A 230686-nucleotide genomic window follows, 5' to 3' on the forward strand; every position below is an offset into this window, starting at 1 on the left:
TCAAGGACTATATCTTCAAGCGCCTCCTGTCGTTCAGCATGGTCATCGGCATCGGCGTCCTGCTGCTGTTCTCGCTGATCGTCTCCGCGGCCCTGACCGCCCTGACGAACATGCTGGGCGACGCGACGCCCGCCATCCTGCTGCAGGGCGTCAACATCGTCCTGTCCTTCGCGATCACGACCTTCCTGTTCGCCATCGCCTTTAACGTCCTGCCGGACATCCACATCAAATGGCGCGATGTCTGGGTGGGCGCCGCGCTTACGGCGCTGCTGTTTACGGTCGGCAAGTCCCTGATCGGGCTCTATCTCGGCCACAGCAATATCGGCACGTCCTATGGTACGGCCGGGTCGATGATCATTCTTCTGGTATGGATCTACTATTCCGCTCAGATCATCTTCTTCGGCGCCGAGTTCACCCAGGTCTATACACGCTATCGCAATCCCGGCTGGCAGCCGGTCTCAGACATCGGCGGCCTGAAGCGCGGCCGCGTCACTGCCGCCGACAACCGCCTGTTCGCCTGAAGCCGCTTCGAGATGCGCGGCGCGTTCAGTGGCGCGTTCCGCCGCCCGGGCGCGCGCGGCCTCGACCAGGGCCTTGAACAGGTCGCGGAAGGCTTTTCGGTAGATCATCAGTTCGGGATGGAATTGCACGCCGATCCAGAAGCGACGCGTCGGATCCTCGACCGCCTGGACGATGCCGTTAGGCTCACGTGCGACGACGCGCAGGCCAGCGCCGACGCGCTCGATGGCCTGCTTGTGGATGGCGTTAACGCAGACCCGCCCCGCCCCGATGATTTCGGCCAGGTGAGAGCCTTTGCGCACATCGATCGGCTTGCGCAGAAACAGCGGATCGATCAGGCCGTCGGACGACACGACCTTGTCATAGCCGGTCAGGTCGTTATGCAGCGTGCCGCCGGCGAAGACGTTCAGCATCTGCGCGCCGCGGCAAACGCCCAGCGCCGGCAGGTCGTGCCGCCGCGCCGTGGCCGCCCACGACGCCTCCATGTCGCCGCGCGCCAGGTCGTAGCGATAGCCGGGCTTAGGCGTGCCTTCATAGTGTTTGGGATAGACGTCGGAGCCGCCGCCGAAGATCAGGCCGTCGATGGTCTGCGGATCGCGTGGCGCCTTGGCCGTCACCTTGACCGGATAGCCGCCGGCCAGCCAGACCGCCAGCTTCATCGCCCACCAGGCCCACAGGTCGCCGCGCACCGGTTTGGTGATGCCGATAAACGGCCGCTTGCGCGGCTGAACGGCAGGCACGAGTTCGACCGGCGCTTCATCCGCCTTATACGTGATTTCCGGCGGCAGTTTGCGGTGGCGAACCAGATGGCTGAGGATGAACAGGGCGCCTAGTCCCACCAGCGGGTCCTTGTCGCTGAGCTCGGACGGGGCGTCGCGATTGCGCGACACGGCCTGGTTTATAGCGTCAAGCGCATCCTTGGCGGAAGCCGTCGCCCCCAGGGCGGAAACGGCCGCTTCCATGGCGCGCGCCACCTTACCCGTGGCAAGGTTTTCTTTCGCCCGCCGCCAGGCATCGGCGGCCGCGCCCAGGTGCGGGTCGGACGCTGCGACCTCTTCCAGCGTCGCCAGCAGCCACACCGCTGGCGTTTTGGTGACGACGCCGACCTGCGGTTCAGGTTCCTCAAAGCGCTTACCGATGGTCTGCAGATAGAGCAGCCACGGGAAGTCGACACCGGTTTCGATCGAATGAAAGATGCCGGCCCAGAAACGGGCATTGACCTCGATCACCTGCGGGACGTGATCGGCCTCACCATCCCAGCGGAAGTCAATCTCGCATACTCCGTTCCACCTGGTCTCAAGCATCAGGCGCGCCACGGCGTCGCGGAATGGCTCCGCATCGACCGACTCGCGGATGGCGCCGGCGCCCGCCTTGCGGGGATAGGTGGCGATGTTCTTGTACGCCATCATGGCTTCGATGACGCCATCGCGCGCCAGGACGCCGACGCAATAATCCTCGCCGCCGGCATAGGTCTGGATCAGAGGCGGCGGCTCGAAGCCGAGCGCTTCGGTCTGTTCGCGCAGGTCTTCCGGCGTGTGGGCGATGGAGACCCCTCGCCCGCCAACGCCCGTCACCGGCTTGACGACCAGGGGCAGATGGCTTTCCAGCGCCGAGACCTCTTCAAGATTGCGCGGTGAAAAGCCGCGCGGCGCCGGCAGGTCGATGCGCGCCGCCAGGTCCGACAGCCGGTCCTTGGGGTTGACCATGTCGAGGCTGGCCACCGACGGCGCCGAGACCTTGATCAACGGCTCGAAGCGTTCGCGATGGCGCGCGATTAGTTCGATATCGCGGAAGGCCGGCATAAGGACATAGGGGATGCCGTCGCCCGGCGCGTAGGTTCTAACCGCCGCTTCCAGGTCGTCGAGAAACTCCGCCGGGCGCGTTTCCCAGGGTGCGACGACAAAGGTTTCGCGCACATGTTTCGAAAACGTGAGAACCGTCATCGACACGTCGTCGCAACCGATGACCTCTATGCCCTGCCGCGCCAGGGACCGGGCGATGACCAGGGCCATCAGGCTGCGGCCATAGGTCAGGATAACCCGCCCGGCGGGTTTGACAGTCGCCTGAGCGTTCCCGTCGTTACGCTTCCCCAAAATATTCAACGTCTGCACACCCGGCTGAACAACAGGATATTTACCTTATAATTACTGTATCTTATGCCAATTCTTAAGCGGATAGGTTATAAAATTTCCATGCCGGTCTCTGCGTGCCGGCGCAGCTTGCAGATAGGTCGCCGTGAACAGGCCGCCAATAACCAAAGCCGTTGTGATTGTCCTGCTGGTCCTGGCGGTGCTCGGCGGCGTTGCGCTGGCATGGAGCACCGATGACGGCTTCGGTATGGTCAAGGGCATCCTGGTGATGCTGGATGACCTCGCCAACCGCCACCCGGTCGTCAGCGCTGTCCTGTTTCTGGCCGCTCACGTCACGATCGCGGCCTTGTGGCTGCCTATGGAAATCCTGATGATGACGGCGGCCGGCGCCTTGTTCGGTTTTGTCGAGGGCGTGATCCTGGCCTCCTTTGGCACCAGCATCGGCGCGACCCTGGCGTTCCTGGAAGCGCGCTTCCTGCTGCGCGACACCGTCATGCGGCGCTTCGGCCGCCATCTCGCCCGCGTCGACGAAGGCATGAAGCGTGACGGCCCCTTTTACCTGTTTTCACTCAGGCTGCTGCCGGTATTTCCGTTTTTCCTGACGAATGTGACCATGGGGCTGACGGCTCTGCCGGTCAAGACCTTCTATATCGTCAGCCAGGTGGCGCTGCTGCCGGCGGTGATGGTCTATGTCAATGCCGGGACACAGGTCGCGAAACTCGAGACCCTGTCGGATATCGTGTCGCCGGCGCTGGTCCTGACCCTGGCGGCGATCGCCCTCCTGCCGTGGGCCGGCAAGGCCCTGGTCATATTATTCCGAAAATCCGGAACACAAAAAAGGGGAGAGCCATAAGGCTCTCCCCTGCTTTCAGGTCTTGATGACCGGGTCTTAGTGACGGCCCGTCGAGGCAAAGCGGCCATCTTCGTCGCGTTGGCGGTTGCCGCCGCGCGAACGGCCGCCACGATCGTCGTCATCATCGTCATCGCGCGAACGCGACCGGCTGGAGCCTCGGTCGTTGTCGTGGCTGTGACGGCCAGCCTCGGCATGACCTTCCGGGTCACCGAACCAGCCACGTCCGCGACCCGAGCTGCCACGGCGATCATCGTCGTCGTCATCGCGGCTACGGGAGGACGAACCGCCACGGCTGCTGGTGAAACGTCCGTCGTCATCGCGTTCGCGATTACCGCCCTGCGACCGGCCACCGCCACGTCCGCCGCGATCGTCGTCTTCATCGTAGCGCGAACGCGAACGGCTGGTGCCGCGGTCATTGTCGTGACTGTGGCGGCCCGCTTCGGCGTGACCTTCCGGATCGCCGAACCAGCCCCGGCCCTGGCCTGAACCCCCGCGGCCGGACGTGCTGCGGCGGTCGTCGTCATAATCGGATTGGCTGCGCGACGTTCCGCGACCGCTTGTGAACCGTCCCTCCTCGTCACGCGCCCGATTGTGATAGCCGCGGCTGTGACCATAGCTGTGCCAGTCGGCGTAATCGTCATCGTCGCGTGAGCGCCCTCCGCTGCCTGAAGCAAAACGGCCCTCTTCGTCGCGTTCACGGCCGCCCGAGGACTGGCCGCGCGAACCGCGATAATCGTCATCATAGTCCTGATCGTTTTGGCGGGAATTCGATTGTCTGGGCATAGTGTCTCCTTTTCCCGCAAGCGGGATGAAATAGACCTTAGTCAAGGAAATGGCTCATCCGGAGTTGAATGAGACAATAAGGACCCGGCCGCACGTACGGCCCCGGGTTCTGCTGTGAGGGATCAATGTCCGGCCTTCGCGCCACCGGACGAGGCGCATTCTAGGCATCGGCTTGTAAGATTATAGCATTGTTGAAATATATTCGAAATAAATATGGAATAAGCCGCAAATAATAACTGTAATTGTCACGTATAAGTATTTAAGTGCACATAAATATTGGCATCAAAAATACGTTACCCCGGAACCGTGCGGAGGTACACATTGTAACTTGCGGCTTTTTAACGATCTGCCGAGGCACCGCCGCCGCTATTTTACCGCCGCCGGTGCTAATCTAAAACGCCGTGAATACCCAGCAAAGGTCACATTATGGACAACGGCAAGTTCCGAAAGCGAACGCGCCCGATGCGGTAATCGCACCTCCGCCCACTCGCTCAGATCCGAATAGTAAAGGAGCCCCAAATGGCCGCTGATAACACACCGCGTAAACCGTCTGAAGCACCTGTCATCCTGCCGGCTGACCCCATGGGCGCCGGCCTGACCGTTATCGATGTCGAAAAGAACAGGCATGCCGACGATGAGGACTCTTTGAGAGGACCTCTTGGTGAAACGACGCGCAAGCCTTACGAAAACGAAGGCTGACGGGCGTCACATCCGTTCCGTTTCGGCGATCAGGCTGAGCAATCCGTCCAGTTTGCGCTCGAGCTCGCCAGTATCGAAAGGCTTCGAGATATAGTCGTCCATCCCGGCTTGGAGGCATTTCTCACGGTCGCCCTTCAGAGCATGCGCCGTCATTGCGAGGATCGGCGTCCTGCTCATGTTTAAAGAGCGTTCATGCTCCCGGATGCGGCGCGTGGTTTCAAAGCCGTCCATGTCGGGCATTTGTACGTCCATCATGATCAGGTCGAAACCGCCCGCTTGCCATTTAGTGATGGCGTCGCGCCCGCTGGATGCCACTTCAAAGCGGCAACCGAACTCTTCGAGCAGGGTCGTGGCGACGAGCGCGTTGGCGGCATTGTCTTCAGCCAACAGGATATTTTTGTGCGCTGGATGCGGCACAGTCTGAGCGGCTTTGCCGATGACCGCCATACTACCTGAAAGCAGGTGCAGGCGGACCTGCAATGTAAAGGTCGCCCCCTTGCCGGCCGCGCTCTTCACGGTCAGATTTCCGCCCATCATTTCCGCCAGCTTCCGGCTGATCGCCAGACCCAGTCCTGAGCCGCCAAACTTGCGGCTGATCGAAGAATCAGCCTGGGTGAATTGGCCGAAGACGTGCTCGATCTTGTCGGCGGCAATCCCGATACCGGTATCGCGGACACTCAATGACACCGTCATCGTGTCATCCTGAAGGGGACCGCTCCACACGGTCACGTCTATGCTGCCCTTAGCCGTGAACTTGACCGCATTGGACAGCAGGTTCATCACGATCTGCTTGAAGCGTAGTGCATCGGCTTCGAAGATGAGCCCGGGATCGATGCGGTAGTCAAGATTGCATTCCAGGCCCTTTTCCCGCGCCTTGACGGCGCTGATGTTCAGGCATTCCTCCGTCAGGGTGCGCAGATCGCATGGCGACAGGTCGAGTTCGACACTGTCGGCCTCGATACGCGCCAGGTCGAGCACGTCGCTGATGAGCTGCATAAGGGTTTCGGCGCTGTCCTTCATGGTCGACAGGTACTTGGCCTGCATCGCCGGGTCGGACTTGTAGTGCAGCATGATGTGGCTGAGCCCGACAATGGCGTTCAGCGGCGTCCGGATTTCATGCGACATGTTGGCCAGGAATTCCGACTTGGCGCGGCTGGCGCTTTCGGCCTGCATGCGTGCCTCGACCGAATCCTGGATATCGGTGCAGGTCCCGTACCATATACGGATACGCCCGGCGTCGTCGCGCATCGACACGCCGCGCGTCTTGAACCAGCGGTACCCCCCGTCGAAGCGGCGCAGGCGGTATTCGATGTCATAATCCGCGCGGCCTGCGATCGCCTCCGCCCATGCCAATGCCGTGCGTTCACGGTCATCCGGATGCAGGAAATCCTGCCATTGATCGCCCAGCAGGTTGGCCACCGGCTCGCCGGTATAGTGTCCCCACTGTTCGTTCATATAGATGGTGGCGCCGTCTTCGGCCCGGCTGATCCAGACAAGCTGAGGCATGGCTTCGGTCAGTCCGCGCCAGCGCTCCTCGCTTTCGACCAGGCGCTCCTCGGCGGCCTTGCGCGCGGTGATGTCCTGGAAATAGATCGACAGGCCACCGTCCTCGACCGGATAGATGCGCACGCTGTACCAGCGATGCCAGGCCGTATAGTAGTTCTCGAAGGCGATATCGACGCGCTCGGTCATGACCTTGCGCAGATGTTGCTCAAGCGCCGTGCCGATGGCGCCCGGAAGGACGTCCCAGTAGACTTGGCCGATCATATCGTCGGGCGCCATGCCCTGTGCCGTCAATATGTCGCGGGCGGCTGCATTCATATAGGTGAAGCGCCAGTTGGCGTCGACGACCTGCAGGCCGTCGGCGATGCTTTCCAGTACGCGCGCCAGCCGCGCCTCGCCCTCACGGCGCAGGCGCGACATCTGCAGTTGCGATCGCAGTTTCGCCATCAGTTCGCGGGCGCTGAACGGCTTGACCAGATAATCGTCAACCCCCGCGTCCAGCGCCTCGACACGCGCCTCCTCGCCCGCCCGCGCCGACAGCATGACGACGGGAATGTCGCGCGTCCGCTCATCGCCGCGCAACCGCGCCAGCAGGCCGAAACCATCCAGCCTCGGCATCATGACGTCGGTCAGCACCAGTTGGGGCGGATCCGCGACGATCCGTTCCCACGCGGTCTCGCCATCGGTGACCGGCTCGACGCGGAATTCGGTGTTCAGCAGCCGGCAGACATAGTCGCGCATGTCGGCATTGTCGTCGGCCAGGACGATGCGCGGCGCGTCGGCGGCCGGGCTTTCGTCCTGTCGCGCGGCATCTTCCGGCAGCCAGCGCAGCATTTCTTCGGCAACGGCGCCGGCGCGGACCGAACCCGCGACGGGCAACGCCTCCTCGCGCACCTGGGCCAGCGGCAGATGCCCCCTGCCCAACGGCAGCCGGACAGTGAAGGTGCTGCCTTCTCCCAGGCGGCTTTCGACCGAGACCTCTCCGCCGTGCAGCTTGACCAGTTCCTGTACCAGGGCCAGGCCGATGCCTGAGCCTTCTATGCTGCGCCCGGTCGCGCCTTCGACGCGGTGGAAGCGTTCGAACAGGTTCGGCAGTTCTTCCTCTGGGATGCCGGGGCCGGTGTCGCGCACCGCCAGAACGGCGTGTCCGTTGTCCGCGCGCAACGCGACTTCGACCGATCCCGACAGGGTATATTTGAAGGCGTTGGACAGCAGGTTGAGGATGATTTTTTCCCACATATCGGCGTCGACATAGGCCGGCTGCGGCAAGGGCTCGATGGCGATGCGGTAATCGAGCCCCGCCTTGTCCATGGCCGAGCGGAAATTGCTGGCCAGGTCCGCCGTATAGGCCGGCAGGTCCAGCGGCTGATAGGTCGCGGTTACCCGGCCCGATTCGATGCGCGAAAAATCGAGCAGCACATTGACCAGCTTCATCAGCCGTTCGGCATTGCGGTGGGCGACCTCCAGCCGCCCGCGATTGACCGGATCGAGCGCAGGATCGCCAACCGCGTCCTCCACCGGCGCCAGCAGCAGGGTCAGGGGCGTGCGGAATTCGTGGCTGATATTGGAGAAGAAGGTCGTCTTGGCGCGATCCAGCTCCGCCAGGGCCTCCGCGCGCTTGCGTGCCTCCTCATAGGCCTGGGCGTTGGCGATGCTGGCCGATATTTGCCCGGCGGCCAGCGTCAGGAAACCCTTGTAGTCGTCGTCCGGCAGTCGGAAAGGGTTAAGACCCGCGATCAGAACACCGCCGGCACTTAACGGCACAACGGCGGCGAGCGACGGAGGTTTTTGCCAGGCACCGGACGGCAGCGCGCCGAAAACATGGTCCAAGCCGCTGACGATCTGGATGTCATGGCTCCGGCAGGCCTCGGCACAGGGCCAGGGCGACGGCGCACCAAGGTCGATCTGCCCGGGTGCCGCCGGATGATCGGTTTCAATGCCGTTCAGACCCGCCCGTCGCAGCGTATCGCCTTCGCCGTCGAGATAAATCATGGCGAACGGCAGATCGCGCAAGTTTTCGGCCATGGCGTCACAGGCCAGGCGGCACACGTCTTCGACGGTGCGAGCGTCGGCGGTGAAGGACGCGAGATCGCGCAGGGTCGCCGTCTGGCGCTCACCGATCACCCGGCGTGTGTCATCCGTATTGGCGCAGATGATACCGCCCGGGGTGCCGTCGTCATCGGGGATAGGGCTGTAGGAAAAGGTGTAGTAGGTTTCCTCGGGATAGCCGTTGCGCTCCATGATCAGGAGCTGCTCTTCGACATAGGTGCCCTCGGTGCCTGTCATGGCCGTGGCCAGCAGGGGCCGGATGTCGTCCCAGATTTCCTGCCAGACCACCTTGGTCGGCTGACCCAGCATGTGCGGATGCTTGCCACCGATAATCGACTTGTAGGCATCGTTATAAAGGTAGACCAGCTCCGGCCCCCAACCGATCCAGATCGGCTGGCGAGAGGTCAGCATGATGCGGACGGCGGTCTTCAGGCTTTGCGGCCACTGATCGACCGGTCCCAGCGCGGTGGCGGACCAGTCTCGCCCGCGCATCAGCACCGCCAGCTCGCTTTCACCTCGCAGCACACCTGACGTATCCGGTGCGGCGGTATCGCCATACATACTCAAACCCGGCCCTCCACAACCGATCAGATGACGTTTCCGTCCGTAAGGATTCAATGTGGAGGTCAGCGTGTCCAATCGCACATAGCATGAAATTGCGACTTATTTGCATCTCTTCGTCAAAAGTGCATCTGTTGCGATTGACTCTGATAATCATTCTCATTAACCGATCATTCTTCACTGGGTTAGGGAGTTTGATCATGCGCAAAACGCTTATGATGACCGCTTCGCTGCTGGCTGCGGCAGGAAGCTTAGGGGCTGTTTCGGCCTATGCCGCAGATGTAGCGGCTGACGACAAGGACGCGGTTGTCGTCACAGCAACGCGCTCGGAAAAGGCGGTCGCCGACGCGCCCGCCACCGTCAGCGTCATCACCGCCGACGACATCGAAGACCAGCTATCGACCGATCTGAAGGATCTCGTCCGCTATGAGCCCGGCGTGTCTGTGCGCAATTCGCCGTCGCGCTTTACCGCGGCCGGCGCCACCACCGGCCGTGACGGCAATGCCGGCTTCAATATTCGCGGCATCGAAGGTAACCGCGTCCTGATGCAGATCGACGGCATACGCATCCCCGACGCCTTCTCGTTCGGCGGCCAGAATGTCGGCCGCGGCGGCTATGGCGATCTCGACATCATCAAGTCGGTCGAAATCCTGCGTGGTCCGGCCTCGGCCCTGTACGGCTCCGACGGCGTCGCGGGCGCCGTCAGCTTCTTCACCAAGGATCCGGTCGATATCCTGCGCGGCGGAAAGGTGTTCGGCGGCCAGGCGCGTGTCGCCTATGCTTCGGCCGACGAAAGCAACGCCAAGAGCCTGGTTTTCGCCGGCAAGTCCGACACGTGGTCCGGGATGCTGGCCCTGACGGCGCGCGAAGGTCAGGAGCAGAAAACCGCCGGCACCAACGATACGGCGACCTCCGCCCGCACCGTCGCCAATCCGCAGGACATTTCCTCCAGCCTCTTGTTCGGCAAGCTCGTCTTCACGCCGGCCGAAGGTCACCGCCTGCGCCTGACGGCCGAAACCTATGAAAGCGAGATCTTCTCGGATGTCCTGAGTTCGCGTTCGGCAACGACGCTGAAGCTCGACGGCCACGACACGTCCGAGCGCACGCGCGTCGGCCTCGACTATCGCTGGCGCGGCAACGGCATAGTCGACGCCATCGATGCGGTCATCTATTCGCAGACCTCGAACAGCTATCAGTACACTTTCGAAGACCGTAACCCGGCCGTCGACCGTACCCGTATCAATATCTTCGACACAAGCGTTGTCGGCGCCAATGTCGACTTCACAAGCCGCGCCACCTTCGGCTCGATCAGCCACACTCTCACTTACGGATTCGACTGGTCGCAGACGGAGCAGGAATCGATCCGCGACGGCACGGTGCCGCCCGCCGGCGAAACCTTCCCGACGCGCGCCTTCCCGACGACGGACTTCACGCGCACCGGCCTGTTCATCCAGGACGAAATCGTGATCGGCAATCTGTCGCTCTATCCGGCGGCGCGCTTCGACAGCTATGAGCTGACGCCCAAGGCCGATGCCCTTCTGACCGGCTTCACGCCCAAGGGCCAGGACGGTTCGCACGTCTCACCCAAGCTTGGCCTGATCTACAAGTTCACGCCGGAACTGGGCCTGTTCCTCAATGCCGGCGAAGGCTATAAGGCGCCGTCGCCGGGCGAGGTCAACAATGCCTTCGCCAACATCATTGCCAACTACCAATCGCTGCCCAACCCGGACCTGAAGCCGGAAACCAGCCGCACCTTCGAAGCCGGCCTGCGTTGGTCGGGCGCCCGCTTCGACGGCAGCGTCACGGCGTTTTCGGCCAATTACGACAACTTCATCGAACAGGTCCAGGTGGGCGGCAGCTTCACCCCGGCCGATCCGGCGCGCTATCAGTTCGTCAACCGCAGCGACGTCGAGATCAGCGGCCTGGAGTTGCGCGGCCGCGCCGAACTGGGCCGTGGCTTCACGCTGAATGTCGCCGCCTCGACCGCCAAAGGCGATGTCATCGCGCCGACCGGCAAGACGGCCCTGGCCAGCATCGATCCGATGAAGGTCGCCGGCGGTGTTCACTATCGTGACGGCGAAAACCGCTTCGGCGGCGCCGTCATGGTCACCCATGCAGCTAAAAAAGACTCGGATCGCCTGGGTGTGACCTGTACGCCGTCGTGCTTCGTGCCGGACGCCTTCACCACGGTCGATGTGACGGCTTTCTGGAACATCACGAAGGCGGTGACGTTGCGCGCCGGCATCTTCAACCTGACCGACGAAAAATACATGTGGTGGTCGGATGGCCGGGGCCTGTCCTCGACGGCGACCTTTATCGATGCCTACACCCAGCCGGGCCGCAATGCCTCCGCGTCGCTCGTCTATCGCTTCTAATCCGGGAAAAACATGATGTTACGCAAAGCCCTCCTGCTGGCGCCGCTCCTTCTGGCCGCGCCGGCCATGGCCCACTCGCCCTACCTCAAGCCCAACATGTTCACACCGGACGCCAAGCGGCCGCACGTGACGGTCGAGGCGTCGTTTGCCGAAGGTAGCCTCAACCCCGACGTCGCCATGAAGGCCGACAAGTGGCACGCCGTAGCGCCCGATGGCACAACGGTGGCGCTGACACCTGCCGCGGCGCTTAAGGACGCGACTTATCTGGAAGTGCCGCTGGCGCAAAGCGGCACCTACCGCATCTCGTCGGGTGAACGCACCGGACGTCTTGCGAAAGCGGCGCTGCAAGGCACCAACATCCGTTTTCTGGAAGGCGCCGAAGACAAGCCCTGGCCCAGCGAAAAGCTGATCGAGGTCCAGAGCGTCACCCGCGCCGACGTCTATGTCGTCCACGGCAAGCCCTCGGCCCTGCCCGCACCGGCCGCCGACTTCGGCATCTATCCGGTCTCCGATCCGTCGGACGCCTATACCGGCGAAGTTATCCGCGTGAAAGTTCTTCGCGATGGCAAGCCCGTCAAGGACGCGCGCGTTATCGTCGAAGACGCCCAGGAACGCTATGCCGCCAAGAAGGCCGCGCCGCTCGAAGTCGTCACGGATGCTGAGGGTGAAGCCCACGTTACCGCCGGCGCCGCAGGCCTTTACCTGCTGCTGACGCGCGTGCGCGCCCCCAGCGCCACCAACCCGAACCTGTGGATCAGCAACACCGCCACCCTCACCCTTGAAGTGCTTCCGCAATAAAAAGGACAAGAATGATGAAGACGCTTATCTTACCTGCCGCCATTGCGCTCGCCCTGGTCGCCGGTTCTGCCCAGGCCGCGCCGCACAGCATTCGCGCCATGATCAAGGAATACGATCTCAACGCAGACCAGAAGGTATCGCGCGACGAATTCGACGCCGTGCGCAAGATCCGCTACCTGACCACGGACGCGGATGGCAACGGCACGTTGAACAAGGCCGAGTATGTCGGCGAATTCGAAACGCGCCTGAAGAAGGATCTCGAATCTGAGAGCGATGCCGCCAAGGCCAAGGAAGAATACGACCGCCAGATGCGCCAGGCCGATGTCCGTTTCGGCGTGCTCGACACCGACAAGGACGCGAAGATGACCTTCGACGAATACGTATTCTCGGGCCACCAAATGTTCAACCGCCAGGACATCGACAAGGACGGCCTGGTGACGCTGAAGGACAGCGATCTCCTGAAAACGCAACAGGCCGAAGGCAAGGGTGACGATTTTATTTCGCCATAACCTCCATGCCGGAGCGATATGGCGAAACCAAGTTCGGCGTAGCCAAAAGCGTCAGCGGTTTTCGCGTCATTATCGCGACCAAGCAAAATCCTTGACGGGACTCTGAGCCCGCGCTTCTTAATCGAGGCGCGGGCGTTGTCGTTTGGTAAAAGAGGCTTGCCAAGAGCGATGATATCTGACCATTATTTCCGAATGGTCAGACCAAAAGACCGGCTCAAGCCGGCTGTACCGCGCCTTCCCCGGGGCGTGCGCGTAATCGGACCGACATAGAGAGGATGACAAATGAAAAAGGACATCAATGCCCGCCGCGATTTTCTCATGCAGGCCGGTATAGCCAGTGTGGCCGCCATGGGCTTTGCCGCCGGCGACGTGAAGGCCGAAACCCTGCCCCCGCCCCCCGAATTCAAGCCGCAGCACAAGGTGCGCTTTTCGGTCTGCGGCGTCAGCCACGACCATATCCACGGCATGATCGCCGCCATGAAGCGCGGCGGCGGTGAGCTGGTCAATGCCTGGGGCGCCGAGCCCGACAAAATGGCGACTTTCCGCCAGCGTTACCCTGAGGCGCGCATCCTGGCCACCCAGGACGAGGTCATCAACGACGACACCCAGTTGATCCTGACCTCGCACGTCCCTAATGAGCGTACCCATATCGGCATCCGCGCCATGAAGGCCGGCAAGGATGTGCTGGCCGACAAGCCGGGCATCATCACGCTGAAGGATCTGGCGCTGGTTCGCAAGACCATCAAGGACACCGGCCGCAAGTACGGCATCCAGTATTCCGAGCGTCTCGACGTGCGTGCCGCCGTCTATGCCGGCGAACTCATCAAGCAGGGCGCCATCGGCAAGGTCATCCAGACCATCAACCTGGCCCCGCACCAGATCGTCCAGGGCGGCGGTGATGCCGGCGGTGGCTCCAAGCGGCCAGAATGGTTCTGGGACGACCGCCTCTTCGGCGGCATCCTGACCGACATCGGCTCGCACCAGGTCGATCAGTTCCTCTACTATACCGGCTCGAAATCGGCCGAGATCGTCGCGTCACAGATCGCCAATATCGGCTTCCCCGACCGTCCGCGCTTCCAGGACTTTGGCGACATGACCCTGCGCGGCGATGCGGGCCTGGGTTACGTCCGCCTCGACTGGTATACGCCCAAGGGCCTCGGCACCTGGGGCGACGGCCGCCTGTTCGTGCTGGGTACCGAAGGCTATATCGAGGTGCGCAAATACACCAATGTCGCCGTTAACAAGCAGGGCAACAACCTGTTCCTGGTCGACCAGACCGGCGCGCGCTTCATTGACTGCTCGAACGGCGACCTGCCGTTCGGCCCGCAATTCATCGCCGACATCGTCAACCGTACCGAGACCGCCCAGAGCCAGGAAATGGCCCTGCTGGCCGCCGAACTGTCGATCAAGGCGCAGGTCGGCGCCAAGGCTGTGAAAATCTGAGTTTCCCCTCCGGCCCTTACCAAAATATTGGAAGGGCCGAAATCTTTGGCGCTCCCCCGAAAGCGCGACAAACACTGGTCTGGGAGGATACCAATGACCAAACTGACAAAACGCGGCCTGATTAGGGCCGGACTGGCGACGGCTGTCGCCGCGGGCTTCCCGGCCATCGTGCCATCGACCGTCTTCGGCCAGCATGCGCCGTCCAAGCGCATCAATGTCGGCACGATCGGCTGCGGCCGCATCGCACGCGGTCACGACATGCCGGAAGTCCTGAAGGACAGCCGCGCGCGCATCGTCGCCGTGTCGGACGTCGAAGCCCACCGCCTGGAAGAGGGCAAACAGTTCGTCAACGACTTCTACGCCAAGCAGACCGGCAAGCCCTATGATGGCGTCAAAACCTTTGCCAACTACCGCGACCTGTTGGCTGACAAGGATATCGATGCGGTCATCGTCTCGACGCCCGACCACTGGCACGCGTTGATGGGCATTCACGCAGTCGAGGCCGGCAAGGACGTCTACCTGCAAAAGCCGGCGTCGCTGACCATCGCCGAAGGCCGCGCCCTGTCGAACGCCGTCAACGCTTCGGGCCGCATCCTGCAGATCGGCAGCCAGCAGCGCACCAATATGCCGCAGTTTCGCAAAGCCGCCGAGTGGGTGCGCAATGGCCGCATCGGACAGATCACCCGCGTCGAAATCGGCCTGCCGGGCGATCCGGCCGGCGGTGACCCGACGCCACAGCCGATCCCTGCTGGCCTCGATTACGACGCGTGGCTGGGCTCGACGCCCTATGTCCCCTACACGCTGGATCGCGTTCATCCGCGCACCGGCTATGACCGGCCGGGCTGGCTGCGCCTGCGTCAGTTCGGCGCCGGCATGATCACCGGCTGGGGTTCGCACCATATCGACAGCGCCCACTGGGGCATGGATACGGAATATACCGGCCCGATCGAGGTGTGGCTGGACCATGTCGAATATCCGACCTCGGGCCTGTGGGACGTCCACGGCAAGTTTCAGACCGAGGCCCTCTATGCCAACGGCGTGCGCATGAGCATCAGCGGCGCCTATCCGAACGGCATCAAATATATCGGCACCAAGGGCTGGCTGTTCGTGTCGCGCGGTGATGCGGCGGCGACCGCTTCGGACCCAAAGTCGGGCAAGGCCAAGGCTCTGGATGCGTCCGATCCGAAGATCCTGACCTCGGTCATCGCGCCGGACGAGGTCAAGCTCTATACGGCCGATGAGCAGCACACCAACTGGCTCGATTGCATCATCAGCCGCAAGCCGCCGATCTCGCCGGCGGAGATGGGGCACCGCGCGTGTTCGACCTGCCTGGTGCACGACATCGCCATGGTGCTGAAGCGCAAGCTGTATTGGGACCCGGTTGCCGAGCGCTTCAAGAACGATGACGAAGCCAACGCCATGCTGTCGCGTCCGATGCGCGCGCCGTATGTGATTTAATGTCCTTCTCCCTGCTTGCGGGGAGAAGGTGGCCCAACGGGCCGGATGAGGGGCCAAAACGCTGTCCGCGAACGCCGCTTCGTCCGATTGCCCCTCACCCTAGCCCTTTCCCCGCACGCGGGGAGAGGGGATGTACGGAGGCCCCATGCTTACCAAACGCGATTTCAAAGTTGCAGGAATAACCCTGGCACTTACTCTCGGCGCCATCGCCGCGGTCTCGATTGCCGCCGACACTGCCAAGCCTATCCTCGGTCCCACCACCTTCGACTGGAACCAGATGAAGGTCACCAAGACCGATGTCGGTGAGGTCCGCCAACTGGTCCGTCAACCAACCGCCACGCTCGACGAGCTGGAAATGCACGTCACCACGCTTAATCCCGGCACGACCTCGCATCCTCCGCACACCCACGTCAACGAGGAGCTGGTCATCATCCGCGAAGGCACGGTCGAGGTCTTCAATGGCGGCAAGTGGGTGCGCCTGGGGCCAGGCTCGGTCATCTTCAACGCGTCGAATGATCCGCATGCCCTGCGCAATGTCGGCGATACGCCGACCACCTATCACGTCATTAACTGGTCACCGGACCCAGCGCGCCTCAAAGCGGCAAAATAGGCCTTTTACGCACCCGCGAAAGCAAGCGGACTGCATTTTTACAAGACGGTGGGCATGTTGGCGCGAATGCGCCAACTGAGGAAACTGCCATGGCCACCGCCACAGCCGAGTCCAACCTGCCTGCCGTCGCCGTGCCGACCCCTGAGTCCAGCACCGGATCTGTTACGCGGCCTGTTGACGAGATTGAAGATCCATACGTCTGGAAACCCGCAGGCGCGTTTGGTCTTCAGGCTGTGCAAGCCAAGGCACAACCGCCGGCGGCCGCGACGCAAAGCACCAAGCCGCAGTCGCCGCCAATGGCAAAGGCAAATGACGCCTATGAGGCTTTGTGGCGCTGGCGTGATTTCGCTGCCGGCGTAGCGGTTGGCGCTATCTCGATAATCGCTTTTAGTCTGGCCTATAAGCTCGAGCGCCGATAATTGGTCTGACCATCACCTTGACGCTCCGCCCTTGTCCTGATACCGCTACCATATAGCGCAATCAATGCGACAAACGCGCCACCCAAAAAGGCGCGCCTGGACAAGGAAATGCTCATGCCCCGTACGCTTGCCGCCGCGAGCCGTCTCCTCGCATCATCTGCTATCATCGCTCTTGCGGCCACCGTTTCTGCCACCGCTGCGACGCCTCCCGCCTGCCAGACGGAGTCCTGTGCTTTTCTCGATAAGTTCCTGACGCCGGAAGCACGCGCCAAGGACCTGGTCGCGCGCATGACGCTGGAAGAAAAGGCCTGGCAGATGGGGAATGCCGCCCCTGCCCTGCCGCGTCTGGGGCTGCCCGCCTACGACTGGTGGAACGAGGTCCTGCACGGCCTGGCGCGCGCCGGCCACGCCACCGTCTATCCGCAGGCCATTGGCATGGCCGCCACCTGGGACAAGGGTTTGATGGGTGATATCGGCCAAGCCATCGCCACGGAAGGCCGCGCCAACTACAATGCCGAACTGGCCCGCCACGGCGGCACGACGCGCTATTTCGGCGTCAACTACTGGTCGCCCAATATCAACATCTTCCGCGATCCGCGCTGGGGCCGCGGCCAGGAAACCTACGGCGAAGACCCTTACCTCTCCGGCCACATGTCGATCCCCTTCATCAAGGGCATCCAGGGCGACGACCACACCTATTTCAAGGGCATCGCCACGCCCAAACACTTTGTCGTCCACTCAGGGCCCGAGCCGCTGCGCCACGGCTTCAATGTCGATGTGTCGAAGTTCGACCTGGAAGACACCTACACCCCGGCCTTCCGTTCGGCGATCGTCGATGGTCAGGCCTATTCGATGATGTGCGCCTATAACGCCATCGACGGCTTCCCGGCCTGCGCCAGCCCCTTGATGGAAAACCTGGTGCGCAAGGACTGGGGCTTCAAGGGCTTTATCGTCTCGGACTGCGACTCGGTCGACGACATGGTCACCGGCCACAAGAGCCACAAGGACCACGCCGAAGCCTCGGCCGTCGCCATCCGCGCCGGCACCGATCTTGACTGCGGCGACAGCTATCGCGCCCTGCCGGCAGCCGTGCGGGCGGGCCTGATCAAGGAGGCCGAGATCGACACCTCACTGATCCGCCTGATGGAGGCGCGCATCCGCATGGGCCTGATCGATGGGGGCAAATATGACGATATCCCGCTGACGGCCATCAACACGCCGGAGCACCGTGCGCTGGCCCTGCGCGCCGCCGAAGAGGCCATAGTTCTCCTTAACAACGGCAAAGGTCTGCTGCCCCTGAAGGGCAATGAAAAGATCGCCGTCATCGGTCCCAATGCCCAGCACCTGCAAAGCCTGGAAGGCAACTATACCGGCGCCGCAGTCGATCCATCCTATCCGCTCAATGGCCTGCGTGGCGTCTATGGCGACCGCCTCACCTATGCCCCCGGTTCGGCGCTGATCGACAACATGCCGATCGAGATTCCGTCGATCTTCCTGAAACCTTCGGAAGGCAGCGCGGAAAACGGCCTGAAGGGCGAATATTTCGACAATCCGACCTTCTCGGGCGCACCGAAGATGACGCGCACCGATGAGGTCATCAATTTCGACTTCTACCACACCGGCCCGACGCGCGACTTCGAGCCGCTGAATTTCTCGGTGCGCTGGACCGGCGTGCTGACGCCGCCGGCGGCCGGCACATATAAGCTGGCCTTCCGCATGTCGACGCCGCGCGCCGGCCAGGCCCAGCCGAACGTCAAGGTGTGGCTCGACGGCAAGCCGATCGTCAAGGGCGACATGATCGGCAAGACGACCGAGGTCACCTTCACCGACACCAAGCCGCATGAGATCCGCGTCGATTATGTCCGCGCCAATGAAGACCGTCTGGTCGCGCTCGACTGGGTCGCGCCTGCGCAGGTGCTGATCAACGGCGCGGTCAAGGCGGCGCAACAAAGTGATGTCGTCGTCGCTTTTGCAGGATTGTCGCCCGATCTCGAAGGTGAGGAGATGAAGGTCGACTATCCGGGCTTCGACGGTGGGGACCGCCTGACGCTTGGCTTACCCGACGCCCAGCGCAGGATGCTCGAAGCCATCAAGGCGACGGGCAAGCCTTTGGTGGTCGTCTATCTGACCGGCGGCGCGGTGTCCGACCCGTGGGTGGAACAGAATGCCGATGCGCTGGTCCAGGCCTGGTATCCCGGCCAGGCCGGCGGACAGGCGATCGCGCGCGTCCTGACCGGCGAGGTCAATCCAGCCGGCCGTCTGCCGTACACCATCTATCGCGATGTGAAGGACCTGCCGGCGTTTGGCGACTACAATATGGCCAACCGCACCTATCGTTACTTCAAGGGCGAGGTCTTGCACCCGTTCGGCAAGGGCCTGAGCTACACGACCTTTGCCTATTCCGCACCGGTGCTGTCGGCGGCCTCGCTCAAGGCGGGTCAGCCGGTGACGGTTACCACCACCGTGCGCAACAGCGGCGCACGCGATGGCGACGAGGTAGTGCAGCTCTATGTCACCAAGCCTGCGGTCAAGGGCGCGCCGAATGCCAGGCACGCGCTGGCCGGGTTTGAGCGTGTTCACCTCAAGGCCGGTGAAAGCCGCAAGGTGACAATGACCTTGGACGCCCGTGCGTTGAGCGCCGTCGATGGCAATGGCGAGCGCAAGGTTCGCCCGGGCGCCTACACTGTCCATGTCGGCGGCGGACAGCCGGGTTATACAGCGACCGTCAAAGCCACTTTGAAAGTGTCGGGCTCGGCGTCGGTGCCTAAGTAATACCTACTGAGCACGGGGCCACTTATCGTAGGCCCCGCCCACCATCTGCTCCGCAGATGGTGGGCGGGGCTATGTGCAGGTGTAGCGCGCCCTGCTTTAAGCCACTATTCGTGCCGCAACGCCTTGCCCGGTTCGGTCGAAGCGCTCGCCAAGGCCAAGCCACCCACGGTCAGCAGGGCAATCGTCATCGCCACCAGTGTTGCCGCCACAAAGATCAGCGGATCGAGCGCCACGGCATCATCGAACTGCGACAGCCACTGCGTCAAGGCATACCACGCCAATGGCCAGGCAATCAGGTTGGCCAAAAGCACCGGGCGCAGGAACTGCCCCACCAGCAAGCCCACCACCTTGCCGCTCGACGCGCCCAGAACCTTGCGCAGGCCGATTTCACGTGCCCGGCGCGAGGTGTTGAACGCCGCCATGCCATAAAGCCCTATACAGCCGATCAGGGCCGCGATCCCGGCGCCGATGCTGAAAACGTTCGAACGATTGCGGTCGGGTTTGTAATATTTGTCGATATTCTCGACGCCCGACACGGCCTTGAAAGGCACCTGCGGCGCGATCGCCTTCCATGCCGTCTCCATGCGCTGACGCATAACCGGCTCCGGCACGCCGGCATAACGGACGCCGGTGATCGAATGCCTGTAGGGCGTCCGGTCCATCAGGTAGAGCATCGGCGCGACCTTTTCCTTCGGTGACCGGAAACGCATGTCCTCGATGACACCGGCGACGCGGACCTTATAGTCGTCGAAGTCGAGCACCTCGCCCACGGCCTCCTGGGGTGACTTGAAGCCGAGAGTTTCGGAGGCGGTGCGGTTGATCATGACATTGGCGGTCTCGCCGCGTGGCGGATCCTGCTGTTCGCCATTGACCCAGCGGATATAGATGTCTTCGCCGCGCGTCGGATCGAGCATCCGTCCGGCAATGACCGTCCCGCCGTAGGTTTTGAAATAGTCGGTGCCCACGATGGTAAAGCTGGACGACGGGCGGCGGCCGACGTGGCCTTCGCGCGACACGTCGGTATTGTTGGTCAGCGAATTGTCGCCGGGCGCGCTGTTGGCCCCGGCCACAGCGATGACGCCCGGCAGATTGCGGAACGCCGCCCAGATGGCTTCGCGCTGGGCATTGGTCAGGGCCGGATCATAGGTCGAATCCGAAATCATCAGCCCCTCGCGCTTGAAGCCGATGTCGGCGGTCTTCATGTGGTTGAGCTGGCTCAGGAAGCCCGCGCCCATGATGAAGAAGGCGATGACGATGGCGAACTGCAGCACGACCAGGGCTTCACGCAGACGGAGGGCCATGCGGCCGCCGGCGGGTGTGCGCGAAGAGGCCAGCACCTGGGCCGGTTTGAAACCCGAGAGCACAAAGGCCGGATAGAGGCCCGCCAGGAGACCGACCAGGAGGATGAAGGCGCCGGCCAGGACAAGCGGGACGGCTTCACCGGCATAGTCGAGCTTCAATTTGAGGTCACCGAAGCTGTTGATATGCGGCAGGCTGAGCTCGACGATGCTGAGGCCGATCAGCGCTGCCATGATCGTCGTCAGCAGGGCCTCGCACAGGAATTGCGCCCGCAGCGATCCTTGCGTGGCGCCCAGTGTCTTTCGCACCGCCACCTCCTTGGCGCGCATGCCGGCGCGGGCGGTGGCCAGGTTGATATAGTTGATGGCGGCGATCAGGAAGGCCAGTATGCCGACAATGCCCAGGACATAGACGGCCGTACGCGTCTTCTCGTCTTCCAGGTGCAGGCTGGTCAGCGGCACCACCATGGTCTTCAGGACGTGGCTCGGCTTGTCGTCGCCGAACTGGTTGGCGGCATGGCGATCGATAAAGGCCGGAAAATGCGCGTTCATGTCGGCCGCGTCCTTCGGCGTATCGAAGACGAGGATGGTCTGCAGGCGCTGCGACCCGTAACGCTCCCAGCTGGTCGTCCGGTCGATCAGCGACCGGTTGAGGAGGCGGACAAAGTCGAATTTGTAGGCGGTGGTATCGGGCAGGGCCTTGAGGACCGCGCTGATGCGATAGTCGTGCGTACCCTCTTCGTCGGTCAGCCGGATCGTCTTGCCGATCAGGGCGGAAGCGGCCTCGCCTGGAAAATACTTTTCAGCCATGGGCTGGGACATGACCACATTGTCCGGCGCCGCCAGGGCCGCCGACTTGCTGCCGGCCAGAAGCGGCAGGTCGAAGACCTTGAAGAACTCGTTGTCGACCAGAAGCACCTCTTCCTGCGTGCTGTTGGCGCCCATATGGACAGTGACATTGTGATCCCAGAGGCGCGTCCCGATGCGCTGCGGGTTGTCGGATTTGATGTTGTCGAGCAGGCCGCCATTGGTCCACGGCTCCGGATCGGTGCGGACGGCGGCGAACTTCCAGGCGTTTTCGACGATATAGATCTTTGACGCTTTCGGCAGCCACTGCTCGTACGTCGTCTCGAAGCGGAAGAACAGTCCCAGCGTAATGAAGACGGCGATGCCGAAGCTCAGGCCCAGCAGGTTCAGCAGGGCGTAGAGCGGATGGCGCGTGAACGAGCGGTAGAAGGCGGTAAAGGTGCTGCGCAGCATTACATCACCTCTTTAGAGAACTTGGGCAACGGAGGCGACCAGCTGGCCGTCGAGGATATCGACCTGGCGCGTCGCCTGGTCGGCGTGGGATTGTGAGTGGGTGACCATGATGATGGTCGCGCCGCCCTTGTTCAGCCCTTTGAGGATGTCCATGACCTGGGCGCCGTTTTCCGTGTCGAGATTGCCGGTCGGCTCGTCGGCCAGGATCAGGTCGGGCTGGCCGACAATGGCCCGGGCAATGGCGGCGCGCTGTTGCTGGCCGCCAGATAGCTGATGCGGAAAGTGGCGGGCGCGGTGGGCGATACCGACCTTGTCCATGGCGCCTTCGATCGCCTGGCGGCGCGATCCCTTGCGACCGTCGCGATAGAGCAGGCCCAGTTCGATATTCTCGTAGATGGTCAGGTCGTCGACCAGGTTGAAGCTCTGGAAGATGAAGCCCAGGTGGCGGGCGCGGTGCTTCGCCAGGTTCTTTTCGCTCATCCTCGCCAGGTCGTGGGATTTTCCATCTTCATTGGCAAAGAGATAGGCGCCCGAGGTCGGCCGGTCGATCGTGCCCAGCACGTTCAGCAGGGTGGATTTGCCGCAGCCCGACGGTCCCATGATGGCGACGAATTCGCCGCGTTTGATGGTCAGCGAAATGTTGTGCAGGGCCGTCGTTTCGACATCGTCCGAACGGTAGAGGCGGGTGATTTTTTGCAGGTCGATCAGGGTGTCGGTCATAGTCAGGCGCTCTTTTTCAGACGCAGGTGTTGCGCTTTTTGATAGTTGGAGGTGCCGGCGACAATAATCCGCTCCCCGGGCTTGAGGCCGCTCAAGACCTCGACATATTCGGGATTGCGGCGGCCGATGGTCACGGTGCGGCGCGAGGCCTTGTCGCCCTTTGCGTTCACCACGAAGACAGACGTGCCGTTGGTATCGGCCAGCCAGCTGCCCGACGGCGCCAGGGTCGCCACTTCGCTGCCGGCGCTCATCTGCAGGCGGATGTCGGCGGCCTCGCCGCGCTTCAGGTCGGCGGGCACGGCGGAATCGAACTCGAGTTCGACCGTGATGCGGCCATTGGCGACCTGTGGAAAGACCTTGCTGACATGGACGTCGACCGTCTGGTTGTGCAGGCGCGCCTGCGCCTTCAGGCCGGTCGTCAGGCGTTGCAGATAGTATTCGTCGACCTGGGCGCGCAGCTTGTAGGTGCCCTCGGAATCAACCTGGCCCAGGGCTAAGCTCTGCGTCACCGCCTGGCCGGGCTTGAGGTCGAAACCGGTCAGCCGGCCCGTCGTGGGCGCGGCGATTGTAAGCGCCGTCAGTCCTTTGCGCACCTCGGTCAGCGAACGACGCAGATCAGCCGCTGAGTCCATGATCGCCTGGCGTTGCGACTGATAGAAGGCGGCTTCCTGCGCCTCACTGGCCTTCAGCGTCGCCAGGCGTGAGCGCTGATAGTCGGCCTCGTCGGCATAGACCTTGAGCGCCGCGTCATTGATCACGCCCTGGTCGCGCAGGGTCCGGCGGCGCGTCAGCTCCTGTTCTGCCTTGTGCAGGGCATAGGCGACGTCGGCACGCGTCTGTTCGCGCGCCTGTCCTTGCGTTTGCAGGTTCATCAGCTGGCTTGTGCTGTCGCTCAGACGCGCCGAAATGTCGGCCTCGCGTGTCGAGACCTCGAGCGTCAGCGACGGATTGGACAGCCGCGCCAAAGGCTGGCCGGCCACTACCCTGACACCATCGTCGGCCGCGACACTTTCGACACGGCCGGCCGCTTCGGCGGTGATAAAGACGGTGACCAAGGGCACGACTTCGGCCCGCAGCGGTACGTAGTCCTGATAGGCAGCACGGACGACTTCACCGCTGTCGATCGTATCGGCGTTGACATCGACCGTGTTCGACGCCGGCCGCAGCAGGAACAGGGCCAGGCTGACGGCGGCGACGATGGCGGCCACCGCGCCGATCTGGAACGGCCGTTTGCGGTACCACGGCCGGGTCAGCGCGCGGTCCATCTTGCGGGTCGGGGCATTGGAAGAGGTGGTATCGGGCATGATAAGAAGCTAACACGGCTTTTTCAATAGACATAAATTATTCATTTCATTTGACTTTTAGGCAAAATAACGCGAAATTCGAAAGTCTCTCACACCCTGAACTGTCCGTTTCCGAACATGAGCGACGCTCCACAAACCGAAGCCGAGGCGGGTGAAAAACGGCCGCCGATCCGGGCCTTCTTCCTCGATGACGATGCCGATGTGCTGGCGTCCGCCGAGCTGGTTTTGACGCGTCACGGCTTTACCCTGGCCACCGCCCAGACGCCCGAAGCGGCGCGCGACTATCTCGACCGCGAGCCCGTCGATGTTTTGCTGCTCGACCTCAACTACCGGCGCGGCGACACCTCCGGAGAAGCGGGGCTGGCCTTCCTGAAGGAGCGCATGACGGCGACCCCGCACCTGGCCGTGGTCATCGTCACCGGCCACAGCGGCATGAACATCGCCATACAGGCCATGCGCATGGGGGCGCAGGACTTCGTCGTCAAACCCTGGAACAATGAGCGCTTCATCGCCTCGATCCGCGCCGCCATGGAAGCGCCGCGCCGCGCGCCGGCCCCGCCGCAGGACCTCAATCTCGAACGCTCCGAGCGCGAGCTGATCAAGGCGGCGCTGGACCGGCACCAGTTCAACATCTCGCACGCCGCCAAGGACCTCGGCCTGACAAGGGCAGCGCTTTACCGGCGCATGGAAAAGCATGGATTATAGACGCCTGCTACTCGCGCTCGCCGCGCAGTTGGGCGTGTTCGCCGCCGGCGCCCTGGCCTGGCTGGCGTTCGCGCACGGACTCTATGCCAGCGCCCTGCTGTGCGTCCTGGCGGGCATCGTCCTGGCCAGCCTGGGGTTGACAACGACCGCCTTTCGCATCGGCCGCGACCTCTTGAAACGCGCCGCCCAGCCGGGCGCGATCTTCACCGCCGAACTCAGCCGGCGCAGGCTTCAGGTCCTGCTCGACCAGACGCCGTCGCCGCTGCTGCTCCAGCCGGAAAGCGGCCAACTGATCGCCGTCAACCGCGCCGCCCGCACCCTGTTCGACGTGTCCTATGCTTTGCCGGTGACGGCGCGGCGGCAGTTGCTGGGCGAAGCGGAAGGGTTGGCCACCCTGCCCGGCCAGATCAAGTGGAAGGGCGGAACCTATGCCGTCCACCTGGCGGAAATGGAAGAGGAAGACCGGTCTTCGCATCTGGCCGTGCTGACCGACATTTCCGCCGATGTCCGCGCCGCGGAGGCGACCGCCTTGCGCGACCTGTTGCGCGTGCTGAACCATGAACTGATGAATGCGCTTACGCCGGTTGCATCGATGAGCAAGAGCGCCCTCGATTTACTCGGCGACGACACGCCGGAGTCACGCGCCCTGGCGGTAAAAGCGCTGGAGCGCGTGGTGGCGCGCACCGAAAACCTGTCAGGCTTCATCAATGCCTATCGCGCCATGACGCGCCTGCCACCGCCTGTGGTGCGGCCGGTAAGGCTCGACGACTGGCTCGACGTCGCCGCCGAAAGCTTCGCGGCGCAGTGGGGCGAGACTGTCCGCCTCGATCATATCCTGTCGGACCCAGACCTCAGCGCCATGATGGACGAAGACCAGATGTGGCTGTGCGTCGGCAACCTGCTCAATAATGGCGCACAGGCGGCGCTCGATAACGCCCAGCCGCCGGTCGTGCGCCTGCATGTCCACATCGACGGCGATGGCGTCAGTGTCCACGTCGAGGATTCGGGCAAGGGTATCCCCGCCGATCAGGCCGACCAGGTCTTCCTGCCCTTCTATACCACCAAGGCAACCGGCACCGGCGTGGGCCTGAGCCTCGCCCGCCAGATCGTCCAGGGCCATGGCAGCACACTGTCCCTGATGCCGCCGGCGCCGGGCCATGCGGAGCGATTGGGTGGCGCCTGCTTCGCCTTCCGCCTGCGCCAAGCGTAAACGGCAATTAATTTATCAATGTTGCACACAGGTGTTGACTCTTTGTTCTTAATGGAACAAAATAAGAACATAGCCTCTGGGGGCCTGTAAACACTGGGAACACCGCCATGATGTTCGATGCGAAACTGTGGATGAAGACGTGGAAGTGCCCGCCGCAGGTCAAGGATCTGCCGCGCGATGGTCATATCGACGTCACTTGCCGGTCGTGCCGTTCGCAGTGGAAGCAATCAGTCCGTTCGCTGATCGAAGACAGGCGGCTGGGCGCACAGTTCCTCGACTTGGTCGAGTGGGAAACGCGCTGCCAGGACAAGGCCTGCGGCGGTATGGTGTGCTTTGCCGTTCCGGGTGAAGACGAGGACGAATACGATCTCTTGCAAGCCGCGTAGCCGAGGGTTTATGGCTTTGTTCTCAGGTAAAGAGGACGACGCCAATGGCCGAAGGTGAAGCGCTGATTTCGATCCGGGACCGGCTGCTGAAGGAGCGCAATGCGCTGCTCGACCTGTCGGCGCGCAATCGCCTGCTCAATACGCCACTGCGGACCAAGAACAATCGCGCTATCGAAATCGTCGATGAAAAATTGGCAGAGGTCTTTGCCCGGTTAAGCGATGGCAAGGCCATGACCTTCCTGCCCGGTGCCGGCGAAGACGAGGAAATGACCTCAAGCCTGCCGCAACCGGACGAAAAGCTGGATGCCGACGGCAAGGTCGCGCGCCACACCGACCTGAAACTGCAAACGCGCCTGACGTCCGAAGGCCTGCAAAAGCGCCTGTTCGACATCTGGTACGATGCGCAGACGCTTGAGCAGGAACAGGGCGTCAATATTCTTTATCTCGCGCTCGGCCTGCTGCGCTGGTTCGATGCCGATGCCTCGGACACGCCGCGTCATGCGCCCCTGGTGCTGCTGCCGGTGCGGCTGGAACGCACCAGCGCCACCGACAAATTCCGCCTGAAATGGCGCGACGAGCCGCCCTCGCCCAATCTGACGCTCCAGGCCAAGATGAAGGCCGAATTCGGACTTGTCATCGAAGACTTCCCGGATGAGGACGAGGTCGATCTCGACGCCTATGCCTCCCGGATCAAAGAGACCGTCGCAGGGCAAAAGCGCTGGGAAGTCCTGCCCGACGCCATGGTGCTCGGCTTTTTCTCATTCGCCAAGTTCCTGATGTACCGCGACCTCGATCCGGAAAACTGGCCCGAGGACGGTGGCATCGAAGACGCCCAACTGATCAAGGCGATCCTGCGCGACGGTTTTGAGGAGAGCGATCCACTGGTCGGCGACCATGATCGCATCGACGACAAGCTGCCGCCGGCCTCGCTGCATCATGTCGTCGACGCCGACAGTTCGCAGACCGTGGCGATCGCCGAGACCGTCGCCGGCCGCACCCTGGTCATCAAGGGCCCGCCCGGCACCGGCAAATCGCAGACCATCACCAATATCATCGCCGGCGCCGTTGCCGCCGGCAAGAAGGTGCTGTTCGTAGCCGAAAAGATGGCCGCGCTCGACGTCGTTCATCGCCGACTGAAGGCCGCGGGGTTAGGGCCTTTGACGCTGGAACTACACTCGAACAAGATCTCAAAGCGCAGCGTCCTCGAAGAGCTGAAACGCACCAAGGAGGCCGCCGCACGCGCGGCACCAGGCGACCTGACGGCGCTGCAACGGCTCGACGATCTGACCCAAACCCTGAACGGCTTTGCCGACCGGCTGCACGCGCCGCTGAGCCCGTCGGGCCTGTCGCCGCAAAAGATTCTGGGACGCTTGGCGAAATGGACCAGCGCCGGAGAGCCCGGCCGTGACTTTGCGCTCGACAGCGCCGAAGCCTGGACCAGCGCCGATGTGGCGGAACGGCGCACGCTTGCCGAAGACATTGCCGGACGGCTGGCGGCACTGGGGTCGCCTGCCACGCATATCTGGCGCGGCGTGCAGTGCGACGCGCTCGATCCATCAGAACGCGACGGCCTGGGCCGCGATATCGCCAAGGCGCGTGAGGCATTGGGCGGCGCTTTATCCCATGCCGCCGTCGCCACACGGTTGCTGGGGGCGGCGTCATCCGCGCGCATCAGCGACCTCGACCGGGCTTTGGCCTATCTGCGCCTGACCCCGCCGCCACGCGACGGCGACCGCACGGCTTTGGCTGACGCCAACTGGCGCAATCCGAAGGCGCTCACCGCCCTGGCCGATACCGGCGAGGCGCTGGTGCGCTTAAGGATCGAAGCGCAAAGCGCGCTCAACGACGCCGGCCTGACCGCTGATTACACCGCCATCCGCGAAGATGTGGTGACCAAGGGCAATGACCTGTTCCGCTTCCTCGACAGCGGCTTCCGGCGCAACATGGCCCTGCTGCGCTCCTACGCGAAGGGTACCTTGCCACAAAGCCCGGATGACCGGCTGAAGCTGATCGACCTGGCCCTGCGCCTGCAAAAGACCGAAGCCACGTTCGCCGACACGCAGCCTCTTGCCGCCGCCTTTGGCCGGCTGTGGCAGGATACGGGCAGCGACTGGGAAGCTTTGCGCAACGTCATCAACTGGCGGTCGTCGCACACTCTGCCGGCCGAGGTCTGGCCGCTCTATGCCGCGCTCTCCGATGCCGGCATTGCCGAGGCCGACCAGGCGCGCCAGGCGCTCTATCACGCACTGACCGACCTCAAGGCGGCGCTCGACAGCATTATCGCCCTGCTCGATCTCGACCTTGCCCGCGCGTTCGGCGCCAGCGACATCGGCGCCCTGCCTGTGCGGGCGCTTGATGAACGGCTCGATGCCTGGTCGGACGATCTGGAATCCTTGAGTCGTTATATCGCCTTCGCCTCGCGTGGCCGCCAGCTATCTGCCCTTGGCGTCGGCAGCGTCGTCGAAGCCCTGCACGCCGGCGGGCTCGATGGCGAAGACCTGATCGCCGCCTTCGACGGCGCCTATTCGCACGTCTTGCGCAATGTGCTGTTCCGCGACTGGCCGGAACTCAAAGCCTTCGACGGTGACGCGCAAGACCGCCATATCAATCAGTTCCGCCAACTCGATCGCGTGCGCATTGACCTGGCCCAGGCGCAGATCGCCGCCCAGGCCAGCGCGGCGCGGCCGGTGGGCAATGCCGGTATCGGCCCACTCGGCATCCTCAACGCCGAACTGGCCAAGAAGCGCAGCCACAAGCCGATCCGCGTCCTGCTGGAGCAGGCTGGCCAGGTCATCCAGGACCTGAAGCCCGTCTTCATGATGTCGCCGCTATCGGTGGCGCAGTTCCTCAAGCCCGGTGGCCTGCAGTTCGACCTGTTGGTCATGGACGAGGCCAGCCAGATCGAGCCCGTCGATGCCTTGGGCGCCATCGCCCGCGTTAAACAGCTCGCGGTCGTTGGCGATGAGCGGCAGCTGCCGCCGACCGCCTTCTTCAAGAAGCTGACCGGCGAGGACGAAATCGAAGAGGATGAGGGCCTGACGCTTCAGGCGCGCGACGCCGAAAGCATTCTCGACCTGTGCCTGGCCAAGGGCGCGCCGCACCGCATGCTCAACTGGCATTATCGCTCCAAACACCAGTCCTTGATCGCCGTCTCCAACCGTGAATTCTACGAGAACCGGCTGTTTATCGTGCCGTCGCCCTATGACGCGGTGGCCGGCATGGGGCTGAAATTCCACTGGCTGAAGGACACGACCTACGATCGCGGCAATACGCGCACAAATCCGAAAGAGGCGCGCACCGTCGCCGAAGCCGTCATTGCCCATGCACGCCTGCGGCCGGAGCAGACGCTCGGTGTCGCGACCTTCTCGGTCGCGCAGCGTCAGGCGGTCCTGACCGAACTTGAAGGTCTGCGCCGCGCCAATCCCGAGCTTGAATCCTTCTTCGCTGAGGACGCCACAGAGCCCTTCTTCGTCAAGAACCTGGAAAACATCCAAGGCGATGAGCGCGACGTCATCTTCATATCGGTCGGCTATGGCAAGACCGAAAAAGGCGATCTGGCCCACGCCTTTGGGCCATTATCCGGCGAAGGCGGCGAGCGGCGGCTGAACGTCCTGATCTCGCGCGCCAAGCTGCGTTGCGAGGTCTTCTGCAATTTCCGTGGCACCGATATCGACCTGGAACGGACGCAGGCGCGCGGCGTGGCGGCGCTGAAAATGTTCCTGACCTTCGCCGAAACCGGGCGTTTTGATGCCCACGACGGCGGAGGCACCCACGACAGCGAATTAGAGCAGCAGGTCGCCGAACGCCTGCGCGCGCTCGGCCACACGGTTGAAAGCCAGATCGGCGCTTCGGGCTTCCGCATCGACCTGGCCGTCGCCGATCCCGATCATCCCGGCCGCTTCCTGATCGGCATCGAATGCGATGGCGCGCAATACCACGCTTCGCGATCGGCACGCGACCGTGACCGCCTGCGTCAGCAGGTTCTGGAAAGCCACGGCTGGGTCATCCATCGTATCTGGAGCGCCGACTGGTATCTGCGCCCCAAGGAGGAACTGAAAAAGCTTGGCGACGCTATCGCCGCGGCAAAGACCGAATGGGCCATGCGCGACCAGGAAAAGGCCGACACCGACGCCGCCGAAGCCGTGACGCCGCCCACCGAAGTCGCACCCGCCGCACCGGCGCCGATGGTCGAAAAGCCGCTGCTCTATATCGAGGCGGATTTTCAGGTGAACAGCCGCGCCGATCCGCAAAGCCTGACCGTGCGGGAACTGGCGGATGTCGTCACTTCCGTCGCGGCCATCGAAGGACCGGTGCACGAAGACGAGATCATCGCGCGCGTGCGTTACCTCTGGGACCTGCCGCGAACCGGACCGCGCCTGAAGGCCGCCGTCGCCGCTGCCCTGCGCTTTGCCGTCTCTGAGGGCGCGGTCACCGAGGCCGACGGCTTCTACGGCGTCCCGGACCAGGCCGTGCGCATCCGCGACCGGTCGCAGGTGACATCAACGGGTCTGCGCAAGCCCGACATGCTGCCGCCGGCGGAGATCGAGGCAGCCTTGCTCAAGGTCGTCGACGACAATTACGGCGCGACACGCACTGATCTGGCTCCCGCCGCCGCGCGCCTTCTGGGCTTTGCGACGACGGGCGCGGCATTAAAGGCGCGGATCGATGACAGCGTGGCGCGGCTGGAGGCCGATGGCAGGCTGATCGACAAGAACGGTCTGCTGGTTTTACCCTGACTTTGCAAGGACATGGATGGCTTGGGATGCGGTTCTTACGCAGCCAGGCTTAAACTCCTGGCCACAGGAGACTTGACCATGGCCGACACCAAATATCCCATCAGCCGCGATAAGGAACGCGACTCGGGCGCTCAGCCTGAGCGCAACCGTCCGGATTCCATCACCCAGGAAGGCAAGGACATCAACACGGCCCTGAGCCACGATCAGCGCATGCACGGCGTTGAAACGTCCGAGGGCCATCAGGGTTCAGGCAGCGGCGACTTCCAGTCCAACAAACCCGCCGAGGACCAAGGCGGCTATGGCATGCAGGATACCGATCGGCGTCCGGCCGATCGCGACAATGCCGAAGGCAATGCTCAGGTCGGCGCGTCGCCCCTGCACGACAGCCGCTACAGCCGGGACGAAGAGCGCGCGCGGGGCAGCGTCAGCGCCCAACCTGGCCAGGAAAAGGCGGATATTCAGGACGAACGCCCGGAACGCCCCGGCCATGATACACCCGAAGGCAAGGCGCATAACGGCCGGGGCAATGACGAACGCGGCGGCTATGGCGTCGGCACGGCAAATCCCGAGACGCCGGCGACGACGAAGGGCCAGCAGCCATGACGACGCTGATGGCCCTTTTCGCCACGATCAGGCGCCAGTTCCTGGCACTGATCGGGCGGCGTTATCACAATACCGACCGTGCCTTGTGATCATTGCCGTATTCGTGCAGGAACAGGGCAATGTCGGTCTTGAGCCGGTGGGAATCCTGAGGGTCGGTCTTGATCGCGGTATCGAAGATGATCTTCTGGATGTCGCGCGGGAGACGGTCCCACGTCGCCAGCACGCCCGCTCCCAGATGCGAGAGCAGGTCGCGTTCGGCGGCCTCCAGATCTTCACTCAACGTCTGAGGTGTCCAGGCAGCGGCAGGTTCGGCAATATCGGTCATGGCATCGTCCTCCTAAAAAGGAGTTCACCAGCCGCCCGCTAAAAAAACCATACGCTTTTTGTGCCTAATCCGGCCTTGGCGACATGCTAAAGTTAGCCTCGCCGCGTGATCAAGCCCAAGGTAAAGCCGATGGCGACCGCGACGGCCAGGGAGGTCACAGGGTTTTGCCGGACCGTGGCGACGAGGTCGCGCGACAGTTCCTTGGTCGCGTCTTGGGCGGCCGAGACGCCCTCTTCGACCTCGGCGCGGATATTGTCCAGGGCGCCGCGAAGCTCGTCGGTGCTGTTGATCATCGGGAAGTCTCCAGAGTTTCAGCCACTATGCGGCAGGCAACGGCAAAAGCAAGCGGGCTTTACGCCGCACTTATCTGCTCCCGCGGCGTGTGGGCGGATTTCTTACACGCGAAGGCGTAAAACACTCTACCGGGGGCTTCCAACGTCAAGGAGCCTGGCATGGCCGAAATCGAATCCCGCAAATATTCGGATGAACATCGCAACAAGGCGCGCGTCGATGCGGGCAAGTTCAACCAGCCAACACAATTCCATCCCGACCGGACGGGTGCGCAAAAGAGCGACACCGGCGCCAAGCGTAAATAGCCATGACCGGCGAGCGCGACATTGTCATCTTCGATCTCGACGGCACGCTCGCCGACATCTCTCATCGCCAGCATATGGTACACGGGAAGCGCAAGAACTGGCGGGGCTTCTTTGCGGCCTGCGTCGACGACGCGCCGCATGAGGCTGTGATTATCATCCTGAGGGCGCTTTACCCCCGCTTCAAAATTTATCTGGTATCGGGACGCAGCGACGAGGTGCGCGATGAAACAGTGGACTGGCTGCGGCTAAATGACGTGCCGTGGCACGTGCTGATCATGCGCCGGCGCGGCGACCATACGCCGGACAACATCCTGAAAATCGGCTGGGTCCATGAGGGTCGCATCCCCAGGGACAGAATTTTGTGCGTTTTCGATGACCGCGACAAGGTGGTCAAAGCCTGGCGTCAGGCAGATATTCCCTGCTTCCAGGTCGCCGAAGGCAATTTTTAAAAGCATCTGCTCCGCTTTACGTGAAGCGGAGCAAATACCTTTAGATTTTGTTTGTTTGCCGGAAATGCTCAGGTTTCCTGCGCGACGCCGGTTTCGATCTTGCCGGTCAGGTGGCTGTCGTCGGTGTCGCGGGCAATATCGCCGATCGACAGAATGCCGACCATGCGCTTGTCGCGATCTAAGACGACCAGGCGGCGAATCTGGCGCGTGCGCATCACGTCGCCGGCTTCGCTTATATCGTTGTCTTCGAAGCAGTAGACGACATTTTCCGTCATGATCTGGCGGACAGGCGTATCGGCGTCGAGCCCTTCGGCGACGGCGCGAATGACGATGTCGCGATCCGTCAGGGCACCGCTCAGACGGTCGTTCTCGCCGACGGGCAGGTAACCGAAATCACCATCGCGCATCATCTGCGCCGCTTCCCGCAAGGTGGTGTCGGGTGTGGCGATTTCGAACTCGGGACACATGACTTCACTGACTTTCATAGGGCTGCTCCGCTGCTGGTGAAGTGGGATTTTGAGGCCGCGCGAAGGATAGGCGGCGACGCGTAAGAAGAGGCTGCGCATGGCCGGGACTTTGCGTAAATTCACCGTAAGCTTTCCGAATTTATGGAATTTTGATCCCGCCGCACGGTTTCCTGATATTTCCCTTAGGTTGCAAGGACTAGCCTGAAGGTTGTCACAGGGACTGCCGAAGCATAATCAACAGACAGGCGGAGGAGTGCACCATGCGGCTGCACGACCGGAAGGCGGCGGGGCAAGCGCTTGCCCGGCGGCTTGAGAACTTTTCCAGAAAGCCCGATACATTGATCCTGGCCCTGCCGCGCGGCGGCGTGCCGGTGGCCTACGAAATCGCCCGAAGTCTGCGCCTGCCGCTTGATGTTTTCCTGGTGCGCAAGCTGGGCTTGCCCCAGTACCCCGAAGTCGCCATGGGCGCGGTCGCCAGCGGCGGCGTCCGGGTGATGAACGCCGAAGTGCTGAAGGACAACCCGGTCGACGATGCCGAGATCGAAGCCGTGGCCCGCAAGGAGACCGAGGAACTTGCCCGGCGCGAAGCCGCCTATCGCGGCGATCGCCCCTACCCGGCTCTTCGCGGCAAGACGGTCATCGTCGTCGATGACGGGCTGGCGACCGGGGCCAGCATGCGCGCCGCGCTTACGGCGCTCCGGCGTGAAGGGCCGCGAGAACTGATTTGCGCCGTCCCCGTGGCCGCGCCGTCTGACGGCAACGACCTTCCCGAAGCCGACGCGGTCTTTGCCCTCATGCGGCCTGAGCCGTTTCACAGCGTGGGCCTGTGGTACGAACGTTTCGAACAGGTCAGCGACAAGGAGGTGCAATTGCTGCTCAAGGACGCGGAGATCTTCGCGCCCGATGCACCACAAAGCGAGGCCGATGCTTTGGCCGGCAAGCTGCGCCGCCACGTCACGCCATTGACCGGCAAGGCCGCCGACTATGACGAACTGATGGTGATGGCGGAGAATGCGCGCTTCGTGCTGATCGGCGAGGCCAGCCACGGCACGCATGAATTCTACAAGATCCGCGCCGATATCACCAAACGCCTCATCAACGAAAAGGGGTTCTCGGCCGTGGCGGTCGAGGCCGACTGGCCCGACGCCTTCCGCGTGAATCGCTATGTGCGTGGAGACAGGATCGCCAGCCCGACCGATGCCTTGAGCGACTTCAAACGCTTTCCGCAATGGATGTGGCGCAACAAGGAAACCCGCGACTTCATCGACTGGCTGCACGACCACAATGCGTCCTACGCCACGCGTAATGCCGGCTTCTACGGCCTCGACCTCTACAGCCTCAATACGTCGGTCGACGCCGTCATCGGGTATCTGGAAGGCGTCGATCCGATCGCGGCCAAGACGGCGCGCAACCGCTACGGCTGTTTCGATGCCTTCGACAATGATCCTCAACGTTATGGCTACATGACCGGACGCGGCGGCGCGGACAGCTGCGAGGACGCGCTGATCGCCCAGTTGCGCGACCTGCAGAAGAACACCTACGACTATATGCGCCGCGACGGCGCCCTGGCCGGCGAAGAGTTCTTTTCGGCCGAACAGAACGCGCGTCTGGTGAAGAATGCCGAGCACTATTACCGCGCCATGTTCCGGGGCAGGCCCAATTCCTGGAACATCCGCGACACCCACATGGCCGATACCCTGGATGAGCTCGACCAGTTCCTGTCAAAACAGCGTGGACGGCCAGCAAAGATCGTCGTCTGGGCGCACAATTCGCATATCGGGGATGCACGTGCGACCGGAGCCAAGGCGCGTGGCGAACTGAACCTCGGGCAATTGGTCCGTCAGCGTCATCCGGATGAAAGCCTGCTGATCGGCTTTTCGACCTATCACGGCACGGTCATGGCCGCGGACGACTGGGATGAGCCCCGACAGGTCAAGACGGTGCGCCGCGGTCTCGGCGGCAGTGTCGAAGAACTGTTCCACAAGGTGGGGGAACCGGGCTTCCTGCTCAATATGCGCGACAAGGGCATGGCGCGGCACTTGCTGAAGGAGCCCAGGCTGGCGCGGTTCATCGGCGTCATCTACCGGCCGGACAGCGAACGCGTCAGCCACTATGTCGATGTCGTCATGCCCGAACAGTTCGATGCCGTGCTGCATATCGACGAGACGCGGGCTGTATCGCCGCTGGTGGAGGAAGTGGCGGCAGCGACCGTGCCCCAGGCCGACGAGACCTATCCGACAGGCCTTTAATTCTCCTCTCTGGCGCGAAGCGATGGGAGGCGGCTTCGAGCGTAAGCGAAGATGACGGAGGGGTACAACGGCCAGAGATACCCCTCCCTCGCTTCGCGGTCCTCCTCCCCATAAAATGGGGAGGAGAAGAATTTAACCCATGGCGTCCGCAGGCACCTTGCTCTGGACCTGGGACTGCTTCTTCAGAGCATCCATTTCCTTGGCCAGGTCCTTGGCTTCCTGGCTGGACAGATACTTCTTCGCCTTTTCGAAGATCTCGCCCTCTTCTTCCTCGACGTGGTGCGTGACCGAGTGCTTGAATTCGCCAAAGGTCTCGAGCCACAACTCGTCCGTGACCGGCGTCGTGCTCAGCTTTTCGAGATATTCGCGGATTTCGTCGTGTTCGTGGTTGGCATGTTCGATCTTCTCTTCGACCTGCTTGGACCGCGTCGCGTCCTCGATAGCCTTATAGAAGGTCTGCTCTTCGGTGTCGGCATGGAGCGTCAGTTCCATTTTAATCGTTTCGAACAGGCTCTGGCGCTCGGCCGGATCCTTGCTGGCGATGACCTGTTCCATAAGGTCCGCAACCTTCTGGTGGTCCTTTTTCAGGTAGTTGTAAATATCCATGATACTGTCCTCGCAACTTTCGGGCTTGTTGTAAGCCGTCAGGGAAATGGTCTTCCGCCCCCGTCTCGGACAGGATGGCAAAGCGCGGGTAAGATCGATATGGCCGCAGCGGTGGCCAGCCGTAAGACCTGCGTAAAACCTTGATTGCGCTTGAGAATTACTCTCAAATCTATTTGTGCGTAATCTGGATACCGGCGGAGTCAAAGGCCTTTTTAATCCGCCGGTTATACTCACGCAGCACCTTCCAGCGTGCGGTAGGTTGCGTACGCATACGCGATTTGACGATCACGCCGACATCCGACAGCAGGTCGACGCCCGCGATTTCAAGATCGGCAAGGATGAGCGGCCCATATTGCGCATCCTTACGCAGCTCAGCCGCCGTGTCACGCATCACCTGCATGGCGTGGTCGATATCGGTATCGTATTTCAGCGGCAGGTCTGAGGCGGCGTAGGAGAAGGTCTTGGTCATATTGTGGATGACCTGGCTTTCGCCATACGGGAAGATATGCAGCGTGCCATCGGAGTCGCGCAGACGGATGGTGCGCAGCGTCATGTCCTCGACCTCACCGCTGAAGGCGCCGATCTGGACGATGTCGCCGACGGCGACAATGTCTTCCAGAATGAGGAACAGGCCAGTCAGCATGTCCTTGACGATGGTCTGGGCGCCGAAACCCACCGCCACGCCGACAACGCCGGCGCCGGCCAGAACGGGCGCGATTTCGACACCGACCTGGCTCAGCAGGGTGATGATGGCCAGGCCTATGATGACGACCTGCAGCAGGCGGCGGACCAGCGGACCCAGCGTATCCAGCTGCGCCCCCCGGCGCGGATCGCCTTCGCGCCGCAGACGGTTCAGCGTCTTGCGGGTGAACAGGCCCACACCTTCGACCGCCAGGGTCGCCAGAACCAGGACGGCCAGGACCCGCAGGGTCGTCGAGGCAATATGCCGGCCCGAACCTTCGGATGCCCAGGCAATGATGTCGATGCCCCAGACATTGGCGACCATGAAGATGGCGATCAGCCAGACCACCAGGCTGATGACCGACCGGCTCAGTTTCAGCGCCTTGTTCGCGCGCTTCTTGCGCTCTTCAGAGCTCTCTCCCGGCAGGTGAGATATCGCCTGGCACAACAGCCAGTTCAGGCCCCTGATGAGCAGAACGGCCACGACAAGGATAAGCGCGGTCAGGCCCGCATTGATCGCCAGACCTTGCGGCCCCAATCCGACCAGGTGGTTCCAGAACAGTGTCAAATTACCGGTGATCTGCTCGTACGCCGTCATGACTTTACTCCGTGGCCGTTACTATCGGCGCAAACCTGACGGCCGTCCCGTAAGGCGGAAATGACCCACACCCGGCCGGGTGGAAAAAAAACGGCAAAGTGTCTGATCCGCTTCAGGCCGCCTCGGGCATGATTTCGGCACTGTTGACCAGGTGGTTCGTGCCGATCAGCGTGCCCAGGATCGAGATCGCCATATCGTGGAAGCGGTGCTCCTTGTCGCTGGCGCACAGGTCGGCGATGACCCAGGTCAGGATGTCCTGTTCGAACAGGTCGCCGACCGTCTTCATGACGCAGGCCTCGGTGGCGATGCCGGCGACATGGACCTCCCGCGCCCGCCACCTGGCCAGGTGGCGTTCTAATGCCGCGTTGCAGCCGCTATAGTTGGGTTTGTCGATGATCACGGCGTCAGGGCGCGGCGTGATGGCCAGTTCGATGCCTTCACTGCCCGGCGCCAGGTCGTGATAGCCGAGGATACGCCGGAAGGGCGACGGATCGGGATTGTAGAAGCGCGTAAAGACGACGTGGTCGAACCGGTGCTGGATGTCTTCGATCGGTTTTAGCACGTGGCGCGACGACGGGCTGACGAAACCTTTTTGAACATCAACGGCGACAAGGACTTTCGGCATGCCTTTCCTTTCTCATGGACGGAAAGACTAGACCGCGCGCGAATAATGAATCGATCCGATTCCGGACAAAAAAATCCCCGGAGGGTGAACCACCGGGGGGCAAGAAGGTTGGGGAGACCTTGCAAAGGAAAGCTTCGATATTGTCGTTATCATAACTTGAAATCGATTACAACTCTGTTAAGGCTATGCCCGGTCAAAGGCAATGCTATGCTCGGCCGCAAGGGCAGGGCTTACAAGAGGAAACAGCATCATGGACGTATCACGGCGGACTTTTCTGGGCGCTTCGGGCGCGTTGGCGGCCTTTGCGGCAGCGGGCCAGGCAGGCGCCGCCGCCGCCGGCCTTATCAAGGCCAACTGGCCGCTGGGCGTCCAGCTGTGGACCGTCAATGCCCAGATGAAGGAAGATATTCCCGGCACGCTGAAGACGCTGAAGAGCCTGGGCTTCGACGTCATTGAAACCGCCGGACTTTATGGCGGCACCGCGCAGACGCTGAAGGGCCAGTTGGCCGACGCCGGCCTGAAGGCGCGCGCCTGCCATATGAATATGGGCGCCCTGTCGACCGATATCGACAAGCACATTGCCGACACTCTGGCGCTGGGCGCCGGCTGGCTGGTCGCCTCCTCGCCCAAGACGCCGGGCCCGATCGATTCGACCAAGCCGTGGGTACAGGCCATGAGCGAGGCCATGACCAAGGAGGCCTACCAGCAGAACGCCGAGATCATTTCCCAGATCGTGCCCAAGATCGAAGCAGCGGGGCTGAAGTTCGCCTATCACAACCACCCGATGGAGTTCGATGATTTCGGTGGCCAGTCGGGCCTCGACATCATGCTGACCGGCTCAGACAGGGCGCGCCTGGAACTCGACCTCGGCTGGGTTGCCGCCGCCGGCCACGATCCTGCCGCCATGATCAGGAAGTACAAGGGCAAGGTCGATCTCTTGCACATCAAGGACATGGTCAAGGATGGCTCAGGTTATCGCTCGGTCGAACTGGGCAAGGGGATCGTCAAATGGAAGCCGGCGTTTGAAGCCGCCAAGGCCGAGGGCGTGAAACAATTTTTCGTCGAGCAGGAAGAGCCCTATGTCCGGCCGATCTTCGAATCGCTTGCGGAGAGCGTAGCCCATCTCAAGTCGTTGTAACTTAAGGCTCGGATAAGTTAAAGGTTGGCATTTTCGCCAACGCGGTCTAGGGATTGCCTTTGCGGCGCGCGGGAACGCGCCGCAACAGGATGTTTATATGTCGACCATCTCCGATGTCGCCAATCTGGCCGGCGTCTCCACGGCAACGGTATCGCGCGTACTCAACGGTTATACGCACGTATCGCCGCGCGTGCTGGAAAGGGTCGAAAAGGCGATCGCCGAGCTTGGCTATGAGCCCAACGCCATGGCGAAATCCCTGCGTACGCTGAAAAGCAACCGCATCATCGTCACGGTTCCCGACATCGCCAACCCCTTCTACGCCAACATTATTCGCGGCGTCGAAGAGACCGCGTCGGCCGCGGGCTATGCCGTTCTGCTGGGCGATATCGGCTCGGCGGCCGGCAGCGATGAAGCCTATGCCGCGCTATTGAAGCGCAAGGAAGCCGACGGCCTGATCTTCCTCGGCCATAGCCTCCCGGATTCGCTCAGCGAGCGGGTAACGCGTGAAGGGGCGGCGGCGCCCGTCGTCAATGGCTGCGAATTCAGCGGCAGCCTGCCGGTGTCGAGCGTCAATATCGACAATACCGCCGCCGCGCGCGAAATGATCGAACACCTGCATGGCCTGGGACACCGCCATATCGGCGTCATCACCGGCGATATGCGCAGCCCCACCAGCCGTGGCCGTCTGAGCGGCGTCGAAGATGCGGCCCGGGCGTTGGGACTCACGGACATGCAGATCGTCAATGGCGATTACACGATCGAATCCGGGATCGCCCGCGCTACGGAGCTGATTCAGGGCGCGCGCCGACCGACCGCCCTTTTCTGTTTCAGTGACGACATGGCCTTCGGCGCCATCCATGCGCTGCGTGGCGCGGGTCTGAACTGCCCGGGCGATGTGTCGGTGGCCGGTTTCGATGACCTCCGCCTGGCCAAGTATGCCCAGCCGGCTTTGACGACCATCCGCCAGCCGATGCACGAAATCGGCGTCAAGACGGTGGAGCTGCTGCTCGACATTATCGAAAACGGCGCGATCGAGCGGGTCAATCTGACGCTCGGTCACGAACTGGTGGTGCGCGCCAGTACGGCGGCGCCGAGGTTTTAGGGCAAGCTGTACGCAATAACCTTGCCCGATGGCTTGACCTTAGGGTTCTTGCCGCCGCCGGCCTGGACGACGACATACTGCCTGCCCCTGACCGCATAGGTCGCGGGCGTGGCGATGCTCGAAGCCGGCAGTTGCGCCTGCCACAGCAGGGCGCCAGTCTTTTTGTCGAAGGCGCGGAATTTGTTGTCGAAGATGGTCGCGGCGATAAACAGCACGCCGCCCTTCGTCACCACGGCGCCGCCATAGTTCTCGCTGCCGGTCGTCTTGTCCGCCAGCTCGGGATATTCGCCTAAAGGCTTCGTCCAGACATACTTGCCGGTATTGACGTCGAGCGCGCTCAAGGTGCCCCACGGCGGCTTGATGGCCGGATAACCGTCGGGATCAAGGAAGCGAACATAGCCATCGAAGACATAGGCGTCGTTGTCAGTCGAAGGATATTCCCCCGCGACCTTTTGGGCCTTTTGCGCCGGATCGCCTTTTAGATAGCCGATGACATTGGCGATCTCGGCACCGCTCAGCTGCGTCCCAAAGCCAGGCATGCGGCCGGCGCCATTGGTGATCTGGCGCGTCAGTTGCTGATCGTCCAACCTTGTATGCACGCCGATCAGCGACGGGAATTCCGGCGGGCTGCCGGTGCGGTCGTCGCGGTGGCAGGCGGCGCAATTATTCTGGTAAAGGGCTTCGCCGCTCACGCCGGCCATCTTGGGCGGCTGCGGCTTGACCTTGAGTATCCACGCCATCTCGTTGGCATTGATATAGAGCAGACCCGTTTCCGGATCAAAGGAGGCGCCACCATATTCAGCGCCCCCATCCATGCCAGGCAAGAGGATCGTCCCCTGAACCGACGGCGGATCGAACGGCCCACGCGAGCGCAGACCGGCAAACACCTTCTTCACAGCGGCATTGGCCTCTGGGGTCCGGTCGGTCAGCAGGTCTTCGGTCAGGTGCTGGCGGGCAAATGGTTCCGGGCTGACCGGCATGGTCTGCGTCGGCGACGTTGTTTCACCCGGGACATCGGTTGGCGGGACTGCAATCTCCTGGACCGGATACAGCGGCTTGCCCGTTTCGCGGTCGAGAATGAAGACAAGACCGGCCTTGGTGACCTGGGCGACCGCCGGGCGGCCCTTGACCGCAATCAGGGTCGGCGGGGTCGGCGGGTCACGGTCCCACAGGTCGTGCCTGACCAACTGGAAGTGCCAGACGCGTTTTCCGGTATTGGCATCGAGCGCCACCAGCGAGGTTCCGAACAGGTTGTCACCCTCGCGATCACCGCCATAGAAATCCTTATTGCCCATGCCGGCCGAAGCCAGCGGCACAAAGACGAGGCCACGTTCCGGATCAAGCGTCAGGCCCGACCAGGCATTGGCGCCCTTGGCCGTCTTCCAGGCGTCCTTGGGCCAGGTTTCGTAGCCATATTCGCCGGGATGCGGAATGGTATGGAATATCCAGCGCATCTTGCCGGTGCGGACGTCGAAGGCGCGGATATGGCCCGGCGTATTGCCGGTCGAGCCCATGACGATCAGATCCTTATAGACCACGCCCGGCGTGACATTGCCGACGCTGATCGAGTCAAAGTCGCGGCCCAGGCCTTCGCGCAGATCGACCTCACCGTTCTTGCCGAAGGTATTGATCAGCCGGCCGGTTGCGACATCGACGGCGATCAGCTTGCCGCGAAAGGTGAAGAGGATGCGCGCACCGCCCTCGCCTTCCCAGTAGGAGATCCCGCGCAGGCGCTGGCGCGTGACGATCTCATCGCCGAAGGACGGATCGAACACCCACTGCTGCTTGCCGGTGGCGGCATCGAGACAGAACAGCTTGCCCTTGGGTGAAATGAAATAGAGCCGCCCCCGGATGACCATCGGGTTGCCTTCCATCTCGGACTGGCTGGCGCCCTCACCAAAGGCATCGCCCGAGTCGAATTCCCAGGCAACCTTGAGGTTTTTCACATTCTGCGGTGTGATCTGGTCGAGCGTCGAATAGTGCGTTCCGTTGGGATTGCCATGATAGTGCGGCCAGTCGGCACCCGAGGTCGATGAGGTCCCGTCGATCGGTTTCTGGCTGCAGCTTGCGAGCAACAGAAGTGTAGCGATCGCGACTAACCCCCTTCCTCGCATTATCCCATCAATCCCTGACGGCGCGCAAACGCGACCAGCAGATCCGGCCATAAGCCCCACGGCTCGCCATTGCCCGGCTTCATGCCAAAGCCATGGCCGCCGGCCGCGAACAGGTGGGTTTCGACGACGCGGCCCTTGGCCTTCAAAGCGTCGCGCAAGGCCGTGGAGTTTTCGACCTTTACCGTGGCGTCGTCTTCGGCATGGACCAGGAAGACCGGCGGCGTATCGCCATCGACATTGCGGTCGGGTGTGTAACGCGCGATCTGCTCCGGCGTGGCAGGGCCGCCGAACAGCGACGGCGCCGTGCCCGAATAGGCGATCGCCGGGTCGAGCGACTGGACCGGATAGATGGGCGCCGCCAGGAATGGACGGGCGCTTAGATCGTCTGTGGCGTCGATCTTCGGATAGGTGAAAGACGTGTGGCGCGTGGCGACCGAGGCCGTCAGGAAACCACCGGCGCTGAAACCCGCGACACCGACGCGTGCGGCATCCAGCTTGAAGCGCGCAGCATTGGCGCGAATGGCCTTCATGGCGCGCACCGCATCGAGCGTGCCGACATCGGCGCGGTCGGCCCAGCCGTCATTGGCCAGGCGGTAAAAAAGCACGAAACAGGTGACGCCTTCGGCATTCAAGCGTTGCGCCAACTGATAGCCTTCGTGGTCGAAATAGTTCCACGAGAAGCCGCCGCCCGGGATGATCAGCATGGCGCCGCCATTGGGCTTGGACGCCGGAAACACAGCCAGGCGCGGTTTCGAAATGCCCTGGACGCGACGCAGGTGATCGGCTGGGTTGGTCGAAACCTCCTCGACGACTTCCTTCAGGTTGGCAGGCGCTTTCAGATCACTTGGCCATAAGTCTATAGTGCCGACCGGTTCCGGCCAAGTGAGCTGGCGCGTATCGCCTGGCACGGTTGGCGCCGCGGTCTGGGCAGCGGCGCCTGTCGCCGCCAGCGCCAGGGGGGTCATCAGCAGGCTGCGGCGCACGACGTCCATCTCAGTATCCCATCAGCTTGCGCAGGGATTCCTTGGACGCGCCGGAGCCGGCGAAGTCGTCGAAGGCCTTTTCCGTCACGCGAATGATGTGATCGCGGATGAAGGTGGCGCCTTCGCGCGCGCCGTCTTCCGGATGCTTGAGGGCGCATTCCCACTCCAGCACCGCCCAGCCATCATAATTGTACTGGGCCATCTTGGAGAAGATGCCCTTGAAGTCGACCTGGCCGTCGCCGAGGCTGCGGAAGCGGCCCGGGCGTTCCAGCCAGCCCTGATAACCGCCATAGACGCCCGACCGGCCGTTCGGATTGAACTCCGCGTCCTTGACGTGGAACATCTTGATCCGTTCGTGATAGATGTCGATGTAGCTTAAGTAATCGAGCTGCTGCAGGACGAAGTGGCTAGGGTCGAACAGGATGTTGGCGCGGCGGTGGCCACCGACGACATCCAGGAATCGCTCGAAGGTCGCGCCGTCGTGCAGGTCTTCGCCCGGGTGGATTTCGTAGCAGCAGTCGATGCCGCAGTCTTCATAGACGTCGAGGATTGGCTTCCAGCGGCGGCCGAGTTCGGCGAAGGCTTCTTCGACCAGGCCGTGCGGGCGCTGGGGCCAGGCATAGAAGTACGGCCAGGCCAGCGCGCCCGAGAAGGTGACCGAGGCCTTGAGACCCAGGCGTTGCGACGCCTTGGCGGCCAGCTTGACCTGATCGACGGCCCAGGCCTGACGCGCCGCAGGGTTGCCGCGCACTTCCGGCGCCGCGAAGCCGTCGAACAGGGTGTCGTAGGCCGGGTGAACGGCAACAAGCTGGCCCTGCAGGTGGGTCGACAGTTCGGTGATTTCGAGGCCATAGGCCGCCAGTCCGCCCTTAATCTCATCGCAGTAGGCTTGCGATTCGGCCGCCTGCTTCAGGTCGAAGATATGGGCGTCGCTGGTCGGCACCTGGATGCCCTTATAGCCCAGGTTCGCCGCCCATTCGGCTATGGTGTCGAGCCGGTTGAACGGCGCCTTGTCACCCAGGAACTGGGCGATGAAAATGGCCGGGCCTTTGATGGTCTTCATAATCGGTATCCTTCTCCTCCCGATTTGATGGGAGGCAGCGCTGCGCGCGGCAATGACAGAGGTATCCCCTCCACCACCCATAGAAGCGTGCTAACGCTTCGCTCTATGAGCACGATTGGTCCCCTCCCCATCGCTACGCGACAGGGAGGAGAAAATAGCGTTATACGTCCTTCAACGTCCGCCACTGGCGGGCATTGCTGGATTCGACCGCGACAGCGACAAAGTGCATGCCGCGCACACCGTCCTCGATGCCGGGCACGGTCTTGCCGCTGCCCGTGATCTGGTCGGCGAAGTCGCGATAGATGTTGGCGAAGGCTTCGAGATAGCCTTCCGGATGGCCCGCTGGAATGCGGATCATCGCCTGGACCTCGGGCGACAGATAGCCACCGCCAGCATGAAGCACCTCAGTGGGCTTGTCGCCATAGTTCAGCGTTAGGGTGTTGGGTGTTTCCTGGCTCCAGTCGAGCCCGCCCAGTTCGCCATAGACGCGGATGCGCAGGGCATTGCGCTCACCTGCTGAAATCTGCGAAGCGATCAGGGCGCCACGCGCTCCGTTGTCAAAGCGCAGCAGAATGTCGCAGTCGTCGTCGAGCATACGGCCCGGCACGACCTTGCCGAGATCCGCGCACAGTTCGGTGACGCGCAGGCCTGTGATGAATTCGGCCAGATGGAAGGCATGGACGCCGATATCGCCGATGCAGCCGCCAAGACCGGCCTGCTTGGGATCGACGCGCCAGTCGGCCTGCTTCGAATGGACGTCCTGCGACAGCCAGCCCTGAGGATATTCGACAACGATCTTCCTGATCCTGCCGAGCTTGCCCTGGGCAACCAAAGCCTTGGCCTCGCGCACCAGCGGGTAACCGCTATAGGTGTAAGTAAGACCATAGTTGCGGCCGGTCTTGCGGATGACCTCGCGCAAGGCCAGGGCCTGATCAAGGTTGAGCGTCGCCGGCTTGTCGCACATGACGTCGAAGCCAGCCTCAAGCGCCGCCTTGCTGATCGGGAAGTGGGTGTCGTTCGGCGTCACGACGCAGACAACATCGACCTTGCCCTGCTCCTTCGCAAGCAGGTCACGCCAGTCGGCATGGACGCGGTCGGCCGGGAGATTATAGCCCTCGCCCGCCGCCGCATTCTTCACCGGATCGCGGCTGAAGGCGCCGGCGACCAGCTCGTAACGCCGGTCCATGCCCGTGGCCTTCAGGTGGACCGGGCCGATAAAGGCGCCCGGTCCACCGCCGACCATTGCCAACCGCAAAGGCCCTTTTGGGGGACCACTTTTAGCCATCGATGTTTTCGCCTTCGCTACGCCCTAGAATCACCGGTTTGTAACCGCCCCTGCTTTGGAACCAGAAGATGAGCAGCAGGAAGACGATGCCGGTCACGACCGGGATCAGCGAGACTTCCTTGAGCGCGTCCTTCTTGGCGCTGGCCGACAGGCCGTCGAGCACCGCCTTGTCGGCTTCTGGAGCCGCCGCGACCTTGGCCTCATCGAGCGCCTGATAGGTGCCAAAGATCGAGACCTTGGGCTCGCTGAGATATTGCTGCGTCAGGCTGGTCTGGTTGGCGGTGTCGTGCGCCCGCAGGCCCTCGCGGGTCGAGTGGTCCTGCGCCGCGCCCAGCAGCACCGAACCCAGGATACCGGCCGCCAGCATGCCGCCACCGCCCAGCATGTTGATGGTAACGGCGCCGCCCTTGGGGAACTGCTCCGAAGCGACAGCCAGCGTCGTGCCCCAGAAGAAGCTCTTGCCGATACCGTAGAGCGTCGCGGCCGCCAGGATGACGCCGCCGGTGGCGTCCGACATCAGGAACAGGCCGCCGGCCGACAGGGCGCAGGCCATGGCCAGCACGCCCAGCGGCTTGAACTTTTCGATCAGGGTGCCGGCGAAGATGCGGATCACGAAGACGATCAGCGAGGTGTAGATCAGCACCCAGCCACCGGCCAGGCCGATGTTTTCCATTTCCGGCGCCATCAGCGACGAAATCCAGCTGTCGGTCGCCAGTTCCGTGACGGCCAGCGGCATCATGAGCAGGACCAGCAGGATATAGAGCGGACGGCCCGGAGACCGCGCGAAAATGGCGTAGATGACGGCCAGGGCAACGGCACCACCCCAGCTGACCATCGGGTCGAGCGCGAAGACGCGGCCGACTTCAAGCATGATGAGGGCGCCGAGGATAAAGGCGCTGATGAAACCGGCCTCGCCCAGCATGGTGCGGTAGGAGACGCCCGAAGCGACGCGTTCCGATACCGGGAACTTACGGCCCAGCAGCAGGAAAGTATAGGTCAGGACCGGCACGATCATCAGGCCGACCTTGACCTGCCAGCCGACGCCCGGCGTGAAGTGGTCGAGCGCCATGGCCAGCAGGCCGCCGAGGATCATGCCGCCCGGCCACGCCGCGTGCAGGCGGTTGAGCCACTTGGGCTTGTCGTGGTTGTAGATGGTGGCGATCAGGGGGTTGGCGGCGGCTTCGACCGCGCCATTGCCCAGTGCCATGACGAAGGTGCCGGCATAGAGCGCCCAGTAGCCATTGGCCGTCAGCAGCAGGCCGAGACCGCCCAGGTGGCACAGGGCCGCGAACCAGAAGGTCGCCTTGAAACCGATCTTGTCGATGAACAGCGAGATCAGGACGATCGAAATGGCGAAGGGCCACAGGCCGACGCCCAACAGTTCGCCCTTCTGCGTTTCGGTTAATGCAAAATCGACACCCCAGGTATCGACGACCAGCGCGCGCAGAATAAAGCAGAAGGAGGTGGCGGCGATGGCTGCGAAGGAGGCGGCGAACAAGGGGCCATTGCCCTGGACGCCTTGGGACGATGCGGCGGCGGATGCGCTACTCATGTGTGTAACCCCTGTGTTTCAACCCTTTGGCCGTCAGGTTTTCTTGTTTGCTTTGCCCTGCGGCGTCTCGTGATTTAGGTGTAATCGATTACAGCAGGCTTGTGAAGCTGCCGCATGCAAGCTGTCCCATATTGGCGGGATTGTTCAAGGAAAAAATCGTACAAGTCGTCCTGAGCTTAATAGAGATCACGGCGATAGCGGCCGGCGGCGATGGCGTCCTCGGCCCAGTCATTGCCGAGGTGCCGGCGCAGGGCGGCATCGACGGCCCGGCCCATGTCGAGCCCGCCGCAGACGAGGACCGATCCGCCATCGGCCAGCCATTCCTTCAGTTCCTTTGTCCGGCCGACCAGGGCGTCCTGGACGTAGCGCCCCTGCCCGTCGGTGACGGACGAGAAGGCGAGGTCGAGCCGGGCCAGTTGGCCCTTGTCCTGCCAGGCGATCAGTTCATCGCACGCACCGCCGTCGGTGACCGGATTACGCTCACCATAAATCATCCAGCACGGGCGCCCGGCGGTCATGGCTGTCAGCAAATGCGCGCGCAGGCCGGCCAGGCCGGATCCTGCACCAATCAGCAGGACCGGGCCCGAGCCTTCCGGCAAGTGGAAATTGGCATGGACTTTAAGGCGCAGCTTCAGGATTTCGCCGGGTTGCAGCGTCTCGGTCAGCAGCTTCGAGCCATCGCCATCGGCCTTTTGCCGCACCAGCAGTCGGACATGGCCTTCGCCAGGCAAGGACGCGATCGAATAGTCGCGGCGGTGGCCCTTGGGCGTGATGATTTCAACCAGGTCGCCGGCCTGCCATACGACACGTCTTTGGGCCTGTCCTTCAACCGGCTGAAGATCGACGCGGACCAGTTTCTGTGCCTTGCTGTCGGGGTTCAGGACCTCGCGCGCCGCCAGCCGCCAGTCATCAAAAACGATCTCTTCTTCGGCGGCCTGGCCGGCGCCGAGGCTCGACAGGAAGCCGTCCCATTTGGCCAGGGCCTTGGGATCGAGATCGTCGACCTCAACGCAGCCGCGCATCTGGCGAGCGCCGCACTCCATCAGCCAGGCATCCAGCCTATGACCAAAGGCGCAGAAATGGCCGTGCGTCCGGTCACCAAGCGCCAGTATGGCAAAGCTGAGCTGACCCAGTTCGACACGCTTCTTCATCAGGGTGTGTTCGAAGCGCATGGCTTCATCGGGCGCGTCGCCCTCACCGGCGGTCGACACCACGCACAGGGCTTGCGCGGCGTGCTGCAGCAGATCAGGCGTTGCCTCTTTCAACGACAGGACGATGGCAGCCTGTCCGCCGGCGTTGAGGCTGGCGGCCGTGCGGCGGGCCAGCGATTCGGCCTGTCCCGTCTGCGAGGCGTAGAGAACGAGGATGGCCGAGGATTCCTTCATCGCCTCGACGGTCGCGGCGGCGCTAACCTGCGGCTTCTTGCGGAAGGACAGCAGGGTCACAATCAAGACGATAAGCGCCGCCACACCGGCCAGCAGCCAGCGCGTCGTGTCCTGGGTTACAAATGCGCCCAATTCCGTCAAAGCCCAATATCCCTCAAAGCCCAATCCCTCAAAGCCCAACCTCTCAAAGCCATGCCTCCAAAGCGGGACTCATCGCGTCCCGCATCGTCCCATTATCCCTCACGCGCAACAGGCAGGCGATCCCCTCCTGCCGGGCGAACGCCAGTGCGCGCGCTTCGCCCATCACGATCAGCGCGGTCGCCAGCGCGTCGGCGCGCCAGGCGTCGCGGTCGATGACCGTGGCGCTGGCCACTTCCGGCCGCACGGGGCAGGCGGTGCGCGCGTCGATCGTGTGCGACAGCCGAACGCCATCGTGCTCGAAGCCCCGGCGCAGGTCGCCCGAGGTCGCCACCGCATGGTCGCACAGGGCTATAACCGTGCGTTGCGTCGCCGTGACACCTTCGGCGCTTTCCACCTCGACCCACCATGGCAGGCCGTCGGGCTGCACGCCAAAGCCTTTAAGTTCACCGCCGATCTCGACCAGCCCCGCCGAAATGCCGGGTTCCAGGCTCAGCATCTGCGCCAGGCCATCGACCGCATAGCCCTTGGCGATGGCGCACAGATCCAGCCTGACGCCATCTGGACGAACCATGCCGTTCGCCTGCCACACCAGGTCGCGCCAGTCGTGCGCGCAATCGCGCACCCGGCGGATCTCGGCCTCCGCCGGCACGTCGTCCGTCACGACCTTGGCGCCGAACCCCCACATCTCGACCGCCGACAGCAGAGACGGGTCGAACGCGCCATCGGTCAGCCGGGCGATATCGAGCGCGTGGCGCACCACCTGCAGCATGACCTGCGGCAGGGGCACGAAGCTGTTGGGGCCTGCGGCATTGAAGCGGCACAGGTCCGACTGCGGCTTGTAGGGGCTCATCTGCCGGTCGATCAGGTCGAGCCACGCCTGCACGCGAGGACGCAGGGTCTGCTCCAGCCCCGCCAGCCGTTCCGCCGTTACGTAGACGGCGATACGCCAGTCGGTGGCGAACGCCTCACCCTCCAGGACAAGCTTGCGCGCCTCCGCGTCCGGACGCGGCAAGGCCGCGAGGTCCGGAATGACCACCCGGGTGTCATAGGCGCCGGATGGTCCGGTCATGCGTGCATCCGTGGCGTCAGACGGCATTCTTCGGTCTTGGCCCCTGCTCCAACCTCAAAAAATGAGAATGATTTGCATTTACGGGCAGAGACCTGCGCTGTCAATTGCGTAATCATGCAAGCCCCCGAAGCCGTCACAAAACCGTTTCAATTATAGAAACATGACGCAGCGCAATATGCCAGCCCGTGTCAAAGCGCTTGATCGATCCGGCGGGGCGTGTATCCCATTGCCCACACTTGATTTGGGACGAAACCATCTGATGACGACGCGAAAAGGGGCTTCCGCTGACCTCGACCCCATGGACAGCCGCCTGCTGGCCTGTCTGCGCGAGGATGCGCGACGGCCAGTATCCCAACTGGCGACCGTGCTCGAAATCCCGCGCGCCCAGGTCTATGCGCGGCTGGAACGCCTTGAAGCGGAAGGCATTATCGAAGGCTATACGGTCCGGCTCGGCACGGCGTTCTCCAAGACGCGCATGCGCGCTCATGTGATGATCAAGACCCTGCCGCGCCAGGGACAGGCGGCTGAGACCGGGCTGGCCGAAATCGCCGAGGTATCGGCCATCTATGCTATCAGCGGCGAATACGACATCATCGTGCTGGTCGAGGCCGCCGACAGCGTGGCCATGAACGAACTGCTCGACCGGATCGGCATGCTGGATGGCGTCGAGCGCACCACCACCTCGGTGATCCTTGCGACAAAGCTCGAAAGATAAGATGCAAAAAAGCCGGCCCCGAAGGACCGGCTTTTAAAATCTGGCTGTCAGGCCTTATTTGAAGAAGGCCAGGAAGCGGTCGCCCGCCTTGTGCGCTGAGTTACGGCCAACGCGGAAATCCGAGAAGTGGAAGTCCGACAGATGCGGACGGTCCATGCGCGACAGGCGGTCACGGGCCAGCTCTTCGAGATGGGCCAGTTGCTCACGTGCCTTGCCTTCATAATGGTGCAGGCGATCGCGGGCATGGTCGACCTGCTTGCGATAACCATATGCCGGCTTGGACAGGTTGAACTTGTTCAGGCCGATCCGATGCGCAAAGCGCTCGATGCGGCTTTCCGGACGGCGCGAGCGGGCATAGAGGATGCCGGCTATCCCGGCAACGGCGACGCCACCGGCGATCGCGCCGACGATCTGCCACTGTTCACGGGTGAGAAGGGGCTTCTTGCCGATTTCCGGGCCTACGTCTTGTGCGGGTTCCTCGTCCTTAAAGGACAGGGTGCGCGGACTGTCATAGTCCAGTCCGGAAATGGAGCCGGTCGCGTCATCGATGCCGGGATTGTCGGCGATGGCGTCCGGGTTAATCGACGGGTTCGGGCCCGAGGTCTCTTGCGGACCGCGCGGCAGAATCTTCTCTCTCGTGTCCATGTCTGGCTCTCCTAGCAAGGCGTCATTGCGCATTTGCGAAGTCTAGCCGCGCGTTTGTAAAAGATACGCCGGACAGTTTGCTCGGAGCTGTCAAATATTGATAAGCGTGATTTGTTCATCGCGATATCTAGCCAAAAACCGCTGCACACTTTTTGGCATATCGCTATCCAAACTTCATACCGGCGACCACCAGCAGCGCGATCAGCAGCAGCAGGGAAATCGCCTGCCACAGCTTGACCGGATCGGCGCGCCACCATTGGCTGCGGCGGGTTGACGCCGGCGCCGTCGACAACATGCCGTTCTCCAGCGCATAGGCCATTTCAAAGCCGTCCTGGAAACGTTCGGACGGCTCGGGCGCGATGGCGGTCAGGATGACGTTCTCCAGCCAGGCCGGCAGGTCGCGGCGCTTGGACCACAGGGCCTGCGGACGCCCCAGGACCGGCTTGGAGAAGGCCGGCGCGTCCGGATAGGGGAAGTCGCCGCCCGAGAACATGCGATAGAGGCTGACGCCCAGCGCGAAGATGTCGGAGCGCTCGTCGCCCGGCAAGCCGTCATAGAGTTCCGGCGACTTGTAGTTGGGCGTCCCCGGCGTGTGGTCGACCTCACCGGCCGGATCGAGATGGATCAGCCGCGCCACGCCAAGGTCGATCAGCTTCAAACCACCGTCGTTGAGCAGCATGACGTTTTCCGGCTTGATATCGCGATGGACGATGCCGGCGCGGTGCAGCGCGGCCACGGCCTTGGCGAGTTTCGTCGCGATGTCCAGGCCCGTCTCGACCGGCACCTTTTCCGTGCGTGACAGCCGCTCTTCCAGGGTTTCGCCTTCGTAGAAGGGCTGGGCGATGTAAAGCCGCGTCTGGCGGCCCGGCGGCAGGGTCAGGACGGCGCCGACAAGCGCGTGCTGGACGCGGCTTGCGACCCAGGCCTCGCGCGCGAAGACCGAACGCGCCGACTGTTCCGAGCCGATGGTATCGGGCTTGGGGAATTTGAGCAGGACGGTGCGCTGGTCCTTCAGGTCGCGCGCCCGGAAGACGCGGCTGTAGTCGCCGTCAGCCAGGCGTTGTTCCAGCCGGAAGTCGTCGACCACCGCGCCGGTCTCGGGCGCCTCCAACAGCGGCAGGCGGGCAAAGGCGGCATCCAGATCCTCAAGCGTCGCCGGCGGCAGTTCCAGTACGTCGACGACAAGCGCGGTCGTATTGTCGTCGCCATTGTGCGCCAGGGCTTCGGAGACCAGCTTGCGCGCGGTTTCCTCGGGCGAGGCGCGCTGGATCAGGATGGCTTCGATCTGGTCGGCCGACAAAGGCCCGTGGACGCCGTCGCTGGTCAGGAGCAGGCGGTCGTGCGTTTGTACGTCCTCGATGCGGTAGTCGATGCGCACCGCCTCTTCCAGGCCGATGGCGCGCGTGATCAGGCTCGACTGCTCGGCGCCCTCGGGCTTGTGATCGCGCGTCAACTGACTGAGCGCGCCGTCGCGCAGCCGATAAAGCCGCGTATCGCCGACATGGAAGCAGTGCAGACGGTGTCCCTTGATGACGATGCCGGTGAAGACCGCCGCCATGGACTTGAGGTTTTCGTCCTTCTGTCCCTGGACGTGGATCCAGTGGTTGATACTTTCAAGCGCGCGCGCGGCCGTCTTGCGCGGCGGCAGGGCATCGGACTGGCTGACATAGTCGTCGATGAAGGCACGCACCGACAGCTCGGCCGCCACGCGTCCGCCCTTGTTGCCGCCGACGCCGTCGGCCACGGCCGCGACCAGACCGTGATGGCGCGGCGGCCCTTCGAGGTAAGCGGCGGCGAAATCCTGGTTGTCGGGACGTGGCCCGGCTTCACTGGCGAAACCGGTGGCGACCTTCAGGCGTTGGGTGGGAGCCGCCATCAAAAATAGGCGCCGACGGTTTCGCTATGAACGACGACGGGCGGCTCAAGAAAGAACGGGCCGGCCAGGGCGCGCCACTTCTGGAAGTTCTCCGAGCCACGGAAATCAACCGTGTGCGCTTCGACCGTTTCCCACAGGACGCGCAGGTTATAGGCCCCCGGCGTTTCAATGACGCGTTCCAGGCTCATGCCGTGGCAGCCCTTCGCCGCCCGGAAGTGCTCCTTCGCCGCGGCGACGGCGGCTTCGAAGTCGCTCGCGCGGGCAGGATCGATACGGAGGGCGGCGATTTCGGTGATCATAGTGGCTCCATGGTTGCGGCGCTTGAAGGCGCGCGCTATTGCGGTCACTCTATTCGGGCACAGCCGGGACTAGCAAGCATGAAAACGGTCAAGTGGGGTATCCTGTCCACCGCGCGCATCGGCGTGACCAAGGTCATTCCCGGCATGCGCAAAAGCCAATATGTCGAGGTGGCCGCCATCGCCTCGCGCGACCTCAGCGCCGCGCAAGGCGTCGCCGACAGCATCGGCATCGACAAGGCCTATGGATCTTATGAAGACCTGTTCGCCGATCCATCAATCGACGCCATCTACAATCCGCTGCCCAACCACCTGCACGTGCCGATGACGCTTGCCGCCGCGCGCGCCGGCAAGCACGTCTTGTGCGAAAAGCCGATGGCCTTGAATGCCGCCGAGATCGACCAGCTGCGTGAAGTGGAGAACAAGGTGCACATCATGGAAGGCTTCATGGTGCGCCATTCGCTGCAGTGGAACGCAGCGCGTAAAGAGGTGCGCAGCGGCGCCTTGGGTGGCGCGCCGCAGATGATCCAGTCCTATTTCAGCTACAACAACCAGGACCCGGCCAATATCCGCAATAAGGTCGAGTGGGGCGGCGGCGGCCTGATGGATATCGGCTGTTATCCCATCGTCGCCGGTCGCTTTTTCTTCGAAGCCGAACCGGTGCGCGCCATCGCCATCTTCACCCGCCACCCGGACTGGGGCACCGATGTGGTGACGGGCGGGATTCTCGACTTCGGCGGTGGCCGCCAGCTGACTTTCGGCGTCTCGACGCAACTGGCGCGCGCCCAGCAGCTCACCATCTGGGGGCCCGACGCTCGCCTGACCATCCCTGTGTCCTACAACGCCCAGCCGGACGAACCTAATGTCTTCATCATCGACAACGGCGAGTCACTGACCGGCGCCACGGCGAAGCTGCATACGATGGACATCTCGGACCAGTATACGCGGATGAGCGAGGACTTCTCGCGCGCCATCCTGGGCGAAATCCCCTTGCCCTACGATATGGATGATGCCCGCGCCAATATGCGCATCATCGACGCCCTGTTCCGGTCGGAAACCTCCGGCAGGTGGGAAGCCATCTAAGGCATTTCCTAAATACATTAAAATTGGAGTTCGCAATCACGCGGTTACCGTGCGCCATCACGTTCTCTTGAGAACGCCCGGGATCATGCGCCGCTTACCGCGTTTCCGGATTTTCCTACTGATTCTTTATCCGCCGCCGGACATTGTGCGATGCGAAGCGGCGCAAGCCTTTGCGCCCTCAATCCCATAGTTTCCCGCCGGCCGGCAGGTGAGGTCGATGCCATCCCTCCCCGTGGTTCGCGCGGCCGTTTTTTCAGAGGTCCAGATGCTCGAAGCCACGACGTTCAAATCCCAAGGTGAAGATTTTACCGTGGCTGACATCCCCCAGATTGCTGCGGCGCAGAGTATCGGCGCATCCCTTACCCGGACGGCGATCATCGGCAACTTCCCGCCGCGCCAGTGCGGCCTGGCGACCTTTACCCGCGACATGTACAACTGCCTGCACAAGGCCCTGCCCGGCGCACGCTGGGACGTCATCGCCATGAACGACCCTGGCAACACCTACGACTATCCGCCGGAGGTGACCCAACAGATCCCGCAGAACGAGGCCGACGCCTATATCCGGCTGGCTGACGAACTGAATGCCTCGGGCACGCAGGTCCTGTTCGTGCAGCATGAGTTCGGCATCTATGGCGGCCCCTCGGGCGCCTACCTGCTCGACTGCCTGGAACGGCTGAAGATGCCGGTCGTCACGACGCTGCACACCATTCTGGAAACGCCGAACGAAGAACAGAAGCGCGTCATGGACGGGCTGATCCGGATTTCTGCGACGCTGGTGACCATGGCGCGCAAAGGGGCCGATATCCTGAAACGCGTCTATGGCGTGCCGGAATCCAAGATCGCCATCGTGCCGCACGGCGCGCCGTCCCGGCCGCTTCAGGACACCGAAATCTTCAAGGCCCAGCAAAACCTTTCCGGCCGCAAGGTCCTGACGACCTTCGGCCTCCTGTCACCCAACAAGGGCATCGAAACAGTTATTTCCGCGTTACCGGAAGTGGTGCGCGGCACGCCGGACCTGATGTATCTGATCGTGGGCGCCACCCACCCGCACCTTATCCGCCACGAAGGTGAAAAGTATCGCGACAGCCTCAAGGCCATGGCGCGTGACCTGGGCGTCGAAAACCATATCCGCTTCATCAACACCTTTGTCAGTGACAATGACCTGGTCGATATTCTTCAGGCGACGGATGTCTATGTGACCCCGTACCTGACCGAGACCCAGATCACCTCCGGAACCCTTTCCTATGCCATCGCACTGGGCCGTCCGGTCGTTTCAACGCCGTACTGGCATGCCCAGGAAGCGCTCGCCAACGGTGTCGGCATCCTGTGTCCGTTCCACGACAGCCAGGCCTTCGGCAAGGCGATCGCCGAACTGATGGAGCAGGACACCACCCGCGAAGCCATGTCGCGCAAGGCCTATATGTACGGCCTGTCCTCGCGCTGGTCAGCGGTGGCCCAGGCCTACATCGCCCGCGCCGAAGACGACGTGAAAGCCGGCCGCAAGGTTGCCGAGGCGCACAGCAGCTTCACGGCGCAACGCCCTGTCTGGGACGCCATCCAGCGCATGAGCGACGACACTGGCATGTATCAGCACGGCAAGTATCGCCTGCCGGACCGCGCGCATGGCTACTGCACCGACGACAACTGCCGCGCGCTGGGACTGGTCGCGCGCCAGTCCAAGCTCGGCAAGCTGGACGCGCAACAACTGCGCCTGGCCTATGTTTACGCCAGCTTCGTCAACCACGCCTGGAACCCCGACACCGGCCGGTTCCGCAACTTCATGAGCTTCGACCGGCAATGGCTGGACGACGGCGGCTCCAATGACTGCTGCGCCCGCACCTTCGAAGCCCTGGTCGATGTCGCCCGCTCGGACCTGCCGGACGACCTGCGCAACTGGGCGATCGAGTTGGGCCAGCGCGTCTGGCCGCGCGCCCTGACCTGGACGTCGATGCGCTCGCGCGCCATCGTGCTCAAGACGCTGATCCGCGCTTTCGGTGTCATCGGCCAGCCCCAGGATATCCAGGCCGCGGTCCGCGACCTGACGCGGACTCTGAACACCTATTACAAGGAAACGGCGACCCCCGACCGCCTGTGGTTCGAACCCACCCTGTCCTATGACAATGCCCGCTTGAGCGACGGCCTGATCCTGGCCGGCCGATTCCTGTCGGACAGCACGGCCTTGCGTAACGGCCTGGCGTCGCTCGACTGGCTGATGAAGCAGCAGACCGTGCCGGTAAAGGGTTGCTTCCTGCCAGTCCCGACCTCGCGCTTCAAGGAGGACGGCGAAGTCCATCCGCTCTACGACCAGCAGCCGCTGGAGGTCATCGCCAGCATCGAGGCGTGCCTGACGGCCTGGCGCGTCACGGGCGAACCCGAATGGCGCGAAGAAGCCTTGCGCGCGTGGGCGTGGTTCGAAGGCAAGAACAGCCACAGCGTGGCGACGGTGACCGCCGACGGCGGCTGTTATGACGGCCTGACGGTCAATGGTTGCAACGAAAACCAGGGCGCGGAATCAATCCTGGCCTATCACTTAAGCTGGACCGCTCTTAAAACGGAGCTGAAGGCGGAGGTCGCGAACGCTCCGAAGGAGGTTCCGGCCACCACGGTACCCGAAACAAAACAGCCGGCGCATTCCGAAGCCTGAATGGCGCGGCCGACGAATTAATGACAATGTCAGGCGCCACGGCTACTGTCGTGGTGCCTGGACGGCTTTCAAGAGGGACTTAGAGCTATGGACGGCGGCGCGAAGCTGACAAAGACAACCCATGTGGAAATGCTGCAAAGCCCGCTAATGCTTCGGGCCAATCCGGAAAGGGTGGTCATTCTGCCCTTTGCCATTGCCAGCAGCGCGCGCGACAGTGCCAAGGGCGCCATGTCGCGCGTGACCCGGATCTGCGACGCCATCATCAACCTGTCGGCGGAAGAGGTCCGCAGCGTCATGGAGGAGGTCAACCGCGACTTCACCGGACGGCACTGGCAGACGCGCGGCATCTTCCTGGAGCGATTCAACCAGATTCAGGCGATCAATGGCGGCATGGAGGCGATCGACGAGGACCACCGCGCCCTGATCGGCGCCTATTTCAGCCACGAGTACAGCTACCAGGCCGCGGCGGTCATGAACCCGTCGATCGTCGTTCACCCGGACCAGACCGGTGCCGGCAACGGATCGGTCAACTTCATCCTGTCGACGCGTACAGTCGGCGAAGGCCATATCTCGACCATCTCCTTCCGCGAAGGCGTTTTCCACGCTGACGGCTCGATCGAACTGAAGCCCGAAACGGACTTCGCCGTCGCCGCCCGCCCAAAGGACCCGCTGCCCTATGACGGCGCCGTGACGGTCCACAGCCACCAGGCGTGCCCGGTCTCGGAAACCGTCCTCTTCCCAGTGACGCGTTCCCAGACCAATGGCCTGGAAGATCTGCGCATGGTCAAGTTTACCGAAGAAGACGGCAGCCAGGTCTATCTCGGCAGCTATACCGCCTATAACGGCCGCGAAATCGCCTGCGAGTGCTTCGAAACCACCGATTTCCGCAGCTTCAAACTGATCCCGTTCCGCGGCGCGGCCGCCAACCACAAGGGCCTGGCTCTCTTTCCGCGCCGGCTGCATGGCCGCTACGCCGCCATTACCCGCCTGGACCACGAAAGCCTGTTCTATCTCGAAAGCGACGACCGGCTGATCTGGAACAATGGCGAGCGCATCCTTGGGCCTGAGCATCCGTGGGAACTGGTGCAGATGGGCAATTGCGGCTCGCCGATCGAGCTCGACGAAGGCTGGCTGGTCCTGACCCACGGCGTCGGCCCCGTGCGCCGCTATTCGCTGGGCGCGGCCCTGCTGGACAAGGACGATCCGCGAAAGGTGATCGCCCGCTCGCAGACGCCGCTCTTGTCGCCGTCAGAAGACAATCGTGAAGGCTATGTGCCGAATGTCATCTATACCTGCGGCGCACTGAAGGTCGGGGACTGGTTGTTCATGCCGTATGGTGTGGCCGATTCCAGCATCCACTTCGCTTCCATCAAGATCAGCGACCTGCTGGCGCATTTGGGTGTTTAGAGCGATATGGCGAAAGTGTAAGCGGTTTTCGCCTTAAATATCGCGACAAAACAAAAGCTTAGATCGGTATGATGTTTCCATTTGAAATCATACCGATCTAAAAGTTTGGGGCGTTTAAGGGTTTGGAGTGTTAACTGCCTGACGCTACGAAAGTGTGTCAGCCCTGTCATGAGGCTGTTGCACAGGCATGACATAACGCGGATATTTCAAGGCAAGCCATACTCTGACTTTTGTTTCCCGCGATAACCGCTGACACCTTTCGGCTTATCGCTGGCAAAAAAAAGCCTCCCGGTCATTCCGGGAGGCATTTTTGTAGTCTGGTCGGGGTTCTGCCTTACGGCTTCTCGGAACCGACCTTGGTGACCTTCGGCATCTTGCCGTTGCCGACACGGCCTTCATTGCGCATGCGACGGCCCTTTTCGGCCATCTTGTCGTTGTGCAGGGCTTCGCCCAGTTCTTCCTCGGCGGCGCCGGCGGTTTCCTTGATGCTCGACTTGACTGACATGATGAGCTCCTCCTGAAATGGGTGGTATCGCGGGGATGCGAATAGGTTCAAACCTATCAGGACGCGCATAAAATTGACGCACCTCATCGCCGTGGCCCGGGTAAATTTGGGGTAAGACATACCTGCAAACCATTGCCCGCAAAATTGCCAATGAATTGGGCCGCCCTCCCTTACGGCTATTTTATTTTCACCACCGGCGCAGCGCATGGTCCTTTGAGGGAGTGGCCTGTAGTCTAACATCATCGCGTTCACGGACGCCGGGTTTGGGGCTCTTCATCGCCCCCCCCTAGCCTAAGACCTCAGACAAGGCCTCCGTGAACGCGACCCCTTATTCTCCCCGACATCGCTGAACCGTTTTTGTTAAACGATAGGAGTCCCCTCACATGCTGTCCTCCGCCACCAAAGCCGCCGCCAATGTGACCAAGGCGTCCGCCGAGAACGACCTGCGCAACGCCGCTCAGGACGCCGCGAACGAAGGCAAGGACGCGCTCCACAGTGTTTCGGACTATGCCAGCGAAGCCGGCCAGAAGGTCCGCGGCGCGCTTGACAAGACCCTCGACCAGACTTCTCGCTTCTCACAGACCGTAGAGGCCGAAATCAAGTCGAACCCCATCCGCTCCAGCGCCATTGCGCTCGGCGCCGGCTTTATCCTCGGCGCGCTTCTGACCCGCCGCTAAAATATACGGATCGCCCGCCCTCTCACGACGCAGGGGCGGCATTAAAAGCTTTCTCCCCCTGCCTGCAAACTGCCCGTAGGAGCCACGCTCTTACGGGTTTTTTATTTTTTGCGCCGTGTCACTTATTGCCGCTTGTGAACACGCGCGCTAGCGTTCACTTTCGGGTGACAGACAGACCCGTTTTCGGCATGCCGCCGAATTCCAGTGGGGCCCCTCACCCGCATCTGGGATAATATGGGCAGAAGGCATCATCAACGGCCGAAAACGATGTGGTTACCCTGGGGCATTAACGTCAAGCACATCTACCTGGCCTTCTTCAGCATCGTGTCGATCGCACTGTGCGCCTTCACCATGATCATTCACAGCCAGTACAAGACCGTCGAAGACTTGAACGACGACACCGTCTATCAGTACGAAACCATCGGCCAGACACGGAACATCTATATCGGCACGCTGGAAATGGAAAACGGCGTGCGCGGCTATATCCTGTCCGGCGACGATCGTTTCCTGAAGCCCTACCGCGAAGCCGGCGCCCGGTTACGCGCCCAGGTCGTAACCCTGCGCAACGTCACCTACCGCGAAAAAGCCTTCTTCGCCCAAACCAACGTCTGGCTCGACTCGATCGACGACATCCAGAAGACCTATGAGCGCCAGATCGCCGCCGTCAGGACCCACGGCCGGGGCGCGGTGTCGGTCCAGGACCTTGGCCGGCAGAAGGCAGCCATGGATGGCTTGCGCGAACGGCTCGACGACAGCGTCGCGATGCGCCTGTCCAGTCTGAAAGCGCACGTCAAGCAGGTCGAATCGCAGCGGGCGAACTTCATCTATATACTGATCATCGGCGCCATCATCGGCATCGGCATCGTGCTGATCGGCACGATCACCATCATCAAGCTTGAGACCGAGAACCAGGCCTTCGAGGACGAGAGCCGCAAGGCCGAGATGCGCTTCCGCACCGTCATGAACGGCATCAATGACGGCCTCTACGAACTCAACTTCGTCAGCGAGACCTTCTACGCCTCACGTGAATTCAAGGCGATGCTGGGCTATGGCGAGGACGAGATCGCCGACACGATCGACGCCGTCATGAGCCTGGTCCACCCCGACGACCTGCCCAAGGTCCTGGAGGTGCGGCGCCAGTACATCATGCGCCAGTCGCCGGTCTACGCCAACGTCTTCCGCATGAAGCACAAGGACGGCACCTGGCGCTGGGTGCTGTCTCGCGGCGTCGGCACCTGGGACAAGTTCGGCCAGATTCGCACCCTTATCGGCACGCATACCGACATCACCGAGCAGAAGGAACGCGAGGAGGAGTACAAGCAACTCCACGCCGACATGGAAGCCTTCACCTACATCACCTCGCACGACATGCGCTCGCCCCTGGTCAACCTCAAGGGCTTTAGCCACGAACTGGCCATGGCCGTGGAGGAGGTCCGCGAACTCATCGAACCGCAGAAAAGGAAGATGGGCGCCGACACCTGGGCCCGGCTCGAAGCCCTGCTCAAGGCGGATATCCCCGAATCCCTGGGCTTTATCGGCAAGGCTGTCGACCGCATGGATACCCTGACCACAGCCATCCTCGACCTGTCGCGCATCGGCAAGTACGTCTATCGCGAAGACCGCGTCAGTTCGCGCGACATATTCGACAAGTGCCTGGGCGCGCAGAGCTACGAACTGACCGGCAAGGGCGTCGAGGTCGTGGTTGGCCACCTGCCCGAACTGATCACCGACCCTGTGGCGCTGGAACAGATCTTTTCCAACCTGCTCGACAACGCCGTCAAGTACCTGCAGCCAGGACGCCCCGGACGCATCGAGGTCTCCTGCGTCGAGACCAGCCGCGAGTACGTCTTTTCCATCGGCGACAACGGCCGCGGTATCGAGGCCGACGACCGCCAGAAGGTCTTCCACATCTTCCGCCGCGCCCGCAATACCGGCGATGTGCGCGGGCTGGGGCTGGGGATGGCCTTCGTCAAGGCAACTCTGCGCAAGCTGTCCGGCGCCATCTGGTTCGATTCGACCGTCGATGTCGGCACGACCTTCTATTTCAGCCTGCCCAAGAAACTTCCCGCCGCCGCCAATGCCGAACTGCCTCAAGAAACCCGGGCTCTGGCGAGTTAGGACACCTCATGACCCCTCCGTTTTCGGAACCCTTCTCGCTTGTGCTGGTCGAAGACGACGCCGGCCACGCCAGCCTCATCCGCCGCAACCTAAAACGCAGCGGCGTGCAGAACACCATAGAGCACCTGGAATCGGGCAAGGCGGCCATGGACTATTTCTTCGGCCCCGACCAGCCCGAACGTCATTACGACAAGATGGTCGCCGTCCTTGATCTCAACCTGCCGGACATCGACGGGTTCGAAATCCTGAAGCACCTCAAGGCTTCGGAAACGACGCGGCGGATGCCCGTCATCGTTCTGACGACGACCGACAGCCCCAAGGACATCGATCGCTGCTATGCCCTGGGATGCAATGTTTTCATGAACAAACCGGTCGGCTATGATGAATTTTCCGAGGCGATCCAGAAACTCGGCCTTATGATGACCATAGTTCGCGTACCCCATATCAACGACTGATTCTCATGCCGCTTGACGCCGAAATAGATCCACAATCCCACCCGTTGTCCGGCATGCAGCAGATCCTGTATGTCGAGGACGACGCGGCATTGGCGCGTCTGTTGCAGAAACGCATGGACCGCGCCGGCCTGGCCGTCGATACGGTCGAGACCGCCGAAAAGGCGCTGGACCTGATCATGCGCGACGGCAAGGCGTATGACCTGCTGCTGGTCGACTACAACCTGCCGGGCATGAGCGGCCTTGAACTGCTGGAGCGGCTGGGCAAGGTGCCGGGCTCCCCGCCCGCCGTCATCCTGACCGTCGGCGGCGATGAGCGCATCGCGCTTGAGGCCCTGCAGCGCGGCGCCGCCGACTATGCCGTCAAGGACGTCAACCAGACCTATCTTGACCTGCTGCCGGCCATCATGCAGGCCGCCTACACCAAGGAACGCCTGCTGCGCGAGAATGCCCGCCAGCGCGAGGAGCTGATGTTGGCCAAGGAGCGCGCGGAACAGGCGAGCGAAGCCAAAAGCCGCTTCCTGGCGACCATGAGCCACGAAATCCGCACGCCGATGAACGTGGTCACAGGCCTGGCGACCGTTCTGGCCAAGTCGCCGCTCAATGACGACCAGAAGAAGATCGTCGAAACGCTGCGCACCAATGCCGACCTGCTGCTGAAGCTGATCAACGACCTGCTCGACATCAGCCGCATCGAGGATGACCGGATCGCCCTGGAAAGCATCCGTTATGAGCCGGCGGAGATTCTCAAGGACATCCACCTGATGTTCGAGCCCGACGCCGGGCGTAAGAACCTGCGCCTTGTGCTCGATGACCGCACCCACGGCGACGTGCTGATGGGCGACCGGACGCGTTTGCAGCAGGTCCTGATGAACCTCGTCAGCAACGCGCTGAAGTTCACCGATGAGGGCGAGATCGTCATCACGGCCGAGACCCGCCCGGCCGGTGACGATTCGGTGACGCTCGACCTGTCGGTCCGCGATACCGGCATCGGCATCCCGGCGGAAAAGCTGCCGCTGATCTTCGACAAGTTCACCCAGGCCGACGAGACCATCACGCGCCGCTTCGGCGGATCGGGCCTTGGCCTGTCGATCGCCCGCTCGCTGGTCGAGCTGATGGGCGGCGCCATCCGCGTCGAAAGCCAGCAGGGTAAGGGCTCTGTGTTCAAGGTGACGCTCAACCAGGACCGCGCCACCAGCGAGGAACCCGTCGCCGTCGCCCCGGCCGGCAATGTCCGTCCGATGTCGGCCAGCCTGACCGCGCTTTACAGCCAGCGCCGCGCCTTCAAGCCCATCACCGGCGAAAATGGCCGTCCCTGCGTGCTTATCGTCGAGGACTACGCGCCCAATATCATGGTGCTCAGCCTCATGCTGGAGGAGCTGGGCTACGACACGGTGTCGGCCATGTCGGGCACGGAGGCGATCGACATCATCAAGGCCGCCGGCGGCCCGCACTACGCCATCCTGATGGACGTGCAGATGCAGGGCATGGACGGGCTGGAGACCACGCGCTGGATCCGCGACCTCGAAGCCGCCAAGGAAGCAACCGGCCGGGGCTATCGCAACACCATTATCGGGGTGACGGCCCATGCCCTGGCCGGCGACCGCGAGCGCTGCCTGCAGGCAGGGATGGACGAATATATCTCCAAGCCCGTCCTGCCCGATATTCTGGCCCTGAAGCTCGGTCAGCTGCGTTAAATTCCTAGAGCGATATGCCAAAAAGTGTGCAGCGGTTTTTGGCTAAATATCGCGATAAAACAAAAACCTAGAGCATGATAGCGGTTCGATTTAAACGCATCATGCTCTAGACGAACCCGATCCAGCGGCCGGCGACCAGCACCGATAGCCAGAGCACAACGGACAGCGCCGCATGGACGCGCACAATCGTCCCAATCCGGCCGCCGCCGACGGCGACCCGGTATTGCTTACCGAGATGCTGGGCGACGATATTGACGATAGCCAGCACCAGAAGCCCCGCCTTCCAGCGAAAGGCCGGATTGCCGAAATAGTCGCCCGGCTGGACCGAAAACAGCCACAGGCCGGTCAGCACGGCCAGGCCTGCGCCGACGGCCGCGGCGCGCGACAGGAACGGCCCGATGACCCGCAACGGCACGGCGTTGAAAAAGCCCAGCAGCCTTAAATCGAGCGGCAGGATGGCGCCCAGCAACAGGCCGATCCCCAGGATGTGCGTGGCGTTGACGAACGGATAGGCCAGGCCGGACGCACGCAGCCATCGCGCCCCCGGCCATCCGGCGATCAGTTCAACGATATCGCCGCTCAATGGGCCTGAATCCGCTCGGGATACATGTCGTAATTCTTGCCGGCCAGCGTGATGCGCACCGCCTTCATGTGCAGCTTCGCCTTATCCTTGTTACGGTTGCCGAGCACGGTGATGGCGTCGCCGGCCTTGGCCGTATCGCCGGTGAAACCGGAGCGCGCCGTCTGGTTCGGATTGCCGAGATCGATCTGCCAGGTCTTGCCATCGGCGGTCCTGACCTTGAGCGAAGGATGCGGCGGCGCCATCGATATGGTCTCGATCGTGCCGTCTATCTGGCTCTGCTTCTCCTCGGCCCAGTCCCAGCCATGGTGCGCCATGGCGGAGGCGGCTGCGAGCAGCATCGTCGCGGTGAGTCCCGCGGTGAACAGGCGGCGATTGGCGATTGTCATGTGAAGTGCCTTTCGGGTTGAGGCCTCCCCGGCCGCATTGTCTCCGGACCAGGCGCTTTACGTCAACCGTTTAACGCGCTTTTTGATCCTGGCCATCGCTAACCCAACACCATCCTTATGCGGCCGGAGGTAGGCTCCGCTCCTGACGTTTCTGCACCGCTTTGGGAGCCTCTTATGAAACATACCCTGCTTTACGGTTCGACCCGGGTTCTCAGCCTTCTGCCCTTCGCCCAGGCCCTGACCAAGACGCCGGCCTCTCCGACCCTGATGACGGCGGCCGCGCTGGTTAATACGCCCTTTGTCCGCCGCGTAGCGCCCGGCCTGAGTGCGGTCGCCACCGTCGGCCTGGCGGCCGTTGCCCTCGCCTCTTTTGTAAAAGGCTTGAAAAGCAAAAAGGCTGAAGGCAGGCGTGGCGACGACCTCGCGCGTTCCAGCGCCACCTGAGTGGCGTCCCGCCCTGTAAGGCTGGGTGTTGCGGCCATAATGGCGGCAGGTCTGGCCTTGTTGTCCGCAATGATAGAGCGCCGTGGCCCAGACCACGGCGTTTATTGCGCTATCGGCAAGGTCAATGGCGTTGAGGTTTATTGCCCTGAACTCAAGTTGAATGGCGGCTGGCCCGCGCCGTTCCTGTATGACAATCCCGGCGTTTCTGTCGAATGGAAGCTGTCGATCGGTGAGGACGATTTTCGCGCAGGTCCATTCGTGGCCAATCTTACCTTCTACTTCCTGATGCTGCTGATGGTCGAAGCCGTCGCCACTGCCATTTTTCGTCGCCACCAAACCCAATAATGTTAAGGCTTACGGGTCGCTTATGAGCCGTCCCGGCGAACGGCACTGAGCCTTTGCAACCTTTGACCTATCGTTTTCTCAAAGCCTCAAGTGAGGGGTTTATTTTCGAGGACACGCCACATGGCCGACGATTTCAATTTCAAGGTCAAGCCGGACAGCGGATTGCATCAGCCGTCGCTGGCCACCGCGCAGAAACCCGTTGCCGACGCCGCTCCGGCCGCGGCGCAAACCGGCCTGGACACCAGCCAGATCGATGCGGTGCACAAGGTGTCGCGCGATCTGAAGCGCATCATGAACAGCACCAGCCGCCTCAAGCCCGAGGCCGCCGGCCATCTGGCGCAGGTCAGCAAGTGGGCGGACGACTACCTGACCGGCCTCGACGCCGCGCGCAAGCTGTCGGAAAACGCCGGCGGCGCGCTCAGCGAGGCCCAGCGCGAACTGTCCCTGGCGCTCGATGAGTTCCTGCGCCTGGAAGGCGAAGGCGGCAACGTCGCCAGCCCGTCGCAGCAACGCTATACTGACGATCTCAGCCAGGCCCTGCGCCGCCTGAACACCCTTATCCCCGCCGCGCAGACGACCTTCAGCGCCACCACCGGCCCCAATGATCCGCCCAATCCCGAGATCGAACCCGGGGAACCGGCATCGCCGGAAATAAACCCCGTGCCGGCGCCGGAAGGCAATCCCGATGTCCTGCCGGATATTCCGCCCGTCGATCGCCCGGAAATCGGCCGACAGATTGGCTAAAGTTCGGAGATTCTCATGGCCTTTCCCAATCCCCGCCCTATTCCCGGTCACAAGCCTGATTATACCCATCAGGTCCGCTACGACGGCGAGTTCTACGAAGAAGAGCTGCCGCCGGAACTGTTCGACCCCCAGGAGGACGACGAGGAACTGGCGGTTTTTCACCACATTGCCGATCATATCGATGATTAATAGCGCGACAAAGAAAAAGCATGAGCACCATCGCCCGCATCCTTGTTGTCATTATCATCCTCGTCGTCGTGATCATCGGCGCGTCGCTCTTCCTTAACCGAACGGATGGCCGCACAACGGGTGAAAAGGTCGGCGACGCCATCGATGCCGTCCCCGAGGTCGTTGAAAGCGCGGCAGCGGAATTGAGCGAATCGTCGCCACTGGCCAAGGCGGAAGATGCGCTGGAAAACGCCGGAGACGCGGCCGAGTCGGCCGTTTCAAAGGTCGGCGCGGAGGCCCGCGAAGCCGCTTCGGAGACTTCGGCCGATATCAAGGCGGCGCGTGACAAACAAAAGCAACAGGACAGAGCCGAAAAGCGTAACCCATAAGTGATCACACATTTGCCTTCGCGGCAGAACGCTTGTATGGGCAGGATTTCAGGGGAGTCGGGCAGCTCAGCCAGGCTCCCCTTTTCCCGTAAAGCCATTTGTTCGCACCCTATTTGTCTGATATGATTTTGCCCATGACTCCCGATGATTTGTCGTCTCTGTCGCATGATGAAATGCGTGAGTACCTGCATCGGCAGATGCTTTCATCGGTATCGCACGACCTGAAGACGCCGCTGGCGACGATTATCGGTTCCCTCGAAGTCATGACCATGCTGTATGACAAGCTGCCCGAGGAAAAGCGGCGGTCATTGATCAGTTCGGCGCTGACCGAAGCCTTCCGGCTTGACTACTTCATCACCAATATTCTCGACATGGCCAAGTTCGAGGCCGCGGCGGTGAAACCGAGGTTCGAAGCCTGCCGCATGGGCCAGTTGGTCCAGGACAGCCTGTCGCGCCTGGGGCCGCTGAAGGCACGCGGCGAACTGGAAGTGCGGCAGGTCGGCGAACGCGACGAGATCTTTACCGATCCCATGCTGGGTAGCCGCGCCGTCGGCCTGGTACTGCACAACGCCTTTAAACACGGCATACGCAAGTACGACACCGCGGAGCCCTATGTCGAAATCGAACATGGTGTGACGGGGGCGGAAGGCTTTGTCCGGATCCGCGACCATGGCGACGGTATTCCGCAGGACAAGCAGGCGCTGGTCTTCGACAAATACACGCGGCTGCAGCGGGCGGATCAGCAGAATGCCGGCACGGGGCTGGGGCTGACCATCTGCCGCCACATCATGAAGCTGCTTGATGGCCGGATCGAACTGGCCAACCACCCCGAAGGCGGGGCGGTGTTTACGTTGTTTTACAAGGATCATCAGGCCGACTAGATCGGTATGATTTTAAGTGGAGACGCTTCTTGGGCCCCAAATCTTCCCTGATCCAATAAGAAAGCCTCGCCCCTAAAAAGGGCGAGGCTTTCTTATTGGAAAAGGCTTGTGGGGTCTCAGACCCCACACCCATAAGTCATCATAACGGCGGATTCGCACTGCGACCCGTGATCAGCCTGTAGACCAGGCCGGCGATAAACAGGACGACAAAGATAATGGCGATGAACTTGGCGATATCCGCGAAGGTGCCGGCCAGTCCCGTGAAACCAAGGAACGCCGCAGCCACGGCAAGTATAAAGAAGGTGACTATCCAGTTAAGCATGACATTCTCCTGAATGGACTGGACCAAATGAGCTACCGGCGTTTACCGATCTTCTTGATGCTAAGTCCACCACCATAAATATACAAAGACGAGTGCGACGCTTCGCGTAAGAATGAAATAAAACGGCCGCATCCATAAGGATGCGGCCCAAACCCACCAAATTATATAGCCGGACCTATTCCACGAGGTCCATGCGATAGCCAATCCCCGATTCCGACACAATCGACTTGCCGAGCCCTTCACGGGTTTCCAGCTTGTCGCGGACCTGGCCGATATAGACGCGCAGATATTGCGTGTCCTCCAGGTGCGCCGGCCCCCAGACTTCCTTGAGGATCTGCTTGTGCGTCAGCATGCGGCCGCGATTGACCAGGAAATAGCGCAACAGGTCGTATTCCTTGGGCGTGAAACCGACGCGCTCGCCGTCGATGAAGACTTCGTGGCGCACCAGGTCCATACGGATCGGACCATGGATGATTTCGGGCTCGCCGACCTCCTTGACCGCCGACTTGCGCAGGTTGGCGTGGATGCGCGCCAGCAGGACCTCGGCCGAAAACGGCTTGGTGACATAGTCGTCGGCGCCGGTGTTCAGCGCCGGCGCCGCATCCGAATCCTCGGACCGCGCCGTAAGTACGACGATCGGCACATTCGACCACTCGCGAATCTTGGTGATGACCTCCTTGCCATCGATGTCCGGCAAGCCGAGGTCGAGCAGGATGAGATCGGGCCGGACCGAAGCCGAAAGGCGCAAGGCCTGCTTACCACTATCGCACTCGCAGACCTTGAAATCCGCGGCATCCAGAAAAATGCTGAGCATTTTGCGGATTTCTTCCTCGTCATCCACAATCAGGATCGTATTCTTTTTCTCGAGCATGTGCGTGACTCGTGGTCCTCTCTGGTTCAAGCCTCGGTTACAGGATGTAGGTTTGCAAAAATAAAAATTAAATATGGAGGTGGCGGCTTACAAACGATACCAATGGCATTAAAGTACCGTATTCCTTATTATTTTTCTGCATTTTGTTTTACCGCCACAGCGTCGATATGACGCGCCAGAACGACGTCTTTTTCCGTCAGCCCACCGGCGTCATGCGTCGTCAGGCGAATGGCCACCTGGTTGTAAACGTTCGACCATTCCGGGTGGTGGTCCATCTCATCCGCCTTCGCCGCCACATCGGTCATGAAGGCAAAGGCCTTATTGAAATCCTTGAATTTCAGCTTGCGCGACAAGGCCTCGCCATCGCTTGTCCATTCAGGCAAGTCGCGGGCAAGACTGTCGATCCGGTCGGGGCTGAGCTTGGGAATCGTGCGTCTCCTTTGACAGGACGAGGATAGGGCAAAGCCACGCCCTTGTCGCAGCACAAAATCGTGCGCCGAAAGTTGTCAGGCCAATTTTATCAGGCTAAGGTACGCCAAACAGAGAGGTAACCCCATGCTGAAACACCTGCTGAGCGCCGCCGCGCTGTCGGCCCTTGTCGCTGGACCGGCCTTCGCTGGGCCCGCCGCACCGGCCAACGCACCCGAGTTGCAATCCATTGTACCGGCGCACGTGCTGGTCAATGCCGACCGCCGCGCCAGCCAGAACCTGTCGGGTCCGTGGCACTATTCGGTCGATCCCTACCGCGACGGCCAGGCGGATTTCATGGGTCGCCCGGTCAATCCGCGCCACGCCCGCGGCTCGGACACCAATGTCGAAAAGACGTCGAAGGAGAATCCGAACGCCCTGTTCGAATACGACCTGCGCCGCGCGCCGGAAGCCCAGATCCCGTCGTCGTGGATCGGCCATAGCGCGGAAATGCGTTATTATAACGGGCTTGTCTGGTATCAGAAAAGCTTTGACCGTCAGCCAAAGCAGGCTGGCAAGCGGGTCTTCCTGCGTTTCGGCGCCGTCGATTACAAGGCGACCATCTATCTCAACGGCCAGATGATCGGCCAGCACGAGGGCGGCTTTACGCCGTTCGCTTTCGATGTGACGGACACGTTACGCGACAAAGACAACAACCTGGTCGTTGCGGTCGATTCGGTGCGCAGCGCCGACACCGTGCCGCCGACCGTCACCGACTGGGAGACCTATGGAGGCATCCTGCGCGATGTGCTGCTGGTCGAAACGCCCGAGACCTGGATCGACGACAGCTTCGTCCGCTACACCAAGGACGGCCGCATCCTGGCGGACATCGCCATCGACGGGCCTGGTAAGGCCAATCAAACCGTCGAGGTGGCTGTCGAGGGCCTGAATCTGACGCTGAAAGGCACCACCGATGCCCAGGGCCACGTGGCCTTGAGCGCCAAGGCGCCGCGTGGGCTAAAGTTGTGGAGTCCAGAAACCCCGACCCTTTACAATGTGACGATCAAGGCCGGCGCCGACGCGCTGAAGGACCGGATCGGTTTCCGCACCATCGAGGTCAAGGGCACGCAGATCGTGCTCAACGGCAAGCCGGTTTTCCTGCGCGGCATCTCGCTGCACGAGGAGGAGTTTGGCCTGAACCCGGCGCGGATTATCACGCCGGAAGCGTCGCGCGCCCTGCTGAGCGAGATCAAGTACGGGCTGAACGGCAACTATGTCCGGCTGTCGCACTATCCGCATTCGGAAGTGACGACGCGGATGGCCGATGAGATGGGTCTTTTGGTCTGGAGCGAAATCCCGGTCTACTGGACGGTCAATTTCGCCCGCCCGGAAACGCTGATGGTGGCGCGCAAGATGCAGGCGGAAAACATCCTGCGCGATCGTAATCGGGCTTCGGTCATTATCTGGAGCGTCGGAAATGAGACGCCGATCAATGAAACGCGCACGGCCTTCCTGAAGCGGTTGGCGGACGATACGCGCGCGCTCGACGGGACGCGCCTGGCCAGTGCGGCGCTGATGACCGAACGTGAGATTATCGACGGCCATATCGACATGAAGATCGAGGATCCGCTGGTGGCGTCGCTCGATGTCATGGCGATCAACACCTATAATGGCTGGTACGGCAACGACAAGATCGAGGACGTGCCGGCGACGCAGTGGCACAGCCATTGGAACAAGCCACTGATCCTGTCGGAATTCGGCGCCGATGCGCAGTTCGGCTTCCACGATGAGGCCGCCAAGCCGCGCTTCAGCGAGGAGTACCAGGCGCTCTACTATACGAACACCCTGGCCATGGCGGACAAGATTCCGTTCCTGAGCGGTCTGTCTCCGTGGATCTTGAAGGACTTCCGCTCGCCGCGCCGCCAGCACATCTATCAGAAGGGCTGGAACCGCAAAGGTGTGGTGTCGGAGACGGGGCAGAGGAAGATGGCGTTCAAGGTGCTGTCGGATTATTTCGCCGGGAAGGCGGAAACGACGAAGTGATGTATCGGGCTTGGGTCACAGACCCCAAGCCCGATACATTTACCGCGTTCGTTCACCTGTTCCGCGCGTAAACACCCGATCGCCCTCAATCACCTCGGCCGCCGCCAGATCGCGCGTGTTATGCAGTTCGTCGTAGATCGGTGCGAAGTCCGTCCGGGCGAAATCGAGCAGGCTGTCGATCGACGGCAGGACAAAATAGCTCTCCTGGAAGTCGTCGATGCGGTACAAAGTCCGCATGACGCGCCGCAGATCAAAACCGATCCGGTTCGGCGACGCATCCTCCAGCGCAAACCGCGTTTCCGAAAACGACGACAGGATACCGGCGCCGAAAATCCGCAAGGCCCCGGCCTCCTCGACCAGGCCGAACTCAACCGTGTACCAGTACAACCGCGCCAACCGGTCCAGTTCCCCCAGCCGATCGGCACGCAGGCCGCCTTCGCCATAGGCCTGCATGAAGTCGGCCATGACCGGGTTCATCATCATCGGCACGTGGCCGAAGACATCATGGAACACATCCGGTTCCTGCAGATAGTCAAGCTCGTGGGCTTTGCGGATAAACTGCCCGGCCGGAAAACGCCGGTTGGCCAGATGATCGAAAAAGACGTCGTTCGGCACCATGCCCGGCACCGCCACCACCTGCCAGCCGGTACGACGCATCAGCACGTCGCTTAATTTCTCGAAATCCGGAATTGTGTCCGCATCAATCGGCAGGTCACGCAAGCCGTCCATATAGGCCTGGCACGCCCGCCCCGGCATCAGGGCCACCTGGCGCTCAAACAGTGTGCGCCACACGCCATGTTCTTCTGAGCTATAGGCCTGCCAGTCCTGTGCAATGGTCCAGTCCGGCCGCTCGGGAACATAGCCGCCCACCACGCCGTGCTTTTCTGAAACAATTTGATCCATGGCATCCTCCGCTAAGAATGATGCCATGGATTTGGTTTCATTTGCAAATATCTTTGCCGTGAAGCCTACAAGCAATATGCCGAAAAGTGTGAAGCGGTTTTCGGTTAATATCGCGTCTTTAAAGTCCAGAGTCCGCAATCAGCTTCTTCATGGCGTCGAGATAGGCGATATATGCCTTGCGCCCCTGGGCCGTCAGCGTGACCGTGGTCTGGGGCTTCTTGCCGACAAAGGCCTTGCCGATGGTCACATAGCCGGCCTCTTCCAGCTTGCGCAGCTGTACCGACAGATTGCCGTCCGTCGCCTGGAGCTTAGTCTTCAGCAGGGGGAAATCCGCTGATCCTGCCGTCGATAGATAGGCCATGACCCCCAGCCGCAACCGCCCATGAATGACGTCGTCGAGCGAGTCGATGTTGAAGTCGTCCATGGCTCAGCCCTTGGCCGACCGTATCAGGATCAGCCCCGGCAGCATGGCGAACAGGACGAGGCACCCGGCATAGGCCAGCATCTGCTCGGGCAGGGTCGCCAGGTAGGCAATAGCCGGCGCCGCCAGGAAACAGCCCGCGCAGATCAGCTTGAGCCAGCCCTGGCACGACACCACCGCGGCAACCCACCAGCCAATACCGTAAAGGATCAGGATCGCCGGCGCGATCAGGGCCGTCATGGCTTCGACCGAATGGAGGCGGACACCGGCCGCGGTCATGCAGAAACCCAGGGCGGCGATGGCGAGGCCTATGGCTGACCAGACCGAATTGACCGCTCTGCCGGCGGGATGCCCCGACGCCCTCGTCCCACCCAGTGGCAGGAAAAAGCTCAGACCGAAAGCCACGCCTGCGCTTGCCCAGACAGCGACCTGGTACCAGGGATTGCCGAGCGGCAGGATACCGGCCTCGAAGCCGTATTGCGCCAGCGACGCCATGCTGAAGAACAGTCCCGCCCAGAACAGGGGCGATCCGTTGACGACCGGACGGCTGCCGTCCTCGGCCAGGGATTTCATATAGGCAATATCGTCGTGCAGGTTTGAGTTGGACATAACGGATCCTTCGTGAATAGCTGATATCAAAATACAAAAGAACTTTATTTTGTAAAGTACTTTTTTTGATCTGATTTCTTCCTATTTTGAACCGAGGATCATGTGAGTGTTGCGTATGTGTGGCAGATATGGCGGGCCCAAGCGGATGGGCGGCTATACAGAAATCGTCAAGGCGGTGTTTAAAACGCCGCCACCGCCTCTGGACCGTGAGTTTGCACCAGGATCGGTGGCGCCCGTACTGGCGCGCAATGCCGCAGGACAAAATACTCTGATCGAGGCGCGTTGGTCACTTATTCCGTCCACCTATCGGGGCAAGATCACCGACTGGAAAATGACGACCGCCCATGCCCGTCTGGAGGATGTCACCGAGCGTCCTGCTCGCGAGCCTGGGCTAAAAAACGCCGGGTTATCGTTCCCGCTTCCTGTTATTGGGAATGGTCGGAACGTTTGGGAAGAAGTCGCGTTCCTAAACAACGCTGGTGCATTGAGCCGGACAGCGATGAGCCATTGGCCATGGCGGGCCTATGGGACCATGCCCAAACAGCCGATGGCCCGGTCCTGTCCTTTGCCATACTGACGCGCACGCCAGGCGAGCGCATGCAGCGTCTGCACGATCGCGAGCCTGTCGTACTTGCACGCTCTGAAATGGCGGCGTGGCTTGACGGCAAGGCACTGGATTTGTCCACCCCGTGGAACGACGACGCTTTCCGCCTGACGCCAGTTGCGTAATAGAGATTGCCAGCCCGCTAAAAGCCGTTAGTTTCAAACGTTCAGTATTTACAAAAAGGTGGGCGACGTATGCGCAATCTTCTCAAATCCCTATATGTCACGTCTGCGCTGGCCTTGGTCGCCTGCGCCGCGCCTTCATTCTCGCAGACTTCACAGGGTACGATGACCACCGTCGCCAGGCAGATCCCGTCCAATCCGAACATTGCCGCAAAAGACGCCGCAGATCCGCGCGCCTTTCTCGATGCCATCGAAGGCAAGGAGGCGCTCGACTGGGCGATTGCTCGCAACACCAAGACACTCGACCGCCTGTCGCAGGACCCGCGCTTTGGCCAATACCAGGCCGAGATGCTGAAGATCCTGCAGGCCACCGACCGCATCCCCATGCCGGGCTTCGAACACGGCGGCATGATCGACAATTTCTGGCAGGACGCCGACCACAAGCAGGGTGTGTGGCGCCGCACGACCTGGGAGTCTTACAAGACCAATGACCCGAAGTGGGAGACCATTTTCGACGTCGATGCCCAGGCGAAGCTTGACGGCAAGATGTGGGTCTTCAATGGTTCCGACTGCCTGCCGCCGGACAATCGTTACTGCCTGATCAGCCTGGCCGATGGCGGCACTGACGCCGATATCGTGCGCGAATTCGACACCCAGACAAAGGCGTTTGTGCCGGGTGGTTTCGACCTGCCGGCCGGCAAGCAGAATGTCAGCTGGGTCGACAAGGACACCCTCTATGTGTCGCGCGAATGGCAGCCGGGTGAACTGACCACCTCCAGCTATCCATATATCACCAAGAAGCTGAAGCGCGGCCAGAAGCTGGAAGACGCCGTCGAAGTGTTTCGCGGCAAGAAGGACGACGTCTCCGCCGGACGCTACGTCCTGCGCGACATCGACGGCGCCTATGTCATCGACATGTCCTATTCGAAGCCGAGCTTCTTCGAGACGGTGACGACCTTCTATACCGATGCGGGCCCGGTCACCCTGCCCTTCCCGCTCAATTCGGACTTCCAGGCTTATCACAAGGGCCAGGCCGTCTACCGCCTGAAGTCCGACTGGACCAGCGCCAAGGGCACGGCATTCAAGGCGGGCGCCATCATCTCATTCGACCTCAAGGCAGGTCTCAAGGCCCCGGCAAAGATCGAGCCTGTCACCATCTTCATGCCGGGCGACCACCAATCGGTCGAAACCATCAGCCAGACCAGGACCCGGCTGGTCATGGCCATCCTGTCGAATGTGACCGGCGAGGTCCACGGCTTCAGCTTCGACGGCAAGGGCTGGTCAGCGAAAAAGCTCGACCTGCCGGCCAATTCGACGCTTGACCTGGTGTCGGCCGACGACCAGGGCGACGACGTCTTCGTTTCGGCATCGGGCTTCCTGGCGCCGACAACATTATACCGCGTCGATGTTGTTTCCGGAAAATCAGAAATAATAAAAGCGGCGCCGGAACGCTTTGACGCGCAAGGACTTCAGGTCCAGCAGCATTGGGCGACATCCACCGATGGCACCAAAATCCCTTACTTCCTGGTCGCTCGTAAGGACGTCAAGCTCGACGGCCAGACCCCGACCCTGCTCTATGCCTATGGCGGTTTTGAAGCCTCCATGCTGCCGGCCTATTCGGCATCGATCGGCAAGCTTTGGCTGGAGAAGGGCGGCGCCTATGTGCTGGCCAATATCCGCGGCGGCGGCGAGTTCGGACCCAAGTGGCACGAGGCAGGCCTCAAGACCAATCGTCAGCGGATCTATGACGATTTCCAGGCGGTGGCCGAGGACCTGATCGCGCGCAAGGTCACCTCGCCGCGCCGGTTGGGTATCATGGGCGGGTCGAACGGCGGCCTGCTGATGGGCGTGCAACTAACCCAGCGTCCCGACCTGTGGAACGCCGTGGTGGTGCAGGTGCCCCTGCTCGACATGGTCAATTACACTCACATGTCGGCCGGCGCGTCGTGGCAGGGCGAATACGGCAATCCCGACGATCCGGCCGAAGGCGCCTTCCTGCGCGGGATTTCGCCCTATCACAATGTCAAGGCCGGCACCGCCTATCCGGAACCGCTGTTCGAGACCTCGACCAAGGACGACCGCGTGGGGCCGGTCCACGCCCGCAAGATGGCGGCGCTGTTCGAGGACATGGGCCTGCCCTACTACTATTACGAAAACATCGAAGGCGGCCACAAGGCGGCGGCCAACCTGCCGGAAATCGCCCGCCGCTATGCGATCGAGTATACGTACCTGACCAAGAAGCTCATGGATTGATGCGTTAGGTTTGCGAAAACTTCGCCCTCCCTGCTCTGCGGGGAGGGGGGACCATCTGCGGAGCAGATGGTGGGCGGGGTGGCGGAAGAAGTGACAGGCTCTAGCATTTGTTGAACGGCAAGATGGCCCCGCCCACCGCCTTCGGCGGTCCCCCCTCCCCATAAATGGGGAGGGCGAAAGCCGAACTACTTAAGCGGGTTTTAAATCCCTACTCCGCCGTCAGCGACCGGAACAGGCTGGCTTCAAAATCGATCAGGATGTCGGCGTATTCAACGCTTTCGAGCTGGCGGGACTGGGTCTTGTACAGGCGCGCCATGCGGAACTTCCAGAACGACACGATGTGGTTCAGAACCCCCAGCTTTTCGCCCAGGTCGAAGAACAGGTTCGACCCGCGCATCAGGAACTGGCGGAACGGCTCAGGGTTGCGCTCGACGGCCAGGGCGATATAGACCTCGTCGTAGTTTTCGAGGATGCGCCCCGCCTCGTGGATCGTCTTGACGATGGCCTTGGCAATGCGCGGCCGGGCCCGGCGCAGATAGTTGCGCACCATGTCCTCGTGCGTCGGCACGGGCTTATAGGTTGACAGGCCGTTCAGGACTTCGCGGATCGCGTCCTGAAGTTCGACATAGCCCCACTTGTAGTAGAGGAAGCCGCGCCAGCACATGATGCCGGCGGAAAACTGCTCGTCGGTCATGCCGAGCGTTTCCTTCAGCGGCCACAGTTCGCGGTCGAGTTGGTCCGACAGGATCTTGCTGCCCAGTTTGGACGCGCCCTGTCCGCCTTCGCCGCCCAAGGCCGCCGCGACGAGGTTTTCGATCTCGTGCGCCGTAAACTTGCCCATGCTCTGCAGGTCGTTCGGTGAAATCTGGAAATATTTGCGCGACGCCCGGACATTGATCGCCAACAGCTGTTCGCGCAACAGGAAGGGATCGAGCGACGGCAGCCGGTCCATGCAGCGCAGGATTTCGACATCGCGGCTGCGCGACAGGTCGGTAATGCCGAGATAGGTCTTCATCAGTTGTTCGAAATGCGCCTGGCGGAAGAAGAAGGCGCGGCCGCCCAGCGTCAGGTCGTAAGCATCGAACGGCAGGATGATCTTGGTCACGGTCTGGCGGCTGCCGGCGAACAGGTGGCGTTCGTCGACGCGCAGATTGTGCTTCAGGATGATGGCGCGGTTCAGCGCCGAATTCTCGAACAGCGGATTTTCGTTGTAATCTTCGTCGTCGCGAAAAGCACGGTAGATGCGCGACAGGTTGAGCACGCGGTCCGACGACCCGCCGAACGTCAGGTGCGCCAGATTACGCATTTCGCGCGAGGTGCGGAAATGACTGTCAGCCAACCGGGCCATTACGGGGGCATCAACGAACACGAGTACACATCCCTCTCCGGTCTAGCGATATGCCAAAAAGTGTGCGGCGGTTTTTGGTTAGATATCGCGACAAAATAATAACCGGTTACGCGTCTTCTTCCTGATTGCCGACCACGCTCAGCGAATCCTCGAAATCCATCAGGATGTCGCTGTATTCGGTAGGCGTCAGGCGCTGATCGTTCATCGCCTGGCTCATGCGGTACTGCCAGAATGAACCTATATGGCTCAGAATTCCGATATTTTCGCCCAGTTCGAAGAACAGGCGCGGCCCATCGAGCAGGAAGCGGCGGAATGGTCCGGCATTCTCGCCCTGGACGAGAGCGTGATAGGCCTGGTCGTACACGTTCAGCGTCCGGCCGACGCCCTGAATGGCGCTGACGATCTTGCGCGCCAGGCGCGGACGGACTTCGCGCAGATATTCCTTCAGTGCCTCGTCGGCCGAACCGACGGGCTGGTAGCTGGCCAGCCCTTCCAGCACCTTACGCATCTCTTCCTGAAGTTCCAGGTGGCGCCACTTGAAGTACAGAAAGCCCCGCCATGAGAAGATGCCGTCGGAGAACTCGTCCTCGCTCATGCGCAGCACGCGGCGCAACGGCGACAGTTCCTTGTCGAGTTCGTCGGCCAGGATCTTGCCCGTCAGCTTGACGCCGGCCTCGCCTGAAAAGCCGTCGCCGAACGCGGTGACGACCAGGCGTTCGATCTCGGCATTGGCGAAACCGACCATGCGCTGGACATCGAAGGGCGAAATCTTGAGATAGCAGGCACCAGGCTTGAAGCCGTTGCGGCCCAAATGCTCGCGCACCAGGAACGGATCGAGCGACGGCAGCTGGTCCAGCAGGCGCAGCATCTGCACGTCAGCATTGGCCATCACGTCGTCGATGTTGAAATAGGCGCGGCAGAAGGCGTCGAAACCGGTCTGGTTGACAAAGATCGAGCGGCCGCCCAGCTTCAGGTCCAGCGGATCGAACGGCAGGATGATCTTGGTCGCCGTGCGCTTGGCGCGGGCGAACAGGTCGCGCTCATTGGCGCGCAGGGTGTGCTTGACCAGTATGCATTTGTTCAGCTGCGAGTCGCGGAAGAATGGCCGCATCTGGTATTCTTTTTCGCGCGCCGACTGGAGGTAGACCTGAGACAGGCTGAGCACGCGGCTGGTCGAGGCCGTCTCGCCCAGATTGGCGAGGTTGCGGACATCGCGGTTATTGGCCTGGTTGGCCGCCGCTTTCGGATCCGCCGGCGATGAGAAGGCATGAGCGTTCATGCGAGCGATTTCCTGTTCTGGCGCCGCCGGGCGACAAGGTTTTCAAGGCGCTGGACGATGGCCGCGGCCTGGCTTTCCTGATCGAACGGCACGGTATTGAGCTGGATCAGGGCGTCGAGATGGGCATCGAGGATTTTCGAATCCGCGTGGTCGCCGGCCATGGCGATATAGGTGTTGAGCGAGCGGGTCGCCTGCTCGATCAGGCTCAGGCGGAAATTGTGGGCGCGGCGTTCGGCGACCAGCAGCTTTTCGACCATGTGGGTCATGGTGGCGCGATCCAGGCCGCCACGCGCGCTCATCATGGCGCGGACCGCATTCAGCTCGACGGTCAGTGATTCACGAAACATGTTGCGCGAATGGGTCTCGGCGGCCTGTTCGACGTCCTCGTTGCGGCGGAGCAGCCCCGGATAGGTCTCGGCCCGGCGCCGGCGACGGTCGGGGCCGGTATAGTCCAGCGAGGCGATGAACCGGCGCTTCTGCGTCAGGGCTGAAGCCAGGGCCTTGAGCAGCGAACCCGTCGAGAACGGCTTGATGACGAATTCGTTGATGCCGGCATTGCGCGCGGTCGTGACGTCTCGCGCGCGCTGCCGGGCGGTGATCATGATGATCGGCACTTCGGGATTGGCGAAGCGGGGATCGGGGGCATGGGCGGCGGCGCGGATTTCGCGCACCAGCTCGACGCCGGTCTTGCCGGGCAGGCCCCAGTCGAGGAGAAGGACGTCCGGATCGTGGCCCTGCATCTGCTCGATCGCCTCTTCGGCGTCGCGGGCAAAGGTCAGGTTTTCGAAGCCTGCGCCACGCAGCAGTTCCAGGATCAGCCGGCGCGATGCATCATGATCCTCAACCACGAGAACGGCGGCGCGTGCGCAGTCGATCTTGCGCAGCAACCGCTGGGTCTGGGAATGCGATGTCTTCATCGTGTGGCTAAAAGGGCTCGAATGCGGCGCTCCGATACCGGAACAACAGTCACAAAATAACAGCCACACCTTAATTTCAGGTTGACCAAAGCACTGATTTATATGGTTAAATTTGCGTAAATCCAAAGCATGATGCGAAAAAGCGGAAGGCGGTTTTTAAGCCAAGCATGCGACCAACAGAAAGCCTGGTATCAACCCACGCTTAACCGCTGTGTGGTAAGAATACCGAATGCATCGCCGCGCTCTCCTTATCTCTTCACTCAGTCTGCTGTTCACCACCTCACCCGCGCTGGCCGGTGGCGCGCCCAAGAAAAAGGGCGGCGGACCTGGCTTTACCCAGTTTCCAATGATGAGCGTGTTCACGCGCGGCAACGGCCATCGCCACGGCACGCTGAGCCTTGACATGGGCCTCTATTCCAATGACGCCAAGATGGTCGACCGCATCAAGCTGTACATGCCGCGCCTGAAAGACGCCTATGTCAGGCGCCTGCAGGCCTATGCCGGCGGCCTGACCGCCTCCAGCCTGGTCGATGCCGATTACCTGGCCGGGCAGCTCCAGACCGTCACCGACCAGGTTCTCGGCAAGTCCGGGGCCAAGGTCCTGATGGGTTCTATTCTACTCAATTGATCGGATTGCTGAACGGATCCCGTTTTGGTGCGTGCAGGGGCACGATATTTTGCATTGCACAAAAAAGTGAATGCCGGCATAATCTGTTTACCATGATAAGCGGCCGTTAAAGCGATATGGCGAAAAGTGTCAGCGGTTTTCGCCATAAATATCGCTATAAAACAAAAGCCGATTAACAAAGGAATCAAAGGGATGAGTGACGCGCCAGAACCGGGCTCGACGTCCGGCGCCGGTCCTTTCGAAAGCGGTCTGCGCATGATGGGCGCGCAGCAGCAGCTGGCGGCGCGCAGCCTGATCAACCTGATCGAGATGATTTCCACGACGTCGCGGCGCTACGCCGAGGACACGCAGGCGTTCACGCGCGATGCCTATGAATTGATGAAGGAAGCATCCGAAACGCGTGACCCGGCTGCTCTGTCCGAGCTACAGCAGAAATGGGCGAAGACCTGCCTGAAGTACGGCCAGGACCAGACCAAGGCGACCATGACCTTCGTCCAGAATTGCGGCAAGCAGGCGCTCAACTCCGCCGCACCGGCCGGCGGCGAGCCGAAAAAGGACTGACATTATGGAACTCAAGGGTAAGACGGCACTGGTCACGGGCTCGACCAGCGGCATTGGCCTGGCTATCGCCAAAGCCATGGCGGCGCAGGGCGCCAACATCATGCTAAATGGCCTGGGCGATGCCGCCGAGATCGAAAAGACCCGCTCCGAGCTGGCCGCCTCGGCCGGCGTCAAGGTGCTGTTCGACGGCGCCGACCTGACCAAACCCGACGCCATCAAGTCGCTGATCTTCAATACCCAGGACCAGTTGGGCGGGGTCGATGTCCTGGTCAACAATGCCGGTATACAGCACGTCTCGCCGATCGAAACCTTCCCGCCGGAAAAGTGGGACATGATTATCGCGCTGAACCTGACGGCATCGTTTCACACCACGCGCCTGGTGTTCGACGAGATGAAGGCGAAAAAGTGGGGCCGGATCATCAATATCGCGTCCGCCCACGCCCTGGTCGCTTCGCCGTTCAAGTCGGCCTATGTCGCCGCCAAACACGGCCTGCTGGGCTTCACCAAGACGATCGCGCTCGAAGGCGCCGAGTTCGGCATCACCTGCAACGCCATCTGTCCCGGCTATGTGAAAACGCCGCTGGTCGAAAAGCAGATCCCGGATACCGCCAAGGCGCGCGGCATCACCGAGGAGCAGGTTATCCGCGACGTGCTTCTGGCCGCCCAGCCGACCAAGCAGTTCGTCACTGCCGAGCAGGTGGCGGCCCTGGCCATCTTCCTGTGCCAGGACGCCGGCAGCCAGATCAACGGCGCGCCCTTAAGCATGGACGGCGGCTGGGTCGCGCAGTAGGTATGGGTTAAAGGGGCCAAGCGGCCCCCGGCAGTCGTCTGCCGCCCTCGCGGAGGCGTTCGCCTTTGGCGAACTGCCGTGAGCGGAATAAAGGTCCTTATCGAAATTTTATCAAAATGACCCGCCTGACTTACCGCTTCACAACGCCGGCTCAGTCATAAGTTTCACTTCTTTGTGAAGAAGGAAACCTCCCGTGCGCAAGACCTCCATCAAGCTGACCATCCTGGCCGCCCTGGCCGCCTCCCTGACCGTTGCCGCCTGCACCAAGACGGAAGACAGCCACACCACCACCGAAACCACAACCGAAACGACCTCGGTCGTCGCTGATCCGATGGCCGCTGATCCGATGGCTTCGGCTACGGCCTCCGACGCTGGCATGGCTGCCAGCCCGGCCGCTGCCGAAACCACGACGACCACGACGACGACTTCGGCCGCCGCCGTACACTAACACGGGTGGAAAACGCCCAGACCGTACGTACCGTGTGAGAGGCAGTTCGTACGGATACTGGCAAAAACGGGCCTGGCAGGGAGAGCTGCCAGGCCCGTTTTAATGTGTCCAGGTATCGTGGCGTTACTCGACTTCGGCCACCACCTTGGCCAGGTTTTCGCGGGCGGCATCGGCGGCGCGCTGACGTTCCCACATCGAATGGTAGATTCCATTGTGCGCCATCAGTTCGTGGTGCTTGCCGCGCTCGGCGACGACGCCGTCCTTCAGCACGATAATTTCGTCGGCGCCGACGACCGTCGACAAGCGGTGGGCAATGACCAGGGTCGTGCGGTTGCGCGAGACGTCATCAAGCGAGGCCTGGATTTCGCGCTCGGTATGGGTGTCGAGCGCCGACGTCGCCTCGTCGAGGATCAGGATCGGCGGCGACTTAAGAAGCGTCCGCGCAATGGCGACGCGCTGCTTTTCACCGCCCGACAGCTTGAGACCGCGCTCGCCAACCTCGGTGTCGTAGCCCTTGGGTAGCGACGCGATAAAGCCGGCGATCTGGGCGCGTTCGGCCGCGTCCTCGATCTCGCCGCGCGAAGCGCCGAACTTGCCGTAGCCGATATTGTAAGCGACCGTATCGTTGAACAGCACCGTATCCTGCGGCACCATGCCGATGGCGTGACGTAAAGATGCCTGGGTGACCGTACGGATATCCTGTCCGTCGATCTCGATCGACCCGCCCTTGACGTCGTAGAAGCGGAACAGCAGGCGCGAAATGGTCGACTTGCCGGCGCCTGAAGGTCCGACGATGGCCACCGTCTTGCCGGCCGGCACGTCAAAGCTGACGCCCTTGAGAATCTCGCGGTCGGGATCGTACGAGAAGCGCACGTCCTTGAAAGATACCGCGGCGGCGGCCACCGACAGCTCCTTCGCGTCCGGCGCGTCGACAACTTCCTTGGGCTCATCCAGCAGGGTGAACATCGCGTCCATGTCAACGAGACCCGTCGAGATTTCGCGGTAGAGCGTGCCGATGAAGTTCAGCGGGATGGCCAGTTGCATCATGAAGGCGTTGACCATGACGAAATGACCGACCGTCTGGCGGCCGTTGGCCACTTCCCAGGCCGACATCAGCATGACGATGGCCATGCCGATCGAAAAGATGACTGCTTGACCGATATTGAGCCAGGCCAGCGAGGTATAGGTCTTGATCGCCGCCTTTTCGTACATGCCGGTGGCGCGGTTGTAACGGTCGGCTTCGAGCTGCTCATTGCCGAAATATTTGACGGTTTCGAAATTGAGCAGCGAATCGACCGCCTTGGACATCGAATCGGAATCGGCCTCGTTCATGTCCTTGCGGATCGAGATGCGCCAGTTCGATGCCACGATCGAGAACCAGACGTAGATGACGACCGTGACGGCGACGACGACGACGTACCAGATGTTGAACTGCATCCACAGGATGACGGCGGTCAGGACGAATTCGACGGCCGTCGGAATGCCGACCATCATCGACAGGCGGATGATGGTTTCGATACCCGCCTTGCCGCGTTCGATGACGCGCGACAGGCCGCCGGTGCGGCGTTGCAGATGAAAGCGCAGCGACAGGTTATGCAGGTGGACGAAAGCGCGGTTTGCCAGGCCGCGCACGGCATGCTGTCCAACCGCGGCGAACAGGGCGTCGCGAATATTGTTGAGGATCTGCGACATCATCCGCGCCACGCCATAGGCGATGACCAGGACGATCGGACCCGCCGCCAAAAGCCCCCAGAACTGAACCGCATCGCCACTCGTCAGGGCATTGGTCGCCCACTTGTAGGTATAGGGTATGGCGACCGTCAGCAGCTTGCCGAACAGCATGAACAACAGCGCCCACACCACCTGCAGCCTCAGGTCGGCGCGATCCCTCGGCCAGAGATAGGGATTGAGAAAGGCCAGGGTTTCCTGGAATTTCGGCTTGGGCTTGGGAAACGGAGCGGTCTGGGTGGCTTGAGACGCAGGCGCAGGACTCATCGTGAAGCTTTCAAAGTGCGGCTCCCGCACTTATCGCGGCAAACCCATGATTGGGCCCTATATAGGCCGCACTTTTGCCCGCGCCAATCGCACTTGTGTTTTATTTCTATGCGGGATCGCAGCCATTTATGTCGCAGGCGCCGCCGCCGTCGCCCACCACGACCGGCGCCTCGGCGATCGCTGCCTGCAAGGCCTTGACGAAATTCGCCTTTCCCTGGGCACCCGACACCGCGAACTTGCGGTCGATAACGACAAAGGGCACCCCCCGTACGCCGAAAGTCTGCGCCGTCCGCTGGTCAGCGGCCACGCGCGCCGCCAGTTCGGCCGAATCAAGCGCCTTTGACGCCTCGTCACGATCCAGGCCCGCTTCCGCCGCAAGGTCAAGCAGCGAGGCGCGGTCGAAGACATTGCGCGTCTCGGTGAAATAGGCGCGGTAAAGCCGATTGAGGACCTGCGGCTGCACGCCCTTGTCGCCAGCCAGGATCAGCAGCTTGTGCGCATCGAGCGTGTCGCCGGTCAGCGTGCCGGCGATATGGAACTCAAGCCCCTCGTTTGCCGCCGTCGCTTCGACATTGCGCATGGTCGCCTCGGCCTGCTGCGGCGTCTGGCCGTACTTTTTGGCGAACATCTCTTCTACAGGCGCTACCGCATCGCCTGGCATCAGGCGGAAGGCGCGGTGTTCGACCTGGGCCGTGACGCCGGTCTCGTTTAGCGCGGCCTCCAGCTGCGTCTTGCCGATATAGCAGAAGGGGCAGATAACGTCCGACCAGATTTCGATTTGCATAATGGCCTCCGTGAACGATAAATCTGTATGTAGTACGGTTACGGTTCGGGTCAAGCCCGGCGGCGACAGGCTTTTGGCTTCTGTTCGTTGAATGCACATAAATCAGAGGGAAAACCTTAATGCCGATCCGTCACGCCGCCGTCGCCGTCCTGGCGCTTGCCTTCGTTATCCCTGCCTACGCCGAACCGCTCAAGCCCATCCGCGTCATCATGATCGGCGATTCGACCATGACCAATAAATCCGGATATGGCGAAGGCTTCTGCGCCCAGTTCAAGCCTGAGGTCACATGCGTCAACCTGGCGCGCGGCGGCCGCAGTTCCAAGAGCTATCGCGTCGAAGGCCTGTGGGACAAGGCCGTCGGGCAGATGCGCGACAGTGCCGGCTTTAGCAGGACCTATGTCTGGATCGGTTTCGGGCATAATGACGGCTCGTCCAGGCCGGAGCGCCACACCGATATCAAGGCCGAGTTTCCGCTGAACATGCGCAGGTTCGGCGACGACATTACCGCCGCCCGCGGCGTGCCCGTTTACGTCACGCCCCTGAGCCAGCGCTGGTTCAGGGACGGCAGGCTTCGCGCCGACCTCTTGCCATGGTCGACCGCCATCAAGGTGGTGGCGCGCGACCGCGGCCATCAGGTTGTCGACGTCTATGCCGCCAGTCAGAAGGCCGTCCAGGAAATGGGCCTGCCGGCCGCTAACCGCATGGCCGGCGAGCCGATTCCGCAAAACATCCTCGATACGGAAAACAGCGGCACCTCGGTGCCCGCCGTCTTCAGCGATGCCTCCCAAGGCACCAGGTCCGATAAGCAGGCATTCGACTACACCCACCTCGGGCCGGCGGGATCGGCCTATTTCGGCAAGCTGGCCGTCGACACCTGGGCGGCGCAGGATCCCGGAATAAGGCCCTATCTGAAATAGGCATGCTGCCAGTATCCGGCTTGCCGCGCGTTATACCGTAACAATTCATGGCTGCGCGATTAAAATTCCCATCGCCCTCTTGCCAAGAGTTACGGTATAACATATTTGCAGTAGCCACAGGAAAGCGCACAGATGACTCCTTTGAAAAGCAAGTGGCTGGATATCGCGTCCGTAGGGCTCTCGGCCCTTTGCGTCGCCCACTGCCTGCTGCTGCCATTTGTCATCGCCGCCCTGCCGATGTTCGGAGCCCTTGCCCAGAACGACTGGGTTCATAAGGCGCTGGTTCTCACGGCTATTCCGATGAGCGCCCTCGCCGTGCGGCAATCCAACGCCTGGCTGAAGACCGACGTCACCCTGCCCATGGCGTCCGGCCTGTTCCTGCTGGCTTCGGCGGCCTTTGTTCCGGCGCTGCACGACTACGAGACGTTTTTGAGCGTCCTGGGCGCCCTGCTGGTCGCGGCGGCTCACGCCATCAACTACAGCGCTCCGCGCTTCGATCACCGTCACACGGCTGATTGCGCTACCGACGCGTAAGTGCGGCAACAAGTCGCTTGACGGTTTGCGACCAGGCTTTATTGGGTAGCTTCGTTACCTTTGAAATAGTCGCTTGGCCCGTATGATCCGTCACATCGTTATGTTCAGTTGCAAGGATCGCGCGGATCTCAGTGCCATCCACAGCGGCTTGTCCGTCCTGACCCAGATCCCGCACGCCAAGCTTCTGGAAGTGTCGCTGAACGAAAAGATCGACCAACTCGCCAACGATATCGACGTCGTCGTCTATGGCGAGTTCGAGACGCTGGACGATTTCCGCGCCTACAAGGCTCATCCTCTCTACGAGGAATCGATCCGCCGCGTCCGCCATCTGCGCGATGTCCGCGTCGCCGCCGACTACACGATCGGCAATGCCGTGCGCGAGCCCATCGAGGCCTGATTGCATAACTGCTGACTTGGGTTAAGCTTCCTCAAAATAACAACTGGGGAGGATGACATGCGGCTCGTATTCGCGCTCTGCGCATTGATGACGGCACAACCGGCCTGGGCGCAATCGGTCGTTCCCCTGTGGGAAAAGGGGCAGCCCGGCTTCGAAGCCCGCCGCGACATCCCCGAACAGCACGCCCAGTGGTGGTGGCGCAGCATCAACAATCCATCGCTGACTGTCTACGCCCCCGCGCCGGACAAGAATACCGGCGCGGCCGTCATCATCCTGCCGGGCGGCGGCCATCGCGAACTGGTCTTCGGCGAAGAAGGCGTAAAGCCCGCCCAGCACCTGCAAGGCCTGGGCGTCACAGCGTTTGCATTGAAATACGTCCTGGCGCGCGAGGAAGGCTCACCCTACGCCATAGCCGACGCGAAAGCCGATGCTGTCCGCGCCATCCGCTATGTCCGCGCCCACGCCGCCGAATATGGCATCGATCCCAACCGCGTCGGCGTCATGGGCTTTTCGGCCGGCGGCGAACTGGTTTCCATGCTCGCCTTCGATCCGCCGCCGGCTAAGGCATCAGCCGTTGATCCGATTGACCGCCAACCCGCCCGCCCCGACTTCCTGATCGAGATCTATCCGGGCCCCGGCGGCATTCCTTCAAATCTCAAGGCCGCACCACCGCCGGTCTTCATGCTGACCGCCTATGATGACCATATGGCGGTCGAAAGCACCGGCCGCATCCAGGCCCTGTACCAGGCGTGGCCGGACGTCGCCTATGAACGTCATATCGTCTCCGGCGACGGCCACGGCTTCAATATGGGCGACCGATCCAAGCGCCAGGCCGTGCGCAACTGGCCGGCCCGCCTGGCGGACTGGCTGACTGATCAGGGTTACCTGACGAAGGTAAAACCATGAGACATCTCCTGTTCCTGGCAGCTATGGCCATTGCTCTGTCTGGATGCGGCAAAAAGCCGGAAGCCGTAGCGGAAACCGAAACTCCTGCGATCTCCGAAGCGATCTTCCCGCAGGCCACGGAAGTGCGCATGTATGTCAACAAGATATCCATAAATGTGGATGACGCTGGTAAGCTCAGTGAGGGGAGCTATCCGGCGAACGGCATCGCGCTCTCGCCTGCCGAGATCGATACCCTCCGCAAGTCCGTCAGTTTTACGGCCCCGCCGGATCTGGTTGCCGCGTGTTGCATTCCGCGCCACGCCTTCCTGTTCTACGACACATCACACAAATTGCTTGGCAGCCTCACCGTCTGCTTTGAATGCAGTTGCGCAGGCCTGAACGGAGGCCCTCAGCCACCTGCGGGCAAAGACTGGATAGACTGGGACTATGCCGCCGTTGCGAAAATCGTTCAGGCCCATGGTCAGCCTTTGGAATTTGCGGGACCGTAACGCCCCTTTTACCAAACCACCGGATAGGCCATAGTCACCCGTTCCAGATTCCACCGGGGGAAACATGGCCGAACCAAAATTCTATTCACTTGACGAGATCCCAGTACAACAGAGCGGGCCGCGCAAGCCCTTGTTCGGCGATGACGATACCCTGCTGAAGGCGGGCCTTGCGCTCGTCGTCCTAATGACCATCTGGCGTTTCTATATCGGCCTGATCAGCCACGTCATCTGGGAAGAAGGCCATTTCGTCGTCTCGGGCGAGTATTTCGAGTTCGGCTATCCCGACATTCCGGCCGGCTTTCCATGGCTGGCCAGGATCATTACCTCGATCTTCGGCTGGCAGGTCTGGCCGCTGCGGATTGTCGCCCTGGCCATAGCCACAGCCATCCCGTTTGCCGTCTATTTCCTGGCAAAGCCGCTGACGACACGGCGCAACGCCATCTGGGCGGCCATCATCTCCCTGCTCCTGCCGCCGTCGGCGCTGAACGGCACCATCTTCTACCCCGAAGGCGCCTTGCAGCTTCTGCTGGTCCTGATGCTGGGCTGCCTGGTGCGCGCCTTTGATGAGGACGCCACGACCGAGACTTCACTCTATAAGCGTCACAAGTGGTGGATCTGGGCGGGCGTCTGCGCCGGACTGGGGCAACTGGTCCACTTCCGTTTCCTGATTCCGGGACTGGCGGTCGTTGCCTATATGGCGCTCGACAAACGTGGCCGTACCTTCTGGACGCAGCCGGGGCCCTACATCACCGCCGCGCTGGCGGTCGTGGGCCTGGTGCCCGCCCTGATCTACAACGCCACCCATGACTGGCCAGCCATCCAGTTCCACGTCGTCAACCGGCCGCGCTTCGATCCCGATATCGGCCGCATCATCAGCTTCCTGATGACCCAGTTCGGCATCACCACGCCGCTCTTCTTCATCGCGCTGTTCGCCGCCGGCAAGGTGTCGCTGGTCCGCGACCGCGGCACGCCCGGCGCCATGCTGGGTTACCAGACGGCGATCATCTTTGTCTTCTATGTCTTCCAGACCCTGGTGAACAAGAAGGTCATGCCGCATTGGCCGTTCATGGCCTACCTGCCGCTGCTGCCCTACGTCCCCGGCGTGCTGATCGCCTTCGCCGACGGCGCTGCCAGCAATCTGAACCGCAACATCCGCGCAGTGCTTATCGCGACCGGCCCCTTATTGGCGCTCGTCATCGGCGTCGTCGCCAGCATCTATCAGTGGCAGTACCGTCATTCAGTGGAAATTCCCTACGCTGAACGCCAGCACAATATCCTCAAGAACGAGAACTGGAGCCTGCTGGAGCCCGATCTGGCGGCTGCGACCGCCCGGGCCAAGGCGCGTTTCGGGCCGGACGTGGCGATTGCGACCTCGGGTCACATCAGCGCCGTCCACCTGGAATTTCCAGCGGATGGCCACAAGGGCCGCCGCGTCTATACCCTGGGCGATCCTTATGACATCGTCGCGCGCTTCGTCGTGGCCCGGCACGACTGGAAGCTGGATCTCGCATCGCTGCAGCGCGACCGGGCAGGCAAGGGCGTCGTCATCGCCATGAACGAGCCCGACTACCTGCTGCACGTCCAGGAAGACATCGACGTCTATCGCCGCCTGTGCGCGACGTTCGACGACATCGAACCATTCAAGCAAAGCGCCCTGCCGCCAGGCCGCACCCTGATCAGCTTCTATACGGCGCGCGTGCGGCCACAGCCACTCGCGCAGGCGGCGTCAGGTCCCTGCCCCCTGATCCCGCAGCTCTATATCGCCAGCCCCGGCCGCGCCCGCTTCATGAAGACCGGCGACGACCGCAACCACTACGGCATGGCCGCCGACCCCGCAGGCCTTACCAAGGTCGAGATCGTGCTGGACGGCAAGACGATCATCCCGACGCGTTACGGTTTGAACACCAAGGAATCGCCGACGCCAGACGTGCTGAAATACGATCCGAACTGGCCGAACCTCCAGTTCGATTACAAGTTCCCGCAAGGCACATTGGTTCCCGGTGAGCACACGATCGCCATTCGCGCCACCCGTGCCGATGGCACTCAGGTGAACGGCCCGCCCAGAACAATCTACGTTATTGAGAAGAAGTAACAAAGAAGGCCTGCCCCGAAAGGGACAGGCCTTTTAAGTGTAAAGACGTGGGGCCACAGGCCCCACACCCGATAGATTAGAACTGGGTCGACAGGCTGAGCGAAACGCTCTGGCCCAGCTTGTAGTTGTTGATCGTAACGTGACCATTGCGATCCTGATACTCGTTGTAGTCGGTGTCGAGCAGGTTGCGCACTTCAAGACCGAAGGTCAGCTCACGGCCAAGCGCCGTCAGGCCCTTGCGGTAGGTGAAGTCGAGCAGGGCGCCCGGCTCCTGGATGTAGTCGGGATAGCCCGGCTTGCCGCGCGCCGACGAACGCTCCGACACGTAGGTCAGAAGCAGGGTCGCCTGCGACTTGGCTTCGCTGTCGTTCCAACCGAACTGCAGGTTGGCGACATGCTCGGACTGACCCTGGAGGCGGGTGCCATCGATGATGTAGTTCTTGGCCGGCGTCGGCGTACCCGCATTTGCCGCCGTGTAGACGACATCGCCGTCCTCGACCTTAACCTGAGACGTCGTGTAGGTGTAGTTGGCGGAAAGCAACCAGCGCTTGCTTGCGAACCAGGCGCCTTCCATCGGGCTCTCGAACTGACCCTTATAGTCGAATTCGATACCGGACAGGACGGCCTTCGGCGCGTTCAGGTAGGTCTGTTGGCCTTCGCCCGAACCGGTGTCCAGGATGACGGCTTCAACCGGGTTCTTCAGGTCCTTGTGGAAGGCGCCGACAGTGAAGTATTCGCCAGCGTCATAGTACCATTCCCAGCGGGCATCGAGGTTGGTGATTTCGGTGTCGCGCAGATAGGGGTTACCCGAGAACAGGCGGTCCTGTTCCGGATCGAGATAGACCTGCGGCGCCAGTTCGCGGAACTGCGGACGGCCAATCGTCTTGGAAGCACCAAAGCGGGCCTGCATGTTCTCGTAGAAGTTCCACGTCACTGTCGCCGAAGGCAGGGTGTAGTCGTTCTCGATCGGCGCGATCGCCGCAGGCACCGGATCCGCCGTGAACAGGTTGACGACCTTGATCGTCTGTTCACCTTGTTCGAAACGCAGGCCACCCGCCAGACGGACCAGCGGCACGATTTCGACATCGCCCTTGATATAAGCCGCCTTGACGTCCAGCGTACCTTCGTAAGCAGCCGCGCCGTCGCCGCCCGTCACTTCAGTCAGCACGAAGCGGTCCGGGCTGATGTTGAAGTCCGACAGCAGGAAGTCAACGCGCGTGTAGGCGGCGCCATTCGGCAGCGGATTGGCCGGGATATAGCTGAACTGACGCGTTTCGGACGTACGTTCATTGTTCAGTACATCGAAACCGCCGACGATCTTGCCATCACGGCCTTCGCTCAGTTCGAAGTCATAGGTCAGGCTGGCGCCGCCGCTGGTGACCGTATCGTCCAATTCACTGAAGTCGGTGCGGTTCCGGACGCGCTGGCCGTCATGATAATACTCGCCGGCGCCGTCCTTGGCGTAGGTAATGGACTTTTCGTACGGCACATCACGCGTCGTATTGGCATAGCTGGCGCGCCAGTTGATCGTCCATTCCGGAGCAACCTTGTGGTCACCGGTCAGTTGCGACGTGAACAGCTGGCGCTCGTACCAGCCGGTCTGGTCACGGCGGCGCTCTTCGCCGTTGGCAGCGTCGTAACCTTCGCGGACCTGGGTGCGCTTGGTCGTGTTGCGGATATACAGGTTGGTCCACTGCACGTCGTGGTGATCGGTGCGGTAGCCCAGGCCGAACAGGCCGTTCAGCGAGACATTGTTTTCCGATGTTTCGTAGGTGTAGTCGTCATAGACCAGCAGTTCGTCGCTGGCGGCGCCACCGACAACCGCTGTCTGCTGGATACCGTTGCGGACACGCCAGCTGTTCGAGAAGTCAAGCAGGCCGATAACACCAAGCTGACCGGTGCCGACGTCGAAACGCTTGCCGCCAACCAGGTTGAAGCTGAAGTTCGCCGGCAGGTCCTCGGTTTCCTGAACGAGATTGAGCGGTGCGTTGACCAGGCTGTGGCCCATCAGCATCAGCTGGATCGGCGTGAAGTTCGCGGGAGAGATGCGCTTGCCGGTCGCAAACGCCGTCTTCAGCTCATCCGGAACGTCACGCGTGCCGTCGTCGAAGCCGAGGCTGTCCGTGTCCGAACCGTAGTGCGTAAACGCGTGGCCGAAGGTGGTTTCGGAATTGCCGCTGACGCTGGCGCTCAGCGACAGGAAGGGCTCGGCCGGAACCGTGATGGTTTTCAGATCGACGACACCGCCGCCGAATTCACCCCAGTATTCCGCCGAGTGGGTCTTCTGGACCGAGACGCGGCTGAGGATGCTGGCCGGGAAGAGGTCGAGCGGAACGACGCGCTGCAGCGGTTCCGGCGAGGGCAGCGGCGAGCCGTTGAGCAGGGCCGACGAGTAGCGTTCGCCCAGGCCGCGGACGTAGACGAAACGGCCTTCGACGAGGCTGAGGCCGGTGACGCGTGTCAGCGCCAGGGCCGCGCTGTCGTCACCCGTGCGCTTCAGGTCTTCGTTGGTCAGGATGGCCGTCACTTCGGCCGTGCGCCGCATGGTGTTCGGAACGTTGCGGCCGCGGACGATGACGTCACCCTGCTGGGTGACCGATTCGGCTGCGGGCGTTGCGTCCGCTTCGGACGGCGTGGTGGTCGCGGCTTCCGCAGGCGGCGCCGCGTCCTGCGCGAAGGCGGCAGGAGCGATCAGCGCAGTCGTCGCCAGCAGCAGCGCGCCGAAAGACTTGGATTTGATTTTCATGGTTCAGACCTCGGCAAAAGGGAAAACGGGCGCCGGTCGTTTCCGGCGCCCGTGCTGGCTTAGCGGCAGGAGACGCCGTTGAGGCTGCACGACCAGCCCGACCACCAGGTGTCAGCCGAGTCCTTGACCGCGCCGATGTAGTTGACGTTGGTGAAGTTGGCATTGACCGTGGTCGCGTTGGTCGCGACAACACCGGCTTCGTTGGTGCCGTTGACGAAGTCCGCCAGGCTGGTGGTGCCCGCCGAAGTGTTGTTCGAACCGGCGGTGAACAGGGTCTGAGCCCAGGTGTTGCCGCTCACGGTCGCGAACGGGGTGGTAAAACCGGACATGAACACCGACTGGAAGCCCGGGGCCGCCGTGTTGGTCGCGGCGTCGGCGACGCGAATGCCCGTGGTCGTCGTGGAGCTGGTGTTGTGGATGACCGAGTTGATCAGGGTCAGGTCGGTGCCGGTATTCAGTTCCAGGCCGTTCGAGGCGACGCTCGAGCGACGGATCAGGGTCGCGTTCGAGATCACCGGATGCGAGCAGAAGGCAGAGTTACCAGCGCAGGACATTTCGAACAGACGGTCACCACCGGTTTCACGCTGCTTTACGATCAGGAACTGGATCGTACCGCGGTAGCCGTTGTCGGTATCCAGGCTGTCGTCGTCGTTGCCTGTCAGGATGATGCGCTTCAGATTGACCGTGCCACCGAACATTTCCATGCCGTCGTCCGACGAGTTGTGGACCTGGACGTATTCGACCGTGGTGCCCGAACCGACGCCAGCGAAGGTGATGCCGTTCAGTTCCTTGGCCGGCAGGACTTCGAAGCCCGAGTGCTGGACGCGGACATACTTCAGGATGCCCGAATTGTCGTTCGCCGTATTGCCGCCGTAGAAGGCGTTGGTGCCTTCGACCTGACCTTCCGAGCAGGCGACGTTCGGCGGCGTGACGCCAGCCGGGCAGACATTGGTCGGCGCGCGGCCGGCGATGACCAGACCGCCCCATTGGCCGATCGAGTTGTCGTTGGTGGTGCCTTCGATATCGGCTTTCGAGGTAAAGATGATCGGGTCGGTGGCGCTGCCGGTCGCGAAGATTTGCGAACCGCGGCTGACGATCAGGTAGTCGAGACCGGCCGAGCCGAACAGTTTGACGCCCGGGGCGATGTTCAGGACGCCCTTGGCGCCGGCCAGCGGGGCCGACGGGTTGGCACCGAGATCGTCACCAACCTGGACGCGGCCGTTGATCGAATAGACAACGCCCGGAACCTTGTCGAGCGACAGCGTGCCGGTGATCAGATTCGGCAGCTGGCAGTTACGCAGGCCGGCAACCAGACCGCCGTTCAGCGTGCCGGTCGGGCAGGTATCGGGAGCGCTCGAAGACGAAGACGAAGAGGACGAAGAGGAACCGCCCGGACCGCCGATGATGACGCCTTCACCCGGCGAGGCAACATTGTCCGCGCCACCGCACGAGGCCAGAACAGCCGCCATGGCAGCCACAGCGCCGACTCCCATCAGGGCCACGCGCAGTTTCTTCGATTTGATCATGTCCATATCTCCAACAATTCCGTGCAGGCGTCGAAGAGCGAATGGAACGCCCCCTCTCTCATTACGGCCTGACACTGTTGGAAGAGCCTATTAGGCACGGCGTGTGACAAAACAGCCAAACTTGTGTGACGGTTTTGTGTAATGCAATCGCTCACTGGAGACGTGTGTCTATTCAGTCACGCAAAAACAAAGGGCAGCATAAAAATACTCGCCCCACAGGTGAGGCGAGCACAAAGTATAACAAAAAATATATCTGTAACGCGGAAGATTAACCGAAACGACCGCCGATATATTCACCGGTTTTCGCCACCTTCGGCTTCACGAAAACTTCTTCCGTTGGTCCGAATTCAATCATCTTGCCCAGGAACATGAAGCCGGTATAGTCCGACAGACGCGCGGCTTGCTGCAGGTTATGCGTCACGATGACAATCGTATAGTCGCGCTTGAGCTCTTCGAGCGTGTCTTCCAGCTTGGCAGTGGATACCGGATCGAGCGCTGAAGCCGGTTCGTCGAGCAGCAGGACTTCGGGGTTGACGGCGATGCCGCGCGCCACGCACAGGCGCTGCTGCTGGCCGCCCGACAGGCCCAGGCCCGATTTGTTCAGCTTGTCCTTGACTTCGTCCCACAGGGCGGCGCGGCGCAGCGAGGTCTCGACCAGTTCGTCCATCTCGGCCTTGGACTTTGACTGATGCAGGCGCACGCCATAGGCGACGTTATCGTAGATCGACATCGGGAACGGCGTCGGCTTCTGGAAGACCATGCCGACGCGGGCGCGCAACGACGTCACGTCGACCTTGGGACCCAGGATGTTTTCGCCGTCGAGCAGGATTTCGCCTTCGGCGCGCTGGCCGGGATAGAGGTCATAGATGCGGTTGATCGTGCGCAACAGGGTCGACTTGCCGCAACCGGACGGACCGATCAGCGCCGTGATGGCGTTGCGCTTGACCGGCAGATCGACGCCGAACAGCGCCTGGTGCGTGCCGTAATAGAAGTCGAGCTTCCTGCACTCCAGCACCAGGCTGTCGGCTGGCGGCGGCACAATGACGCTCTTGAAGTCGGCGGAGGTGGTGTCGGTGCTCATAACGGCCCTTCGGTCCGGATAAATGAATTACTTGGTTTGTTCGCGCGCCATCCAGCGCCCGATAATGTTGACGGCCAGGACCGCGGCAGCGACCAGAAGCGCCCCGGCCCAGGCCAGCTTGTTCCAGCTTTCGTAAGGGCTGAGCGCGAAGTTGTACATGACCACCGGCACGCTGCCCATGAAGTGACCCATGTTAAAGTCGAGGTAATTGTTGTTCAGCGACGTGAACAGCAGTGGCGCCGTTTCCCCCGAGATCCGCGAGAAGCCGAGCAGGCCGCCAGTCAGCAGGCCGGCACCGGCTGCCTTCCAGATGATGCGGCGGATGGTGATGAACTGGGAACCGCCGAGCGCCATCCCGGCTTCACGCAGGGCGTTCGGCTGGAGGTTCAGGATGTCCTCGGTCGTGCGGGTCACAATCGGCGTCGCCAGAATGGCCAGCGCCACGGCGCCCGCCCAGCCGGAGTAGGTGCCGAGTGACAGCGGCCCCGGGAAGACCAGTATCTGGTAGACGAACAGGCCGACCAGGATCGACGGCGCCGACAGCAGCACGTCGTTGAGGAAGCGAACCGCATGGCCGTAAGGCGTATCGCCGCCGATTTCAGCAAGCCAGGTGCCGGCCAGGATGCCAACGCCGAGCGCGATAAGCATCCCGACGCCGCACATCATGATCGAGCCGACAATGGCGTTACGCAGGCCACCGGCCGAATCCGGTCCCGGCGTGTCCTGGGTAAAAACGGCCAGGTTAAGGCCGCCGATGCCTTGCTTCAGCAGCGAATAAAGAATCAGGCCCAGGGCGAACAGGGCGATCAGGGTGGCCATGCCACAGACAACGACAAAGACTTGCGAGGCGATCTGGCGGCGGGCGGCGCGGGCGGACATGGTGCTGCTCCTCAGTAACGCTGCGACGACAGAAGCCAGCGCGCAATCGCCAGCACAGAGAAGGTAATCAGGAACAGCACCAGGCCCAGCGACATCAGCGCGGCCGTGTGCATGCCCGTCGCCTCGTTGAACTCGTTGGCGATGGTCGAGGCCAGGGTCGAGGACGAGTCGAACAGCGACTTGGGGAACAGGTGGGTGTTGCCGATGATGAAGGTGACGGCCATGGTTTCACCCAGCGCGCGGCCGAGGCCCAGCATGATGACGCCGACCATGCCCTTTTGCACGTAGGGGATAATGACCGAGGTGACGACTTCAAACGGCGTGGCGCCGACACCGAAGGCGGCTTCGCGAACCTGGGGCGGAATGGAGCGGAACAGTTCGCGGAAAACCGCTGCCATGTAGGGCAGGATCATGATGGCCAGGATGACCGACGCCGTGAACAGGTTGGCGCCATTCGGGATGCCATAGAACATCTTGGCCCAGAAACCTTCCGGGTTGCTGTCGAACGTCGTCATCAGGGGAACCTGAACGTGCTTGGCGAACCACGGCGCGAACACGAACAGGCCCCACATGCCGTAAACGATCGACGGGATGCCGGCCAGCAGTTCGACGGCGATGGCGATCGGCTGGGCCAGGGCACGCGGCGCGAATTGGGTAATGAAGACGGCGATGCCGATGGCGATCGGCAGGGCCATGGCGAGCGCTAGAAAGGCCGAGACGATGGTGCCGACAATGGGGCCGGCCGCGCCATAGACGTCCGTCACCGGGTTCCAGTCAACCGAGGTGAAGAATCCAAAGCCGAACTTGGACAGGGCCGGCCAGCCACCAACCACCAGCGACATCACAATGCCGCCCAAGGTCACGAGAAGCAGGGTTGCAGCCGAGAAGGCGACATAGCGGAAGATCGGATCGAAAGGATCGGTCTTGTGAGTCGGCGCAGGAGTCATACAGGTCTCGGGCAGCTCTCGGATACGGAACACAGCCTCTAGCATGAGGCATGAATTGTGACAGGCGTTTTACACGATTCGGGCGAGGCTTACCGCCCCGCCCATCTGTGTTATTCAAATCACGGTTTTGGGTATCATTACTGCGCGGCGGGCGCCGTATAGACCGGCTTGCCGCCCGAAGTGATGGTTTCCGCCCACTGCTGGCGAACCATCGCTTTCACCGAGGCCGGCAGCGGCACGTAGTAGAGTTCCGAGGCATTGGCGTCACCCGAGGCAAAGCCGTAGTCGAAGAACTTCAGAACGGCCGAAGCCTTTTCAGCATTGGGCTGATCCTTATAGACCAGGATGAAGGTCGCGCCGGTAATCGGCCACGCGTTGGCGCCCGGCTGGTCGAGGACCAGCAGGTAGTTGCCCGGCGCGTTCTTCCAGTCGGCGCCTTCGGTGGCGGCGGCAAACGAAGCGGCTTCGGGCTTCGGCCAGCCACCGTCCTTAGCCTGGACCAGGACCGAAGCGACATTGGCCGTCTTCATGGCATAGGCGTATTCGACGTAGCCAATCGCACCAACCGTCTGGCGAACGAGGGCAGCCACGCCGTCATTCTTGGCGCCACCAACGCCGGCCGGCCATTGCAGCGAATCGCTGGCGCCAACCTTGGACGACCATTCGGGGCTCTTCATCGCCAGGTAGGAGGCGAACAGGAAGGTGGTGCCCGAACCGTCCGAACGGTGGACGACGGTGATCGGCAGGCCAGGCAGCTTGACGCCCGGGTTCAGGGCGGTGATCGCCGGATCGTTCCACTTCTTGATCTTGCCGAGATAGATATCGGCTAGCACGGCGCCGGACAGCTTCAGCTGGCCCGAGGCTACCTCCGGCAGGTTGACGATCGGCACGACGCCACCGATGACGGTCGGGAACTGATAGAGGCCTGCTTCGTCCAGCTTGTCCTTGGTGAGCGGCTTATCGGTCGCGCCAAAATCAACGGTCTTGGCCTGGATCTGCTTGACGCCGCCGCCGGAGCCGATGGCCTGATAGTTCAGGGCGTTGCCGGTCGCCGCCTTGTAGGTTTCGGCCCACTTGGCGTAAAGCGGCGCCGGGAAGGTCGCGCCCGCACCGGAAATGGCCGCCGCGTCGGCGGCAGGCGCCGCTGCCTTGTTCTTGTCAGCCGGCGAACAGGCCGCCAGTGCCGTCATCAGAACCGCTGCCAGAGCCACAGAAAGCAACTTCTTCATGTCCATCTCCTAGGGAGGCCGGGCTGACCGGCCGCATGTGAGCGAGCCTCTATCCGCTTTTTATGACACTATTGTTACAGTCGCTTCCGCCCGCCGCTACCCGTACCCACGAAACGGTAGCGCCAAACCTGTCCTTCCCTGTGCGTCTGTCATGAAATTGTCAAGGACGCGTCTTTGATAAGGTTTGCGCACCACATGCAAATAATATTGTCTGCCTGCGTAACCCGACAGATGCTTTCGGCGTATATTAAAGTCAGAGCACGGAGTCCTCGCATGAATCGCCGGAAGGTCCTGATATCGCTGGGCGCGCTGAGCATGGCCGGCGTCGCGCGCGCCGAAACCATCAAGCCACTCAACCTGAGTGACGCGGAGTGGAAGAAGCGCCTTCCGCCTGCTGCCTACCAGGTCCTGCGCAAGGAAGCGACGGAGCGCCCCTACTCGTCGCCGCTGAACACCGAAAAGCGCAAGGGCACCTTCGTATGTCTCGGCTGCGATCTGCCCCTGTTCAGTTCCGATGCCAAGTTCGACAGCGGCACCGGCTGGCCCAGCTTTTTCCGCGCCCTGCCTGGCAATCTCAAGACAAAGACCGATTACAAGCTGGTCTATCCGCGCACCGAATATCACTGCGCCCGCTGCGGCGGCCATCACGGACACCTGTTCAACGACGGGCCGAAGCCGACCGGCCTTCGTTACTGCAACAATGGCGTCGCGCTCAAATTCATTCCGGCATAAGGGGTTGGATATGCTGAAACGCACTTTTCTCGTCGCCGTCGCCGTCGCCGCGCTGGGCCTGGCGGCCCTGGCGCCGGCCGCCCAGGCGGATACGGCCATCTTCGCCGGCGGCTGCTTCTGGAGCACGCAAAAGGCCTTCGACCAGGTGCCGGGCGTGACATCGACACGCGCCGGCTTCTATGGCGGCACGGTCAAGAACCCGGACTATATGCAGGTCGTGCGCGGCGGCACCGGTCATCTGGAGGCCGTCGAGGTCAAGTACGATCCCAAGAAGGTCAGCTATTCGACCCTGCTCGATGCTTACTGGAAACACACGGATCCGACTGATCCGAATGGCGTCATCTGTGACAAGGGTCCGGGCTACCGGACGGCGATCTTTACCTTCACCGACGCCCAGTACGACACGGCGACTGCGTCGAAGGCCGGTATCCAGGCTTATCTGAAAAAGACGGTCGTGACCAAGATCGTCAAGGCGTCAACCGTCGCCCTGCCCTTCTATGCGGCCGAGGACTATCACCAGCATTACTGGCGCACGCACAAATTCGAGTATGACCGCTATCACCTCGGCTGCGGCCGGGCGAAGGCCTTGAAGAGGTTATGGGGCTAGGCTCAGCCCCAGCTTTCGACCGTGCCCGAGCGGCGCGCGGCAACAGGTTCCTTGGCAGAGACAATTTCCGCGCGCGGCTTGCCGAACAGGTAGCCCTGGCCGTATTCGATACCCAGCGCCTTGCACAGCTTGGCGGTTTCCTCGTCCTCGATCATTTCGGCGACGACGCTGCACTTCAGCTCCTTGCACAGCACGGACACTGAGCGGATCAGGGCGCGCTGGCGCGGGTTTTCCTTGGCTTCGCGCAGGAATGGCCCGTCGATCTTGACGAAGTCGACGTCGAAGCGGCGCAGGTAGGCGTAAGCGGCAGCACCGGCGCCAAAATCGTCGAGACAGACGCCGAAGCCCGATTGCCGAAGCCACTTCAGGAACTTGCCCGCGGCTTCCAGGTCCTCGATGGCGCTCGATTCGGTCAGTTCGAACATCAGGAGCTTGGTCGTCATCCGGTAGGGCGCCAGCAACTGACGCAGGTTGTTGCGGAAGGCCTCGTCCTGGACCGACTGGCCCGACAGGTTGATGGCGATGCTGACGGTCTTGTGCAGGTTGATGGTCTCGATCGCCTTCTTGGCGACGGCCAGGTCGAAATCCTGCACCAGGCCCAGCTGTTCGGACATGCGGATGGTGTCGAACGGCTTGCGGCCGTCCTTGAAGCGCATCAGGGCCTCGTAGTGGTGCACCTTGCGCGTTTCCAGGCTGACCACCGGCTGGTAGAAGAGCGTGAAATTGTTGTCGTCGATCAGGTTGCGGATCGAATCGAAGTGCTGGACCGTCTCGTCCATCGCCTCCTTCAGGCTCTCTTCCAGCGAGGCCTTTGGCGGCTTGTTGTCGGGGTGGCAGAAGTTGGTCAGGGCGTAGCTGAGCGCGCGCGCGATCGAGTCCTGGTCGAGATTCCCTGTGTTGAGTTCGAAACTCATGACGTTCGTGCGAATGTCGTCATCCAGGCCGGCCGCCGACATGACACCGCACAGGTCGCGCGTCAGCGATTCAGGGGTCGCGCTGTCGCCCTTGACCGGCGCCATATAACTGAATTCTTCGTCGGACAGGCGGGCCGCGCCATTGCCGGCCAGCGACTGGGCGCGCAGCACCGAGCCGATTTCACCCAGCAGTTCGTCCGACTTGTCCTTGGGCAGGCTGTTGACCACGCCCGACAGGCCCTTCAGGCGGATCAGCTTCATTTCCTTTGGTGCATGGCCGTCAGGATGGTCGAGCGCCCGGCTGGTCATCTGCTCGAAGTCCTCGCGCCCCAGAAGGCCTGAGGCATCGCGCGGCTCATTCGTCACGACGACGGCGTCAGACAGGACGGTCAGGCTGACATAGATGGCGTTGTCGGTGTTGGGCAGGTAGCAGGCGCCGAGATTGACCAGGATCGAGCGGTCGTCGGGCTGGTCGAGGCGAATGCTGCACGGCTCGATGCGGCCGACCTTGCGGGCGCGGTCGAGCAGGCGCCGGGCGAAGGACCGGTCGGACGCCGCGAAGATGTTGCAGATATTCTTGCCCTTCAACTCCCGAGGTGGCTCAAGAGGGACTGGGTCGCACCAATCGTGCGATGGATCCTGAAGTCGGCGCCGGCTTCGATAAGCAGATCGGCAGCGGCAAGCGAGAAAGCGATGTAGCTGTCGCGCTGACTTTTATAATCGTCGGCCAATATATGTTCCCCCGTTCTGGGTACGCCGGCCGTATTTTGACGGTCCGTGAGAACGAGGATACGCGCGAAGCCTTAAGAAATTGGATGCACCCGGATGAAATCCGACAGATGCAAAAACGCGTCCGGTGCACTCCGGACGCGTTTCAAATCAATATGTTGCGGCAGGATTTAGCCGATGTCCAGCTTCATGTCCTGCAGCAGGGCACGCAGATATTCGCGGTTGATGCGGTCTTCGTCGACTGTCGCCGGACGCTGGACAGGCGCCTGGCTACGCGGCGCATCGCGCATCGGGTCGTTGCCCGGGACGCGGTTTACGGTGCGGGCCATGGGGGCCGCAACGATGTCAGCCGTGCGCGCCTTGGCCGGGGCATCAACCCACTTGACCGGCAGTTCGAACCAGAAGTTGGAGCCTTCGCCGATGCGCGAGACGACACCGATATGGCCGCCCAGCAGGTCGACAATGGCTTTCGCAATCGACAGGCCGAGACCGCCGCCCGAAACGCGGTTGCCGTTGATGTCCTCGGCATTGCCGCTGAACAGGCTGAGCGCCTGCTCGTCCGCCATACCGATGCCGGTGTCGCGCACCGAGATGCGCAGCCACTGGGCATTATCGACCATGACCTGCGATGCGGTGACATTGATCAGGCCGCCCTTGGTGAACTTGCAGGCGTTCGACAGCAGGTTCTGCAGGATCTGACGGACGCGCATCGAGTCCATCTGGGCCCAGGAATTGTCGAAATCGACGAAGTGGGCGTTCAGGCGGGTCTGGTTGATCTGGGCCTGGGCGCCGAACTGGTTGACCACATCGCGGACCAGCGCAACGATGTTGGTCGCTTCTTCCGAGGTGTGGGCGTGGCTGGTTTCGCGGACCGTCGGCGTATCCAGCGTCGAGACTTCGAGCGTATCCTTGACGACCGACTGCAGCGCTTTGGCCGACTTCATCAGGTTCTGCGTATAGGACGCGATATCCGGGTTTTCGTGGCGCTGTTCGTTAATCAGGCGCGCATAGCCGAGGATGTTGGTCAGCGGCGTCTTGAGCTCGTTGGTGATCTGTTCGAGGAAGGCGTTCTTGGCGTCGTTGATGTCTTCGGCGGCCAGGCGGGCGCGGATCAGTTCCTCGGCGTCATTGGCGCCTTCGGTGATGTCGCGGACACAGGCGCACAGGCGCAGCGGCTTGCCGTCGTCGCCGTATTCGACGCCGCCCTTGGTGCGGACGGTGCGGGTGACCTTGTCCTTGCGGCGCAGGATCTCGACCGTGAAATCGAAGTCTTCGCCATAGTTCACAGCGCGCTGGAAGCGGTCGATGATGACGGCGCGGTCCTGCTCTTCATAGATGTCGAGCTGGGTGGCGACGCGCGGCTTGTAGGACTTGGGCGTCAGGCCGTAAACGGCGTAAAGGCCGCGCGACCAGGTGATTTCGCGCGTCTTCAGGTCGATCGACCAGTAGCCGATGCCGGTCATTTCCTGAGCCAGGTCGAAGCGCGTTTGCTGCGACTTGATCTCGGTGGCCAGGGTGTTGCGCTCAAGCGTCTTTTGCGCGAGCGCGATCGTCGTGGCCGAGTTGTTGGCGAACTGGCGGAACAGGTTCAGCTTGTTGCCGGTGAAGTCGTGGCGCGGCGTGCGCTCGCACATGGCCAGGACACCCAGGACGACGCCATCGCTGACCAGTGGAATGTCGGCATAGAAACGGATCTTCGGGCCGCTCAGGACGGCGCTTTCCAGGAAGTAGCGCGCGTCGGCCGTGGCGTCCGACAGGATAAGGCTTTCGCCCGGGATCAGCTTGCGCTGGCAGAAGCTCAGGTCTTCCAGCATAGCTTCGGAAGCGAAACCGATCGTGCCCTTCACGACCAGCTGGCTGCCTTCATAAAGCTTGATCATCGCCATCGGCGCTTCGAACAGGCCGACGGCCAGCTCGCAGATCGATTTCACGATACGGCCGAATTCGAGATCGCGGCCCGAACCCTGCGGAGCGGCGTTCGCGGCGGTGTAAGACATATCTTCTGCGAGTTGCGACATGGGTAAACCTTTATGGATGATCCATAGTTAACCAAAAAGGTTTACCCATTTGTAAATGAAAACCGGCCGTTCTTAACCAATCTTACTGTTATCGACCGGACGGAATCTGGGGCGGCTATTGACCATCAAGCCAGGTGGCGAGACCATCCAGGGTCTGCAGCCCGTATTCGACCGCGCCAAAGCCGATAACCTTCTGACGCCGTTCGGCGGTCGGGTGAAGCTGGCGCATGGTCAGGACCGTCTTGCCGTCGGACTGTTCGTCGAAGGTCACCGTGACGCGGAAACGATCGGGATCTTCAGGATCGGGTGTGCCGTAGTCCATGACAATCCGCTCGTCCGGTACGATTTCCAGAAAGCGCATGAGGTTCGGAAAGCGCTGTTCCCTGCCTTCGAACATGCCCACCATGTCGAACCGCCACACCCCGCCTTCGCGGATGTCGGCCTCGTGGCTTTCGATGCTGAGGCCGGCCGGGCCATACCATTCAGCCAGGGCCTTCGGATCCATCCAGGCGGCAAAGACCTTGCTGCGCGGATGGTTCAGCAGCTTGACCAGTACGATTTCACGGTCCAGCGACCAGTCATAAAGCTTACCCTTGGCCATCGCTCTCTTTCGCCTTGTCGAGATAGTCTTCCAGCCGGTCCAGCCGGTCGACCCAGCTTCGGCGCTCCGTCTGCATCCAGTCCGCCGCTTCGTCGAAGCGCGGCTTCATTAGCCGGCACCAGCGGCTGCGCCCGCGCTTTTCGCTGGCGATCAGGCCGCAGTCTTCCAGAACTTTCAGATGCTGGGCAAACGACGGCAGCGCCATATCGAAAGGCTCGGCCAGGACGCTGACCGGCACTTCGCCCTCGGCCAGCCGCGAGATCACCGCACGGCGCGTAGGGTCGCTCAGCGCATGAAAAGCAAGATCAAGAGGGGTCGAATGGTAAGGCATGCGCATTCCTAAATGCGTTCGCGATGCCGGTCAAGAACAATAAGGCACTTGCCTTAGTTTTGAATTTTGATATGAAGGCACTTACCTAAGTGTCGGGCCGGGGATTTCGGTCGGACCACAACCCCTTTCAAGGAGGCCTCCATGGCAGTTCGCGTCGATCTCATGATTTCACTGGACGGTTTTGCAACAACGACCGACCAGACACCGGAAAAGCCATTCGGCGAGGACTGGGGCCGCCTGACCCAAGCCTATGCCGCCACAAGGACCTTCCAGGAGCGCGTATTCAAGGACACCAGCGGCAAGGGCACGACCGGCGTAGATGAGGCCTATGCGCAGGCCTACTTTGAGAATATCGGCGCGGAGATCATGGGCGCCGGCATGTTCGGCCTGCATAACTTCCCGAATGATCCGGACTGGAAGGGCTGGTGGGGCGACGAGCCGCCCTTCGGCTGCCCGGTCTTCGTCCTGACACACAAGCCACGTCCGTCACTCGAAATGGCTGGCGGCACCACCTTCCATTTCATCAGTACGACGCCGGCGGACGCCCTACAGCAGGCGACAAAGGCGGCAGGCGGCAAGGATGTCCGGATCGGCGGCGGCCCGACCGTCATTCGCGAATATCTCAAGGTCGGACTGGTCGATCAGTTGCACGTGGCGATCACCCCGATCCTGCTCGGCCGGGGCATCAACCTGTGGGAGGACCTGCGCGGCCTCGAGGCCGGCTATGCGGTCAAGTCGGAGACGGCCGAAAGCGGCGTCATCCACCTGACCTTCAAGCGTTAGGCATCTTTATCCTCCGCGCCATAGTAGGTCATGAAGACGTCGATGGCGCGGTCAATATGCTTGTTCAGGTCTGCGGCATCTATGCCGTCACAGATGCCCAGCAGCCGCTTGAAGTGAATATCGCCGAACAAGAGGCTTTTTAATATCTTGGTGGCTTCCGGAACATCGGGGGCGTCGATCTGGCCGCGATCGCGTGCGGTCGCCAGCAACGCCTGAAGACTGGCGCGGCCATTGGCCTCCATGGCCTCGTTGAACAGGCGCGCCAGCGACGGATTGCGACGGCTTTCCTCGATCAGCAGCTGGATGGTGCGCGTGCCCCAGTCGGACATCACGACATTGATCAGCTGCAGCGACATTTCCTTTAGCGCCTTGCGCAGGTCGTCCGCGCCGATATGGGCCTGGAAGACGCGGCCCATGGCTTCGCAGCGTTCACGAATCATAGCGCCGAACAGCTCCTCCTTGGAGCTGAAATAGGCATAAAGCGTCGCCTTGGAACCGCCGAGGCGCGCCGAAATGGTCGCCATCGACGCACCGGCATAGCCGAACTCATAAAACACATCGCGAGCCACCTGCAGGATACGCGCCCGGCGCTCATCGCGAAAATTACTGGTTTGGGTGTCCATAAAGAATCTGTACCATACTGTACGTTTTTTGTTGACTGTGGTCGACATATAGCGCATACGGACCGAACTGTACAGTACGGTTCACTAAATGGTGTTCCAAAATCTGACAGGCACGAAATTCAGGTATGTCTCGTAGGACCTCCCCAGATGACGCCCTCCCCTTTAGCGCATCGCTTTGAAAAAATAAGTGCTCTGGCGATCATAGTCGCCACGCTCGGCCTCGCCTCCTGCGCCGCCGTGCCCACCCCGGCCACCGAAACCCCGATCGAGGCCTCAAGCCTTGCCAGCGCCGAAACCCTGAAAGGCGAAACCGGGGCTTGGCCGCAGACGGAATGGTGGAAGGGTTTCAACGATCCCCAGTTGAATGCCCTGATGGACGAAGCCTTGGCCAATTCGCCGGACATGAAGACGGCGCGCGCCCGGATTCAAAAAGCGACCGCCGTATTCGACCAGGTCAAGGCCGTGCGCTCGCCGACGCTTACGCTCAACGGCTCGATCGACGCCGCCAAGTCATCGGTCAATATGGGCTTCCCGGATGAGTTCAAAGCCTTCCTGCCCGACGGCTACTGGTACGCCGATCGCGTGACGCTCGACGCCAATTACGACCTCGACCTGTGGGGCAAGCACAAGGCGGCGTCGAAAGGCGCGCTCAGCCAGGCCCAAGCCGCGACGCTCGACGCCGAGATGGCCCGCCAGAACCTGGCCGCCGCCATTACGCGCGCCTATGTCGAACTGGACCGCCTCTATCAGGAGCGCGACGACCTGACCGAAATCGGCCTCGGCGCCGACAAGCGCGTCGAGCTGGTCCAGGCGCGCCTCGACCACAACCTCGACACCACCGACAATCTGCTGGACGCCCAGGACGACCAGGCCCAGGTCGCCCAGCGCCTGTCGGGCATCAATGGCGCCATCCGCGTCCAGGGCAACCTGATCGCGGCGCTGACCGGCGCCGGTCCCGACCGCGCCCTGACGCTCACCCGTCCGCAGCTGGCCCCGGCCTCGGCCGACACGCTGCCGTCGGATGTCCGCCTCAACCTGCTGGGCCGCCGCCCCGACATCCAGGCCGCCCGCCTGAGGGTCGAAGCCGCCGGCCAGCAGATAAAGTACTACAAGGCCGACTTCTATCCCAACGTGAAGCTGAACGCCTATTTCGGTTTGCAGGCGCTGGGCAAGGACGGTCTTGGCCTCGACGCCCTGACCGCCAAGGGATCGGACATCGGCGGCATCGGCCCCGCCATCAGCGTACCGCTTTTCAAGGGCGGGCAGCTGCGCGCGCAATACCGCTCGGCCGAAGCCGATTACAACGACGCCGTCGCCACCTATGACAAGGTCCTGATCCAGGCCCTGCACGACGTCGCCAATGCTGCCGCCGGCACGCAGTCGACCGCCGACCAGCTGCGCCAGGCCCATGCCCGCGTCGCTTCAGCGCAGGGCACCTATGACAACTCAAAGGCGCGGCAGGCCCGCGGGCTTGACACGACCATCGACGTGTTGCGCGCCCACTCTCTGCTGCTGTCGGCCGAGCTTGAGGAAAACAACCTCAAGGCTCAGGCCTACAACGACCGCATCCGTTTCATCGCCGCGCTGGGCGGCGGTTTCCAATCGAATTAATTAAGGCATCTTCCATGGCCGACGATTCCTCCCCCAAGCTCGACAAGTCCACCGAGCAAGCCGCGCCCCCTGCCGGCGCTCCCGCTGCCGCCCGCAAGCCCGCCGGCAATCCGCGCCGTCGCCAGCTCTTCCTGATCTTCGGCGGCGTGGTGGCCCTGGCCGCTGCGGCCTTCGGCGTCTACCACGTCATCGAAGGCGGCAAGGCGGTCGAAACCGACAATGCGTATGTCGAAGCCTCTTCCGCCGCCGTGACGCCGCTGGTGTCGGCGCCGGTCAAGGAAGCCAATATCAACGACACCAAGGTTGTCAAACAGGGCGATGTCCTGGTCGTCCTCGACGACACCGACGCCCGTCTGGCCCTGGCCCAGGCCGAAGCCCAGCTCGAGCAGGTCAGGCGCCAGGTCCAGGGCTATTATTCGACCGACGCGACACTGGCGGCCCAGACCGCCGCCGCCCAGTCGCAGGTCGTCTCCGCCCAGGCTGCGGTCGACCAGGCCCAGAAGGCTTACGATGACCGCCGCAACCTGGCGGCCATCGGCGCCGTCGCCGGCGAGGATCTGACCAACGCCAAGACGACGCTTGACCGCGCCGTCGCCGCGCTCAACGCGACGAAGGCCCAGGCCACGGCCGCGCAAGGTCAGCGCGCCACCAATGCCGCGCTGATTTCGGGCGGCGACGTCGACAGCAATCCGCAGGTCAAGCTGGCCCAGGCCCGCGTTGACCAGGCCCGCCTCGATCTCGATCGCACGGTCATCCGCGCCCCGATTTCAGGCGTTATCGCCAAAAACACGGCCGAAGTCGGCCAGCGCGTCCAGGTGGGCGCCCCGCTCATGACCATCGTGCCGATCGACAACGCCTATGTGAACGCCAACTTCAAGGAAGTTCAGCTGAAGAAGGTCGCCATCGGTCAGCCGGTCGAACTGACCTCGGACCTCTACGGCTCGTCGATCAAGTATCACGGCAAGGTGTCGGGTCTGTCGGGCGGCACGGGCTCGGCCTTCGCCATCATCCCGGCGCAGAATGCCACGGGTAACTGGATCAAGGTCGTCCAGCGCCTGCCGGTGCGTATCGCGCTCGATCCGAAGGAACTGAAGGCGCATCCGTTGCGCGTCGGCATGAGCATGAAGGCCAAGATCGACATCAGCGGTACGCGCTAAGCCTTAATTGCCCCCACCACCGCATCTCGCCTGTGCAAGCACAGTCTCGTGCGGTCCCCCTCCCCACTCACATCTTGGGCGCGGAATCGTCCGAGGTGCTCATGGGGAGGAATAAAAGATTACGCCTCCCAGTTTGCTTCATTGCGCGATGCCATGAGGCTCCCAGGGAGGAGTGAAGAAGGAGCACCCGTCTTAACGGGGATACAATATCGCCTACCCCTTCTTATTCCTCCCCATGAGCGGCGCGACGGTTTCTGCGCAATGAAGCGAGTGGGGAGGGGGACCGCACGAGACTGTGCTTGCACAGGCGAGATGTGGTGGTGGGGGCCATCTCAAGCATTGAAGGACCTGGCCCATGTCCGGCGCCACGACCACCGCAGGCAACCTGCCCGCTTCCGAACCCAAGCCTTTGACCGGCATAACACTATGGCTGTGCGGTATCCTGCTGGCACTGGCCAACTTCGTCGCCATCCTCGACGTCTCGATCGCCAACGTCTCGGTGCCGAACATCGCCGGCGCCCTCGGCGTCTCGACCTCACAAGGTACCTGGGTCATTACCTCCTATGCCGTAGCCGAAGCCATCGCCGTGCCGCTGACCGGCTGGCTGGCGGCGCGCTTTGGCACGGTGCGCGTTTTCTCGACCGCGCTTATCGGCTTTGCCTTCACGTCGCTAATGTGCGGCCTGGCGCCCAATCTCGACGTGCTGATCCTCGGCCGCGTCCTGCAAGGGCTTTGCGGCGGCCCGCTTATGCCGCTGGCGCAAACCCTACTTCTGACCATCTTCCCGCCAAAGCTGCGCCCCGTCGCCATGTCGATCTGGGCCATCACCACGTTGACGGCGCCGATCGCCGGCCCGGTCCTCGGCGGTACGCTCTGCGACAATTTCGGCTGGGGCTCGATCTTCCTGGTCAATATCCCGATTGCGCTAGGTGCCGGTTTCCTGGTCTGGCGTGTCCTGTCGCGCTATGAAACAAAGACGGTCCGCGCGCGCATCGACTATATCGGCCTGGCCCTGCTGATCCTGTGGGTCGGCGCGCTACAGCTGATGCTCGATCTCGGCAAGGAGAACGAATGGTTCTCATCGCCGCTGATCATCGGCCTGGCTCTGGTCGCATTCCTCGGCTTCGTCGCGTTCGTCATCTGGGAACTGACCGACGAAAACCCGATCGTGGACTTACGGATATTCCGGCATCCCGGCTTCTCGCTGGCCATGGTCTGCATGGCGTTGATGATCGGCTCCTTCTTCGCCATCAACGTGCTGGGGCCGCTGTGGATGCAGGGCAATCTCGGCTGGACCGCCACCTGGGCCGGCAATGCGACAGGCGCCATCGGCATCCTGGCCATCTTCGCCGCCCCGATCGCCGCGCAGCTGGCGGCGCGCTACGACCCGCGCAAGATCATCTTCTTCGGCGTCATGTGGCTGGCCTTCATCACCTTCATGCGCGGCCAGGCGACGACCGATATGAGCTTCATGAGCATCACGGTATGGATCTTCCTGGCCGGCGCCGGCATGCCCTTCTTCTTCATGCCGCTGATCCAGGTGTCGATGGGCTCGGTCCTGCCGAGAGAAGTCGCGTCGGCGGCCGGCCTGCAGAACTTCATCCGCACCATGGCAGGCGCTGTGGCCACCTCCTTCGTCACCACAGCCTGGGAAAACTCGGCCAATGCCAGCCACGCCGAGATCGTCAACCACCTGCCCAATGCCGAAGCGGCGGTTCAGACCATGACGCAGCAAGGCCTGCCGCATGAGGTGGCGCTGGAAAGCTTCAACCGCATGGTCGAAGGCCAGGCGCTGATGATCGCCACCAATGAGATCTTCATCGGTGCGGCGGTTGTCTTTGCCTTGTGCGCCTGCCTGGCCTGGACCTTGCCTCGTCCAAAAGGTCCGGTCGACATGGGCAGTGCGCACTAAGAGATCCTCGTCCCCCCCGGCGAGGTGTCACGGTGGCCCGTGACGTGGAGGGAGCGGCTTCCCGGCCCGCTCCCTCCTTCTATTTCTGGCGTAAGTGTGCACGGCGCCGATCTTAAGAAGCATGTCCACAGATTGCACAGATGCGCGCTAACGCGCGCCACACAGATTATCCGAGCAAACGGCAGGTCCGCGAACAACGACCTCACAGAACGACAGCGCAAAGCGCTGTCCCAGGCTGCTGACAAAGTCTGTGGACAATTTTCATGCGGTATATTGCCACCTGATTCACGGAACGTCTCGGAATCAAGCGGTGAACATATCGGAATCAAATTGTGGCAATTGGCCCTTCTCAAAAAAGATAGGGGGTTTGTCAGTAGCCTGCGACAGCGCAAAGCGCTGTCCTTACATTTATCCGGGAAGGCAGAGGCTATACGCTCAGATAATCTGTGTGCATCTGTGTAATCTGTGGAAAATCCTTCTTAACATCCCGACGCTCCGCACTGGCAAATTGTGATCACATTTGTTATCGGTTGGCTTCGAACCGGAGCCGTCCCATGACCCATAATGCCGATCTCGCCGCCCGCCGCGCCGCTGCTGTTCCGCGCGGCGTTGGCCACGCCACGACGCTTTACGCCGGGCGCGCGGAAAATGCCGAGCTGTGGGACGCCGACGGTAACCGTTTCATCGACTTCGCCGGCGGTATCGCCGTGCTCAACACCGGCCACCGCCATCCAAAAGTCCAAGCCGCAGCTCTGGCGCAGATGAACGCCTTTACGCATACCGCTTTCCAGGTCGTGCCCTACGAGACCTATATCGCCCTGGCCGAGCGGCTCAACGCGCTGGCCCCTGTCGCCAAACCGGCCAAGTCGGTCTTTCTTACGACCGGCGCCGAAGCCGTCGAAAACGCCGTCAAGATCGCCCGCGCCTACACCAAGCGCGACGGCATCATCGCCTTTACCGGCGGCTTCCATGGCCGCACGGCCCTGACCTCAGCCCTGACCGGCAAGGTCGTCCCCTACAAGAAGGACCTGGGCCCGCAGCAGCCCGGCATCTACCACCTGCCCTTTCCTGTCGAAGCGCACGGCATCGACGTCGCCGATACGCTGAAGATGCTTGACTACCTGTTCAAGGCCGACATTGCGCCCGACGCCGTCGCCGCTATCATCATCGAACCGGTTCAGGGCGAAGGCGGCTTCCTCATCACGCCACCGGAACTGATGGGCGCCTTGCGAAAAGTTTGCGACGCGCACGGCATTCTGCTGATCGCCGACGAGGTCCAGACCGGCTTTGGCCGCACCGGCAAGCTGTTCGCCATGGAGCATTACAACGTCAAGCCCGACCTGATGACCATGGCCAAGTCGCTGGCCGGCGGTTATCCGCTGTCGGGCGTGGTCGGTCGCGCCGAGGTCATGGACGCGCCGGTCGTTGGCGGCCTTGGCGGCACCTATGGCGGTAATCCGGTGGCCTGCGCCGCAGCTTTGGCCGTCCTCGATGTTATCGCCGAGGAAAAGCTGCTCGATGCCGCCAATGCCCAAGGCGCCAAGATCAAAGCGCGTCTGGAGGCGCTCAGCCAGCGCAATGATATCGTCCCCATGAGCGCCATTCGCGGCCTGGGCGCCATGATCGCCTTTGATATCGTGACCGAACGCGGCAGTCACACACCCGACGCCGTCGCGGCGAAGTCGGCTTGCACCAAGGCCCAAGACCATGGCCTGATCCTTTTGTCATGCGGCGTTTATGCCAATACGATCCGCATCCTGTGTCCACTGACGGCATCCGATGCGATTCTCGACGAAGGCCTCGCCAAGCTGGAACAAGCCCTGGGGATTTAGATCGGTATGATTTTAAGTGGAAACATCATAGCGATCTAAGTTTTTTGTTTTGTCGCGATATTTAAGGCGAAAACCCCAAAAAACGCATCTTGGCACTTTTCGCCATATCGCTCTAGCTCAATCCACGGACAAAGATGTTGGCGGTAAGGCGGCCGCGCCGTGGATCAGAGCTGAAATTGAAGTTTTCAGGTATTACGCCGGTGTGCAGGATGCGCCCTGGATAGATGGCCGCGCGATTGAAGCGGGCCTCGATGCTTGCGAGCTCGATAAAGCCGTTGCGATCACCCGAGTGGTAGCCGCTGGCGAGCCCATATTCACGAATATCCTGCTCTCTCCCTTTTGCGTACGCCTCCAGGCGCTCATCCGTCAGGGTTTCGAATCCCGTGCGCTCATGCTTGTAAAAAGCCGTGCCGCCGCTCGGGCCTTTTGAGAGATAATGGATAATGGCGTAGCCGTCAGCCGTATGGTGATCGAAATGCGGAATTCTCTGCAAGGGTTGCAAATCACCCGGTTGCAGGGTCATCAATGAAAATCCCGCGTCGAGGATGTCGTACTTTCGAACGCCAAAGACATCATCCATAATTCCAGCCAGGCCGCGGCACACAGCCTCGACATAGGCGAAACTTTCCTGGTCCTGGGGCGTGATACGATGGCGAAGCCCCGGGTAATAGTGACCTGTCTGCGCCGGGAAAGGCGCCAGATCCGTCGCCATCTGGACGACTTGTTCCGGGTCCTGAAAGAAATTGTCGATAATGACGACGGGGGTCTGCTCCTCCCCGATCCTGATAGTGTGTACCGACATAATCACTCCGTATACTGCGGCTGTCGTTTTAGGCTGAAATCAGGCATTATTGCAATCTCGCCTGGCCAGACATAACTTTTGAGGCATCATGACCGCAGCCCTGCCGGACCCTGTTTTTAATCCTGATGCCCGTATAGACGTCCTCAGAGCCGGGAAGACCCAGGAAGCCATCGTTGTTATAGACGACGTCCTTCTCAATCCGGACATACTGATTGAATATGCCGCGCAGGCCAGATTCGCGCTTCCCCCGGCGACGTCGCGTTACCCAGGCCTGGTCGCCCAGCTGCCGGACAGCTATCGCATACCCCTTGCCGAAGTTTTGCGCGGCCTCATGGCAAGGACTTTTGACACGCACCCCCACTTTCGCCCGGCAAATTACGGTTTCTTTGGGTTGGCTACGGTCCCGCCGCAAACAATGACCCCGGCCCAGGCCGCACCGCATATCGACTCACACCGCCTCAACAGCTTCGCCACGGTTCACTATCTCAGCCGGAGCCCTTATGGGGGAACAGGCTTCTTCCGCCATAAGGCTACCGACCATGAGGTCATTACGCCGGTCCGCAGCGATGGATACAGGCGGTTGCGTCGCCAGGAACTGGAGGAACGCAAAGACCAGGAACTGGGCGCGATCCTCGACCTTTATGAGGAAATCGCCTATGTCGAAGCGGTATTTAATCGCCTGATTTTCTATAAGGCCGGATTGTTTCATTCGGCGCGCCTGGAAAACACCGCGGGACTTAGCGATGATCCACGTACGGGCCGCCTGACCGCCAATATGTTTTTCAATACGGAGGGGCTTTGACCCTACCCCGTCTGATGCATTTTCAAGGCCTCGGACGCGCAGTGACGGCGAATGAAATCTTCGTGTGACGGAAGGCCTTTGACGCGCTCGATGACCGCGTTCCGCCAGCTTCCCAGGTGAACGCGCAAATCGTCACTGTCCATCGCATCCGCCGCCGGATGGTAGTCCTGCGGCACCATTCCCTGGCCGGTCAATACAGCCACCCAGCTGACCTCCCGGAAAAGGTCAGGTTCACGCGAAAGGGTCTGGCTGGTTGCCCGGAAAACATCGAGGCGATCGCGCAGGCTGTCGGGGATGGACATCTGCTGGACGTGGCGCCAAAACGGCGTGTCGTCACGTTCCGTGACCTTGTAATGCGCGATAATGAAGTCCTTGATGTTGTCGTAATCGTGCTCGATCTGGCGATTGTATTCGTCGACAATATGCGGATTGAACCCGTGGCGCGGAAACAGGGCCAGGAATTTAAAGGCGCCGGATTGAACCAGGTGAATGCTCGTCGATTCCAGTGGCTCCAGGAAGCCACTGGCCAGGCCAAGCGCCACGACATTCTTGTTCCACGCCTTGTTGCGGCGGCCGGTAACAAAGCGCAAAATCCTCGGATCGGCCTGGGGTTTGCCGTCCAGCCGGGACAACAGGCTTTCGACCGCTTCATCCTCGCTGATGAAGTCGTTGCAGAAAACATAGCCGTTGCCGGTGCGGTGCTGCAGGGGAATGCGCCATTGCCAACCGGCTTCACGCGCCGTCGCACGGGTATAGGGCAGCAGTTCATCGGTGCGGTCACACGGCACCGCCGCCGCGCGGTTCATGGGAAGCCAGTGGCTCCAGTCGGTATAGCCCGTCTTCAGGGTTTCTTCGATCAGCAGTCCACGGAAGCCCGAGCAGTCAATAAACAGATCGCCTTCAATCGTGCGGTCGTCCGATGTCTGGACCGACGTGACATAACCCGTTTCGGGATTTTGGTTGACCTTTACGATCCGCCCTTCCTGACGGACAACACCCAGTTTCTCTGAATACCGGCGCAGGTATCGCGCATACAGGGCGGCATCGAACTGGAATGCATAGGTCAGATCAGGCTTACCAGGCTCAGACTTGACACGGCCGAAGCGCCCCTGCAGGGCGGCTTCGGTGGGCGCATTATACTTGCCTATATCAATCTCACCGCCGCCACGTTCCATATAATGCCGGAAATAGTAGTGCTGAAAGGTGAAGCCATCGATGTCCTTACCGAATACGCTGAAGGGATGGATGTAGCTGTGACCTTTCCGTCGCCAGTCGACGAACTCGATTCCCAGTTTGAAGGTGGCGTTGGTCTCGCGGATAAAGTCGTTTTCGTCGATGCCGAGAAAGGAATTGTACTGGATGATCGGCGGGATGGTCGCTTCACCAACCCCGACCGTGCCAATCTCTTCCGACTCGACCAGGGTAATATCGTAAAAATGGGACCCTAATGCCTTGACGAAGCATGCCGCCGTCATCCAGCCCGCCGTTCCTCCACCTACGATAACAATCTTTTTAACGACGGACTGCACGACTTATCTCCTAAAATTGGACCTGCGCCTTACCCAGGTAGTCTTCCATCGGCTTCATCGGTTCGACAACCGAACGGATGAAACCCAGCATTTTCTGAAACTGCTGAATGGCTTCGGACGGCTCCGTCTGATCCACAAGAGGATCATAGGCCTTGGGAATCAGGCCGTGCCCCAGCAGCATGCAGATCCAATCGTCCTCCTCGAAGGCTTCATCGTCGTATAAAGCCAGGGCGCCGCGCGCGAAGAACAATTCCAGCTTATAACGCAGGGACTCCGGAACCTCGATACTGCGGCAGTAGTCCCACAGGGGCTGGCCGGTGCGCTGGTTCAGGATGTAGTGGCACATCTGATAATCGCGCACGCGTTCCAGGGATGCACCGACATTGCGATTATATTCGTCGCTTTCCAGCATGCAGTTGCGATCGATCGGGAATAGCGAGACCAGGTGCGACAAGCCGATGAAATTGGCGTGCATCCGCACACTGTCGATCGGGTCAAGCACGACGGCGGCCTCACCAATGGCAACGCAGTTCTTTTCCCAGTAGATCTTGCGCGTTCCCGCCACGAAAGGTGTCACGATGGCGTCTGGATGCAGGCGCATCGACGCGACGATGCCGGCGGCCTGGAAAGCCTCGTCCTCCTTGAGATCGACGCTGGAATAGACCTGCTGGATGGCCGTGCAGTTCTGCAGGGGATACATCCCCACCCAACCGGAACGGAAGGCGGCGACCTGGCTGAAGGACGGCAGGGGCGACAGGGGCGGACCATAGCTGGTCAACATGCGGTCGCACGGCAGCAGATCACCCCACGACTGGAACGCGACGCCCAGCTCCTGCCCCAGCAAGGCACTTTCGGCGCCCGTGGCGTCGATAAAGAAATCCCCTTCAACGGTTTGGCCGTTCATCAGCTTAAGCGCGGTGATACAGCCGTCTTCGCCATCACGGACAACCTCAGCCAGCCTGGCGGTGATATGTTCGATTTTGCGTTCCAGGGCCACCGTCTTCAGCACATGGCAGTAACCCATGGCGCCAAGGTGATAGGCATAGTTGCAATTGGCAAAGCCGTCCGTTTCCTCGCCTGGAATGAAGAACCGGCCCTTTTTTGCCGCGGCGGCATTGATGGAAAAGTCGTCGAATTCGGCCTTCATGCCTTCGGCGCGCGCCTTCAGCCAAAAGTGATGGAAGGGAACACGATCGATTGGCCGGCCGTACGTGGAATAGGCATGTATGAAGGGGGGCCTGGTCTTGGAAAAGTTGGCGAAACGCTGTCCCAGACTGTAGGTGGCCTGGCAGGCGCGCATCATCGGCCCTTCTTCGATACCGATCAGACGATGGTAGGCTTCCTGCTGCTTCAAGGTCGGATATACATCGCCCGGCCGCAAAAGCGACGGAAGCTCGATCACCGTGATCTCAAGCCCGGCCTTGTTAAAGGCGCGCCACAAAACATTGGCCGCCAGCCATAAGGACTCGTCGCGGCCAATAATAACGACTTTCGATACGCGGCGAGCCTCAGCCATTGACAACATCCTGCACCACGACCTTGCCCATCGGGTCGAAACAATAATCTTTCAAGAACTCTTCGTGCGTCGGCAACGCGTCGACATTAACCTGCACCCGGTCACGGACCTCCGTCAGCGTTTCCAGGATGGTATCGAGGCTCATATTGTCGACCTGCCGGTCGTAATTGCGCGGCAAGACACGTTGCCCGGCGTAGACGGCGATCCAGCTTGGCGGGGCGAACAGCCCGTCCTTGTAGCGATGTATGTGCCCGCGATGCCGGAAGGTCTCCATCCTGGCGATCAATGTATCCGGCACCTTCATTTCGCGGACGTAACGCCACATGCCGGTCGGATCTTCGTCGGCAGGCTTTTCATTGGCATAGTAGTGCAGAATGAGAAAATCACGCACGCGCTCGTATTCGATATCGATCAGGCGATTGAATTCCTCGATCAGTTTGGGATCGATGGTTTTTGACGGGAACAACCGCATCAGGAAATTGGTGGCGATCTGCGCCAGGTAGATACTGGTCGATTCCAGCGGCTCCAGAAAGCCGCTGGCCAGGCCTATGGCGATACAGTTCTTATGCCAGGATTGCTGGCGCCGGCCGGCCTGGAACTTGAGCAGGCGCGGTTCCGCCTGTGCCTTGCCGTCAAGACCAGCCAACAGTATCTCCGCGGCACGATCTTCCGTGGTGAACCGGCTGGAAAAGACGTAGCCGTTTCCGGTACGGTGCTGCAGCGGAATACGCCACGTCCAGCCGGCTTCCTTTGCCGCCGCCCGCGTATAGGGGGTAAAATCGCCGGCCCGATCACAGGGGACGGCCAGGGCCCGGTCACACGGCAACCACGGCGTCCAGTCCTCCCATCCCATTTTCAGCGCCTGGCTGATCAGGACACCCCGGAACCCTGAGCAGTCAATGAACAGGTCACCTTCGACGACCTCGCCCGACGCCAGTGTCAGGGATTGGATATAGCCATCCTCCGGCCGCAGGGTCACATCGACAACCTTGCCTTCGGTACGTTGCAGCCCGCGCGCGACGGCCCATTTCCGCAGATAACGCGCATAGAGCACAGCGTCGAAGTGATAGGCGTAAGCAAAGGTCGATCTTACGGAATTGTCGTCTTCCGACGGGAAATCGAACTTCAGATGGCGGCAGGCCGAAATGGCGAAAGAATAGGCCTGCAGGTCAGACTCATGCCCGCTTTGCATGGCGCGCAGCCAATACTGGAACAACGGTACGCCGTTGATCGCCTGGCCATGAATGCCGAAAGGATGGATGTAGCTGTCGCCGTTGCGTGCCCAGTTGCAAAAATCGATGCCCAGCTTAAAGGTCGCATTGGTCTCGCGCATGAACTCCGGTTCGTCGAGTTCAAGGAAGTCGTTGAAGCTTTTAACTTGAGGCAGGGTCGCCTCACCGACCCCGACTATGCCGATTTCATCAGACTCGATCAGTCTCACCGTGCAGAATTCAGGCTTGAAAGCCTTGTTAAGCGTAGCGGCTGTCATCCAGCCTGCCGTTCCGCCCCCCAGAATCACGACTTTCAACGGAGAATGGTTCATATCTTTCGCTTCCCGGCGTTTGATTGAGCCCGTTTAAACGGCTTCGTCTTTTAAATAAAGACTGGTCTCAACCGAATGGTCAAGCTCAGTTATCCCTACAAATAAAAAGCGCGCTGTTCTTGCGAACAGCGCGCCCTTTAGCGTTATCTGAAGTAATGACTTAGTACTTCAGGCGGATCGAGGCCTGAATACGGCGGTCATTCTTGAACCAGGAGTATGGCAACAGAAGACGTTCGTTTGTACCACCGGCGGTCGTCGGACCGTCGACTTGCTGGTACAGTTTCGTTTCCGACTGCAGCAGGTTCGAACCTTCCACCGACACTTCGATATTTTCGTTCAGGCGATAGGCCACACGACCATCGAGGTAGCCAATGGCGTCCTGCCAGATCGGGAAGACCGCGCAGCAGTCCTGAGCCGTAACCATGTACTTCGAGCGCCAGTTGTAGGCGAGACGCGCCGACAGCTTGCCCTTTTCATACATACCAACCAGGTTGAAGGTGTCGTCCGACAGGCCTTCAAGCGGCAGTTCCGTGAAGCTCAGAGCCGCCAGCGACGTACCGCCACCCGAGGCGCCGGACGAACCGTCACCCGAGTTGACGACAACGCCCGAACCCTTGATGCCGCTGTTCGACAGATGGGTCCAGTTCGCCTGAACGCCAAGGCCATCGAACGGCGCCGGCAGGTTGTCAAAGAAGGACTGATAAGCGATTTCGAAGCCCTTGATGGAGGCGCCGTCACCGTTGATCGGACCGTTGACCTGCACTTCACGCGTCACACCGTTGTTGGTGAAGTTCGTGAAATAGCTGCCGAACTGGATGTAGTCGTGGAACTTCTTGTAGAACAGGTTGAACGTCATCGACCCGGTCGAGGAGAAGTAGTTTTCCACCGACAGATCGATCTGGTCCGCCGTCACCGACTTCAGGTACGGGTTGTTGGCCGAACCGGTGAAGCGAGTCTTCGTCCGCACGATAGCGCCGGAGCTGTCGCAGATGAATGCACCCGTGGTCGGGTTACAATCCGGCGTCGAGTTCGTTGTCGACGGCAGGCTCAGGCTGACGCTGGTATACTTCTTCAGGTTACCGATGTCCGGACGGGACATGGCCTTCGAAGCCGCGAAGCGCAAGAACCACTCGTCGGTCAGGCCAAAGCGAACGTTGAAGCTCGGCAGCCAGTTCTTGTGCGTGATGCTCGCCGTTTCAAGGGCTGTGCTCGTCGCCATGAACGCGCGGTCTTCGGCGGACACGTAGTAGGTGATGCTCGGACGGAAGATACCGCTGCCGGGCGTCGTTTCAACCAACGGCGTCGTGTCATAGACAATGCCGCTGTTGTAGTTGGTGCCGCCGGTGCTTTCATTGACCGTTTCGACGTAGCGGACGCCGATATTGCCGGTCACGGTTACACCGTTGAAGATGGTGGCGTCATTGCCGCCGAACTTCAGCTGGATGTAGGCCGCCTTGGTCTGCTCCTGAACGTCGGCGACTTCCGCCGGACGGAAACAGCCATCGGTTTCGCCGGTGCGCATGCAAATCGGAACCCAGGCATTGGTATTGTTACCGCTGGTGTCGAGCGGCTTGTAGGCCTGGTTGCCGAAGGTGTTGGCGAAGCCTTCACGGTCCTGCAGGATCGAGGTCAGGATAAACGGCGCCGTGCTGACATTGGTCGCGCCACCGCCGTAGAAGTCTTCGTCAAAGGTATAGTTGCCGTACGCGCTCTGGCTCGGGAACTTCGAGCCATTGACGTAGAAGTTGTCACGGTCGTAGTTCGTCCAGTTGTTGACGACGGCCTGCCAGTTGTAGGTCGTCCAGCGCACGGTCTGCTCACGATCCGCAAAGCGGACACCGGCTTTCAGGGTGTTCAGCCAGGGCGAATCGAAGCTGTAGGCCAGATCGGCGCGGGTCGCGAACGACTTGCCTTCCGAGTCCGTCACGTGGTCCATGATCCACGGCACGCGATAGTTGTCCTTGTTCGTGATGCCGCCCGGCGCAAGGTACCAGCCGACAGCCGAGTCCGCGATTTCCATCGTCGGATGGTCGCCCGAGAAGTCGAGCTTGGCCGTCGCCCAGGTCGTCAGCTGCGTCGAGATGTCATAGTTCTCTTGCGTCGCCTCGACCATTTGGACGTCGAAGTTCAGCTTCAGGCGATCTGTGGGATCCCACTTGAAGTTGAAGGACAGGTCACGCGTGTCGTTGGTCGAATCGCTCCAGCGCGTGTCGTTCGAATAGGCGGTGGCGCGCTGCGATGCCGGACAGGCCGTCGATGCTTCCCACGAATAGCAGGCGCGGGCCAGACCGTTCGGCGAGGTCGAGCCAGTCGGGTTCTGGAAGGAACCGTACCATTGGCCGTTTCCGTTGACGAGCGTGCCGGTTTGGATAAAGCCCTGGTCGTTGAAGGTACAGGTGGTGCCGGTCAGACACTGCACGTTGTCGCCGGTGGCGACAAAATCGATCAGCTGGGCCCAGGCGTCGGCGCCGGTCGAAGCCGTCGCGACATACTCTTCCCACTTCTCGGTCTTCTTCGACTGATTGTACTGAAGCGTGGCGAGCATCGTCTTGGAGTGGTTTTGCCACTGGCCGGCCAGAGCGACACCGGTACGAACGCGATCGTAAACGTTGTCACGCAGCGAGACGGACATCGGGAAATAACGCTTGTCGCTCGTTCCCCAGACCGTCGCGTTGGAATAAGGAACGATACGGCCGAGCTGGACGCCTTCGGAGTTGGTGTAGATGCCCGAGTGGGCAGCGTTCACCATGATGCCGAATTCACCGGCGCTGGTATCAAAACGGTCGGCATAGATGCCGGAGAGCGCGGTCGCGCCCTTTTCCACCAGGTCGCCATAGGTGTATTCGGCCGTCGCGGCCAGAACGCGGCCCTTTTGGTCGAACGGCAGACGGGTGCGCAGGTTGATCGTACCGGCAATACCGCCTTCGATCAGTTCCGCGGTCTGGTTCTTATAGACGTCGACGCCGCCCATCAGTTCCGGCGAAACGTCCGACCAGCTGAGGCCACGGTTGGAGTCGGCGGTGAAGATGTCGCGGCCGTTGAATTCCGAACGGACCTGTTGCAGGCCGCGGACGACGACGCCCGACGGTTCGGCCGAGAAGTGCGCCGTATCGCCGGTCGCGGCGAAACGGTTGACGGTGATGCCGGCGACGCGCTGCAGCGCTTCGGCGACCGACTTGTCCGGGAAGGAGCCAATGTCATTGGCCGTGATCGAGTCGACGACGGTATCGGCGTCCTTCTTGATCTGCTGGGCGCTTTTCAGCGACTTGCGGACGCCGGTGACGACGACTTCATCAGCGCCGTCAGCAGTCGTTTCCTGAGCCATCGCCGTAGACGCCGTCACGGCCATGGCCGTTAGCGCTACCAGCGAAACACCGCCCTTTAAAAGCTTCAGCCCAAAGGCCGCGCTTCCGGTTTTCTTCATATTTGTTCTCCCTAGTTGCTCCCGACCGCCATACGCAAAACGACGGTGAAGACCGAATTAGCCAATTGAAATCGCCTCACGGGCGACGTCCTCATTTTTTTAATGATTACCAAAGGTACCGAAACATTCTTAAGGATTCTTGACCCGACCGCCCGAATTGACTTTGTTGTCAATTGGCATTCACGAGGTTCGCGCGGACCGGTTTTTTGTTACCTGTGGCTGGACGTGCTTCTTCCCGATTAATTATTTCATCTTTATCAGATACCCAAAGGGCCGGTCAAAATCTAGGCGAAATATGACGAAACAACGACGACAGCGCCGGACAATGGCATGAATGTCACACTCAGTGCGTCAAATTGCAAACGATTTTCAAACACCTGAGGCGCATGACCGCCTTTTGACGATAGTGTTAAAAAAGTCTTATTGGCCTGTTGGCTTGCCTGCCGCCTACGCGGCATATAGAAGCGCGGGGCATGCCGCCCGAAGCCTGGCAATTGGTCCATATGCTCGAAGATTTTTCCATTCCGTCCGTAGATGTTCATTGTGATACGACGCCAGAGGTGTTCGTTCGCGATATCCTGCCACAGGCGCGCCCCGTTCTTCTCAAGGGACTTGTGGCAAAATGGCCGGCGGTCGTTCAGGGACGGACGTCGACGGATGCCATCGGCGCATATCTGAAATCAATGGACTCCGGGCGCCTGACATCGGTTCTGGAAGCCGGTAGCGCTATCAAGGGGCGATTTTCGTATGGTCCCGACATGCACGACTTCAACTTCAATCGACGGACGCGTTCGATCAGCGATGGCATCGATCATTTGCTGGGCCTGGTCGGCCACCCCAATCCGCCCTACGTCTATATCCAGTCGACACCCGTGGCGCAGTATCTCCCGCGCTTTGCCGTCGAAAACGTCAATCCGCTTCTGGCGCCTTTTGTAGTCCCGAACATCTGGATCAGCAACCAGACCCGCGCCCAGACCCATAACGACAACGATCACAACATCGCCTGCGTGATCGCCGGCCGCCGGCGCTTTACCGTTTTCCCGCCGGACCAGGTTGGAAACCTTTATATTGGTCCGCTGGAGCACACGCCTTCGGGCCGCGCCATCAGCCTCGCCAGCCTGGAAGAACCCGATTTCGAAAAATATCCCCGTCTGCGAGACGCCATCAGCCATGCCCAGGTGGCGGAAATGGAGCCGGGCGATGCGCTCTATCTGCCACGGTACTGGTGGCATCACGTCCAGTCACTCGACCGCTTCAATGTCCTGATCAACTACTGGTGGGGCACGCCGGCGAACCCTCTGGAAAACCCCGTCACCTGTTTCAACATGGCGCTTCTCGCGCTCAAGGACCTGCCCGCACCCGAGCGCGACTACTGGCGCGCCATGTTCAACGATTACATTTTCAGCGCGGACAAGGCCTCCATAGCGCACATACCGGCGAAACATCAGGGCGGTCTGGGACCGCACACGGCCGACATCCGCAACGGCCTGATTCGCGCCCTGCAGCAAATCCTGCGCGGCTGAATTACCGTGAGGCAATAAGCAATGTGGCCGCCTGTTCAAGCGTCGCTGGCGACTTGGCGAAACACAGGCGCAGCACGGAAAGCTCACGGCCGCCATCGCAGAATGCCGGCAGGGGGATAGCCGCCACGCCGTGGTCGCGCACCAGCCGGCCGGCATAGTCGATCGCGCTTTCTCCTATGCCGGAAGCGGTCAGGTCGAGATTGAGGAAATAGGTGCCCTGGGGCGGCAGGACTTTGAACCCCGCATCGGTCAGCCGCGACGCCAGGATATCGCGCAAGTCCTCGAGCTCGGCCAGGGCGGCGGCGAAGCGCTCCGGTGGCAAGCCCAGTCCGAAAGCGACGCCATGCTGCAGGGCCGGCGGTGTCGCAAAGGTGATGAACTGGTGGGCCCGGGCGACCTGGTCGACCAGGACTTGCGGACCGCAGACAAAGCCGACCTTCCAGCCGGTGAGCGAGAAGATCTTGCCCGCCGACCCGATCTTGAGTGTGCGTTTCGCCAGGTGTGGCAGATGCAGGGCGCTCAGGTGCGGCTGGCCGAAAACGATCTGCTCCCAGACCTCGTCACTTACCAGCCATGCGTCGTGCCGCACGCAAAACCGCTGCAGCAGTTCCAGTTCATCGCGGTCGAGCGCATGGGTGGTCGGATTGTTGGGCGTGGTGATCAGGACCAGCCGCGTCCGCTCACTGAAAGCGGCTTCAAGATCGGCTTCGCTAAAGGTCCAGTGCGGTGGCTGCAGTTGGACGATGCGCGGCACGCCGCCGGCGCGGCGAATCAGCGGCAGGTAGGCGTCATACATCGGCTCGAAGACCACGACCTCGTCGCCCGGTGTGACCAATGACAGGATCGCGGCGCTTAAACCTTCGGTGGCGCCCGAGGTGATTAGGACATTATGCTCCGGATCGAGCGTCAGCCCCTGCGTGCGCGCATAGAAGTCCGCCACCGCTTGCCGCAGCACGGGCAGACCGCGCATCGGCGCATACTGGTTGGACTGTTCCATCAGGGCAACGGCAGCGGCCTGACGCACCTCCGGGAAGCCGTCGCTTTCGGGAAAGCCCTGGCCGAGATTGATCGCGCCGCGCGCCCGCGCTTCGAGCGACATGACTTCGAAGATGCTGGTCTTCAATCCGGCGAATACAGGGTTCATTCCCATCCTGTAGCAGGCGTAGCCATGACAAAAAAGACCCGAAGCGGCCGGGGCTGGCGGCGCGCTTCGAGATGAGCAATGTGCCAAAAAGTGTGCAGCGGTTTTGGCAAAACATTACGCAAGCAAAAAATCTGAACGGGATGCGATTACCTCGCATCCCGTTCAGATCGAAGGCAGGGTCAGGCCGGGATTCGCCTGGGCGCCTTCGAACGCTGTTGGGCATTCTCAAGAATATCCGGCCGCAGCCAGGCCGCGATGTCGTGCTCGTCAGGCACCAGGTGCCGAGTCTTCAGCCAAGCCTGCAGGTCCGCCAGTTTTTGCCGGCGGTCGGGCTCGAGCCCAAGGCGCGCGCCATCGGCCAGGTGCGCGCCGTAGGCGGCGGCGGCATCGCCTTCCTCGACCTTGCCCTCGATGGCGACGTGGCGCAGCGCCTCCTTCGGAAAGCTTTCCGCCCACGGCGCCGCCTGGAGCAGGTTGTTGAGGATGCGCGCCACCACGTCCGGATTGGCCTCGATGAAGGGCTCGTCCGCCGTCACCGCGCGCAGTTCCACCAGGCCGGCCAGCTTGGGTTGCTTGCGGATCTCGTCGGCGGTGAAGCGATGAACCTCGTGCAGGTGCGCCGAACGCGCCAGTTCCAGTCCCTTGGCGCCGAACAGGATGGCCACGTCCGTATGCCCGCCCAGCAGGGCCTCGACCTCGCGGCGGGCGATGTCGCCGAATGGCACGGACGGATGATCGGCGACAACCGGGGCAAATTCGATATCGTGCAGCGAGACGCCGCTGACCCGCAACACGGTGTCCCAGGCGCGCAAGGATCGCACCTGAGCCGGCGAGAAATTGCCCGCCTCCTTCGGCAGGGACAGGCGGCGTCCGATGAGGTCGCGCAAATTGGATACGGGCGTCTTCGGACGCGTGACGACGCTGACCGAATGCCAGGTTTCGCCAAGCGCGATCAGGCGCGAGCGGCCGTTCAGCCCATGCGCCCACAAGGCGGTGGCGGCGTCGGCTTCGCGGATCAGGTTGGACAGGCTATGGTCGAGATGGCCCTGACGCACCGACGGCGTATCGGTCTCCCTTACCGAGACCATCCGCACATTTTCACGCAGGAACTCGCGCTGGAACACGCCGCGATTGGCGACCAGTCCCGTGGCGGTCAGGGTCGGGCAGCGCGCATACCAGACCAGCGGAACATTGGCGGGTGCGGCGGCCTTACTGGTAAACGTCATGGGAAATCTCCGGGTGGCGGATATTCCTATCATTTAAGTGTAGATTTATCGTGCGAAAATTTCTGCGTGCACGGTTGAGAAAAAATCACCGCTTGCTTGTGCTGCTGGATCAGTTGCCTTATCGTTGCCCCGTGACCAGGGGAACAAACCAGACATGCTGTCCCAGCGCGCCAAATATACTATACGTGTGATGCAGGAATTAGCCCGCTGCGGACCGGAAACCAGCCTGCAGGCCGGTGAGCTGGCCAGCCGCATCAAGGCGCCGCAACACTTTCTTGAAGGCATATTGCTCGATCTCCGCCGCGAAGGCCTTCTCACCTCGCGCCGCGGCCGCAGCGGCGGCTATACCCTGGCCAAGCCGGCCGACCTGATTTCCATCGCCGACCTGATCCGCCTGACCGATGGCCCCCTGGCGCTGACGACCTGCGCCAGCCGCACCGCCTATGCACAGTGCGAGGACTGCCCGACCCCGGACGACTGCTCGCTGCGCACTATCCTGGTCGCGGCGCGCGACGCCATGGCGCGCGTGCTGGAAGGCTCTACCCTGGCCAGGCCGTTCCCGATCTAGACTTTCCGCCACGCCTTAAGACCGGTTGCCCCAGACATAGGTGCGTTCCTTGGCCGTCGGCTTGGCGACCTGATCGCCCAACATGCGGGCGATGCGGAACAAAAGCTTGTGGTCGTCGAACGGCTTGGCGACATAGTCCTTGGCGCCCAGGCTCATCGCCATCTGGATATCCCCCATCGCCTGGCGCGCGGTCAGCATCAGCACCGGAATATTCTGATAAGGCACGGTCGCCTTCAGCCCCTGCAAGAAAGAGAAGCCGTCGCGTCCCGGCAGGCCGATGTCCAGCAGGATGCCGTGCGGCTTGAACTCGCCGACCAGCCGCATGGCGGTATCGGCGTCCTTGGCCTTGCAGGTATTGTACCCGGCCAGACCCAGGCGGATCGCCACCAGTTCGGCGATATCGGGATTGTCTTCAACGACCAGGATGCGGCGGGGTTCAGTCATTTGGGACCTCAAGCAGTCTTGTATTTGGTTTCACTGGCCATGCGGATGGCCGCTGTCGGATCGAAAGCCGTCCCTGCCGGAACGTTGAGCCAGAGCGCCACGGCGTTGAGCAAGGCGGACGGCATAACGGGTTTGGCCAGCATGGCGTTCATGCCGGCCGACAGACACGCCTGCAGGCGGGCCTCCCCGCCCGCCGCCGTCAGGCCCAGGATCGGAACGTCGGCGTTGAACGGGCAGCCGCTGCGGATGGACCGGGTGGCGGCGAAGCCATCCATGACCGGCATGTTGATATCCATCAGGATCAGGTCGTAAGGCGCGCGCTGGCTGGCCTGAACACCATCATAGCCGTTAATGGCCACATCGATGTCGTGGCCGTAGGGGGTCAGCAGGTTGACCAGCAGGTCCGTCACGGCATCCTGGTCGTCAACCACCAGGATACGGCCGGGCCGGTGCGGAACCGTCACGGGCGCCGCATGCAGCAGATTCATGTCGGGCAAGGGAATTTCGAACCAGAATTCGGCCCCTTCGCCCGGCGCGCTGTTGACGCCGATCGTTCCGCTCATTAGTTCGACCAGCTGCTTGCAGATCGACAGGCCCAGGCCCGTCCCGCCCGGCATATCATGGGCGCTGCGATCGACCTGGCTGAAGCGCTCGAACAGCCGCGCCTTTCCGGCCTCCGAAATGCCGGGACCGGTATCGCGCACGCTGACGCGCAGGCGGTCACCGTCCGGCAAACGGCTCTGAGACAGGCTGATGGTGACTCCGCCGGTTTCGGTGAACTTGACGGCATTGCCAACCAGGTTCAGCAAGACCTGATGCAGGCGTCCGTCGTCGATCAGCGCCTGGGGCGCCAGGCCATCGGCGCCCTCGACCGTCAGCGTCAGTCCCTTGTTTCCAGCCTGGAGCGACAGAAGATCGACCACGTCCGCCGCGATATCGGCCACCGACGCCGGCGCCAGGTCCAGTTCAAGCTGGCCGGCTTCCAGCTTCGAGTGATCGAGAATGTCGTTGATCAGATTCAGCAGCCCCTGCCCCGCCGAATGGATGCGCTGGCTGTGGCGGCGCAGATCGTCATTGCCGGCCAGGAGATCGCGCAGAAGGGCTGAAAAGCCAATAATGCTGGTCAGCGGGGTGCGCAGTTCGTGGCTCATATTGGCCAGGAACTGCGCCTTGGCCTCGGCGGCGGCATTGGCCTCGATACTGGCCTGGGCCAGGGCGTCTTCGGTCGCCTTCTGGTGCGAAATATCGCGCACCACGTCCTGAAAGGCGACGACCCGTTCGCCCGCCTCGTCGAGGATGGGCGACGGATGCGCCTCCGCCCATATGACATGACCATCCTTGTGCACGGCGCGATACCGGACACGCAGGCCCTCGTCCCAGTTCTTGTTGCGCACATAAGCGCTGTAAGCGGCAAAGGTTGCGTCGCAGTCGTCGCGATGGATGACGTCCCGGACATTTCGGCCGACCAGGTCATCGGGTTCGTAGCCCAGGATCTTTTTGACGGCCGGGGAGATATATTCAATGCATCCGGAAAGATCGAAGATCGTGATGATATCATTCGATTCGTCCGCCAATAGCCGGTAGCGTGCCTCGCTCTGCTCCAGCCGTTCCTGATTTCGGATAAAGTTGGTCACATCGCGGCAGATACCGAACAGGCCGGTGACCTCACCGCCGGGGGCACGCTCGCAAATGCCGTGCACCTGAACGATGCCGATGTCATCGCCACGCACGATACGGGCGCGATAGGTGAAGCTGCCGCCATCCGCCAGGGCACTGTCCATCGCCTGCCGGGCCATGTCGCGGTCGTCCGGGTGATACAGGGCCACGACATCGTTGAGCGGTGGCGCCTTCATCTGCGGATCCTGCCCATAGATGACGTAGACTTCCGGCGACCATTGGATGTCTCCGGTGGCCAGGGCGTACGACCAGTGGCCGACATTGGCCAGCTTTTCGGCCATCTGCAGGTAATCGCGGTACTGGCGCAGCTCACGGCGGGCCTTGAGCTGCTCCTGTTCGAACAACCGGCGTTCGCGCGCCGGAAACAGCGCGATATGGGTAAGAACGGTCGCACCCTCGGCAGGAGCCTGGCGGGCGCTTAAGAGGACCGCAAGGCTCTGGCCGTCGGCGAGCTTCAGGTCCAGCGAGACTTCCTGGACGCTCCCCGTCAAGGCAAGTTGGGGGGCAACGCGCGCCTTGTAAATAAAGAAGGAGGCGCGGGTCAGAAGGCTGCCAATATTGGCTTCCTTCAATGCCGCGGGGTCCAGGCCGGTCATTTCACAAAAACTGGCATTGGCCCGGATGATCCGGCCGGCATCATCGCAGACGACCAGGCCGCAGGGGCTCAGCTCGAACAATTCGGCCGACGTCGCGGCCTCACCAGCGCGGACAGCAGCCTTCAGATCCATCAGGCGGCCTTTTGCGCGGCTTCACCCAGCCAGGCGATCATGGCTTCACGCACGGCATCTGGGTCGCTGAGATGCGGGTAATGGCCCTGGGTGTTAAGCAGGACGCGGTCACTACCGCGGATCTGGGCCTGCATGAATTCGCCGACCTGCGGTGGCGAAATAATGTCGTCGCGGCACTGCATGATCAGGGCCGGCGTCGTGACGGCGGCCAGGTCGGCGCGATGGTCCGACAGGAAGATGACCCTGGCGAAATCGTGCATGATGTCCGGGTCGTTGCTGACGAAGTAATTCTCCAGCTCGGCGGTCAGTTCCGGCCGGTCGGCATTGGCCATGACAAGAGGCGCCAGATAGGAGGACCAACCCTGCAGCGACATTTCCAGAAAAGCCAGCAGTTCCTCGATACCCTCGCGATCGAAGCCGCCCTGGTAGCCGCCAAGGTTGAGGTAGCAGGGTGACGAGCCCAGCATCATGATGCGGTTGAACAGGTCGGGGCGCTTGCCGGCGGCCAGCAGCGTGATCATGCCGCCGACGCTGTGACCGATGGCATCGACGCCGGTCAGTTCGCCAGCCTCCAGAATCTCGATAAAATCGTCGGCATAGGCGTGCAGCGTGGCGTAGCGGGCGCGGTCATAGACATGACGGTCGGACTTGCCTGAGCCAACGTGATCGAAAGTCACAACCTTGCGACTGGCCTCGAAGTGCCTGGCGATGTGGCGCCACATGGTCTGATCACAACCATAGCCATGGAGAAACACAATCGGCCGGTCGCCGGAACCGCTTATATTTACGGCATTTCGTTTGAGGACAGACATAAGCAATACACCGAGAGATTCAGCGCATCCTGCCACGTCAGGGTTATGATCGTCTTAAAACGGCGCGAAGGCGTCGTCCAATGCAAACGATTGCCATCCTTCTCCTAATATCCCGTTCGCCGGGACAGGGCGTTGCGCTTGTCGCGCAGCTTCTGGCGAAGGGTTTCCATTTCCGCCGTTTCGGTCGCCACCAGCAGATATTCGCGCACCTGCTCCAGGTGATGGCGCATGGCGGCGCGCGCCGCCGACGGGTCGCGGCTGGCCAGGGCCTTGACGATCCGGCGGTGCTCGTCAATGCGCGCCTCACGGCCGCCGCCCTGGGCGCGCGTCATGATCTGAGACGCGAGTGGAGACCGCGTGCGCAGGTCCCACAGGTGGTCGATGGTGTCGATAAGCGCGCTGTTGTCGGTAATGCCCGCCAGATAGTCATGAAATTCGCGGTCGGCCTGCTCGCACTCTGTCTCATTGCCCTTGACCATGCGTTCGATCAGGGCCTCGAGCGCGGCGATGTCGGCGTCCGTGACGGCGGCGGCGGCAACCGCGGCGGTTTCGCCTTCGATGATGATCCGAGCCTCGATCAGTTCGAAGGCGCCGACGTCGAGGTCGCGCGGGGAGCCCGACTCGCTGCTGCCGCCGGTGACTTCGGGCTCGATGACATAGATGCCGGAGCCATGGCGGATTTCGACGACGCCATAGATTTCCAGGGCGATCATGGCTTCGCGGACGGTCGGCCGGCTGACTTCGAAGGTTTCAGCCAGTTCGCGTTCCGCCGGCAGCTTGTCGCCCACCGCATAGGTCCCGTTGCGGATGGCTTCGACGAGTTCGTCGGCAACGCGACGATAGAGGCGGACAGTCTTGTTGGACGTTAGGTGCATGACATCAAAGCCGGGACGACGACCGTAAGTTTGCCGGCGAGGTCCCGAATCCCGCCGGATGAGACCTATCTAATCGATTTGTCGTATCAATGGCAAGGTGGTCAGGCCAGTTGCCTTTTCATTACCCCCGGCCCGGTGCATACGGGAATTCCAGCGACATGTAGTATTCCAACGGCTTTTCCGGCTCCGCCTCGCCCGCCGGCAGGGGCAGCTTCGATTTGGAGCGGAACCAGGCGATCGAGGCGTCGCGCCACCACTTCGCTTCCTTTTCCTGGATGACCAGGTTCGACGACACGGCGCGGAAACGCTCCGGGTCGACATGAGTTTGCAACCCCGTCCACGTCCGCCGCATCCCACCGACCTCCTTCACACCTGTGCCATAGGTGACGACCAGGTTGTCCCACAGCGTGCGGCCATCCGGCATTTTCCACGTCCACGGCACATGGTGGAACCAGAGAAGGTCCTTTGAATCGATCTTTTTCGGATCGAGCCATTGTTTGGCGGCACCCGGCGCGTACTGCGCGATGGCATTGCTGCCGGTTTTCGTCCGGTCGAAACCGATACCATTGGCATCGGCCTTGGCGTAGTAGCACGGGTTCCACTCAGGGCGGCTGAGGTCGCACACCCACGGTCCCGGTCCATAGTGATGGCCCGTCGCCATCTGATGATGCAGGCCCAGCGGCGTCATGTACTTCACCACCGTCTCACGCGACGCCATCATCATGTCGACTACCGGCGCGACAAAGGCCGGGTCGTTGGTCCAGGTCATCTTCGTCCAGTCAACGGCGATATCCCGGCTGGACGCGTCCGGATTCCATGCCAGCCGGCCGAAACCGTACCAGTCGGCCTGATTGAAGTCCGATCCCGTCCAGTCGCGGTCGTCGCCGATATTCGCCACGCCCGCCATACCGGTGAGCGGCGTCGCTTCCAGCACATCGGCGACGGTCATGCGCTTGCTTTTACCCTTGCCCTGATGGGTATCGGCGTCGAGCACTTCTTCGTAGAGCGCCGTGGAATAGACAAGGTGCGTCGCCTGGCCGAGATATTCCTTGGTCAGTTGCACTTCCAGCATCTGGTTGGTCTTCGGCATGGCGCCGAATAGGGGATGGAAGGGTTCGCGCGGCTGGAAGTCGATGGCGCCGTTCTTGATCTGCAGCAGGACGTTCGGCGCGAAGGTCCCGTCCAGCGGCTGAAGCTCGGTATAGGCCTGCTTGGCGCGATCGTCGGCGTCGTGTTCGGAATAGATAAAGGCGCGCCACATGACGATGCCGCCGTGGGCTTTAAGCGCCTCGGCCAGCATGTTGGCGCCTTCGGCGTGGCTGCGCTTGTAATCGCCGGGGCCCGGCTGGCCTTCGGAATTGGCCTTGACCAGAAAGCCGCCGAAATCAGGAATGGTGGCGTAGATCTCATCGGCCTTGGTCTTCCACCATGCCTTGACGCAAGGGTCGAGCGGGTCGGCGGTCGGACAGCCCTTGAGTTCGAGCGGCGCTGAAAACCGCGCAGACAGATAAACCTTCATGCCGTAGGGGCGCAGCACATTGGCCACCGCCGCCGTCTTGGCCAGGTAGGGCGCGGTCAGGCTGATCGCCTTGGAATTGACGTTGTTGAGCACGGCGCCATTAATGCCGACCGACGCATTGGCGCGGGCATAGTCGGCATAGCGCGGATCGACCAGGTCGGGCAGCCGCCACCAGTCCCAGATCGAGTCCCCGGCATAGCCGCGCTCGACATGGCCGTCGAGATTGTCCCAGTGGTTGAGCACGCGCACCTGCAGCTTCGGCGCATCGGCCGTGTCGAGCCTTGCCACATCCTGGCGCGTCTGGATCAGGCTCAGATAGCGGAAGGCGCCATAAAGCACACCGACATCGCTGTTGCCGGCGATAACCGTAACGCTGTGTCCGCCGACCGTCGCCGTGCGGATCAGGAAACCTTCCTTGCCAAGTTTCGCCAGCGGCAGGTTCAGGTCGCGGACCGTCGCGGAGCCAGCCGGCGTCCCCAGCACGATGGCGCCGTCGGTCAGCCCGTCACCGACCGGCACATCCGCGCCCAGAAGGCCCTTCAATCCGCGCTGCAATTCCGCCTCGGCGACGTCGATCGTCGCGCCTTCCCCGCCGACAATCGCCGTCGCCAGCGGCCTGTAACGCGCCTGGGCGTCCGCTTCGACCGGGCGGTAGCGCAGCCACAGGTCATAGCCGTCCTCGGCCAGGGCGGGCGCTCCGGACACCAGCGACACGGCCAGGCACAGCCCGGCCAGGGAACGAAACCGCATGAAAGCCTCCCAAAATGTTCTTATTCCGGCGTGTCAGACCATAGCGGCAAAATTGGTCAGATCAAGCGTCGTGTTAGCGATATCAAATCACGGTTTCAAACGGCACAGCAATAGCTTAGAGTGGAATCGCATCGATTCCTTATATTCTCACCGTAATATAGACAGAATGGGGCCGAAATCGTCACGCGCGTCGCTTCGCACACTGTTTCGCTGCGAAGTCCTTCCTGTTATCGGCTGCGCATGGCTGAGCGCCACTGCCGCCCATGCCGATGCTGCGCCTCCGTCTATCGATGATCTGCGCAACATGTCGATCGAGGATCTCGCCGGCCTTGAAGTCACTTCGGTATCAAAGCGGCCCGAAGCCCTGAGCGAAGCGCCGGCCGCCGTCTTTATCATCACCGCCGAGGACATCCGCCGTCTGGGCGTCACCAGCCTGCCGGAAATCCTGCGCCTGGCGCCCAATCTCGAAGTTGCGCGCATCAACGCCTATAACTGGACCGTCACGGCGCGCGGTTTCAATTCACCGGAAACCGCCAACAAGCTGCTGGTCCTGATCGACGGCCGCAGCGTCTACGAACCGATCGGATCCGGGATTCCGTGGCCCCAGGTCAATGTCGCACCCGACAATATCGCGCGCATCGAGGTCATCAGCGGTCCGGGTGGCACCATGTGGGGCGCCAACGCGGTCAACGGCGTCATCAATGTCATCACGCGCGACGCCGCCTCGACCCAGGGCTTCGTGGCCCGCGCCTCTGCGGGGGTCTACAAGCGCAGCCTCACCCTGGGGTACGGCGGAAAACTGTCGGAAACCACCAGCTACCGGGTGTTCGCGGACGGCTTCCGGGTCGGCGAAACAGAAGCGGTCGCCGCCGGTGCGCCGACCGACTCCGTTCACGGCGTCAATGGCGGCTTTCGCATCGACAGTGAATACGGCACACATCGCTGGTCGGTGAGAGGCAATGCCTACAGCAATGCGATCCGCGATGGCGGCGGCGATTTCAGTGGCTACGACCTCAACGCCGACTGGTCGCGGCAGCTCGACAGCGGCTCAACCCTGACCGTCGCGGGATATTTCGACCATAACGAAAGCGACAGCCCCACGGTCCGCGAAAGCCGCTACACCCTCAATCTCGATGTCCAGTACGCCCTGGCGCAAAAAGGGCGGCATCGTATCGTCTGGGGTGGGGAACTGCGCAACTGGTGGGAAAGCTTCACCTCCTACAACATGTTCCACTTCGCCGATCCGGAGACGACCATCGCGCTCGGCTCGGTGTTCGTCCAGGACGAGATCGCGCTCAGGTCCAATGTCAACCTGACGCTGGGCATCAAGGCGGAATACAACTCCTATTCCGGTTTCGACTGGCTGCCCAATGCGCGCATCGCCTGGCGGCCCAATGGCAACAGCCTGGCCTGGGCGGCGCTGTCCCGCGCGGTGCGGACGCCCAACAGGATCGAACGCGAGCTCGAGGCCGATGGCTTCCTGGTGCCCTCGCCTGACTACAGTTCGGAAACCTTGACCGCCCTTGAAGCCGGCTGGCGTGCCCAGCCGATGGAACGGATGTCCTATTCACTGTCGGCCTTCTATAACTGGTACGACGACCTTCGCACGGGTGGTATCACCCCGGTTACCATCCTTCCGTTCGTGATTGAAAACGGCGCCAGGGGGACGACCTACGGCCTGGAAGGCTGGACCCGGTACGAAATGGCGCCGGGGTGGCGCATCAGCGCCGGCTTCAACCTGCTGCACAAGGATTTCGAGCTGAAACCGGGCTATGCCTTCGATATCTATGGAACCGTCTTCGGCCAGGACCCGTCCTATCAGGCGCAGATCCGGTCAGAATGGAACATAACCGACACGGTGGAACTGGACGTCTGGCTGCGGTCGGTCGGAGCCATCGATACGGCGCCGGTGCCGGGATATACCGAACTGAACCTGCGCGCCGGCTGGCGCCTGCGCGACAATCTCGAACTGTCGCTGAATGGCGCCAACTTGCTCAATCCGCGCCATTTGGAGGTCTATGATCCGTCATCCGCTGAACCCCGCTATATCGGCAGGTCGGTTTTCGTCTCGCTGCGTTACGGGTTCTGACCATGGCGGGGCGCCGCATCTTACTGGCCTGTCTGGCCGTCGTGGTGGCGGCGCCGGCCCAGGCCCAGCCGTCGCAACTCGAAACGGCCGTCAAGGCGACCTATCTCTACAAGCTTGCGCCGTTCGTCGAATGGCCCGCGGACGACTCCGCCGGCCCCTTCACCATCTGCGTCGTCGGACCCGATCCGTTCGGACCGTTGCTCGACAAAGCCGTCGCGGGACAGGCCTATGACGGCCGGCCCTTCGCCGTCACGCGCACCGCGACCCTGACGGCACCCGACACCTGCGAGATCGCCTATGCCGGCGGCACCGCGCAGCAGGTGGCCGCAACCTTGCGCGCCGCCGAAGGCCATCCGGTTCTCACCGTGACCGACGGCAGCCAGGCGGCGGGCATGGTCAACTTCACCCTCCATCAGGGCAAGGTCCGCTTTCGCATCGACCAGGCGGCCACCGAAGCCAGCGGCCTTACAGTCAGTTCCAAGCTGCTGAGCTTGGCCCTGTCGGTGCACCCCGCGAAGGGACGGCCATGAACGCCCTCCTGTCCTTCCTGTCGCATCGCCGCAGCCTGATCGTCAGCTTAAGCCTGCTGCTGCTCGTCCTGACCAGCATCGCCCTGGCCCTCTATACCGAAAGCCGTCACCAGACCCAGATTCGCCAGGCAGCGACCGTCCAGGCGCGCGTCCTGGCCGACTCGGTTTCGGCCGCCCTGGCCTTTGACGAGGTCGACGAGGTCGGACGCTATACAACCGCGCTGCGGGCCAATCCCGATATCGAAGCCGTCGCTGTCTTCGACGAAGACGGCCGCCTTGTGGCGCATTACGGCGGCGAAAACATACCCAGCCAACTGGCGCAACTCGATGCGCAGGACATGCGCGGCGTCACCGCCGTGCGGGCGCCCGTCGTGGAGAACGGCGTCAAGCTGGGCACCGTCTATTTCCGCGTCCAGACCGATAGTCTCCTGACCCGTATCGTGCGCTACAGCGGCGCCGGCCTGCTGGTGCTGATGGCGTCGCTGATGCTGGCGGTCATGGCCTTCGACGCCCGGGCACTGGCGCGCGGCAATGCCAATCTCAAGGCCGAGATGATAGAGCGCCAGCGCGCCGAGGCCGCGTTGCGCCAAAGCCAGAAGATGGAGGCCGTCGGCCGGCTGACGGGTGGAATCGCGCACGATTTCAACAATATGCTGGCGGTGATCATCGGCAATCTCGATCTGTTCGTACGCCGCTATCCCGACGCCGATCCGAAAATGCTGCGCTTTGTTGCGGGCTCTCAGGACGCAGCAAAACGCGCCGCCACCCTGACCCAGAGACTGCTCGCCTTTTCCCGCCGCCAGCCTCTCGACCCAAAGGCGACCGATGTCGGCCGGTCGGTCGCCGACATGTCTGAACTGCTGGGCCGGACACTGGGTGAAACCATCTCGATCGAAGCCATCCGTGCCGTTGGCCTTTGGCAGGCACACGTCGATGCCGGCCAGCTGGAAACCGCCCTCGTCAACCTGGCCGTCAATGCGCGCGACGCCATGCCTGGCGGCGGCAAGCTGACGATCGAAACCTCAAACGCCTATCTCGACAGCGACTATGCCGGGACGCAGGACGAGGTGGCGCCCGGCCAATACGTACTGATCGCCGTCACCGACACGGGCACGGGCATACCGCCGGAAATGCTGGAGCGCGTGTTCGAGCCCTTCTTCACCACCAAGCCGGCGGGGCTTGGGACCGGACTCGGTCTCAGCCAGGTTCACGGCTTCGTCAAGCAGTCGGGCGGCCATATCAGCCTGCACAGCGAAGTCGGCGTTGGTACGACAATCAAGCTCTATCTGCCGCGCAGCAAGGAAGTCTCCGTCGTTTCGACTCAGTCCGAACCGACGCTTAAGGACCCGGACGACCGGCGCAGCCAGACCGTCCTGGTCGTTGATGACGAAGCAGGGGTGCGTGATTTTGCCGCCGCCGCCCTGGCCGAGCTGGGGTACGACGTGATGAGCGCTTCCGACGCCGATCAGGCTTTGAAGATCGTCGAGGACAATGCTCGCGTGGACATCCTGCTGACCGATGTGGTCATGCCGGGACGCAGCGGCCGCGAACTGGCCGATGCCGTACAAAAACGCAAACCGTCGGTGCGCGTACTGTACATGACCGGCTATACCCAAAACGCCATTGTGCATAACGGCGTGCTGGACGCCGGCACCAACCTGATTTCAAAGCCGTTCACCATCTCCCAGCTGGAACAGGAGTTGGACGCGCTGGTCGAACGCTAGAGCTGGTAGAACTGTGCCAACTCGGTAAACGCCTGAACCTGTCCGGCCTGCCAGGCAGGGTCGCGGCCGAGTTCTACCGCCATGAGTTCCGCCACGCGAGGTGCGGCATTTATCGCAGCATTGGCGTCGAGAAACAGCATGCGCAGCCGCCGCGCCAGCACATCTTCGACTGTGCGTGCCTGTTCATGACGCACGGCCCAATACACCTCCGCTTCGACATAGGGCAGGCCCGGATGCAGCAGGGCCGCGGCGCCCGGCAGCGCCCGTATCCGCGACGCATCGGCGCCATAGGCGCGCCAGTGGTCGTCATCGGCCGTCGTCGTCCAGCCGTGCATATGCAAGTGTTCCGTTCGGCTGGGCATAAGCGTCAGACCGGCTCCTTTGGCGGCACGATCGACGACATCCTGGCCCATGCGCCGGCAGGTCGTCCACTTGCCGCCGGTGAGCGTGACAAGGCCGCTGTCCGACACGACGATGACGTGGTCGCGCGCCAGCGTCTTGCTGTCCTTTGCGTTCGGGTCGCGAACCAGCGGCCGCAGCCCGGCAAAGACGCTCAGCACATCGCTGCGTGTCGGCGCGGGCCGCAAATAGGCCGCGGCCGTACGCAGGATAAAGTCGATTTCCTGGTGCAGCGGCCTCGGCTCCAGCGCGATATCGGACATCGCGGTATCGGTCGTACCGATCAGGGTGCGGCCATGCCAAGGGACGGCGAACAGGACACGGCCGTCTTCGGTGCGCGGGACCATCAGCGCTGCGTCGCCCGGCAGAAACTCGCGGCCGACGACAATGTGCACGCCCTGGCTGGGCGACAGCAGAGGAGCAGCATTTGCGTCGTCGAGGTGGCGCACTGTATCCGCAAAAATGCCGGTCGCGTTGATGACGACACGAGCGCGAACCGCATACGTTTGTCCGGTTTCGGCGTCGCTAAACTGCACGCCGGTGACGCGGCCATCGGTCTTGATCAACTGCGTCACCGGCGCGGCATTGAGCGCAACACCACCGGCGTCTTCGAACGAGCGCATAAGCGTAATCGCCAGCCGGCTGTCGTCGAACTGGGCGTCGAAATAAAGCACGCCGCCCAGCAATCCGTCGGGCTTCAGAGTACTCATATGGGCCAGCGCTGCCTTGCGGTCGAGTATCCGGCTGGAGCGCAGATTGAGGGTCCCGGCCAGGAGGTCATAGAGCTTCAGGCCCGTGGCATAAAACGGCAGCCGCCACGCCTGATAGGCGGCGACCAGAAAGCCGAGGTCGCGTACCAGGTGCGGCGCATTGCGCTTGAGGACGCCGCGTTCGTGCAGCGACTCCATGACCAGCCGGACATTGCCTTGCGCCAGATAACGCACACCGCCGTGGACCAGCTTGGTCGAGCGGCTGCTGGTGCCCTTGGCGTAGTCGTGCGCTTCGAGCAAAAGTGTCGAAGCGCCACGCGTTGCGGCTTCCAGAGCGGTGGCCAGACCCGAGGCCCCGCCGCCGATAACGACGACGTCCCAGACCCGATCAGCCGTCGCGGCCGCAAGGATTTCGCTACGTGGATCGTTCACTGCGCCCAGCCCGCGCTGCGGCGCACGGCTTCGCGCCAGCGGCTCATGCGCTCGGTGCGTTCATCAACGCCCATATTGGGCTCGAACCTGCGATCGACCTGCCACTGGCTGGCCAGGGAATCGGGCGAGTCCCAGTAACCAACGGCCAAGCCGGCCAGATAGGCGGCGCCCAGCGCCGTCGTTTCGATGATCTTCGGCCGCACCACCGGCACACCCAGGATATCGGCCTGGAACTGCATGGTCAGGTTATTGGCGCTACCGCCGCCATCGACGCGCAGTTCCTGTAAAGCGATGCCACTGTCGGCCTGCATGGCCTCCAGCACCTCGGCCGACTGGAAGGCCACGGCTTCGAGCGTGGCGCGAGCGATATGCGCCTTCGTCGATCCGCGCGTCAGGCCCAAAAGTGTGCCGCGCGCGTGCGGGTCCCAGTGCGGCGTGCCCAGGCCGACAAAGGCCGGAACGAAATAGACGCCGTCAGAGGCTTCAACCGACCGCGCCAGAGGCTCGATTTCGGAAGACGATCGGATGATGCCCAAGCCATCGCGCAGCCATTGCACAGCCGCGCCGGCGATAAACACCGAACCTTCCAGCGCATAGGTCCGCTTTTCGCCCATCTCCCAGGCCAGCGTCGTCAACAGCTTATTGCGGCTCGGCACAGCCTCATTAGCCGTGTTCATCAGCATGAAGCAGCCGGTGCCATAGGTGTTCTTGGCCATGCCGCGTTGCGTACATATCTGGCCGAAGGTCGCCGCCTGCTGATCCCCCGCCATGCCGGCAATCGGGATGCGCGCCCCCAGCAAGCCCTCGGCCGTCCGGCCATAGACCTCGCTATTGGCGCGGACCTCGGGCAACAGGCTGCGTGGCACATTCAGTATACGAAGCAGTTCGTCATCCCATTGCCCGGTGTGGATGTCGTACATCAGGGTGCGGCTGGCATTCGAGGCATCGGTGATATGCAGCTCGCCGCCGGTCAGGTTCCATACCAGCCAGCTATCGATCGTACCAAAGGCCAGTTCACCACATTCGGCCTTTTCGCGCGCGCCTTCGATATTGTCGAGCAGCCAGCGCACCTTGGTGCCGCTGAAATAGGAATCGAGCAGCAGGCCGGTTTTTGTCTGAAAGGTCGGCTCATGACCAGCGGCGCGCAAGGCTTCGCAATCGGCCGCGGTGCGCCGGTCCTGCCAGACGATGGCATTGTGGATCGGCTTACCCGTGGCGCGGTCCCAGATGACGGTCGTTTCGCGCTGATTGGTGACGCCGATGGCAGCGATGTCGGATGCCTTCAGGCCGGCCCCGGCCAGGGCCTCGCCGGCAACACCAATCTGGGTGCTCCAGATTTCGCGGGCATCGTGCTCGACGAGGCCCGGTTGCGGAAAAATCTGGCGGAACTCCTTTTGCGCCACGCGACAGATATTGCCGTCACGGTCGAAGACGATGGCGCGGCTGGAGGTCGTGCCCTGATCGAAGGCAAGGATATATTCCGGCATGGCAATCTCTCCGCATCAGGCAAAGCGAGTTTGGAGAGATTGCCGGCCGTAGTCAAATCACTGAGTAGGCCCTTGGGCGATCAGGTCGCGGCGCAGATCCGGCACCACCTTGGCCAGTTCGCGCGTGACCAGAGCCGCAAAGACATCGGCGCCGTTGCGGCCGACATGGGTGTAGTCGAAGCTGAGCTTGGCCTGGCCCATGGGTTCGGTGGCATCGCGGATTTGAGCTTCGGTTAGCGGTGTCGCATTGGGCGCCGGCGCTACGCCCGTCTGCGCCGGGATGGTCGTGCCGGTCTTGCCGGCTTCAAGCACCTGCGGCGATGGTGGCTTCTGAGCATAGGCCATGGAACCGACGGGGCCGGCGGCCTTCACGGCTTCCTGCGAACGGGCATAGAGATCGACCAAGGGCACATTCATCTCAGACGCCACCTTGCGCGTTGCTTCGGCCCATGGCGCGAGATCGTCCTGAAGCCTGCCGTTTTCAAAGCCGCGGCGCGTCAGGGGCGTGACCAGGACCGGAATTGCACCGGTCGCCCGCACCTCTTCGACGTAACGCTTCAGGTTTTGCGGAAACTCGATGACAAGATCGGTCGAGCGGCCGGGCTTGCCTGGCTGATCGTTATGACCGAACTGGATCAGTACATAGGTCTGGGCAAAGCCGCCGGACTTCATTTCAGCGAGCGCGATGTCCCATGAGCCTTCGGCGCGGTAGTTGAAGCTTGAACGGCCACCGCGAGCGAGGTTCACGCAGGCGACGAACGAGCTTAAGTGATGGCCGCAGAAGCTCGGGCCCCAGCCGCCGAGGACGGCGACGGTCGAGTCACCGACCAGAATGACCTTCTTGGCGGTGATTTTCTTGACCTGGGCCCGGGCCTCGGCCTCTGTCAAGACGGGTGCGGCCGGTGTCGTCTGAGCCAGGGCGGGGGTGGCCAGGATGGCCAGCAGGGCGGTAAGGGCAAGGCGTTTCATAGTGGTCTCCCGGTCAGGCGAATGGTGCGAAGGGTTGTTTGGCGCTGGCCTTCACCTTGCCGTCGGCGTCGAAGTCAATAGCGATAAGGGCAGGCTTTTCGCGGAACGGCATCTGGTCGTCATTGCCGAAGAAGGTCTGCCACCACTGGCCTCTGCGGTCGCGGAAGACATTGCCACCACCGGCGCCGGCCGGACCTTCGTGGCGGCCGCGATAGGGACCATGCAATTTATCCGAGGTGGCGAACATGAAGGAATAGCGGCCGTAGTAGAAGTCGCAGGCGGCCAGATAATATCTGCCATTGGCCTTGAAGAATGCTGCGCCTTCAAAGCCCAGCTGCCGCAGCGACTTTTCGTCCTTCTTGTAATGGGTGTCAGGATTGAGGTCGGGATCGACAAAGACCACAGGCTGCCAGTCGCCGGCAAAGCCGGAGAAGTCCGGCTTGATCTGGCGCAAAACCTCGCCGCCGCCATAGGACAGGTAGATTTTGCCATCGTCATCGGCGAACAAGGTCGAGTCGATGCCGCCCTGGATGGGCTCATCGGAAATGACATGGACATAGGGCCCTTCCGCTTTTCCGGAAGTGCTTTTCAGCACGCCAATCCCGACGCCACTGATGCAATGGCAAAGGTAGTAGTTGCCGGCAATATAGTGGATTTCCGGCGCCCAGATGGCGCGGAAGGGCACGCCCTGGCGCATCGTCCAGTTCTTCTCCCACTTGCCATCGCGCTCTATGCTCCAGACCAGGCCCATATAGTCCCAGCGGTCGAGGTCGCGCGACCGCCACAGCTCGATGCCGTCGTTGAAAGCCCAGATATTGTCGCCGGTCGAGCCGGTCATATAGTACCAGCCATCGCCGCCAACGCAGATGATGGTGTCGCGGATGTGCGTGTCCCAGATGGGGCGGATGGCTGGCAACAGGCCGCTCGTTACCGCCGAGCCGCTATCGGCATTGTCCCAGGCCGCGGTCGGATATGCGCGCGGCACCGGTCCTTTGTAGCGCACTTCCGACAGGTTGGAGACCCAGCCGCCGGTCTGGCTATCCCTGGTTACCGGGGCGCCGGCGCCGTTGACGCCGGAAAACGGCCAGTAGTTCTTGGCCGGCGCGGGCACGATACGGCGGCTATTGTCCGGATTCGCCAGGCGCGGCGTGCCCGGCGTCGGATAGGTCGCGTAGACCGATTGCGCCCGGCCCAGCGACGGGATGATGAGACCGGCCAGCGCCAGTCCTCCCAGCAATTGACGGCGATTCATGTCCTACCTCGTCAGCCAGTTGAGCGCGTTGATCAGATAGCGCTTTTGCAGCGGCGCCACCATGTCCGGCAGGCGATGGACGATGACGCGCATGCCGGCCTTTTCGACCGTGAAGGTTGCCGCGCCATTGTGGCGATCGTGGTCGCGGCTGTAGGCTGCGATGACCTCGATATTGTCGCCTGAGATCAGCAGGCCGTTGGAGGGCTCGCCCGGAATCTGGTGCAGGACGCTGGTCGCCTGATCGGCGGGGATGCCGTCGAACAGGGCGTGGGCGCGCAGATAGTTCCAATTACCCATCCACGGCGCGCGCAGGTTTCCGACCTGACCCGCATAGCTGAACAGTTGCAGCCCCGCCAATTGCTTGGCCACACCGTCGGCCAGGCCGTCTTCCGGCACCATGGCCAGGAACGGCGTGCCCGACTGGATGGCCTTGAGCACATCGGCCGGCAGTTCACCCGGAACGATGACGGGCTTTTCGCCCTTCTTCGGCTGGGCTTCGAGGCCCGTCTGCTCGGCGATCTGACGGCGCTCGATCTCTTCGGCCTTGAGGCCCGAGGCGATGATGGCGTCGTATTTGACACCCGCCTTGAAGTCTTCGAACGCCACGCCGTCGATCTGCGCCAATTGCGCGCGGAACGACTTGGCGACACCTGAGACACCGATGCGCAGAGCCTTCTTGAATAACGGTTTGATGTCCGTCACCCAGATTTCGCGCGTGAAGGTCGCTCCCCACATGCCCACGATTTCGAGTACGATCTTGTGCAGGCCCGATTGCGTCAGGGCCGGTGTCATGACCTTTTCGGCCAGCAAATAACTGAATTGATCGGGGACGTGCTGCGGCACAGGATAGCTGGCGATCTCGACCGACTTGCCGTCGGGCGTCACCAGGCTGAGTTTCAGCGTGCCCGTAAGCTGGCGGTCAGTGTCGTTAAGCAGCCAGATATCGAGCTCGGCCACCTCACCCGCCGCGAAGGCCAGCTTGCGCGTCTTGGCGACCGGACGGACCGGCATCAGGCTCGACTTGATCAGGTCGGGATTGGCCTTGAAATAGCGCAGGTTATCGACGATGCCGGAATGGTTTTCGATCGCCGTCGTTTCCCAGCCCGAGATGGCCGCGATGTCGACCGTGTCGCCGATACGGATATTTTCGCAATAATGCTGCCAGGCGTCATAGGCCTTGCGGCCGACCGACAGGAACAGGCTTTCCGTTGTTGGAAAGGCTTTACGGAAATTCCACTTATCGAGATATTCGGAAGTGTTGGCGACGATGACCTTATGGTCTTCCAGGTCGTAGGATTTGCCGCCGCGGCTGAGGATATCGGCGACCATCTTGACGTGGTTGTCGGCGACGGCGCAGCCCTGCATTTCGCCGAACTCGACGATGAACGGCTTGCCCGGCTGATAGTGGATATAGCTGTCCTTCCCCTGATAGAACTTGTCGTACCACTGGTCGCCGGCGCCCTGGTGGTTCACCCACCAGCCGCCCCATTCTTCGACGTCCGAGCGATAGTAGTGATCGCTGTACGGCAGGTACATGGCCTGCGCCGCACCGCGCGCGACAAAGCCGTCGTTCAGAATGACGGTGCGCGACGGATCGGTGTCGTGGATCGCCTTCAGCACCGCCTGCACGTCGGGATTGGCCAGATTGGCGCCGATCTCGTTTTGCAGGGTGTAGTGGGCCAGCGATGGGTGCGACCGGAAGGCCTTGGCCATGGCGACGCACTTTTCGACCATGAAGGCGCGGCTAAAGATGTCCGCCTCTGACAGGGTCTCGCCGGGTTTCAGATCCTTGGCGATGGCGTGACGGCCACCGCCGGGTTCCATGACGCGCAGCAGGCCAAGCTCGTCCTGCGCGGTGAAGACATCGTGCTTGCCGACATTGCGGTGGGCGTGCAGCGTGTTGAGCCCCAAGGCCTTGGCGGCGTCGACTTCGCGGCGGGCCAAATCGGGCGTCGGCCACATGCCGTTATAGCCCCAGTAGCCCCACGAGATGGCCGAATAGAGCTTGATGCGTTTGCCATTGAGCCGCAGCAGGGCATTGGTGCCGATCCCTTCGACGCCGAACCAGCGGAAGCCGAAGCGGACCTCCTTTGTGTCCTTGCCCCAGCTCAGGCGCAGGCGGTAGAGGTTGCGGCTTTCCAGATTCCACAGCTTCGCCGCTGGCGCCGAGACGCGAAAACGCACCGTCGCCAGACCGTCAGAAATATTCACATTTTCCAGAACAATATCGGCGGCCTGCGGACGGCCCTGGTCATCAAGCAACACGGCCTTGGCCGGACTCTTTTTGCCGTTGCTGAGCGCCACTTCCATATGGCCGGTGACGACCTTGGCATCGGGCGTGTTCAGCACCCAGGCGTCGCGTATATGGTGGTCGAGCGGATGGACGCTCAAAGACATGCCACGATCGAGCCCGCCAAAGCCGTGCGAGGCAAAGAATTTCAGCTTGCCCCACATCATGGTCGTCGAGTCGCGCCAGTCGTAGCGGCCGCCCGGATTGGTGATGCGGATGGCCAGCCGGTTGGCCTGGCCGGGCTTCATGGCCCTGGTCAGATCGCAATCGAGCGGCAGCTCCGACATGATCGAATAGCCGACCAGTTGCTCATTCAGGAACACTTCGGCGCGCAGGCGGGCGCCGCGAATGTGCAGCAGGACGCGCTTGCCTTTTGCGCTGGCCGGAATGTCGATGCTGCGCCACCACCACGACACACCGCGATAGGCGCCGTTTTGCGGCACGTCATCGTCTTCGGCGTAGCGGTATTCGTCGCCGGTGTAGGGCCTGAGGCCAAAACGGCCCCAGAAATACTGCTCGACGGTTGCCGGCAAAGTCACCGTGACATCAGGTTTCAACGCTCCCCAGCCTCCGGTTGGAGCATTAACCGGCAGGGTCTTGAGATCGACCTGCGACGGCAGGTGGATGACATCGTCCTTCCACGGCGCCTGTTCGTCAATCCACAGGTTCCAGCCTTCATCCGGAACATTGAGCGGATCAGCTTGGGGAGATGCAGCTATCGCTTGTGAAGCTATCGCAGCGCCCGCTGCGGAAAGGGTGAAGAAATTGCGGCGGTTAAGATCAGTCATGACATTCGCTTTTTTGCCCCCTCTCCCCGCTTGCGGGGAAAGGGTTGGGGTGAGGGGCAAATCTCGGAGGAGCCAAGAGCCCCTCATCTGGCCTGTCGGCCACCTTCTCCCGTCAGGACGGGGAGAAGGGCATAATCCAGCTACGGTCGGGGAAGACGGCTTCAAGCCGCCATTGCGCGGCCTCTTCGGCCGTCAGCATGTCGGCCCAGAAGACACGCGCCTTATCGTTGGCGCCCGGCCCGGTCGAGCCATATTCTGCAAAGTGCGCCGTCGCGTAAGTTTCCGTCTTGCCGGGCGTCCACTCGCGCCAGCCCTCCGGATGGATGCGGCCCTCGATCTTTGTATTCAGGAACACCACCTGGCCGTAAGGGCGCCAGGCGCGGCCGAAATAATAGTTGCCGTCACCCGCCGTCGTCACCGTGCAGTGGTCGAAGACATAGGCCGTGGTCTCGCTCGCCGCCGTCCGGCTGTGGGCGGTGATGAAGGCGCCTTCACGCGCGATGATGTGAATGGCGCAGCGGTCGAAAAAGGCCAGGGCGTTGCCAAAGATAAAGTCGACATGGCCTTCGATATAGCAGTCGCGATAATACTGGCGGCTCGGTTGCGTCGGCTTCTTGCTGGCGGCATAAAGCGTGTCCTGCGCCCCCAGCAGGCGCACCTTGGTCAAAACGGCGCGATCCGAAGTCAGGTAGAGCGCAACGGCCTGCGACGGTTCCGGATTATTGAGATGATAATCGTTCTGCATCGTCAGGTTATGGGCGCGGAAGCCGTCGCCCGTGATGGTGAAGGACGACGACTTGCCCGTCCCGCCGGCCATCTTGGCGCTGTCGCCCCAGACCAGCACGACATCTTCGGGGTTTTGGCCGGTGCCGATCAGGTGGACGTCGGTCTTACTTAGCGACCACTTTTCGCGATAGGTGCCGGGCGCGATTTCCACTATGCCACCGGTCTCCGGCAGCGCCGCCAGGGCTTCGGTAACGGTCTTGTACTGCGATGGAACGCGCACGGTTGGGCGGGATTGCGCCCACGACGGCGGGGACGCGACGGCGGCCACAGTGGCCACCGCCCCAATAAACAGACGACGGGTAATCATCCTACAGCGCCTTGTACTTGAAATTCTTGAAGCGCGCTTCGCCGGTGCCCGTGGCATAGAAGGCCGGTTTCAGCATCAGGAAACCGCCGCGGACATTGTGGTGATAGCCGGAAACTTCCATGCCGCGGTCAAAGCGCTTCCACGTCTGGCCGTCGGTCGAGGTATGGAAGCTGACGATATGGCGATCGTTTTTCAGGCGCATCAGCATGCGCTTGCCGTTCGGATTGGCCGGACGACCGCGTTCAATGCCGTACTGGTGCGTGATGAAACGGTCCTTGTCGAAGCCGAGGCCGCAATAGAGCTTTTGATCATAGAAGAGCAGCAGGCCGGCGCGCGCGCCTTCGTCGATCTCGATTTCCATCTCGATCTCGTAGGCCTGGTCGCCGACTACGGTCGTCAGCACGGCTGACGACGACGGCGCCTCGCCCTTGGCCTTGAGATGCAGCACGCCGCCTTCACGGCGAATGCGCGTGGCCTCATCGGCGGCCGGATTGAAGAAGTTCCACTGGATGCCGTACTTGTCGGCCGAGAAGTCGTCGGACAGAGCCATGCCGTGGGCCAGATCGCCACCGTGCGGCTTGCCGCCCTTGGGCTTGGCGATCGGTTTGGACAGGTCGCCACCGCCAAAGTCGAACCAACCGTCCTTCGACCAGGTGACCGGCGCCAGCAGGGTCTGGCGGCCGAGCGTCCAGAAGCCGTTTTCATAGCCGTGATAGACGCCCCACCAGTCGCCGGCAGGGCCTTCCACGAGTGTTGCGTGACCACGCGACCACCACTTTTCGTCAAGCGAAGTCGTGCGGACCAGCGGATTGCGCGGATGGTTTTCCCACGGTCCATTGATCGACTTTGAGCGGGCGGCGATGACCATGTGACCGGTCGGCGGACCAGCCGTGCCACCGACCGCCAGGATCAGGTAGTAGTACCCGCCGTGGCGCGTAACCTTGGGGCCTTCCGGCGCGAAGCCTTCAACATCCCAGTCGTCCGGATAGCGCCACGGATCGTAAACGTGTTGGGGTTCGCCGATGCGCGCCAGGCCGTCGTCCGACAGGCGCACGCGGTCGCCGCCCGACAGGAAGAGCCAGCGTGAACCATCTTCCCCGACCGCATGGCCGGGATCGATATGGGCCGGCAGGTCGAGATCGATCGGGTCGGACCACGGTCCCTTGATATTGTCGGCCCAGATCACCCACGATGTCGTCTTGGAACCCGGCGCCGAGGTCTTCTTGGTCGGGATATAGAGGAAATAACGGCCGTTGTGCTTGCACAATTCCGGCGCCCAGACCGAGCCGATATTGCGCGTCAGCGTAGGGCCGACGGGCTGCCAGTTCACCAGGTCCTTCGAATGCCAGATAATCAGTCCCGGATAGGCGTCGAAGGTCGAAAACGTCATGTAGTAGTCTTCACCGTCCTTGAGGATCGACGGATCGGGGTGGTCACCGGCCATGACGGGATTGAGGAAGGTGCCGTTGTCGAGGTCGGCCTTGCGCTGACCTTCGATGCCCTTGGCCCAGGTTACCGGTGTCTTTGCCGCTGCGGGCTTGGCCGCAGCTTCGGCTGCGGCAGGCGCGCCGAACAACAGCGCTCCCAGACTGAAGGTTTTCAACGCGTCGCGGCGGTTCGCTGACATTCGGCATTTCCTCTTTTACAGAAGTGTTCTTGGGTTATAGCTCCGGCGTACGGTCGGGCGTTCGGGATAGCCGCCGGCGTCGGTTTCAGAATCGATCAGCCGTCCAGCGCCCGATCGGGCATGGGCGATGATACGGGCATCGATGGGATCGCGCGCCCACGGACGGGCGCCACAATTTTTGTAGACCTGTGCTTCTGTCGAAGCCGCAGGCAGAACTTTCAACGCATCAGGCCACAGGACTTCACGCGGCATGGCGCGGATGAAGGCCTGGGGTTTATACGTCCCGCCTTCGTCATAGCCGTCGGACCGGGCCTGGTAATAGCCGATGACCTCGCCGGCCGAGCCATCGGCGCGGGTAACGATATTGTCGGCGGCGTGCAGTTCAAGATCGCCCGCTCCACCGAAGGTCAGCATGCTGAGGCCTTTGCGGGTGTCGTGTCCGCCGCGCATGACATTACCGCGCAAGATCATGCGGCCAGCGACGGTTTCGCGCCCCGTCCACTGATCGGCAACCAGCGTATATTGCGCACAGGTGTGGCCGGGATTGACGAAGACATTGTTGATGACCGCCGCCTGCCCGCCGCCCTTGACCAGCGGATGGCGCTCATTGTTGTGGGCGTAGAGATTGCCATGGATCAGCACGCCGGTGACATTGTCGTGGACCAGCGAGCCCATCGAATGCGGCCCCTTGGCGTGACTGGCGTCGCGTAAGGATTCGGCGATCAGGTTGTTGGAGAAGGTGATGCGGTGCGAGGTATTGCGGCGCCATTCGGCAAGGTCCGCGCCTTCGAAGCGTGGCCCCGAGGCCGACAGGGCTTCGTCTACCGCCCAGGTCAGGCTGCAATGGTCGATGATGACGTCGTGCGCCCGGAAAGTCGTCAGGCCGTCGGGTTCGAAACCGCTTTTCTTCGCCATGCCGGCCGTGCCGGGACGTACGGCGATATGGCGAACAATCACGTCGTGCGCCGCCACCTGCACCCCGCCGCGAATGAGCGTGATGCCCGGACCGGGCGCGGTCTCGCCGGCGATGGTGACAAAGGGTTCGGTAATCTTGAGGGTGGTCTTGGCCAGGTCGATGATCCCGCCAACCTCGAAGACGATGATGCGCGGCCCGGCCTGCTCCAGCGCCGCCTTCAGCGAGCCTTCGCCGGCGGTCGCCAGACTGGTGACGCGGACGATGCGGCCGCCCTGACCGCCCCTGGTGCGGGTATAGAGGCCGGAAGACGCCGGGACCGCCGGAAAGGCTGCGGCACCGCTCAATGCAGCGGCGCTGAACAACAGGGTGCGGCGGCGGATAAGGCGGGTCATAACCGGATACTACAGAAATTCACAAAAAAAGGGCGAGTCAGGAGCGACCCCCTGACTCGCCAAGACGGGCACCTGAAACGGGGAGTCGAAGGTACCGTAGAGGGAAAGAACAACCGGAGACGAGGGAGACAATCGGCTCCGGTTGCGATACGCGAGGTGCATTTCCAGCCGAAATGATCGGCGTACGGAAGTGCGATACAAAACCTAGTACTTGTAGCGGATACCCATGGTGATCACCCGCCCGGTCGAGCCGTACTGGCTGACAACCGGATCGGTGTAAGCATACCGGTTCGACGTCTCATTGGTCATGTTCAGACCTTCCAGAGAAATCGTAATGTTCTTTGTCGGCTTGTAAGTGGCCGCAAAGTCGACGTTGAAGGTGCCTTCGCTGCCGCCGAACTCGTTGATCAGAGGCGAATCGCAGACGCCCGGATCGCACGAACCTGCCGCCAGCGGGTAGGTGGTGTAGTATTCCGCACGCTGCGCCGCCGAGACGCGCGCGCTCCACTTTTCCGTCTCATAGTAGACGGTGAGGTTGATGGCGTCGGGAGACGCGCCCAGCCAAGGACCGTCGCCGTAGAGCGGCTGCTTGGTGTAGGTCGTGCCGTCCGCGCTCTTCACACCCGGATCGAGGATGTAGGTGAGGTTCGACTCGATGTGGGTGGCATTGAATTGGACACCCAGATTGTTGAACGGTGCCGGCAGGAAGGTCATGTCCTGCTGATAGCTGAACTCCCAGCCCTCGAGCGTACCACCAGGCGCATCGCGGAATTGACGCGCAGTGGCTTCATAATCCGCGTCAATATAGGCACGGCGGAAGGCGTCCGCGGTATTGGCAGCGGAGAATTGAAGCTTGAGCGCGTTCAAACCTTCGGCGTCGAAGAAGGTCGACAGGGGCGCTGAATACAGGATCGTCTGCGGATAGGACTCGATGTCCTTCTTGAACACCGCAAACGACAGCAGACCGTTCTTAGCGAAGTACCATTCGGTGCTGAAGTCGTACGCGTTGGCGCGGAACGGCGCCAGCTTCGGGTTACCAACCGTCAGGGTCGCGCCAATCGTGTTGCCGTCACCAGGGATGGAGATGGCGGTAACCGCAGGCGACAGGTTGCCGAGTAGCGGACGCGCCATGACCTTTGACGCACCGACACGCAGGTAGAGATCGTCCATGACCTCCCAAGCCGCGTTGAACGACGGCAGGGTATCGTCATATTCGTTTTCACCGTAGATTCTGCGGCCGACATTGGTCTCGCCGATCGAATTGACCTGAGTCCTGACCTGGCGAACACCAATATTGCCGAACATGTTGCGACCGAGGATGTCGTAGTTGAAGTTCAGCTGGCCATAGACGCCTTCGCTCTTTTCCGCGACCGAGAAGGTCGCCGAGCGATTGCGTTTCTGCGTGATGCGCCAATCACCCCACTTGTTTACGCAGTTGCAGGTGAAGTTGAACAACGCGTCAAAGGCTTCGATGCTGGGCGCGAAGAAGCTGGTAACCGAACCCTCCGGCACGTCCAGCCCTTGGCCGAACTCGATAATGTGACCCAGCGACGCTGCTGTCACGCCGGCTTCCTTTTCCGTCGGGTTCAGCGTGTCGGTGTTGCGCTCCAGCTGGTTCGTGTCGAAGCCGTACTCGCGGGTCACGGCGCCGAACTTGAAAGTCAGGTGCTCGTTCCATTCCCAGGTGAAGTCGGCCTTGGCTCCGTCATAAGTGTTGTTGGTCGTCCGCACATAGTTGCGAATGGCCGAGAAGCCCTTGACCACACCCCACCGTGTCGGATCCGCGACGTTCCAGCCCGGATTCAGGACAGGCATGCTGCCGTGTGCCCGCTCATCGAACACAAAGCTTTCCGGCGTATCCATGGCGTTGAACTCAACCAGCAGACCCTGGTTCTCGTTTCGCGACTTCGATGCACCAATGGTGAAATCAGCGGAGAAGGAGTCGGAGAAGCGATGGCTCAGATTAAACGAGACCTGGGAGAACTCGGTCGTGTACTGGCCGCGATCCGCGCCGGAACGCCAGTCGACATTGGATAGCTTCAGGTATTCGGCATTGCCGTCGTTCACTTCCGCATCGAGCACCTTGACGGCCGGGCGGCCGATCAAGGACTGGCGGAAGGCCATGCCGTCCGTCGAAGCGATGTAGCCGACTGACGCCGGATTGTTGTAGTAGTCGTACGGATCCAGGTTGAACGGGTTGTAGCTGAAGCCCATGCCCGGCACGAGTGCGCCGCCGTACAGCTGCTGACCACAATCCACCGCCGGGTTCAGCTCCGTTTCAGCCTGCGCCGTACATTGACCCGGATACATGGCGCGCTTGTTGGCCGTGGTCAGAGCCGCACCCGTGCGGTTGGTCGCCGTCGGCAGGTTGCGGCCATAGGCGAACGTATTGCTGGTGTTGTTGCGATTCAAGCCGACCGGTGAAATCTGATAAATGGTCGATTCGTTCTCGAACTTCGAATACAGGCCGTCGATCGTCAAGCGCGTCTGGGGCGCCAACTGGACCTGAAACGAGGTCGTGATACCCAGGCGTTCCTGCATCAGGTCCTGCTGTTCGATCGAGGGGAGGGCCGGGAAACGCACCAGCGAATCGTTACAACCTCCCGGTGTCGTCGCCGTCTGACCCGCCGGAGGCTGGGCCGCTGCCGCCGCACAACCCGGATACAGCTTCGCATAGGCCGCCGGATCCGAGCCCGTCATCGCCGCATAGGCCGTGGGGTTGGCAAGCGGGTTATAATAGTTGATCGGGTTTGCTTTGTAAGCATCCAGAGCCGCGCCGGTCGTCCCGGTCGGCGGCGGAATCAGGGCGCGGAACTGGGTGCCGGTTGGCGCCGCGAAACCTGCGCGGCCCGGCAGTTCATCACCCTGCCAGGCTGCACCGCGATAAGCGTAGTCGGACTGCCCGACGCCACGGCGATATTGATCGTTTTCGGACTGACGCTTGGAATAGGCGATCGAGCCCAGGAAGCCCAGCTTGCCATCGGCCCAACGGCGCGAAAACAGTCCCGTGATGCGCGGATTGTGCGAGCCGCCGTTTTCGTAGTAGGTGTCCTGCAGCGAGAAGGCGAATGCACCTTCCTTATAGTCGAACGGACGGCCGGTTTGCAGGTCGACGGTAGCGCCCAGCGAACCTTCGTCGGTTTCGGCCGAAGCGGTCTTGCGGACCTTCAGCGAGTTGAACAGTTCCGAAGCGAACGTGTTGAAGTCGAAAGCACGTGAACGGTTGGGAGAGGTGCCTGCGTCGTTGGCGCCGCCCGTCGACAGGGCTTCGAGATTGTTGATGCGGACGCGGGTGAAGTCGCCGCCCAGTCCGCGTACGGAAATCTGGCGGCCTTCGCCGTTGTCGCGGTCGATCGAGATGCCCGGGATACGCTGCAGCGATTCCGCCAGATTGGCATCCGGGAAGTCGGCAATGTCCTCAGCATTGATGGCGTCCAGCATGACGTCGGCGCGACGCTTGGTATTGATCGCGCTCTGCAGCGAGGCGCGATAGCCAGTCACGACAACCACATCGTCCTGCGCAGGCGCCTCGGTCGCAGCGGGTGCATCCTGCGCGTGCGCCCCATGCGCCAGCGCCACGACGGAAATCCCCGCCAGCAGCATTCCCCGCATGGTTACGCCGCGAATTCTATTCGTCTTCATATTTACTTCCCTGTTTGCCTACGAAGCTTATGCCGCTTCAAACCTGTTACCGGGCCCATCGATTTTTGGGCCCGAATTTTTGGACACCGGTGTCACAACGCAAACCTCTGCGACAAGACACCCATGATCGCCAATGTTATCGGTAACTATTCGTAAGGCGCAATAGATAATATAACGAATTATCATCGCACGTCATTTAAACAAATTAAATGTTGTCCATTTACAACACAAAACATAATGCAGTATAGATGTGAAAAATCGCGCTATTTTTATTTAAAAATAGCCTGGTAAACTTCATCTATAATAGGGTCATGGCTGAGTTACAGCCGATTTCCTGGCATAATTATGTGGCGCATCCTGCTTCCTTTTGCACCGTTTACGGTGTCTTGTCGGTTGCAGAACCCTTCATGCGTCGGCATGAACGGGCTCCGTCTATGAAGACGAACAGCTCGAGGCCTGCGGACAGAGTTTTTGAATTTTTTTTGAAAGCTTGAGGCGATCAGCCAGGATTAGAGCGATACGGCAAAAAGTGTGAAGCGGTTTTTGCCTATAATATCGCGACAAAACAAAAACTTAGATCGGAATGATGTTTCCGACAAAAATTATCTAGTACGTGTAACGTACGCCGAGATAGAACTTCCGGCCGCTCAGGCGATAGTCACCGACCAGATGCCGGTCGGTATGATCCCAGGTCACATTGGCCTGGTTGGTGAGGTTCAACCCCTCGAACGTTAGGACCAGGCCAGGCTTCAGTTTATAGCTGAAGGCACAGTCCCAGTAGGTCGCGGCGTCCACGCCGCTGGCATCGGCATTGTAAAGCCCCGGGACGGTTGTCAGATAGCTGTCGCGGTAATTGGTCGACAGCCGCGCCTGGATCGGCCCCCTGTCGTAATAAATCGAAGCATTGAAAGAATTGCGCGACAGATGCGTAAGGTCGGCCTCGACCACAGCGGAACCGGCGGCTGTCGTCGTCTGGTACTTCACCCGGCTTTCGACATAGGTGTAGTTGAACAGGACCCCCAGGCCCGACCAGGCGCCAGGCAGGAAGCGCAGTGGCTTCTGGTAGTTCAGTTCGACGCCGGTAAGTGGCCCGCCCGGGGTATTGACGACGCTTGAGATCGAAAACTCGTCGGCTGGCGTCGTGTCAGTCCCATTCAAGAGCTCCGCCGGCAGGCCCGTCGTCGAATAGGGCGCGATCCGCGTCACATTCTGAATAAAGGTAGATATGTCCTTATAGAAGAGGCCAAGGGCGACAAACTCGCCCTGCGCTGGATACCATTCGTAGGACAGGTCATAGCTGGTGCCGCGAAACGGCTCCAGGTTCGGGTTACCGGTCGTCACGAAGCGCCCCGCGCCCCGCACCGCGACATTGGTCGACTCCGCCAGGCTGGACAGGGGCGGACGCGCCATGACCCGGGCCGCACTGAAGCGGACCACCGTATTTGAATCCGGCTCCAGCGCCATGTTCAACGACGGCAAGATGTCGTCATAGTGCCGGTTGGCCGTTGTCAGGACATAGCCCACGTCGTCGGTGTCATCGATCAGGTTGGTGTAGAAGATCGAACGCTGGCGCGTCCGCACGGCACGCACGCCAACATTGCCGTGCCACGGCTTGCCGAACAGCTGGCGCCGGAAGTTCAACTGGGCATACACAGACAGGTCGTTTTCGGTCACCGCCATATTATAGCCGCGCGCCATAAGATTGGTGGTCGACAGGGCTGTGCGGCCACTGTTGGCGAACAGGTCATATTCCGCCACAAAGGCATCGATGTCGGGCTCAAGCCAGCAGCGCGCGGTACCGGCCGGCGGGGCGATGACGTCGAGGCCGCAGAAGGTCTGCGTCAGATCGGACATGCTTCGTGATGGCGCCGGGAAATTCGACTGCCCCTGGTCAAACAGATAGGCGATACTCTGGAAGCTATAGCGCTTGGCTTCGATGCCCGTCACCAGATTGGCCTGATCGGACAAGATGTAGGTCGCCTTCAGCCGCGCCGTGTCATAGCCATAACGCGTATAGTTTGGGCGAAAGCGGATTTCGGGGCTGGTGCTGCCCGATCCGCCCGGAATGGTGACGCGCGGCCCGAAATACCAGTTGTCCGGGTTGGTCAGGTCGAAATTGTAGCTGATGGCCGGATTGTCCTGCCCCGTCTGGCGGATATCGTAGGAATAGCCGTCGACATTGTAGCGGTCGATCTGGGCAAAGATTTCGGTGTCGTTGTCGAAGTGCGACCGCGAGCCGGCGATAATGGCATCGACCGTCAGGCGCGGCGAGACCTGGTGCCGGACTGATATAGAAGCCTGGCGGAAGGTGGTGGAAAAATCTTCATACACCTGCTCGGAGCGGACATCGACATTGTCGAACACGCCGTAGGTCAGGGTATTGTTCGCGTCGAGTTCGACGCGGCGCGGCACGATTTCCGGCTTGCCGCCCTGGGACGCCGCCCGGCTGAATCCGATCGCCTCCAGGAAGTGATCGTGGCGAACTGTGTGAAAGCGCGAATACAGCCAGTCGGCGGTGACCAGCGTCCTGTCCGACACCCGCCATTGCGCGCTGCCGGTCAGGCTGAAGCGGGTCTGGTCGCCGATCAGGTGGGTGTAGCGGTAAAACTGCGGATGATAGACGGTCTGCTGGTTGGCCAGGTCGTAGGCCGCCGTGGATGCCGCCAGGTCGTCGGCCGGCACGTCGCATATGCCCCCTGTGCCCGTCGTCGGCTTGCAGAAGCCGCCATTGGCCGTGCCCTGATTCCAATAGCCGCTATTGGCGCCCTGGATTTCCAGTGGCGTGGCGGCATAGGCCATGGCGACCAGAACGCCGAAACGGTCATTGGCGAAGGTATCGCTGACCATGGCAGTGGCGCGCGTGCCCACCCTCTGGTTCATGTCATTATAGCTGGCCTGGATGGCCATGGCGCGTTTCGGCCCCTTGCGGTCGAACGGCCGGGGCGTGGCCAGGCTGACCGTCGCGCCTAAAGAGCCTTCCGGCAGGTCGGCGCGCGACGTCTTCTGGACATCAACGCGGTTGAAAATCTCCGACGGGAAGACATTAAAGTCAAAACCACGCCCGCGATTTGTGCCCTGGCTCAGGCCATCGGTCGCGGCCTGAGCCTCGACGCCGTTGATTTCGACGCGGGTGAAATCGGCGCCCAGCCCGCGCACCGACACCGACCGGCCCTCCCCCTGGTCGCGGCTGATGGCGACGCCCGACACGCGCTGGATGGCCTCGGCCATGTTGTTGTCGGGGAACTTGGCCATGTCCTCGGCCACGATGGTGTCGGCGATTCCCCCAGAGCTGCGCTTCAGGCGAATTGCCATCTCCAGGCTGCTGCGATAGCCCGTGACCACGACAACGGGGGACTCGACGACCGGCGCATCCAGCGTCTCCACCGGCTTCGCCGCCACAATGCGCGGCGGCGTCCGGGCAGGGCCACTTACCGCTGTTTTCACGACATAGGTACCGCCGGCCTGGGTGTAGCTGAGATCAGTGCCGGCCAGGAGGCGCTGCAGCGCTTCGCCCACCGAAAGCGCCCCTCGAATGGCGGGCGCCTGCCGGTTGGACACGGCATCCGGCGAAAACACGATATTGGTCCGCCCGGCCCGGGCGACTTTCAGGAGGGAGTCCGACAAGGCGCCGGGTGGCACGTCGAAGGTAATGCGCGTTTGCGCGTGCGCACAGGCCACGGCCATAATGGCCGACGCCACGGCGACGCTTCCGCCAAAAAGCTGCGCGCGAAACTTCATATCCCTGCCCGGTATGACGGGCGCTATTCTTGTTGTGACGCCCGCCGCAATGAAACGGCGCCGACATGACCGAAACCGTCACAACAGCTATGACACAGGCGTGTCCGGACCGGAAGCGATTAGAAACTTACCGCGTCAATTCGATCGCCGATGCGGTCCGGCGGACACGGACGCCGTTCAGTTCGGCCACGGCGGTGGCGAAATCGGCCGGGCGGTTGATCTTGAACAGGCCCGACACGCGCGTGCGCGCCACCACAGCATCGGTGACGACAATCTTGGTGGCGCCATAGCGGTTCAGCTCATTGGCGGCGTCGAGGATGGTGGTGTCCTTGAAGACCACCTCGCCCTGACGCCACGCGACCATGGCCGAGACAGACGGCCGGTCGACCATCAGGTTGCCGGCGCCATCGACCGTGGCGCGTTCGCCCGGCGCCAGGATGACCTGGGGCCGGAAGTCCGATCCGCCGTCGGCCGAAGTCACGCGGTTGCTGAGCTCGACCTTGCCCCGGACAAGCGTCACCCACAGGTGGTTGGGCTCGCGGCGCACAACGAAGGAGGTGCCCAGCGCCTTGACCTGCTCCTGTCCGGCCAGGACGGTAAAGGGCCTCTGCGGGTTATGCGCGACGTCGAACATGGCTTCACCGCGCACCAGCTCCAGGTGCCGGCGGTCGCTATGATAGGTGACCAGCACCTTGCTATCGGTATTGAGCGCCAACTGCGAACCGTCGGCAAGCGTCGCGACGTGCTGCTGGCCGACGCCGGTTTCGTAGATTTCGGTCCTGGCCGACGACAGGTATATGCCTCCCAGGACAAAGGCCGCGGCAGCCACGGCGGCCGCAATACCGATGGCGAAAGTACGGCGCTGCGGCTGCGCCTTTCGGCGCGGGACGTCATTGGCGGGCTGGCGCTGAAAGGCGGTGGCGCCCGGCAGGATTTCCCACAGGTCGGTCACCTGCTGAAAGGCCGTCTCGTGCGCCGGGTCGGCCTTCAACCAGGCCTGGAACGCGGCATCGGTATGGGCCGTGCGGTCGTCGTCCTGAAGCCGGAACAGCCAGGCCGCCGCTTCGGCGTCGATCTCATCGCGCCGCTTCGTTTCTGGGGGCGTCTCCGGGCTCACCATCCGTCCATCCACTTCTTCAATTCCAGGGTCGCCCGGATAATCTGTTTTTGCACGGCGGCGGGCGTCATGCCCTCGCTGCGTGCGATCTCTTCAAAACTCGTCCCCTCCAGCCTTCGGCTGAGCAGCATGCGCCGCGTCCGTTCCGGCAGGCGGTCCAGCCCCTCGGCCGCGCGGCGCAGTTTCGCTCTCGCCTGCATGGCCTCCTCGGCGGAAGGCGCGTCGTCCGGCACCGGCATGAAGTCCGACGCCATGTCGACAAAGGGCGAGTGCTTGCGCCGCCTGGCCTTGTCGCGCGAGAGGTTGACGGCCGTCGTCACCAGCATGGCTTCACGCGACTTGACAACTTCTCTTTGCTCGTAGGCCTGCACGCGCAGAAACGCTTCCTGAATGAGATCGTCGGCATCCTGGGTCAGAACGCCTTTCCTGAGGACAGCGCGCCGGGCCTTTTCAAGCATGTCTGTTAAACTACGCATGTGGTCCGTCGACTGTCCCCAAGACCAAGACGAATTTCAAGGCTGCAGCGGACACAGTCTGAAATTTTATTTCTGAAATTTCAGCGGCCCGGCATGTAATATAGCTGTCACCACGGCGCAGTATCGCACCCTTATAGTTCACACAAGGTGTCCGGATGCGCAGTTGTCTCCTCGTCTCGTCGGCTTTTATGGCCGGGTTCCTCTCTCCGCTAAGCGCAGGCGCAGGTGAGCGCCATTGGCTGGCGGGCGATCACCACGTCCACAGCCACTATTCCGGGCGCTATGTCGACGGCGTCTACAAGCTGGGCGCCGACGGTATCTATCCGCTGGCCAGGAACGCCGAAATGGCGCGCGGCTTCGGCGTCCGCTGGCTGGTCGCCATCGACCATGGCGGGCTTGGCCTGTCGCGCCAGCGCTTCGAACAGCAGTATCCGGAACTTCTTGCCTCGCGCGCAGCGGTGCCCGAGGTCATCCAGTTCCACGGCATGGAGCTGGATACGCCGGGCGGCGACCATTCCAGCCTGATCATGCCACTGACGCCTTCCGAAGGCGAGACGCTGCGGTCGCTGGAAAGCCGCTATGCCGCCGACGAGGTCGAGGACCCGGCGCGCGACGATACCGCGAAAATGCTGCAGGCCCTGGTCGAGATGCGAAACGCTTCGCCTCGCCCGCTGGTCTTCGCCAATCATCCGTCGCGGTCGGCCAAGGGTGTGACGAACTATCACGGCCATACGCCGCGCGAACTGCGCGCGTGGAATGACACGGCGCCAGAAGTGGCGGTCGGCATGGAGGGAGCGCCGGGTCACCAGGGCACATCGCTGAAGCCGAACGCCACCCCCGAAACCCTGCGCAAGCGTGGCTACTACGTCAACTCGCCGACCTTCGGCGGCTTCGACGCCATGACGGCGACGGTCGGCGGCGTGTGGGACTCGTTCCTCGGCGAAGGCCGCCACTTCTGGATCACGGCGACCTCGGACTCGCACCGCAATATCGCCGACGGCGGCGAGGACTTCTGGCCCGGCCAGTACGCCAAGACCTATGTGCTGGCGCGCCCCGAGGCTGACGACATCATGGACGGTTTGCGCCATGGCCGCATCTTCGTCACCACGGGTGATTTGATCAGTGCACTGAATATCAACGTCGCGGGTGCCGGCATCGGCGAGACGGCGACGGTCAAGACCGACCAGACCGTGAAGGTTTCGATCACCGTTCGCGACCCGGCAGGTGCCAACGCCCATGGCGACCGTCCTGACGTCAGGCGCATCGACCTGATCATCGGCGACGTCACCGGCCCAGCCGCGCCGGACGCCGACCGGAACCCGACAACCAGGGTCGTCAAGCGCTTCACCGCCGCCGACTGGACGCGCCACGGCGAAACCTTCACCCTGTCATACACCTTCAAGGCGACAAAGGACGGCTATCTGCGGCTGCGCGGGACGTCCACGGACGAACTGGAGCCGCAGCCCGATCCGATCGGCGAAAACCCGTGGCCGGACCTATGGTTCTATTCAAACCCGGTCTTCATCGACGTGAAATAAAAAAGACCCCCGAAGCCAGGCTTCGGGGGTTTCGAGTTACGGGAAGACGGCCCTTGCGAACCGCCCCCTCGCTTTAATCAGAACTGCATGTTGACGCCGACGAAGTAGGTCGAGCCGCTGGTCGTCGTGTTCCACAGGCGGCGCGCGCCCTTGGAGCCGGCGTTCGGCCAGAAACTGTTGTACTGGACTTCGCGTTCGTCGGTCAGGTTGATGGCGTCGAAGGTCAGGCGGATCTTCGGCGTCAGCTGATAGAAGGCCGCCGCGTCGACATAGGTGGTGTCTTCGAAGCCACCGCCATCGATCGTGTAGTCCGAACGGTAGTTCGACGACACGCGCGCGCCCCACTTCGAGGTTTCATAATAGAGCGTCATGTTGGCGTTGACGTCCGACATACCCCAGATGGCGCCCTTTTCTTCAACGCCCTGAATGGTGTTGGTCGTCTCGGAGTCGACCAGGGTCACGTTGGTGACGACGCCCAGATTGTTGAACGGCGACGGCAGGAAGAAGAAGTCCGTCTGGCCGCTCAGCTCGATGCCGCTCAGTTCGGCGTCGCGCAGGTTGACCGGGCGAGTGTACTCGTTGACATTGCTGCTGCCCGTCACGCCGGCGGCAAGGCCATCCGGCAGGCCCGTGGATTCGTACGAGACGTTGGTGACCTTCTTGCTGACGATAAAGCCGTCGATTGTCTTGCTGAAGACGCCGGCCGTGATCATGCCGACGCTGCCGAAATACCATTCACCCGATAGGTCGAACTCGTCCGACATGTAGGGCTTCAGGTTCGGGTTGCCGGTCGACACGGTGATGGTGTTGGTCGTGGTGTCGTTGCTGACCGAACCGTTCATGGCGTAGGCCGTCAGCGACGGACGGTTCAGGTTCTGGGCGGCGGCGGCGCGGATCTGGAAGCTGTCCGAGATTTCCAGGACGGCGTTCAAGGCCGGCAGGGTGCCCGAATAGGACTTCTGTACGGTCACCGGCGTGGTCACGCCCTTGACGCTCATGAAGCCGGTCGAGGTCAGTTCGGTGTCGTAGCCGCGCAGGCCGGCGTTGCCGCGGACCGGCTTGCCGAACAGCGTGCCCCGGAAGTCGAGCTGCAGGTAGGCCGCGTTGGTGTCTTCCTCGACGCTGTAGTCGTTGGCGGCGACCTTGTTGACCGTGCGGGTCACGCCGTAATGTTGCAGGGCGCGGTCGAAGTCGGCGATGATCCAGTCCTGGTCGTCGTGGTCGGTGAACAGGACGGCATAGGCGTTGACCTTGTCGTCCGGACGGCTGCCCCAGGTGCCGTTTTCCCACTCGGCCTTCAGCACGTCGTCATTGGTGTAGGAGCTGCCCGAGTTCTTGAAACCGCGGTTCGACAGACCGCCCTTCAGCGTGAAGTTGTCGTTGAAGACGTAGGCGAGATTGATCTCGGCATTGTCGAGTTCCGTCATCTGGAAGGTCGACGAGAAGTCGATTTCGTGGGCGCGGTAGTTGTTGGCGTCCTTGGTGTCCCACTTGTAGGTGTTGTAGGCGTAGTACGGGTCCTGGGTATAGTCCGTGACCAGGCCGCCGAAGGCTTCCATGTAGAACTTGTCGGAATAGGGCAGGTTATATTCCGACTTTTCGCGGCCGATATGTCCGTTGATGTTCAGCTTGTCCGACACCTGCCAGTCGCCGGTCAGGACCAGTTGGTTGAAGATGTTCTCTGCGCGCTGGCGGCGGGTCTCGGTGGCGAAGACCGTGTTGTCGACGTCAGCATAGACGATCGAGTTGTATTCGTCGTACTTGATGCTGTTGAGCGACGGCGGCTGCTGCGCGCTGGCGGCTATCCCTGAGTGCTTCATGGCGGTGCCGAGGATGGTCGAACCGACCGAGGCGCGCGTCGCCAGGTGCAGTTCGTCGCGGTCATTGCTGAATTCGCCGTGCAGGTGATCCAGCGTAAAGGTCATGTTTTCGACCGGACGCCACTGGATGGCGGCGGTGACGCCCAGGCGCTCCTGTTCCGAACCCCAAACCGACAGGCGGTTGCCGCGCTGGAAGACCAGGTCGCCGTTGATCGCCTTGGCCTGGTCGGCGGCGCTCAGCTTGGTGACGTTAGCGGCCAGGGCCTTCTGGATGCCGGCGCCATAGGTGTTGTAACCCTGCTCTTCGGTGCGGCGCTTGCCGTAGGCGACCGAGATCAGCGCGCCGAACTGGTCGTCCCAGTTGTAGGACAGCATGACGGCGCCGCGCGGCTGGAAGTCTTCCGTGGCCGAGTTGGTTCCGCCCTGGATCGAGGCCGCGCCCTTGAAGCCGTGGCGGTAGTCGAACGGCTTGGCGGTGTAGAGGCCGACCGTGCCGGCCATGCCGCCTTCGTCCTGCTCGGCCGAGAACGACTTGCGGACATCGACCTTCTTGAACAGGTCCGAGGCGAACAGGTTGAAATCGAAGGCGCGGTCGCGCGAGGTCTGGCCGCGGCTGTCCATCGGCGAGTCGACGTTGCCGAGGACTTCCATGCCGTTCAGCTGGACGCGGGTGAAGTCGGGGCCGAGGCCACGCAGGGACACGCGGCGGCCTTCGCCGCCTTCGCGGTTGATGGCAACGCCCGGCAGGCGCTGGAGAGACTCAGCCAGGTTCAGGTCGGGGAACTTGGCCATGTCTTCGGCGACGATGGTGTCAGAGGTGATGTCGGCGGTCTTCTTGGCCTGGCGGGCGGCGCCCAGCGAGCGGCGAAAGCCGCGCACGACGACTTCGGATGAGGCGCCGTCGGAAGCCGTGGCGGCAGTGTCGGCGGCGGCTTGTGCAAAGGCGGCCGGCGCCAGCAGCGACAGCGTCACACCGAGCGCGGTGCCTGCCAGAAGAAGGTTGGTGGATTTGGACATGATGCATTCCCCTTGCCGCCGGAATGGGAGGATGGCGGCATCGGGGTGGCCGGTAGGTGTCAATTGTGAAGCCGGCGTTGCAATCGTGTTAAGGATTTTTGAATCATGGCGTTATGTGGCACATGATTGTCGATCGATGTCATTTTGTCATGTTGGGGTGGTATCGGCGCTACACCACCTTACCTTACGGAAGCTCCCCATGAAGCGCGCCTGTCTGCTTTTCCTCACGCTCCTGGCCGGTCCTGCCGCTGCCCAATCGCTGGAGCCCACTGCGTCAGCCGGACTGAAAATGACCGATATCCAGACGATCGGCACGCACAACAGCTACAAGGTCGCCATCCCGCCGCAGGAACTGGCCATGATCCGTTCGCGGTCCGAAGAGAGCGCGAAATCGCTCGACTACAGCCACCTGCCGCTGGCGCAACAGCTTGACCTCGGCATGCGCCAGCTTGAGATCGACGTCCTCTATGATCCCGAAGGCGCCCGCTACGCCGCGCCCGTGCTGCCGAAGATGAGCGGCCAGCCCTATAACGCCACTGGCATGGATGCGCCGGGCTACAAGGTGCTGCACATTCCCGATGTCGATGTCCGCAGCCACTGCGCGACCCTGATCCGCTGCCTTGAGATCGTCCGTAACTGGTCCGACGCCCATCCGCGCCACGTGCCGATCCTGATCATGATGAACGCCAAGGACGGCGGGCCGAATGTGCCGGGCGGCGTCAAGGCGCTGGACTACGACGCCAAGGCGTTCGACGCGCTCGACGCCGAAATCCGTTCGGTCTTCGGCCCCGACCGGCTGATCGCGCCGGATGAGGTGCGCGGCGGGCACAAGAGCTTACGCGAAGGCGCGCTGGCGGGCGGCTGGCCGTCCCTGGAAGCGGCGCGCGGCAAGGTTTTCTTCGCTCTCGACGAAAACCCGAAGAAGGTCGATATCTACATGCGCGGCCATGCGTCGCTGGAAGGCCTGCCGGTCTTCGTCAACTCAGTCGGCGAGGACGCCGCCCACGCCGCCTATTTCACCATGAACGATCCGGTCAAACAGTTCGACCGCATCCGGGCGGCGGTCAAGGCGGGTTTCATTGTGCGCACCCGCGCCGATGATTCCACCACCGAAGCACGGACGAACCACCTCAGCCGATTTGAAAAGGCCCTGGCATCGGGCGCGCAATATATCTCGACCGATTACCCGACACCGCGCAGTGAGTGGAGCCCTTATAGCGTCCGCCTGCCCGACGGCCAGGCCGCGCGCAAGCGTCCATAATCACTGTTATTTGCCCGCGCCCAGCGTCCAGGCCAGGCCGAAGATCAGATTGCGGCTGCGCGGACTGTAAGCCTGTTCCTGATGGAGCGTCGCGGTGTCGGTCACCGACCTGCCCTTTACCATGGCGAACGGATCGGCAGCGATATCATGGAAGCAAGATAACCCCGTTCTGGAGGCAGGATTGCGAATTAAATTTGTTTAATCCAAGCCGGGGAAAATCTGCGGTTATCCGCCTTAAAGATTTGTGGAAAAAGGGTTTTTCCTTGCCTTGAACCGGCAGGGCGAAAACGGCCATCATGTTTCCATCATGAAAAAATCCTGTGGTGCGACACGTCCCCGCCCAGCTTTGACGGTATCAAATCCCTGTGGCGTATCCGGATGCGCCGCATCGGTCGTGGGTGTGGACCGTCTCCCTTGCACCCGTTCTCGCAATTCACACGCTTTCCAGTGAACTGCGATCTGTCTCAACTTATGGCCCCTTGCCCGTCCGACCGGCAAGGGGCCCTTTTTGGTAACGGGAAACCTGCAAATTGAGCGGCTTGGCACCTTGGCGATTATCCCATAGATTGTTCCCATGAACGTGCTGACTCGCCTTCAGTTGGAAAGCGGCATTCGCCTCGCCGATCTGCCGGTGATGCGGCTGGGGAAGCTGACGGTCAAACCGAGCACGCTGGAAGTCTCCGGTCCCGACGGCACCGTGGCGCTGGAACCCCGCTGCATGAAGGTGCTGGTGGTCTTCCACGAACATATCGGCCGGACCGTCAGCCGCGACCTTTTGATTGACCGCTGCTGGGACGGGCGGATCGTCACCGACGGCGCGCTCAATCGCTGCGTCGCCCAGATCCGGCGGGCGCTTGGCGCCGATCCGGATATCGTCATCGATACCATTCCGCGCGTCGGCTATTGCCTGAAGGCGCCGGCGGAACCCGCCGCCGAGCCCCCGGCCATGACGCCGGCATCCGCCGCGCAGGGCGTTCCGGCGGACGCGCCCCCTCCCGGTGGCAGGTCCGCGGGCAAACGCATCCTTCTGATCGCCGCGGCCGCCGCCGCGCTGGTCCTGGCCGTCGCCGGCGCCGTCTATCTGTCGGTCCGTCCCTCGAACTGGCAGGGCGAAGAGGTCCGTCCGCTGACCTCTGAACCCGGCGTGGAAAGCTTCCCCGCCATGGCGCCGGACGGCCGCAGGCTGGCCTATGCCAAGACGAGCCGCGACGGCTCATGGGACATCTATATTAAGTCCGTCGACGGCTCGGGTCTGCGCGCCGTGACGCAGTCTCCGGCGAACGAATGGTGGCCGGCATGGCGTGACGACGGAGAGGCGCTGGCCTTCATCAGACTGGACGACGCGCGCTGTGACATCGTCACGCTGGACCTGATCACCATGACCGAGACCCTGGTAACGGCCTGCAATTCAGGGCGCGTCGGGCGGGTGTCATGGGCCGGCCGTTCGACCCTCATCTATTCGGACGCCGCCCCCAATGCCGACCAGCGGCTGGTGTACCAGTTCAATCTCGATACGCGCCAGAAGACGGCCCTGACGACGCCACCGCCAAGCTCGCACGGCGACATGGACCCGATCGTATCGCCCGATGGCAAGCGCGTCCTGTTCCGCCGCACCGTCTCGTGGGGCGTCGATGACCTGATGGTCGGCGAGTTGCGCGCCCAGGGCGGACCTGCCCCGGGTCGTCTGGACAATGTCCGTGCCCTGACGAATGACGGCTGGAAGGCGCACGGCGTCGCCTGGTCGTCCGATGGCCGCGACATCTTCTTCACCTCGAACCGCGGCGGAGACTGGGGCCTGTGGTCCCTCCCGGCCAGCGGCGGACAACCCCGACGCGTCAGCCTTGGGACCGCGGCCATCACCAAGATCGGCAGCGCGGGCATCGACCGGCTGGCCGTGGAAATCTATCATCCGCGCAGCGACCTGACCTGGCTTGGCGGCGAAATGCCCACGACCTCGATGACCGCCGACAGCTGGACGCCAGCGGTCGGCCCGCAAGGCCAGGTCGCCTTCGTGTCCAACCAGTCGGGCGGCGTCGAACTGTGGCTGCTCGAAAACGGCCGCACGCGCCAGCTGACCCATCTCGGCGCCAGCTATCTGCACGGTCCCAACTGGGCGGCTTCGGGCGACGCGATCAGCTTCATCGCCATCGTCGACCGCACGCCGCAGATCTTTTCGATCGCCACCGACGGCCGCCCCCCGGTGCAACTGACCCGCGACGACGGCGACAAGGCGGAGCCCGCCTACCTGACCGGCACGAACCGCCTGATCTACCTCGGTCGTTCAGCGACCGGCTGGCGGGTGATGGAGGTGTCCGCCAACGGACCGGCGCGACATCATGCGCACTTGGGCGACCAGTGGGAGAGCCTCGCGACCGGCCAGAACCAGACGATCGGCCTTAAACGTGGCGATCCTTATCTCTACCGGCTCGACGTGGCGGGCGGTGCGGTTACGGCCGTCAAAACCGCCATTCTTCGCCCGCCGGGCGCCTATGCGGTGACCAGCGACGGCGTCGTCCAGATATCCGGAGACCGTGTCATGCGTGTCAACTGGGACGGCAGCGCGCGCGAGATCGCGCGCCTGCCCGCCGGAAAGACCGCGCCCGCCGAAATCGACATGGACGGACGCACCGGCAGCATCGTCATGATCGACCGCTCGGGCAACGAGGCGAACATCGCCCTGATGACCTTGCGGCGCCAATAGACTACCCGCCTAAAACGCCGTGTTGAACGCCAGCCGCCACGTCCTCGACCAGATGGGCACCAGCGCTGACGAGGGCGTGGCGTAATAGCCCTTCTGGTCAAGCGCATTGACGACCTGGAAGCGGCCTGTGACCGGGCGATCCGCGATCCGGAAATCGTAGCGCGCCCCAAGCGTCAGGAAGGTCACGCCCGGCACTTCGGTGCGGCTGACGGGCGTCATCCGCCGCCGTCCTTCGAACAAAAGCTGGCCGTCGACGCTCCAGCCATTGTTGAACTGGTGCTCCACATTGACCGTGGTGTTGGTGTAGGACACGCCCGGCGGGATATCCAGCGACTGGCCGCTGGCGACCGGTTGGCCGGACAGGCGCGGCCTCAGCAGCACGGCGCCCAGGACGACATTGGTGGCTGGCGTCACCTGACCCGACAACGACACTTCGTAACCGGAATGGCGGACATCGCCCACCAGGTCGTAGCGGCCGTCGCTCCTCAGGCCCGCGACCGGCTTGGTGATGTCGAACCAGGCGGCGATCAGGGTCAGGCCGGGGCGAAGATCGTAGGAGGCCCCGGCCTCCCATTGCTTCGACTCGACGGGCGGCAGGACCTCGCCGCGATTGACCGCCGAGGCCGGAGCCACGCCGCTTTCCTCCAGGCCCGTGACATAGCTGGCGAAGAGGCGCAGGCGCTGACTCGCCCGAACCACGGCCGAGGCGTTGTAGAGCCAATTGTCCTGCGACCTTTGCTGCGCCAGGACAGTCCCCGGCTGCCGCGTCGTCTTGTCGTAGCGCGACTGGTGCGCGCCCAGGCGAAGATCGAGCCTGTCGGCCCAGGCCAGGTTATAGGTCAGGCTCAGCATGGTCTGTTCGACGGAATCGTGGCCCGTGGGCACCGTGTCCGGCAGGACCGGCGCGGGACCATCCGCCGGCCGCTCGCGGATATTGAATGACCCGCCATCGATACCGACCGGCTGCGCCAGGTCCGTGCCGGAGGACCGTGCCCGCAGGGCTATACCGACATCGTGCCGAAACGCGCCGGTGACGATACGCCGCGTCAGCTTGACCTCGGCGGCGGTGGCGTGAGACTCCTGCGGCGGGCAGTAATAGGTCGTGCGCATCGCATTGCCGTCGCCGTCGGTCAGCAGCACGGCGACATCGGTCCGCTCACCGCCGAACGCGGAATAGGTCAGCGAGGCGCCGACGCGCCAGTCGCCGAAGTCCCCGTCGTAGAGCACGCCGGCATTTGTGTCGCGATAGGCCGCCCGCGACCAGTCCGGCGCGAAGGTCGTCGTGCGCGGCAGGGGCGGCGGTTCCCGGTCACCCGACGGGATGACGATATAGTAGCCATCGAAGTCGCGCTTTTGATACGCCCCGAAGAGCCGGACCTGCGAGCGGCTGTCCGGCCGCCAGGCGATGACGGCACCGGCATCATAGACCGCGCCTGACTGGCCGCTGGAGGAGTTGTTGAACGGTTCGGCGATCACCGTGGCGACCACGGCCAGCCTGCCGTCGCCGCTGACCAGGGTCGTTTCGGCCTCGGTGTGCACGGTCGCGAAATCGCGGAAGCCGGCATTGACCTTGATCCCGTTCGTAGTCCCCGGCTCGCGCAGGCGGTAGACCACCACACCCGACGGCGATGGCAGGGACAAGCCGGCGGCCGATGCCCCGACCTTGACGCTTAGGCCGCCCATGATCGATTCCGACAATCCGGTGGCGCGAACGAAGTAATGGTCATCGATGCGGTAGGCCGCGCTTTGCTGCAGGTCGAAGCCGCGCACCTGCGCCTCGTTGTAGAGGCCGACGCGGTCGACTCCCATCTGCTCGCCGAAGGCGTCGGCCGCCTGGCGTGTAATGGTCTCTTCCTGGGCAAGCGCCGGCGACGACATAAGCGCCAATGGGCTGGCGGTAACAAGCAGGGCAAACGACAGGGTACGGAACATCGGCTATCTCCATGCGAGTGTTCACAAGGAGATGCAGTATGACGGCTGCGGCGGCGCGCCCGTTTCCGTCAGGTTTCGGCGATGATTTGACGATGTTGGCGCGCTTTTTCGGCGATGAAGCGCCTGTTACTTGCGCGCGGTGACCAGCCCGGAGGACTTGACGCTGGCGTGGGTCACGCCGGCCAGCCGCGCCGTCGCCATCTGCCGCAGCGTATCGAAGCCATGGATCATGCAGGCGCCGGTCGCGGATTTCGCCGCATTGCTGATGTGCGACAGATAGATTTCCAGCGCGCTGTCGTCGCGCCTTTGGCCGTCATAGTCAACGGCGGCGCCGGCCAGACCGCAGCCTTTCAGCGCGGCGATGGCCTTGGTGTCGGCCCCGGCGTGGCCGACGACGGTCATGCAGAAGGGTTTCAGCATGCCGGTGATTTCCAGGACACGGCCCGGCGGCACCCCGTTGAGCTGGCGAACCTCATACAGCACTTTCAGACCCATCTCCTGCGCGGCGGAGGACACGGCCGAGGTGATGCGCCCGCGCGCCCGCGCGCTCGAAAAGGTCGAAAAGGCGGCCGGCACGATCATGATGATCTTACGCTGCTCGGGCGATCGCATCTGCAGCACCTTCAGGCCCTGTTCGATGCTGGCGATATCGACCTGTTCGCGGTCCCCCCAGTCGAGCGCGGCGATGGCGCGGGGATCGAGCAACACATTTCCGATGGCATCGGTCACCACCGGTTCCAGCCGGTGACCGATCATGGTCAGCTTCTTCATCTCGAAGACCGGCTCGGCGGAACTGGCGACGCGCAGGCTGCGTCCCGCCACCGTCATCAGCGTTCCCCCTGCCCCGCCCGGCCGCCTTATCGCCGCACCCATGCCAACGGCCGCGGTACCGCGCGACGCGGTGTCTTCGGGCGCGGACGGCAGGGGACGGCCGGCGTCGCGAAACGGGCGGGCTTCGGTGCGATCGAAATACTTGGTCAGGTCGATGGGAATCAGGCGCATCCGGTCGACATCGTCGGCAATGGCCTCGAACAAGGCCGGACGCATCTTGGAGACATCGCCGATGAAAAACTGGCCGGCCGTGTACCACAGCTCCGCCGCGCTCAACGCTCCCTTGTGCTCGCCCAGCGTCAGGATGACCACCAGAAAGGACTCGTCATTGATGCGGATGCACCAGTCCGGCTCCGGAAATTTGCGCTCGAAAGCCGCCTTGAGATGATCGAAGATAAGGTCGCGCTTGCTGTCCCACTTGCTGCCCAAGCGTTCGGCGAACAGGTCGAGACGCAACAGATAAGCTCGTCCCATTGCGTCCGCATGGGTTTCCCGCAGTCTCTCAATGATATCGGCGGCATCATCCCTCAACAAGGTCAGAAAAAGCCGCCCGTTCTGATCCGCCGTAACCCCCGCAAGTGCGGTGTCGCCGGGCAATTCAACAGACATTGCTGCACACTCCACAGCGCGAGCATGACGGCTTATAGTTGAGTGATCATTAATTTGATAGGTGACATTACAATCTGGACGTAAACTCAAAGTGGGTTCGGCAATGAAACGCCCTCTTAACCCAATCCCGCAATACTAAAATCTGTTATCTATGACGAGGACTGGCATGACGACCAAGGTGCTGCTCGGCGACCTGAGCAACGGCTCTTACCTGAAACTGGCTGTGGCCGATGCCGGCCAGCGTCCGACGGCCACCGGCATCTATGCCTGCGCCAGCGCCGAGGACTTCGAGGACGCGGTCTCCGGCTTCCTGGCCGACAACGGAGACCCCCAGATTTCCGGCGCCGCCTTCTCCACTTCAGGCTGGGAAGTCGATGGCAAGCTCGACCTCGTCCACTACGGCTTTTCCCTGCACCGCCGCCAGATCGCCGACCTGCTCGGCGTCCAGCGACTGAGTGTATGCAACGACTTTGTCGCAAAGGCGCTGGCGGTGCCGGTGCTGGAAGACCACGAGCGCGTCAAGGTCTGCGGGAAAGACCAGCATCCCGAACACGTCATCGCCGTCGTCGGGCCGACGGGCGGCCTTGGCGGAGCCTATCTGTCGCCGGACGGACGGGGTGGCTGGAGCGTGACCCACTGCGAAGGCGGCCATTCGGACTTCGCCCCGCGCACCGAACAGGAAATCGAGATACTCAAACTGCTGATGAAGAAGTACGACCACGTGTCATGCGAACGCGGCGTGTCGTCGGCGGGCCTGGTCGAGCTGTGGGACTGCCTGTGCCTCATGGCCGGCGACGAGGCCAATACGCCGCTGCCCGAGGAAATTCTGGCGCTGGCCTACAGCAATGACGCCCGCGCGCTGGAAGCGATCCGCATCCAGACCGAACTCTATGCCAGCGTGGCGTCGGACTTTGCCTTGACCATGGGGGCGCGCGGCGGCGTCTATCTAGCGGGCAGCTACCTTGCCCTGCTGGACAATCTGTTCGACCATGACGTCTTCGCCCGCCGCTTCTACGACAAGGGTCGCGTCTCCAGCTACGTGAAGGACATCCCGGTCTATCGCATCACCGCCGCCGAGCCGGAAATCCTTGGCCTCAGCACGGTGTTCGGTTAGAGCGATATACCAAAAAGTGTGTAGCGGTTTTTGGCTGAATATCGCGACACAACAAAAACCTAGAGCGTGATGGCGATTCGGCTTAGACGCATCATGCTCAGGCCGCGTTCCCCAGCACCAGTTCCGCGACATCGAGAAGATCCTGCGCCTCGAAAGGCTTCTTGATCTGGGCATCGACTCCGAACTTGCGCGTGGCATTGAGCGCGTCCTGGTCCGTGACCTTGTCCTCAAGGCCGCCCGACATCGAAATCAGGCTGACGCGGGGCCAGGTCGACTTGATCATCCGCATGCCCTTCAGTCCGCCCATGCCTGGCATGAAGACGTCGCACAGGACCAGGTCGACGTGAGCGATATCAACGTCGGCAAAGGCCTCCTCCATCGATCCCGCCTGCGACACGCGGTAACCGCCGCTCTCCAGCGCCTTCGCGGCGATCAGACGGACCGTTCGGCTGTCGTCGATGACCAGGACATGTTTACGCACGCTGCCCGCTTCGGCATCCTGCGACAGGGAAGCAAGGACGTTGGCCAGCAAGGCATCGGTGAAGGGTTTGCGCAGCACGTGTTCCGCACCCGTCTTGCGGGCATTGCGCAGCGTATCATCGATGGCTTCGTGGCGGCTGCCCGCCGTCATGAGGACCATAGGCGCGTTGGGCGCCAGCTTGCGGAAACGGTCGATGTGCAGCAAGGTGTTGTGCTGGTTGACAAAAACGTCGAGAAAAAGCGCGTGGACCTGCATCTGCGTCAGGGCTTCGGAGGCTTCGCGCACTTCTGAGAAATGTTGCGTCGTCCAGCCATGCGCCTCGATCATCCGGGAGATGATCAGGGCCTGGGTCGTACTGTCTTCCAGGATGAGGGCTGTCTTTTCCATGGGCGCTTCCGGCTATGCCGCAATTTTGCGGGCCAGCGATGAAAAGGTCGTTAATGCAAACGCTTGCGTAAAACATATCAACACTATTCAAACGTAACCAATCGACTCCTGACATATTGTTGAGTCCGGCCCCGTCACTGTAACCTCATATTAACCGCCAAGGACAACTGTAGTCCCAATTCTGGGAGTGGTATACATGGGAAGTTTCACCAGAATCAATGCCGGCCAGCCCGCCGAGCGGACGCGCGAAGCGCTCGACGCCATTCGGCTTACGCCGGCGCACGATGGTTTTACGCTCATCGAAGCGATCAAGCGCGTCGTTCCGTTCCGCAATATCCTGATTTCCGGCATCGATGTCCAGGACCACGGTCCCGGCACCGGCACCCATTTGCTGAGCGACTTTCCGCCGGACTATGTCGCGGAATATTACGCCGGCCGGCTTGGCGATATCGATCCCCTGTTCGCGATGCTGCGCCAGGGCCGCCCGGTCAGCCGTGACAGCGAAGCTTTTGCCACCGCGACGGCACGGCGCAACGGTCGGGCCGTGCTCGACCTGCTGCGGCGGCACGACATCGTGGAACGCACCATCATCCTTGTCGCGCATTCGGGCAAGGTTTTGGGATCCGTCGCGGTCATCAGCGACGCGCCCCTGTCCGAGGACCACTGCGCCCTGCTCAAGCATTTCGCCCTGTCGCTCCACGCTGAAGTCTCAGCCCCCGCCCTTGACGCTCTGAATACCGCCCTGCGGCTGACGCGCGGGGAACTGCGCTGTCTCGAACGCGCCGCCGGCGGATTGACCAGCGAGGAGATCGGCCGGGTGGAAGACTATTCGGTCGAGACCGTCAACACCTACCTGAAGTCCGCCACGCGCAAACTTGGCGCCAATAACCGCACCCAGGCCGTCGTCGAAGCCCTGCGCCGGCAGTTGATTACATAGTGCCAATATCGCGGCAAAACATCCAGAGTACCTGAGACCATGCCTAACCGAATGATCGACCGTTCGCAGCCCGCGCCCTCCGAAACGTCCGCCCCGGACGCAGCCGATGAAAACCCTCTCGCGGCACTTGAGGCCGACGCCCGGGACTCGATCGCCAAGGCGCTGGAATTGTTTGAAAACGGGGAAAGGGAGGTCGCGGAGCACATGTTCGAACGGCTGCGTGAAAGGGTGCGCCAGGCGGGCCCCGTCGCCATGCTGGTCAGCGGTAATGAAGGCACGGAAGAGTGCGCGGACCTTCAGTCCCTGGTCAGCGCCATCGCGGACGTGACCCGCTCCAAACCCGATCCCGACGACACGCCGACTGAATAAACGCAAAAAAGGCGCCTGTGACGGGCGCCTTTTCTTTACTTTTCAATTCGGCCAGAAGCTGTACTTCAGGCCAAACATGACTGAGTAGAGCGTCGTCGCCTGGTTGACCGTGGCGGTCATCATCGTCGTCGAGACGTTCGAGATGCGATAGAGCGATATGCCAAAAAGTGTGTAGCGGTTTTTGCCTAAATATCGCGACAAAACAAAAACCTAGAGCATGATGGCGGTTTGACCTAAACGCATCATGCTCTAGCTCGCGCACATGGCGCTCGATATCGGCAACTGGACGCCGTTGCGGAATCGCGCGCGATCCGCGCGGGCATGTACCAAAAATGGTACTGGCCCAAGACGCAAAAACGGCGGCCCGAAGGACCGCCGCTCCAGCGCAATACAGAATAGAGCCTTTTAGAAGCTCTTCGAAATGCGGAAGTAAGCCTGGCGGCCCAGGTAGCCCGACTGGTACTGGCTCGAGAAGGCATAGTTGCCCAGACGCGCCGGCGAGCCGGTGTTGTCGCCATAGCTGAGGATCGGCGGTTCTTCGTCGGTCAGGTTGACGACACCGACGGTGATCGCCCAGTCCTTGGCGTTGTACTTGACGGTCAGGTCGTGGGTAACCCAGGCGTCCGTCGAGTTGATGTTGATCGCGTCGGCCGCGTAGCTGGTCGTCACAACGCCATCTTCTTCGCGGTAGCCCATGTTCGACGACTTGCCGACATAGTTGAGGGTATAGGAGAACAGCCAGTCCTTGTGCTTGAACTGGGTCTGCAGGTTGCTGACCCACTTGGGATCGGCGATCGTGCCGTTGTAGTCGATGACCGTGTCGCCGGGGAACAGCTGGGTCTTGGACTCCTTGGTGTAGGTCGACTGCAGGTCCAGGGTCAGGGTGCCGAGGTTGAACTCACGGGTATAGGAGGCCGTGATGTCGAAACCGCTGGTCAGCTCGCTCGGGATGTTGCGATAGCTGGCATCGATGAGCGTGATGTTGAAGTGCTCATCACGTTCGAACAGACCGCAGAAACCGTTGTTCGGATAGGTTTCCTGGCCGTAGCAGGCGCCGACGACGCCCGGACCCGTGCTCAGGATCTGGTTTTCGACATTGATGCGGAACCAGTCGACGGCGATCTTGAAGCCCGTGTTCGGCGGCGTCAGGATGAAGCCGAGGGTCGAGGCCTGCGACTCTTCCGGGTTCAGGTCCCTGCTGCCCGAATAGAAGATCTGGGCGGATGCACCCTGGCCGGTGCCGACGCCGTCATAGTCATCCGGAATACCTTCGGCGGCGCAGTTGTCGCGCACCGTCTGGCTCTTGTTCGGTTGCCCGCTTTCGCTCGTGCCGCCCCAGTTGATGCACGGATCGACGGCGCGCTGGCTGTAGAAGCCGGTCTGCTCGTTGAGGTACATTTCGTAGAGCGCCGGGGCGCGGAACGACGTGCCATGCGTACCGCGCAGGCGCAGGGTGTTGTTCAGCGCCCAGTTGAAGCCGACCTTATAGGTCGTGGCGCTGCCGACGCTGTCATAGTTCGAGAAACGGCCCGACAGGTTGATCTTCAGGTCTTCGAAGAAGGGCTGGCCGGCAAGGATCGGCGCTTCCAGTTCGAAGAAGGCTTCGGCGACGCTGTCCGAACCTTCGGTGATACCCGCGCTCGAAGACCCCCAGGAGTTGCTGGTGCGCGAGAATTCGCCCGGCGTGTCCTTGATCTCGTCGCGGCGGTAGCTGACACCGAAGGCGGCGCCCAGCGGGCCAGCCGGCAGTTGCCACAGGTCACCCGTGATGGTCGCTTCGGCAATCGTCTGGGTGTAGGTCGTCTTGCCCTCTTCCTGGACGAAGAAGTAATTCCGTTCGGCGTCCGTCAGCTTGCCGTTGAACAGGGCGTCCTGGGTGAACAGGTTGAGCGGCACGCAGCCCGCCGGAACGCCCTGACAGACCGGAACGTGGACGAACTGGTTTTCATCAAAGCCGATACCGGCGAACAGACGGTCCTGAGGCACCACGTCGTTGAGATACTTGCCATCGCTGAGCGAGTGCGACAGGTAGGCGTCCCACGACCAGTTCTTCCAGTCGCCCTTGGCGCCGATGACGCCGCGATAGACGTTGATCTCCTGCGACTCGTTCGAAGGCGTCAGGAAGTACGGATAGACGTAGGCGCCACCGGCGGCGCCGTTGTTCTGGTCGTACTGCGTGCCGGTGCCGAACGGGTTGTTCGGCGAGTTCGGGCCATAGTACGGGAAGATATAGCGCACGCCGCGCTGTTCCGACTCACGACGGTTGATCAGCAGTTCGGAGTAGAGTTCCGCGCCATTCGCCCAGTCCGGACGATATTCGCCTTGCGCGAACAAGGTAAAGCGCTTGACCGGCGAGATGATGGTGACGTCATCGTCGGAGTCCGGATCCATTTCGCGTTCGGCGAACTGGACGGGACCGTACCAGCCGCTGACGGGCACGCCGCCGATGGACGTGGTCGCGCCCGGGCGGATTTCGCGGAAGAAGGCATTGTTAACGGCCACGCCGCCGACCAGGTTGCCCCAGCACTTGTAGCCGCTTTCACCGGGACGGGTCGTCACGATGTCGGCGCGGGTGCCGTCCTCGTTATAGATATAGTCCTGCGGGCAGTCGAAATTCTCGCGCTGGCCTTGTGTCAGCGCCTCCATCTCGTACGCGCTGGCCGAGATCATCAGGTGGCCCTTGTCAAACGACTTGCCCCAGATGGCCGCCAGGTTGTAGGTGTCGCCGCCGCCATGCTGCGAGATGCGGGTCGTGGCGTCGACTTCCAGGCCTTCGAAATTCTTGCGCGTGATGACGTTGACGACGCCGGCGACGGCGTCGGAACCGTAGATCGACGAGGCGCCGTCCTTCAGGATTTCATAGCGGTTGACCGCCGAGTCCGGGATCGTGTTCAGGTCGACGGCGCCGACCGTGCCGGAGACGCCGGCCGGCGGCATGCGGCGGCCATTGAGCAGGACCAGCGAACGCTGGGCGCCAAGGCCGCGCAGCGAGATCGAGTTGATGCCGCCGCCGCCGTCCATGACGTAGCCGGTGAAGGTCGAGTTGACCTGGCCCGAGCCGTTGGCGACCGACGAGTTCTGCAGGATTTCGGTGGCGCTGACCAGGCCCGCGGCGCTCGAGCGCTCGGCGGTGATGACGGTCACGGGCGCGGCGGAGGTGTATTCCTTGCCCTTGATGCGCGAACCGGTGATGACGAATTCGCCCGAGTCCTGGGCCTCGGGCTCGCAGGTTCTGGCGCCCGTTGCCGGATCGACCTTGAGTTCTTCCCCGGCCGCGCAGCTTTCAGGCGCTGCGTCCGCCGCCGGTGCGTCCTGGGCCATGGCGGGCGCGAAGCCCACGAGCGAAGTCAGAATGGTGCCGGCCAGAAGCCATTGGCGTGAAAGTCCTGTCGGTTTGGACATGATGTACTCCGGGTGTCTCAAAAATTACCAGATAAAGACACTAAATCGTCACAGTTGAGACCGGAACCCTTTATTTCATTATTAAAATAATATCGTTGATTGTGTGACGATTTTGCCGCAATTCACAGCTGTCACATCCACCATGCACAACAACCCTGCGCGCAAAATTTGCACGCAGGGTATTTTATGCTTGGCATCCCCCCTTGAATATTTATCGCGAACTTACTTGATAAGTCCGCATTTCGGGCTCTTGAGATAATTCTCCATCAGTCCCAGCGTTTCCGTATGCCACTCGGTACGCCACGGCAAGGTGTGCCACATGCCCTTGATTTCGTGGTACTCGACGTCCTTGCCGGCGGCCTTCATGGCATTGAAGAACATGCGCGAATGCTCTGTGTCGGCCTGACGGTCGTGATCGCCGTGATAGAGCATGATCGGGATGTTCGCCTTGTCAACGTTCCTGATCGGGTCCATGCCGGCCACGGTCACGCCCTGGATGTCGCGCTGGAGGTGGCTGTCGCCCCACAGGTTGCCGATTCGCTGCAGGCTCGAGACACCGGCCCCGGCGATCGCGCACTTGTACGGACTGTTCGGCCGGACCGACGCCGCAATGGCCGCGAAGCCGCCGTAGGAATAGCCCATGATCGCCAGACGCTTCGGATCGGCGACGCCGCGCGACACCATATAGGCGGCCGCGTCGTCATTGTCGTCCGACATCTTCTGGCCCCACTCCTTGTCACCAGCCAGCCACAGCTTGGAACCCCAGCCTTCCGAGCCGCGATACTGCGGCTGGATGACGGCGATGCCGCGCGTGGCGAAAAACTGCGGCCAACCCGAACCATCCCACGTCGCATAGTCGCGCGCCCACGGACCACCGTGCGGCAGGACGATCAGGGGAACCGGCCCCTGCTCCTTGGTCCAGCCCGGTGGATAGGTGATGAAGGCGGGAATTTCCAAGCCGTCGCGCGCCGCGAAGGTCACGAACTCGGGCTTGCCTAGGGTCTTGGGATCGATCCACGGCCGCTCGGCGCCCAGGCTCTGCAGCTTGCCGTCCTTGAAGAGATAATATTGCGGCGGCGCGTCGGGCGCCTCGACCGTCACCACGGCGACATCATAGGTGTCGCCGTTGACCGAGATATTGACTTGCTTGCCGGGGAAGGCGGCCTTGACCGACTTTTGAATCGCCGACCATTTTTCGTCGGTATAGATGGTCGTCAGCGCCGGACCACCCAGCTCCACACCGCCGATGATCGTCTTCTTCGCCGGCCGGTCGTAACGATAGACGACGCCGGTGACGTCGTACTTGTCGTTGGCGAACAAAGGCTCGCTGGAGAATGTCTTGCCGGCGATATCGTAGCTGTAGACCGCCGCCTTATCCGAATTGACGTTGGACGAGACGATCAATCTGGATGGATCGGCATCATAGCCCAGGATATTCAAGGTCTTACGCGCCTTGAGCATATAGCTCAGCGGCTCGTGATAGACCCATTGTCCGGCGGCGTCCTTGATATAGACCATATACCAGAAGTCGTTGTTCACCGTATCGACCTTGGCCTTGATCATCGGTTCGCCGGTGGCCAGGTCGACGCCTTCCGCCAGGTATTCGAACTCGTCGCTGCCTAGCGCCACGGTACGCGTCTTGCCGGTCGCGAGGTCCAGTTCGAAGATCTTCTGGACGAAGGACACCGGATCGACCGTCACCATCAGCTTCTTGGTGCTGTCGTAAAGATCGTCGTTGAAGATGCTGACCGACGATCCGCGCTCGAACGAGTCGCGGACATCCTTGTTCATCGTTCCGGTAATGCGGAATGGCTCTTCGATCTTGCGGCCCTCGAGGTCCGAGTAATAGATCTTGCGCGTGAAGGTCGGCTTGCTGTCCGCACCCGTGATCGGCTGTTCCATCTGGAAGATGATCTTGTCGGAGCTGAAAAAGCCGACACCCGTGATGCGATTGGTCTTCGACGGAATCCACACGGGCCGTGCGCTGAGGTTGGTGGCATCCCAGATCGAGATGACCGGCCACTTTTCGCCCTCGACCGAAATCAGGCCGGCGATGTGCTTGCCGTCCGGTGAAATCGATACGCTCGTCAGCTGCTCATATTTGGCGACGGCGTCAATCGCCAGGGGCGTGGCCGGAGGCGTGTAGGTTTGCGCCTGCGCACCGGCGGCCATCGCCAGTATCAGGAGGCTGCTGCAAACGGCCGGCAGATGCCGCCACTGTGTCCTGGCCCTCACCACTTGCACCATCAGTTTCTTACTCCACTCAGAGTCGTCGAAAGAACGCTCAAAGAGAAAGAAGTTATTTCGTCTGAAACTGTTGTCGAGCCAGAATCAATCTTATTACGAAAAATTAATGTGATCACATTGCGTACATAAGTACACGCAAGGAGATCAAGAATTGATTCTATGGAATTAATGCAGATAACAACGATATTACGCGCGCGTTTGGTCAGGCCTGCGCAAGCCATGACAGGTCTATAGGCGCGGCCTGACAAAGCCATTGGCGGTCAGGCGGCCCCGGGCCGGGTCACGGCTTAGAGGGGCGTCGCACGGCAGCGCACAATGCAGCACGTGGCCGCGATAGACGATCAGGCGGTTGAAGACGGGCGCGACTTCGGCGATCCGTTCGTAGTTCGCCATGCCTTTGCCCGCTTCAAGTTCGGCACTTGCCGTTTCGGCATAGAGGTCGCGACGGGCGGGACCGATTGTCTGAAAGCCCGTCGCTTTGTGGCGAAAGAAGCCGGTACCGCCGAAGGCTTCGTGGCTTAAATAGTGCACCATGGCCAGTTGCTGCGGATCAGGGCCGTCGTGATGCGGGATATTCTGAATCGGCTGGGCGTCCTCAGGGGGAACCGTCACCAGCCCAAAATAGCCGAAATAGTTGAGATACACCGAAGACGGCAGGCCAAACGCCGCCTGAAGGGGGCCACGCAACGCCGTGATGATCAGGCGATAGTAGTCATCCGGCAGGCGTGCGTTCAGCCCCGGATAGCGCGTGTGCTCGGGAACATAAAATTCCGCCGCGCAGGCGGCCTTGATCAAGGCTTGCGGCTCGGCCAGCACATTGTCGACCACCATAAGCGGCTGCTGCTCCGCACCGATATGGCGCAGCTGAAACCGGATGTCGGGATGCAAGGCGAACTGCATCATCCGCCCTTCAGGTAAGCCATCTTCAGTTCCTGCTTGAGGCGCGCCCGCACAGCCTGCGGCAGCGGCCCCAGCACGCCGCGCCGAGCGGGCGGAATATGGTCGGCGGCACCATCGCCAAAAACATGCGCATCGAACATGGCCCGCCAGTAGCGGCGCTGCCCCGGCGGCAGTTCCTTGAAGGCCAGAATCGCCGTCAGGAAGGCGTCGCTTGTGCGCTCAAGGCCCACCGCCGTATCACCCCACCAATAGTTGACCATGGCATTGAACGGGTCGAGCGAGGTAACGTGGTGCCACCAGTATTTCGGCATGAAGAGGCAATCACCGGGCTCCAGCCACGCCACCCATGCAGCATCCAATGCTTCACGGAATTTTGGAAAGCGTTCGAAATCCGGTGCTTCTGGATCGACCAGCGACAAGGGCGGCGGCGCATCCAGCGGCCCGACATAGAGGTTGCTGACCTGTTCGGGCGGAAACAGCACAAAGCGCCGGCGACCTGCGATGACGCAGGCAAGATTATGGTCACGGTCATTGTGCGTCTGGGTCTTGAGCGGTCCGCCGATCCACAGGCGCGGCGGCACCTCCGGCGACAGAAGCGGCGCGGAATTGCTGCGCACAAAATCCGGCATATGCGTGTCGAGCCGCAGCATCTGGATGGCGATGAATGGCGCCTCCTTTTGACCCATGACAGCTGCGATCCGGTCGAGCGTTTCGCTGATACCGCCCTGGCGTTTGGAGAAGGTGAACTCGGTCAGGCCCGGCGCGTAAGTGTAGTGCCCGTCGGTGGAAAACGGCGCCTCCATGACCGGCGCGGGCGCCCCGCGATCCATGGCTTTGAGATAGGTCATCAGGCTTTGCGCGGAGTGCCGCCCGGCAGCCAGGGCCGGCCAATGATCGATCAGTCCCTTGATGATCAATGGCTGTTCAGCGGCCATGACCCCGTGATGGAACGTCGCGACGTCCATAGCATCGTGCACCGCCACCTTTGGCAGGTCATTCAGGGTCATGCGCATCCTGGATTTGGTTCTTATCGCCCTATCCTAACACCTTCATGGTCAAATCAAAGCAACGACGGATTATTGCATACGTATTCATAGACGTTTTATGCAGCGCAAAAAGAAATCCCCTTACCTTGCGGCAAGGGGATGAAAGTGTGTTGGGAAGAACAAATTACAAAGCCAGGGCTTGTAATTCAGGCATCCCGGCTGCGTCAATCAACCGGAATCTCGGGCAGTGACGAAGCAAAACAAGCAGCCCCCTCACCGAACGCCCGCCTTCGCCCCGGCCATGGAGCGATGCGCGGACAATCAATCACGTACTATAGCTACGCGCCATGAACTTTGCATGCAACACTGAATACGTATGCAAACTATGCATAGACATTTGAATACGTATACATACTCAAGTTGAGGGTTTTTCTGACAACGCTAACACTGTAGATATGTTGCGCAACACCAATCCTGACCGCGAATAGCGGCGCCATACAGGGGGCCTAGGCCACATGCGCTTGTCATCACATTACCGATTCCTGTCCGTCACCACAGCGCTGGTCGCCATCTGCCTGGTGTCACCAGCCGTGGCCGACGATGTGATCGCGCAAGCCTCGTCGCCCGACAGCACATTGAGCGTGAAGGTCTATGTCAATGTCGAGGGCAAGCTGTCTTATGGCATCGAACGCAAGGGTCAGGCGGTCATCGCGCCATCGCGCCTGGGCTTTATCCTGGCCGACAGCCCGAAACTCGACGGCCAGTTCGCGATGCAAAGCCAGCAGACCTCCTCGCACGACGAGACCTGGGAGCAGCCCTGGGGTGAGCGCCGTTTTGTGCGCAACAGATATAACGAGCTGCGCGTCAATGTCGTGCAAAAGGCCTATGACAATCGCCGCATGACGGTTGTCTTCCGCCTGTTCGAGGACGGCGTCGGCTTCCGCTATGAGTTCCCGGAACAGGCCCAGTTGAAGACTGTCCGTATCGTCGATGAGCAGACCGAGTTCACGGTTGCTGACAATGCGACCGCCTGGTGGAACCTGGGCGGCGAATGGAACAATCTCGAATATTCCTACAACCAGACGCCGCTGAAAGAGGTCGGCCAGGCCAACACGCCGCTGACCGTCAAAACCGACAAGGGCGTCTATATCTCGTTCCACGAAGCGGCGCTGACCGACTTCGCCTCGATGTGGCTGCGCCGGACCGAAGGGCAGACGCTGAAGGCGCGCCTGACGCCGGCGTCATTTGGCCCCAGCGTCGAGCGCCTGGCGCCCTTTCCGTCGCCGTGGCGGACGCTGGTCATCACCGACAACGCGCCGGCGCTGTACAATTCCGACCTGATCCTGAACCTGAACGAGCCCAACAAGCTGGGCGATGTGTCGTGGTTCAAGCCCTCCAAGTACGTCGGCATCTGGTGGGAGATGCACCTCGAAAAATCGACCTGGGCACAAGGCCCGAAGCACGGCGCCACCACCGCCAACACCAAGGCCTATATCGATTTCGCGGCCAGGAACGGCTTCCGCGGCGTGCTGGTCGAAGGCTGGAACAAGGGCTGGGACGGCCAGTGGTACGGCAGCGGCAAGGACTTTTCCTTCGTCGAAGCCTACCCTGATTTCGACCTGAAGGCGGCATCCGCCTACGGCCTGAAGAAGGGCGTGCACCTGATCGGCCACCATGAAACCGGCGGCAATATCGCGCTTTACGAATCCCAGATGGAGGACGCCTTCAAGCTCTATGCGGCCCACGGCGTCGACAGTGTCAAGACCGGCTACGTCACCGATGGTGGCGCGGCCCAGTTCCCGAAACCCGGCGGCGGGACGCATTACGGCTTTACCGACAGCCAGGAGGGGTCGCGCCACTATACGAAGGTTCTGGAGACGGCGGCGAAATACAAGATCGCCATCAACAGCCACGAGCCGATCAAGGACACCGGCCTGCGCCGCACCTATCCCAACTGGGTGTCGCGCGAAGGCGCGCGCGGCCAGGAATATAACGCCTGGGGCAATCCCGTGAACGCGCCCGAGCACGAGGCCAACCTGGTCTTCACGCGCATGCTGTCGGGGCCGATGGACTTCACGCCGGGCGTGCTGAGCCTTGAGGGCAACAAGCGCGAAATCCTGTCGACCCAGGCCAAGCAACTGGCGCTTTATGTCGTGCTCTATTCGCCGATCCAGATGGCGGCCGACCTGCCGGAAAACTATGCCAAGTATCCGAAGCCCTTCCAGTTCATCAAGGACGTGCCGGTCGACTGGAGCGAAAGCAGCATGGTGGCCGGCGAGGTCGGCGACTATGCCGTCATCGCCCGCAAGGACCGTAACTCGGAGGACTGGTATATGGGCGGGATCAGCGACGATCAATGGCGGTCAGTGGATGTGCCGCTGAGTTTCCTAGATCCGGCGAAGAACTACACGGCGCAGATCTATCGCGATGGCAACAAGGCGGATTCGAAAGGCCCTGCGCGGTTTGACATCGTGATTGAAAGCAAGACGGTCACCGCGAAAGACGTTCTGGCGCTGAAAATGGCCCCCGGCGGCGGGACGGCGATCCGATTTGTGCCGAAGAAGTAGGACCTTAGTCCCCTCTCCCCGCTTGCGGGGAGAGGGTTAGGGTGAGGGGCAAATTCGGGTGGTCAAACATTGCGACAATGAAGGTGCAGCACCAAAAAACCTTTGGTCCCCGTCAAAGTAAACAACAGGCCTGGGGCGCGCTTTGAAGATTTGGATGCCCCTCACCCTAGCCCTCTCCCCGCAAGCGGGGAGAGGGGACTTATCAGTTCATCCTTGAAAGCCCACCGCACGATTCCCGCACAACCAGCTGCGCCGGAAGGCGGATATCCCGCACATCCTCATTTTCGATGAGATTGCTCAGGCCATCGACCAGTACCCGCGCGGCAGCCTCGGTATCCTGCCGCATGGTCGACAGCGACGGCGACAGCGAGCTGCACACCCACAGATCGTCGAAACCCACTACCGACACGTCCTGCGGCACACGGATGCCCCGACGGTTCAACCCCTGCAACACTCCCATGGCCAGCAGGTCACACGACGCAAAGACAGCGTCAAATTCCACGCCCTCCTCGATCATGCGGCCGACCTCATTCATGCCCTCTTCGCGCTCGAGGAAACAGTCGCGGTGCAGCCTGGGGTCATACTCCAGCCCCGCCGCCTGAAGCGCGCGACGATAGCCTTCATAGCGTTCGCGGAACTCAGGGTGCTCTTTCGACGACTTGCCAAAATAGGCGATGCGTTTGCGCCCCAGACGCGCCAGATGCGCTGTGGCTTTAAACCCGCCATCCTCATTGTCGCTGCCGATGCACAAACGCGCGCAGTCGGGCCGATTGACGCCCCACACCACCCACGGATCGCCGACCTCGTTCAGATATTCGAACTTGTGCGTATAGGACTCAAAATCCTTGCAGCCGAGGAAGATGATGCCGTCGGCGCGACGTGAAAAGCCGTAGTCCGTGCCCCAGTCGTCGGACGGCTGCTGCAGCGAAGTGATGATGTCATAGCCCTTCTCGCCGGCATATTGCAGGATCGAACCGATCATCGGCAGGAAGAAGGGATTGATCGGATTTTGCGGATTGTCGAGATCGGCCGAGATCAGCACGGCCATGGTGTGGATCTTCTTCGACCGCAATTTGCGGGCGTTGGAATCGACTTTATAGTGCAACTGTTTAGCCACGCTGAGGATGCGTTCCCGCGTCTCGTCATTGACGAGGGGCGAGTGGCTGAGGGCCCGCGAGACAGTGGCCTGCGAGACCCCCGTAATCGCGGCAATATCCAATGACGTCGGTCGTTTCACGCTGTTCCTACCCTATGGCACTGGCGCTTATGCGCTCTGTTCGCCGACCATAACATGAGAAAACTGTCAGGGCGAACAGAAGATACCGAGATAGTCGTCATGTCCGGGAGCGCTTTCAACCTGCTGACGGATGCCGCTGAATATACGGCGGAAATGATCCATCAGCACCTGGTCGCCAGCCAGGTCGGCGGACGGATCGAAACTTTCCGGCGACAGGCCATGGCCCAGCAAGACAGCATTCCAGCTGTCGGTGTCGAACGCGTCCTCGTCGAACAAGGGCACTTCGCCCGCGGCGGCAAACGCTTCCAGCCGCCCTTGCAATTCCGCCGGCACGTCCAGCCGTGCCTTCTGCCAGAAGACCGATTGACGCCGGCTGAGGGCGTAGTGTGTCAACTGGAAGTCACGGGCGCGCGCGGTCATCATGCCCATCAGGCGGTTGTATTCGGCGCGTTCCGGCATGTGGCGGTTATCACGCGGGAACAGGCCCAGCAGATGAACTAGGCCGACCTGGACGGCGTGCAGCGAAACGCTGTCGATCGGATCGAAGACGCAGGCCGCCTCGCCGATCGCCACGACATTGCGCACCCAGGGCTGCGACCGGCCGGGCTCGAGCTTGGTGACGACGGCGTTGCCCAGGGTCAGGCGCGAGGTCGCCGCCGTCCGCAAAGCCTGCTCATCGCTCTCGCGCTGGCTGTCGAAGACATAGCTGACGCGCGTCGCGTCCTGCGCAGCAATCAGGCTTAAGGTCCCGTTGTCGAGCGCCTGAATGCGCGCATAGGGCGGCACGATCCGCAGACGCGGCCCGGCGGCGGTCAGAACGCGATCGCCCGGGAACCATTGCCGCCATGACTCGAACGGCGCCTGCAACACACCCCGCAGCAGGACGGAATCACTGCCGCTGGCGTCGATAAACAGGTCGCCGGTGATTTTTGCTGCACCGGTATTGATCGCAGCAATTTCCCCGTCACTGTCCAGCTCAGCCGCTACATGTTGCGCCGGATGGACGGCGATCCCTTCCGCGCGCACGGCTTCGGCCAGGGCCGCAGTATAGGCCTTGGCCGGCAGGTGATAGCCGTAATCGCTGCGGGCGAAGGCCGAGGTTTCGTCATCCGGCACGATAAAACGGCCCTGCTTGGCCGCCGCCGCGGTCAGAGAGAAATCTTCAAACGCAGCGCCCAGCCCCTGCCGGCGCGCCCGCGTGACGTAATGCAGGAAGGAGGCTCCCGTCGTCGTGATTGGAAAGCCGTGGGTGCCATAGGGATGGAAGAAGGCGCCGTCATCGCCGGCAAACCCCTGGAAGCTTTGGCCGAGGCTGAAACTGCCGCGCGTCTGGCGCAGCAAGGCGTGCTCATCGAGGCCCAGCTGGCGGTGAAAGGCTTCGAGCGCCGGCAGGCTGGTATAGACGTCCTGGGCCTGCATCCGATCCGGCAGCGCCACGACTTCGACCGTAACACCGGCAGACTTCAAGGCCCGGTAAAGCGCCAGTGCGGAGAGCCACAGCGGCGCATCGCGGCCGACAACAACAGCGCGAGAGACCATTACGCCACCTCCATACGCGCCGGCGCAAAGCTCGCCAGCGTTGCCTCGTGCGTCGGCAATGCTGCAACCTGATCACGGATGCGGGTGCGCAGCATGTCCAACTTTTCCACCAGCAGATCCATCGGCAAGGCATCGGCCATACGGTCGTATCCGGTCGGCACGACATCCTGGCCCATATAGACGGCCAGCCACGACGGCGGCGAGAACAGTCCGTTGCGATAGGCCTCGATATAGCCGCGATGGCGGAACATCTCGATCCGACCAAGCAGGCTGTCGGGCAGCGCCATATCGCGCACATGTTGCCACAGCGGCTCTTCGCGCGCCGTCGCCCGATAATGCAATATCAGGAAGTCGCGGATGCTGTCGTAGATGGTGTCGACCGAGCGATTAAAGGCGCCCTGCGCGCGCGGATCATCCGGCCGCCCGCCGAGATAGTGTCTGAGCGTCTCGATCGCCGCCTGGACCAGATAGATGCTGGTCGATTCGAGCGGCTCCAGGAAACCGGAAGCCAGTCCCACGGCGACGACATTGTGCGACCACGACCGCGTCCGCCGCCCCGCGCGAAAGCGCAGCAATTTCGGCTCCATCAATGGCGCACCATCGAGATTGGCCAGCAGCACGTCGCGCGCGCGGTCCTCGGAGGTAAAGGCGCTGGAAAACACGTAACCATTGCCGGTGCGATGCTGCAAAGGAATGCGCCATTGCCAGCCGGCTTCGCGCGCGGTCGCGCGGGTGTAGGGGGTGATCTCACCTGTCCCCGCCGTCGGCACAGCAAAGGCGCGGTCACACGGCAGCCACTGCGTCCAGTCTTCCCACGGTCCGTTCAAAGTCTTGCCGGCGATCAAGCTGACAAAGCCCGAGCAATCTAAAAACAGGTCGCCGGTAACCACCGCGCCCGATTGCAGTTTCAGCCCCGTGACATTGCCATTTTCGGCATTTTGCTGCACCTCGACGACGCGGCCTTCGGTGCGCCTGACACCGCGCTTCGTCGCGAAATCGCGCATGAAGCCGGCATAGAGGGCCGCGTCGAAATGGTAGGCATAGGCGAAGGTAGACTTGACCGACGACGGGTCGGTGTCGGGAAAGGCAAACTTGCCGGCACGCGCGGCCGCAATGGCGAAACTGTAGTCCTCGATCGGCGCCACCGGCACTCCGGCCTGCTTTGCGCGCGTCCAATGGTGCTGAAAACCGATGCCGGCCCAGTCCTGGCCGAAGGTTCCGAACGGATGGATATAGGCGTCGCGCCCCCAGCCGGCGAATTCGATCCCCAGTTTAAACGTCGCGTGGGTGCGGCGCATGAACTCGGCCTCGTTGATGCCGAGGCCGTCGTTGAACGCCTTAATATGCGGCAGGGTCGCCTCGCCGACCCCGACCGTGCCGATCTCGTCCGATTCGACCAGCTCAACGCTGAACCGGCGGGTCGCGCTCAACGCGCTCAGCGACGCGGCGCACATCCAGCCCGCAGTTCCACCACCCAGAATAACGATCTTCATCGTTCGTATGTCCTGAAAATAAAAAGGGCGTGCTGCCGCAGCAGCACGCCCGATACGCTAACTTTTAGTACTTGAAGCGAACGCCGATCTGATAGCGGCGGTCGTTGCGGATCCAGGCCGAGTCGATCCGGACGGCCGCAGCCCCCGGCGTGGCCGAGCTGTCGCCCATGACCTGCTGCTGAATGACCGTGGTCGTATCCAATAGGTTCGAACCATCGAACGACAGCTCAACATTGTCGTTCAGCTTGTAGCGGAGCGATGCGTCGAGGAAGCCGTTACCCTTCTGGTACATCGGCAGGCCGATACAGCAGTCGAGGTTGTTGGTCAGGAAATCCGAACGGTAGCTGTAGGCCAGGCGCGAAGCGATCGGGCCGTGTTCATACAGAAGGACGATGTTGTACGATTCGTCCGAGATACCGGCCAGGCGGTGCGAGTCGAAGACCGCGCCGTTGACCTGCAGGCCGCCACCGAAGGCGATCGTGCCGCCGGCTGCGTAACCGGGCTGGTTGGCCAGGTTCGAGTTGTTGATGCCCGACTGCTTGGTGCGGGTATAGTTCGCCTGAATACCCAGACCGTTCCACGGCGACGGCAGGAAGTCGAAGAAGGTCTGATAGGCCACTTCGAACCCCTTCAGCGTACCCCCGCCATTGCCGTTGCCCGGACCGCGGATGATCACGTTCTGGGTCACCCCATTGAGCGTGACCGCGCGCGGCAGTTCGGCATAGGAGATGTCGCCGTTCAGCTTCTTGTAGAAGACATCGAAGGTGAAGGACGACGTCGCATTGAAGTAGTTCTCATAGGACAGGTCGAACTGGTCGGCCGTCACCGGCTTGATCGAAGCGTTGCCCGAGTCGGCATTGAACACGAAGTTATAGCCCTTCACGTTCGCGGCGGTCTTGGGCCCGTTCGGATCGTTCCAGACGATGAACGGCGAGTTCGGCGAGGTGTTGATCGCCGGCGCCTGGATCGCCACATAGTTCCGCAGCTGGCCGAAATCCGGACGTGACAAGGCGCGCGACGCCCCGAAGCGGATGTACTGGTCATCAGCCACTTCAAAGCGGATATTGAAGCTGGGCAGCCAGTTTTCATGCGTCGCGCCGAAGCTGCTCTTGACGGCCGGACCGCCGCTGAAGTTCTTGATGGCATCGGTCAGGTAACACGAGACGTTCAGCAGGTTAGACGGGCCGGTCGGCGTCGAACACGGTGCCAACGTGGCGTACCAGTTCGGGTTGTTGAAGGCCACGCCGCCATTGCTTTCGACCTTGGTCTGGACGTAGCGCACGCCGATATTGCCGTTCACGCGCTTGCCGAACAGCGTCGTGTCCGAGTTGCCGAAGCGCAGCATGGCATAGGCCGCCGTCGTCGTTTCCGAGACGTCGAGCATTTCGGAGTCGTTGTAGCAACCTTCGGTATTGCCCGGACGGTCGCAGATCGGCGTCCACTTCAGAGGCGTGTTGGTCTTGGCGCCCGACAGACCGTTGATGTGACGCGAACGGTCGGCCAGGACGTCATTCGACAGCCACGGCAGGGCGCCGGGGTTGAAGACATCGCCGTTATAGAAGCCGTCGCGGAAGGGCTCCGACACCCACATATCCTTGCCATAGCCCTGGAAGGTCTGGCCGGCATTACAGGTGTACGGCGCCGGCGTCGTGTTATCCAGGTTGAAGGCAGGCCCGTTACAGGCGTTCCACGGCTGGATGACCGGCGACCAGTTATAGGCCGAATAGCGGACCTTCTGGTCGCGTTCGGCATGACGCACGCCGACCTTCAGCGAGTTCAGCCAGCCCGTTTCCTCGAAGCGGTATTCGGCATCGGCGCGAACCGACAGCTGGGTCGCGTCATTGTCTTCGACGTGATCCTGGATGAACGGGATGTACCAGTTGTGCGGGTTGGACAGGCCGCCCGCCGCGTAGTTGACATTGGTGCCCGGCAGCAGGTCGATCTCCGGCGTACCGTCGCCATTGGTCGAGTACTTGACGTTGGCCAGCGTGTTGGCGGCGACCAGGATGTCATAGTTGTTGGTCTCGGCCGTCACATACTGGACGTCGAAATTGGCGCGCAACTTTTCGGTGATTTCCCACTTCAGGTTGGCAGCGATATCGCGGGTGCCTTCTTCGTGGTCGAAGATGCGCGACTCGTTGGAAATGCCGGTGCCCTGACGCGTCGAGCTACAGCCGCCACCGCCGCAGTAGTTGACGAACGGCAGGCCCGGAACGGCCGAACCGATGTCGATCGCCGCGGCAGTCGAGCCACCCCAGCCACCCGACGGCGCGGTCAGCGTGCCGGAATCGAGCATGCCGTCGGCGCCGAACACAAAGGCCGGCGTGCCGTCGGCCGGCGCGATAACGGCGGTCGTCTGCGGCGAGAAGGCCGGCGCCGCCCACAGGTCGAAGAAGCCGACATTGGTCGAGCGCTCCTTCCAGGCGTTCTTGTAATAGGTGTCGTTATATTGCAGCGAGAATTGCACCGTCTTGGCGTTGTTCTGCCATTGCAGCGCCGCCGCGATACCGCGACGGTCGCGGTCATATTCGACCTGGCTGAAATTGACCTGGCGGGGCATGTAGACCCAGCCCGTGCCGCCATAGGGGTTTGCCGTACAGGCAACGGTGCCGTCGGCATTGACATTGGCAGCCGCCGTCGTGCCGAAACCGGCCGAGCAGAAGGCGCCGATACGCTGACCGACCACGCCTTCGGTCTGCGTCAGGACGTGACCCTGGGCGTAGTTGAGCATGACGCCCCACTCACCGGCTTCGGTCTGCCAGCGGTTGGTGTAGATGCCCGAAAACTCGTAGGTCGTTTCTTCCGAACGGTCGCCATAGTTGGCCTTGGCCGACAGGCCGATGACCTGGCCCTTGCTGTCGAACGGCAGACGGGTGCGCAGGTTGACCGAGCCGGCGATGCCGCCTTCGATCATTTCCGCCGTCAGGTTCTTGTAGCTGTCGACGCCGGCCATCAGTTCCGGTGACACGTCGTTGAAGTTCAGCCCGCGCCCGCCGTCGGCAGTGAACACGTCACGGCCGTTCAGTTCGGTGCGTACAAAGGTCAGGCCGCGGATCAGGACCTGGGCCGGCTCGGCCGAAAAGTGCGTCGAGTCGTCCGACGACTGGAAGCGCGACACGGTGATGCCCGGCACGCGCTGCAAAGCTTCGGCGACCGACTTGTCCGGGAAGGCGCCGATATCGGTGGCGGTGATCGAATCGACGTGGGTGTCGGCGTTCTTCTTGATGTCCTGGGCGGTCTTGAGCGCCTTGCGGACGCCGACGACAACGACGGCGTCGTCTTCAGTCGGCGCAGCGTCCTGAGCCTGCACGGCTCCGGCAACCGTCACGGCCGCCAGCGCCATGAGGGACACGCTTCCTTTCAAAGCGATATGTCGAAAAGTGTCAGCGGTTTTCGACTTAAATATCGCGCCAAAGCAAAGACCTAGATCGGATTGATTTCCTTTGAAATCATTCCGATCTCGCATTCGGCCGCTGATGAAACGGGTGTTTCGCATATTTCTCTCCATGTTCAGTCCGATTCCCGCGGACTGGTGTTGGTGGCATCATTGTCGTTGCACCGAAGCGCGCAGGACGAAGGGCCCTGTCGCGAGACGGTGATTTTCTTGCTCTTCCAACACTTGGCTTATGGAGACTTCGGCCAGCTCGATGGCGGATGACGGCCGCCCGGCTTTGACTGTGGCTGCGAATGCTCTTTGTTTTTTGTTACAGGCTTTGTGCGGTACGCCTGCCTGTGGCGTATCTGGTCAGGCTGTCTGCCCGCCCCGCGTGCCCGGCGTGAGCCAGACGAATGCGCTATGTAGTCTCCCTGAAGTTCCGATGGCTTATGTTTTTTATCGGGCCACACAATGAGATGACGGTCATCATCTGAGTTATATGACATGCATAATATAATGCGATGACGCGACAAGCGCAAAATCCAAATTTTTCAGATTTTTATAAATTCAAAGCGGCTTGCAAAAATATCACGTTTTTTGTGCGCTCCGTTGCTGCGCAGGCTCGCCGCATGAGCGGCGGCACGCAGTCGCGCTTAGCTCGAAAGGTTTGATAAAACTTCTGCGTGGCACTGAGATGAGTTGCGCTGATCCGCTTTAAGCACTCTACACTTAACTAAGTGTCCGAGCATAGCCTTCTATTTTGCCTTATTAAGCTTCAGACTCTGATCAACCTTAGTGTATTTTCCGCCAACTACATATTTTGACCCTTCAAGTTCAGGCGCGATCTTGGATGTGGAAAATATAATTTGATGCGGCACATCAGATTCTTCACATTTTTCAATAATTAGGCGCTGGAAATTCCAGGACCTTTCAGCCACCATCCCCTTATCCTCTATGTTGTCCATTAACATGAAGCGAGGTAAAGCAAATGCCTTGTCGCTCAATGAAGCTAAGAAAAGAGCAAACAAGAAGCTATTCTTAAGTATAACCATTCCACTTGCGCTCCCGACCCTATTTTTGTCCCCATCAATAGCCATCCAGTCCGCCGCAAAGCTGAAAGAAAAAGATTTAAAATCACCAAAATCGCTATGCTCTGGCAAATCCTTTCGAATTAGACCTTCAGTCAAGGTCGAAATTTTAGTGTAAGCAATTCGCTTCCTAGAATCTTGCGCATTTTCGGTGGCAGAAATTTGATTTTTTATTCCCGTAATTTGCTCATTTAATGCAGCCTTTCTTTTTGAAAGCGCATCTATCTCAGTCGCAAGATCATGTCGACGGCGAAGCTGGTGAAGCTCACTTTCGATAAAGCCGATTTTTCGATTTATCTCAGATAGCGCCACGTCAAAGCGAGTAGAATATTCAAGGCGGTTAATGTCTCCAGCCCTTTGAATAGACCTTAATTTAGCTCTCTGTGCAGAAATTTCGACCTCAACTTGCGCCAACTCACGCTGCCGCTCCGCTTGCAGAGCAAGCGACTCCGTTAACTGCATTTCTAAATCAAGCTTGACCGCGAGCGCACGCGTTTCGTCGCGCTCAGCGCGCACATCGCCGCCGCAAAGATAACACCCTTGGGCTGCTGCACTTTCTTCTTCAACACCTTCGCAATGGTGGCCTTTGACAGGGCCAAAACACGAAGGACAGAATTCAAAACGCACCGCTCCAAATGCCGAAAAGGTTGCACTAGCATCGTCAAAATCTATTATCGACTGCCCCAGATGGCTTATAAATAGATCGCTATCTTCTATTTCAAATGACAAGGTTTTGAGCCTGTCATCAAGTTCAGCGACTTTACGACGAACGACAGAATATTCCTTTGCTTGCTTTTTTAGCACCTCATCAATTTCCGCTGCTGCCGCTCGCTGCCCGGCACCCTCCAGCAATGTAGCCGCCTGAATAACAAGCCCTTCGCGCTCCGCGTTTTTCGCTTCAATAGCGCTCGTTATTTGCTCGATGAGAACCTTCTCTCCGTAACCGCTTGCGATGGAAACCACACCCTTCAATTGTGCGGAAACCTCATCGTGTTCCTTGGTAAGATTTCTTAGAAACAGTTGAAGGGCAAACAGATCGTATCCGCCAATTCCACAGAGCACGTGTCCGACAGCTTGGCGTATTTGCCAAGTATCAAAGGACTCCACCTGAAAAATTCTCTGAATTGGCGTTAGTTGATCTGAGTAAAGAACACGAAGCAATTGATGCATCGTCACGTTGCTCACACCATCCGATATTGCTTCGGGTATACCAATCGCTCGAAATAGTATTTGACTGAAGCTATAACCACTTCCCTCTGGCCTCCTGTACGGAAACGCTTCAAACTGACGGAAGTCGCCAGCTATTGCCTGATCATAAGAGCCAAAGAAAATCTGCATCGGCTGATTGTGAGCTGTGGTTACATCTCGCCGAATCGTAAGATATGAGCTTCTCGCTTGTATCTCGGCAACTACGAAGTCACCTTCCCTTACAACTTTCCGCCAATCAGTCAGATCACCACCGAGAGCGAAATATATAAAGTCAGCAATAGTACTTTTACCCGCCCCGTTGTCACCATGGATTATGTTGACGCCATCGTGGAATTTCTCATCATAGAGCGTATGCTTACCTCTATGAATAGAAAGGCGGCAGAGCTTTAACCGAGAAATCATGGAAGAATCGACCTTTTCGGTAGGCCAACACGCTTGTACAGGTTGTCCGTACCGCGCAGAGGGATTGCCGCGAATGGGCCAGTAAGAAAAGTTGTTAAACCGCCGTCAGTCTGGTTTCGAACCGCTGCGCGTTTGTACAAATCTTCGGGAACATTTTTGCGATCAATCTGAATAATTCCATTTTCAACTGATGTAGAAATCATGCCCTTGGCACGCAATTGGCCTAGTGCCGAGTTTTGATAGAGCCGTAGCTCTTGGAATACAGAAGGAATCCCTGGCAAATTTATGAAAATATCCTCCGCCTTCGGAATGCCTAGCTCTTTGAAGGTATTTAGTAGCGGCCGCGGCATGGAAATTCTATGTAGCAAACTTGGAAATAGGAGCATCATATCCATTACACGCAGGCGTTCAACTTCGATGTCTTTACCTTTGCTCGCTTCCGAAAGACGAACCAGCCTGAACGAGCAATGATACGCATCACGTGAAGAATGCCACGCCCGAAGATTAGCCATTGTCCCACCTCAGGTGACAGTTGCCCCCTAAGTAATACATAGCACTTTCGACTGTGGAGACGGATAACGTCTCCCCAACGGTAAAATGAGATTTCACCGTTTGATCAATTACCTGATCTTGAATTATCTGATCTACAGTTGACCTATCAACTCCCGAAGCAATCGCCGTCACTACAAACCGATTAAATCGAGTTTCGATATTTGACATTAGCCTAGCATACATTTGAACAGCAGCCGGCTGCGCAATATTCCTATTCAGGAGTTTGCTAAACGATTCCTTCTGCCTTTCAGCACGACTTACTTCACTAACGCGATCTCCCTTAATAAGCTTTTCAGACAAACTCTGGCGATCAGAGTTTGCTTGAGTAGTGAAGGCGGTGTAGGCATCATTGAGGTCTGTATCGATGGCGGCTTGGGCGCTATGACCGGCTTTTATCCCATCCAACGCATCTCTAAGAAAAGCAGATATGGAGACAAACAGTAACTTTTCTCTTGAGGAAATCTTACTTATAGAGACATGATCTTCATCTACAGCCGTGATATCGCATCCCAATATATTTGGGTTCGCGCTCACTTTATCGACCACAAGTGCAGCTTTGTATTTCTGCGTCTCATAATATCCAGATATAGGAATCTTTTTCTTCACCGCGTATCCAGAGAACCAAGAACCAAGGTCTAGAAGCGGGTCTGAAGCATATTGCAGATTTTTAAGAGCCTTAGATGTAACCACGCCACCTATGGCATTTACAATGCTGGCCAGTTGGGCGCCTTGATGAGGTGTGGCGATAAACGCGATACCCTTTACGCAGTCACAGATCGTCCGCTTTTTGGCATTGGTTGCCCCCTCTGACGACCGGATAAGCTGTTTGACAATGAGCCCACCTAAGCTGTGGCAAATAAACACAACTGGTCTCTCAAATTTTTCTCTGCTTACCAACCTATCAAGCATCATGCTCGCTTGATCGTTTAGCGAAGCGCCGTCACCTTTTATCAAATCGATGAAGAGCGCAGAATTATATCCTATTGAATAGACGTTACACTCAGGGAAATCCGCAGCGATCCATGACGGCCAGAATTCATTGTTTGAGTGGGTCCAAGTGCCCGTTGCGTCTCCAGTTATCCCGTGGACGAACACAATATCCGCGATCGCATCAGCGTTCAGATTCTGCTGACCACCCGGTATAAAATTAAAGCAAGATTCGGCCATCCGCACCCCCAAGAGCTAACGGATATATTTTTTGACTATCATGTCAAGTGCATGCGCCACACCGGCAACCAGCGGTGGCAGGACTTGAAGGGTACGTAGATCTCGGGGGACAGGTTATCAATTGCCCCTACTTCCGCTCTGACTCCCTCAACAACCGCACCAGATCAGCCTTCCAGAACTTCGCCCACGTGTGCGTGCCGTGGCCTCGCGTGTCGGGCGAGGACGGAATAAGCCGGTAGGTCACGGTTTTCAGGCGCGGCAGGACCGTCTCGGGGATTTTCAGTTCCGGCGGGTTGATAAAGTCGTCGGCCGAGTTGATCCACATGGTCGGCGCGGTGATCTTTTCCAGGCCCGGCAGCGGATTATAGGTCCGCGACGAATCGAACTGATAGAGGAAGTCGTTGGCGTCGCGTGAGGCGATGTCCTTGGCGATGCGTTCGCGGACATTGGCTTCGGCGGCTGCGCGCGTCGGATACTGCGCCTGGAAATATTCCGGCGCGCTGCCGGCCATGACCGAAAGGGCCGCAGCCGTGCGCAGGCCCTGCACCGGCGGGGTCGTGTAATTACCGCCCTGCCAGGCCGGATCGGCGCGGATAGCATCCATGGCGACGACGCGCCACATGCGATTGCGGCCGGCGATTTCGACCGGCTGGCAGGCCATCGGCATCAGGGCGTCGGCAAAGTCTGGATGCGCTTCGGCCCAGACGAAGATGTGCATGCAGCCCATAGACGTGCCGAAGATCAGGCGCAGGCGCTCGATGCCGAAGGCTGTTTTAAGCATCTGCCGCTGGGCTTCGACCATGTCGGCATAGTCGTATTTCGGAAAGGCCATGCGCAGACCGTCGGATGGCTTGGACGAAGCGCCATGGCCGATATTGTCCGGCAGGATGATGAAATATTGCGTCACATCGAGCGGCTGACCCGGGCCATAAAGTTCGTCGGCGAACTGCGGCGCCAGGAACTGCGCACCGGACCCGCCCGTGCCGTGCAGGATCATGACGGAATTGGTGATGCGGCCTGAGGCATCGCGCTTCGGCGTGCCCAGCGTGCGGTAATGCATGCGCAGGTCGGGCAGGCTTTCGCCGGTGGCGAATGTGAAGTTGCGCAAGGTGACGTCGCCGTCCTTGACCTGCGGCGCGGCGGCGGCGCTCAGCGGTGTGGCCATCGCCAGCAGGGCCGCCATAAGGCTCAGGCACGATTTCGGGTTCATGGGGCGCCTCAATGAAATATGTGCGACGGACTTTTCTGCGTTATACGTATATCGTATACAGAATGTTGGCCAGCGAAAAACAAGAGGTGATGCGATGACACGTGCGGTTCGGGTTTCGGTGCTTCTGGGTCTTGTGTGCAGCGTATCGATTCTGCCGGTCATGGCGTCGGCGCAGACCGTGCCGGTTTCCCCGCCCGCCGTCCAGGCCGGCGTGTCGGCCGACGCCAACCTGAAAGCGCTTTATGAAGCCGAATGGGCGTGGCGCCAGGCCGAGTTCGGCCGCTCAATCCCGGGCCGGGGCGCCGACGGCCCGACCTTGCCGAGCGTGACGCCCGAAACCTATGCCCGCCGGCTGGCCTATTGGGACAAGGCGCTGAAGATGCTGGACCAGATCCCGGTCGATCAGCTGTCGCACGACGAACGCATTAATGCCGAGGTCTTCCGCGCCTCGCTCACCACCCAGGCCAACAATATCCGCTTCAAGACCTATGAGGCACCGTTCAATTCCGACAGCTTCTTCTGGACCTTCAATCCGCGCACGCCCTATCGCACGGCCGAGGAGTACCGCAACTATCTGGGCCGCCTGCGCGACATCCGGCGCTATTTCGCCGAGCAGACGGTCAATATGAAGGCCGGCCTCAAGCGCGGCTATACCGTGCCCTATGTGTCGACCGTCGGCCGCGACAAGACGATGGAGCCCTACACAAAGGCGGACGAGACCAACCCCTTCTACGACGCCTTTGCCCAGATGCCGGAGACCATTCCGGCCGACGAGGCCGCCGCCTTGAAGGCCGAGGCCAGGACCGTCATCCGCGACGTGGTGGCGCCGGAATACACCAGGCTCCTGACCTTCTTCCGCACCGAATACCAGCCCAGGGCGCGGCGCGATTTCGCCGCCTGGTCGCTGCCGAACGGCAAGGCCTTCTATAAGGCGCGCATCCAGGAATTCGTCACGCTCGACATGACGCCCGAGGAGATCCACCAACTGGGCCTCAAGGAAGTGACCCGCATTCGCGCCGACATGGAAAAGACCATGCGCGACTCCGGCTTCAAGGGTACGTTCGCCGAATTCCTCGTCTTCATGCGCACCGATCCGCAATTCTACGCCAAGACACCGCGCGAACTGCTGTCCTATTCGGCCTATGTCTCGAAGAAGGCCGACGGCAAGCTCAAGGACTTCTTCGCCGTCCTGCCGCGCTATCGCCATGCCATCCTGCCGGTGCCGGACGCGGTGGCGCCGATCTACACGTCGGGGCGCGGCGGGCTCGATTCCTGCCTGATGAACACCTATGCGCTGGAGTCGCGGCCGCTGTACAACCTGCCGGCCCTGACCCTGCATGAGTGTACGCCGGGCCATTCCTATCAGGCCGCCGCCGCCCTGGAAGCCCCGCCACGGCCGGAATTCCGCCGCTATACCGGCTTTTCCGGCTATGGCGAAGGCTGGGGGTTGTACACCGAATGGCTAGGTACCAAGATGGGCATCTATGAGACGCCGTACGAAGAATTCGGCCGCCAGACATTCGAGATGTGGCGTGCGGCAAGGCTGGCCATCGACACCGGCCTGCACACCCAGGGCTGGACGCGCCAGCAGGCCATCGACTACCTGAAGGACAATACGGCGCTGGCGCAGCTCGATATTGAAAACGAGGTCGACCGCTATATCGCCTGGCCAGGCCAGGCCCTGGCCTACAAGATCGGCGAGTTGAAGATGCGCGAGATGCGTAGCCTGGCAGAAAAGGAACTGGGCGCTGACTTCGACCAGCGCACCTTCCACGACACGATCCTGAACATGGGCTCGGTGCCGCTGACGACGTTCGAACGCGAAATGCGCGGCTATGTCGACGCGGAAAAGACGCGCGTTGCGAAGAAGGTTACGCCGAACGCAGGCAACTGACTATATCAGACGACCCGGCGCTTCCGGCGAAGTGTGATGCACTTCAACCTCATCCGCACGCGTGGCAATCGACCGCTCAAGGCGCGCGATGATCGTCTGACGGGCGTTTTCGGTAATGTGCTTCTGCGCTTCGGATGACTTGACCGCGCGCGCCATGACGACGGCGCCGGCCAGTTCGCTTAAGAGCACCACGGCTTGCGTATAGGCCTCATCGGGGCCAAGGCCCATCATTTCGAACTGCCCGCCGATCAGCGCCTGCAAACGGCCAAGCCCCGCTTCGAACCGGCGTCGCGCCGATGCGCCCAGCCGCGCCACATCGCCGCCGCATGCCGGCACCGGACAGCCCTGCCCCGGCCGGTTGACGTGCGGCATCGACAGATAGTGCTCGATATAGGCCATCAGCGCCTGATGCGGCGCAAGCCCACGCGTCCGCAGCGCGAAACGCTCGCACGTCTTGTCAAACATCACCTCGATGGCTTGTTCGATCAGGTCGTCCTTGGATTCAAAGTGCGCATAGAAGCCGCCGTGGGTCAGCCCCTGGCGCTTCATCAGCGTGGCGACCGACAGACCGTCAGGGCCGCTTTCGCGCAAAAACATCGCGGCCTCGGTCAGAAGCCGGACGCGCGTGCGCTGCTTATGGTCTGTTCCGTACCGCAAATGACCTTCCCGGATGATCTGCCCGCGTTAACGAGTCTAAGCCAAGTGACGCCAAAGGTCCATGGGGCAGGCCTCCGGATAAGGCACGGTAAAATATCACTTCTTTCAGACCGAAGCGCCCTGGGCATGGTTAAGATGGCGGCCCTGTTTATTAACAAGGTCCTTTCACGATTAGGAAATTGCAAGGTCCTATTAATGGGTGACGTTAGGAAACCTCGGGCTGGGGGTTATCATGTTTCGTTCCGGGTACGGATCTTTGCGTTCATTTGCGTCCAACAGGTCAGGCAGCGTATCGACCCTGTTCGCGTTCAGCATGCCGCTGGTCATCGCGGGTGCCGCCTTCGGCGTCGAAATCGGCGTCTGGTATTACGACGACATGCGGCTGCAGCAGATCGCCGATACCGCCGCCTTCGCCGCAGGGATCGAGCAGCGCGCCGGCCAGGACAGCATCGTCATGCTGTCGGCGGCCCGGATCGTGGCCAACGAAAATGGCTTCGACGCCGGGCGGGACACCTTGGTCCTCAACAGCCCGCCGACCTCAGGCACGCATCAGAACGACCATTCCGCGGAAATCCTGCTGACGCGGACGGAGCCGCGCTATTTTACCCAGCTGTTCGACAGCAGCCCGGTCGTCGTCAAGGCGCGGGCCGTGGCGACCTATACGACGGCGGCCAATGCCTGCATCATCGCGCTCGACCCCAGCGCCGCCCAGGCCGCCTATTTCTCGGGCAGCTCAACCATCACCCTGGTCGGCTGCAACGTCATGTCGAATTCGATTTCTGGCCAGTCGATCTATACCCAGGGCGCCACCAGGCTGACGGTACCGTGCCTGATGGCCACGGGCGACGTCGCGCTCAACGCGCCGGTCAGCCTGACCGGGTGCGAGGCGGCCATGACGCAGCTGCCGCCGGTCGCCGACCCTTTTCGTAACGTCCCGGAACCGGCCTCCACCGGCAACTGCAACAATTCCAACGGCAACACGCTGCAGCCGGGCCGCTACTGCAACGGGCTGAGCATTAATGGCTCCGTCACATTCAAGCCCGGCACCTACATCATCGAAGGCGGCACCTTCAAGGCCAACGGCAATGCGGCGCTGACGGGCTCAGGCGTGACTTTCGTGCTCAAGAACAATGCGCAGATCGCCTTCAACGGCAATGCCACGCTGAACCTGTCCCCGCCGACCAGCGGGACCTATGCCGGCATGCTGTTCTTCGGCAGCCGCGCCAACGCCGCCAATACGGCGATCACCCTCAACGGCAATGCGGCCTCGGTCATGACCGGCGCCGTCTACTTTCCCAACCAGGTCGTATCCTACATCGGCAATTTCCAGGGCGCCAACGGCTGCACGCAACTGGTCGCGCGCATGGTCGAATGGAGCGGCAATTCAAACCTGGCCGCCGATTGCAGCGCACACGGCATGAACCCTATCCCCGTCGGCGGGGTGGTTAAACTCGCGGAGTGACAAGATGAAAAACGCAAAGACACCGGCACCGGTCTCCTTCCGTCGCGCGATCGCCGACTTCCGACGAGACCGCAATGGCGCCGCCCTGGTCGAATTCGCCATCATCGCGCCCCTGCTGCTGGCGACCTTGGCGGGCATCAGCGACGGCGCCAGCTTTCTGCTGCGCAACAACGCCATGCATTCGGGCCTGAGCAGCAGCGCCCAGTACATCATGAGCGGCGGCTCGGACCTGTCGACCGCGCGCCAGATCGGCCTGTCTTCGTGGGCGGGACGGTCGGAGCAGGGCACCGTCACGACCAGCAAGGACTGTTTCTGCGCGGCGGCGCCCGCGACCTGTTCGACGCTGTGCGGTGACCAGAGCGTGCCCCTGGCCTATGTCAAGATCGCCGCCACCGACACCTATGACGGCTGGTTCGGTGACACCACGCTTCACGCCGAACAGGATGTCCGCATCAGATGAGGCGTTTATTGCGGCGTCTGACGCGGAACAGGCGCGGCGCGACGGCGCTGGAATTCGCCATCGTCGCGCCCGTCTTCATTGCCATGGTATTCGGCGTATTCAATCTCGGCTACGCGCTCTATTGCGGCGCGGCCGTCCGCCACGCCATCCAGGAATCGTCGCGTCTGCTGATGTTCGATCCCAACACTACCGCCAGTACGTTCAAAACGGCGGTCGTATCGAAGCTGGTCAATGTGCCGGTCACGAACCTGCGCATCGCCATTACGGATGAAACAGTGACGCAGACGCAGCACCTCAAGCGCGTCACCTGGACCTACAACTATATGGTCTATGCGCCCTTCATCACGTCCAAGGCGTTCGAAATGGGCTCAAGCGTCACCGTGCCAACGCTGGCTGCCCCCTAACCGAAAAGGAAGGCCGTGGTGCCGTAGGCGATCTTGCGCAGCTCGTCTCGGCCGGCGCCGGCGCGCGCGCGCACCAAAAGATTCGACGTCAGGCCGCTGATCATCTGGGTCAGGACCATGGGATCGGCGTCGGTGCGCAAAAAGCCCTTGTCGCGGGCCTTGGTGAAGAAGGCCTCGAACCGGCGGTCGAAGCTCTCGATAGTGCCCTGCAGCATTTCCAGGATCGATTCGTGCTGCGGCGCCTCATTGAGCGCCGTGCACATGAAGGCACAGCCGAGTGGATGTTCGCGCTCGCCCGTATAGGCGCCGATCACCACGTCGAAATAGCGGTTGATGATGTCGCGCAGACAGGTGCAGGTGCCGTCGCAGGTCAGGACATTGTCCAGCTGCGCCTTGATGCCATCCTGGTAACGCTCCATGGCCTTGATATAGAGGGCCTGCTTATCGCCGAAGGCTGCCGCCAGACTGGGACGGCTGACGCCGGTGGCCAGCGCGATATCGTCAAGCGAAGTAGCGGCAAAGCCGCGCTCCCAGAACATTTTCAGCACTTTTTCCAGCACGGCGTCCGGATCGAAGGCGCGCGGCCGGCCCCGGCGCTTGCCGGAACAGGCAGCAGGATCCATGGCATGGCCGGGACAGATTTCATGGCTGTCGAACTTCAGGTCGGCCTTGGCGTGATACATGGCATTTCCTACGCGCCTGCTACGCACCGCAGGCTGGTGACACTTTCTGGCAGGAAGTCAGCTATCCTGTCCTTGTTATCATCAGAGTAGCGCCGTTCATGGCGCATGAAAAGTCTGCTTTTTGCGGACCGCCGAAGGCTACGCGAATACCGATAATCTTTGGCACGCAATTGATCCGAAAACCGGGTCGCCATTTTCGGATTGCGCGCCGTCCTGACAGTTTAGCAGATTTATTTGCGATGTCGCATAAAAATGTGTTTACAAAACGTCAGGCGGCGATTATTTATTTGCGAGTTCGCACTAAATAGGGCCTCGCGGCAGAACCGCAAGGCCCGTCAGTTCCGCGTACCCTTTCTCCCCGAAGGAATGCTGTCATGCTGCCCACCGAAATCCTCGCGTCCGTCCATCGGGCGCGCCGTCAAACCCTGCTCGCTTTCGCCGCCGTCTCCGTGATCGGCGCCGGCGCGATCGCCACCATCGCTTTTGCCCCCAAGGCCGAAAGCCAGGCTGCCGCCCAGGCCGTGCCGGTCTCGGTCGCCACCGTCTCCGAACAGAATGTCGAAAGCTGGACGGACTTTTCCGGCCACCTGGAAGCCGTCGAGCGCGTCGAAATCCGCCCGCGCGTCGCCGGCGCCGTGAAAGCCATCCACTTCCGCGAAGGGGCCCTGGTGCACACTGGCGATCTGCTGGTGACCATCGATCCGGCGCCGTACCTGGCCGAAGTCAACCGCGCCAAGGCCAGTGTGTCTTCAGCCGAAGCCCGCCTGACGCTCGCCCGTTCCAATCAGGAACGCGCCCAGCGCCTGTGGGACGACCAGGCCATTTCCCGCGCCGATGTCGAAGCCCGCGACAATGAGCTGAAGGCCGCCCAGGCGCAGCTTGAAGCCGCCCGCGCCGAGCTTCAGATCAGCAATCTGAACCTCAGCTACACCCAGGTCCGCGCTCCGGTCTCCGGCCGCGTCGGCCGCATCGAAGTGACCGTCGGCAACCTCGTCGCTTCGGGCCCGCAGGCCCAGACCCTGACGACGCTTGTCTCGGTCAGCCCGATCTATGCCAGCTTCGACGCCGATGAGGCCATCGTCAACCAGACGCTGGAAGACTTGCGCGTCGCCAATCGCGCCCAGATCGACCAGATCCCGGTCAAGCTGGAAACCGGCACGCCGGGGGAGGCGCCGATCGAAGGCAAGCTTCAGTTGATCGACAACCAGTTCGACAATGGCTCGGGGACTTTGAAAGCCCGCGCCGTGTTTTCGAACGCCGATGGCAAGCTGATCCCTGGCCAGTTCGTTCGCGTCCATATGGGCGCGGCGGTGACCAAGCCGGCGCTCTTGGTATCGGAACTGGCCATCGGCACCGACCAGGACAAGCGTTTCGTTTACGTCGTCGGGACCGACAAAAAGGTCTCGTACCGCGAGGTCACCTTAGGCGCGCCGGTCGGCAATCTCCGTGTCGTCAAGTCTGGCCTGAAAGCCGGCGAACACGTCGTCGTCGATGGCGTCCAGAAGGTCGGTCCGGGGACGGTTGTCACCGCCCAGGCCGTGCCGATGGACAAGATCGCCGCACCGAACGCCTGAGTTAGATTAGCCCCCACCACCATGCCGTTCCACGGCATGGTCCCCCTCCCCATTCGCTTCATCGCGTTGAACGCCCGAGGCGCTCTTGGGGAGGAATAAGAAAAGAGCCCCCTTAAACCTATACCTCCCCACTTGTGGGGAGGGGGACCATCTGCGGAGCAGATGGTGGTGGGGGCCTCTTGCCTGAAACACACCCCAAATCCCACGCCCAACCACCGAGGGCTATCATGAACCTCTCCAAATTCTTCATCGACCGGCCGATCTTCGCAGGAGTCCTGTCGCTGCTCATCCTGATCGCGGGCCTCCTGTCGCTCCGCGTTCTCCCCTTGTCGGAATATCCGGAAGTCGTGCCGCCGCAGGTCGTCGTGCGCGCCGTCTATCCCGGCGCCAACCCGGCCGTCATCGCCGAAACCGTCGCCGCCCCCATCGAAGAAGCAGTCAACGGCGTCGAAAACATGCTCTACATGTCGTCGCAAACGACGACCGACGGCGTGATGACCCTGACCGTCACCTTCAAGCTGGGCACCAATCCGGACCTGGCGCAACAGATGGTCCAGAACCGCGTCAGCCAGGCCGAAGCCCGCCTGCCGTCCGACGTGCGCGCGCTCGGTATCGTCACGCAGAAGAACCAAACCTCGCTGCCGCTGGTCATCCACCTGATTTCGCCGAACGGCCGCTACGACGCGACGTACTTGCGCAACTACGCCATGCTGAACGTCAAGGACCGCCTCCAGGCCGTCAAGGGTGTCGCGCCGATCCAGATGTTCGGCGGCGGCGACTACGCCATGCGCGTCTGGCTCGATCCGCAAAAGGTCGCCGCCCGCGGCCTGTCGGCCGGTGACGTCACCGAAGCCATCCGTTCCGAAAACGTCCAGGCCGCGGCCGGCATCATCGGCGGTTCGCCCGCCCTGCCCGGCCAGGCCCTGCAGCTGTCGGTCAATGCGCAAGGCCGCCTGAAGTCCGAAGAAGACTTCCGCAACATCATCGTCAAGACCGGCGCCGACGGCTCCGTCACCCGCCTTGGCGACATCTCGCGCGTCGAGATGGGGGCATCGGACTATTCGCTGCGCTCGCTGCTCGACAACAAGCAGGCCGTCGCGATTCCGATCTTTGAAAATCCCGGCGCCAACTCGCTGCAGATGGCCAAGGAACTCAAGGCCATCATGGCCGACCTGAAAAAGTCCATGCCGGAAGACGTCGACTACCGCGTCGTCTACGACACCACCGAATACGTCCAGGAATCGATCGATTCGGTCATCCACACCCTGCTCGAAGCCATCCTGCTGGTCGTGCTGGTCGTCATCCTGTTCCTGCAGACCTGGCGGGCGTCGATCATCCCGCTGCTGGCCGTGCCCGTCTCGGTCATCGGCACCTTCGCCGTCATGCACCTCTTCGGCTTTACCATCAACGCCCTGACCCTGTTCGGCCTGGTGCTGGCTATCGGCATCGTTGTCGATGACGCCATCGTCGTCGTCGAAAACGTCGAGCGCAATATCGAAGCCGGCAAGACGCCTAGAGAGGCCACCTATCAGGCCATGCGCGAAGTCTCCGGGCCGATCATTGCCATCGCATTGGTGCTGGTCGCGGTCTTCGTGCCGCTGGCCTTCATCACCGGCCTGTCGGGCCAGTTCTACCGCCAGTTCTCGCTTACCATCGCCATTTCGACAGTCATCTCGGCGGTCAACTCCCTGACCCTGTCGCCTGCGCTCGCCGCGTTGCTGCTCAAGGATCACCGCACCCCCAAGGATGGCCTGACGCGCTTCATGGACAAGTGGCTGGGCGGTTTCTTCGGCTGGTTCAACAAGATGTTCCACCGCGGGTCCGACCGCTATGCCAACAGCCTTGGCGGCGTCGTCAAGCGCAAGGGCCTGATGCTAGGTCTTTACGGTGGCCTGGCCGCCCTGGCCTTCGTCATGTTCAATGTCGTCCCCGGCGGCTTCATTCCGCAGCAGGACAAGGCCTATCTGGTCGGTATGATCCAGTTGCCCGAAGGCGCCACGCTCGATCGCACCGAGGCCCTGAGCCGCAAGGTCGGCGAAATCGCCCTCAAGCAACCGGGTGTCGCCCACGCCATCCAGTTCCCCGGCCTGTCGATCAACGGCTTCACCACGTCCTCATCCAGCGCCGTCGTCTTTCTGTCGCTGAAGTCCTTCCACGACCGCCACGGTCCGGCCGAAAGCGCCGGCGCCATTGCCGGCGCCCTGAACCAGCAGTTTGCCGGCATCAAGGGGGCCAATGTCATCGTTTTTCCCCCGCCGCCCCTGATGGGGCTGGGCCAGACCGGTGGTTTCAAGCTTCAGCTCGAAGACCGCGCCGGCCTCGGTTACGCCGAGCTCGACAAGGCCACCAAGGCCATGGTCGCCAAGGCCTACCAGACCAAGGAACTGGCCGGCGTGTTCAGCGGCTTCCAGATCAATACGCCGCAGATCTATGCCGACATCGACCGCACCCGCGCGCGTCAGCTGGGCGTCAGCGTCAATGACATCTTCACCACCATGCAGGTCTATCTCGGCTCGCAATACGTCAACGACTTCAACCGCTTCGGCCGCACCTACTCGGTCCGTGTCCAGGCCGACGCCGCCTATCGCGCCCAGCCGGAAGACATCGGCAACCTGAAGGTCCGCTCGAACACCGGCGAGATGATCCCGCTGTCGGCGGTGCTCAAGGTCGACCCCAGCTTCGGCCCGGTCACGGCCAGCCGCTACAACTCCTACCTGTCGGCCGATATTTCGGGCGGCCCGGCCCCCGGCTATTCCTCAGGCCAGGCCGAAGCCGCGATCACCAAGATCGCCGCCGAAGTCCTGCCGCAGGGCATCGCCTTCGAATGGACCGACCTGACCTATCAGCAGATTCTGGCCGGTGACTCATCGACCCTGATCTTCGTCCTGGTCATCCTGCTCGTCTTCCTGGTGCTGGCCGCCCAGTACGAAAGCGTCGTCCTGCCGGCCGCCATCATCCTGATCGTGCCCATGGGTCTGCTGTCCGCCATGATCGGTGTTTTCCTGAGCCAAGGCGACAACAACATCTTCACCCAGATCGGCCTGTTCGTCCTGGTGGGGCTGTCGGCCAAGAACGCCATCCTGATCGTGGAATTCGCCCGCGAGCTGGAGCTGGCCGGATTGCCGCCCGTCAAGGCCGCCATTGAGGCGTCGCGCCTTCGCCTGCGCCCGATCCTGATGACGTCGATCGCCTTCATCATGGGCGTGCTGCCGCTGGTCACCAGCCAGGGCGCGGGCGCCGAAATGCGCCGGGCCATGGGCGTGGCCGTCTTCGCCGGCATGATCGGCGCGACCCTGCTGGGCCTTTTCCTGACGCCCTTCTTCTACGTCCTGCTCCGCGCCATCAGCGGCAACAGGCCACTCAAGGCACACACCTCGACGCTTGGCTTCGACGACGCGCACCCTGCGCCGGCCCCGGCTGCCCAACGTCATACAGAGGAGGCATAAATGTCCCGCCAAATACGTAACAAGATAATTACCCTTAGCCTGGCAGCCGCATTGTTGAGCGGCTGCGCCTCCGCCCCGCTGGAAAACGCTGCGATCAACACGCCTGCCGCCTTCAAGGGCCAGGCGGCGGCGGGCCAGGCCGCCCCGGTCCAGCAGGCCGGCGCCTGGTGGCTGGTCTTTTCCGACCCCATCCTGGCCGAACTTGAAGCCAAGGCAGCCAGCAACAATGGCGATATCCGCATCGCCGCAGCGCGTCTCACCCAGGCCCGCGCGCTGCTGAAATCCGCCCGGGCCGACCTGTGGCCTCAGGCGGGCGCGGGCCTGACCGCCGCGCGCAGCACAGCGCAGCAACCCTACCCCAAGGCGGCCAATGCCTATGACCTCGGTCTCGATCTCAGCTACGAGGTCGATGTCTTCGGCCGGCTGTCCAAGGCCTCGCAAGCCGCCAAGCTCGATGCCGATGCCGCGGAAGCGCTGCGCAACGACACACAGCTCCTGATCCAGTCACGCGTGGCGCAGACCTACTTCGCCCTGCGCGCGCTCGATGAGGATCGCGCCATTGTTGCCGACACGCTGGAAGCCTATCGCGCCAGTCTGAAAGTGACACAGCGCCGCTATGAGGAAGGCGATGTCGCGCAGCTTGATGTCGCCCGCCTTGAGACCGAAGTCGCCCGCACCCAGTCCGAGGCCTACGCCCTGGACCAGCAACGCGCCAACCTGACCAACGCCCTGGCTGTGCTGGTCGGCGAACCGGCGACGACGTTCGAACTGGCATCATCGACCTGGAGCACCCAGCCATGGGCCGGCGCTGTACCGGTCATTCCGGCGGGCGTGCCGTCCGACGTGCTGCAACGCCGGCCGGACGTCATCGCGGCGGAGGCCTCGCTTCATGCTGCGCAAAAACGCGTCGGCGTGGCGCGCGCCGCCTGGTTCCCGACGCTCACACTGACGGCATCCGGCGGCTATGCCTCGGGTGATCTCGACACCCTGTTCGACAAGGGCATGGAGGGCTGGTCGCTGGCGGCCATCCTGTCACAGGCCGTGTTCGATGGCGGCCGCCGCAATGCCGGCATCGATTACGCCAAAGGCGGGCTGGACGGCGCCTTTGCCGGCTATCAGCAGCAGGTGCTCGTGGCCTTCCAGGACGTCGAAAACCAGCTGTCCGACCTCACCTACCTGCAACAGCAACAGGGCGCCGAAGCCCAGGCTGTCGACGCAGCGACGCGGGCCCTGGCCCAGTCGCAGTCGCGTTACAAGAACGGCCAGTCGTCGCAGTTGGAGGTGCTGGATGCCCAGCGCCAGCAGCTGGCGATCCGGCGGCAGGCCTTAAGGGTCCGCGCGGCGCAGTATCAGTCCACGGTGGGCCTGATCCGCGCCCTGGGCGGAGGATGGCAGGGCTAAACGCGCTTTTCGTAAAAAGCACGACCCCGCCGTCGCGGGCTGGAGGCCTCCCGGCAACTCCAGCCCGTTTTTTTGTGTCGGTATCTGTTCGCCGCTCTGGCGGATCTTGCCGGGGCCGCGTCTCAGAATGTTTTGCGTCGTACCGGCGCAGGACATTTATGTTTTTGGTCAAACCAATGGATCGGGAAACCGCTATCAAATCGGCCAGACAGCAGACGTTTTATTCGTAAAATTTGCCTGAGACGTGCCATTTTACTTCTAAAATTCGCACGATTAACCTGCGTCGCCGCATGGCAGATGACAACGCCGGACATTGCAAGGCCAACCGTGTGCCTTTTCTGCATCTCAAATGACATTGTTGTGCCAAATGGTCAGACCATGTTGACATGAAAAGTCTGACTACTTACGATGTGACCGGTAACAAGCTGCGACCTAAACGCAGCGCTGGGAAACAAAAGGGAATTACCATCGTGTTAGCGACATCGCCGCGCATACGCGCGCTCAAGACAGCCCTGCTGTCCGCAACCATCCTGACGTCAGCCGTGGCAGGGACCGCCATGGCCCAGGACACCGCGCCGGCGCCCGCCGGCAGCGACACCGAAGTCGTCGTCGTCACCGGCTATCGCGGCTCGCTGCAGAACTCGGCCATTGCCAAGAAACGCGCCGTGGGTTTCGAAGACTCGATCTTCTCGGAAGACATGGGCAAGTTCCCGGACACCAACCTGGCCGAATCGTTCAACCGCATCCCGGGCATCACCATCGCCCGCGAAATCACCGGTGAAGGCACGACCATCGCCATCCGTGGCCTGGGTTCCAGCTTCACGCGCATCATGCTGAACGGCGCGGCGGTGGCCACGGGATCGACCGGCGACGTCAACACCAACAACTCCAACCGCGAAGTCGACCTCGACATCTTCCCGCCGGAACTGTTCAGCTCGCTAACCGTCTACAAGTCGGCCAAGGCGTCCCTTCTGGAAGGCGGCGCCTCCGGCGCGGTCAACATGCGTCAGGCGCGTCCGTTCGACTTCAGCGGCGACCGCATCATGTATTCCGCCGAAGCCAACAAGAATTCGCTGGCTGACGAAGGCGGCTACAAGGCCTCGTTCCTGATCTCCAAGAAGTTCGGTGATTTTGGCGTTCTCGCCGGCGTGTCGCACCAGCATACCGTCATTGCGGCCGAGGGCTGGGAATCGGTCGGCTGGACCAATGCCGGCCTGTCGGCCGCGCAAAACCCGGCGGCGAACCGCAACAATACCGGCGGCGGCAACTGGACCATTCCGGCCACGGTGCCCGCCGGCGCGGGTAACGGTCTGACCACGGGCGCCACCATCGACCAGGCGCTCCTTCTGTCGCTGAACCCAGGCCTGACGATCCAGCAGATCGACAACGCCCTGATCCCACGCCTGGCGCGTCCGATGCACTATTACGGCACACGCGACCGGACCAGCGCTGTGCTCAGCTTCGAATACCGTCCATCCGACACCCTGCGGTTCTGGGTGGACAGCATGATCGCCCAAAAGGAAAACGATCAGGAACGCACCGACATCAACCTGATCGGCCGCAGCGGCTCGCCCATTCCGATCAATATGAAGGTTGACCGCTCGGACTGCTCGAACGGCTGTGTCGTGACCGAAGCCACCTTCGCCAATGCCCAGTACTTCCTGGAATATCGCCCATGGCTGGAAAAGGCGAAGTTCGCCTCGATCAATCCCGGCTTTGCCTGGCAGATCAAGGACGACCTGAAGCTGACCGTCGATGCCAACTACACGATCGGCACCTTCCGCCGCGACTCGCCGACCGTTCTGGTCGTGACGAAGCCCAATTCCGGCCTGACGGTCACCTACAAGAACAACCTCGTCGATGCGCCGACGACGACGTCGACCGTCGATCTCAACGATCCGTCCAACTACCAATGGAACGGCGGCCGCCTGAACATGCAGTCGGAAACGCGCCAGACCGAAACGCGCGGCCTGCACGCCGACCTGACCTGGGGCACGTCGGAATTCAACATCCAGTTCGGCCTGGCCTATGACGACACGTCGCGCAAGATTCTGCCGTTCGACAATACCACGCCGTGGTCGAACCTGGCCTGCGGCAATAACCCAACGGTCAATATCGGCGGCACGCCCTGCCGCGGCGACGTGATCGTCGGCACGGCCGCCGCCGTCAACGCCGCCAACTCGGCCTATTCCGCCTATCCGGGCTATGGTACGGGCTATACGGCCGGCGCCACGGGCACGATCAATTACCAGGGCTCCGCCATCCCGCAATCGGCCCTGGCCAGCTATCTGATGCCCGGTCCCTACGGCTACATCACGGTCGACTGGGACAGGTTCACCGACGTCACCAAGTACTATCAGTTCCTGGACGAAGCACCGCCGGCCGGTGGCTCGAACATCTCGTCGCCGCGTTCCTACCTGCGTGAGAAGGTCGAGGGCGCCTATATCCAGGTCAATGGCGACAAGGACATCGTCGGCCACCGCCTGCGCTACGACTTCGGTATCCGCGCCGTCACGACGACGCAGATCATCGGCGGCCAGAGCTCGTTCGCCGATCCGCGCAACACCTCGGCAACGACGCCCGCCGACGGTGGCCGCTATCCGAACCTGGTGGTCTTCAGCTACACTAACACAAAGTACAAGAACTACCTGCCCTCGGCCAACTTCGCCCTGAACGTGACCGACAAGCTGATTACGCGTCTGGCGGCTTCGACGACCATGACGCGCCCGAACCCCAGCAACATGCTGCCGGGCCTGGGCTTCGGCGACCCGTCGGCCTTCCAGGGCACGCTAGGCAACCCGTCCCTGACGCCGTATATCTCCAAGAACCTCGACTTCGGTCTGGAATACTATACGGGCAAGGAAGGCTATGTCGCCCTGACCGCCTTCAACAAGAAGGTCGACGGCTTCACGACCCAGCTGAACACCACCTATCCTTTCTCGTACCTGGCCAATTTCGGCGTTACCTATGAGACGCTGGGCGCCACCCAGAAAACGGCGATCGACCTGCGCGGCGGCCCCGTCGGCGCAACGGTTTCGCTGGCCCAGCAGGTCAATGTCGAAGGTCTTCTGGATATCAAGGGCCTCGAATTCTCGTGGGTCCAGCCGCTCGATCAGTGGTGGGACAGGCTGGAAGGCTTCGGCTTCAGCACCAACTACACCAAGATCGACCAGGAAGGCACAGGCGCCGCTCCGGCCATTGCCCTTGGGGTGCCGGAAGTCACCTGGAACTTCACAGGCTTCTATGAGCGCAACGGCTGGTCCATCCGCCTGTCCGACACCTACCGTGACGGTTCGCAGGCTTCCGGCACCAACCAGAACGGCATTCCAAACGCCGCCCTGTGGAACGAAAGCTACGAACAGATGGACCTGTCCGCCAGCGTCGACCTGAAGGAAGCCTTTAATTTCGGGCACGACATGTCGGTCAACCTGAACATCACCAACCTCAATGACGCCACGATGCGCCAGAACTTCCAGTTCGATAGCGCGCCGAACTGGTACTACAAGCCCGGCACGACCTACATGCTGGGTGTCCGCGGCAAGTTCTAGAGCGATACGGCGAAAAGTATAAGCGGTTTTCGCCTTAAATATCGCGACAAAACAAAAGCTTAGATCGGTATGATGTTTCCATTTAAAATCATACCGATCTAAAGCGATTCATTGTTCCTGAACGCCTCTCCCGAGGCTGTTCAGACAGGGCGCGCACCCGTGACGCCCGATCTCCCTGGGGTGGTGCATCTTGCGGTGCGCCGCCCTTTTTTTGAGACCTGCTCTATACAACGAAGGAGACCACCATGCGCTTCGCCAAACCGTCTGTTTTCGCGATCATGGCGGCGCTCATGCTCGCGTCCCCGGCGACCGCCGCCCCGCGCGAAAGACTGTCGATCAATGACGGCTGGCGCTTTACGATGGGCGATCCCGAAGGCACCGGCGACAAGCTGCTCTACGACATCCGGCCCGTGGTCGACAAAAGCGCCGACGGCAAGGAGGCCGACGCCCGCCCTGACGCCGCGGTCAAGGTCGATGCCGGGACGCAAACCGTCCTCAAGCCGTGGATCCTGCCGACCGCCAATCCGCTGATCAAGGACCCGGCCAAACGCCACCTCCGGCCGGCTGGGGATCCCGGCAGCGATGTCGCTTATGTTACCCCTGGTTTCGACGACAGCGCCTGGCGCAAGGTCACCCTGCCCCACGACTGGGCGATCGAAGGCCCGTTCCTGAAGGAAGGCCCCTATGGCGGCATGGGCCGTCTGAAGACCTGGGGACCGGTGTGGTATCGTAAAGTCCTCGACATTCCCGCCGCCGACAAGGGCAAGTCGGTTTTTCTCGATATCGACGGTGCCATGTCCTACGCCACGGTGTGGCTCAACGGCCGGCTGGTCGGCGGCTGGCCCTACGGCTATTCGTCGTGGCGCGTCGACCTGACGCCCTATCTCACCGTCGGCGGCAAGAACCAGCTGGCGATCCGCCTCGACAACCCGCCGGAGTCGGCGCGCTGGTATCCCGGCGCCGGGCTTTATCGCAATGTCTGGCTGACCAAGGCGAACCCCGTTCATATTGCGCAATGGGGCACCTTCGTCACCACGCCGGAGGTTTCGAAGACCTCGGCGACCGTGGCGCTCGACGTCGCCATCGACAATGACAGCGCCGCCGACACCGAGGTCAGCGTCGCGACGAAACTCTACGTCCTTAATGCCGATGGCAGCCGCAGCAAAACGATCGCCGCCAGCATCGCGTCGGCCACAGCGCGCGTCCCTGCCAAGGGCAAGGCGCACCTGAAGGGCACGACGGCGCTCAGCAATCCGCGCCTGTGGGGGCCACCGCCGACGCAAACACCCAACCGCTATGTTGCGGTCACCACGGTGACCAGCAAGGGCAAGGTCATCGACAGCTATGAAACGCCGTTCGGCGTGCGCGAGGTGAAATTCGATCCCGACAAAGGCGTCTTCGTCAATGGCGAGCGCATCGAGCTGAAGGGCGTCAACAATCACCATGATCTCGGGTCTCTGGGCGCAGCATTTAACGTCCGGGCGGCCGAGCGCCAACTGGAAATGCTGCAGGAAATGGGCGCAAACAGTCTGCGCATGAGCCACAATCCGCCGGCGCCGGAATTGCTGGAACTCACGGATAAGATGGGCATTCTGGTCATCGACGAGGTCTTCGATTCGTGGGAGCGCAAGAAGACGCCGCTCGATTTCCACCTCGTCTTCCCCGACTGGCACGAGCCAGACCTGCGCGCCATGTTGCGCCGCGACCGCAATAATCCGTCGGTCATCCTGTGGAGCGTCGGCAACGAGGTCGGCGAGCAATATACCGGGCAGGAGGGCGCCGCCATCGGGCGTAAACTGGTCGAGATTGTGCGCGAAGAAGACCCCACGCGGCCGGCGACCAACGCCATGAACTGGGCCCAGGCCGACATGCCCCTGCCGGCCGAGATGGACGTCATCAATCTCAACTACCAGGGCGCCGGCATCCGCACCCTGCCCGGCAAGTTCCCGGCTTTCCGCCAGAAGCATCCGGACAAGGTCATCATCACCAGCGAAAGCGCCTCGGCCCTGTCGAGTCGCGGCGAATACCAGTTCCCGGTGCCGGGCGTGTATAGCGCCGCCGTTCGCCCCGGTGTCGGCGGCGATCCCAAGACCAAGCAGGTCAGCGCCTATGAGCTGTTCGCCGCCGACTTCGGCACATCGGCCGACCGGTCGTGGTCAGCGCAGGATCAACACCCGTATGTTGCCGGGGAATTTGTCTGGACCGGCTTCGACTATATCGGCGAACCCACACCCTATTACGACGCCCGCAGCTCCTATTCCGGCATTATCGACCTGGCCGGCTTCAAGAAGGATCGCTTCTGGCTCTATCAGGCGCGCTGGAAGCCGGACGTGCCGATGGCGCATATCCTGCCGCACTGGACGTGGCCGGGCCGCGAAGGCGAGGTCACGCCCGTGCACGTCTTCACCTCAGGCGACGAGGCCGAACTGTTCGTCAATGGCGTCTCACAGGGCCGCAAAAAGAAAGCCCTTTACGAATACCGTCTGCGCTGGGACTTCGTCACCTATCAGCCCGGATCGGTGAAGGTCGTCACCTACAAGAACGGCAAGGAATGGGCGACAGAAGAAGTCACGACCGCCGGCGCGGCCGCAAAACTTGATGCGAGCGCCGACCGCACGACCATCGCGGCCGACGGCAAGGACCTGTCCTTCGTCACGGTGCGCATTGCGGATGCGCAAGGCCGGATGTCGCCGCGCGCCAATAACCGCATCCGCTTCCGCATCGAAGGCCCCGGCGAGATCGTCGCCACCGACAATGGCGATCCGACCAGCTTTGAGTCCTTCCAATCGCCGGATCGCGACGCCTTCAATGGCCTGGCGCTGGTTGTCGTCCGTGCCCGCAAGGGCCAGGCCGGCAAGATCGCCGTCCATGCCGAGGCCGACGGCCTGACGGGGTCGACGGTCGCCCTGACGGCCCGCAAGCCGTAAGAGCGATTTACAATCGCGCGCAGGCGGGGCAAGACTTTGGCAATGTCCAAGTCCTCCCCGCATTCGCTCGACGCCCGATCCGCCCGCGCCATCAACGCCGGCCTGCGCAATCCCCGGCTGATGACCGCCGCCGTGGCACTTCAGGAGAACCGCATCGACGCCGCCGAGCCGCTTTTGCGCGCGCACCTGAAGGACGACCCGTTCGATGTCGCCGCCATCCGCATGCTGGCCGAGGTCGCCGCGCGTATCGGCCGCTGGCGCGATTCCGAAAACCTGCTGCGGCGCGCGCTGGAGTTGTCTCCCGGCTTCGGCGCCGCGCGCGCCAACCTGGCGACCGTCCTCTACCGCCAGGGCCGCGCCGCCGACGCCATCGCTGAACTGGACCAGTTGATCGGGCCGGAAATCGACGCGGAAAATTTCGGTGCCGCCAATCTCAAGGCCGCCGCGCTAGGCCGGATCGGCGAATTCGAAGAGGGCATCGCCATCTACGAGGCACTGCTCAACGAGCAGCCCAACCAGCCCAAGGTCTGGATGAGCTACGCCCATGCGCTCAAGACGATCGGCCGCACCGATGACGGCGTCAAAGCCTATCGCAAGGCGCTCGCCATCGCACCGCACCTCGGCGAGGTGTGGTGGAGCCTGGCCAACCTGAAGGTCGTCCGGTTCAGCGACGAAGATATCACCGCCATGGAAAAGGCCCTGGCCGATCCGAATTTGAGCGACACCGACCAGCTGCATCTCGACTTCGCGCTCGGCAAGGCGCTGGAGGATCGCAAGGACTACGCGGCCTCCTTCGCGCGCTATGACAGCGGCAATGCCATCCGCCGCAAGTCGAACAGCTACAAGGCCGCCGACACCACCGCCTTTGTCGATGACTGCATCGCCCTGTTCACGCCGGAGTTTTTTGCCGAACGCCAGGGTTGGGGGTGCCAGGCAGCCGATCCGATTTTCGTGCTCGGCATGCCACGCGCCGGCTCGACCCTGATCGAGCAGATCCTGTCGAGCCATAGCCAGATCGAAGGCACGCAGGAACTGCCGGATATCCCGGCCTTGGCGCGGCGCGGCGGCAACTACCCCCAGCGCCTGAGCGACCTCCCCCCGGAAACCTTCAAGACGTTGGGTGAGGAATATCTCAGCCGCACCCGCATCCATCGCAAGAGCGGCCGGCCGCATTTCGTCGACAAGCTGCCCAACAACTGGGTCCATACTGGCTTTATCCGCCTGATCCTGCCCAATGCGACCATCATCGACGCGCGCCGCCATCCCCTGGCCTGCGGCTTTTCCAACTTCAAGCAGCACTTCGCACGCGGCCAGGATTTCAGCTATGCGCTCGACGACATGGGGCGATATTATGCCGACTATGTGCGCCTGATGACGCATATCGACACCGTCCTGCCAAATTTTGTGCACCGCACAATTCACGAGCAGTTGATTGACAGTACCGAGACGGAAATCCGCGCCCTGATTTCGGCGTGCGGACTGGAATTCGAAGAGGGCACCCTGCGTTTTTTCGAAACCGACCGCGCCGTACGCACGCCGTCGTCCGAACAGGTCCGCCGTCCGATCAATCGCGACGGAGCCGATGCCTGGCAAGGCTTTGAGCCGTGGCTTGATCCACTGAAACAGGCTCTGGGCCCGGTATTGGATGCCTATCCCAAAGCACCATAACACCGTTTCCGCAAGGTCAATTTTTCGGCCGGAAATTATTCCGTCTACGGATAAATGTGCATTTGCACGATCGTGACAAAAGTGACACGGTATTGTCACGACAATCCAGGTGCGCCGTATACCAATTGACGTGTGATCACATTGATCTTCTATCTTCGCGTCAAGCAACAATGCGGGGTTATCATGCGGTCAAGCACACTTACGGCAGCACTGCTGTCCACCACCATGCTCAGCGCGCTGCCGGTTTTGGCGATGGCGCAAGACGCGCCCGCGGCAGGCGATCAGGGCGATGTCATCGTCACGGCCCAGAAACGCTCCGAAAAGCTGCAAACCGTGCCGATCAGCATCCAGGTGCTGGGCACCAAGAAGCTGGACCAGCTGAACGTTGCCGACGTCAACGACTACGTCGCCCTGCTGCCGTCGGTGTCGTTCCAGAACAACCCCTACCAGGGCTCCAGCCTCTATTTCCGCGGCGTCGCTTCGGGTGGCGACGGCAACCACTCGGGTTCACAGCCCTCGACCGGCGTCTATCTCGACGAACAGCCGGTGACGACGATCGGTGGCGCGCTGGATGTCCATATCTACGACGTCGAACGCATCGAATCCCTGGCCGGTCCGCAGGGCACGCTCTACGGCGCCTCGTCCGAAGCCGGCACGATCCGCATCATCACCAACAAGCCGACGCGGTCCGGCACCTTCGGCCGCTTCGATGTCGAAGCCAATTCGGTCGCCCATGGCGGCACGGGCGGCAAGATCGAGGGCATGTTCAATACGCCCCTCTCTAGCAACGCGGCGCTGCGCCTCGTCGGCTGGGCGCAGCACGACGCCGGCTTTATCGACAACGTCCCCGGCACGCGCGCCTTCCTGCCGGTCCCGGGCGGGATCGTCGTCGACAACGACGAATTCGTCGAGGAGGACTATAACGACAAGGATATCGTCGGCGGCCGCGCCGCCCTTTTGATCGACCTGAACGACAACTGGACGGTCAATGCCTCGCTGATCGCCCAGGACGCCAAGCGTAATGGCGCCGGCGGCTTCGACGAAAGCGTCGGCGACCTCGAGGTCCAGGCCTTCTTCCCGCAGTCGGGCCACGACCGCTTCGCCCAGGCCGCCCTGACGGTCCAGGGCAAGGTTGGCATATTCGACGTCACCTATGCCGGCGCCTATATGGAGCGCAAGGTCGACACCGAATCCGACTATACCGACTACGCCGAAGCCTATGACCAGCTCTATTCGGGCAATGGCGGCAATGCCGGTTACTTCTATTTCTACGACAGCAATGGCGATATTACCGATCCGCGCCAGTGGATCGTCGCCAAGGACAAGTACACCAAGACCAGCCACGAGCTGCGCGTCGCGACACCGGCCGAGAAGCGCCTGCGCTTCGTCGGCGGCCTGTTCTTCCAGCACCAGACCCACGACATCCTGCAGGACTACAAGGTTCCCGGCCTGGCCGCCGCCGTCTCGGTCAACGGTCATCCAGGCACGCTGTGGCTGACCAAGCAGGAGCGGATCGACCGCGACAGCGCCATCTTCGGCGAACTCAGCTTTGACATCACGCCGGACCTGACGCTGACCGCCGGCGGCCGCGCCTTCTCTTACGACAACTCGCTGATCGGCTTCTTTGGCTTCGGCCTCAATCCCGACTTCGTCAATGGCGCCCCGCCCAACGCCGTCTACGGCTCTTCGGGCGCGCGCCGCTGCTTTACGACAGATACCGTCGGCGCCGTCAATCCGCGCGATCCCACGGGCACCTGGATCGCACCGGCGGTCGAGGGTTCGCCCTGTACCAACCTTGGCGTCCAGAACGCCGACGGCTCGGTCAGCCCCAAGCACGCCAAGGGCGACGGCTTCTCGCCCAAGATCAACCTGACCTGGCGCGCGACGCCGGACACCATGATCTACGGCACCTATTCCAAGGGCTTCCGTCCGGGCGGCATCAACCGCCGCGGCACCGTGGCGCCCTATGAGGCCGACTTCCTGACCAATTACGAGTTCGGTTGGAAAACCAGCCTGTTCGACAAAAAGGTCCGCTTCAACGGCGCCATCTTCAGCCAGGACTGGGAGGACTTCCAGTTCTCCTTCCTGGGCGCGAACAGCTTCACCGAAGTGCACAATGGCCCGAATGCCAAGATCAACGGCATCGAGGCCGACCTGGTATGGACCGCGACCGACAGGCTGACCATTTCGGCCAGCGGCGCCTATACCGACGCCAAGACGACCGAGAACCTGTGCGGCTTCCAGGACGACAACGACCCGACCTGCACGGGCGTCGTGACGACCTATGAGACGCGCTACGACACCGGCTCGCCGGTCCTGACGCCGACCGACAATGACAACTATGTCGCGGCGCCCAAGGGTACGCGCCTGCCGATCACGCCGGAACTGAAGCTCAGCGCCGTCGCCCGCTACACCTGGGAGATGGGCAAGTACGCCCCCTACTGGCAGCTGAAGGTCGCGCACCAGTCGGACGCCACCTCCGACATCCGCACCCAGGCGATCGAGATCGGCACCTTCGCCTTCGTCAATCCGGCGGAAAAGCTCGGCAAGCTGAAGGGCTACACCACGATCGACTTCGCCATCGGCGCGTCGTGGGACAGCTGGACGGCCGAACTGTTCCTCAACAACCTGACCGACGAGCGCGCGCAGCTCGGCCGCTATCAGCAGTGCGGTTCGTGCTATGAGCGCAACTACGTCATCACCAACACCCCGCGCACCTTCGGTGTCCGGCTGGGTTCGAAGTTCTAACAGGACATTGTCGTAAGAAAAGAAGCGCGGCCCTCCATCAGGGCCGCGCTTTTTTGCATTGATTTTCCAGTGCCACAAAAGACCTTTTGCGGTGGAGGAACATTGGTATATTCCATTCCAGAATGCATCTCATGCCATGCCGGGAGGGCTATGCGGTGTCAACAGGTCGGTTAGATGGGTGGAAGTCCATCGGCGCGCACTTCGGGCGTGACCGCACCACTGTCATGCGCTGGGCGCGCGAACGCGGCATGCCCGTCAAACGCATTCCCGGCGGCAAGACCGGCACCGTCTATGCCGTCAGGGAAGAACTCGACCGCTGGGCCGCCAGCCAGTCCAACCTCGGCGACGATGCGGCGGGGACGCCTGCCGTACCCGTCGGCTTTCGCCTGACGTCGCGGCAGCTGTGGATCGGGGGCGCCGCAGCCGGCCTTGTCCTGGCGGGCACCATCCTCTCACTTTTACTGTTGGACCGTCCCGCGCCATCACGCACCGCCCTGCCGTCCGACCCGGCCATCAGCGCCGCCTATCTGAAGGCGCGCGACGACTGGGCACAGCGCACGCCGGAACGGTTGACCGCCGCCATCACCGGCTTTGAACTGACCACGCGCCGCGACCCAAACTTCGCGCCCGGCTGGTCGGGGCTGGCCGACGCCTACCTGCTGTCGCGCGAATTCGGCGCCATGGCCGATGGCGACGCCTTCCCCAAGGCCAAGGCCGCCGCGGAGCACGCCCTGGCGCTTGACCCAAGCCTTCCGGGTGCGCACCGGGCGCGCGGCTTCATCCTCTACTGGTGGGAAGGCAAGCCCGCCGAAGCCGGCCGCGCCTTCCGCCGGGCGCTGGAACGCGATCCGTCGTCCGCCCAGACGCACTTCTGGTACGGCAATATCCTGGCCGACAACGGCCAGCACGTCGCAGCGCAAAAGGCACTCAACGCCGCCCGTCTGATCGAGCCCGGATCGGTGGCCATCCAGACGGACCTGGCCTGGGCGCGCTGGTCGGCGGGCGACGAGGCTGGCGCGCAGGCCGCCCTGACCGAGCTGGCGAAGGCCCATCCCGACTTTCCGGTCATCCACGACTGCCTGGCGGTCATGGCGCTGGCCGACGGCGACTATGTCGGCTACGTCCAGTCCCTGAACGCATATGCCCGCCTGCGCCAGGACACGGCCCTGATGTCCCACGCCGCACGCCTGCGCGATGCGCTGAAGGTCGGCGCCACGGAGGTGCAGCACCTGTTGATGGTGCGCGCCATGGCCGAGATCGCGGCGGGCACGCGACGCACCCACGCCTGGCCGGTCTTTCTGGCCTCGGTGGCGCAGGACCGCCAACAGACCCTGACCCTCCTCAAGGCCGCCGATGCACGCGGCGAGGTCTGGGGCGACGCCGGGGTGACGGCGCGCATTCTCAGGCTGTGGATCAATGATGCCGAGATCAGCCAGCTGGTGCGGCGGCGCAAGGCGGCCTCGGTGATCTGATTCAGGTCCGCACCTCGGTTTGCGACCGCCCCTCAGCCACCACAAACCCCTGTTTGCAACACATTGCGACATGGTCATAGCGCCAAAAAGCGCCCACGTTTTCAGGGACTTGCAACCCCCGGACCGTGGAGCCGCCAAGGATGGCCAATCCCCCCGCCAGACTGACACGCAGGGCGCTGATCGGCGTTGTCCCGGCCGCCATTCTGGCGTCCGGAACGGCTGACGCCGCCGCGCGCTTCGTCGCCTATCCGGGCGTCAAAGCCGTATTGCAATCGCGCCAGACCGGGCTGTTCCGCATCGCCGAACTGGGCGTCATCGAAACGCTTCTGCTGTGCGTCAATGGCTTGGCCGTAGAGGTCCATGCCCGGCGCAACGGCATCTACCAGAAGAAGGACCGCACGCGATCGCAAAGCGCGCGTGAGATCGCGCCGGTCGATTTCAACCGGCTGATCACCGCGGCTGGCGGGCTCGACACGGCCATCAACGGCACGGCGCGCGCCGCCGGATTCTACGCGCTCTACAACGCCATGGCGGGTTTAAGCAGCGACGCCTTCGCCGTCGTGCCGGTGGCGGGCGATACCGCGGCGCGGCTGCCCTTCTCCACCGACCCGTACTTCGCCGCCTGGTCGTTCGCTTACGACGTCCGGTCCGGCGCTTATGCCTTCAGCGCCGGAGACATCCGCGCCCACTGGATTCTGGAGGGACATCCATGACCAAGACTGCATCCCATATGCTCGCCTGTACCCTGATACTGGCCGGCCTGTCGGCCTGCGCCACCACTGGCGGAACCGCCGCCACGGCACACGAGGCCGACGGTGGCTTGAGCACCGCCGCCCGGGCGCTGCTGGCGGGAGATACGGAAAAGGCGGTGCGCGGCTTCGGCGACGCGGCGGCGCGCAACCCGGCCGACGCCAACCGCCAGACCCTTTTGGCCCTCGCCTCGCAACAGGCGGCCGGCGGCGATCCCGGCGCCCAGGACGTCGCTGCCGCCGGCTACGACATGGCCCTGCGCAGTTCGCAGAACGCCTACTGGGCGGCTGTCCTGGCCGGCAAAGCCGCGCACGATCGCGGCCGCTACGCCCAGGCGCAGTCCTATTTCGCCCGCGCCGTGCTGATGCGCCCCGATGATCACCGCGCCCTGCTGGCTTTAGCCATTTCGGCCTATCTGGCCGGCGATCCGCAACTGGCGTCGCTTAGCGCCGTCCAGGCCGCGCGCTCGCCCGACGCAGCCGTGCGCAAGGACGCATTGAAGATCTCGGCGCTCGCCTCGGCCGCGACCGGCCGGGACGCCGAAGCGCGCGCCACGCTCTCGCAATTCCAGGCTTTGGCGCCCGACGAAGCGCCCGCCGTGCTGACGCGCATCAACGAACTGACGCGCACCAGCGCCGCCGAACCGGCCACGGCCGCCACTCCGCAAACCGCCCCCGCCACGCCCGACCAGGTGTCGGTCGACGTCGCCATTATCCTGTCGCAGACCGCGCAGCGCGACAGCATCGGGCTCAACCTGCTCGAAGGCCTGCAGGCGCAGTACGGCTTCCGGGAAGAAACGGTCGACAGCGGCGGCGGCAATATCGCCCGCACCGTCACCCAGGCGATCACCATCCCGCAACTGACCTATAATCTCAACCTGTTCAACCGCTTCGGCCAATATTACCAGGTCGTTGCCCGGCCGATGCTGAGTGCGTATCGCGGCGAGCCGGCGGACTTCTTCGTCGGACGTTCGGCCAAGGTCGCCGTCACCGGCGTCAACTTCTCGCAGTTGGAATCGATCGACATCGGCACCAATGTCAAGGTGACGCCGCTCGACATCACGCCCGAACGCAGCCGGCTGAAGATCGAGGTGACGCGCTCTTTTCTGTCGGCCGAACCGGCCGGCAATTTCAACGAAGCCGTCAACACCTGGCGCCAGACCGTGTCGACGACGGTCGAGGTCGACTTCGGCAAGACGCTGATCCTGTCGGGCCTGTCCGAAAGCGTGCGCGATTCGAGCGCGACCAAGACGCCGGTCATCGGCAATGCGCCGATCGTCGGATCGCTGTTCAACCGGCGCATCACCACCGACAAGCGCGACGCGGTGCTGATCCTGGTGACGCCTTCGGCCGTCACGTCATTCGACGCTCGCCCCTGGGCGCGTCCGGTCGATGTCAAGCGCCTGATCGGCCTGTGGACCACGGTCGTGGCCCCGGGCAGCGACGCCGCCACTATTACGCAACAGCTGGAACACGCCCGCCTGTTCACGCGCGGCCGCAAAGACGATGCCCGCCTGACCTGGCCCAGCCTGCCGCGCGACCAGGGTGAAATCGTCAAGGACCTGCTTATCCCCTAACTCCAAACTGAGAGGTGATGTCATGCGTAGAGTGCTTATCGTACCGGCCATCCTGTCCAGCCTGCTGCCGTTGAGCCTGCTCAACAATGCTCCCGCCGAGGCCAAGCAGGACTGCGTCGCCGTCATGCAGCTGGTCGGCGTTCCCGCCGATGTCGCCACCGCTTCCGACGAAAGCGAAGGCGATGAGGACGGCGATGGCGATGTCTGGATCAACCAGGGCGGCGGAAAGATGATCGGCTTCATCGACTGCAAGAAGATGCCGGGCGCCAAGAACGGCGATACCTACACCCAGAACTACGACACCGGCAAGACGCGCAAGACCGGCAACGACCCGCACACCGCGCTGATCGGCATGGACCTGCGCAGCCGCAGCACGTCGGGCACCTCGCGCTCGTCGTCCAGTTCCTCGTCGTCGAGCCAGACCGGCGCCAGCCGCCCCGCCACGTCGGGCAGCAACGACGGCGCCGCCCCGACCGTCCCCGGCAAGAAGCGCGCGCCCGTTAAGGCCGCGCAATAAATCACAACACCACAGGAGACACCCATGCGTACCTTAACCATCGCCGCCGCAGCCCTGCTGCTTCCGGCATTGGCGGCCCAGGCCCAGGACAAGACGGCGCCCGCATCCTTCGAACTCAGCAAGGCCCAGCTGGCGAAAATCCAGCAGATCAACGCCCGTTACGACGCGCAGGTGAAGGCGGGTTTTGCCGGCGACGACAAGACGGTGGCCGCCATGCAGGCCGAACTGAAGACCATCGACGCAATGAAGGACCCCGCCGGCAAGACGTCCGCCATCGCGGCTTACCAGACGAAGTACGCCAAGACCTACAAGGCGGCCCTGGCAAAGGGAAAGGTCAACCTCGCCGCCTGGGCAGGTGAACTCACGGCGGTCACACGCATGGTCTATACCGTCAAGGACGGGACGCACATTCTGGCGACCGCCGCCAGCACCAGCGGCGGCGACCCAGTTCCCGCCACCACGACCAAGACCTTGCGCGCCTCGGATTTCACTTTCGAGAAAGACCTGACCTGCGGCGCCATCGCAGGCGCGGGCGTCACTCTGTCAGGCCTCGACATCACCAATGACACCTGGGCGGCGGAGGTCGGCGGCTGCATGAGCTACGGCATACTCATCCATGCCTTTTCGATACCGTCCGACAAGCGGGCGCAGGTCGAACTGGGCGGAGATATCAGCACGGACGTATGGGCCGTCGGCGTGATCGTCGGGGCGGTCAGTTCGGGATCAAGCGCCCTTCAGGTTGTCGATGACAACGGAAACTATGCCGTCGTCAAGACGACCCATTGCTCGGCCGCGGCGCCTGTGCTGTGGGCCGCGGCCGCCTCATGCGGCTTTGAAAACATCAATCTGTCCCAGCGGATCAGCGAGGCCGGAGACTACGAGATCGTCGCCCGGACCTATACCAGCACGATTGCCGGCGGCGTCGTGGCGGCAACCGCAGCAACCTCAAAGGTCCGGGACCTGTCCGCCAAGATCATCCTGGAGCCCCGCTGATGACCCGCACAATTCTTTGCAATCCTGTCCTTTTCGGTTTTGCGACCACAGTCGCCCTGATGGCCGCATCCTCCGCCAATGCCTCGGTCGAAAGCATGGCGACGCCGCGCGACGGCGACCGCAACTGCACCAACGCCCAGGAAAACAACAATTTCGCCCTGTGGCGCCCCTCTGATGGGCGGCTCGTCATCGGCGGCGAAGGCAAGGCGAAATTCGAATTCTACGGCCATGGCATCGACCTGTCGCCCGACGCCCAGCTTACCGGCATCAGCGGCGCTTCGGCGCGGCGCGTCGATGCGCGGGGCGGGGCGGTCAACGGCGCGCGCGGCTGCGGCAATATCGGCTCTGTCATCGTCGAGATCGACCTGCCGGGCGTGGGGTCGGCGAACAACGGCACGCTGAGGATCGGCTCGGAAACCATTGCCTTCACAGCCACGCCGCGCGTCGCCCAGAATGTCGAATGGGATGACGCCAACAAGGCCGACGGCCGCGCCTCGGGCGGCACTACGGCCGTCAGTACGGCGCCGCCACCGCCGCCACCGCCAACCAGCAAAAACGGCGGGGGCACCTGCACCGGCCCCGGCTGCCCTGGTCCCGCCAACAGCGTCCAGGCGCCGACAAGCAGCGGCTCTACAGTCACCCAGCCGGACACCCGCACCCTGCCGCGCTGCGCCGACGCCTATGGCATGAAGGGCGAGATCAGCAATGTCGGCCGCGATCTGACCCTGACCCTGCCGATCATCCGCACTGGGGCGATAGAACAGTGCTATGGCCGCCACCTGCTGACCCGCTTCGTGACAAAAGGCGTGAACGACGCCACCACGCTGTCCGGTCCGGCGCCCGCGCTCGGCATGACCGCGCCTCCGGCCCTGCACGCCAGCTTCCGCCAGCAGGACGGCCTTAAGGACAAGGCCGGGCTGATCACGCTCGACGACGATGTGTTGAAGACCTTCGTCGGCCGCCAGAGCTTCGACATCGAGATTACTCCGGGTTCGGGGTCGCGCCTGAAGCTGATCCTGAAGTCCGAGCCCGCCTATGGCCCCAAGGCCATCGCCGCGCCGCTCATCAATCCCAATATGGGACGGATGAGCTCCGACATGGTGCTGAAAGTCACGACCTATCAGGCGGCGGGCACGGGCGAAACCTTCTCGTGGCGTTTGACGCCCAACGACGGCGCGCCCGGCAATTGCTTCGTGCAGACCTCGGGTACGGCCACGGCGACTTCGGGCGCGACGGCCTTCGAGTTGCCGCTGCGCGCCACGGAAGCTGCAAACTGCAGCGGCAAGAGTTTCCGGGCGACGATCGCCACCGCCTCGGTCGCCTCACCCGCCGGCACACCATTCGAACAGTCGGTCAGCTTCGTGCTGCAGCCGTTGGCGACAGTCCGCGTCCCGAACCAAAATACACCGCAGGTCACGCGGCCAAGCTTCTAGAGCGATATGGCGAAAAGTGTGAAGCGGTTTTCGCCATAAATATCGCGACAAAGTAAAAACTTAGATCGGGATGATTGCTTCCATCCAAAATCATTCCGATCTAGTTCCCGCATAGTGAACGATGGCGTGTCCTGCAAAAGGGCCGCCATCGCTCTTTTCATTCGCGCGTCAGGTCCCTTTGTCCGCCGCCGCGGGCGCAGCCTTCGCCTTGCCATGCATCAGGGCGTACAGCGCCGGCAGGACCAGCAGGGTCAGGAGCGTCGACGAGACGATGCCGCCAATGACGACCGTTGCCAGCGGCCTCTGCACTTCCGAACCCGCGCCGACATTGAACGCCATCGGCACGAAGCCGAGAGACGCCACCAGGGCCGTCATCAGTACGGGCCGCAGACGAGTCAGGGCGCCTTCATGGATTGCGTCGTCAAGGGGCCTGCCCTCGGCCCGAAGCGACCGGATGAAGCTTAGCATGACCACGCCATTCAGCACCGCCACGCCCGACAGGGCGATGAAGCCCACACCCGCCGAGATCGACAGCGGGATGCCGCGCAGCGCCAGGGCGACGATGCCGCCGGTTAGCGCCAGCGGCACGCCCGAGAAGACGATCAGCGCGTCCTTGATCGAGCCAAACAGCATGAACAGAAGACCGATGATCAGCAGCAGCGCGACCGGCACGACGATCCGTAGCCGCGTGGCCGCCGAGGTCAGTTGCTCGAACGTGCCGCCATAGCTCACCCAGTAGCCTTCGGGCAGGTCGACCTGGGCATCGATCTTTGACCGCAGCTGCGTGACGAAGGTCCCGAGGTCGGCGCCGCGCACATTGGCGGTGACGACGACGCGGCGCTTGCCGTCCTCGCGGCTGATCTGGTTTGGACCATTGACCATCTCGACCCGGGCGACCTCTTCCAGCGGAATGAAGCCCAGAGGTCCCCCATCCCTGTGTTCAAGGGGGATGCGCAGGCGTCCGATTTCGGCGACATTGGCGCGCTGGCTTTCGGGCAGGCGGACCACGACGTCAAAACGGCGGTCGCCATCGAAGATCTGTCCCGCCTCGGTCCCGCCCAGGGCCGTGGCGACCACGTCCTGGACGTCGGCCACACTCAACCCCAGGCGGGCCATGGCAGCGCGGTCGGGTGTGATCTGCAGCATGGGCAGGCCCGAGACCTGCTCGACCTTGACGTCCTCGGCGCCCGGAATCGCGGCCATGACCCGCGCGATATCCTCTCCCGACGCCCGCAACTCATCAAGGTCGTCGCCGAAGATTTTCACGGCAACATCCGAACGCACGCCCGAGATCAGCTCGTTGAAGCGCATCTGGATCGGCTGTGTGAATTCGTAATTGTTGCCGGGGATCTGCTCGACGGCTTCCTGGAGGCGCGCGACGAGGTGGCTCTTCTCTTCCTTGGGATCGGGCCAGTCCTTGCGGTCCTTCAGGATGACGAAGGTGTCGGCGACATTGGGCGGCATGGGGTCGGTCGCCACCTCCGCCGTGCCGATCTTCGAAAAGACGCGCGCCACTTCCGGGAAGGTTTTCAGTCGCGCCTCGAGCGCACCCTGCATGTGCACGGCCTGGGTCAGGCTGGTGCCGGGGATGCGCAGGGCGTGCATGGCGATGTCGCCTTCGTCGAGCTGCGGGATGAACTCCGCCCCCAGGCGCGTCGCCAGCAGACCGGCCAGCAGCGACAGAACGACGGCGCCCGCCACGACCATGACGCGGGCCTTCAACGCCAGACGCAGCAGCGGCGCGTAAAAGGACCGCGCACCGCGCATGACCGCGCCTTCCGTTTCCCGCACCCTGCCCGTGATGAACATGGCCACCGCCGCCGGCACGAAGGTCAGCGACAGGATCAGCGCCGCCCCCAGCGCCATGACGACAGTCGCCGCCATGGGATGGAACATCTTCCCTTCGATGCCCGACAGGGCGAAGATCGGGACATAGACGATGGTGATGATCAGGATGCCGAACAGCGACGGCTTGATCACCTCCGCCGACGCCCTGGACGCCAGGTCGAAGCGTTCGTCACGTGTCAGGAGCCGTCCGAGGTGATGTTGCGCCTCCGCGAACCGCCTCAGGCAGTTTTCCGTGATGATGACGGCGCCATCGACGATCAGGCCGAAGTCGAGCGCGCCCAGCGACATCAAGTTACCGGACACGCGGGTCTCGACCATGCCCGTGATGGTCATCAGCATGGCGATAGGGATGACCAGGGCCGTAATGACCGCCGCCCGGATGTTGCCGAGCAGGACGAATAGGATGACGATGACCAGAAGCGCGCCTTCGGCCAGGTTCTTCTCGACCGTCGCGAGCGTCCGTTCCACCAGGGCCGTCCGGTCGTAGACGGCCACCGCCCGGACGCCTTCCGGCAGGGCCTTGTTGGCCTCCACAAGCTTTGCTGCGGCCGCCCTGGCGACCGTGCGCGAATTTTCGCCGACCAGCATGAAGACCGTGCCCAAAACGACCTCCTTGCCGTTCTGCATCGCAGCGCCCGTCCGCAGTTCCTCGCCCAGCACGACATCGGCGACGTCGGCGACGCGGATGGGCACACCGTCGCGCGTCCTGACGACGATCTGCGACAGGTCGGCGATGGTCGAGGCCTGGCCCGGCACGCGGATCAGAAGCTGCTCACCGCCCTTTTCGACATAGCCGGCGCCGCGATTGCCATTGTTGCGCCCGATCGCCGCGATGACGTCGTTCAACGTCAAACCGTAGGCGGACAGGCGTTCGGGATAGGGCGTGACGTGATATTGACGCTCATAGCCGCCGATGGTGTTGACCTCGGTGACGCCGGGCGTATTGCGCAACTGCGGCCGCACCACCCAGTCCTGGAGCGTTCTCAGGTCTTCGGCGGTATAGGGCTGGCCGTTGGGCTTAATGGCGCCGGGCCTGGCTTCGACGGTGTACATGAAGATTTCGCCGAGGCCCGTCGCGATCGGCCCCAGTTGCGGCTCCAGGCCAGCCGGAAGCTGGCTTCGCACCGACTGGACGCGCTCGCTGACCAACTGGCGGGCGAAATAAAGGTCCGTGCCTTCCTTGAAGACGACGGTGACCTGGCTCAGCCCATAACGCGAGATCGATCGCGTATGCTCCAGGCCTGGCAGGCCGGCGA

Annotated in this window: 177 protein-coding genes and 1 pseudogene (2 of these 178 only partly in view); 86 read left to right on the forward strand and 92 right to left on the reverse strand. The window is 62.0% G+C overall.

From position 1 onward, the window contains the following. On the forward strand, positions 1-521 hold the 3' portion of the coding sequence (locus tag J2X24_RS08625) for a YihY/virulence factor BrkB family protein (protein WP_310002997.1). The gene continues 514 nt to the left of window position 1, outside the view; the window shows 521 of its 1035 coding nt (coding positions 515-1035); its start codon lies beyond the left edge, outside the window; its stop codon occupies positions 519-521. On the opposite strand, the gene J2X24_RS08630 is transcribed toward J2X24_RS08625, so the two are convergent. Next, positions 459-2621, reverse strand: coding sequence for a gamma-glutamyl-gamma-aminobutyrate hydrolase family protein (locus tag J2X24_RS08630; RefSeq protein WP_209719668.1), 2163 nt, complete (start codon positions 2619-2621; stop codon positions 459-461). The genes J2X24_RS08625 and J2X24_RS08630 overlap by 63 nt on opposite strands. Before the next feature lie 133 nt (positions 2622-2754). Here J2X24_RS08630 and J2X24_RS08635 point away from each other — a divergent pair, with 133 nt between their 5' ends. Continuing rightward, complete coding sequence (locus J2X24_RS08635; RefSeq protein WP_209719670.1) at positions 2755-3462, forward strand: TVP38/TMEM64 family protein; 708 nt, start codon at positions 2755-2757, stop codon at positions 3460-3462. Between the two features lie 36 nt (positions 3463-3498). On the opposite strand, the gene J2X24_RS08640 is transcribed toward J2X24_RS08635, so the two are convergent. Beyond that, a complete protein-coding gene (locus J2X24_RS08640; protein WP_209719673.1) occupies positions 3499-4245 on the reverse strand; it encodes a hypothetical protein in 747 nt (248 codons plus the stop codon). A 519-nt stretch (positions 4246-4764) separates the two neighbouring features. On the opposite strand from J2X24_RS08640, the gene J2X24_RS08645 reads away from it, so the two are divergent. Beyond that, positions 4765-4944, forward strand: coding sequence for a hypothetical protein (locus J2X24_RS08645; protein WP_209719676.1), 180 nt, complete (start codon positions 4765-4767; stop codon positions 4942-4944). Between the two features lie 6 nt (positions 4945-4950). On the opposite strand, the gene J2X24_RS08650 is transcribed toward J2X24_RS08645, so the two are convergent. Next, the gene (locus J2X24_RS08650) at positions 4951-9057 is read right to left on the reverse strand and encodes an ATP-binding protein (RefSeq protein ID WP_245344589.1); all 4107 of its coding nucleotides are present in this window, start codon (positions 9055-9057) and stop codon (positions 4951-4953) included. A gap of 200 nt (positions 9058-9257) precedes the next feature. Between J2X24_RS08650 and J2X24_RS08655 the strand changes: the two genes are divergently transcribed. The 8 genes from J2X24_RS08655 (at position 9258) to J2X24_RS08690 (ending at position 19441) form a co-directional block, all read left to right on the forward strand. Beyond that, positions 9258-11432 carry a TonB-dependent hemoglobin/transferrin/lactoferrin family receptor gene (locus tag J2X24_RS08655; RefSeq protein ID WP_209719682.1) on the forward strand — a complete coding sequence of 725 codons (2175 nt, stop codon included), beginning with the start codon at positions 9258-9260 and terminating at the stop codon, positions 11430-11432. Positions 11433-11444: 12 nt separating this feature from the next. Further along, on the forward strand, positions 11445-12230 hold the full coding sequence (locus J2X24_RS08660; RefSeq protein WP_245344568.1) for a DUF4198 domain-containing protein: 786 nt from the start codon (positions 11445-11447) through the stop codon (positions 12228-12230). Positions 12231-12244: 14 nt separating this feature from the next. After that, positions 12245-12739, forward strand: coding sequence for an EF-hand domain-containing protein (locus J2X24_RS08665; RefSeq protein ID WP_209719684.1), 495 nt, complete (start codon positions 12245-12247; stop codon positions 12737-12739). Positions 12740-13021: 282 nt separating this feature from the next. Then, entirely contained in the window at positions 13022-14182 is a 1161-nt protein-coding gene (locus J2X24_RS08670; RefSeq protein WP_209719686.1) for a Gfo/Idh/MocA family protein, read from the forward strand. 93 nt (positions 14183-14275) lie between these two features. Continuing rightward, positions 14276-15640: a Gfo/Idh/MocA family protein gene (locus tag J2X24_RS08675; RefSeq protein ID WP_209719689.1), complete on the forward strand. Its 1365-nt coding sequence runs from the start codon at positions 14276-14278 to the stop codon at positions 15638-15640. A 145-nt stretch (positions 15641-15785) separates the two neighbouring features. Then, positions 15786-16250, forward strand: coding sequence for a cupin domain-containing protein (locus J2X24_RS08680; protein WP_209719692.1), 465 nt, complete (start codon positions 15786-15788; stop codon positions 16248-16250). A gap of 89 nt (positions 16251-16339) precedes the next feature. Next, the gene (locus tag J2X24_RS08685; protein ID WP_209719694.1) at positions 16340-16669 is read left to right on the forward strand and encodes a hypothetical protein; all 330 of its coding nucleotides are present in this window, start codon (positions 16340-16342) and stop codon (positions 16667-16669) included. Positions 16670-16783: 114 nt separating this feature from the next. Then, a complete protein-coding gene (locus J2X24_RS08690; protein WP_209719696.1) occupies positions 16784-19441 on the forward strand; it encodes a glycoside hydrolase family 3 C-terminal domain-containing protein in 2658 nt (885 codons plus the stop codon). A 104-nt stretch (positions 19442-19545) separates the two neighbouring features. On the opposite strand, the gene J2X24_RS08695 is transcribed toward J2X24_RS08690, so the two are convergent. Genes J2X24_RS08695 through J2X24_RS08705 form a run of 3 tightly spaced genes read right to left on the reverse strand, consistent with a single transcriptional unit; the run spans position 19546 to position 24023 of the window. Next, positions 19546-21999 carry an ABC transporter permease gene (locus J2X24_RS08695; protein WP_209719698.1) on the reverse strand — a complete coding sequence of 818 codons (2454 nt, stop codon included), beginning with the start codon at positions 21997-21999 and terminating at the stop codon, positions 19546-19548. 12 nt (positions 22000-22011) lie between these two features. Beyond that, entirely contained in the window at positions 22012-22719 is a 708-nt protein-coding gene (locus J2X24_RS08700; protein ID WP_209719700.1) for an ABC transporter ATP-binding protein, read from the reverse strand. A gap of 2 nt (positions 22720-22721) precedes the next feature. Next, positions 22722-24023 carry an efflux RND transporter periplasmic adaptor subunit gene (locus J2X24_RS08705; RefSeq protein ID WP_245344569.1) on the reverse strand — a complete coding sequence of 434 codons (1302 nt, stop codon included), beginning with the start codon at positions 24021-24023 and terminating at the stop codon, positions 22722-22724. Between the two features lie 117 nt (positions 24024-24140). Here J2X24_RS08705 and J2X24_RS08710 point away from each other — a divergent pair, with 117 nt between their 5' ends. The 5 genes from J2X24_RS08710 to J2X24_RS08730 all read left to right on the forward strand — a co-directional run bounded on the left by J2X24_RS08710 (position 24141) and on the right by J2X24_RS08730 (position 31663). After that, positions 24141-24728 carry a response regulator gene (locus J2X24_RS08710; protein WP_209719702.1) on the forward strand — a complete coding sequence of 196 codons (588 nt, stop codon included), beginning with the start codon at positions 24141-24143 and terminating at the stop codon, positions 24726-24728. Next, complete coding sequence (locus tag J2X24_RS08715; RefSeq protein WP_209719703.1) at positions 24718-25938, forward strand: sensor histidine kinase; 1221 nt, start codon at positions 24718-24720, stop codon at positions 25936-25938. The genes J2X24_RS08710 and J2X24_RS08715 overlap by 11 nt, the downstream gene beginning before the upstream one ends. Before the next feature lie 107 nt (positions 25939-26045). Beyond that, positions 26046-26324: a hypothetical protein gene (locus J2X24_RS08720; RefSeq protein WP_209719705.1), complete on the forward strand. Its 279-nt coding sequence runs from the start codon at positions 26046-26048 to the stop codon at positions 26322-26324. A gap of 44 nt (positions 26325-26368) precedes the next feature. Further along, on the forward strand, positions 26369-31060 hold the full coding sequence (locus J2X24_RS08725; protein WP_209719707.1) for a DUF3320 domain-containing protein: 4692 nt from the start codon (positions 26369-26371) through the stop codon (positions 31058-31060). A gap of 78 nt (positions 31061-31138) precedes the next feature. Next, on the forward strand, positions 31139-31663 hold the full coding sequence (locus J2X24_RS08730; RefSeq protein ID WP_209719708.1) for a hypothetical protein: 525 nt from the start codon (positions 31139-31141) through the stop codon (positions 31661-31663). Positions 31664-31727: 64 nt separating this feature from the next. Here J2X24_RS08730 and J2X24_RS08735 read toward each other — a convergent pair whose 3' ends face one another. Together J2X24_RS08735 and J2X24_RS08740 are read right to left on the reverse strand one after the other, a co-directional pair. Beyond that, complete coding sequence (locus J2X24_RS08735) at positions 31728-31988, reverse strand: hypothetical protein (protein ID WP_209719710.1); 261 nt, start codon at positions 31986-31988, stop codon at positions 31728-31730. Positions 31989-32080: 92 nt separating this feature from the next. Beyond that, positions 32081-32281, reverse strand: coding sequence for a DUF883 family protein (locus J2X24_RS08740; protein WP_209719713.1), 201 nt, complete (start codon positions 32279-32281; stop codon positions 32081-32083). Between the two features lie 159 nt (positions 32282-32440). Between J2X24_RS08740 and J2X24_RS08745 the strand changes: the two genes are divergently transcribed. After that, positions 32441-32584 (forward strand): hypothetical protein, encoded by a 144-nt coding sequence (locus J2X24_RS08745; protein WP_209719715.1) that lies wholly within the window; start codon positions 32441-32443, stop codon positions 32582-32584. A 2-nt stretch (positions 32585-32586) separates the two neighbouring features. Beyond that, positions 32587-33033, forward strand: coding sequence for a phosphatase domain-containing protein (locus J2X24_RS08750; protein ID WP_209719717.1), 447 nt, complete (start codon positions 32587-32589; stop codon positions 33031-33033). Positions 33034-33101: 68 nt separating this feature from the next. On the opposite strand, the gene J2X24_RS08755 is transcribed toward J2X24_RS08750, so the two are convergent. Next, the gene (locus J2X24_RS08755; protein WP_209719719.1) at positions 33102-33518 is read right to left on the reverse strand and encodes a CBS domain-containing protein; all 417 of its coding nucleotides are present in this window, start codon (positions 33516-33518) and stop codon (positions 33102-33104) included. A 242-nt stretch (positions 33519-33760) separates the two neighbouring features. Between J2X24_RS08755 and J2X24_RS08760 the strand changes: the two genes are divergently transcribed. Further along, positions 33761-35749: an erythromycin esterase family protein gene (locus J2X24_RS08760; RefSeq protein ID WP_209719721.1), complete on the forward strand. Its 1989-nt coding sequence runs from the start codon at positions 33761-33763 to the stop codon at positions 35747-35749. 132 nt (positions 35750-35881) lie between these two features. Here J2X24_RS08760 and J2X24_RS08765 read toward each other — a convergent pair whose 3' ends face one another. The 3 genes from J2X24_RS08765 to J2X24_RS08775 form a co-directional block, all read right to left on the reverse strand. After that, complete coding sequence (locus tag J2X24_RS08765; protein ID WP_209719723.1) at positions 35882-36355, reverse strand: hemerythrin domain-containing protein; 474 nt, start codon at positions 36353-36355, stop codon at positions 35882-35884. Between the two features lie 169 nt (positions 36356-36524). Continuing rightward, entirely contained in the window at positions 36525-37634 is a 1110-nt protein-coding gene (locus J2X24_RS08770; RefSeq protein ID WP_209719726.1) for a mechanosensitive ion channel family protein, read from the reverse strand. 112 nt (positions 37635-37746) lie between these two features. Then, positions 37747-38259: a cysteine hydrolase family protein gene (locus J2X24_RS08775; RefSeq protein ID WP_209719729.1), complete on the reverse strand. Its 513-nt coding sequence runs from the start codon at positions 38257-38259 to the stop codon at positions 37747-37749. Between the two features lie 250 nt (positions 38260-38509). Here J2X24_RS08775 and J2X24_RS08780 point away from each other — a divergent pair, with 250 nt between their 5' ends. After that, positions 38510-39397: a sugar phosphate isomerase/epimerase family protein gene (locus J2X24_RS08780; protein ID WP_209719731.1), complete on the forward strand. Its 888-nt coding sequence runs from the start codon at positions 38510-38512 to the stop codon at positions 39395-39397. 97 nt (positions 39398-39494) lie between these two features. Beyond that, on the forward strand, positions 39495-40499 hold the full coding sequence (locus J2X24_RS08785; RefSeq protein ID WP_209719734.1) for a LacI family DNA-binding transcriptional regulator: 1005 nt from the start codon (positions 39495-39497) through the stop codon (positions 40497-40499). Here J2X24_RS08785 and J2X24_RS08790 read toward each other — a convergent pair. The 7 genes from J2X24_RS08790 to J2X24_RS08820 all read right to left on the reverse strand — a co-directional run bounded on the left by J2X24_RS08790 (position 40496) and on the right by J2X24_RS08820 (position 50091). Then, positions 40496-42574, reverse strand: a complete 2079-nt coding sequence (locus J2X24_RS08790; protein WP_245344570.1) for an outer membrane protein assembly factor BamB family protein — start codon at positions 42572-42574, stop codon at positions 40496-40498. The two genes, J2X24_RS08785 and J2X24_RS08790, sit on opposite strands and share 4 nt — an antisense overlap. Before the next feature lie 38 nt (positions 42575-42612). Further along, on the reverse strand, positions 42613-43605 hold the full coding sequence (locus J2X24_RS08795; RefSeq protein WP_209719739.1) for an alpha/beta hydrolase: 993 nt from the start codon (positions 43603-43605) through the stop codon (positions 42613-42615). A 1-nt stretch (position 43606) separates the two neighbouring features. Then, complete coding sequence (locus tag J2X24_RS08800; protein WP_209719742.1) at positions 43607-44659, reverse strand: sugar phosphate isomerase/epimerase family protein; 1053 nt, start codon at positions 44657-44659, stop codon at positions 43607-43609. A 160-nt stretch (positions 44660-44819) separates the two neighbouring features. Then, entirely contained in the window at positions 44820-45944 is a 1125-nt protein-coding gene (locus J2X24_RS08805; RefSeq protein WP_209719744.1) for a Gfo/Idh/MocA family protein, read from the reverse strand. Then, positions 45937-47496, reverse strand: coding sequence for an MFS transporter (locus J2X24_RS08810; RefSeq protein WP_209719747.1), 1560 nt, complete (start codon positions 47494-47496; stop codon positions 45937-45939). The genes J2X24_RS08805 and J2X24_RS08810 overlap by 8 nt, the downstream gene beginning before the upstream one ends. Positions 47497-47672: 176 nt before the next feature. Then, on the reverse strand, positions 47673-49022 hold the full coding sequence (locus J2X24_RS08815; RefSeq protein ID WP_209719750.1) for an NADPH cytochrome P450 oxidoreductase family protein: 1350 nt from the start codon (positions 49020-49022) through the stop codon (positions 47673-47675). 43 nt (positions 49023-49065) lie between these two features. Continuing rightward, complete coding sequence (locus J2X24_RS08820) at positions 49066-50091, reverse strand: FAD:protein FMN transferase (protein ID WP_209719753.1); 1026 nt, start codon at positions 50089-50091, stop codon at positions 49066-49068. A gap of 259 nt (positions 50092-50350) precedes the next feature. Here J2X24_RS08820 and J2X24_RS08825 point away from each other — a divergent pair, with 259 nt between their 5' ends. Further along, complete coding sequence (locus J2X24_RS08825; RefSeq protein ID WP_209719757.1) at positions 50351-50806, forward strand: Lrp/AsnC family transcriptional regulator; 456 nt, start codon at positions 50351-50353, stop codon at positions 50804-50806. Positions 50807-50860: 54 nt separating this feature from the next. On the opposite strand, the gene J2X24_RS08830 is transcribed toward J2X24_RS08825, so the two are convergent. From J2X24_RS08830 to J2X24_RS08840, 3 genes are all read right to left on the reverse strand, one after another. Continuing rightward, positions 50861-51451 (reverse strand): hypothetical protein, encoded by a 591-nt coding sequence (locus tag J2X24_RS08830; RefSeq protein ID WP_209719760.1) that lies wholly within the window; start codon positions 51449-51451, stop codon positions 50861-50863. A 163-nt stretch (positions 51452-51614) separates the two neighbouring features. Next, the gene (locus J2X24_RS08835; RefSeq protein WP_245344571.1) at positions 51615-53327 is read right to left on the reverse strand and encodes a bifunctional protein-serine/threonine kinase/phosphatase; all 1713 of its coding nucleotides are present in this window, start codon (positions 53325-53327) and stop codon (positions 51615-51617) included. Then, positions 53327-53626: an antibiotic biosynthesis monooxygenase family protein gene (locus tag J2X24_RS08840; RefSeq protein WP_209719765.1), complete on the reverse strand. Its 300-nt coding sequence runs from the start codon at positions 53624-53626 to the stop codon at positions 53327-53329. The genes J2X24_RS08835 and J2X24_RS08840 overlap by 1 nt, the downstream gene beginning before the upstream one ends. A gap of 78 nt (positions 53627-53704) precedes the next feature. On the opposite strand from J2X24_RS08840, the gene J2X24_RS08845 reads away from it, so the two are divergent. From J2X24_RS08845 to J2X24_RS08855, 3 genes are all read left to right on the forward strand, one after another. Further along, positions 53705-54706 carry a Gfo/Idh/MocA family protein gene (locus tag J2X24_RS08845; protein WP_209719768.1) on the forward strand — a complete coding sequence of 334 codons (1002 nt, stop codon included), beginning with the start codon at positions 53705-53707 and terminating at the stop codon, positions 54704-54706. Between the two features lie 217 nt (positions 54707-54923). Next, a complete protein-coding gene (locus tag J2X24_RS08850) occupies positions 54924-57350 on the forward strand; it encodes a glycosyltransferase family 4 protein (RefSeq protein ID WP_245344572.1) in 2427 nt (808 codons plus the stop codon). 87 nt (positions 57351-57437) lie between these two features. Further along, positions 57438-58757 carry a glycoside hydrolase family 130 protein gene (locus J2X24_RS08855; protein WP_209719771.1) on the forward strand — a complete coding sequence of 440 codons (1320 nt, stop codon included), beginning with the start codon at positions 57438-57440 and terminating at the stop codon, positions 58755-58757. A gap of 334 nt (positions 58758-59091) precedes the next feature. On the opposite strand, the gene J2X24_RS08860 is transcribed toward J2X24_RS08855, so the two are convergent. Then, positions 59092-59262, reverse strand: a complete 171-nt coding sequence (locus tag J2X24_RS08860; protein ID WP_209719774.1) for a hypothetical protein — start codon at positions 59260-59262, stop codon at positions 59092-59094. 383 nt (positions 59263-59645) lie between these two features. On the opposite strand from J2X24_RS08860, the gene J2X24_RS08865 reads away from it, so the two are divergent. The 4 genes from J2X24_RS08865 (at position 59646) to J2X24_RS08880 (ending at position 64206) form a co-directional block, all read left to right on the forward strand. Beyond that, positions 59646-59939 carry a DUF883 family protein gene (locus tag J2X24_RS08865; protein WP_209719777.1) on the forward strand — a complete coding sequence of 98 codons (294 nt, stop codon included), beginning with the start codon at positions 59646-59648 and terminating at the stop codon, positions 59937-59939. Between the two features lie 267 nt (positions 59940-60206). Beyond that, positions 60207-62057, forward strand: coding sequence for a sensor histidine kinase (locus tag J2X24_RS08870; RefSeq protein ID WP_209719780.1), 1851 nt, complete (start codon positions 60207-60209; stop codon positions 62055-62057). An 8-nt stretch (positions 62058-62065) separates the two neighbouring features. Next, positions 62066-62512, forward strand: coding sequence for a response regulator (locus tag J2X24_RS08875; protein WP_209719782.1), 447 nt, complete (start codon positions 62066-62068; stop codon positions 62510-62512). Positions 62513-62517: 5 nt separating this feature from the next. Further along, complete coding sequence (locus tag J2X24_RS08880; RefSeq protein WP_245344573.1) at positions 62518-64206, forward strand: hybrid sensor histidine kinase/response regulator; 1689 nt, start codon at positions 62518-62520, stop codon at positions 64204-64206. Between the two features lie 106 nt (positions 64207-64312). Here J2X24_RS08880 and J2X24_RS08885 read toward each other — a convergent pair whose 3' ends face one another. Both J2X24_RS08885 and J2X24_RS08890 read right to left on the reverse strand, forming a co-directional pair. Continuing rightward, the gene (locus J2X24_RS08885; RefSeq protein WP_245344574.1) at positions 64313-64789 is read right to left on the reverse strand and encodes a DUF2214 domain-containing protein; all 477 of its coding nucleotides are present in this window, start codon (positions 64787-64789) and stop codon (positions 64313-64315) included. Further along, the gene (locus tag J2X24_RS08890) at positions 64786-65175 is read right to left on the reverse strand and encodes a DUF6152 family protein (protein ID WP_209719785.1); all 390 of its coding nucleotides are present in this window, start codon (positions 65173-65175) and stop codon (positions 64786-64788) included. Before J2X24_RS08890 ends, J2X24_RS08885 begins: the two co-directional genes overlap by 4 nt. 174 nt (positions 65176-65349) lie before the next feature. Here J2X24_RS08890 and J2X24_RS08895 point away from each other — a divergent pair, with 174 nt between their 5' ends. From J2X24_RS08895 to J2X24_RS08920, 6 genes are all read left to right on the forward strand, one after another. After that, positions 65350-65619 carry a hypothetical protein gene (locus J2X24_RS08895; RefSeq protein ID WP_209719788.1) on the forward strand — a complete coding sequence of 90 codons (270 nt, stop codon included), beginning with the start codon at positions 65350-65352 and terminating at the stop codon, positions 65617-65619. 39 nt (positions 65620-65658) lie between these two features. Next, positions 65659-65964 carry a hypothetical protein gene (locus J2X24_RS08900; protein WP_209719790.1) on the forward strand — a complete coding sequence of 102 codons (306 nt, stop codon included), beginning with the start codon at positions 65659-65661 and terminating at the stop codon, positions 65962-65964. 120 nt (positions 65965-66084) lie between these two features. Beyond that, positions 66085-66708 carry a hypothetical protein gene (locus tag J2X24_RS08905; RefSeq protein WP_209719793.1) on the forward strand — a complete coding sequence of 208 codons (624 nt, stop codon included), beginning with the start codon at positions 66085-66087 and terminating at the stop codon, positions 66706-66708. A gap of 15 nt (positions 66709-66723) precedes the next feature. Then, on the forward strand, positions 66724-66897 hold the full coding sequence (locus J2X24_RS08910; RefSeq protein WP_209719796.1) for a hypothetical protein: 174 nt from the start codon (positions 66724-66726) through the stop codon (positions 66895-66897). Between the two features lie 20 nt (positions 66898-66917). Further along, positions 66918-67265, forward strand: coding sequence for a hypothetical protein (locus J2X24_RS08915; RefSeq protein WP_209719802.1), 348 nt, complete (start codon positions 66918-66920; stop codon positions 67263-67265). A gap of 134 nt (positions 67266-67399) precedes the next feature. Further along, positions 67400-68146: a sensor histidine kinase gene (locus J2X24_RS08920; protein WP_209719805.1), complete on the forward strand. Its 747-nt coding sequence runs from the start codon at positions 67400-67402 to the stop codon at positions 68144-68146. 139 nt (positions 68147-68285) lie between these two features. On the opposite strand, the gene J2X24_RS08925 is transcribed toward J2X24_RS08920, so the two are convergent. From J2X24_RS08925 to J2X24_RS08935, 3 genes are all read right to left on the reverse strand, one after another. Next, a complete protein-coding gene (locus tag J2X24_RS08925) occupies positions 68286-68468 on the reverse strand; it encodes a DUF1328 domain-containing protein (RefSeq protein WP_209719807.1) in 183 nt (60 codons plus the stop codon). 175 nt (positions 68469-68643) lie between these two features. Next, positions 68644-69339 carry a response regulator gene (locus J2X24_RS08930; protein WP_192619596.1) on the reverse strand — a complete coding sequence of 232 codons (696 nt, stop codon included), beginning with the start codon at positions 69337-69339 and terminating at the stop codon, positions 68644-68646. A 128-nt stretch (positions 69340-69467) separates the two neighbouring features. Continuing rightward, a complete protein-coding gene (locus J2X24_RS08935) occupies positions 69468-69767 on the reverse strand; it encodes a 4a-hydroxytetrahydrobiopterin dehydratase (RefSeq protein ID WP_209720316.1) in 300 nt (99 codons plus the stop codon). A 127-nt stretch (positions 69768-69894) separates the two neighbouring features. Between J2X24_RS08935 and J2X24_RS08940 the strand changes: the two genes are divergently transcribed. Further along, positions 69895-71790 carry a glycoside hydrolase family 2 protein gene (locus tag J2X24_RS08940; RefSeq protein WP_209719810.1) on the forward strand — a complete coding sequence of 632 codons (1896 nt, stop codon included), beginning with the start codon at positions 69895-69897 and terminating at the stop codon, positions 71788-71790. A gap of 39 nt (positions 71791-71829) precedes the next feature. Here J2X24_RS08940 and phhA read toward each other — a convergent pair whose 3' ends face one another. The 3 genes from phhA to J2X24_RS08955 form a co-directional block, all read right to left on the reverse strand. Next, positions 71830-72693: a phenylalanine 4-monooxygenase gene (gene phhA / locus J2X24_RS08945; RefSeq protein ID WP_209720319.1), complete on the reverse strand. Its 864-nt coding sequence runs from the start codon at positions 72691-72693 to the stop codon at positions 71830-71832. A gap of 118 nt (positions 72694-72811) precedes the next feature. Then, positions 72812-73117: a winged helix-turn-helix domain-containing protein gene (locus tag J2X24_RS08950; protein ID WP_209719813.1), complete on the reverse strand. Its 306-nt coding sequence runs from the start codon at positions 73115-73117 to the stop codon at positions 72812-72814. Between the two features lie 3 nt (positions 73118-73120). Then, entirely contained in the window at positions 73121-73723 is a 603-nt protein-coding gene (locus J2X24_RS08955) for a hypothetical protein (protein ID WP_209719816.1), read from the reverse strand. Between the two features lie 115 nt (positions 73724-73838). On the opposite strand from J2X24_RS08955, the pseudogene J2X24_RS22920 reads away from it, so the two are divergent. From J2X24_RS22920 to J2X24_RS08965, 3 genes and pseudogenes are all read left to right on the forward strand, one after another. Further along, positions 73839-74090 (forward strand): annotated as a pseudogene (locus J2X24_RS22920) (SOS response-associated peptidase family protein); the annotation flags it as partial. Beyond that, positions 74006-74452, forward strand: a complete 447-nt coding sequence (locus J2X24_RS08960; protein WP_209719819.1) for an SOS response-associated peptidase family protein — start codon at positions 74006-74008, stop codon at positions 74450-74452. The pseudogene J2X24_RS22920 and the gene J2X24_RS08960, both read left to right, overlap by 85 nt. 69 nt (positions 74453-74521) lie before the next feature. Then, positions 74522-76702, forward strand: coding sequence for a prolyl oligopeptidase family serine peptidase (locus J2X24_RS08965; RefSeq protein ID WP_209719822.1), 2181 nt, complete (start codon positions 74522-74524; stop codon positions 76700-76702). A gap of 208 nt (positions 76703-76910) precedes the next feature. Here the strand turns inward: J2X24_RS08965 and J2X24_RS08970 are convergent, their stop codons facing one another. The 3 genes from J2X24_RS08970 to J2X24_RS08980 all read right to left on the reverse strand — a co-directional run bounded on the left by J2X24_RS08970 (position 76911) and on the right by J2X24_RS08980 (position 80246). After that, positions 76911-78050 carry a hypothetical protein gene (locus tag J2X24_RS08970; protein ID WP_209719825.1) on the reverse strand — a complete coding sequence of 380 codons (1140 nt, stop codon included), beginning with the start codon at positions 78048-78050 and terminating at the stop codon, positions 76911-76913. Between the two features lie 106 nt (positions 78051-78156). After that, complete coding sequence (locus tag J2X24_RS08975; RefSeq protein WP_209719828.1) at positions 78157-79329, reverse strand: hypothetical protein; 1173 nt, start codon at positions 79327-79329, stop codon at positions 78157-78159. Continuing rightward, positions 79326-80246 carry a response regulator gene (locus J2X24_RS08980; RefSeq protein WP_209719831.1) on the reverse strand — a complete coding sequence of 307 codons (921 nt, stop codon included), beginning with the start codon at positions 80244-80246 and terminating at the stop codon, positions 79326-79328. Before J2X24_RS08980 ends, J2X24_RS08975 begins: the two co-directional genes overlap by 4 nt. A gap of 229 nt (positions 80247-80475) precedes the next feature. On the opposite strand from J2X24_RS08980, the gene J2X24_RS08985 reads away from it, so the two are divergent. The 4 genes from J2X24_RS08985 to J2X24_RS09000 all read left to right on the forward strand — a co-directional run bounded on the left by J2X24_RS08985 (position 80476) and on the right by J2X24_RS09000 (position 82673). Beyond that, complete coding sequence (locus J2X24_RS08985; RefSeq protein WP_209719833.1) at positions 80476-80874, forward strand: Tat pathway signal protein; 399 nt, start codon at positions 80476-80478, stop codon at positions 80872-80874. Between the two features lie 192 nt (positions 80875-81066). Further along, positions 81067-81435 carry a phasin gene (locus J2X24_RS08990; protein WP_209719836.1) on the forward strand — a complete coding sequence of 123 codons (369 nt, stop codon included), beginning with the start codon at positions 81067-81069 and terminating at the stop codon, positions 81433-81435. Positions 81436-81439: 4 nt separating this feature from the next. Next, positions 81440-82225 (forward strand): 3-hydroxybutyrate dehydrogenase, encoded by a 786-nt coding sequence (locus tag J2X24_RS08995; protein WP_209719839.1) that lies wholly within the window; start codon positions 81440-81442, stop codon positions 82223-82225. Between the two features lie 193 nt (positions 82226-82418). Next, on the forward strand, positions 82419-82673 hold the full coding sequence (locus J2X24_RS09000; protein ID WP_209719842.1) for a hypothetical protein: 255 nt from the start codon (positions 82419-82421) through the stop codon (positions 82671-82673). A 123-nt stretch (positions 82674-82796) separates the two neighbouring features. Here J2X24_RS09000 and J2X24_RS09005 read toward each other — a convergent pair whose 3' ends face one another. Next, positions 82797-84668: an ABCB family ABC transporter ATP-binding protein/permease gene (locus tag J2X24_RS09005; RefSeq protein WP_209719845.1), complete on the reverse strand. Its 1872-nt coding sequence runs from the start codon at positions 84666-84668 to the stop codon at positions 82797-82799. A gap of 106 nt (positions 84669-84774) precedes the next feature. Continuing rightward, positions 84775-85452, reverse strand: a complete 678-nt coding sequence (locus J2X24_RS09010; RefSeq protein WP_209719848.1) for a DsbA family oxidoreductase — start codon at positions 85450-85452, stop codon at positions 84775-84777. Between the two features lie 119 nt (positions 85453-85571). Here J2X24_RS09010 and J2X24_RS09015 point away from each other — a divergent pair, with 119 nt between their 5' ends. The 6 genes from J2X24_RS09015 to J2X24_RS09040 all read left to right on the forward strand — a co-directional run bounded on the left by J2X24_RS09015 (position 85572) and on the right by J2X24_RS09040 (position 90786). Then, positions 85572-86369: a GDSL-type esterase/lipase family protein gene (locus J2X24_RS09015; RefSeq protein WP_209719851.1), complete on the forward strand. Its 798-nt coding sequence runs from the start codon at positions 85572-85574 to the stop codon at positions 86367-86369. A gap of 132 nt (positions 86370-86501) precedes the next feature. Beyond that, positions 86502-86903, forward strand: coding sequence for a MerC domain-containing protein (locus tag J2X24_RS09020; RefSeq protein ID WP_209719854.1), 402 nt, complete (start codon positions 86502-86504; stop codon positions 86901-86903). An 82-nt stretch (positions 86904-86985) separates the two neighbouring features. Continuing rightward, positions 86986-87300, forward strand: coding sequence for a Dabb family protein (locus J2X24_RS09025; protein WP_209720322.1), 315 nt, complete (start codon positions 86986-86988; stop codon positions 87298-87300). Between the two features lie 57 nt (positions 87301-87357). Then, a complete protein-coding gene (locus tag J2X24_RS09030; RefSeq protein ID WP_209719857.1) occupies positions 87358-88206 on the forward strand; it encodes an alpha/beta hydrolase in 849 nt (282 codons plus the stop codon). After that, a complete protein-coding gene (locus J2X24_RS09035) occupies positions 88203-88694 on the forward strand; it encodes a hypothetical protein (RefSeq protein WP_209719860.1) in 492 nt (163 codons plus the stop codon). The genes J2X24_RS09030 and J2X24_RS09035 overlap by 4 nt, the downstream gene beginning before the upstream one ends. Before the next feature lie 64 nt (positions 88695-88758). After that, positions 88759-90786, forward strand: a complete 2028-nt coding sequence (locus J2X24_RS09040) for an ArnT family glycosyltransferase (protein WP_209719862.1) — start codon at positions 88759-88761, stop codon at positions 90784-90786. A gap of 76 nt (positions 90787-90862) precedes the next feature. Here the strand turns inward: J2X24_RS09040 and J2X24_RS09045 are convergent, their stop codons facing one another. The 6 genes from J2X24_RS09045 to pstS form a co-directional block, all read right to left on the reverse strand. Further along, positions 90863-93532, reverse strand: coding sequence for a TonB-dependent receptor domain-containing protein (locus tag J2X24_RS09045; RefSeq protein ID WP_209719866.1), 2670 nt, complete (start codon positions 93530-93532; stop codon positions 90863-90865). 59 nt (positions 93533-93591) lie between these two features. Beyond that, positions 93592-95058 carry a hypothetical protein gene (locus J2X24_RS09050; protein WP_245344576.1) on the reverse strand — a complete coding sequence of 489 codons (1467 nt, stop codon included), beginning with the start codon at positions 95056-95058 and terminating at the stop codon, positions 93592-93594. A gap of 268 nt (positions 95059-95326) precedes the next feature. Beyond that, positions 95327-96139: a phosphate ABC transporter ATP-binding protein PstB gene (gene pstB / locus J2X24_RS09055; RefSeq protein ID WP_209719870.1), complete on the reverse strand. Its 813-nt coding sequence runs from the start codon at positions 96137-96139 to the stop codon at positions 95327-95329. Positions 96140-96166: 27 nt separating this feature from the next. After that, on the reverse strand, positions 96167-97018 hold the full coding sequence (pstA, locus tag J2X24_RS09060) for a phosphate ABC transporter permease PstA (RefSeq protein WP_209719872.1): 852 nt from the start codon (positions 97016-97018) through the stop codon (positions 96167-96169). A gap of 11 nt (positions 97019-97029) precedes the next feature. Then, positions 97030-97965, reverse strand: coding sequence for a phosphate ABC transporter permease subunit PstC (gene pstC / locus J2X24_RS09065; RefSeq protein ID WP_209719875.1), 936 nt, complete (start codon positions 97963-97965; stop codon positions 97030-97032). Between the two features lie 137 nt (positions 97966-98102). Further along, on the reverse strand, positions 98103-99194 hold the full coding sequence (pstS, locus tag J2X24_RS09070; RefSeq protein ID WP_209719878.1) for a phosphate ABC transporter substrate-binding protein PstS: 1092 nt from the start codon (positions 99192-99194) through the stop codon (positions 98103-98105). A gap of 273 nt (positions 99195-99467) precedes the next feature. Here pstS and msrB point away from each other — a divergent pair, with 273 nt between their 5' ends. Further along, positions 99468-99926, forward strand: a complete 459-nt coding sequence (gene msrB, locus J2X24_RS09075) for a peptide-methionine (R)-S-oxide reductase MsrB (protein ID WP_209719882.1) — start codon at positions 99468-99470, stop codon at positions 99924-99926. Between the two features lie 10 nt (positions 99927-99936). After that, a complete protein-coding gene (gene msrA, locus J2X24_RS09080; protein WP_209719885.1) occupies positions 99937-100533 on the forward strand; it encodes a peptide-methionine (S)-S-oxide reductase MsrA in 597 nt (198 codons plus the stop codon). A gap of 2 nt (positions 100534-100535) precedes the next feature. Here the strand turns inward: msrA and J2X24_RS09085 are convergent, their stop codons facing one another. From J2X24_RS09085 to J2X24_RS09100, 5 genes are all read right to left on the reverse strand, one after another. Continuing rightward, on the reverse strand, positions 100536-102035 hold the full coding sequence (locus J2X24_RS09085; protein ID WP_245344577.1) for an EAL domain-containing protein: 1500 nt from the start codon (positions 102033-102035) through the stop codon (positions 100536-100538). Then, the gene (locus tag J2X24_RS22525) at positions 102032-102178 is read right to left on the reverse strand and encodes a hypothetical protein (RefSeq protein WP_245344578.1); all 147 of its coding nucleotides are present in this window, start codon (positions 102176-102178) and stop codon (positions 102032-102034) included. The genes J2X24_RS09085 and J2X24_RS22525 overlap by 4 nt, the downstream gene beginning before the upstream one ends. 168 nt (positions 102179-102346) lie before the next feature. Then, the gene (locus tag J2X24_RS09090) at positions 102347-104173 is read right to left on the reverse strand and encodes a GAF domain-containing sensor histidine kinase (RefSeq protein ID WP_209719889.1); all 1827 of its coding nucleotides are present in this window, start codon (positions 104171-104173) and stop codon (positions 102347-102349) included. A gap of 136 nt (positions 104174-104309) precedes the next feature. After that, the gene (locus J2X24_RS09095) at positions 104310-104795 is read right to left on the reverse strand and encodes an SRPBCC family protein (RefSeq protein ID WP_209719891.1); all 486 of its coding nucleotides are present in this window, start codon (positions 104793-104795) and stop codon (positions 104310-104312) included. Beyond that, the gene (locus J2X24_RS09100; protein WP_209719894.1) at positions 104782-105126 is read right to left on the reverse strand and encodes an ArsR/SmtB family transcription factor; all 345 of its coding nucleotides are present in this window, start codon (positions 105124-105126) and stop codon (positions 104782-104784) included. Before J2X24_RS09100 ends, J2X24_RS09095 begins: the two co-directional genes overlap by 14 nt. Positions 105127-105267: 141 nt before the next feature. On the opposite strand from J2X24_RS09100, the gene J2X24_RS09105 reads away from it, so the two are divergent. Beyond that, positions 105268-105909, forward strand: a complete 642-nt coding sequence (locus tag J2X24_RS09105; RefSeq protein WP_209719897.1) for a dihydrofolate reductase family protein — start codon at positions 105268-105270, stop codon at positions 105907-105909. On the opposite strand, the gene J2X24_RS09110 is transcribed toward J2X24_RS09105, so the two are convergent. Continuing rightward, positions 105906-106532, reverse strand: coding sequence for a TetR/AcrR family transcriptional regulator (locus J2X24_RS09110; RefSeq protein ID WP_209719901.1), 627 nt, complete (start codon positions 106530-106532; stop codon positions 105906-105908). The genes J2X24_RS09105 and J2X24_RS09110 overlap by 4 nt on opposite strands. Positions 106533-106679: 147 nt before the next feature. Between J2X24_RS09110 and J2X24_RS09115 the strand changes: the two genes are divergently transcribed. From J2X24_RS09115 to gabT, 4 genes are all read left to right on the forward strand, one after another. Further along, positions 106680-108143: an efflux transporter outer membrane subunit gene (locus tag J2X24_RS09115; RefSeq protein ID WP_209719904.1), complete on the forward strand. Its 1464-nt coding sequence runs from the start codon at positions 106680-106682 to the stop codon at positions 108141-108143. A gap of 14 nt (positions 108144-108157) precedes the next feature. Beyond that, positions 108158-109300 carry an HlyD family efflux transporter periplasmic adaptor subunit gene (locus J2X24_RS09120; RefSeq protein WP_209719907.1) on the forward strand — a complete coding sequence of 381 codons (1143 nt, stop codon included), beginning with the start codon at positions 108158-108160 and terminating at the stop codon, positions 109298-109300. 355 nt (positions 109301-109655) lie between these two features. Further along, positions 109656-111212 carry a DHA2 family efflux MFS transporter permease subunit gene (locus tag J2X24_RS09125; RefSeq protein ID WP_209719910.1) on the forward strand — a complete coding sequence of 519 codons (1557 nt, stop codon included), beginning with the start codon at positions 109656-109658 and terminating at the stop codon, positions 111210-111212. 554 nt (positions 111213-111766) lie between these two features. Continuing rightward, positions 111767-113044 carry a 4-aminobutyrate--2-oxoglutarate transaminase gene (gene gabT / locus J2X24_RS09130; protein WP_209719913.1) on the forward strand — a complete coding sequence of 426 codons (1278 nt, stop codon included), beginning with the start codon at positions 111767-111769 and terminating at the stop codon, positions 113042-113044. Positions 113045-113156: 112 nt separating this feature from the next. On the opposite strand, the gene J2X24_RS09135 is transcribed toward gabT, so the two are convergent. Next, positions 113157-113846, reverse strand: a complete 690-nt coding sequence (locus J2X24_RS09135; RefSeq protein WP_209719916.1) for a DUF6445 family protein — start codon at positions 113844-113846, stop codon at positions 113157-113159. Between the two features lie 88 nt (positions 113847-113934). Here J2X24_RS09135 and J2X24_RS09140 point away from each other — a divergent pair, with 88 nt between their 5' ends. After that, on the forward strand, positions 113935-114648 hold the full coding sequence (locus J2X24_RS09140; RefSeq protein WP_209719918.1) for a DUF6445 family protein: 714 nt from the start codon (positions 113935-113937) through the stop codon (positions 114646-114648). 2 nt (positions 114649-114650) lie between these two features. Here J2X24_RS09140 and J2X24_RS09145 read toward each other — a convergent pair whose 3' ends face one another. The 4 genes from J2X24_RS09145 to J2X24_RS09160 all read right to left on the reverse strand — a co-directional run bounded on the left by J2X24_RS09145 (position 114651) and on the right by J2X24_RS09160 (position 122660). Next, complete coding sequence (locus J2X24_RS09145) at positions 114651-116177, reverse strand: tryptophan halogenase family protein (protein ID WP_209719920.1); 1527 nt, start codon at positions 116175-116177, stop codon at positions 114651-114653. 10 nt (positions 116178-116187) lie between these two features. Next, positions 116188-117693: a tryptophan halogenase family protein gene (locus J2X24_RS09150; RefSeq protein WP_209719925.1), complete on the reverse strand. Its 1506-nt coding sequence runs from the start codon at positions 117691-117693 to the stop codon at positions 116188-116190. Continuing rightward, the gene (locus J2X24_RS09155) at positions 117686-119236 is read right to left on the reverse strand and encodes a tryptophan halogenase family protein (protein WP_209719928.1); all 1551 of its coding nucleotides are present in this window, start codon (positions 119234-119236) and stop codon (positions 117686-117688) included. Before J2X24_RS09155 ends, J2X24_RS09150 begins: the two co-directional genes overlap by 8 nt. A gap of 160 nt (positions 119237-119396) precedes the next feature. Further along, positions 119397-122660 (reverse strand): TonB-dependent receptor, encoded by a 3264-nt coding sequence (locus J2X24_RS09160; RefSeq protein WP_209719931.1) that lies wholly within the window; start codon positions 122658-122660, stop codon positions 119397-119399. 473 nt (positions 122661-123133) lie between these two features. Between J2X24_RS09160 and J2X24_RS09165 the strand changes: the two genes are divergently transcribed. After that, positions 123134-124183, forward strand: coding sequence for a cupin-like domain-containing protein (locus J2X24_RS09165; protein ID WP_245344579.1), 1050 nt, complete (start codon positions 123134-123136; stop codon positions 124181-124183). A 1-nt stretch (position 124184) separates the two neighbouring features. Here the strand turns inward: J2X24_RS09165 and J2X24_RS09170 are convergent, their stop codons facing one another. Then, positions 124185-125327 carry an aminotransferase gene (locus J2X24_RS09170; protein ID WP_209719934.1) on the reverse strand — a complete coding sequence of 381 codons (1143 nt, stop codon included), beginning with the start codon at positions 125325-125327 and terminating at the stop codon, positions 124185-124187. Positions 125328-125506: 179 nt separating this feature from the next. After that, the gene (locus J2X24_RS09175; protein WP_209719937.1) at positions 125507-126553 is read right to left on the reverse strand and encodes a substrate-binding domain-containing protein; all 1047 of its coding nucleotides are present in this window, start codon (positions 126551-126553) and stop codon (positions 125507-125509) included. A 154-nt stretch (positions 126554-126707) separates the two neighbouring features. Here J2X24_RS09175 and J2X24_RS09180 point away from each other — a divergent pair, with 154 nt between their 5' ends. Further along, a complete protein-coding gene (locus J2X24_RS09180) occupies positions 126708-127121 on the forward strand; it encodes an RrF2 family transcriptional regulator (RefSeq protein WP_209719940.1) in 414 nt (137 codons plus the stop codon). Between the two features lie 15 nt (positions 127122-127136). Here J2X24_RS09180 and J2X24_RS09185 read toward each other — a convergent pair whose 3' ends face one another. The 5 genes from J2X24_RS09185 to J2X24_RS09205 form a co-directional block, all read right to left on the reverse strand. Next, positions 127137-127565, reverse strand: a complete 429-nt coding sequence (locus J2X24_RS09185) for a response regulator transcription factor (protein WP_209719943.1) — start codon at positions 127563-127565, stop codon at positions 127137-127139. Positions 127566-127573: 8 nt separating this feature from the next. Continuing rightward, on the reverse strand, positions 127574-129970 hold the full coding sequence (locus tag J2X24_RS09190) for a PAS domain S-box protein (protein ID WP_209719946.1): 2397 nt from the start codon (positions 129968-129970) through the stop codon (positions 127574-127576). Next, positions 129970-130782 (reverse strand): alpha/beta fold hydrolase, encoded by an 813-nt coding sequence (locus J2X24_RS09195; RefSeq protein ID WP_281064942.1) that lies wholly within the window; start codon positions 130780-130782, stop codon positions 129970-129972. Before J2X24_RS09195 ends, J2X24_RS09190 begins: the two co-directional genes overlap by 1 nt. 104 nt (positions 130783-130886) lie before the next feature. After that, complete coding sequence (locus J2X24_RS09200) at positions 130887-131657, reverse strand: FadR/GntR family transcriptional regulator (RefSeq protein WP_209719952.1); 771 nt, start codon at positions 131655-131657, stop codon at positions 130887-130889. A 121-nt stretch (positions 131658-131778) separates the two neighbouring features. Beyond that, positions 131779-133926, reverse strand: coding sequence for an alpha-glucuronidase family glycosyl hydrolase (locus J2X24_RS09205; protein WP_209719954.1), 2148 nt, complete (start codon positions 133924-133926; stop codon positions 131779-131781). A gap of 304 nt (positions 133927-134230) precedes the next feature. On the opposite strand from J2X24_RS09205, the gene J2X24_RS09210 reads away from it, so the two are divergent. From J2X24_RS09210 to J2X24_RS09220, 3 genes are read left to right on the forward strand one after another with little or no spacing between them, the layout of a single operon-like run. Next, positions 134231-136015 carry a TOL_0244 family TonB-dependent receptor gene (locus J2X24_RS09210; protein ID WP_209719957.1) on the forward strand — a complete coding sequence of 595 codons (1785 nt, stop codon included), beginning with the start codon at positions 134231-134233 and terminating at the stop codon, positions 136013-136015. Between the two features lie 2 nt (positions 136016-136017). After that, positions 136018-136545, forward strand: coding sequence for a YfiR family protein (locus J2X24_RS09215; protein ID WP_209719960.1), 528 nt, complete (start codon positions 136018-136020; stop codon positions 136543-136545). Further along, positions 136542-138269, forward strand: coding sequence for an ATP-binding protein (locus J2X24_RS09220; protein WP_209719963.1), 1728 nt, complete (start codon positions 136542-136544; stop codon positions 138267-138269). The genes J2X24_RS09215 and J2X24_RS09220 overlap by 4 nt, the downstream gene beginning before the upstream one ends. Here the strand turns inward: J2X24_RS09220 and J2X24_RS09225 are convergent. The 12 genes from J2X24_RS09225 to J2X24_RS09280 form a co-directional block, all read right to left on the reverse strand. Further along, on the reverse strand, positions 138266-139810 hold the full coding sequence (locus tag J2X24_RS09225; protein WP_209719966.1) for a glycerol-3-phosphate dehydrogenase/oxidase: 1545 nt from the start codon (positions 139808-139810) through the stop codon (positions 138266-138268). The two genes, J2X24_RS09220 and J2X24_RS09225, sit on opposite strands and share 4 nt — an antisense overlap. Beyond that, the gene (gene glpK / locus J2X24_RS09230) at positions 139807-141297 is read right to left on the reverse strand and encodes a glycerol kinase GlpK (RefSeq protein ID WP_209719969.1); all 1491 of its coding nucleotides are present in this window, start codon (positions 141295-141297) and stop codon (positions 139807-139809) included. Before glpK ends, J2X24_RS09225 begins: the two co-directional genes overlap by 4 nt. A 57-nt stretch (positions 141298-141354) precedes the next feature. After that, positions 141355-142266 (reverse strand): rhamnogalacturonan acetylesterase, encoded by a 912-nt coding sequence (locus J2X24_RS09235; RefSeq protein ID WP_209719972.1) that lies wholly within the window; start codon positions 142264-142266, stop codon positions 141355-141357. Positions 142267-142279: 13 nt separating this feature from the next. Next, the gene (locus J2X24_RS09240) at positions 142280-143518 is read right to left on the reverse strand and encodes a family 43 glycosylhydrolase (protein WP_209719975.1); all 1239 of its coding nucleotides are present in this window, start codon (positions 143516-143518) and stop codon (positions 142280-142282) included. 3 nt (positions 143519-143521) lie between these two features. After that, complete coding sequence (locus J2X24_RS09245; RefSeq protein WP_209719979.1) at positions 143522-146596, reverse strand: glycoside hydrolase family 2 protein; 3075 nt, start codon at positions 146594-146596, stop codon at positions 143522-143524. A gap of 112 nt (positions 146597-146708) precedes the next feature. Next, positions 146709-147689: a pectinesterase family protein gene (locus J2X24_RS09250; protein WP_209719982.1), complete on the reverse strand. Its 981-nt coding sequence runs from the start codon at positions 147687-147689 to the stop codon at positions 146709-146711. 1 nt (position 147690) lies between these two features. After that, positions 147691-149316 (reverse strand): family 43 glycosylhydrolase, encoded by a 1626-nt coding sequence (locus tag J2X24_RS09255; RefSeq protein ID WP_209719984.1) that lies wholly within the window; start codon positions 149314-149316, stop codon positions 147691-147693. 15 nt (positions 149317-149331) lie between these two features. Beyond that, positions 149332-150624: a pectate lyase family protein gene (locus tag J2X24_RS09260; protein WP_209719987.1), complete on the reverse strand. Its 1293-nt coding sequence runs from the start codon at positions 150622-150624 to the stop codon at positions 149332-149334. 204 nt (positions 150625-150828) lie between these two features. After that, complete coding sequence (locus J2X24_RS09265) at positions 150829-154266, reverse strand: TonB-dependent receptor domain-containing protein (RefSeq protein ID WP_209719990.1); 3438 nt, start codon at positions 154264-154266, stop codon at positions 150829-150831. 606 nt (positions 154267-154872) lie between these two features. Then, a complete protein-coding gene (locus tag J2X24_RS09270; protein WP_209719993.1) occupies positions 154873-158004 on the reverse strand; it encodes a TonB-dependent receptor in 3132 nt (1043 codons plus the stop codon). A 127-nt stretch (positions 158005-158131) separates the two neighbouring features. Continuing rightward, positions 158132-159124 carry a FecR family protein gene (locus J2X24_RS09275; RefSeq protein WP_209719995.1) on the reverse strand — a complete coding sequence of 331 codons (993 nt, stop codon included), beginning with the start codon at positions 159122-159124 and terminating at the stop codon, positions 158132-158134. Further along, the gene (locus J2X24_RS09280; RefSeq protein WP_209719998.1) at positions 159118-159597 is read right to left on the reverse strand and encodes an RNA polymerase sigma factor; all 480 of its coding nucleotides are present in this window, start codon (positions 159595-159597) and stop codon (positions 159118-159120) included. Before J2X24_RS09280 ends, J2X24_RS09275 begins: the two co-directional genes overlap by 7 nt. Positions 159598-159752: 155 nt before the next feature. Between J2X24_RS09280 and J2X24_RS09285 the strand changes: the two genes are divergently transcribed. Next, complete coding sequence (locus J2X24_RS09285) at positions 159753-161135, forward strand: CehA/McbA family metallohydrolase domain-containing protein (RefSeq protein WP_245344580.1); 1383 nt, start codon at positions 159753-159755, stop codon at positions 161133-161135. A 77-nt stretch (positions 161136-161212) separates the two neighbouring features. Here J2X24_RS09285 and J2X24_RS09290 read toward each other — a convergent pair whose 3' ends face one another. Then, complete coding sequence (locus J2X24_RS09290) at positions 161213-163972, reverse strand: TonB-dependent receptor (RefSeq protein WP_209720001.1); 2760 nt, start codon at positions 163970-163972, stop codon at positions 161213-161215. A 199-nt stretch (positions 163973-164171) separates the two neighbouring features. Between J2X24_RS09290 and J2X24_RS09295 the strand changes: the two genes are divergently transcribed. Beyond that, positions 164172-165233: a phosphatidylinositol-specific phospholipase C1-like protein gene (locus J2X24_RS09295; RefSeq protein ID WP_209720004.1), complete on the forward strand. Its 1062-nt coding sequence runs from the start codon at positions 164172-164174 to the stop codon at positions 165231-165233. Between the two features lie 574 nt (positions 165234-165807). Beyond that, the gene (locus J2X24_RS09300) at positions 165808-167934 is read left to right on the forward strand and encodes a winged helix-turn-helix domain-containing protein (RefSeq protein WP_209720007.1); all 2127 of its coding nucleotides are present in this window, start codon (positions 165808-165810) and stop codon (positions 167932-167934) included. A 9-nt stretch (positions 167935-167943) separates the two neighbouring features. Here J2X24_RS09300 and J2X24_RS09305 read toward each other — a convergent pair whose 3' ends face one another. Next, positions 167944-169866, reverse strand: a complete 1923-nt coding sequence (locus J2X24_RS09305) for a TonB-dependent receptor domain-containing protein (protein WP_209720010.1) — start codon at positions 169864-169866, stop codon at positions 167944-167946. A 126-nt stretch (positions 169867-169992) separates the two neighbouring features. Continuing rightward, a complete protein-coding gene (locus tag J2X24_RS09310; RefSeq protein ID WP_245344581.1) occupies positions 169993-171171 on the reverse strand; it encodes a hypothetical protein in 1179 nt (392 codons plus the stop codon). A gap of 301 nt (positions 171172-171472) precedes the next feature. On the opposite strand from J2X24_RS09310, the gene J2X24_RS09315 reads away from it, so the two are divergent. Beyond that, positions 171473-172420, forward strand: a complete 948-nt coding sequence (locus J2X24_RS09315) for a glucokinase (protein ID WP_209720016.1) — start codon at positions 171473-171475, stop codon at positions 172418-172420. A gap of 97 nt (positions 172421-172517) precedes the next feature. On the opposite strand, the gene J2X24_RS09320 is transcribed toward J2X24_RS09315, so the two are convergent. After that, positions 172518-173288 (reverse strand): response regulator, encoded by a 771-nt coding sequence (locus J2X24_RS09320; RefSeq protein WP_209720019.1) that lies wholly within the window; start codon positions 173286-173288, stop codon positions 172518-172520. 196 nt (positions 173289-173484) lie between these two features. On the opposite strand from J2X24_RS09320, the gene J2X24_RS09325 reads away from it, so the two are divergent. After that, entirely contained in the window at positions 173485-174225 is a 741-nt protein-coding gene (locus J2X24_RS09325; RefSeq protein ID WP_209720022.1) for a helix-turn-helix transcriptional regulator, read from the forward strand. Between the two features lie 39 nt (positions 174226-174264). Next, entirely contained in the window at positions 174265-174594 is a 330-nt protein-coding gene (locus J2X24_RS09330) for a hypothetical protein (protein WP_209720024.1), read from the forward strand. Between the two features lie 42 nt (positions 174595-174636). Here the strand turns inward: J2X24_RS09330 and J2X24_RS09335 are convergent, their stop codons facing one another. The 5 genes from J2X24_RS09335 to J2X24_RS09355 all read right to left on the reverse strand — a co-directional run bounded on the left by J2X24_RS09335 (position 174637) and on the right by J2X24_RS09355 (position 182150). Next, positions 174637-174795, reverse strand: a complete 159-nt coding sequence (locus tag J2X24_RS09335) for a hypothetical protein (RefSeq protein WP_209720027.1) — start codon at positions 174793-174795, stop codon at positions 174637-174639. Between the two features lie 204 nt (positions 174796-174999). After that, positions 175000-177996, reverse strand: a complete 2997-nt coding sequence (locus tag J2X24_RS09340; RefSeq protein ID WP_209720030.1) for a TonB-dependent receptor plug domain-containing protein — start codon at positions 177994-177996, stop codon at positions 175000-175002. 222 nt (positions 177997-178218) lie between these two features. Beyond that, positions 178219-180243, reverse strand: coding sequence for a S9 family peptidase (locus tag J2X24_RS09345; protein ID WP_209720033.1), 2025 nt, complete (start codon positions 180241-180243; stop codon positions 178219-178221). Positions 180244-180471: 228 nt separating this feature from the next. Further along, positions 180472-181146, reverse strand: coding sequence for a DUF6445 family protein (locus J2X24_RS09350; protein WP_209720037.1), 675 nt, complete (start codon positions 181144-181146; stop codon positions 180472-180474). Then, positions 181143-182150: a cupin-like domain-containing protein gene (locus J2X24_RS09355; protein ID WP_245344582.1), complete on the reverse strand. Its 1008-nt coding sequence runs from the start codon at positions 182148-182150 to the stop codon at positions 181143-181145. The genes J2X24_RS09350 and J2X24_RS09355 overlap by 4 nt, the downstream gene beginning before the upstream one ends. 494 nt (positions 182151-182644) lie before the next feature. Here J2X24_RS09355 and J2X24_RS09360 point away from each other — a divergent pair, with 494 nt between their 5' ends. After that, the gene (locus tag J2X24_RS09360; protein WP_209720044.1) at positions 182645-184696 is read left to right on the forward strand and encodes a glycoside hydrolase family 97 protein; all 2052 of its coding nucleotides are present in this window, start codon (positions 182645-182647) and stop codon (positions 184694-184696) included. A 202-nt stretch (positions 184697-184898) separates the two neighbouring features. Here the strand turns inward: J2X24_RS09360 and J2X24_RS09365 are convergent, their stop codons facing one another. From J2X24_RS09365 to J2X24_RS09400, 8 genes are all read right to left on the reverse strand, one after another. Further along, a complete protein-coding gene (locus tag J2X24_RS09365; RefSeq protein ID WP_209720046.1) occupies positions 184899-185933 on the reverse strand; it encodes a LacI family DNA-binding transcriptional regulator in 1035 nt (344 codons plus the stop codon). Between the two features lie 66 nt (positions 185934-185999). Then, complete coding sequence (locus J2X24_RS09370) at positions 186000-187472, reverse strand: tryptophan 7-halogenase (protein ID WP_209720049.1); 1473 nt, start codon at positions 187470-187472, stop codon at positions 186000-186002. Then, positions 187472-188965: a tryptophan halogenase family protein gene (locus J2X24_RS09375; protein WP_209720052.1), complete on the reverse strand. Its 1494-nt coding sequence runs from the start codon at positions 188963-188965 to the stop codon at positions 187472-187474. The genes J2X24_RS09370 and J2X24_RS09375 overlap by 1 nt, the downstream gene beginning before the upstream one ends. 64 nt (positions 188966-189029) lie before the next feature. Beyond that, positions 189030-192308: a TonB-dependent receptor gene (locus J2X24_RS09380; protein WP_245344583.1), complete on the reverse strand. Its 3279-nt coding sequence runs from the start codon at positions 192306-192308 to the stop codon at positions 189030-189032. Between the two features lie 788 nt (positions 192309-193096). Further along, on the reverse strand, positions 193097-195040 hold the full coding sequence (locus J2X24_RS09385) for an AAA family ATPase (protein ID WP_209720055.1): 1944 nt from the start codon (positions 195038-195040) through the stop codon (positions 193097-193099). Beyond that, entirely contained in the window at positions 195037-195552 is a 516-nt protein-coding gene (locus tag J2X24_RS09390; protein WP_209720059.1) for an ABC-three component system middle component 5, read from the reverse strand. Before J2X24_RS09390 ends, J2X24_RS09385 begins: the two co-directional genes overlap by 4 nt. Further along, on the reverse strand, positions 195545-196759 hold the full coding sequence (locus J2X24_RS09395) for an ABC-three component system protein (protein ID WP_209720062.1): 1215 nt from the start codon (positions 196757-196759) through the stop codon (positions 195545-195547). Before J2X24_RS09395 ends, J2X24_RS09390 begins: the two co-directional genes overlap by 8 nt. A 127-nt stretch (positions 196760-196886) precedes the next feature. Then, positions 196887-197969, reverse strand: coding sequence for an alpha/beta fold hydrolase (locus tag J2X24_RS09400; RefSeq protein WP_209720066.1), 1083 nt, complete (start codon positions 197967-197969; stop codon positions 196887-196889). A gap of 94 nt (positions 197970-198063) precedes the next feature. Between J2X24_RS09400 and J2X24_RS09405 the strand changes: the two genes are divergently transcribed. After that, complete coding sequence (locus J2X24_RS09405; RefSeq protein WP_209720069.1) at positions 198064-199863, forward strand: DUF885 domain-containing protein; 1800 nt, start codon at positions 198064-198066, stop codon at positions 199861-199863. On the opposite strand, the gene J2X24_RS09410 is transcribed toward J2X24_RS09405, so the two are convergent. Then, a complete protein-coding gene (locus J2X24_RS09410; protein WP_209720072.1) occupies positions 199864-200520 on the reverse strand; it encodes a TetR/AcrR family transcriptional regulator in 657 nt (218 codons plus the stop codon). Positions 200521-200752: 232 nt separating this feature from the next. Between J2X24_RS09410 and J2X24_RS09415 the strand changes: the two genes are divergently transcribed. Genes J2X24_RS09415 through J2X24_RS09425 form a run of 3 tightly spaced genes read left to right on the forward strand, consistent with a single transcriptional unit; the run spans position 200753 to position 202846 of the window. After that, positions 200753-201982 (forward strand): TadE/TadG family type IV pilus assembly protein, encoded by a 1230-nt coding sequence (locus J2X24_RS09415; protein ID WP_209720075.1) that lies wholly within the window; start codon positions 200753-200755, stop codon positions 201980-201982. A gap of 4 nt (positions 201983-201986) precedes the next feature. Continuing rightward, the gene (locus J2X24_RS09420; RefSeq protein WP_209720078.1) at positions 201987-202442 is read left to right on the forward strand and encodes a TadE/TadG family type IV pilus assembly protein; all 456 of its coding nucleotides are present in this window, start codon (positions 201987-201989) and stop codon (positions 202440-202442) included. Beyond that, complete coding sequence (locus J2X24_RS09425; RefSeq protein ID WP_209720082.1) at positions 202439-202846, forward strand: TadE family protein; 408 nt, start codon at positions 202439-202441, stop codon at positions 202844-202846. Before J2X24_RS09420 ends, J2X24_RS09425 begins: the two co-directional genes overlap by 4 nt. On the opposite strand, the gene J2X24_RS09430 is transcribed toward J2X24_RS09425, so the two are convergent. Continuing rightward, entirely contained in the window at positions 202843-203529 is a 687-nt protein-coding gene (locus J2X24_RS09430; RefSeq protein ID WP_209720085.1) for a TetR/AcrR family transcriptional regulator, read from the reverse strand. The genes J2X24_RS09425 and J2X24_RS09430 overlap by 4 nt on opposite strands. Positions 203530-203903: 374 nt before the next feature. On the opposite strand from J2X24_RS09430, the gene J2X24_RS09435 reads away from it, so the two are divergent. From J2X24_RS09435 to J2X24_RS09495, 13 genes are all read left to right on the forward strand, one after another. After that, positions 203904-205103: an efflux RND transporter periplasmic adaptor subunit gene (locus J2X24_RS09435; RefSeq protein WP_209720088.1), complete on the forward strand. Its 1200-nt coding sequence runs from the start codon at positions 203904-203906 to the stop codon at positions 205101-205103. Positions 205104-205330: 227 nt separating this feature from the next. Continuing rightward, on the forward strand, positions 205331-208549 hold the full coding sequence (locus J2X24_RS09440) for an efflux RND transporter permease subunit (RefSeq protein WP_209720090.1): 3219 nt from the start codon (positions 205331-205333) through the stop codon (positions 208547-208549). After that, complete coding sequence (locus J2X24_RS09445; protein ID WP_209720093.1) at positions 208550-209950, forward strand: efflux transporter outer membrane subunit; 1401 nt, start codon at positions 208550-208552, stop codon at positions 209948-209950. It abuts the gene before it with no gap. A gap of 470 nt (positions 209951-210420) precedes the next feature. Then, positions 210421-213498 carry a TonB-dependent receptor gene (locus J2X24_RS09450; RefSeq protein ID WP_310003135.1) on the forward strand — a complete coding sequence of 1026 codons (3078 nt, stop codon included), beginning with the start codon at positions 210421-210423 and terminating at the stop codon, positions 213496-213498. Between the two features lie 245 nt (positions 213499-213743). Beyond that, positions 213744-216425 carry a beta-galactosidase GalB gene (galB, locus tag J2X24_RS09455; protein WP_209720098.1) on the forward strand — a complete coding sequence of 894 codons (2682 nt, stop codon included), beginning with the start codon at positions 213744-213746 and terminating at the stop codon, positions 216423-216425. 42 nt (positions 216426-216467) lie between these two features. After that, on the forward strand, positions 216468-218093 hold the full coding sequence (locus J2X24_RS09460; protein WP_209720101.1) for a tetratricopeptide repeat-containing sulfotransferase family protein: 1626 nt from the start codon (positions 216468-216470) through the stop codon (positions 218091-218093). Between the two features lie 183 nt (positions 218094-218276). Further along, entirely contained in the window at positions 218277-220841 is a 2565-nt protein-coding gene (locus J2X24_RS09465; protein WP_209720104.1) for a TonB-dependent receptor, read from the forward strand. 155 nt (positions 220842-220996) lie between these two features. After that, the gene (locus J2X24_RS22840) at positions 220997-222313 is read left to right on the forward strand and encodes a tetratricopeptide repeat protein (protein ID WP_310003141.1); all 1317 of its coding nucleotides are present in this window, start codon (positions 220997-220999) and stop codon (positions 222311-222313) included. A gap of 140 nt (positions 222314-222453) precedes the next feature. After that, a complete protein-coding gene (locus J2X24_RS09475) occupies positions 222454-223026 on the forward strand; it encodes a hypothetical protein (protein WP_209720111.1) in 573 nt (190 codons plus the stop codon). After that, on the forward strand, positions 223023-224639 hold the full coding sequence (locus J2X24_RS09480) for a secretion protein (RefSeq protein WP_209720114.1): 1617 nt from the start codon (positions 223023-223025) through the stop codon (positions 224637-224639). Before J2X24_RS09475 ends, J2X24_RS09480 begins: the two co-directional genes overlap by 4 nt. A 22-nt stretch (positions 224640-224661) precedes the next feature. Further along, positions 224662-225156 carry a hypothetical protein gene (locus tag J2X24_RS09485; protein WP_209720117.1) on the forward strand — a complete coding sequence of 165 codons (495 nt, stop codon included), beginning with the start codon at positions 224662-224664 and terminating at the stop codon, positions 225154-225156. A gap of 24 nt (positions 225157-225180) precedes the next feature. Then, complete coding sequence (locus J2X24_RS09490) at positions 225181-226149, forward strand: hypothetical protein (RefSeq protein WP_209720120.1); 969 nt, start codon at positions 225181-225183, stop codon at positions 226147-226149. Continuing rightward, positions 226149-227582, forward strand: a complete 1434-nt coding sequence (locus tag J2X24_RS09495; RefSeq protein ID WP_209720123.1) for a hypothetical protein — start codon at positions 226149-226151, stop codon at positions 227580-227582. The genes J2X24_RS09490 and J2X24_RS09495 overlap by 1 nt, the downstream gene beginning before the upstream one ends. Before the next feature lie 168 nt (positions 227583-227750). On the opposite strand, the gene J2X24_RS09500 is transcribed toward J2X24_RS09495, so the two are convergent. Continuing rightward, on the reverse strand, positions 227751-230686 hold the 3' portion of the coding sequence (locus J2X24_RS09500; RefSeq protein ID WP_209720126.1) for an efflux RND transporter permease subunit. It continues 217 nt past the right edge of the window; 2936 of the gene's 3153 nt are visible here — the last part of the coding sequence; the start codon falls outside the window, past its right edge; it ends in the stop codon at positions 227751-227753.

This window comes from Asticcacaulis solisilvae (assembly GCF_017875235.1).
Taxonomy (GTDB): Bacteria; Pseudomonadota; Alphaproteobacteria; order Caulobacterales; family Caulobacteraceae; genus Asticcacaulis; species Asticcacaulis solisilvae_A.

Bases quoted from the DNA above. Each gene is read 5' to 3' on its own strand.
- J2X24_RS08640 (WP_209719673.1), bottom strand. From the start codon at position 4,245: ATGCCCAGACAATCGAATTCCCGCCAAAACGATCAGGACTATGATGAC.
- J2X24_RS08645 (WP_209719676.1), top strand. From the start codon at position 4,765: ATGGCCGCTGATAACACACCGCGTAAACCGTCTGAAGCACCTGTCATC.
- J2X24_RS08650 (WP_245344589.1), bottom strand. From the start codon at position 9,057: ATGTATGGCGATACCGCCGCACCGGATACGTCAGGTGTGCTGCGAGGT.
- J2X24_RS08655 (WP_209719682.1), top strand. From the start codon at position 9,258: ATGCGCAAAACGCTTATGATGACCGCTTCGCTGCTGGCTGCGGCAGGA.
- J2X24_RS08660 (WP_245344568.1), top strand. From the start codon at position 11,445: ATGATGTTACGCAAAGCCCTCCTGCTGGCGCCGCTCCTTCTGGCCGCG.
- J2X24_RS08665 (WP_209719684.1), top strand. From the start codon at position 12,245: ATGAAGACGCTTATCTTACCTGCCGCCATTGCGCTCGCCCTGGTCGCC.
- J2X24_RS08670 (WP_209719686.1), top strand. From the start codon at position 13,022: ATGAAAAAGGACATCAATGCCCGCCGCGATTTTCTCATGCAGGCCGGT.
- J2X24_RS08675 (WP_209719689.1), top strand. From the start codon at position 14,276: ATGACCAAACTGACAAAACGCGGCCTGATTAGGGCCGGACTGGCGACG.
- J2X24_RS08680 (WP_209719692.1), top strand. From the start codon at position 15,786: ATGCTTACCAAACGCGATTTCAAAGTTGCAGGAATAACCCTGGCACTT.
- J2X24_RS08685 (WP_209719694.1), top strand. From the start codon at position 16,340: ATGGCCACCGCCACAGCCGAGTCCAACCTGCCTGCCGTCGCCGTGCCG.
- J2X24_RS08690 (WP_209719696.1), top strand. From the start codon at position 16,784: ATGCCCCGTACGCTTGCCGCCGCGAGCCGTCTCCTCGCATCATCTGCT.
- J2X24_RS08695 (WP_209719698.1), bottom strand. From the start codon at position 21,999: ATGCTGCGCAGCACCTTTACCGCCTTCTACCGCTCGTTCACGCGCCAT.
- J2X24_RS08700 (WP_209719700.1), bottom strand. From the start codon at position 22,719: ATGACCGACACCCTGATCGACCTGCAAAAAATCACCCGCCTCTACCGT.
- J2X24_RS08705 (WP_245344569.1), bottom strand. From the start codon at position 24,023: ATGCCCGATACCACCTCTTCCAATGCCCCGACCCGCAAGATGGACCGC.
- J2X24_RS08710 (WP_209719702.1), top strand. From the start codon at position 24,141: ATGAGCGACGCTCCACAAACCGAAGCCGAGGCGGGTGAAAAACGGCCG.
- J2X24_RS08715 (WP_209719703.1), top strand. From the start codon at position 24,718: ATGGATTATAGACGCCTGCTACTCGCGCTCGCCGCGCAGTTGGGCGTG.
- J2X24_RS08720 (WP_209719705.1), top strand. From the start codon at position 26,046: ATGATGTTCGATGCGAAACTGTGGATGAAGACGTGGAAGTGCCCGCCG.
- J2X24_RS08725 (WP_209719707.1), top strand. From the start codon at position 26,369: ATGGCCGAAGGTGAAGCGCTGATTTCGATCCGGGACCGGCTGCTGAAG.
- J2X24_RS08730 (WP_209719708.1), top strand. From the start codon at position 31,139: ATGGCCGACACCAAATATCCCATCAGCCGCGATAAGGAACGCGACTCG.
- J2X24_RS08735 (WP_209719710.1), bottom strand. From the start codon at position 31,988: ATGACCGATATTGCCGAACCTGCCGCTGCCTGGACACCTCAGACGTTG.
- J2X24_RS08740 (WP_209719713.1), bottom strand. From the start codon at position 32,281: ATGATCAACAGCACCGACGAGCTTCGCGGCGCCCTGGACAATATCCGC.
- J2X24_RS08745 (WP_209719715.1), top strand. From the start codon at position 32,441: ATGGCCGAAATCGAATCCCGCAAATATTCGGATGAACATCGCAACAAG.
- J2X24_RS08750 (WP_209719717.1), top strand. From the start codon at position 32,587: ATGACCGGCGAGCGCGACATTGTCATCTTCGATCTCGACGGCACGCTC.
- J2X24_RS08755 (WP_209719719.1), bottom strand. From the start codon at position 33,518: ATGAAAGTCAGTGAAGTCATGTGTCCCGAGTTCGAAATCGCCACACCC.
- J2X24_RS08760 (WP_209719721.1), top strand. From the start codon at position 33,761: ATGCGGCTGCACGACCGGAAGGCGGCGGGGCAAGCGCTTGCCCGGCGG.
- J2X24_RS08765 (WP_209719723.1), bottom strand. From the start codon at position 36,355: ATGGATATTTACAACTACCTGAAAAAGGACCACCAGAAGGTTGCGGAC.
- J2X24_RS08770 (WP_209719726.1), bottom strand. From the start codon at position 37,634: ATGACGGCGTACGAGCAGATCACCGGTAATTTGACACTGTTCTGGAAC.
- J2X24_RS08775 (WP_209719729.1), bottom strand. From the start codon at position 38,259: ATGCCGAAAGTCCTTGTCGCCGTTGATGTTCAAAAAGGTTTCGTCAGC.
- J2X24_RS08780 (WP_209719731.1), top strand. From the start codon at position 38,510: ATGGACGTATCACGGCGGACTTTTCTGGGCGCTTCGGGCGCGTTGGCG.
- J2X24_RS08785 (WP_209719734.1), top strand. From the start codon at position 39,495: ATGTCGACCATCTCCGATGTCGCCAATCTGGCCGGCGTCTCCACGGCA.
- J2X24_RS08795 (WP_209719739.1), bottom strand. From the start codon at position 43,605: ATGGACGTCGTGCGCCGCAGCCTGCTGATGACCCCCCTGGCGCTGGCG.
- J2X24_RS08800 (WP_209719742.1), bottom strand. From the start codon at position 44,659: ATGAAGACCATCAAAGGCCCGGCCATTTTCATCGCCCAGTTCCTGGGT.
- J2X24_RS08805 (WP_209719744.1), bottom strand. From the start codon at position 45,944: ATGGCTAAAAGTGGTCCCCCAAAAGGGCCTTTGCGGTTGGCAATGGTC.
- J2X24_RS08810 (WP_209719747.1), bottom strand. From the start codon at position 47,496: ATGAGTAGCGCATCCGCCGCCGCATCGTCCCAAGGCGTCCAGGGCAAT.
- J2X24_RS08820 (WP_209719753.1), bottom strand. From the start codon at position 50,091: ATGACCGGACCATCCGGCGCCTATGACACCCGGGTGGTCATTCCGGAC.
- J2X24_RS08825 (WP_209719757.1), top strand. From the start codon at position 50,351: ATGACGACGCGAAAAGGGGCTTCCGCTGACCTCGACCCCATGGACAGC.
- J2X24_RS08830 (WP_209719760.1), bottom strand. From the start codon at position 51,451: ATGGACACGAGAGAGAAGATTCTGCCGCGCGGTCCGCAAGAGACCTCG.
- J2X24_RS08835 (WP_245344571.1), bottom strand. From the start codon at position 53,327: ATGGCGGCTCCCACCCAACGCCTGAAGGTCGCCACCGGTTTCGCCAGT.
- J2X24_RS08840 (WP_209719765.1), bottom strand. From the start codon at position 53,626: ATGATCACCGAAATCGCCGCCCTCCGTATCGATCCTGCCCGCGCGAGC.
- J2X24_RS08845 (WP_209719768.1), top strand. From the start codon at position 53,705: ATGAAAACGGTCAAGTGGGGTATCCTGTCCACCGCGCGCATCGGCGTG.
- J2X24_RS08850 (WP_245344572.1), top strand. From the start codon at position 54,924: ATGCCATCCCTCCCCGTGGTTCGCGCGGCCGTTTTTTCAGAGGTCCAG.
- J2X24_RS08855 (WP_209719771.1), top strand. From the start codon at position 57,438: ATGGACGGCGGCGCGAAGCTGACAAAGACAACCCATGTGGAAATGCTG.
- J2X24_RS08860 (WP_209719774.1), bottom strand. From the start codon at position 59,262: ATGTCAGTCAAGTCGAGCATCAAGGAAACCGCCGGCGCCGCCGAGGAA.
- J2X24_RS08865 (WP_209719777.1), top strand. From the start codon at position 59,646: ATGCTGTCCTCCGCCACCAAAGCCGCCGCCAATGTGACCAAGGCGTCC.
- J2X24_RS08870 (WP_209719780.1), top strand. From the start codon at position 60,207: ATGTGGTTACCCTGGGGCATTAACGTCAAGCACATCTACCTGGCCTTC.
- J2X24_RS08875 (WP_209719782.1), top strand. From the start codon at position 62,066: ATGACCCCTCCGTTTTCGGAACCCTTCTCGCTTGTGCTGGTCGAAGAC.
- J2X24_RS08880 (WP_245344573.1), top strand. From the start codon at position 62,518: ATGCCGCTTGACGCCGAAATAGATCCACAATCCCACCCGTTGTCCGGC.
- J2X24_RS08890 (WP_209719785.1), bottom strand. From the start codon at position 65,175: ATGACAATCGCCAATCGCCGCCTGTTCACCGCGGGACTCACCGCGACG.
- J2X24_RS08895 (WP_209719788.1), top strand. From the start codon at position 65,350: ATGAAACATACCCTGCTTTACGGTTCGACCCGGGTTCTCAGCCTTCTG.
- J2X24_RS08900 (WP_209719790.1), top strand. From the start codon at position 65,659: ATGGCGGCAGGTCTGGCCTTGTTGTCCGCAATGATAGAGCGCCGTGGC.
- J2X24_RS08905 (WP_209719793.1), top strand. From the start codon at position 66,085: ATGGCCGACGATTTCAATTTCAAGGTCAAGCCGGACAGCGGATTGCAT.
- J2X24_RS08910 (WP_209719796.1), top strand. From the start codon at position 66,724: ATGGCCTTTCCCAATCCCCGCCCTATTCCCGGTCACAAGCCTGATTAT.
- J2X24_RS08915 (WP_209719802.1), top strand. From the start codon at position 66,918: ATGAGCACCATCGCCCGCATCCTTGTTGTCATTATCATCCTCGTCGTC.
- J2X24_RS08920 (WP_209719805.1), top strand. From the start codon at position 67,400: ATGACTCCCGATGATTTGTCGTCTCTGTCGCATGATGAAATGCGTGAG.
- J2X24_RS08925 (WP_209719807.1), bottom strand. From the start codon at position 68,468: ATGCTTAACTGGATAGTCACCTTCTTTATACTTGCCGTGGCTGCGGCG.
- J2X24_RS08930 (WP_192619596.1), bottom strand. From the start codon at position 69,339: ATGCTCGAGAAAAAGAATACGATCCTGATTGTGGATGACGAGGAAGAA.
- J2X24_RS08940 (WP_209719810.1), top strand. From the start codon at position 69,895: ATGCTGAAACACCTGCTGAGCGCCGCCGCGCTGTCGGCCCTTGTCGCT.
- phhA (WP_209720319.1), bottom strand. From the start codon at position 72,693: ATGGATCAAATTGTTTCAGAAAAGCACGGCGTGGTGGGCGGCTATGTT.
- J2X24_RS08950 (WP_209719813.1), bottom strand. From the start codon at position 73,117: ATGGACGACTTCAACATCGACTCGCTCGACGACGTCATTCATGGGCGG.
- J2X24_RS08955 (WP_209719816.1), bottom strand. From the start codon at position 73,723: ATGTCCAACTCAAACCTGCACGACGATATTGCCTATATGAAATCCCTG.
- J2X24_RS08965 (WP_209719822.1), top strand. From the start codon at position 74,522: ATGCGCAATCTTCTCAAATCCCTATATGTCACGTCTGCGCTGGCCTTG.
- J2X24_RS08970 (WP_209719825.1), bottom strand. From the start codon at position 78,050: ATGGCCCGGTTGGCTGACAGTCATTTCCGCACCTCGCGCGAAATGCGT.
- J2X24_RS08975 (WP_209719828.1), bottom strand. From the start codon at position 79,329: ATGAACGCTCATGCCTTCTCATCGCCGGCGGATCCGAAAGCGGCGGCC.
- J2X24_RS08980 (WP_209719831.1), bottom strand. From the start codon at position 80,246: ATGAAGACATCGCATTCCCAGACCCAGCGGTTGCTGCGCAAGATCGAC.
- J2X24_RS08985 (WP_209719833.1), top strand. From the start codon at position 80,476: ATGCATCGCCGCGCTCTCCTTATCTCTTCACTCAGTCTGCTGTTCACC.
- J2X24_RS08990 (WP_209719836.1), top strand. From the start codon at position 81,067: ATGAGTGACGCGCCAGAACCGGGCTCGACGTCCGGCGCCGGTCCTTTC.
- J2X24_RS08995 (WP_209719839.1), top strand. From the start codon at position 81,440: ATGGAACTCAAGGGTAAGACGGCACTGGTCACGGGCTCGACCAGCGGC.
- J2X24_RS09005 (WP_209719845.1), bottom strand. From the start codon at position 84,668: ATGAGTCCTGCGCCTGCGTCTCAAGCCACCCAGACCGCTCCGTTTCCC.
- J2X24_RS09010 (WP_209719848.1), bottom strand. From the start codon at position 85,452: ATGCAAATCGAAATCTGGTCGGACGTTATCTGCCCCTTCTGCTATATC.
- J2X24_RS09015 (WP_209719851.1), top strand. From the start codon at position 85,572: ATGCCGATCCGTCACGCCGCCGTCGCCGTCCTGGCGCTTGCCTTCGTT.
- J2X24_RS09020 (WP_209719854.1), top strand. From the start codon at position 86,502: ATGACTCCTTTGAAAAGCAAGTGGCTGGATATCGCGTCCGTAGGGCTC.
- J2X24_RS09025 (WP_209720322.1), top strand. From the start codon at position 86,986: ATGATCCGTCACATCGTTATGTTCAGTTGCAAGGATCGCGCGGATCTC.
- J2X24_RS09030 (WP_209719857.1), top strand. From the start codon at position 87,358: ATGCGGCTCGTATTCGCGCTCTGCGCATTGATGACGGCACAACCGGCC.
- J2X24_RS09035 (WP_209719860.1), top strand. From the start codon at position 88,203: ATGAGACATCTCCTGTTCCTGGCAGCTATGGCCATTGCTCTGTCTGGA.
- J2X24_RS09040 (WP_209719862.1), top strand. From the start codon at position 88,759: ATGGCCGAACCAAAATTCTATTCACTTGACGAGATCCCAGTACAACAG.
- J2X24_RS09045 (WP_209719866.1), bottom strand. From the start codon at position 93,532: ATGAAAATCAAATCCAAGTCTTTCGGCGCGCTGCTGCTGGCGACGACT.
- J2X24_RS09050 (WP_245344576.1), bottom strand. From the start codon at position 95,058: ATGATCAAATCGAAGAAACTGCGCGTGGCCCTGATGGGAGTCGGCGCT.
- pstB (WP_209719870.1), bottom strand. From the start codon at position 96,139: ATGAGCACCGACACCACCTCCGCCGACTTCAAGAGCGTCATTGTGCCG.
- pstA (WP_209719872.1), bottom strand. From the start codon at position 97,018: ATGTCCGCCCGCGCCGCCCGCCGCCAGATCGCCTCGCAAGTCTTTGTC.
- pstC (WP_209719875.1), bottom strand. From the start codon at position 97,965: ATGACTCCTGCGCCGACTCACAAGACCGATCCTTTCGATCCGATCTTC.
- pstS (WP_209719878.1), bottom strand. From the start codon at position 99,194: ATGAAGAAGTTGCTTTCTGTGGCTCTGGCAGCGGTTCTGATGACGGCA.
- msrB (WP_209719882.1), top strand. From the start codon at position 99,468: ATGAATCGCCGGAAGGTCCTGATATCGCTGGGCGCGCTGAGCATGGCC.
- msrA (WP_209719885.1), top strand. From the start codon at position 99,937: ATGCTGAAACGCACTTTTCTCGTCGCCGTCGCCGTCGCCGCGCTGGGC.
- J2X24_RS09090 (WP_209719889.1), bottom strand. From the start codon at position 104,173: ATGTCTTACACCGCCGCGAACGCCGCTCCGCAGGGTTCGGGCCGCGAT.
- J2X24_RS09095 (WP_209719891.1), bottom strand. From the start codon at position 104,795: ATGGCCAAGGGTAAGCTTTATGACTGGTCGCTGGACCGTGAAATCGTA.
- J2X24_RS09100 (WP_209719894.1), bottom strand. From the start codon at position 105,126: ATGCCTTACCATTCGACCCCTCTTGATCTTGCTTTTCATGCGCTGAGC.
- J2X24_RS09105 (WP_209719897.1), top strand. From the start codon at position 105,268: ATGGCAGTTCGCGTCGATCTCATGATTTCACTGGACGGTTTTGCAACA.
- J2X24_RS09110 (WP_209719901.1), bottom strand. From the start codon at position 106,532: ATGGACACCCAAACCAGTAATTTTCGCGATGAGCGCCGGGCGCGTATC.
- J2X24_RS09115 (WP_209719904.1), top strand. From the start codon at position 106,680: ATGACGCCCTCCCCTTTAGCGCATCGCTTTGAAAAAATAAGTGCTCTG.
- J2X24_RS09120 (WP_209719907.1), top strand. From the start codon at position 108,158: ATGGCCGACGATTCCTCCCCCAAGCTCGACAAGTCCACCGAGCAAGCC.
- J2X24_RS09125 (WP_209719910.1), top strand. From the start codon at position 109,656: ATGTCCGGCGCCACGACCACCGCAGGCAACCTGCCCGCTTCCGAACCC.
- gabT (WP_209719913.1), top strand. From the start codon at position 111,767: ATGACCCATAATGCCGATCTCGCCGCCCGCCGCGCCGCTGCTGTTCCG.
- J2X24_RS09135 (WP_209719916.1), bottom strand. From the start codon at position 113,846: ATGTCGGTACACACTATCAGGATCGGGGAGGAGCAGACCCCCGTCGTC.
- J2X24_RS09140 (WP_209719918.1), top strand. From the start codon at position 113,935: ATGACCGCAGCCCTGCCGGACCCTGTTTTTAATCCTGATGCCCGTATA.
- J2X24_RS09150 (WP_209719925.1), bottom strand. From the start codon at position 117,693: ATGGCTGAGGCTCGCCGCGTATCGAAAGTCGTTATTATTGGCCGCGAC.
- J2X24_RS09155 (WP_209719928.1), bottom strand. From the start codon at position 119,236: ATGAACCATTCTCCGTTGAAAGTCGTGATTCTGGGGGGCGGAACGGCA.
- J2X24_RS09160 (WP_209719931.1), bottom strand. From the start codon at position 122,660: ATGAAGAAAACCGGAAGCGCGGCCTTTGGGCTGAAGCTTTTAAAGGGC.
- J2X24_RS09165 (WP_245344579.1), top strand. From the start codon at position 123,134: ATGCCGCCCGAAGCCTGGCAATTGGTCCATATGCTCGAAGATTTTTCC.
- J2X24_RS09170 (WP_209719934.1), bottom strand. From the start codon at position 125,327: ATGAACCCTGTATTCGCCGGATTGAAGACCAGCATCTTCGAAGTCATG.
- J2X24_RS09175 (WP_209719937.1), bottom strand. From the start codon at position 126,553: ATGACGTTTACCAGTAAGGCCGCCGCACCCGCCAATGTTCCGCTGGTC.
- J2X24_RS09180 (WP_209719940.1), top strand. From the start codon at position 126,708: ATGCTGTCCCAGCGCGCCAAATATACTATACGTGTGATGCAGGAATTA.
- J2X24_RS09185 (WP_209719943.1), bottom strand. From the start codon at position 127,565: ATGACTGAACCCCGCCGCATCCTGGTCGTTGAAGACAATCCCGATATC.
- J2X24_RS09190 (WP_209719946.1), bottom strand. From the start codon at position 129,970: ATGGATCTGAAGGCTGCTGTCCGCGCTGGTGAGGCCGCGACGTCGGCC.
- J2X24_RS09195 (WP_281064942.1), bottom strand. From the start codon at position 130,782: ATGTCTGTCCTCAAACGAAATGCCGTAAATATAAGCGGTTCCGGCGAC.
- J2X24_RS09200 (WP_209719952.1), bottom strand. From the start codon at position 131,657: ATGCACCTAACGTCCAACAAGACTGTCCGCCTCTATCGTCGCGTTGCC.
- J2X24_RS09205 (WP_209719954.1), bottom strand. From the start codon at position 133,926: ATGCGGTTTCGTTCCCTGGCCGGGCTGTGCCTGGCCGTGTCGCTGGTG.
- J2X24_RS09210 (WP_209719957.1), top strand. From the start codon at position 134,231: ATGTCGATCGAGGATCTCGCCGGCCTTGAAGTCACTTCGGTATCAAAG.
- J2X24_RS09215 (WP_209719960.1), top strand. From the start codon at position 136,018: ATGGCGGGGCGCCGCATCTTACTGGCCTGTCTGGCCGTCGTGGTGGCG.
- J2X24_RS09220 (WP_209719963.1), top strand. From the start codon at position 136,542: ATGAACGCCCTCCTGTCCTTCCTGTCGCATCGCCGCAGCCTGATCGTC.
- glpK (WP_209719969.1), bottom strand. From the start codon at position 141,297: ATGCCGGAATATATCCTTGCCTTCGATCAGGGCACGACCTCCAGCCGC.
- J2X24_RS09235 (WP_209719972.1), bottom strand. From the start codon at position 142,266: ATGAAACGCCTTGCCCTTACCGCCCTGCTGGCCATCCTGGCCACCCCC.
- J2X24_RS09240 (WP_209719975.1), bottom strand. From the start codon at position 143,518: ATGAATCGCCGTCAATTGCTGGGAGGACTGGCGCTGGCCGGTCTCATC.
- J2X24_RS09245 (WP_209719979.1), bottom strand. From the start codon at position 146,596: ATGACTGATCTTAACCGCCGCAATTTCTTCACCCTTTCCGCAGCGGGC.
- J2X24_RS09250 (WP_209719982.1), bottom strand. From the start codon at position 147,689: ATGATTACCCGTCGTCTGTTTATTGGGGCGGTGGCCACTGTGGCCGCC.
- J2X24_RS09255 (WP_209719984.1), bottom strand. From the start codon at position 149,316: ATGTCAGCGAACCGCCGCGACGCGTTGAAAACCTTCAGTCTGGGAGCG.
- J2X24_RS09260 (WP_209719987.1), bottom strand. From the start codon at position 150,624: ATGACCCGCCTTATCCGCCGCCGCACCCTGTTGTTCAGCGCCGCTGCA.
- J2X24_RS09265 (WP_209719990.1), bottom strand. From the start codon at position 154,266: ATGAAGACGAATAGAATTCGCGGCGTAACCATGCGGGGAATGCTGCTG.
- J2X24_RS09270 (WP_209719993.1), bottom strand. From the start codon at position 158,004: ATGAAGTTTCGCGCGCAGCTTTTTGGCGGAAGCGTCGCCGTGGCGTCG.
- J2X24_RS09275 (WP_209719995.1), bottom strand. From the start codon at position 159,124: ATGGTGAGCCCGGAGACGCCCCCAGAAACGAAGCGGCGCGATGAGATC.
- J2X24_RS09280 (WP_209719998.1), bottom strand. From the start codon at position 159,597: ATGCGTAGTTTAACAGACATGCTTGAAAAGGCCCGGCGCGCTGTCCTC.
- J2X24_RS09285 (WP_245344580.1), top strand. From the start codon at position 159,753: ATGCGCAGTTGTCTCCTCGTCTCGTCGGCTTTTATGGCCGGGTTCCTC.
- J2X24_RS09290 (WP_209720001.1), bottom strand. From the start codon at position 163,972: ATGTCCAAATCCACCAACCTTCTTCTGGCAGGCACCGCGCTCGGTGTG.
- J2X24_RS09295 (WP_209720004.1), top strand. From the start codon at position 164,172: ATGAAGCGCGCCTGTCTGCTTTTCCTCACGCTCCTGGCCGGTCCTGCC.
- J2X24_RS09300 (WP_209720007.1), top strand. From the start codon at position 165,808: ATGAACGTGCTGACTCGCCTTCAGTTGGAAAGCGGCATTCGCCTCGCC.
- J2X24_RS09305 (WP_209720010.1), bottom strand. From the start codon at position 169,866: ATGTTCCGTACCCTGTCGTTTGCCCTGCTTGTTACCGCCAGCCCATTG.
- J2X24_RS09310 (WP_245344581.1), bottom strand. From the start codon at position 171,171: ATGGGACGAGCTTATCTGTTGCGTCTCGACCTGTTCGCCGAACGCTTG.
- J2X24_RS09315 (WP_209720016.1), top strand. From the start codon at position 171,473: ATGACGACCAAGGTGCTGCTCGGCGACCTGAGCAACGGCTCTTACCTG.
- J2X24_RS09320 (WP_209720019.1), bottom strand. From the start codon at position 173,288: ATGGAAAAGACAGCCCTCATCCTGGAAGACAGTACGACCCAGGCCCTG.
- J2X24_RS09325 (WP_209720022.1), top strand. From the start codon at position 173,485: ATGGGAAGTTTCACCAGAATCAATGCCGGCCAGCCCGCCGAGCGGACG.
- J2X24_RS09330 (WP_209720024.1), top strand. From the start codon at position 174,265: ATGCCTAACCGAATGATCGACCGTTCGCAGCCCGCGCCCTCCGAAACG.
- J2X24_RS09340 (WP_209720030.1), bottom strand. From the start codon at position 177,996: ATGTCCAAACCGACAGGACTTTCACGCCAATGGCTTCTGGCCGGCACC.
- J2X24_RS09345 (WP_209720033.1), bottom strand. From the start codon at position 180,243: ATGGTGCAAGTGGTGAGGGCCAGGACACAGTGGCGGCATCTGCCGGCC.
- J2X24_RS09350 (WP_209720037.1), bottom strand. From the start codon at position 181,146: ATGATGCAGTTCGCCTTGCATCCCGACATCCGGTTTCAGCTGCGCCAT.
- J2X24_RS09355 (WP_245344582.1), bottom strand. From the start codon at position 182,150: ATGACCCTGAATGACCTGCCAAAGGTGGCGGTGCACGATGCTATGGAC.
- J2X24_RS09360 (WP_209720044.1), top strand. From the start codon at position 182,645: ATGCGCTTGTCATCACATTACCGATTCCTGTCCGTCACCACAGCGCTG.
- J2X24_RS09370 (WP_209720049.1), bottom strand. From the start codon at position 187,472: ATGGTCTCTCGCGCTGTTGTTGTCGGCCGCGATGCGCCGCTGTGGCTC.
- J2X24_RS09375 (WP_209720052.1), bottom strand. From the start codon at position 188,965: ATGAAGATCGTTATTCTGGGTGGTGGAACTGCGGGCTGGATGTGCGCC.
- J2X24_RS09380 (WP_245344583.1), bottom strand. From the start codon at position 192,308: ATGGCGCTGGCGGCCGTGACGGTTGCCGGAGCCGTGCAGGCTCAGGAC.
- J2X24_RS09385 (WP_209720055.1), bottom strand. From the start codon at position 195,040: ATGATTTCTCGGTTAAAGCTCTGCCGCCTTTCTATTCATAGAGGTAAG.
- J2X24_RS09390 (WP_209720059.1), bottom strand. From the start codon at position 195,552: ATGGCTAATCTTCGGGCGTGGCATTCTTCACGTGATGCGTATCATTGC.
- J2X24_RS09395 (WP_209720062.1), bottom strand. From the start codon at position 196,759: ATGGCCGAATCTTGCTTTAATTTTATACCGGGTGGTCAGCAGAATCTG.
- J2X24_RS09400 (WP_209720066.1), bottom strand. From the start codon at position 197,969: ATGAACCCGAAATCGTGCCTGAGCCTTATGGCGGCCCTGCTGGCGATG.
- J2X24_RS09405 (WP_209720069.1), top strand. From the start codon at position 198,064: ATGACACGTGCGGTTCGGGTTTCGGTGCTTCTGGGTCTTGTGTGCAGC.
- J2X24_RS09415 (WP_209720075.1), top strand. From the start codon at position 200,753: ATGTTTCGTTCCGGGTACGGATCTTTGCGTTCATTTGCGTCCAACAGG.
- J2X24_RS09420 (WP_209720078.1), top strand. From the start codon at position 201,987: ATGAAAAACGCAAAGACACCGGCACCGGTCTCCTTCCGTCGCGCGATC.
- J2X24_RS09425 (WP_209720082.1), top strand. From the start codon at position 202,439: ATGAGGCGTTTATTGCGGCGTCTGACGCGGAACAGGCGCGGCGCGACG.
- J2X24_RS09430 (WP_209720085.1), bottom strand. From the start codon at position 203,529: ATGTATCACGCCAAGGCCGACCTGAAGTTCGACAGCCATGAAATCTGT.
- J2X24_RS09435 (WP_209720088.1), top strand. From the start codon at position 203,904: ATGCTGCCCACCGAAATCCTCGCGTCCGTCCATCGGGCGCGCCGTCAA.
- J2X24_RS09440 (WP_209720090.1), top strand. From the start codon at position 205,331: ATGAACCTCTCCAAATTCTTCATCGACCGGCCGATCTTCGCAGGAGTC.
- J2X24_RS09445 (WP_209720093.1), top strand. From the start codon at position 208,550: ATGTCCCGCCAAATACGTAACAAGATAATTACCCTTAGCCTGGCAGCC.
- galB (WP_209720098.1), top strand. From the start codon at position 213,744: ATGCGCTTCGCCAAACCGTCTGTTTTCGCGATCATGGCGGCGCTCATG.
- J2X24_RS09460 (WP_209720101.1), top strand. From the start codon at position 216,468: ATGTCCAAGTCCTCCCCGCATTCGCTCGACGCCCGATCCGCCCGCGCC.
- J2X24_RS09465 (WP_209720104.1), top strand. From the start codon at position 218,277: ATGCGGTCAAGCACACTTACGGCAGCACTGCTGTCCACCACCATGCTC.
- J2X24_RS09475 (WP_209720111.1), top strand. From the start codon at position 222,454: ATGGCCAATCCCCCCGCCAGACTGACACGCAGGGCGCTGATCGGCGTT.
- J2X24_RS09480 (WP_209720114.1), top strand. From the start codon at position 223,023: ATGACCAAGACTGCATCCCATATGCTCGCCTGTACCCTGATACTGGCC.
- J2X24_RS09485 (WP_209720117.1), top strand. From the start codon at position 224,662: ATGCGTAGAGTGCTTATCGTACCGGCCATCCTGTCCAGCCTGCTGCCG.
- J2X24_RS09490 (WP_209720120.1), top strand. From the start codon at position 225,181: ATGCGTACCTTAACCATCGCCGCCGCAGCCCTGCTGCTTCCGGCATTG.
- J2X24_RS09495 (WP_209720123.1), top strand. From the start codon at position 226,149: ATGACCCGCACAATTCTTTGCAATCCTGTCCTTTTCGGTTTTGCGACC.